The sequence below is a fragment of the Allobosea sp. LjRoot9 genome (assembly GCF_964252745.1).
In the GTDB taxonomy this organism is placed as follows: Bacteria; Pseudomonadota; Alphaproteobacteria; order Rhizobiales; family Beijerinckiaceae; genus Allobosea.
Genome location: NZ_CAXUPC020000001.1, coordinates 955,794 through 1,182,460, shown reverse-complemented (window position 1 = coordinate 1,182,460; position 226,667 = coordinate 955,794). Strand labels below are relative to the sequence as shown.

Below are 226,667 nucleotides of genomic sequence, written 5' to 3'. Positions count from 1 at the left end.
ATCGGCATCGTTCTTGATCTACTCCTTCGTCTGATTTCAGCGAAGGACGCGACCATGAGCAAGATGACCCCGCAGGAGATGGCAAGGCATATCGGCAACGGCCTGCTGTCCTTTCCCGTCACGCCCTTCACGGCCGGCAATGTCTTCGACGAGGCGCGCTACCGCTCCAATCTCGACTGGCTTTGCGGCTACGACGTCGCCGGGCTGTTCGCGGCGGGAGGCACGGGCGAGTTCTTCTCGCTCTCTCCGGCCGAGGTCGTGAAGGTCGTGGCGACGGCGGTTGCCGAGACCAAGGGCAGGGTGCCGGTGCTTGCCGGTGTCGGCTATGGCACGCAGATCGCCACAGAGCTCGCCGTCGGCGTCGAACAGGCCGGCGCCGACGGCATCCTGCTGCTGCCGCCCTATCTCGTCTTCTCCGAGCAGGAGGGGCTGGCTGCCCATATCGATGCGGTCTGCAAGGCGACGAAGCTCGGTGTCATCGTCTACAACCGCGACAACGCCATCGTCAGCGAGGAGACGCTGGCGAAGCTCTGCGAGCACAATCCGAACCTGGTCGGCTACAAGGATGGCATCGGCGATATCGAGCTGATGACCCGCATCCATCTGCGCATGGGCGACCGGCTGACCTATATCGGCGGCCTGCCCACGGCGGAGACCTTCGCGCTGCCCTATCTCGAAATGGGCGTCACCACCTATTCCTCGGCGGTGTTCAACTTCGTCCCGCATTTCTCGACCAAGTTCTACGCAGCGGTGCGCCGCCGCGACCGCGAAACCGTGCAGGCGGGCCTGCGCGACTTCATCCTGCCGCTGATCGCGATCCGCAACCGCAAGCGCGGCTATGCGGTCTCGATCATCAAGGCGGGCATGAAGGTGATCGGCCGCGATTCAGGCCCGGTGCGCAGCCCGCTGACCGATCTGAGCGAGAGCGAGACGGCGGAACTCGCGGCGCTCGTCGCTCGGCTCGACCAAGGCGAGTTCGCAGCGCGCGAACTCGCGGCCGCCTGATCGTCCTCGGCTACCGGAAGTGCTTGCCGCCACGCCCCTCCGGGCGTGGCGGCAATGCGTTTTGATATGCGGCCATGCCGTGTCCGCGATACGCCGATTGGATTGATCGATGCGCGCTTTGAGCTGTCCAGCAGCTTGCGCATCTCCTTAAGCTGCTCTGGTCAGGCAAATGACCGCCACCGCGAAGACGGCCGGCGAAAACATAGAAGTCCAGGGGATGGAAATGAACCCAAGCACAACGATCGGCGCCGCAGTCGCGCTCGCCACGATCCTGGCCGCGGGACCCGTATCCGCCAGGACGATGGTCTACATCTCGAATGCCGACAGCCGCGAGATCAGCGTGCTGGAGCTCGATGCGCAGGCTGGCGAGTTGAAGCCCGTACAGACGGTCGCAGTGACGGGGACCGCGATGCCGATGGCGATCTCACCTGACCGGCGTCAGCTCTATGTTTCGCTGCGCTCGCAGCCCTTCTCGGTCAGTTCCTTCGCCATCGATCAGCAGAGCGGAAAGCTCGATCTGCTCTCGACCGTGCCGTTGCCCGACAACATGGCGTATATTTCCACCGACCGGAGCGGCCGCTTCCTGCTCAGCGCCTCCTATACCGGCGACAAGATCGCGATCAATCCGATCGGCCCGCAAGGCTTCGTCCAAGGCGAGCCGGTGCAGGTGGTGCAGACGCGCAAGAATGCGCACGCCATTCTGACCGACCGCTCCAACAGCCATGTCTTCGCCAGCAATCTCGGCGGCGATATCCTGCTGCAATACCGCTTCGATGCCACGACCGGGCGGGTTGCGCCGAACGATCCGCCCTTCGTCGAAACGAAGCCTGGAGCCGGTCCGCGCCATTTCGTTTTCCACCCGAATGACCGGTTCGTCTATCTGGTCAACGAACTCGACGGCACGCTGAACAGCTATCGCTTCGATGCGAGCAAGGGCACGCTCGCGGCCGCTGGCAGCCAGAGCATCATGCCGCCCGGTTTCTCAGGCGGAGCCCCAGCCAGCGCCGAAATCCGGATCACGCCGGATGGTCGCTTGCTCTACGCTTCGGAGCGCACCTCGAACACGATTGCCGCCTTTCGGGCCAATGGCGAGACCGGAGCGCTGACGCCGGCCGGCCACTTCGCGACGGAGACGCAACCTCGCGGCTTCAATATCGATCCGCGGGGCCGTTTCCTGATCGCGGCCGGGCAGAAATCCGATTCCGCAACGCTTTACGCGATCGATGCGGAATCCGGTGCATTGAAAGTGTTGAAGCGATATCCACTCGGCAAGAATCCGAACTGGGTGGAAATCGTCGATCTGCCCTGATCCCGTCATCCGCGGCGACTTCGCCATCCCGGGCGAGGAGGCGGAGCGGCATCTGCAGGCGCGCTATTGGCGCTCCTGTGCGGGCAAGGAGCTGAGCTCCAGCCAGTCGAGTTCCGCCTCGACGCATCGATAGGCGTCGTCGCCGATGGTTCCGGCGTTGCGGAGCGCATCGAGCGCATCGCGCGCCACGGCCACCACACGGCGGCGCAAATCATTCTCCGGCGTGTCGAGCGGGTCATGCCCTTGCTGGGCGAGAGTCAGCGCTTCGCCATACTCGATGGAGAGGCGCTGGGCGGCAGGTGAGGCGTCGCGCTCCAGTTCCGTGAGTGCGGCTCCAAGCGCGGCCTTCCGTGCCAGGCGAAGCTCGGTATCCACAACCGCATCCTTCGGCAGGCGCAACAGGATGAGGAGTGGGCGCAGCGTGATGCCCTGGATCACGAGGGTTCCCAGAACGACGACGAAGGCGGCGAGCTGGATGAAGTCGCGATAGGGAAATCCGGCAGGGAGCGCCATGGCGGCCGCCAGGGTGACGATACCGCGCATGCCCGACCAGCCGATCACCAGACCTCCCTTCGCACTTGGCGGCGGCATCGCGGATGTGGCGGGTGGCGCCCCGAACAGGTGGTTCTTCCATTCCACCAGCATGTGATGCGTCATCACCCAGGCGATGCGAACGACGATCACCGTCGCCAGGACGGCAAGCGAGGCGCCGAGATAGCGCAGGCGTTCGGCATCGCTGAGCGGTTCGAGGATAGGGCGGATCTGCAGACCGATGAGCGTGAACGCCAATACGTTCAACACGACGGTCGCCGATTCCCAGATGGCGAAGGACGGCACGCGCAGCCGCGCCGGCATTGGCGGGCCCGACCGCCACGCCATCGTCAGCCCATAGACGACGATGGTCACGACCCCGGAAAGTCCGAGATGTTCGGCAAGGAGCCATATACTGAAGGTCGTGACGAACTGGAAAATGACGGAGCTCGGCGCATCCTCGATGAGCCCGATCAATCGGCCGACCGGCCACACCAGCGCCCAGCCGACCAGCACACTGCCAAAGACGACGAGGGCGAAGGTCGGCAGCGCATCCGTGACAGCGAAGCTGCCTGCCACGACGGCTCCCACGGCCAGCTTGTAGATCAGCAGCGCCGAGGCGTCGTTGAGCAGGCTTTCCCCTTCCAGCACCATCCTGATGCGGTGCGGTGGATCCACCTGCTTCAGGACGGCCAGCGCCGCGACGGCGTCCGGAGGCGCGAGCAGCGCGCCGAGCGCGATCGCTGCTGGCCATGGGAAATCCGGGAAGATGGCGCGAGCGACAAGCGCGACGATCACGGTGGTGAGGCCAACTGCGGCCAGCACGAGCGACAGGATCGGCGCCCAGTTGTTGTGAAGATCGCGCAGCGAGGTGTCATAGGCGGCATCGAGCAGCACGGGCGCGACGAAGAGGGCGAGGATGAGTTCCGGCGGCAGATCGAGCCGCGGCGCGCCCGGCAGGAACGCGACCGCGGCGCCCGCCAAGGCGAGGAGCGTCGGGTAGGGGATGTTCAGCCGCTTCGCGACCGCCGACAGGATCGTCGCTCCCAGCAGAAGGACAAGGATGGTCTCGAAGATGAGCATGAGGCGACGATCTTTTCCTGGGCGCTCTGCATGGACAGGAATACCGGGCTTTAGGCGAGGTCGCATACCCCTTTGCATGCGCCTGCGAGGCGCCCGCTGAAGGAAGGCGCTGCCGCGGGCGCCGTAGTTTCCGTGCCGGTTGCCGTGGGCGCCTGATCCGTCGATCCGGCGCATGTCTCCTTGCCGATCAGAGCTCCAGGGAATGCGGCAACAGGATATCCTCCGGCATCGTACCGCCCCAGAGCGCCGTGAGCTGCTCGACGACCTTCGCGCCGAAATCGGGGTAGGGGATATGGACCGAGGTCAGCCAGGGCGCGATCCAGGCGTTGAGCGGGTTGTTGTCGATGCCGATGAGGAGACAGGTTTCGGGGATGGCCACGCCACGCTCGACGGCCAATCTGTAGGCGCCGTAGGCCATCATGTCGCTGACGCAGAGCAGGCCTTTCGGCCAGCCCCCGGCACAAGCCGAGACAAGAGCCCGCGCCGCGTCATAGCCGACCTGAAGATGCGACAATCCCGGCGCCGAAGCACGCCGGATGCGGTCGGCCTCGACACCGCGGTCGATCAATCGCTCGACGAAACCGGCAACGCGCTCCGCCGTCGATGACGAGCCCTGTGCAGGAAAGATCACGGCCGGTTCGGTGATCGCGCGCGCCAGGCAATAATCGGCGGCAGCAGCGCCCGCGGCGTGGTTGTCGATGCCGACATAGGCGCCACCCTCGGGATTGCGGCGACTGACGAAGACGATTGGCTCTCCGCGTGCGAGCGCGTCGCTTAGCGCCGGGCTCGTGACGGCACTCACCAGGACATAGCCCTGCACCAGCTGCGAGCGCATGGCCTGCAGGTATTCGTCCTGCAGATCGGCGCGATCATGCGTGTCGCACAGGATCATGACGTAGCCGGCCGCACGCAGCGCCGCTTCCGTCGACACCGCGATGGCCGCCATGGCCGGATTGTCGAGGTTGGGGGCGAGCATTGCGATGACGCGGCTCTGGCGCCGACGCAGCGCACGCCCGACATGGTTGGGCTGGTAGCCAAGCGCGACGACGGCCGCCTGTACGCGCGTCACCGTCTGAGCCGAGGCCCGCCGCGTCTCGCCATTCACGATCCGGGAGACGGTGGCGACCGAAACCCCTGCCTCGGCGGCAACAGTCGCAAGCGAAACCTGGGCGGCAGACACGGGTCTTTGCATCGGCTCCAATCGATTCCCATGCCGGCAAGATGCGCCGAAACGAGCATGTACCAGCCTCACATTATCATCGAGACCTGTCTTTCAATGCCTCGTCACGCCGCCGTTGACAAGTTAGGCAAACGTTTGCCTAATACGCGCAAGGCATCCAGCTGAGATGCCAGGAACGATCCCGGGATGGAACGCAGATGACAATGAGAGCATGGGTTTCTGCCTTGGCCGTCGTGGCAGGGCTTCTGGCGGTCGATGTCGCTCAGGCGCAGACCACCGTGCGCATGAGCTGGTATTCCGACGGCAATGAGGGCGAGGTCGTCGCCGATCTCCTCAAGCGCTTCGAGGCCCAGAACAAGGACATCAAGATCGTCCTCGATCAGGTGCCCTACAAGGCAATCAACGAGAATCTGCCGGTCCAGCTCGCCTCGGGGCAGGGGCCGGACATCGCCCGTGTCGTCGATCTCGGCGGCATCGCCCGCTATGCGCTCGATCTGCGGCCCTATCTGAAGGACGCCGCTTATTGGGACGCCAATTTCGGCCCGTTCCTGGAGTGGATGCGTCCGCAGGGCGACACCAACTCCATCCCCGGCTTCATGACGCAGCTCACCGTCACCGGCCCCTTCGTCAACAAGACATTGTTCGAGCAGGCCGGCATCGCACTGCCCGGCGCCAAGGCGACATGGGAAGACTGGGCCAAGGCGACGAAGGATGTCGCCGCCAAGGTGCAGGCGCCGTTCCCCATCGCCATGGACCGTTCGGGCCACCGCTTCTTCGGTCTGGCGATCTCGGAAGGCGCGAAGCTGTTCGATGCCAAGGGCGAGCCCGCGGTGATCGATGACGGGTTCAAGCGCGCGGCGCAGCTCGTCTATGACTGGCACAAGAGCGGCGTCATGGCCAAGGAGCTCTGGGGCTCGGTCTCGGGGGCGGCCTATCGCGGCGCCAATGACGAGTTCAAGAACGCCCAGGTCGTGATGTACATGTCCGGCTCCTGGCAGATCGCCCAGTTCGACAAGACGGTCGGCAATGCTTTCGACTGGGTCGCGGTGCCGACGCCATGCGGCCCCGCCGGATGCACGGCGATGCCGGGCGGCGCCGGGCTCGTCGCCATCAAGACGACGAAGAACCCCGCAGCCGTCGCCAGAGTCATGGAATATCTCGCCAGCGAGCCGGTGCTGAGCGAATTCTACAGCCGCTCGCTCTTCGTTCCCGGCCATATCGGCATCGCGGCGAAGGGGCTGGACTACAAGGATGCGAGCCCGTTGGCGAAGGCCTCGCTCAAGGTCTTTTCCGACCAGGTCGCGGGCCTGTCGCCGGTTGCCTACAAGCTGCAGGGCTATGCCAACAACCGCATCATCTTCAATGCGGTGATCAGCCGTGTCGGCCAGGCGATCTCGGGCGAAACCACGCTGGACGAGGCCTATAAGCGGATCGCCTCCGACGTCGAGCAGCAGATCGCCGAGCGCAACAAGAAGTAGCCCGGTGACACCTCCGCTTTCCCTCCGCCGCAGCACCGCCCGCTGGCTCGGCCTGTTCGTCGCGGCGCTGATGCGGCTGATCGACTGGCCGATGCGGGGGCTGCAGCGGCTCCTCGGCGAGCGGCGGATGGCCTATGTCTTCCTGCTGCCGAACCTGGTCTTCTTCTCGCTCTTCGTCTTCCTGCCGCTCATCATCAACGTCGTCTTCTCGGTGACGGGCGGGCCGGCCCTGTTCCCGTCGGAGCGGCCCTATGTCGGGGGTGGGCAGTACGCCTATCTCTTCGACTGCGACAGCTTCCTCGACCCCGGCTCGTGCCGGGAGGACCATTTCTGGCGCGGCGTCGCCAATACGCTGCGCTTCACGACATTCCAGGTCGTCGCCATGGTGCTGTTCTCGCTGGTCACCGCGGTGGTGCTCAATATGCGCATCCGCGGCCGCGGCTTCTTTCGCGCCGTCTATTTCTTCCCGGTCCTGCTCTCGCCCGTCGTGGTGGCGCTGATCTGGAAGTGGATCCTGCAGCGCGACGGCTTGCTCAATGCCGGCCTCACTGCGCTCGGCGGCCAGAAGATCCTGTTCTTCATCGATCCGGGTTGGGCAATGTTCTGGGCGGTCTTCGTCTCGATCTGGGCCCATATGGGCTTCTACACGCTGATCCTGCTCGCCGGCCTCCAGGCGATTCCCGCCGATCTCTACGAGGCGGCGGAAATGGATGCGACGCCGCGCTGGCGCGCCTTCTGGCGCATCACCTTGCCGCTGCTCTGGCCCAATCTCGTCGTCGTCATCGTGCTGGCGCTGATCCGCGGCGTGCAGACCTTCGACGAAGTCTTCGTGCTGACGGGGGGCGGGCCGGGCACAGCGACGCTGATGGTCGTGCAGTACATCTACGAGACGGCCTTTTCCAATCAGGTCCAGAATTTCGGGCTGGCGGCGGCAGCCTCGGTGGTGCTCGGCATCCTGCTGTTCGGGCTGACGCTGGCGCAATTGGCAGCGAGCCGGAGGAGGTCGGCATGAATCGTGTCGCGCGCCTCCTGCAGGTCCGGCGCAAATCCGGGCGCTGGCATTGGACCGATATCGCCGCCTACACCTATCTGGCGCTCGGCGTCGTGCTGATGTTCGGGCCCGTGCTCTGGCTCGTGTTGTCCTCCTTCAAGACGCAGGCCGGCCTGCTGGAGTTCCCACCCTCGCTGCTGCCGATGTCGCAGCGCGAGGTCGTGGTACAGGGCTTTCCGCAGCCTTTGCCGCTCTTCAGCGCAACGCTCGATGACGGCTCGACCAGGGTTCTGGCCCAGGTCCGGCGCATCGGCATCGTCGCGCAGATGGTCGATCCGGAGAGCCCGGCCCAGCAGTTCCGGATACCGATCGACAAGCGCATACCGGTGCGCGAATTCAAGCTGGCGACGGAGAACTATACCGAGCCGCTCGAACGCTTCGCCTTCGCGCGCTTCCTCGGCAACTCCGTCTTCGTCACGGTGGTGGCGACGCTGATCACGCTGCTGATCAACTCGATGGCCGCCTATGCCCTCTCGATCTACGAGTTCAAGGGCAAGAACGCCGCGATGCTGATGGTGGTCGGCACGCTGATGATCCCGATCACCGTCATCCTGGTGCCGGTCTATCTGGTGATCACCGAACTCGGCCTGGTCAATTCGCTCTGGGCCGTGATCCTGCCGGGCGCCGCGACACCGACCGGCGTCTTCCTGCTGCGGCAATACATGCTGACCCTGCCGCGCGACCTGATCGAAGCCGCGCGCATGGACAAGGCTTCGGAGTGGCAGATCTATTGGCGCATCGTGATGCCGCTCGCCATGCCGGCGCTCGCCGTGCTCGCGATCTTCTCGATCATGTGGCGCTGGAACGAGTTCCTCTGGCCGCTCGCGGTCTTGACCAAGACCGAGGTCCATACGCTGCAGATCGGCCTCAACGCCTTCCAGGGCGAGTTGCAGACGCAATGGCACTATTTGCTCGCCATGACGGTGGCGACGCTGGCGCCTGTCGCGCTGGTCTTCGTCTTCCTGCAGCGCTTCATCACCACCGGCATCGCCAATACGGGAATGAAATGACCGGAACGGGTTCTCCATGGCTGAACTGACGCTCAGCGGCATCACCAAATCCTTCGGCGCGACAACGGTGATCCATGCCGTCGACCTGCATGTCGCGGATGGCGAATTCGTCGTCTTCGTCGGCCCGTCCGGCTGCGGCAAGTCGACCTTGCTGCGCATCATCGCCGGGCTGGAGGAAGTCACGACGGGGTCGATCGCGATCGATGGCGCCGACGTCACCGGGCGGCCGGCCTCCGAGCGCGGGCTCGCGATGGTGTTCCAGTCCTATGCGCTCTATCCGCATATGAGCGTCTACAAGAACATGGCCTTCGCTCTTGAGAATATGGGCCTGAAGGCGCCCGAGATCGACGCCAGGGTGCGCCGCGCCGCGACCATGCTGCGCCTGACCGACTATCTCGAGCGCAAGCCCAAGGCGCTCTCGGGCGGGCAGCGCCAGCGCGTCGCCATCGGCCGCGCCATCGTGCGCGATCCAAAAATCTTCCTATTCGACGAGCCTTTGTCGAATCTCGACGCCGAATTGCGCGTCGCCACGCGCAAGGAACTTGCCGGCCTGCATGCCGAACTCGGCGGCACGATGATCTATGTCACTCATGATCAGGTCGAGGCGATGACGCTGGCCGACCGTATCGTCGTGCTCCAAAGCGGGCGCATCGAGCAGATCGGCACCCCGCTCGAGCTCTACAACAGGCCCGACAACCTCTTCGTCGCCGGCTTCATCGGCTCGCCGCGCATGAACCTGCTGCCGGCGCGCGCTGCAGGGCAGGGGACCGTCGCTGTGGGGGAGACCGGGCAAGCGGTGGAGCTGGGTCGCGAAACCGCGCTCACGGCTGGGACCTCCGTAACCCTCGGCATCAGGCCGGAGCACATCGCTCTTGCCGGGGAGGGCGAGGCGGGTCTCGCCATGACGGTCGATCTCGTCGAACGGCTCGGCGGGGAAAGTTATCTCTACGGCTCCGCTCCCGGGCTGCCGCAGATCACCGTGCGGCTGGACGGGCAGACGAGCCATGGCCGGGGCGACCACGTCGCCCTGCGTTTCCAGCCGGCGCATGTGCATCTGTTCGATGCGGCCGGCAAAGCTCTGCGGCCCGACCGCGCCTGACCGCCGCCGCGCAAACCTTCATTCTCTTATCTGTCCTGCTGGAGCCCCGTGATGAAAGCCCTGACGCAAGGCCGTTATATCGGCCGCGATGGAGAAGCCGCCCTGTTCGATGTCGGGCTCGGCAACACCATTGCCGTCCGCATTCTCGAAGGCGATATCGGCCGGGTCACATTGAAGCCGCAGGACGGCTATCGGCTCGACCGCGGCTGGTCGATCGCGCCCGGCGGGCTGGAGCCGTCCTATGAGGGGCGTCCGCGCGACGATCTGTCGGGTTTCGCGAACCCGCAGGCGAGCGTCGGAGAGAGCGAGGGCAGGGTGGTGCTGTCAGTCGGCGGCCTTTCCGCCGAGATCACGCTCGAACCCTTCGGCATCGCCTGGCGGCGGGTGGGTGAGGAAACGCCCTTCCTGCGCGACCGGCCGACCCAGGCCTATCTTGCTTCGCCTCGCACCGGCGCCGTCGCGCATTACATGGCGCGCGATTATCACGAGCGGCATTATGGCCTCGGCGACAAGGCCGGCCCGCTCGACCGCACCGGCCGGCGCTTCGCCATCGATGCCGTCGACCCTTGCGGCTTCGACGCCGAGCTCAGCGACCCGCTCTACAAGATGCTGCCGTTTTTCATCGTCGACGGCCCGCAAGGCGCCCATGGCGTGTTCTATGACAACCTCGCCACCGGCTCTGTCGACCTCGGCTGCACGCTCGACAATTATCACGGCCTGTTCCGCTCCTGGCGCGGCGACGATGGCGACCTCGACTATTACGTCCTGGCCGGCCCGACCGTGCCGGCGGTGACGCGCCGCTTCTCCTGGCTCACCGGCGGGCAGGCCTTCGCGCCGCGCTGGTCCTTCGGCTTCGGCGTGACGTCCATGGCGATCGCCGATGCGCCCGATGCCGATGCCCGCATCAGCGATTTCATCGGCAAATGCGAGACACACCGCATTCCCTGCGACAGCTTCCATTTCGGCTCGGGCTACACGCAGATCGGCCATCGCCGCTACGCCTTCAACTGGAACCGCGACAAATTCCCCGATCCGGCCGCGACGATGGCGCGGCTGAAGCAGGCGGGCCTGCAACCGGTCGCCAATCTGAAGCCCTGCCTGCTCGACGACCATCCGCGGCTCGCGGAGGCATTGGACCAAGGCATCCTGGTGAAGGACGGCAAGACCGGGGAGCCGGCGGTCGCGCAGTTCTGGGATGGCCTGGGCTTCCACATCGACTTCACCAATCCGGCTGGCCGGGCCTGGTGGCGCAACGGCATCGAGACCGCGTTGCTCGACTACGGCTTCACCACCGTCTGGAACGACAACAACGAATACGAGATCTGGGATGAGGACGCGCTCTGCCATGGCGATGGCCGCCCGTTCCGGCAGGCCCTGGCGCGCCCGGCCCATGCGCTGCTGATGACCAAGCTTTCCTATGAGGCGCAAGCGGCGCGCGCGCCCGGCAAGCGGCAATATTCGGTCACGCGCGGCGGCGGCGCCGGCATCGCCCGCTACAGCCAGACCTGGTCCGGCGACAACGAGACCGCCTGGAAGACGCTGCGCTACAACCTCACCCAGGGGCTCAATATGAGTCTGTCGGGCATGTTCAGCATCGGCCATGATGTCGGCGGCTTCCACGGGCCGACGCCCGGTCCCGAGCTGTTCGTGCGCTTCAACGAGTTCTGCGCGCTCTGGCCGCGCATGGTGATGAACTCCTGGAACGATGACGGCGTCGTCAACCTGCCCTGGATGTATCCGCAGGTGGTCCCGCAGGTGCGCGAGGCGATCGGCCTGCGCTACCGGCTGATGCCCTATCTCTATACCCAGATGTGGCGCGCCAGCCGCGACAACGAGCCCGCCGTGCGCCCGCTCTTTTACGATTTCCCCGATGATCCGGCGGTGCGCGGCATCGATGACGCCTTCATGCTCGGCCCCGACATCCTGGTCGCGCCGGTACTGGAGGAGGGCGCGACACAGCGTGAGGTCAGCCTGCCCAGCCATCCCGGCGGTTGGTATGACTGGCATGGCGGCCAGCATTATCGCGGTGGCAGCGTGGTCAGCGTCGCAGCGCCGCTCGGGCGCCTGCCGCTCTTCATCCGTGCCGGCGCCATCATTCCGGTCGGCGATGCGGAGGGGCTGAGCCCGGTGCGGGAGCTGCTTGCCTTCGGCGCGGATACGGACACGCGCGGCGAGCTTTACGAGGATGATGGCGAGACCACCGGCTGGCGCGACGGCAGCGGCCTGCTCAGGAGCTTCTCAATCAAGGGCGGCGTTCTCTCGGTCCGCAGCGAGGGCCAGTATCGCCCCGACCTTGATACGATCCCGGTGCGGAGCATGGGCGAGGCACAGCCTTAGGCTGCTTGCCCCACGGCTATAACCCTGCGGAATGATCCATCCCCGATTTCGACTTGGACAGCTTGGGATAGTCGCCCCCACTATTCCGTCCAAATAACGGAATAGTGGGGATCGAACGATGAAGCCGTCTGTTTTGGGGCTCGCGAGCCTGATTCTGATCGCCTGCCTGCCGGGCGCGGGCTCGGCCCAGGAAAGCTTGCTACGCGTTGCAGGCGATGGCGATGTCTCGACGCTCGACGCCCATCGCGCCAGCGCCACCAGCGACAAGACGCTGGTCGGCTGGATCTATAACGGCCTCGTCCGTTTCAAGCCGGGCAGCGCCGACCCGAAGGACCTCGAACCCGATCTCGCCGAACGCTGGGAGACCTCCGCCGACGGAAAGACTTGGACCTTCCATCTGCGCCAGGGCGTGAAGTTCCAAGGTGATTGGGGCACGCTCAGCGCCGACGACGTCGTCTATTCGTTGCAGCGCTCGGCCGATCCCAAACGCTCGACCTTTTCCTCGGATTTCTCGGCAGTCGAGAGGGTGGAGAAGGTCGATGACCTCACCGTCCGCATCACGCTGAAATATGCCGATGTCAATTTCCTCGGCCGCGTCTCCAACTATCACGGCGGCAATATCGTCAGCCGCAAGGCAGCGGAGGAACTGGGCGACAAATTCGGCACGAAGCCGGTCGGCACCGGCCCCTTCGCCTTCGTCGAGCAAGTGACGCAGCAATATGTGAAGCTCACGGCCCATCCCGGTTATTTCCGCGGCAAGCCGAAGATCGACACGATCATGGTGCGCGTGATCCCTTCCGACAGCGCCCGCGAACTCGCCTTCACCTCCGGCGAAATCGACCTGATGTATGGCAAGCGCGAGCAGCGCTGGGTGGATGCCGCCCGCCGCCGGCCCGGCTTCAACGTCGAGATCTTCCGGCCCGGCGAATACCGGCTCCTGCATATCAACCAGAGCATGCCGCCGCTCGACGATATCCGCGTGCGCCGCGCCATCGCGGCCGCGATCAATGTCGACGACCTCGTGCGCTATGTCGGCAAGGATGTTGGTCCCAAGGGCTGTTCCGTCGTTCCGCCGGGCTATCTCGGGGAAGACTGCTCGGTCCGCTACAGCTTCGATCTCGCCAAGGCGAAGGCGCTGCTGGCCGAAGCCGGCCACAAGGACGGCATCACGATCAAGGCCATCGTCTCCAATATCTCGGCGCAGCAGCCCTTCATGGAGATCATGCAGGCGCAGCTCGCCAAGGCCGGGATCAAGCTCGAAATGCAGGTCGTCGACCACCCGACCTATCAGAGCCAGACCCGCAAGGATCTGAGCGCTCTCGTCTTCTACGGCGCGGCGCGCTTCCCCATAGCCGACACCTATCTCAGCGAGTTCTTCCACTCGCGCGCCACCGTGGGCACGCCGACCGCCGCGACGAATTTCTCGCATTGCGCCGTCGCGGACAAGGACATCGAGCAGGCCCGCACCGCGCCCGACGCCGAAGCCCAGAAGGCTCTCTGGAAGGAAGCGCAGCGGAAGATCATGGAGAATGTCTGCGCCATTCCCCTGTTCGAACTGCGTCAGGTCTGGGCCCGCAGCGACCGGCTCGATTTCGGCTACGAGCTGAAGGGCGCGCTGAACCTCGCGCCGCCGATCACCGAGGCCACGACGCTGAAGCCGCGCTGAGAGCGGCAGCAGTGACGGATGGCGCGCTCGCCATGGCGACATCGCGCCAACTCGCGGACTACGTCGCCGCTGCCGGCAGGCAAGTGCTGACGAATGATCTGCGCGAGGCCGCTTGCCGTAGCATCCTCGACCTCGTCATCGCGGCCGCCGCCGGGATCGCTGCGCCCGGACCGCGAGCGGTTCGCCAGGTGGCACAGCTGACGATGGCGGGCGGGGCGCTTCCGGTCTGGTTCTCCGGGCAGACAGCCGGCCTCGCCGGAGCGGTCTGGTGCAACACCTCCGCCGCGGCCGCGCTCGATCTCGATGACGGCCACCGCTTAGCGCGCGGCCATCCCGGTGCGGCCGTCATCCCAGCGGCCGCCGCCGCCGCGCAGGAGACGGACGCGACGACAGAGGACCTGCTCCGGGCAATCGTCGTCGGCTACGAGGTCGGCGTCGCAGTCGGGGCCGCGCGGCGCTTCTATGCCAATACCGGCATGTGGTCGGGCTATGGCGTGGTCGCGGCGCTCGGATGTCTCAGGCGCACGCCCCCCGAACAGCTGGCCCATGCCTTCGCCATCGCCGGCATGAGCGCTCCCAACCAGCTCCATGCCGGGGCCGGGCCGGCTTTTCGCGCGCAGGAAGGCAGCGACGTCAAGGAAGGCATACCCTGGTCGAGCCTGACTGCGCTCAATGCACTCCTGCTCGCCGAGGCCGGTCATACCGGGCCGCTCGGCCTGCTCGACAATGAGGAGCATTTCCGCCTGGAGGGGCTGGTCGGCGGCCTCGGCCGGCAGGGCTATGTCGCCCGCACCTACATGAAGTTCCATGCCTGCTGCCGGCATGTCCATGCGCCGGTCGAAGCACTGCTCGGCCTGCTCGCCCGGCATCGCATCGATCCACACCGCATCGATGCAATCGAGGTTGCGACCTATAGCGGCGCCCTGCGCCTCGCCAACCGGCCACATCCCCAGGGCTTCACCGATATCCAGTTCTCGATTCCCTACTGCCTCGGCCTGGTCGCTATAGATGGACCGGACGCCTTGCTGCCGCTGACGGAAGCCGCCCTCGACCGATCCGACATCGTCGCCCTCGCGGAAAAGGTCTCGCTGCGTCTCGATCCCGAGCTCGACGCCCGTTTTCCGGCCGAGACGCTGTCGCGCGTCGCCATCCACGCTGGCGGGCGCGAATTCGTCTCGCCCGTCACTGCGCCGCGCGGCGAAGCATCCGCGCCGCCGTCATGGCTCGATCTCGAAGACAAGCTCCGGAACGGCTGCCGCCTCGTTGCGACGCCGGCGCAGCAGGACCAGTTGCTCGCCGCCTCCAGCCGGTTGCGAGAGGGCGACCATGCTCCGCTGCTGGATGCATTCGCGACGATCAGGCTCCGCTCGGAGTGAGGATCGTTCGCGAAATCTCGGCCGCGGCTTCCCGCGCGCCGTCCAGGAAGGCATCGACGAGCCGGGCGTTGCGGCTGTCGCGGATGCGGCAGAGCTGGAAGTCGAGCTGAACGGCCGGCTCGAAGCCTCGTATCGCCACCTTGCCGCGCAAGCCGCCGACGGCCGATGGATGAACCAAGGATACGCCGATGCCGGCGGCCACGAACTCGCACAGCGTCGGTGAAATGCTCACGACCATGACGATCTCGGGTGCTACTCCGTGAGCCTCGAAAACCTGCCCGATGCGCCGGCTCGTAAAACTCTCCGGATCGAATGAGATGAAGGCGGTTCCGTCGAGATCCTGCGGCGTGATCACGCTCTTTTTTGTCAACGGGTGGTCGAGCGGCAGGATGCAGACGAGTGGATGAGCCATCAGCGGCTCGGAGACGATGTATGGATTGTCGATCGGTGCGACGGTGAATCCGACGTCGAGCTTTCGGGTCACGAGCCCATCGGCGATCCATTGTGAGCTGCGCGACTGCACCGAGCAGAACACACCCGGCTGGCGGGCGAGAAAGCGCGTGGTCGCCTCCCTTATGAAGGCACCCGAGAGTGCCGGCATGACGCCGATCAGCAGGCGGCTCTGCTCGTCGCGGCGGATCGCCTCGACCGCATTCTCGACCTGACGCACGCCGGCGAAGATCCGGTCGATCTCCTCATAGAGCCGCATTCCGCGCCGGGTCAGCACGAGCCGTCCCTTGACGCGGTCGAACAGCTGCAGAGCCGTGTCCTCCTCCAGATGGGCGATCAGCTTGCTCATGGCCGGCTGCGAGATGTTCATCATCTCGGCCGCGCGGCTGACCGTGCCGTATTCGATCACCGCCTTGAAGGCCTCGACTTGCCGAAGATTGAGCCGTCGCGCCATTACATAACCCTGGAGAATAGCATCGAGAGAAAAACGACTTTGACGAAATACAATAAGGCTTCCTAACGTCAAAGCCGGCAAGGGAAATTCACATGCGGCCGGACATCATCGTCATCGGAGGGGGCACGGTCGGCGCGGCGATCGCGTATGGCCTGGCCAAGCAGCGGCAGCAGGTTCTGCTGCTCGACGGCGATGACGGCGACTTCCGCGCAGCCCGCGCGAATTTCGGGCTCGTCTGGCTGCAGGGCAAGGGGCTCGGCATGCCGGCCTATCAGGCCCTGACCCGTGACAGCATCGCGTTGTGGCGCGGCTTCACCAGTGAAATCGAGGCCGAAACGAAGATCGACCTCGCCTATGAGCAGAATGGCGGCCTCGCTTTCTGCCTGGGAGAGACAGGCTTCGAGCAGCGACGGCACGACCTGATGCGGTTGCACAACCAGCGCGGTGAGGGCGCGCCGGATTGGGAGATGCTCGATCGTTCGGCGCTGGAGCGCCTGCTGCCGAAGGTCACCCTCGGCCCCAAGGTGACGGGGGCGAGCTTCGGTCGACACGACGGACACGCCAATCCGTTGCGGCTACTGGCGGCTTTGCACGGAGCGCTCCTGCGCCATGGCGGCGGCATCCGCCATCGGGCGCGCGTCGACCGGATCGAGCCGGTGGGCCGCGATTTCCGCCTGATCCTCGACGGAGAGACATTGGTCGCGCCCCGCATCGTCATCGCGGCCGGGCTCGGCTCCCCCGCATTGGCCCGGCAGGTCGGGCTCGAGGTGCCGGTTCGTCCGGAGCGCGGGCAGGTGCTCGTCACCGAGCGGCTGGCCCCCTTCCTGCCGCTGCCAGCGAGCGGTTTGCGCCAGACCGGCGAAGGCACGGTGATGATCGGCGCGACCAAGGATCGCCCAGGCTTCGATGTTTCGACGACGGCTGAAGCCGCCGCCGGGCTGAGCCGCAAGACGATCGAGATCGTCCCTGCGCTGGCCAAGGTCAGGCTCGTCAGGCAATGGGCGGGCCTCAGGATCATGACGCCCGACGGCCATCCGATCTATGCGCAGTCGCAGAGCCATCCCGGCGCCTTCGTCGCGCTCTGCCATTCCGGCGTGACGCTGGCCGCCTTCCATGCCGAGACACTGGCAGGAGCCATCGCCGCCGGCATCCTGCCCGAAAACCTTTCTCCCTTTCACCAGAGACGCTTCGATGTTCCGCAAGCTGCATGATCCAGGGGCGCAAACTGTCACGATCTTCATCGACGGGCATCCCGTGCCCGCCGAGCTCGGCGAAAGCGTCGCCGCTGTGCTGCTGCGCCAGCCCGAAGCCTGGTGCCGCACGACGCCGATCTCGGAGAGCCCACGCGCGCCCTTTTGCATGATGGGCGTCTGTTTCGAATGCCTCGTCGAGGTCGACGGCCTGGCCTCCGTGCAAGGCTGCCTGACGCCGGTTCGAAACGGCATGCGCGTCGCCCGTCAGCAGGGCCCCAGGAGCCTGTCGGCATGAGTGCGAGCGAGACCGATCTCCTAATCGTCGGCGCAGGCCCCGCGGGCATGGCCGCCGCCGTCACCGCCCGCCGCCAAGGCCTCTCCGTGCGTGTCCTAGACGATCAGCCGGCGCCCGGCGGCCAGATCTGGCGCGCGATAGAGACCGTAGCCGCGACGCCGCGCATCGCGCGGCTCGGCGAGGCTTACCGGATGGGTATGGACCGGGCCGCGGCCTTCCGCGCCTGCGGCGCGCTCTACGAGCCGGAAAGCCAACTCTGGCAGATCGAGCCCGGTTTTCGCGCCTTCCTGACACAGCAAGGCAAAGCGAGCAGCGTGACCGCGAAGGCGGTCATCCTCGCCACCGGCGCACAGGAGCGCCCAGTACCGTTTCCCGGCTGGACGCTACCGGGCGTGCTGACGGTCGGCGCCGCCCAGATCCTGCTGAAGACGGCCGATTCCGTGCCGACGAACCCCGTCTGGATCGCTGGCTGCGGACCATTGCCATTGCTCTACATGACGCAGCTGCTCGCGGCGGGGGGCCAGATCGCCGGCTTCCTCGACACCACGCCGCGCGGGCGCACCAGCGCGGCCTTGCGCCATCTGCCGCAAGGCCTCGGCCGCCTCGCCGATCTCGCCAAGGGCCTGTCCTGGTCGCTCGCGCTCAGGCGGGCCGGGTTTCCGATCATCCGCCATGTCGCGGAGCTACGCGCCGAGGGGGAAGGACGCCTCGAAAGCCTGCATTATCGGACCGAGGACGGCCGCGAAGGCGAGGTGCCCGCCGAGGTGCTGCTCGTCCATGAGGGCGTGGTGCCGAATATCCATGCCCCACTCGCACTCGGCTGCGCAGTGAGCTGGCATGCCGGCCAGCACTGCTATGTCCCTGAATTGGACAGCTGGGGCGAGACATCGCGGGTGAATGTCTTCGTCGCGGGCGACGGCGCTGGTATCGGCGGCGCCGAAGCGGCCGAGCCACGCGGGCGGATCGCCGCACTGCGCGTCGCTGCCCGGCTCGGGAAACTCGGCGAAGGCGCCGCCGAATCCACCGCCCGGCCGGAGCGGGGCAGGCTTTCCCGCGCGCTCGCCTTGCGGCCCTTCCTCGATGCGCTCTACGCGCCGCGTCCACAGGTCTTCGCCCCGACCGACGAGACGCTCGTCTGCCGCTGCGAGGAGGTCACGGCCGGCGAATTACGCGCCCGCGCCGTGCAGGGGCGACCTGGCCCGAACCAGATCAAGGCCTTCACGCGCGCCGGCATGGGCCCCTGCCAGGGCCGGCAATGCGGCTACACCATCGCCCATATCGTTGCGGCCGCGCAGAACCGGCCGGTCGAGGAGGTCGGCTTCTATCGTATCCGCCCACCGCTGAAGCCGGTGACGCTCGGGGAATTGGCAAGCCTTGACGAGTTGGCAAGCCTCGACGAGCGGGAGCCGGCGGCATGAGCACTGAGGCATTCGACGTCGCGGTCGTGGGCGGCGGCTTGCACGGCCTGTCGGCGGCGCTGCATCTGGCCCGCGCCGGCCGGCGCGTGGCGGTGATCGAGCGGCGCTGGACCGGGCGGCACGCCTCCGGCGCCACTGCAGCCGGCGTGCGCACGCTGGGCCGCGACCTCGCCGAGATCCCGATCTCGCTCGAAGCTATGGCGATGTGGCACCGGATCGCGGACATCGTCGGCGACCACTGTGGCTTTCATGCCCATGGCCAGCTCCGCGTCGCGGAGACTGCGGAGCACATGCCGGCCTTGCTCCAGCGCGAGGCGAAAATCCGCGCACTGGGCTACACGCATGAAGAGATCATCGACGCTGCTGAGCTGCGCCGCCTCGTGCCGGCCTTGAGCCCGCATTGCGTCGGCGCGCTGGTGGCGCGGCGCGACGGCGCCGCGGATCCACACCGCACCATCCTCGCCTTCCGCCGCGCCTGCGAAGCGGAGGGCGTCGCCATTGCCGAGGATTGCGGCGTCGAAGCGATCGACCGGCAGGGAGATAACTGGCTGCTCGTTTGCGGCCAGCGCCGCTTCCGCGCGCCCGTCATCGTCAATGCGGCCGGGGCCTGGGCCGCCCGGCTCGCGGCCCTGTTCGGCGACGAGATCGCGCTCGGCGTCAGGGCCTCGATGATGATCGTGACGGAGCGCCTTGCGCCGCTGCTTGACCCCGTCGTCAGCGTCGTTGGCCGGGCGCTCTCCTTCAAGCAATCGGACCAGGGCACTCTGGTGATCGGCGGCGGCTTGCAGGGCACAGCCGATCTCGACCAGGAGCGCAGCAGCGTCAACTTCACCGAGCTCGCCAAGGGCGCGCGGGCCGCTAGCGACCTCTTCCCGGCAGTGCGCGGCGTGCGCATCGCCCGCTGCTGGACCGGGATCGAAGCGCAGACACATGACCATCTGCCGGTCATCGGCGCTTCGCCGAATGCGCCCGGCCTGTTCCATGCCTTCGGTTTCTCGGGGCACGGCTTCCAGCTCGTTCCGGTCGTCGGGGCGATCCTGACGGATCTCGTCGTTGAGGGAACGACGCAGCGCGAGATCGCCGCCTTCGCGCCGCGGCGCCTGATGCAGGAAAGGGTCGCGGCATGATGAGCTACGTCTTCAGGCGCGTCCTTCTCGCCGTGCCGACGCTGTTCCTGATGCTGACGGCGATTTTCGTGCTGGTGCGGCTCGTGCCGGGCGATGCCGCCTCCGTGATCCTCGGCGACCAGGCGAGCGCGGCCTCGCTCGCTGCCCTCAGGGAAAAGCTCGGGCTCGACCAGCCGGTCCATGCCCAGTACCTCGCCTTCCTCGGCAAGGTCCTGACGGGCGATCTCGGCCAGTCCTTGAGCAGCGGCCGCAGCGTCATCCAGGAGGTGCTGCTGGTGCTGCCCTCGACGATCGAGCTCACCATTGCGGCGGTCGCGATCGGCCTCGTCTTCGGGCTGCCGCTTGGCGTCGCCGCCGCGCTCAGCCGCAATGGCTGGGTCGACTATGTCTCGCGCGTCGTCTCGCTGGTCGGCCTGTCCTTCCCGGCTTTCGTTTCCGGTATCCTGATGCTGATCGTCTTCTCGATCCAGCTCGGCTGGTTCCCGGTGCTGGGCAACACCAGCGGCACTGGGAACCTCGTTGAGCGGCTGCGGGCTCTGGCGCTGCCGGCGCTCAATCTCGGCATCATCATGACGGCCTATGTGATGCGCGTGACCCGCGCCGCGATGCTCGGCGTCCTGACCGAGGACTATATCCGCACGGCGCGCGCCAAGGGGGTGGGCCCGGGCCAGCTCGTCGTAACGCATGCGCTGCGCAACAGCCTGATCCCCATCATCACCGTGGTCGGGCTCTATTTTGGCACGCTGATCGGCAATTCGGTGCTGACCGAGATCATCTTCAACCGCCCGGGGCTGGGCAAGCTGATCATCGGCGCGCTCAACGCCCGCGACTACACGCTGCTGCAGGGGCTGATGATCATCTTCGCCATCTGCGTGATCATCGTGAACACATTGACCGACCTGGCCTACGGCCTCGTCGATCCGAGGGTGAAATACACATGAGCACTGTCGCCACCACGACCGTCGAAATGCGGCCGGGCGGCCTCTGGCTCGCCTTCACGCAGAACAAGCTCGCTTGGGTCGGCCTCGTCCTGCTGACCCTCATCGTCCTCGTCGCGGTCTTTGCGCCATGGCTCGCCCCCTATGACCCGCTGGAGCAGAACATCGTCGTGCGGCTCGAGCCGCCCTCTGCGGAGTTCTGGCTCGGCACCGACAGTTATGGCCGCGATGTGCTCTCGCGATTGATTTATGGCGCGCGGATTTCGCTTTTCGTAGGTTTCGTCGCCATCCTGATCGCCATGCTGGTCGGCACGACGATCGGCGTGCTGGCCGGCTATATCGGCGGAATGTTCGACCAGATCGTCATGGGCTTCCTCGACGTGCTGCTCGCCTTCCCGACGCTGCTGCTCGGCTTGATGATCGCGGCCATGCTCGGAGCGAGCCTGGAAAACCTCATCATCGCAATCGCGGTGACGGAGATCGCGCCCTTCGCTCGCGTCGCGCGTGCTCCGACGATCACATTGCGTCAGCGCGATTTCGTCGAGGCCAGCCGCTCCTACGGCTGCGGCCCGTTCCGGATCATGACGCGCCATATCCTGCCCAACATGATTTCGGATGTGGTGGTGATGAGCTCGCTCTGGCTCGCTTCCGCGATCCGTACCGAAGCCTCGCTGAGCTTCATCGGCCTCGGCGTGCCGCCGCCGGCTGCGACCTGGGGCGGCATGATCCGCGAAGGCTTCGAGAACATCCTCGATGCCTGGTGGCTTGCCGTTTTCCCGAGCCTTGCGATCCTGGCGACGGTACTTGCGCTCAACCTCCTCGGCGACGCCCTGCGCGACGCATCCGATCCCCGCAGCCGCTCAAGGTGAGAACAGCCGCCCATTCGAGCGCACCGTGTCCCGGCGAGCATCCGTGTGCATCTGACTGCGCCAGTTCACCATGGAATTCGGCACCTCGACATCGAACTGGCGCCGGCCGAGCAGCGCATTGGCGATCACCGCGCCGCGCCACGCCATCAGGCTGAGCTGAGGTTCGGCGATGCCATGGCTGATGAGGCCCGCATTCAGGGCAAAGATCCGGTTCGCGTTCGGGCCATCCCAGGCGATGGCGAAGTCCGCATCCGGTACGGGGCGGCCCGTGCGGTCGATGACGATGCGCCCAGTCAGCGGGGCGAGACAGTCAGGCAGCTCGTAGCGGTAGCCGGTCGCGAGAATGACGATCTCCGCATGGCCGATCTCCATCATCCCGTCCATGCCGTTGCGCATGATGAGCTGGTAGCCGGCCTCTCTGGGTTCGGCATTGACGACATCGCGATGCGGCAGGAGCTCTACCTCCGGGCCAGATGGCTCCAGATGCCGCAGAACGTAGAGACGGCGATAGATGGCGGTGAGCGTCTCGCTCGACACCCCGTCACCGGCGAGCTTCTCGCGCTCCACGGTGGCGTGGCGACGCGGCTCCGGAAGATCGCGGAAGCTTGCGACATAAGGCGGTGTGAAGAGCTCGTTGGTGAAGGGCGTCTCGTCTAGCGGCAGGAAATTGGGGCGCTGGCTGATCCAGGCGACATGGCTCGGCGCATTGTCTGTCTGGTTCAGCAAGTGCAGCAGGATTTCGGCGCCGCTCTGGCCGCCACCGATGACCGCCACGCGCTTGCCGGCGCAGGCCCCCAGCCGGAACCGCGCCTGTGAGGAATGGAAATGGTCGTCCTCCCTCAGCCGGCCGGCGAAGGCCGGCAAGGCCGGCTTCAGCCCGACGCCGAGTGCGATGTTGCGGGCGCGCTGTTCCCGCTTGCCGCTGCGCAGGACGAAGCTGCGGCCATCGAAATCGACCTCGTCGATGCCGGCGCCGAAACGCAGGGTCGGCAGCCCCTGCGCCGCCCAGCTGAGATATTGCGCGAATTCGCGCCGGGGAATTGCGGCGAAATCCGCGTTCATGAAATCGTAGAAGCGCTTCTTCGCCACCAGGAAGGAGAGGAAGCTCCAAGGGCTCGACGGATGGGTGGCGCTCACCAGATCCTTGAGGAAGGAGGTCTGCAGCGTCACGTCCGGCAGCATCATGCCGGGATGCCAGTCGAACGCGTTGCGGCGCTCGAAGAACAGCGCCTCGACGCCTTCGACCGCGTCGAGATGCGCCGCGAGGCTGAGGTTGAACGGCCCGATGCCGATGCCGGCCAGGTCGAGCGGGTGGTTTGTCATCATGGCTGGGCTCCGACGAGACTGCGCGGCCGCTCCGTTTCGGAGCGCTCGGCGAGATGAAGGGGGTTGTCGAGATTGGTGCCGAGGCTCGGGACCGGTCGCCGGTTGGCATCGCCATAGCCGATGGCCAATCGCACCCGGTTGATGCAAATGCGCGGCACCTTGGCGGTGAACAGGTCGAACAGGGCGAAGCGCTCGGCCAGTTCCGGATGAGCCGCCTGATAGCGCCGCAGGCTACGGGCGAGGCAGGCATAGAAGCGCAGCTCCGGAAAACCGTCATGCGTCTCCAGCGCATCCGAGAGGAAGCGCAGGACGCTGGTGAAATGGCCGGTCTGGAGATGCTGCTGCAGATGGGCGGCGGGCCGGCGCTGCAGAACCGCCTTGATCTCCGGGGTGAGGTCGTCCGCCTCAGGGAAATCCTGATCGACGAGGTCGGCGTCGCCCTGCAGATCCTTGAGCGCGACACCCTTGGGCGTGAATTGCTCCAGCACCAGCGTGACGTTCTGACCATGAGCGATGAAGCCGACGCCGTAACGGCACAGGAAGTGGTAGAGCGGCACGGCGACAGCGTCGAAGAAGCGCTCCAGCCAGGCCTCGTGCGACAGGCCGGAGCGGGCGATCAGCGCGCTCACGATCGGTCGCCCCGCCGAGGTCAGCTTGGTGAGCGCTCCCAGCATCATGGCGTTCTGGCCGGGTTCCAGATGGGTCTCGACCGATTCGCGCCAGATCGCGCCAAGCATCTCGCGGAACTGGTAGGGCACGCCCTCGATCCGCTCGTAGAGCGGGTGCGGATAGAAGGCGCCGGCCGGCTCGCGCAGCACTGTGGCTGGAGCGAGCGCCGGGTCGGTCGCGGCTTTTTCCGCGAGCCAGGCGGAGAAGGCCGGTCCGATCGCCATGTACTTCCCCGGCACGCCGCGCCAGGCCGAAGTGTTGAGGATGCTGAGCGAGAGCTTGAGGTGCAGTGCGCGGGGGGCACTGGCATTGGCGAGCGTCCGCAAGGATTGCTGCGGCAGGTAGCTGCTGCCGAAGGAGCCGAGCGGCAGGAGCCGACCGGCCGCGATCTCGCCGGCGAATTGCAGTGCGACCATGTTGTCCCACTGCCAGGGATGCACGGGCAGGAGCAGATAGCGGGAGCGGTCCAGGCCAAGCTGCCGGCAGGCCTCCAGGCAGGCCTCTTCGAGCCGGCGCCGTTCGGCGGGATCGAGCGAGGCGGCGAGGAGGTCCTCTTCCAAAATCGCGGGATCATGCGAGATCTGGCAGGCATCGCGCGCGGCTGCCACCCAGAAGAGCTGCAGCTCGGCCTGGAATTCCGGCGCATAGGCCTCGGCATCGCCGAGCCCCCAGCCGATGCGCCCCTTGGCGGCCGGCGCCTTCGGATGCCCGTCGAGATAGTGCTGCAGCAGATGGTCGGGCAGGGTGATCAGCTCGTCCTCGCCGATCGCGGCGTTGATCGCCGCGACCCTGGCATCCGAGGACAATGTGCTCGACAATTCCCGGATGTAGATGGCGAGCGTGTCGGGCTCGATCTCCAGCACCGCCCTGGCATCGATCATGAAGCCGGCGACATCGTCCGCGGGGGCTGCGAGCGCGCCGTCATGGCGCGACAGGCTCCGGGGCTCGATCGCGAGATTGCCCCAGATCCGCCGCTTCGCCTTGAAGCGGTAGCTCACCGTCTCGCCGAGCCGCAGCGTCCAGAGCTCGTGCTGCTGGTCCAGTGGTTCGGGCTTCAGCCCTTCTTCGAAGGTGAGCTCGCTGATCGCCCGGGCGATGAGGGCCTGGTTGAGCTCGCGCCACAGCCGGGCCTCGACCGGCCGGCCGCCTGGGAGGGGGCCGAGGCTCACAGCGCGATCTCCCGGAAGAAGCGCTCGCGCTCGCAGCAGACGAGAGCCGCGCGCTTGTGCGGGAAGTCGAACTCCTTGACCTTGTCATAGGCGACGTCCGCGCAATAGCTCAGCATCTTGTGATGCGAGGCGCGAGGCTCTCCGACGATGCGCCGGGTGCGCGGCTCGTCGAGGAAGAGATAGTGCGTGAGCGAGCGGAACCAGGCCAGCGTCTTGGCGCGGCCGAGATGACGCGGATTGCCGATGAGGCCGTGCCAGCCCCTGTCGAAATCCTCCACCTCGTAATGCGGGCCGAGCCGATCTTCCTTGGCCCAGTAGAACTCGAAATAGCCGACCGGCTCGTCGTCGAAGCTGCCGATCACGCCGAAGAGATGCGGATCCGCCTCCTGCTCGGCGAGGTAGCGGTCGAGCTCCTCGCGCGATTGCGCCAGCTCCCAGAAGAAGGCGACGCGCGGCTGGTTCATCCAGTGGTGGAACAGGTCGAGGTCGCGGCGGCGGTCGATGGTGCGCAGCGAGAGCGTCATGCCCAGATGTGGCATCCAGCGCCGGTAGATCACCCCGTTCGGCTGCGCCGGCCGCAGCACCGGCAGGCGGTCAGCCGGCCCGAGCGAGGAGCGGATCGCCGGATAGGCCGCATGCGCGCCGGCCTGCCGCCAGAGCAGCGGCAGCTGCTGGAAGACGCTGCGGGTGATCACCGCGCAGTCCACGCCATCAGCCGTCCGGCCGGTCTCGACCGAGAGCCCCACGATCGCGGGCTTGCGGGCATAGCCGGGAAGCTCCAGCCGCGACAGCGACGGGGTACTCTGGAAAGCCGCTTCGATCAGGGCAGCGAGCGCATCCGCATCGGCGGGATGGTCGCCGTCGGGCCGGGTCACGTCGAGGCGGCCGCTGGCTGCATCCACCGCAGTCGTGAGCCGCGCCTCGATCCCGCGCTCCGCGCCCCCCGTGAACAGCACGCCGTCAGCGCTGTCGCTGGCCTCGATGACAAGCGCGGTCTCGCCGCGCGCCGGGAAGTGCCGGCTGGTCGCCCGCTTCGTCAACGGGGTCACGGCGGCGGTGTCGATCCTGGGGGCGATGGTCATGACCGCGCTCCCGCGATCGGATTGGGCAGCTCGACATAGCCGGCGAGCGGGTCCGTCACATCGGTGTTCTCGTTGATGTTGCGGAAACAGATCATGAAATTCCCCTTGCTGAGGAGGGTTGGCGAGGTGAGGAGGTAGTCGAGGCAGGTCCTGTCGCGCAGCGGCTGCGCGGCGAGCGCAGACAGCGCAGCGCGCAGCGCTGCGAGCAGGCGCTCCTCGCTGGCAAGACCGGCAAGCGCGAGCGCGCCGATGACCGAGAAGACGCTGTTCACGATGAGGTAGTAGCCGGCGAGCCTGGCCGCATAGGCGCTGTCGAAGACATGCCCGGCCTCGAGCCGCACATCCGGCGCCTGCGCCGCGAGCTCCGGCAGGAATTCGCGGACATAGCCGGTGCCCTGGCAGTCGCGGAAATGCAGCGTGACGGGCCAGCCGTCATCGAGGCCGACGACGATGTTCTGCTGATGCGCGCCGAAGAGCAGGCCGTGATCCGCCTGGATGCCGAGCAGGGGGAGGGCGATGTTGTGCAGGAAGCGCTCGAACCAGGCCAGCGCCGTCGCCGCGGGTGCGCTGCCCTGGCGCGACGCGATGCGTTCGATGGTGGTCGCGAGCGCGCTGCTGCGCCCGTCCGGGCCAATCTCGCAGAGCGCTGCCAGCACCGCCGCTGGGCTGTGCTGGCGATCGCCGCTGAACGGGTTGTCGCGGAAGACGACGATGGTCGAGCGCAGCGGCGCGCCGGTCTCGTCGTGCAAGGCCAGGTAGCCTGGCTCCCCCATGACCCGAATGCTCGGAAACCGCGCGGCGATCCGCTGTCCCACCGGCCCCGCCAGGAGCTTTTCGATCTCGAGCCCGCGCTCGCATTCATAGGGTTCGATGATGCGCTGTGAATTGGTCAATCGCAGGCTCAGCGACATCTTCAGCATCCAGACGGCGTGCGGTGCATGGATGCTGCGCAGGGACGAGGTGGCGTGCCAGTTCGAGCCGGCCGGGCCGAGCGCGCGAATGTCGCCAGCCGTCATCAGGCGTGTGATCGCGGGATCGAGCATGAGCTGCGAGGCCTGCCAGGGATGCATGGGCAGCAGCACGCGCCCCTCATCCACCTGCCGGCGAATGGCCGGTTCCATGGCGGGATCGTCGATGGCGAGACTGGCGGCCATCTCCGAGGCGGCCTGTCCGCGCGAGCTGCCCTGGAGCACGATCCCCGGCGAGACGGACCACCAGTGCAGCGCGAAGCCCTGGCCATATTCGGGCGAGAAGCGCCGCGTATCCTCCAGCGTGAACTGGTCGCGGCTGCGTGGCGTCGGGTGCACGTTATGGCCGAAGCGCAGGGCCTGCTCGGCCTCGACGAAGCCCGGATCGCGTTCGGCGAAAACCGCATCATCGACGCAGGGATGGCGCAGGGCGTCTTCGATAGTGGCGAGGCTGTCGAGCGCGCGCCGCAGGAAGACGAGCCCTCTTACGTCGGAATCCGCGCCCGCAATGCCAGGTTCTGCCGTGATCAGGTTCAACAGCTCGGGGAAGGGGACGACACGCATCGCGCCTTCCGGCCCGATCTCGTAGAAGGGCGGGCGCAGACCATGGGCGCCGACCTGGGAGAGATGGGTGAGCGCGACATGGATCTCGCGCCCAGCCAGCGGCAGCTTGAGGACCTGGCGCGGAGATCCGGAATCCGTGGCGGATGCGCCATCCCCGCTCCCGATGGACCAGCCTTGCCATTCCCGCATCAGGCTCAGGAGAAGTGCGCGCGCCGAGATGCGGCTGGCGAGCTCCAGGGTTTTGGGTTTGGTTTCGATCATGGTTCGACCTTCATTGTCGAGGTATACGGCTTGATATTTCTGATATACTCTTAGATTAGAATTCGTCTATATTGTATATTTCGTTTTGATATCGAAGACATTGCATGTATCGGCGTGATTTGGATTGATTGCTTCGAGGGTTTTGCAATGGCGGCCAGGGATGTGACTCGACTCTCGCTCATGGCGGCGACGGTCGGCTTCGGCCAGTCGGCGCTGCTGGCGCTGGTGCCGATCATCTCGGGGGCGACGGGGCTCGATGCGCCGGCGATCGGCGCGATCGGTTTTCTCGGTGCGCTCGCCTTCCTCGCCGCCGCGCCGACCTGGGGCTACCGCGAAGGCGGGCTGCGCAGCCGCTTCCGGCTGCTGGCCTGGCTGATGGTCGGGGCGCAGCTCGTGTTCCTGGGCGTGCTGACGGCCGGGTCGATGCCTGCCGTGTTCGCCTTCGCGCTGCTGGCCGGTTCGCGCATCGTCTACAGCGCCGCAGCCGCAGGCGTGATGCCGCAGGCGCAGGCCGCGATCGTGCGGATGAACAGCCCGGAGAAGCGCCATGCCGCCCTGGCGCGATTGAGCGCCGGACTGTCTGTCGGCCGCGTTCTCGGTCCGCTCGTCACCTTGCCCGGTGCGGCGGGCCTGCTGCCGGCGCTCGCGGTCATGACGATCATGCCGCTCGCCTTGCTGGCCGGCCCGGACATCGCGCCCGCCGAGCGGCAGATGGAGGAAGCTCCCCGTCGCTGGGATGTGGCGCGCGCCGTCTTGCCCTTGCTGGGGGTCGGTTTCGCCCTGACGCTCGGCCTCGGCCAGATTCAGATCACGCTCGGCCTCTTCCTGCAGGCGCGCTTTGGATTGGACGCCCATGCCGCCGCCCGCTGGAGCGGCGTGACCTTCATGCTGGTCGCCGTGGCGATGATCGTGGTGCAGCTTGCCCTGGTACCACGCCTCAGGGGCGGAATCCTGCGCAGCCTGCGTATCGGCCTGGTCGTCTTCGCTCTCGGCAGCGCCGCAGCAGGATTCGCCCCTTCGGTGTTCGTCGTCATGCTCGGCGCCATGATTGCCGGTGGCGGAATTGCGCTTGCGACGCCCTCCTATACGGCCTGGCTCGTCGGCAGGATCGCGCCGCGGGAGCAGGCCGCCGCCGCGGGCTGGCTCGCCAGCGTGCATGTGCTGGGGCAGGGCGCGGGCGCGCTGAGTGGCGGGCTCGCCTTCGCGCTGTCGCCGCTCGCGCCCTTTCTCATCTGCACGGGGCTCGGAGCGGCAATCGCCCTGGCGCTCGCTTATATCGAACCGCCGCGCGGTCATCGCGAGGCCCCATAAGTTCGCGCGCCGCCAGCCGCCTCCGCTTCGCTGGAACGCGCCAATGCAAAAAGGCAATGATGAATTGCTGCGGAAAGCATATCGCGTCCAAATTTCTCTTAATTCAGCGGAAACATCGGCCGTCGTGCGGATCAGCCTCGGATATTTAGGCATTTATACTTTTAGGTATTCGCTAGTTTTAAATTAGAATAAACAGGAAATGGCTGCATATTTGACTTCTGCGGCGTTCATAACAATTGAATTCTGTAGCTTTTGTTTGCATGCTGGTGGAAATGAATTCTTGGACTGGTGCGAAATGCCTAGCGGACTGAAACGCAGTGCTCAGGAGGCGGTCCCTGTGTCCGGGCGAGGGCGGCGCTCTGCCCTGGTGGAGGAGCCTGGCCCGCTCTGGCTGCTCTCCAACGAGATGCCGCAGTCCGAGATCGACCTTCATCTCGGGGCAAGGGCGGAGCGGCGTTTCGTTTTCGACGGGGCGAGCCCGGCTCCGTTTGGCGCCAGAGCCATGCTGCGGCTGCAGCCCGATATCGGCCTGATGTCATTGTTCGCGCCGAGTGCGGCAGTTTCATTGCCCGTGCGAAATCTGTGCGCGGAGGGCGAGGCTCTGCTGCTGCGCCCGGCCGACGGCGCGCTGATCGTGACCTGTGGCGCGCGCCGGGCCGTGGTCGGCGGACGCGAGGCCATTCTCCTGATGGCGCCTGCCCAGGCGACGCTGCTGCCGATGCAGATCTCGCGTCTCGATTGCCTGACCATCCCGGCCGATGCGGTCAGCGAGCGGGCGCGCGGCCTGGCGCAAGAGCTGCGCGTCTTCGGGGCCGGCGACGACGCCTTGCAGATGCTCGGCAACTATGGCGCAGCGTTGCTGCGCGGGATGATACCGATCAGGACGTCCGAACTGCGCGAACTCGCCAGGCATTTCATGTTCGATCTCGTCAACATCATGTCGCCGGAGAGCCTGCCGGGCCGCGAGCCTCGGCATCGACCCGACGAGCGGATGAATGCGATCAAATCCGATATCGAGGCGAGGCTCGAGGATCGCAGGCTGACCGCGCGCGAGATCGCCGAGCGGCATGGCATCAGCCTGCGCTATCTCCAGAAGCTGTTCGAGGACGAACGAACGACCTTCTCGGAATTCGTGCTGCAGCGCAGGCTGGACAGGGCCTTGCGCCTTCTGCAATCGGCCGGCTCCTGGGAGACCAGCATCACCGAGATCGCCTTCGGCGTCGGCTTCGGCGATCTCTCCTATTTCAACCGCACCTTCCGGCGCCGCTTCGGCGCCGCGCCCCGCGACATCAGGGCAAACCAGCGCGCCATCGTCGCGGTTGAGGCGTAGAGCCGCAGCAGAATCAAGAAGCCTTGGCGCCCGCGCTTTTCGACTGCCGCCACAGCAGCAGCATGCGCAGCGTGGCCAAGACGGCGACGGCCGACAGCGCGGTTGCGATCGCGAAGAGCCAGCCATAGCCGAGCGCGTCGGCAAGCTTGCCGGCGAGCATCGAGCCGACGAGATAGACGAGCAGCTGTGCGCAGGCGAGGATCGTGAAATCCGTGCCGGGCTGGTCGGAGGTCGTCACCGCCATGAACAGCGAATAGAGCGCGACGATCTCCATATAGCGGATTAGCGTCTGGAAGCCGGCGGCACCGAACAGGGGCCAGGAGCCGGTGACGACGCCGATTGCGTGGCAGGTGAAGAGAAGGAAGCACAGCGTCCTCATGCCGCCGAGCAGGCCGAGCACGAAGGACAGGCCGCGCCGCTTCACCAGCCAGGCAGCGATGAAGGAGCCGGCGAGACCCGCCGTGGTCGCCGAGAAGCCGGAGAGGTAGCCGATCTGGTCGAGCGGGATGCCGGCATCGACGAGATAAGCGCCTTCCATCGCCTTCACCAGACCTTCGCTCGCCCGGTAGATCAGCGCGATCCAGAGGATCTGGCGAGCCTCAGGACGGCGCAGGAAGGCGCACAATGAGGGCTTCTGCAGCGCCGGCGCGGCAGCATCGCTTTCGCGCATCAGCACGGCGGCCGCCAGCGGCAGCAGCGACACGGCCGCGATGACGAGAAGCATGCCGGTCCAGCCGATGCGGTGATAGAGCACGAGGCCGAGCGTGCCGCCGATGACGACGCCGAAGGCGATCGCGCCGCCCTGAATCGCATTGCCGATCGCACGGTCGGCCTCCGGCAGGTATTTCGCGGCGTAGCCATCCGTGGCGATGTCCTGCGTCGAGATCAGCAGTGAGGCGATGAAGCCGACCGCGACGATGCCGACGATGTTCGTGGGGCCGATCGGGATCAGGGCAAGGATGGCGAGGATCGTCGTACTCTGCGTGATCAGCACCCAGCCGGCCCGGTGCGCCCGCGCGAAGGGCCTGACGCGATCGACCCAGGGCGCCCAGAACAGCTTGATGACGAGCGGCAGCAGCAGGATGCTCATATAGCCGATCGCGGTTCGCGACACGCCGGCTTCACGCAGGATCGGCGGGATCGCCGCGACGAAGAGATAGGACGGGATCGACTGGGCGAGATAGAGCCCGGCGAGAACGCCGAACAGGCGGTAGCGCCCGATGGGCTCGCGCCCATCGAAGCCGGTGGCACCAGCCGGAGAGGTTGCTGTCACGGCACGGCCGCCTGATGCTGGAGCAGGAAAGCTCGGCCGGCCTCCTCCTCGCGCTCCGCGATGATCGGGAAGGGCCAGAGCCGACGGAAGATCTCCGCCGTCTTCTCGTCCGCGTCGGGCCGGATGATGGCGCAGGCCTGGCAGAACTGGCTCAGCCGTGCCTTCGTCGCCTTGAACCAGAGCGCCTGCTCGCGCTCGCCAGCCTGCGAAAGCGCCCGCCTGCCGCCGAAGATCGTCAGCAGGACATACGGCTCGGCGCGCTCGCCGATCCTGGCGAGCGCGTCGAGATAGGCGCGCTCGTCGCTGTCGAGATAGGGCGGGAGGTAGCGCAACGTCAGGATCGCGTCGGCGCCGATGTCGAGGCTGACCATGATGCGTCAGAAGGTTTTGCGGAAGCCGACCGTCACGGTGCGGCCCCAGGCATAATTGGCGAGGTTGCGCACCGAGGTCGCGGTCGGGTTCTGATAGGCCCGGTCGAACAGGTTGTTGACCGCGACATAGGCCTCGCCCTCCCAGACCGGCGCGGTGAAGGCGGCGTTCATCGTCACGGCGCCCTTCAGCTTGTAGCGGGTGCCCGTGAGGTCGATGGCGACGTCGCGGTCCGAGAAGCCTTCGCCCTCGAGGCGCAGCTGCATGCCGTTCACGAAACGATAGCTGCCATAGAGCATGCCGCGCCAGGGCGAGCCGATGCGGTTATTGGGCAGATAGCTGTCGAGCTTGCCATCCTTGTTCGTGTCGTAGCGGCCCTCGCGATAGGACACGACCGAGCCCATGGTGAACTGCTCGGTGAAGGCGTAATCCGCCGTCGCCTCAGCGCCCCAGATGCGCTCCTTCTGCTGCGAGAGCGTGTTGGTGGTGGCATCGAAGGTCACGCCGTCGTCCGAGGTGCTGATATAGCCGGTCAGCGATCCCTTGAAGGCGCCGTAGCTGCCGCGCACCCCGAGCTCGTAATTGTTGACGATCTGCGCCTCGGGCGCGATCGAGGCAAAGCTGATCGAGCGGCGGCTGGCCGGCAGGCAGTTGATATTGGCCAGGGTGCAGGCATAGGCGGTCGAGAGACCGGCGCGCCGGGTGAAGGCGCCGACATCGGGCAGCGCGAAGCCCTGCGACCAGCCGCCGAAGACTTCGCTCGTATCAGACAGCTTGACCGTCGCGCCGAGATTGCCGGTCAGCGCCGAATAGTCGAAATTGCCGCCCGTCACATTGAGGGCGGGCAGGACGAAGCTCTGATAGCCGAGCGCATTGTTCGCGGCCACGGCCGCATAGGCGGCCGGGCGGACATAGTCGCTGACCGACAGCGCGAAATGCTCGTAACGCAAGCCGCCGCGCAGCACGATCCGCTCCCCGATCGGGATCTGCAACTGGCCAAAGCCCGCGGTGGTCGTCTGCTTCAATGGCGTGAAGACGTCCTGGCCGTTGGTCAGCGTCTGCCAGGTGCGGTCCTGGATCACGTCGCCGCCCCAGGTCAGCTTTGCTCCGGGCAGGAGCCGGTCGAGCGAGGTGTCGATCGTGACGTTCACGCCGCCGCGCTGGGAGTAGAGCGTCGTCTGATTGTCCGGGCTCGTCGGCGAGAGCGGGTTGAAGGAGTAGTAGACCTGCGTGTTGTAAGGGTATGCAAAGGTGGAATAATTGAAGCGCTTCTTGATGTCGTTGTAGTAGCCGAGCACGCTCAGGCTACCGAGCGCGAAATCCTTGTCGGTGTAGCGTAGCGAGAGCGACTTGGTATCCTCGATGACGTTCTGGCCGGGATAAAGCCGCGTCCGGTCCGGGCGGGCGTAGGGGGCGGCGTAGTTCGTCAGATATTTGGGGTCCTGGTCGAAGGCGATCAGCGAGCCGTTGATCTCGATGCGCTTGCTCGTGTCGAAATCATAGCCGAGCTTGGCCAGCAGGTTGCCGGCCTTGTAGCGGTCGCCGCCGCCTTGGCCGAGCAGGCCGTCCGAGGGCAATTCACGGCCGGCGCCGTCATAGGTGCGGCCGGCGCCGCGTCCGCTGGCCGTGACCAGGTAGTCGAACCCGTTCGGAATCTTGCCGGAGACGGTGACGGAGGCCTCCGGAGCGAGCGAGCGGCCGATATTCTGCGTGAAGGCGCGCATCGCGGTGTTGACCGTGACGGTCGGCTTGCCCTCTGCCGCCTTCTTGGTGATGAAATTGACCGTGCCGCCGGTCGCGCCGGCGCCATAGAGGCTCGAAGCGCCGGCCACGACCTCGATGCGCTCGACCGAGTTGAGATCGATCATCGACAGGATGCGCGATACATCGCGCAGCGGCGTGGTCATCGGCACACCGTCGACCAGCACGAGCAGATCGCGCCCACGATAGTTTTCCGAGGCGCTGGACACCGTCTGCGTGGACATCGAATAGCCGGGCACCAGCTTGCCGAGAGCGGCGGCAGCGCTCGGGCTGAACTTGAGCTGCTCCTCGATCTGGGCTCGATCCAGGACCTGGACCGATTGCGGTGTCTCCGCGGTGCTGCGCTCGGTGCGCGCCGCCGTGACGGTGATCGTGTCGAGATTGATGACGGGGCTCGGATTGGCCTGGCCGAAGGCGGCGGTGGCCGCTGACAGGGCGGCGAGGCTTACCGTGAACGAAAGGAGCTTTGTCATCTTGGTGCCCGTCAATCTCTTTTAGAAAGCCGCTGGGAGCGGAAAGCAATGTCGGAGTCATTCTCCGGGTGGAGGTCTTGTCTTCAGTTTTGAATTAAAATAAACTGGATGTAGTCTTCTTCTGTTTCCGCATTTCCGTCATATTCCCTAACGGCTCTCTATGGTGTCCGCAGGTGATAGACTTGGACTTGAGCGAACGCCGAATGGGACAGAAACGAACGGACGCACCGGCGGCGACCGATGTGTCGTTGCTGCAACGTGCCGCGACGAGGCCCCACATCTCGGCCTTTCCGCCGCATCGGCTCGTTTGATCGGAGGAGGGGGCCTTGACGAAGGTCGCCTCCAGCGCACCGACGCGTCAGTCCGTCCCCATGATCAGTGCGGCATGGCGCCTCCGAGGCGCCCAGAACCTCCACGCGACGACGCGTGACGGGCTCAATGACCCGCCCTGCGCAATTCCTGCCGCCGGCCTGGCGTTGCTAGTGGCGGAGGTTTGTGATGATTAGGTGCCGCAATCCGAAAGAGCTCATTAGGCACTCTAATCAATGGCGCAGCCGAACTGGAACGATCTCGCCGCCTTTGCCATGGTGGCGAGAGAGCGCAGCTTCACCAAGGCCGGCGCCAAGCTCGGCGTATCGCAGTCGGCGCTGAGCCAGACCGTCAAGGGGCTCGAGGAGCGCCTTAAGCTACGGCTGCTCACCCGCACGACGCGCAGCGTCGCGCCGACTGAGGCCGGCATCCGATTGCTGGAGACGGTCGGGCCGCGCTTCGAGGAGATCGAGGCGGAGATCGCAGCGCTCGGCGAATTACGGGGCAAGGCAGCTGGCACGATCCGCATCACCGCCGGAGAACACCCGGCGATTTCAATCCTGCAACCGGCCTTAAGACGGTTCCTGCCTGACCATCCCGACATCAAGGTCGAGATCATCGTCGATTACGGTCTGGTCGATATTGTTGCAGCGGGCTACGACGCGGGCGTGCGCCTGGGCGAACAGGTCGCGAAGGATATGGTCGCGGTTCGGATCGGCCCCGAGATGCGCATGGCCATCGTTGGATCGCCAACCTATTTCGAGCGCTACGGTGTTCCGCGAACCCCTCAGGATCTGACGTCCCATAATTGCATCGCGTCTCGCCTGCCGACCTATGGCGGCCTGTTCGCCTGGAGGCTCGAAAAGGACGGCCATGAGGTCAAGGTGCGTGGCGAGGGCCAGCTCGTGTTCAACAGTCTCGCCATGCGGCTCAATTCGGCGCTGGATGGACTTGGCCTTGCCTATATGCCGGAGGATCAGGCGATCCCGCATATGCAGCAAGGCCGCCTCGTAAGCGTATTGGACGACTGGTGTGCGCCGTTTCCGGGCTATCACCTCTATTATCCGAGCCGTCGGCATTCATCGTCGGCACTGTCTGTTCTCATCGACGTTCTGCGCTATCGGGGTTGATGCCGCCGCCAGAACCGGATGGCGTCGCCGATCCAGCCCTCAGCGCTTGTCCCGATGCCGAGCCCGAAGCCATGGCCGACGCCCGGATATTCGCGATACGCGACCTCGGCTCCAACGCGTCGCAAGTCGCTGATGCGCCGCTTCATGGCGGATGGGGGAGATATGCCGTCCCGCTCGCCGACAACCGCGAAGGTAGGCGGCTCCTCAGCCGCATGGTCGGAATGCGCCGTATAGGCCATCGCGATGACTGACGGCTTGGGGAGCTCTTCACCACCGAACCGCGCCACGCCATGGCTGCCGATCGAGGCCACCATGCGGGCGCCGGCGGAGCTGCCCCAGAGCGAATAGCCGCGCCGGTCAACGCCGAGCATGGCGGCGTTCTGGAAGATGAAGCCGATCGCGGCGGCGAGATCCTGGGTCGCCACCACACCGCCCTGGCCTGCGCGGTATTTCAGCACGAAGGCGTTCAAGCCCGCCTGGCTGATCGCGGCGGCATAGGGAAAGCCTTCATGCACCGAGCCGACATAGGCGAAGCCGCCGCCGGGCGCGATGATGGCGAAGGGCGCCCCCAATTCTCCCCGGACGAAGAACAGCCCTGCATTGGCCTTGGCGGGCTCGGCGCGCTTTTCGTCTTCCGTGTAGATCTCGAAGCAGATCTGCCGGCCGCGATCGGCATCATCGATCAGGCGATTCAGCGCGCCGACCGTCGAAGCGATATCGAAATGGCTGTGATAGGGCAGCAAGGCGGCGAGGGCGCTGAGCTTCGCCTGCCGGTCATAATCCCGGTCGTCCCATGGCAGGATGCGACGAGCGAAGCCTTCGAACGCCGGATGCGAGAGAAGATCACCGATCGTGCTGTCGGCGCTCAGCTTTGCATAGGACTTGCGTGCATAAGGCTCGCGGGCAGGGGGCGTGTCGCCGCCCCCGCCTTGCCGGGCGAGGGCGCTCTCGGGCAGCGCTGCCAGAAGCGGCAGGGCAAGACAATCCCGCCGCGATGGGGGAGGAGCGGCCCGGGGTCGCTGGCGAGGTCCGTCGCTCATCGCCTCTCACCCCCGCCGTGCTTGAGCGGGCTCAGCGCTCGAGGTCTCACGCGGCCGGCGGTGCTTCGCGGGCAGGGCGGACTGGACCAGCCTCAGCCCGTAATAGGTGACGACCATCACCAGCCCGGCGGCTGCCATGCAGTGAAGGAAGAAGCCCGCGACCGCCTCCTCGAAATTCCACCAATCCAGCGTCATCTGCATGGAGAGTTTCCCGCCGAGCCCCAACACGGCGACGCTCCAGACGCCACAAAGCGCTATACCCAACGCGATCATGCGCAGCGCCCGCGTTCGCAGCGCGCTCGGCTTCCTGATTCCGGAGAGGTTGCGCGCCACCCCCATCAGCATCGGCCAGCGCAGGCCGAGATGGATCGCGACGACGACCAGGACCCAGTAGGCGGCGAATGTATGGATCTGCCGCACGGTGAACCCGCCCCAGGGCGGCAGGAACGGCGACAACGCGTTCGAGATCAGCACGCTCGTGACCAGCAGCGCCAGCATGGCGATGAGCAGCGCGAAGGTGACGCCGAGATTGAACAGGCTGCGTGGCTCGCGTCGCGTCCGCGGAATCCCGCCCCACCAGCGCCGGTTGAAGAGGTTGTGCGCGATCAGGAGCAGGAACATCGCCGTTCCCGCCACCTCATGGACCAGATTGCCCTGCCACCAATAGGCGAGCCCGAGCAAGAGCAGGGCGGCTGCAAGGCCATCGAGCCACAGCCGCGAGAGAAAAAGACGGCTCATCCTGCGATCTCCGCGCCTACTCGATCGGCGTGCCGTTGAAACGGGGAATGCGGGAGCCAGTGAAGAGATACTCCGCTCCCGACTGGCTGGCGTGGCAGGACTGGCAGCGAGCGGTATTCTCGCTCGTATTGATCGTCCGGTCGGGCCAGAACCACTGGAACTGCCAGTCGCCGGTGCGGCGCCGGTCATCGTAATCCGCGCCCCAATTCGGGCCCTTCTCCATCACGAAGTAGCGGAACAGCTTGCCGTCGCGATAGTCGACCAGCACGAAATGCGTGCCGGCCGGGACGGGCTTCCGGTCCTTGATCGCCGTCATGGCCTCCGGCGTCGTCATGATGTGCTCGGTGACGTTGCCACGCCGAACGGTGGTGTAGTGCACGAGCTTGTCGACATCGGGAAAGGTGGCCCTGGTCGCCTCGGCATGGACCTGCCAGCCCACCGTGAGGACGGCAGCCATCGACAGGCCTGCCACGGTGATCTGGAGCTTGGGGATGTTCATGGTCGCGTCGGTCCTATCGCCTGTACTGATCGTCGGAGACATGCTCCAGCCACTCGACTGTCTTGCCGTCGAGCGCTTCCGAGATCGCGACATGGGTCATGCCCGTCGCCGCTGAAGCGCCGTGCCAGTGCTTCACACCGGGTGGAATCCAGACGACGTCGCCCGGGCGGATCTCCTGGATGGCGCCGCCCCAGTGCTGCACCAGACCAAGGCCGGCGGTGACGATGAGCGTCTGGCCGAGCGGATGGGTGTGCCAGGCTGTCCGTGCTCCCGGCTCGAAGGTCACCGTGGCGCCGCCGACCCGCGCCGGCGGACGTCCGAAAAACCTGCCCTCGACGCGGACCGCGCCGGTGAAGTTCTGGGCGGGGCCGATGCCCGGAGCTTGAGAGCCGGCACGCTTGACGACGACTTCCTGGTTGCTCTGAGCCATGGTCGGGGCAGCCGCCAGCAGCATGGCGAGCAGTGTCAAAGCAGGCGCGAACATCATAGTCCCTTCATCTGGCAAACGCGGTCACGCGGTGCGTCGTCGAAGCACAAGCCTGGCGTCACTTCTGCTTGAAGACTTCACGTGCGACCCCGACCGCCGTGATGGCGTTCGGCCAGCCGGCATAGAAGGCGAGCTGCGTGATCGCCTCGACGATCTCCGTTTCGGTCACGCCGTTCTGCCGCGCCCGGGCGACATGCGAGCGGAGCTGGTCGGGGCGATTCAAGGCGATCAGCGCGCTGACGGTGACGAGGCTGCGGTCGCGCTGGGAAAGGCCGGGCCGCGCCCAAACGTCTCCGAACAGCACCTCGTCGGTGAGCTCGGCCAGTTTGGGGGCGATGTCGCCCATCAGTTGCTGGGCCCGGGAGGGCGGCTTGGCGGGAGCCGCGGTGGACGTGGCAGGGGACTGGCTTTGAGCGATAGCCATGGTGGAAAGTCCTCCGGAGAGAAGCAAGCCGGCTGCGGCCAGCAGAGTTCTGGTGAGCTTCTTCAAGGTGCGTGACTCCTCACGGGGAAGAACATGACCTGCCGGACAGAGCCGGGATGCAGGTCATGAGCGGCTGGAAGCAAGGGTTCGGGCGAAGAACGGCGTCAGCTTGCCCATCGCGGCGTCGACATATTTGGGAACCCAGTAGGTTTCGATATGCGTCGCACCCTCGATCTTGAACAGTTCCTTGTCCGTCGTGCCTGTGGCCCTGGGAAACGCATCCTCGGTCATGTACAGGCTGTCGGCCTTGCTGCCGGCGATCATCAGCAGCGGCTGGTCGATCAGCTCGATCTGGTCGGCGGCATCCCAGCGCATCAGGTCGAGCAGGCTGCTCATCGTGTACTTGAAGGTCGAGTTGGGATGAGCGTGCTTCTTCCAGTAGTACTCGTAACCCTGCCGGTACATTTCGAAGGGCAGCTTGGCGATCTGCTCGTCCGTCAGGTTGGCGTCGCCGGCATAGAGGATCTCGCCGCCGGCCATTTCCTGGGCGCGTGCCTTTGAAACCTGCTCCAGGCGTTCCTGGATGGTACCCAGCTGCGAATCCGCGAAGCCATTGCGACGAACCCGTCCGGAATTGAACATGCTCAGCGTCGCGATCGTCTTGAAGCGCTTGTCGGCTTTCGCCGCGGAGAGCGCGTAGCCGCCGCCTCCGCAGATACCGAGCAGACCAAGACGCTCCGTATCGACGCCGGCGTAGCGGGTGATGAAGTCGGCCGCGCCGTGGATATCCTCGATGCGGAACTGGGGCTTGTCCACGCTGCGCGGCTGGCCGCCACTACCGCCCTGATAGGCCGCATCCATCGTAATCGTGATGTAACCCTGCTCCGCCAGGCGCTGCGCATAGAGGCCCGCGACCTGTTCCTTCACCCCGCCATTCGGGTGCGCCACGACGATGGCGGGATACTTCTGCTTCGCATCGTAGTTCGCCGGGATGTAGACGTTGGCGACGATGTCCAGCCCGTTGAGCTTGTATGTGACCGGGTGGATATTGACCTTGCCCGGCTCATTCTTCGTGATCGCGCCGCCATAGACCAAGCCAAACGGATTTTGCTTGGAGTCGGCCGCGACAAGGGCGGGATTGGCCATTGCTGAAACTCCTAGAACTACACCTGAGAGAACAAGCGCAGAGGTTCCGAGGAACTCGCGCCGCTTTTGGTTGACGACGTCGTTGGTCATTTCGACCTCCAATCCTTGACCCGTTATGGAGCGCAATGCCCGCGTAGCGCCGACCCTCGCGCAGACGGTTCAGTCGAGCTTCTTCTCGGCAAGGAACTTCGAGACCTGATCCGCGATCGCGATATTGTTCAGGTCCGACATCAGGAAGTGCGTATTGCCCTTGATGCCGATCTCGGGGAGATGCACGAGGCGCGCGTCACCGCCATGCTTGTTGACGGCGGCGACCCAGAGCTTGGCCATGGCGAGCCGCACCCGCCAATTGTCCTGCCCGCGCTCCGTGGTCGGTTCGACCGGAAAATTGTCGCCATAATAGATGACGATCGGGATGCGGGTGAGCTTCTGGAAATCCGCCTGCGGCACCGCTTCGGGCGCCAGCGTGCCCGCTGCGCTCGGCATAGCCGGGGGCAGTTCGCCCTCCGGGAAGATGAAGCCGCTGCCCGGCTCGAAGGCGACGATCGCTTTGACGTTAGGATTCTTGATCGCGGTCAGCCAGCCCGGACCGCCGCCCTGCGAGTGGGTGAACAGGATCGCCGGACCGGTCTTGACGAACAGCGCCGCCATCGCGTTGGAAATGACGCCGGCATCGTATGCTCCGGTGTTCGGCGTGACCGAGCGGAAGAACTGGTCCAGCGTCTCAGGCTTTCGGTCGAACTGGACGTTGTCGAAGTAGTTCGGCCATTTGCCGAGCCGGAACTGATCGAAGAACAGCTGGTCGTAGGGGGTAGGTTCGATCGTCGTCGCGACGGTGCTGTTACCGGCGCGCCCGCGGCGCGGCTGATCGACCAGATAGACCGGGAAACCGCGACGCAGGAAGAGGGTCTGGAAGCCTTCGCGCCCGTCCGAGGTCGTCTCCCAGCTCCGCGCCGACTGGAAGGCGCCGTGCAGCATGACGATGGGTGGCGCCTTGGGGCTCTGCGGAACCTGATAGAAGGCGTAGAGATGGTCGCCGTGCAGGCTTTGCCCTTCGGCCGTGGGCTTGTTGTTATCGTAGGTTCCGGGGGTCTTCACCACCGCGCCGCCCACCGTGAAGCTGCCTTGTTCCTGAATGACGAGCGGCTCTGCCCTGTTCGTCTGCTGCGCGAGCACCGGCGCCAAGGCCAATAGGGCGGCGCCCAGCTGCAATGCCAGTGCAGAGAATAATCCGTTGATTGAAGGCATCAGCCCCTCGTTTGCTGCGTCAGCTCACGAGGAACCTAATGTGCCTCCCAATGTTCGATTAGACATCTTGATCGAATAGGACAGATTAGCTCTTCTAATGAATTGCGGGCCGAGCCAAATTGCCGACTGCCGTAGGAAGGTCGGCTCTGATCTCAGCCTGTACGATGATCATGTCGGCCAAATGCGTATCCTGCCCAACCGGCGGGAGATCCCGGGGGTGGAGGAGGGGGAGGCGAAATCCGAGTTTCAATGCGCAGCTGATCGTGGGGATTGGCACAGCTGACGGCCCCGAGGTCCAAGGCGTTCAGGCTTGGTTTGCCGGCCACCTCCAGCACTATGGTCTTCGCTCCCTTCGCCACACAACCCCGGCAGAGGCGGTGAGATTTGCGTTTTTCGCCGCCACGCGGAGGGGGCTCCAGCTAGCGGATTGATCGGGCTGGAATCTAGTTTGGATGCTGTCCGTGCCGAATGTCCGCTCCCCGGAAAGCAGCCAACGGGGAAGTTCGGGCCATTGCGGAAGTTCAACATCAACCACGAGCAATTGGCCTACGTGTTCTCCATTGAATGGCTTAGACTCGCCGCATGGGACTATTGACCTTCAGCATCAACGTCACCCTGGACGGCTGCGTCGACCACCAGGAGGGAATTGCCGACGACGAGACGCACGCCTTCTTCACACGCCTTATGGACGAGGGCGGGGCGATGCTGTGGGGTCGCGTCACCTACGAGATGATGGAGAGCTACTGGCCGGCAGTCGCCGGCGGCGACGAGGAGGCGCCGCCGGCGATACGCGAGTGGGCGGTCAAGCTGGAGGCCAAGCCGAAGTACGTGGTGTCGTCGACGCGAAAAGCCTTCCCGTGGACCAACAGCCACCACATCGCCGGCGACCTGCGCACGGGCGTGCAAAGGCTCAAGGACGCGACCCCGGCCGGCGTGCTCCTGGGTAGCGGCAAGCTCGCGACCGAGCTGGACCGGCTGGATCTGATCGACGAGTACAATCTCCTCGTCCACCCCAGGATCGCCGGCCACGGCCCAACCCTCTACCAGAGCGGGCTGCCCAGCACGCGACGGCTCGAGCTGATCTCGGCCACGCCGCTCCGCAGCGGCGCCGTCGCCATGCATTACCGGCGCGCCCGCTAAACTGCGGGGGAGTGTGACATTCCTAGTTTGCCACGGTGCAATATTCCAACTTTGCGCCTGCTGATATGATTCGCATAAGACATATTATGGAACTTAAATTGATCCCGAAGCCTGGATCACTCAGTCTTCGTTGCGATGGGCTCTCGCTTTGTAAGATCGCTTTGCCAATGGCTTGTAGGCAGTCTCTCACCGACTTTCTTCATTGGTGACCGGCCTGGCGAACATGATGTCTCCCGCTGCGCCGTCGATGATGTGCGGCAGCATGGCTTTCCAGGATTCGATCATCTCACGATAGTAGCCGGGCTCCGGGCGCAGCACGGTCTGCACGCCCATGCCGCGCATCAGGCAGACGGTCAGATTGAGGATGATGCGCGCCTGGCGCGGCGCGCGGCGCTGCGGATCGCAGAAGGCCAGCCAGATCTCGTCCAGCGCGTCGTGGAAGCGCTTCACCACCGGGATCATGCGCTCGCGCAGGCTTGCATCGTTGCGCGCCTCGGTGATCATCTCCAGCGACAGGTAGAAGAAGCGGCCGGAAAACAGCCGCCACAGGAATTCGACGAAATCGCCGAGCGAGACCTTGCCGTCCTGCAATTCACCGGCGACCGCCTTGATCTGCCTGGTGCCGTCCTCGAGCAAGGCCTCCATCGCGGCGAGCACGATGTCGGCCCGCATTGGAAAGTGATGCAGCAGCGCGCCGCGCGAGACGCTGGCGCGCACCGCGATCTCCTGCGTGGTCGCGGCGTGGTAGCCGACCTCGAAAACCTCGTCGAGCGTGGCCTGGATCAGCCTTTCCCGCGTCAGGACGCTGCGCAATTGCTGTTGTCTCGACGATTTTTCCATGACGCCATCCGACTGCAATGACCGGCCACGCATTATGCGCTGGATGGCAGGATAGCGGGTTTTGTTAAAAAAACAATCTTGCTTGCTTTTTTATAGCGATAGAAGATGGCGCGCGAACACCAGTCCTATCCCCACATGATGGAGCCAGATGATGTCGGATGACTATGCAAATCGCAGCTATGGCGAGATTCCCGTCGGCTTCGGCAAGAAGCCTGGTATCGTCGTCGTCGATTTCCAGCTCGGCTTCACCGACCCGCAATACCCGCTCGGCGGCGCGCCCCTGGTGATGCGGGCGCTCGAGAACACCGAGCGGCTGCTCAAGGTCGCGCGGCGCTACAATGTGCCCGTCGCAGTCTGCAACACGGCCTATCTGAACGAGCGCGAGATGCCCTATTGGAAGATCACGGCGGTGCGCGAGACCTTCCGCCACGACCACCCCAGTGCCGCGCTCGATCCGCGAATCCATGATCCGGCCTATGACCTGACGGTGTGCAAGAAAGGCCCGTCGATCTTCTTCAACACCGGCGTCAGCGACTATTTCACCAAGGAGCGCGTCGACACAGTCATCGTCACCGGCTGCAACACCAGCGGCTGCATCCGCGCGACCTCGATCGACAGCTTCAGCTACCGCTATCGCACCATCGTGCCGGAGGATTGCGTCGGCGATATCGAGGAGCAGCCGCACAAGGACAATCTGCGCGACCTCGGCCGCCGCTATGTCGACGTATCGGATCTCGCAACCGTGCTGGCGCAGATCGAGGACTGGCATCGGCAGAACGCCGATTAGAGTATTTTCGAGCGAAGTGGACACCGGTTCGCTTGAAAACGTTTTAAAGCGCCCTACCCGGTCTTCGACGTGATCGTCATGCCGTCGAAGGCCACCTCGATCCCCTCAGGCAAGCGCCGGGACAGGACCGCATAGTCGAGATCGCTATGCAGATTGGTCAGGATCGTGCGGCGCGGCTTGAGTTCAGCGATCGCTGCCAGCGACTGCTCCAGATTGAAATGGCTCGGATGCGGTGTCTCGCGCAGGCAATCGAGGATCAGGATGTCGAGACCGGCCATCGCAGCCTTGGCCTGCGCCGGCAGGACGCTGACATCCGGGAGATAGGCCAGATCGCCGAAACGGAAGCCGAGCGATTCATAGCCCGGACCATGCTCGACGGCGAAAGGCAGCGCCTCCAGGGGCTTCCCGGCTCCCTCTATCGTCAAGGGACTGCCGACCCGCATCGGCTTCAGGTCCAGGATCGGCGGATAGGTGCTGCCGGGCGGCGTCTCGAAGATATAGCCGAAGCGGAGGGCAAGCGTCGCGGATGTGCGCTCGTCAGCGTAGACCGGCAGCCTGCGGCGCATATGCATGACCAGCGCGCGCATGTCGTCGATGCCGTGGGTGTGGTCGGCATGGTCATGCGTGACCAGCACCGCATCGAGATGCATCACGCCGGCGTCGATCAGTTGCTCGCGCAGGTCGGGCGAGGTGTCGACGATCAGGCTGGTCGTTCCGTTCGGACCGACGCTTTCGACCAGGATCGAGCAGCGCCGCCGCCGGTTCTTCGGCTCAGCGGGATCGCAGGCCCCCCAGCCGGAGCCGGGGCGCGGCACGCCGCCAGACGAGCCGCAGCCGAGGATGGTGACCGTCAGCGCCATGCGAAGCGATGTCTCATGGGTTTTGGGCCTCTGGGCGTTGGGCCAAGGGTGGGAGCAAGGGTGCGGCGTGGTCCATCTTCCAGTAGCAACGGCGCGCATTGGCCGTGGTCAGGGCCGCGATCTCGTCGAAGCCGACACCGATCGCTTCACCCAGAACTTTAGCTGTTTCAACAACGTAGGACGGTTCGTTGCGCTTGCCTCTGAACGGGACGGGCGCGAGATAAGGTGCATCCGTCTCGACCAGGAGGCGGTCGCTCGGCACGAGGCGCGCAATCCGGCGCAGCTCCTCCGAGGTCTTGAAGGTCAGGATTCCGGAGAAGGACACGTAAAGCCCCATCTCGACCCCGGCCAGCGCGAGCGCCTCGCCTGCCGTGAAGCAATGCAGGATGGCGGGGAAGGCGCCCTTCCCCATCTCCTCACGCAGGATCGCGATCATGTCGTCATCGGCCTGACGAGCGTGGATGACGAGCGGCAGCTGCGTCATGCGCGCAGCGGCGATATGGGTGCGCAAGCCCTGAGCTTGCGCCTCGCGCGGGCTCTTATCGTAGTGATAGTCGAGCCCGGCCTCGCCGATGGCGACACAGCGCGGATGGCGCGACAGCTCAACCAGCTGCTCGGCCGTGACATCGAGCTCCTCATGCGCGCCATGGGGATGCGTGCCGACGCTGCACCAGACCGAGGGGAAGCGTTCGGCGATTGCCGCATAGGTTGGAAAGCGCGCCACGCGGGTCGAGATCGTGACCATGCGGCCGACGCCGGCGGCTTCGGCCCGCGCGACGAAGGCGTCGAGTTCCTCAGTGAAATCGGGGAAATCGAGATGGCAATGCGTATCGATCAGCATCAGGCGCCCTCGCCGGCCTCCGGCTCGATATAGCGCGGGAAGATGCCGCTCGGCGCCGGAAGCGAGATTCCCGCAGTCAGGCGGCCCGCTTCGCCCAGCGCAGCGAAGCTGCGGGCTCCAGGCGCGACGCCCAGCAGATCGAGCAGTTTGGCGCAGGCTTCAGGCATCACCGGTTGCACCAGGATCGCGACCTGCCGCAGCACCTCGGCTGTGACATAGAGCACGGTGTCGCGGCGCGCGGGATCGCTCTTGGTCAATCGCCAGGGCTCGTTCGCGGCGAAATAGCGGTTCGCCTCGGCAACCACGGCCCAGAGTTCGGCCAGCAGGCTATGCAGGGCAAAATCCTGCATGGCGTCACGGGCCTTGGCGAGCGCGCCGTCGGCGAGCGCGAGCATGGCGTCATCACCCTCGGTCAGCGCGCCGCATTCAGGCACCCTGCCCTCGCAGTTCTTGGCGATCATCGAGAGCGAGCGCTGCGCCAGATTGCCGAGATCATTGGCAAGGTCTGCGTTGATGCGACCGACGATCGCCTCATGGCTGTAATTGCCGTCCTGGCCGAAGGAGACCTCGCGCAGGAAGAAATAGCGCAGCTGGTCGACGCCATAGGCGTCCGTCAATTCGAACGGGTCGACGACATTGCCCAGCGACTTCGACATCTTCTCGCCCTTGGAGAGCAGGAAGCCGTGGCCGAAGACGCGCTTGGGCAAAGGCAGCCCGGCCGACATCAGGAAGGCTGGCCAGTAAACGGTGTGGAAGCGGACGATATCCTTGCCGATGATGTGGACGTCGGCCGGCCAGTAATGCGCGCGCGGATCGGCCGGATCGGGAAAGCCCGTCCCGGTGAGGTAGTTGTTCAGCGCATCGACCCAGACATACATCACATGCTTCGGGTCGCCCGGCACGGGCAGGCCCCAGTCGAAGGTCGTCCGGCTGATCGAGAGATCCTCCAGTCCGCTTTTCACGAAGGAGACGATCTCGTTGCGGCGCGTCGGCGGCGAGATGAAGTCGGGCACCGTCTCATAGAGGCTCAAGAGCCGGTCCTGATAGGATTTCAGGCGGAAGAAATAGCTCTCTTCCTCGACCCATTCGACCGGCGTGCCCTGCCCGCCCAGACGCGTGCCGTCGGCCAGGAGCGTCGTCTCCTCCTCCCCATAGAAGGCCTCGTCGCGAATCGAATACCAGCCGGCATATTTCGACAGGTAGATGTCGCCATTGGCCTCCATCCGCCGCCATAATTCCTGCGTGGAGGGCAGATGGTCTGCGTCGGTGGTGCGGATGAAGCGGTCGAAGGAGCAGCCGAGCCGCTGCTCCATCTGCTTGAAGCGTTCCGCGATCTGGTCGACGTAAGCCTTTGGAGCAAGGCCATTTTGTGCCGCGGTGCGCTGCACCTTCTGGCCATGCTCGTCGGTGCCGGTCATGGCGAAGACGTCGTAGCCGTCGAGCCGCTTGAAGCGCGCGATCGCGTCCGACGCCACCATCTCATAGGCGTGGCCGATATGGGGGGGACCATTCGTGTAGTGAATGGCGGTCGTCAGATAGAATTTGGGCGCCGTGGCCATAGTCCGGTCCGAAGGGTTCGCTTCACGCTGCGCGCGAGCGGGCAACCGCATCCGACAGATCATGAAACATCGTCATCACGAGAGGGCGGCGATCGAGGTTATAGGTGTCCACCTCTCGGGCCGCGCGTCCCAGCTTTTCCCATACCTCCGCCAGCGGTGCAAGGCGCGCCGGGCTGGCTGCGGCATGGGCATGGAGATGGTCGCCAAGCCAGCTCTGGATGGTGTCGATCATCACCGCGAAGTCGCCTTCGCCCGCCTTGCCGGCGACGTCCTCGGCAAGCGCCAGCAAAGCCGTGAGGTCGATGCCCGGAAGCGCGTCAAGCCGGGCCCGCACGGCCTCGACCAGTGCCAGCGTCTCGGGATCGACATAGGTGAGCGCGCGGCGCACCGAGCCGTCGCTGAAGCTGGCGGCGCGCAACAGGGCCGATTCGTCGAAGGGATCGCCCATTCGTTCCAGTGCGATCCGGCCAGCTTGCGCGATAGCCGCCTCATCCAGAGCCTCGAAGGTCAGGAGCCGGCAGCGCGAGCGGATCGTCGGCAGCATGCGGCCGGGCGCGTGCGCCACGATCAGGAAGAGCGCGCGCGGCGGCGGTTCCTCCAGCAGCTTCAGCAAGGCATTGGCGGCCGAGCGGTCCATGTCCTCGGCGGAATCGACGATGGCGACGCGCCAGCCGCCCTCGGCCGCGCTGGAACCGAAGCGGTCGAGCACACGGCGAACCGAATCGACCGGGATATTGCTGGTGTAGCCCTTGCCATCGGGCTTCTGCGTCCGGCGCAGCACGTGCAGATCGGGATGCGACTGCGCCATGATGCGCCGGCTGGCTGGATCCTCTTCCGCCATGGCGAGCGAGGCGGCATCGGCCGCACGCCGGGCCGGGTCGCCGGCTGCCAGCATGAAACGCGCGGCGCGATAGGCGAAGCTCGCCTTGCCGATACCTTCCGGCCCGCCAAGCAGCCAGGCATGGTGCATCCGGCCCGAGCGCAACGCTTCGAGAAAGTCCAGCTCCTGCGTGCCATGCCCGACGAGCGCCAGCGTCTCGCGCGGGTGCGGGGCATTCGGCAGCCGGTCGGGTTCGTCGCTCGTCGCGCGCATCAGGCGTCCTGTGGCAATGGTAGGCGTTGGTGGAGCACAATCCTGACCACGACGGCAAGCGTTTCCGGCACGGTGGAAACGTCAACCACCGCGATCGATGCGCCCAATGCGAGGAATGGTGGCCTCAGGCTGACGGAGCCCGAGAGGACTGTCACGACGCCTCATCGGGCGGGCGGACCATGAAGTCGAAATCGCAGCCTTGATCGGCCTGCGGCACGACGTGCTGGAACAGGCGGGCATAGCCGCGCTTGGACATTGTGGGCGCAGGCGAGGTCTTCAGCAGGGATTTGCGGCGCTCGAATTCGCCGTCATCGATCAATGGATCGATGCGTCGCAGGGATCATGGGCCAGCCAGTGACTGGAGAGCGGTCGCCGACCGCGTCGCCGAACGGCTCCGCAGCTTCAAATAGCCCTCCCACAGCTCTTCCAAAACGTTTCGGATAACATTATCCTACCTCGCAGGCTGAGATCGGGATCCGTCGCTCTCAACCGAGAGACAGAGGCGACCGATGAGTTCGTTGCGCGAATTGGCGCGGATGCTGGGTTTGTCGATCACGACCGTGTCACGGGCGCTCGACGGCTATGGCGACGTCGCGGTCGCCACGCGCGAGCGCGTTCTCGCCGCCGCCGAGACGACCGGCTACCGACCCAATTCCGCGGCCAGGCGGCTGCGGCGCGGACTGACCGAGATCGTCACCATGGTGCTCCCGGCCGAGCCCGGCCATTTCAACGAACCGCTCTATATCGAGTTGCTGAGATCGACCGGCGAACGGCTCGCCCAACAAGGCTACGATCTGACGCTGATCGCCGCCCTGCCCGGCCCTGACGAACTCAAGACCTATCGCCGCCTCATCGAAGGCCGACGCACCGACGCGATCATCGTCGTCCGGACCCGACGCGAGGATGCACGCCTGCGCTATCTCACCGATATCGGCTTCCCCTTCGTCGCGATGGGGCGCAGCGATTTCGCCGAGCCCTATGCCTATGTCGACGGTGACGGCGAAGCCGCCTTCCACGATGCCGCATTACGATTGACCGGTCTCGGCCATCGCAGGATCGGCCATCTCGCCGCGCCGTCCGCCTTCACCTTCGCGCATCTGCGCCGCAGCGGTTTCGCCCGCGCCATGCGCGATGCGGGACTTCCCGGCGAGATCGTCGAGGACAGCGCGACCGAGGCCGGCGGCTATCGCGCGGCAGGCGTCATGCTGGCGCAGGCGGAGCCGCCGAGCGCCCTGCTCTGCGCCACAGACAGCATGGCGCTGGGCGCGATGCGCGCCGTGCGCGAGCGGGGCCTCGTGGCCGGGCGCGACATTGCGATCATCGGCCACGACAACATCCCTGCAGCCGCCTTCTCCGACCCGGCGCTCGCGACCATGGAATTGCCGATCGCCGCGACGGGCCGCCGCCTCGCCGAAATGGCGCTGGCGCGCATTGGCGGCGCCGATCCGCGCGACATGACCGAGATAAACCCCGTCGAGTTCATCCCACGCGCATCCCTCGGGGAGGCGCGTGGCTGACCCATCACGGAAGGCGCGGGCCTCTCGCAGCCGCCGCTTCCGACACCAATCAAAGCAAGCGAGCCAGGGAGGAAGCCATGAAGACACTCAACCAGCTGGCGATCGCCGCCATGACGGCGGGAGCCATTCTCGCCGCGCCGGCCGCGAAGGCGCAGGATCTCGTTTTTCTGTCGACGCAGTTGCGCCCGATCGACGAGGCGCAGAAGGTGCGCGAGGTGCTGCTCAAGGGCGCACCGAAAACCACCTATGTCGTTGAAGAGCCGCCACAATTCGCCGTACGCATGAAGGCGGAGCAGGCCGCCGGCAAGCGCACGATCAGCCTGATGGGTGCCTTGCATGGCGAATTGCAGCCTTTGGCGCCGACGGCCTCGCTCGACGCCATCGACGATGTCGCGGCCAAGCTCAGCGCGAGCGGCATACCCGCCGGTTTGATGGAACTCGGCAAGCTCGGGACGTCCACGCAGCAATACATCCCCTGGATGCAGGCGACCTATGTCCTCGTCGTCAGGAAGGAGGCTTTGCCCTTCCTCCCGGCGGGCGCCGACGTCAACGCCTTGACCTATGAGCAGCTGGCGGCCTGGGGCAAGGCAATCCAGGACAAGACCGGGCAGCGCCGCATCGGCTTTCCCGCCGGCCCCAAAGGCCTGTTCGCCCGTTTCATCCAGGGCAATCTCGTGCCCTCCTATACCGGCTCGATGGTGACCGAGTTCCGCTCGGCCGCCGCCGAGAAGGGCTGGACCGAGTTCAAGGCGCTCTGGGCGACGGTCAATCCCAACGCCAACAACTATAATTTCATGCAGGAGCCCTTGATGGCGGGCGAGGTCTGGATCGCCTGGGACCATATCGCCCGCGTCAAGGATGCGCTGACCGCCGAGCCCGACAAATATCTCGTCGTGCCGCCGCCGGCCGGCAGCCAGGGCCGCGCCTATATGCCGGTCGTCGCCGGCCTCGCCATCGCCAAGGATGCGCCGAACCGGGCCCAGGCCGCGGCCGTGATCGAGCATCTGCTCAAGCCGGCGACGCAGATCGCCACCGCCATGGAGGTCGGCTTCTTCCCGGTCATCAACACGCCGCTTCCGGCCGATCTGCCTGCCGGCGTCAAGCTGCTGGCTGACGGCATCGCCAAGACGCAAGGCGCGAAGGACGCGATCGTCGCCCTGCTGCCGGTTGGGCTCGGCGACAAGGGCGGCGAGTTCAACAAGGTCTATTTCGACACCTTCCAGCGCATCGTGCTGCGGGGCGAACCGGTCCGCGCGGTGCTCGATTCCCAGGCCGAAACCTTGCGCGCGCTGATGATCCAGACCGCAGCGCCCTGCTGGGCCCCGGACAAGCCGAGCCAGGGCGCCTGCCCGGTGACGTGAAAGCGCACACCAGACCGCGCGACAGTCTCATTAAACGCGCCGTCATCCCGGACGTAGCGCAGCGGAGATCCGGGATCCATCGTAGAGCCGATTCCTTGATTCAAGAATCCGCCCTTCGATGGATCCCGGGTCAAGCCCGGGATGATGGCGTGTTCCCTGGCCAAGATAACGTGGTCGGGAAAGCAAGACCCTGAACATCAAAGGCCCACGCCAATGCCCCAGCCGCGCTGGCTGCCCTATCTGCTGATTGCGCCCTCGGTCGCCTTCCTCGCGGCCTTCTTCCTGGTGCCGCTCGGCCAGACCATCCTGCTTTCCTTCGATGGCGGGCAAGGGCTCTCGCTCGCCAACTACGCCCGCATGGCCGGCGATCTCAATTTCCCGACGGCGCTGCGCAACACCTTCGCGCTCGTCATCGTGGTGATCCCGCTGCAGGTGGCGCTGGCGCTGGTCATGGGCCTGATGCTGCAGAAGATGACGCGCGGGCGCGAGCTCGTGCTCTGGATCTGGACGATCCCGCTCGGCGTCTCCGATCTCGCGGCAGGCCTCGTCTGGCTCGCGATCCTGCAGGATTCCGGCTATCTCAATACGCTGCTGTTCCAATTCGGCCTGATCAGCGGGCCGACCGCCTATCTCAACAGCGAGACTCCCATCGCCTTGTTCTTCGCCGTCGTGCTGGCGGAGGTCTGGCGCGCGACCGCCATCGTCCTGATCATCCTCGTCGCCGGCATCCAGCTCATTCCGAAGGAGTTCGGCGAGGCGGCCGACATCTTCGGCGCGAGCCCCTGGACCAAATTCCGCAAGATCACGCTGCCCTTGCTGAAACCCAGCCTGCAATCGGCGCTGATCCTGCGCACGGTTCTGGCCTTCGAGGTCTTCGCGGTCGTCTATGCGCTCGGTGGGCGCAATTTCCCGATCATCGTCGGCGAAGCCTACACCTGGCAGAACGAGAACCAGAATTACGGCGTCGCCGCAGCCTATGCCGTGCTGGTGATGGCGATCTCGCTGGCAGCGACAGTGATCTACCTCAAGGCGCTGCGCGTCGATCCGGAGGCGCAAGCATGAGCGCGCCCCGCAAATGGCTCTACATCACCGGTGTTCTGGTGCTCTGCGCCTGGGTTCTGGTGCCGATCTACCTGATCGGGCTCGGCGCGATGGGCGGGCGGATGGCCGTGTTCAAATGGCCGAAATCGCTCGCTCCCACAGAGGCTTCCTTCGCCGCGCTTGCAGCCTTCCTGAAGATCGAGGGCGTCTGGAACGCGGCGCTGAATTCGCTCATCGCCGCCTCGCTCACCATGCTGTTCTCGATCCTGCTCGGGGCACCGGCGGGCTATGCGCTGGCGCGCTTCAGCTTCCGCGGCCAGAGCGCCTTCCGCCTGCTGGTGCTGCTGACGCGGGCTTTCCCGCTCGCGATCCTGGCCCTGCCGCTGACCGTCATCTTCATCAAAGTGGGGCTCTACGACACGCCGCTGGGCGTCTCGCTGATCCATACCGCGCTGGCGCTGCCCTTCGCCGCCCTGGTGACCTCCTCGCTCTTCATGGGCATCCCGCGCGAATATGAGGAGGCGGCCTGGGTTTTCGGCTGCACGCGCTTGCAGGCCTTCCGCAAGGTGGTGCTGCCGCTCGCTCTGCCGGGCATCGCGGCAGCGGCGATCTTCGCCTTCGTGATCTCCTGGAACGAGGTCTTCGCCGCCTCGGTGCTGACCGTGCGCGAGCGCACGCTGACGGCCTATCTGCTCGCGGTCCTGTCCGAATCGCCGCTGCATTACCGCTTCGCCGGCGGTTTCATCCTCATCGTCCCTTCGGTGCTCTTCATCTTCGCGGTCAGGAAGTACCTGTTCGCGATGTGGGGCGTTTCGAGCAAATAGGAGGCGCCCATGGCCGGCATCCTGATCGACAAGGTCGCCAAGCAGTTCGGCAACACTGTGGCCCTGCAGGAAATCTCGCTTTCCGTCGCGGACGGCGAATTCGTCGCCCTGCTCGGCCCTTCCGGCTGCGGCAAGACCACGCTGCTGCGCATCATCGCGGGGCTCGAGGTGCAGAGCTCCGGCAAGGTCGTGATCGGCGAGCGCGACGTCTCGGCGCTCAAACCATCCGAGCGCGGGCTTGCCATGGTGTTCCAGAACTATGCCATCTTCCCGCATATGACGGTGTTCGAGAACGTCGCCTTCGGCCTGCGCATGAAGGGCGCGGGTCAAGCCCGCGTCGAGGCGCAGGTGCGCAAGGCCGCCGCCCTGCTGCATATCGAGGAGTATCTCGAACGCTACCCGGCCAAGCTCTCGGGCGGGCAGCGTCAGCGCGTCGCCGTGGCGCGCGCGCTCGCCGTCGAGCCCGCCGTGCTGCTGATGGACGAACCGCTCTCCAATCTCGACGCCCTGCTCAGGCTCGAGATGCGCGCGGAACTGCGCAGCGTGCTGCGCGAGGCCGGCACGACGACGATCTATGTCACCCATGACCAGACCGAGGCCATGGGGCTCGCCGACCGCATCGCCGTGATGCATGGCGGCCATATCGTCCAGATCGACACGCCGACCAATGTCTATTCGAAGCCGGCGACCCGTTTCGTCGGCGGCTTCGTCGGTTCGCCGCCGATGAACTTCGTCAACACCACCGCCACCGCCGGCAGTGCCCGGCTCGGTGGCATCACGCTGGCGTCTCCCGTCGATGGGCCGATCATCCTCGGCTTCCGCGGTGAGGACGCCCGATTGACGGATGCCGCCAGCGGATTGCCGTTCAAGGTCAAGGTCGCGGAGCCGATGGGCTCGCATCTGCTGCTCACCGGGCATGTCGGCGATGACCTCGCCCGCATCGTCGCCCCATCGAGCACGCGGATCGATGCCGGCGCGATGCTGGGCCTGGCGCTCGACCCCACCCGCATCATCTGGATCGACCCGCAAACCGGTCGCACCCATCCTGGAGCCTGAGCCTGTGTTGTCGACAACCTCTCCGACCGATCGCGATGACGCGGCGCGCGCCGTGCTGCGCCGCAATGACCGTGGCGGCTTCACCGTCCCCAATGGCCGGGTCTACCCCTTTCAGTGGAACTGGGATTCCGCCTTCGTCGCGCTGGGCTTCGCGACCTTCGATCTCGACCGCGCCTGGCGCGAGCTGGAAACCTTGTTCGAAGGCCAGTGGGAGGACGGCATGGTGCCGCATATCGTCTTCCGCGCCCCGGCCGAGGGCTATTACCCCGGCCCCGAGGCCTGGGGCATCCAGCGCCAGCCGCTGACCTCCGGCATCTCCCAGCCGCCCGTGGCGGCGACCGCCGCGCGCGTGCTGCACGATCTCTCCGCCGGCGATGCAGCGCGGATCAGGGCCTTGTTCCCCAAACTCTTCGCCTCGCATCGCTGGTGGCACGAGATCCGTGACCCGGACGGCACCGGCCTCGTCACCATGGTTCACCCCTGGGAATCAGGTCGGGACAATTCGCCTGATTGGGACGAGCCGCTGAGCCATGTCGTCCCCAGCGTCGATGTTGCGCATCTGCGCAAGGATCTCGGTCATGTCGACGCCACACAGCGCCCGACCCATGATTTCTACAACCGCGTCATGACCCTGGTCGAGGAGGCCAAGGCACTGGCCTGGGACGGGGTGTCGGTCGCCCGCACCCTCTCCTTCCGGGTCTGCGATCTCGGCATCCAGTCGATCCTGCTGCGCGCCGATCGCGATCTGCTCAAACTCGCGGTCGAACTCGGCTTCTCGACTGAGGCGACAGCCCTGCGCGATTGGATCGCGCGCAGCGAGACAGCAATGCAGCGCCTGAAGGGCGCCGACGGGCTCTATCGCTCGCTCGACCTGCGCAGCGGCCGCCTGAGCGAGGCTGTCACCTGCGCTGCTTTCCTGCCGCTCTATGCCCGAACCGCCAGCCGGGAGGACGCGCTGGCCCTCAAAGAGTACCTTGCAGCGACGCGGGCCGTGGCCGGCTTCTCCGTCGCCAGCACCGACCCACGCGACAGGCGTTTTGATGCCACGCGCTATTGGCGCGGGCCGGTCTGGCTGATGATGAACCGGATGATCGCCGACGGCCTGTCCGGTTACGGCTTGACCGAGGAGGCCGCTACGCTCCGACAGGACAGCGGCGAGCTCGTCCGACGCAATGGCTTCTGGGAGTATTTCGACCCGCGCAACGGTGCCGGTTGCGGGGGGCCGGATTTTTCCTGGACCGCGGCGATGTGGCTGTCCTGGAGCGGATCGCCAAGCGCCGCACAGGCGCTGACCGCGCTTTGATTCGGATTATGAAGGAAGCCAGCCAAACCGCTTTGTTATCAGGCGATTCTCTCAGCCAGAATTTCGCTGACGTGGCTCAAAGCCTCCCGTTCCACGAGCTCGGGCGGCCGATCGGCATCGACGACCTTGTATGGGGCAGGCAGTTTCGCCGCCTGATCCAGGAATGATTGGCGAACGCGGCGATGGAAGGCCAGGTCGAGCGCCTCGAACCGGCCTTCGTCGATTTGCGACTGCTGCAATCGCGCCCGGCTCCGCGCCAGGGCGATTTCGGGGTCGAGATCGAGCACCAGCGTCAGGTCGGGCCAGAGATTCTCGATGGCCAGGCGGTGAAGATCGAGGATCAGCGCTTCTGAGAGCCCCCGCCCCGCGCCTTGATAGGCAATCGCCGAGCCGACGAAGCGGTCGCAGAGCACGATCTTGCCGGCCTGGAGCGCGGGCAGGATGACCTGGTCGATATGCTGCCGCCGGCTGGCGTTCATCAGCAGCAATTCGGCGGTGGGCGTCCAATCATAGGCGTTGCTGGCCAGCAGGATCTTGCGCAAGGCGGCGCCGGCCTCCGTGCCGCCCGGCTCATGGGTGGCCAGCACCTCGTGCCCGGCGTCCCGCAATGCGGCGGACAAGGAACGCGCCAGCCCCGACTTGCCGCTGCCGTCGACGCCTTCGAGAGCGATCATGAAACCGCGAGACTGCTTGTGCCGAGACTGCTTGTGCATTGCTCTCAAAACCAGTTTGCCGCGGTGCCGCACGGATGCCGGAGACTGCATACGAGATTCGAGGGCGGTCGATAACGCAACCTTACAGGCGTGATGACATATCCCGGCTTCGGTTGTGCGTCGTTCAACCTCGCTTCAAGACCTTGCGCACCCAGCCGGTGGCGAGCTCCATCACCGCATCGAGCGCGCGGCGCTGCAACGTCCCGGGTTCGACGGTCTCGGCAGCGTAGAGCGGGATTTCGAGCGTTTTGACGTCGCCGCGCGTGACGAGCAGGCGCCCGACCTCCGTTCCCTCCTGAACCGGCGCGACCAGCGGCCCACGATAGACGATCCGCGCGTTGAGGCGTTCGCCCGCGCCGCGCGGCAGGAGCAGGCTGACCGGCCCTTTCGCCTTCAGCGCGACACGCCCCTTCGCGCCGCCGAAGACACTGGCCTCGCCGACGGTCTCGCCCTCCCCGAAGATCTTGCGTGCCTCGAAGGCGCGAAAGCCCCATTCCAGCAGCTTGCGCGCTTCCTGCGCCCGGTCGCGCCCGGTCTTCAGGCCGTTGACCACGACGATCAGGCGTTGACCGTTCTGGACCGCCGAGCCGACAAGGCCGAAGCCCGCTTCGTCGATATTGCCGGTCTTCAAGCCATCCGCGCCGATCTCCATCGCCAGCAAGGGGTTGCGGTTCTGCTGCTTGATCTTGTTCCAGGTGAATTCGCGCTGGCCGAAGATCTTGTAGAGCTCGGGATAGGTCTTGATGATGTGGTCGGAGAGCCTGGCCAGTTCGCGGGCCGTGACCTTCTGCTCCGGGTCGCCCATGCCGGTCGCATTGCGGAAGACGGATTTCGTCAGGCCGAGCGCACGCACGCGCTCCGTCATCACCCGGGCGAAGGTGGGCTCATCACCGGCGATGGCCTCGGCCAGGGCGATCGCGGCGTCATTGCCGGACTGGACGATGAGCCCCTGCAGGATATCCGAGAGCTTCACCCGGCTGTTCAGGATCGCAAACATCGTCGAGCCGCCGGAGACACCCCCGCCCTTGCGCCAGGCGTTCTCGGAAATGCCGATCTCGCTATCGAGGGTGAGACGGCCCTGCGTGATCTCCTGGAAGGCGACGAGCGCCGTCGCGATCTTGGCGAGGCTGGCCGGGACCATCAGCTCGTCGGCGGCCTTCTCGTAGAGCACCGTGCCGCTGGCTGAGTCGAGCAGGACGGCGTAAGTCGCCTGCGATTGGAAATTCTGAGCCTGCAGGCCCGTTCCGGCGAGCGATAGGACCAGGCCCAGAAACACAACGACGCCCAGCCGCAAGGCGGCAGAGCGTCGATCAGATCCGTCGCTGCTGGTAACAGGCGCGCTCATGCTCCGATCTGAAGCAGAGGCGGGCTCGGGCGGTCAAGCCCGAACGGCTTCAATTGCGCGATAGCGGCTGCAAACTCTGGGGCGAGAGATCGCGCACCAGCGGATGTGCATTCGAGAAGCGCTGGGTCGGGCTGCGCTCGGGCGCAGCGAACAGGCTTGCGACATTGGTGCGCACGGGCGGCAGTGGCGTCGCCCGCGGCTGCATGACGACCGGCTTGCCGGCATTGGCGATGGTGTCGAGATCGAAGGGGCGGTTGGGCGGCAGCGGCGCGCCACGGACCGGAACGCCCACGCTGGCGGAACTTGCACTGGCCGAGCTCGTGGAAGCCGTCGAGACCATGCTGGCAGCGACCGGGGTGCTCGGCGCGATGGTGCGGACCGGTTCGGCATAGGCCTGCGCGACCGGCTGCGAAATGGCGGGCCGGACCGGCTCGACCGGTACTTCGTCGAGATTGGCGCTGGCGTAGCGGCCGGCCGCCGTCGGGGCGGTGCTTGCGACCATGGTCGGGGCGCTGGTGCCCGGGATCGCGGCCGGCTGTCCGTCCGTGCGCAAGGTCGCCAGAAGCAGCTTGTCGTCGGAGCCGGCGAGCGAGGCCTGGCCGAGATATTCGAGCTTGATGCGGGCGGTGCCGAGATGGCGGAAGGCCAGCGCCTCGGCGGTCTTCTGCGAGACGTCCATCAGGCGGTTGCCGTGATAAGGACCGCGATCATTGACGCGTACGATGATCGAGCGGTTGTTCAGAACGTTGGTGACGCGGGCATAGGCCGGCAGCGGCATGGTCGGATGCGCGGCGCTGATGCCGTTGCGGTCATAGACCTCGCCATTGGCGGTGCGGCGGCCATGGAAGGCCTCGCCGTACCAGGAGGCGGTGCCGACCGCCGTGTAGCCGACCGGTTTCTCATAAGGCGTGTAGCGCTTGCCGGCGACCGAATACGTCTTGCCGATCAATTGGCGCCCGCCACCCTTGGGCACTTCCTCGCCCTCCGCGACGACGCGCGGGCTGGCCGGGCCGTATTTGGATTGGGGGAACGCACCGATTTCCTTGGAGCGGCCGCGCTGGGCGACCTGATTGCCTGCGCAATTGGCGACGAAAAGCCCGGCAAGCGCGACGCAACCAATGCGCATGACGCGCGTTGTCAGAGTGTGACTGCTGAGGCCGCCTGGCTCGGACGCGTCGGAGGACGATTCCGGGACCGATGAGCATGCGCCTCGCGTCATTCCGCCGTTCCGCTTTCTGCGCCGAAAACTCAAAAGGCCGGCCAGCCGCATCAGCGGCGAAACCGAAGTTTTCGGACAATCCGATTAAGAGTTCGTTAAGCGGAGGATCGCGGATCGCGACACCGTTAACGACATCCTGTGTGCCCTTGAGCGGGCACAAAGGTGTCGGAAATGCGGCACGTGTCAACCTGGGACGGGGATAAGGAGCGATTTTCGGCGCGCGTGGCAGCCGTGCAACGTAGTCGCCTAGGCGGGGCATGCGGGCTTCCTCCCCGATCTCGGCCAGCGACCAGAGCCAACCCATGCGAGACCGATCGTCCTGCCATTGCAGGGGTTTTTCGGTTTTTGCCGGAGTTTTCCGCCACCCCAGGAAAAGGCAGATATGGCGCAAGCTTCGCCCGCGCGATAAGCGGGCTTGCCAAAACGCCATGCGCCCGGCAATGACAAGCGCACCGGAAGGGTGGCCGAGTGGTTTAAGGCAGCGGTCTTGAAAACCGCCGTGGGTGCAAGCCCACCGTGGGTTCGAATCCCACCCCTTCCGCCAGCCCACCGATTCTGCGCCATGGCGCGATATACTGCGCGATTGCTACTCGATCGCCGTGTGCCTTCAGCCGCGCAGCGCCGCCGGCCAGGAATTCCACGAGGTCCAAGACGAGACCGGAGCTTTCCTGCTCCCGCCAAAAAATATGCACGTTCAAATTCGGGAGCCCCTCGATCGGGACATAGACGATGCCCTCGTGCCTCTCTCCTAGAACATGCGTTAGTTCGCAAGCCTTTCGATGATCACATCGAGCAGTGCGCGCAGCCGGGGCAGACGTTTCAGATCGCGGTGATATCCCACCCACGTATCGCGACCTGGTGGCGGGTGCCCCAGGTCGATACGGTCGACCCCGACAAGCGCGTCGCCAAGCGGGCGCGGCAGCACTGCGACACCAACTCCCTGGGTGCACATTTGCGCCTGCACATCGCGATTGTTGCTGCGGGAGACGATGTGGGCATTGGGCAAGATGCGCTTCAGCCAAACCGCGTCAGGCATCCCGCCGAAGGCCGTATCCATCGAGATCAGCGCGGTGCCGGCTCCGTCTCCTGCCCGCGGCGGCTCCAAGCCCGTCTTTAGATAGACCCCGTAGGGGATATGCATCAGCCGGCGGGAGATCACCTCCGGCTCGTCGAAGGGCTGGATCCGGAACACCATATCAGCCTCGCGCCGTGGCAGGCTGTAGAACCGAGCGTCTGTAAGCAGCTCGACGATGACACGGGGCTGCAATCGCGAAAACTCGGCTAAAACTGGTGCCAGCAAATGAACGCCGAACCAGTCCGACGACGAGAGCCGGAGCATACCATCGAGCTGCTGCTCCCTGCCGGCGAGCTTCCGCTGAAGTGCTAGCGCCTCTTCCTCCATCTGTTCGGCATGAGACAGAACCGCCGTCCCCTCGTCCGTCAACACGAAGCCATCGCCCGTCCGTTGGAATAGGGTCGCACCGAGCGCCTGTTCGAGCGCCCGCAGTCGCCGGCCCATCGTCGGCTGGCTCTGCCCCAGTTTGCGCGCCGCAGCGCCGAGCGTCCCCTCCCGCGCGACGGCCAGAAAGATACGCAGATCGCTCCACTCCATGCACTGCTCTCTCATTCAATTTCGAATGAGCTACGTGCACTATTGTCGATTTCCAAACAAGGTGGATGAGCCGATGTTCTGAGGACGAACAGGAAAGGACATCTCATGACTTCGACGAAATCAATGATGGCAGCGGTTCTCGACACCCATGGCGCAGCGTTTCGGATCGCGCCAATTGCTCGGCCGGAACCTCGATCTGGTCAGGTCCTGCTCCAGATCAAAGCCAGTGCCGTCAACCCGCTCGACACCAAAATCCATGCCGGCGAGGCGGCTCATGCACGTCAGCCATTGCCCGCGATTTTGGGTATCGACCTCGCCGGCGTCGTCGAGGCGGTGGGCCCGGGGGTCACAGCATTTCGGCGGGGCGATGAAGTATATGGAATGACCGGCGGCGTCGCAGGTTTGCAAGGCTCGCTTGCAGAATTTGCCGCTGTGGACGTCGATCTGCTAGCGCCGAAGCCCGTCAACCTGAGCATGCGCGAGGCTGCCTCGCTCCCCTTGATCGTCATTACCGCCTGGGAAGGGCTCATCGATCGCGCCTCCGTCAAGGCTGGACAGCAGGTACTGGTCCATGGCGGTGCGGGTGGAGTCGGTCACATCGCAGTCCAACTGGCCCGGGCCCTTGGAGCCGACGTCTTCGCGACGGGTTCGGCGCAGGACCAGGCCTTCATCAGGCAACTCGGAGCGACGCCGATCGACTATGGTGAGGCCTCGGTCGAAGACTACGTCGCCGCGTACACGCAAGGGCGCGGCTTCGATGTCATCTACGATACAGTCGGGGGCGCAACTCTCGATGCCTCGTTCAAGGCCATACGACGCTTTGGCCACGTCGTCAGCTGTCTTGGCTGGGGAACGCATGCGCTGGGGCCGCTTTCCTTCCGCGCAGCCACCTATTCGGGCGTTTTCACACTGCTGCCAATGCTGACCGGCGAGGGGCGCGCGCATCACGGAGAGATCCTGCGCGAGGCCGCTGTTCTGGCCGAGGCCGGCAAGATCGCACCCCGCCTCGACCCGCGGCGCTTTACGCTCGACACCGCCTGCGACGCTTACAGAGCACTCAAGGCAGGCAGGGCCGAGGGAAAGCTTGTCGTCGAAATAAGCGCTGCTCCCAGCGTCCGCGAGACGTCACCGACCTCGGCGTGACTCTGGAAACCATCTCGCCGAGCCTGATCTCAAAAGTCGATCAGCCTCGGCGCAGGCCCTCCTCCGTGAATTCCGACCGCAGGAGAAGAGCTGTGACAAATGTCCCGAGAACGCCCGTTGTATATGAGGAGGATAGGCGCTTCTCGGCTAGCGGTGCCGCGCGATCGAGCATTGCCTCCTCGAAGTGCGAGGGGGCCGGTCCATGTCGCTGACCCGCGCTTGATCGTGACCGAACCAGGCGTGGATTACATCTGCTCAAGCTGATGCGCCCCCACGGCCCGCGACAGTTTGATACAATCGCGCCGGTGCGCGACACATCCGCGCGACACCCTGCCGCTATCGTCGAGGCGAGATGAGAACGCTTCGCCACACGTCCGGAGGCAGGATCGCGATGGTCACGCTGACAGTGAACGGCCAGTCCCGCACGATCGACGCCGATCCGCAGACGCCCCTGCTCTGGGCGCTGCGGGAACACCTTCACCTCACCGGCGCCAAATATGGCTGCGGCGCAGCGCTGTGCGGCTGCTGCACGGTTCATGTCGATGGCCAGGCCCGGCGCTCCTGCGTCACGCCGCTGGGGGAGATCGAGGGCGCCGTGGTCACCACCATCGAGGGGCTGGGCGCAAACGGGCCGCACCCAGTGCAACAGGCCTGGATCGAGGTCGACGTACCGCAATGCGGCTTCTGCCAGCCTGGCCAGATGATGCAGGCGGCCGCGCTCCTCGCCGTAAACCCGACACCCAGCGACGGCGACATCGATGACGCCATGTCGGGTAATCTCTGCCGCTGCGGCACGTACAACCGCATCCGCGCGGCGATCAAGCTGGCTGCGGGCTCGGGGCTCCAGACCAGGGTGCCATGAAGCGCCCTCCGCGCCGCCGCTATTTCGCGGCAGCCCAAACCTTATTTCGCGGCAGCCCAAACCTTGTCGACGGAGCGCGCGGCGGCGAGGTCGGCTGCCACGACCTCGGGCAGGCGGATCGTCACCCGCAGGCCGCGCTCGCGATTGGCGAGCAGCACGTCGCCGCCATGGCTGCGCACGATCGTGCGGGCGATGGCGAGGCCGAGCCCTGTGCCGCCGGTCTCGCGGCTGCGCGAAGCCTCGAGCCGGACGAAGGGAGCGAAGACGCGCTCGAACTCGCTCTCGGGGATGCCGTCGCCGTCATCCTCGACGACGATCTCGATCCAGCCGGGGCTGCGGGCCAGCGCGACGCGCGCCCGCTCGCCATAGCGCGCCGCGTTTTCGACGATGTTGCGGATGGCGCGGCCGAGAGCCGCCGGCCGGCAGCGATAGGGCTCGCGGCCATGGTCGCGGAAATCGACGTCGCGACCGAGATCGGCAAGGTCGCTGCAGATGCTTTCGATCAGGGCGGCAAGGTCGACGAGCCGCGTCGCCTCGCCCACCGCCTGTTCGCCGGCGAAACTCAGCGTCGCCTCGGTCATCGCCTGCATCTCGTCGAGCGAGGCCATGAACCGCTCGCGCTCGACCGGGTCCCTGACGAATTCGGCGCGCAGCCTGAGCGAGGTGATCGGCGTCCTCAGGTCATGGCCGATCGCCGCCAGCATCGCCGTGCGGTCGAGGATGAAGCGCCTCAGCCGGTCCTGCATCCGGTTGAAGGCGCCAGCCATCCGGCGGACATCCTCCGGGCCCTGCTCCACGAGCTCTGCGGTTTCCTCGCCACGGCCCAACGCATCGGCGGCCGCGGCCAGCTTGCGCATCGGGCGCGTGATCCGGCGCGCGAGCCAGACCGTGAGGATGGACAGCAGGATGGCGGTCGAGGACAGCGCTATCAGCGATTGCGACAGCCATGTCCGGCCGTAATAGGGCTTGCCGAAGGCCGCGTTGGGCCAGACGCCGCCAGGCAGCTCGACCGTCGCGCCGGCGCCGAAATAGCGGTCGAGCTCCAGCATCCGGGCAGATGACGGCGCGGACGGGAACAGCTCCGGCGGCAGGGGCTCCCAGCCCGTCTTCAGCCGCGCGGCGGAGACAAGGTTCGGCTCGAAGCTGGCGGGTTGCGGGGGCGCTCCGGTGCTTGTCGTCAGCGGCTCCTGCAGGCGGCGCCAGGCCTCCTCGCGCCAGGGGCCGGGATCGTCCTGCCGTGCGCCGCTCAGCCAGAAGCGCGAAGTGTTGGTCGCCATCGTCGTCAGGATCGCGCCATGATATTGGCTGGGCGTCGCGCGCAGCGCCCGCGCCACCGATTCCGTCCGCACCAGGAACTCGTCGCGCGCCTCGCTGCGGATCGCGCTGATGCGCTCGTCGGAGGTGACGATGAAGCCGAGCAGTTGCGACAGCATCAGCGCCGGCAGCAGCACCGCGATGAACTGCCCCGCGAGGCTTCGTGGCCAGAGCCGCATCAGCCCGGCTCCACATCGGCGCTGAAGCTGTAGCCGCCGCCCCAATGCGTCTTGATCAGCATCGGATTGCGCGGGTCGAGCTCGATCTTCTTGCGCAGACGGCTGACCTGGTTGTCGATGCTGCGGTCGAAGACCTCGGCAACGCGCCCCACCGTCAGGTCGAGCAACTGCTCGCGCGTCAGCACCAGCCCGGGGCGCTCGAGCAGGACCGACAGCAGCCGGAACTCGGCGGTGCTCAACGGGATCGACACGCCCTCCTCGTCGATCAGCTCGCGCCGCCCGACATCGAGCCGCCAGCGGTCGAAGCGCAGCATCTTGCTGCGGATCTCCAAGCGCGGCGGCAGGCTGTTGGCGCGCCGCAGCACCGCCTTGATGCGGGCGAGCAGCTCGCGCGGGTTGAACGGCTTGGTGATGTAGTCGTCCGCGCCCATTTCGAGCCCGATGATGCGGTCGGTCTCGTCGGTGACCGCGGTCAGCAGGATGATCGGCACATTGCTGGTCGCGCGCAGATGCCGGCAGACCGAGAGGCCGTCCTCGCCTGGCATCATCACGTCGAGCACGATCAGGGCCGGCGCGGCTTTCTGCAGCAGCCGCCGAAGCGCGGCCGCGCTGTCGGCTGTGCTGACCCGGTAGCCATGCTCGCCGAGATAGCGGCCGACCAGCTCGCGAATATCGCCGTGATCGTCGACCACGACGACGTGAGGTACGCTGTCCATGGGCGTCTCCGAGGCCCCATGGATATCATCCGCCTGCAGGCTCGTCATGGTCCCCTCGCCTGTGGCTGCGGACGGCCTCATCCGGGGCAATGCGCGCCGGAGGCCAGCCAGCGCCCGACCAGCTCCGTGAACGCTGCATGCGAGAGCGGCGGCGCCTGGCGCGCCGCGCCGTTGAGATCGACGCCGCCCTGCCAGGCCCAGAGCACGAGATGGTCGGCGTCGAGATGCCGGATCAACTGCTCGCCATTCATCCCGCTCTTGCCGGGGTCGAGCAGCGCCCGGCAGATCTGGCCCGCGCTCAGCCCCTCCCAGGCCATCCGCAACGGGGCAAGATGCCAGTTATCGGCGCCGGGAACGCCGGCCGGCGAATTGCTGCGCTGATGGCAGGTGCCGCATTGGAGACCGGGCGCCCCGCTCCCTTCAGGGCCTCGCTTCACCTGCATGATATGCGGCCGCCTGGCCTCGCCCTGTCGCGGAAAATCGACCGCTATGTGGCAGTTCAGGCAGCGTGGATGCTGCAGGACGGGCAGGAACTCCATGAACAGCCCGGCCGAGGCAGCTTGCCGGTCTTGCTGCCGGTCCTGCGCGCTGGAGCCGTGCCAGATCTGACCGAGGAATATCTGGCCGAGCAGGATCGCCGCCCCGGCCAGCACGGCCCCGAGGGCCGGTTTCCACATCGCGCCTCTCATGGCCGGGCCCGCCTCAGATCGTGATGTTTCAGTGGCAGGGAGCGGATGCGCTTGCCGGTCGCGGCGAAGACCGCGTTGACGAGGGCGGGCGCCAGCGGCGGCAGCCCGGTCTCGCCGATGCCGCCCCATTCGCGGCTGTAGCGATCGCCGCTGGGCACGAGATGGGTTTCGACGCGCGGCATCTCATGCATGCGCAGGAACGGGTAGTCGTGGAAGTTGCTTTGTCCGACGCGGCCGTCCCTGAAGGTGATCTCGCCGGTCAGCGCCGCCGACAGCCCCTGCGCGATCGCGCCCTCGATCTGTGCGGTGACGATGCCGGGATTGACGACGAAGCCCGGATCGACGGCGCAGACGACGCGATGGACCTTGATCGCGCCCTCGCCATCGACCGACACTTCGACGATCTGGGCGCAGACGGAGTTGTCGCCCTCGATCACGGCGATGCCCTGATGCACGCCGGCCGCAGCGCGGCCCCAGCCGGCCCGCCGCGCGACCTCGTCCAGGACCGCGAGCGAGCGCGGGGCCTGCGCCAGCAATCCGCGACGGAACTGGTAGGGATCCTGGCCTGCCGCATGGGCCATCTCGTCGATGAAGGCTTCGCGGAAGAAGCCGTTCTGCGAGAGATTGACCCCGCGCCAGAAGCCGACCGGGATCGCGGTGTTGCGCATCACGCAGCCGGCCTCGAAATGCGGCACGCCATAGAGCATGTCGTCGTCGCGGAAGCCGTCCATCATCGCCATGTCGCGGCCGTTGCGTAGCCATTGCGGCGCCAGTCCCGAGGCGATCGACGATCCGCAGAAACGCGCCTTCCAGGCGACGAGTCGGCCCTGCCCGTCGAAGCCCGCTTGATGCCGCGCCAGTACCATCGGCCGGTAGAAATCGTGGCGCATGTCCTCCTCGCGCGTCCAGCCAGTCTTGACCGGGCGCCCGACCGCCCTGGCGATGAGGGCGGCCTGCCGCGCCCAGTCCTGTGACAGGCCGCGGCGGCCGAAACCGCCGCCGAGCTGGCGCTTGTGCACGGTCACCTGCGCAGGATCGATGCCCAGCGTGGCGGCGACCACGCGCAGCGTGCCCTCGCCATTCTGCGTCGGCGCCCAGATCTCGGCCCGGCCCTGGGCGACATGGGCGGTGCAGGTCTGCGGCTCCATGGTGGCATGGGCGAGATAGGGCACGGAATACTGCGCCTCGATACGGGTCGCAGCTGCGGCCAGAGCCTCGTCGACATGGCCCTTGCGATGCCCGATCGCCGGGTCGGGCGCGTCCAGCCCCTGTCGGAACAACTCACTCAGGCGGTCGTTCGACAGGCCCGCCGCGCCGCTCTCGTCCCAGTCGATCGGCAGCGCGTCGCAGGCCGTCTTCGCCTGCCACCAATGCTCAGCCACGACGGCGACCGCATTGTCGCCGACCGGCACGACCTGGCGCACGCCCGGCATCGCCAGAACCGCGCCGGCCTCGAAGCCGCGCAGCTTGCCGCCATGCGCCGGGCAGGCCCTGACGGCGGCGTGCAGCATCTCCGGCAGGGTCACGTCGCTGGCGTAGATCGGCGCGGCCATCACCTTGTCGGGCGTGTCGAGACGCCGCCGGGCGGTGCCGAGCAGCCGCCACTCGGCGGGGCGCTTCAGCGTCACCTCCGCCGGAACGGGACGATGCGATGCGGCTTCCGCGAGGGCGCCATAGCGGACGCTCCGGCCGCTCGCCGCATGGGTCACGATGCCGTCGCGAGCTGCGCATTCCTCTACTGGGACGCCCCAGCGCGAGGCGGCCTCGGCGATCAGCATCATCCGTGCCTGTGCGCCGGCCTTGCGCAGATAGGCCTGGGAGGCGCGCACCGAGAAGCTCGCGGAGGTGGCCATGTCGCCCCAGGCGCGCCCTCGCTTCAGGTTCTCCGCCGCGCCGATGAAATCCGGCCTGACCTTGCTCCAGTCGCAATCCAGCTCCTCAGCGACCAGCATGGGCAAGGCGGTCGAGATGCCTTGCCCCATCTCGGAGCGGGCGACGCGGATCAGCGTGGTGTCGTCGGTCCCGATCGTGACCCAGGCCGTGATCTCGGGCTCCGAGGCGGGTAGCGACCGGGGCGCCTGCGCTCGGGCCAGCCAAGGCTGCAGCACGAGGCCACTCGCCAGGGCGCTGGCGCCAAAGACGAAGCCTCTGCGCGTCGGCATTGTTGGCACGGTCGTCTCCCCTTTGCCGGCAGAATGACGGCGCAGTCATGGGAGCAGGAGGCGGGCACGATGGCAGCGCCGGTTCCCGATCCTGCCGGGCACGCTATTGGCCGCGCGTCGCAGGATTTTGCCGCCATCCGGCCGGTTTGTCGCAAAACCTGCGCGGGCGGCGAGGCGGTACATTTCGTTACATGTGATCGCCGCCCTCGCGCCAGATCACCGCGCCGATCCTGTGTCCGGCAGCTCAGCTTTAATCCGGCTCGGGCACCTTCAAGATCACCGTCGCGCCGGGTCCGATCGCTCGGCCATCTTGTGTGCGAATGTCGAGCCGGACGGAGAGGCCGGTGTCACGCTCGACCAGGGATGAGCGTGGCTCGTCGGCCTCGAAGAGATGGCGCTCGCCCCATTGCCTAAGCGCAACCATCACCGGGAACAAATCCCGGCCCATTTCGGTCAGGCGATATTCCTGGCGCACGGCGCCATCGCCGGCAGGGGCGAGTTCCAGAATGCCGCGCGAGACCAGCGTTCGCAGGCGGTCCGACAGGATGTTCTTGGCGATGCCGAGGCTCTTCTGAAACTCGCCGAAGCGCGTCAAGCCGTCGAAGGCGTCGCGCACGATCAAGAGCGACCACCAGTCCCCGATCACATCGAGCGACCGGGCGCTGGGGCAAAAATCCGCTTTCAGGCTTCTCCGCCCAACCATCGATGACGCTCCGGGCCGATGTGAACAGGCCTCATGTTCAGGTTGCATCATAAAACCGAAAGGGCTACGCGTCGATTGGTTTCATAATAAAACCGATTCTGGCTGGAGCTTGCGATGCATGGACAGCGAAAGGCGGCGCACGTCGGCGTCGTCAACGATGGTGCGCGCCTTCAAGAGAGCGCCGATGAGCAGGCTCCCGATGGGCACGTCGTTCCCGACGCCTCATCGCAGCCGTCCCGGCTGACGCGCCCGATCACCTTGCTGTTTGCGGTCGCAAGCGGGCTCGCCGTCGCCAACGCCTATTTCGCCCAGCCATTGCTCGATGTGATGGCGCAGGAGCTAGCGCTTTCCCGGACGATCGCGGGCCTGATCGTCGGCGCGACCCAACTCGGTTACGGGCTGGGCCTGATCTTGCTGGTGCCGCTGGGCGATCTCATCGATCGGCGCAGCCTCATAGTCGCTCAGTCGCTGCTGTCGGCTGTCGCACTGATTTCGGTCGGATTCTCCTCGACAGCCACGATGCTGCTGGGGTCGATGGCTGCACTTGGTTTGCTGGCAGTCGTCACGCAAACCCTTGTCGCCTATGCCGCGAGCCTGGCGCGGCCGGCCGAGCGCGGGCAGGTCGTCGGAGTGGTCACGAGCGGCATCGTGCTTGGCATCCTGCTGGCGCGAACCGCCGCCGGGCTCCTGACCGATCTGTCGGGATGGCGCACGGTCTATCTCGTCTCCGCGGCGTTGACGCTGGTGATCGCCGGCCTTCTCTACAAAGCCCTGCCCCGGCAGGAGCGCTTGCCCAAGACGATTTCCTATCCGCGCCTGATCGGCTCGCTCATCACGCTCTTCGTCGAGGAGCCGGTGCTGCGCATCCGCGCCGTGATCGCCATGCTGATCTTCGCCAACATCACGACGCTGCTCACACCGCTGGTCTTGCCGCTGAGCGCGCCGCCCTTCTCGCTGTCTCACACCGAAGTCGGCCTTTTCGGCCTCGCCGGCGCCGCCGGCGCTCTCGGCGCGGCAAGGGCCGGGCGCTGGGCGGATCAGGGACTGGGTCAGCGCGTCACCGGCATGGCGCTCGGCCTCATGCTGCTGGCCTGGCTACCGATCTCATGGCTGGGACATTCGATCCTGTGGCTGATCCTGGGTGTCGTCGTCATCGATTTCGGCCTGCAGGCGACCCATGTGACCAACCAGGGCATGATCTATCGTGTCAGGGCGGAGGCGCAGAGCCGGCTGACGGCCACCTATATGGTGTTCTACTCCATCGGCAGCGCGCTCGGCTCATCCTTCTCCACGATCGTTTATGCCCATGCAGGCTGGAACGGCGTCTGCCTGCTCGGCGCCGGCATCAGCGCGCTGACGATCGCCTTCTGGGCCGCGACCCTGCGGGCCACGCCTGCGATGGCCACGGAGCGCACGATTGCCGCGGAGTGATCGGGTCGGAGCGGCCTGGCTAAACCTCAGCGCATCTAGATCTTTGTTTTAACGCGTTTTCTCCGCGCAAACGCTTCGCGTTTGTCGCGAGGGAACCGGAATCCACTTCGCTCGAAAACGCTCTATCTAAAGCTTCTTCCCGTCCTGACCGAACTGCTTGAGGAAGGCGGTGAGGTCCTTGATCTCCTGCTCGTTCTTGACGCCGGCGAAGATCATCTTGGTGCCGGGAATCTTGGCCTTGGGGTCCTTGATGTATTCGGCGAAGGTCGCCTCGTCCCAGGTGATGCCGGAGTTCTTGTTGGCCGCGGAGTAGCTATAGCCCTCGACCGAGCCTGAGTGTCGCCCGATCAGGCCGTTGAGCTGGGGACCGACCAGGTTCTTGGCGCCCTCGCCGGTCTGATGGCAGGCGCGGCACTTGTTCCAGGAGCGCTCGCCGGCGGTGATGTCCTGGGCAAGGGCCGGCAGGACGAAAGTGGTGGAGATCAGGATGGCGCAGGCGATCGCTTTCATCAGGCTTCCTTCGAGGCTGGGCTGGGGCCGCACCGGTGAGAAATGGGCGCGGTGAATCATGGCTGTCTGCGAAGTGTTCTAACCTGCGAATATGGAAATCCGGAGAACCTGCCGACCGCATTTTTCCTGTCGCCGCTCACATTCTCGGGATGAGGCGCTTCGACAGGTCTTCCGGCGTACACATCTGGACACGCTCTCATCTGCATAGCCTCGCTCGGACTTCGAACCGATGTCGTTGCGTTACATCAAATGCGCGCCGCTTCATGGTGCGGCTCGTTTCAATCTTTATGTCGCCTTTATGCGCCGCGCTGCCCTTCCGGCTCGACCCTTGAGCCCTCCGGGCACCATCTCTCCGGTCTAACCTGACCGGAGTAAGGCTCATGGCCGACATCCTTTATCTCGTGCTGGGAACCGGGGCCTTCGTGCTCTTCGGTTACTACGCAACGCTACTGCGCAAGGTCTGACGATCATGGCGCTCACCTGGCTTTACGCGACCGCTGCCCTCGGGCTGGCGGTCTACATGGTCGCCGCGCTTTTGCGCCCCGACCGCTTCTGACCTCAAAAACATAAGGAGACCTCGCAATGGATTGGCGGGGCTGGGCCGAGATCGTTTTCACGATCGCGTTGACGGTGGCCATGGGTTGGCCGCTCGGTATCTTCATGGCGCGCGTCTGGGCGGGCGAACGAACCTGGCTCGATCCGGTGCTGCGGCCGGTCGAGGCGCTCGCCTATGCCGCCTTCGGCATCGACCGCAACAAGGGGCAGAACTGGCTGGGCTATGCCGGAGCCGTGCTCGCCTTCAGCGCGGCCGGCTTCGTGCTGCTTTATCTGCAGCTGCGCTTCCAGAACCTGCTGCCGCTCAATCCGCAAGGCTTCGACGGCCTGTCGCCGCATCTCGCCTTCAACACGGCGGTCAGCTTCGTCACCAACACGAACTGGCAGTCCTATGCCGGCGAAGCGACGATGAGCAATCTCAGCCAGATGGCGGGCTTGACCGTGCATAACTTCGTCTCGGCCGGCACAGGTCTCGCGATCGCCGCTGCGGTCGCGCGCGCCTTTGCCACCGATCGCGGCGAGAACCTCGGCAATTTCTGGGTCGATCTGACGCGCACCACGCTCTATGTGCTGCTACCGCTCTCGATCGTGACCGCGCTCGTGCTGGTCGCGGCCGGCGTGCCGCAGACCCTGCTCGCCAATGTCGAAGCCTCGACCATCGAGGGCGCCAAGCAGGTGATCTCGCTGTTCCCGACCGCCTCGCAGGAGGCGATCAAGCAGTGGGGCACCAATGGCGGCGGCATCTTCAACGTCAACTCGGCGCACCCGTTCGAGAACCCGACACCGTTCACCAACCTGATCGAGGCCACCTCGATCAACGCGCTCGCCTTCGGCACCGTGATCGCTTTCGGGCGCATTGCCGGGGCACGCAAGGAGGCCAAGGCGCTGATCGCGGTGATGATCATCCTCGTCGGCGCCGCCGCAGCCGCGATCTATACTTCGGAGACGCTCACGCCGCAGCCGGCGATGATCGCAGCCGGCATCACCGACGCCCCGTCCAACATGGAGGGCAAGGAGGTCCGCTTCGGGCCGGCCGCCTCATCGGTCTGGGCGGCGCAGACGACCGGCGCTTCCAACGGCTCGGTCAACGCCATGCATGGCAGCTTCATGCCGCTCGGCGGCGGCGTTGCAATGTTCATGATCCAGCTCGGCGAGGTCCTGCCGGGCGGCGTCGGCTCCGGCCTTTACGGCATGGTGGTGATGGCGCTGCTTGCGGTCTTCGTCGCGGGGCTGATGGTCGGGCGTACGCCTGAATATCTCGGCAAGAAGGTCGAGGCGCGCGAGATCAAATTCGCCATGCTGGCGGTGCTGATCCTGCCGCTCGCCATTCTCGGCTTCTCCGCCATCGCCGCCGTGCTGCCGGTCGCGCTCGAAGGCTTGCTGAACAAGGGGCCGCGTGGGTTGTCCGAGATCCTCTACGCCTATTCGTCGGCGGCGGGGAACAACGGCTCGGCCTTTGCCGGGCTCACCGCCAACACCCCCTGGTGGAACACGACGCTGGCCATCGGCATGCTGCTCGGCCGCTTCGCCTATATCGTGCCGGTCCTCGCCATCGCCGGTGCGCTCGCGGCCAAGCCGAAGCTCCAGCCGACCGCCGGCACCTTGCCGAGCGACAGCCCGCTCTTTGTCGGCCTGCTCATCGGCATCGTCTTGATCCTGGGCGGCCTGCAATTCTTCCCCGCGCTCGCTCTGGGCCCGATCGTCGAGCATTTCCAGCTGCTTGCGGCTGCGGCTTCACGCTGAGCCGACAAAGGAAATCCAATCATGTCCATGTCTTTCGTCAAATCCGGCGCGATCGACCAGAGCGTCGTGACGACCGCGCTGAAGAGCGCCTTCGTCAAGCTCGACCCGCGCGCACTGACCGGCAACCCGGTCATCCTCGCAACCGAGGTGGTCGCGGCGCTCGCGACCGTCTCGGCTGGCGTTGCCATCGCCGGCGGCCTGCCGGCCAGCTTCCCGATCCAGATCGCGGCCTGGCTCTGGCTGACCGTGCTCTTCGCCAATTTCGCCGAGGCCATCGCCGAAGGGCGCGGCAAGGCGGCAGCTGACAGCCTGCGCGCCACCCGCGTCACCACCAAGGCCAAGCTGATCATCGACTCCGCCCGCAATGCGATAGTCCCGACGCCGGCTCATGAACTCGTGCCCGGCGACATCGTGCTGGTCGAGGCCGGCGATGTGATCCCAGCCGATGGCGAGATCATCGAGGGTGTCGCCTCGGTCAACGAGGCCGCGATCACCGGCGAATCCGCTCCCGTCATCCGCGAGAGCGGCGGCGACCGCTCGGCCGTCACCGGCGGCACCACGGTCGTCTCCGACTGGCTCAAGGTTAAGGTCACCTCGCAGCAGGGCTCCTCCTTCCTCGATCGCATGATCGCGATGGTGGAAGGCGCCGACCGCCGCAAGACGCCCAATGAACTCGCGCTCGCCGTGCTGCTGGCGGGGTTGACGCTGGTCTTCCTGATCGCCGTCGTCACCCTGACCGGGCTTGGCGCCTTCTCGGGCGTGACGCTCGATCCCATGGTTCTCGGCGCACTCTTCGTGACGCTGATCCCGACCACGATCGGCGGGCTGCTCAGCGCGGTCGGCATCGCCGGCATGGACCGGCTGCTGAAGGTCAATGTGCTCGCAACCTCCGGCCGCGCGGTTGAGGCGGCCGGCGACGTCGACACGCTGCTGCTCGACAAGACCGGCACGATCACCTTCGGCAACCGCATGGCGGTCGAGGTCGTGCCGGCTCCCGGCGTGCGGCCCGATGCGGCGCTGCGTGCGGCGCTGATCGCCTCGCTTGCCGACGAAACGCCCGAAGGCCGCTCGATCGTCGAGCTCGCCCGCAATCAGGGTGTGACGGCGCAAGTCCCGGCGGGGGCGACCTCGATCCCGTTCAGCGCCATGACGCGCCAGTCCGGCCTCGATGCCGACGGCAAGTCCTGGCGCAAGGGCGCGGTGGATGCGGTCATCCGGTCGCTCGACCTCTCCGAGAGTCAGGTTCCCGCCGAATTGCGCCAGGCGGTCGACCGCGTCGCGCGGTCCGGCGGCACGCCGCTCGCCGTCAGCGAGAACGGCGCGCTGGTCGGCGTCATCCATCTCAAGGACGTGGTGAAGCCCGGCGTAAAGGACCGCTTCGCCGATCTGCGCCGCATGGGCGTGCGCACCGTCATGATCACGGGCGACAATCCGGTGACCGCGGCGGCCATCGCCTCCGAGGCCGGCGTCGACGATTTCCTCGCCGAGGCGACGCCCGAGGACAAGCTGCGCATCATCCGCACCGAGCAGGCCAAGGGCCGGCTGGTCGCAATGTGCGGCGACGGCGCCAACGACGCGCCTGCCCTGGCCCAGGCCGATGTCGGCGTCGCCATGCAGACCGGCGCGCAGGCCGCCCGCGAGGCCGGCAACATGGTCGATCTCGATAGCGATCCGACCAAGGTCCTGGAGATCGTCGAGGTCGGCAAGCAGCTCCTGATCACCCGCGGGGCGTTGACGACCTTCTCGATCGCCAACGACGTGGCGAAATATTTCGCCATCATCCCAGCAATGTTCGTCGTCGCCCTGCCCTCGCTTGGCGCAATGAACATCATGGGCCTGTCGAGCCCGCAGAGCGCCATCCTCTCGGCCGTGATCTTCAATGCGCTCGTCATCGTCGCGCTGATCCCGCTGGCGCTGCGTGGCGTGCGCTACCGGGCGATCGGGGCCGCCAAGCTGCTCTCGCGCAACCTCACCATCTACGGCATCGGCGGGCTGATCGCGCCCTTCGTCGGCATCAAGCTGATCGACATGATTGTCGCAGCGCTGAAGCTCGCCTGATCGCTCATCAAAGGACAACGACCATGTGGTCCCATCTTCGCCCCGCCATCGTTTCGATGGTCTTCTTCACCCTCCTGCTCGGCATCGCCTATCCGCTCGGCGTCACCGGGCTCTCGCAGGCGATGTTCCCGGCGCAGGCCGGCGGCTCGCTGATCCGCAACCAGGCCGGCGAGATCATCGGCTCGGAATGGATTGGCCAGATCTTCAAGGACGACGCCTATCTGCGGCCCCGCCCCTCGGCAGCCGGCAAGGACGGCTATGACGCGGCCAATTCCTCCGGCTCCAATTTCGGGCCGCTGAACGAGGATCTCGCCACACGCATCAAGACCGATGCCGAGGCGATCCGCGCCGCTGACGGCGCTGGCTCGCTGCCAGCCGATGCCGTTCAAGCATCGGGTTCGGGTCTCGACCCGCATATCTCGCCGGAAAACGCGGCGCGCCAGATCGAACGCATCGCTAGGACGCGCGGCGCCCAGCCGGCGCAGGTCGCCGAGATCATCGCCCAGAACACGCAAGGCTATCTGCTCGGTTTCATCGGCCGGCCGCGCGTGAACGTGCTGACCACCAACCTCGCCCTCGACGCGCGCTATCCGAAGGCTCAAGCTAAGCCGTAATGACCACGGACGAGACCCGATTCCGGGAACAGGGGCGCCCTGATCCCGACGCCCTTCTGGCCCAGGCCGGCCGCGGTAAACGCGGCCGGCTGAAGATTTTTCTCGGCATGGCGCCCGGCGTCGGCAAGACCTACGAGATGCTCACGCAAGGGCGGCGCGCGCAAGCGGAGCATGGCGAGGTGCTGGTCGGCCTGGTCGAGACGCATGGCCGCCGTGAGACCGAAGCGCTGCTCGACGGGTTGGAGGTGATGGCGCGCCGGCCGATCGAGCATAATGGCCGCATGCTGATGGAGTTCGACCTCGATGCGGCGCTGGCCTGCAAGCCGCGCCTGCTGCTGGTCGACGAATACGCGCATTCCAATGCGCCGGGCAGCCGGCATCCCAAGCGCTGGCAGGATGTCGAGGAGTTGCTGGCGGCCGGAATCGACATCTGGACCACGCTGAACGTCCAGCATCTCGAGAGCCTCGTCGACGTGATCTGGAAGATCACCGGCGTGCGTCAGCGCGAAACGGTGCCCGACAGCGTGTTGAGCAGCGCCGACGAGATCGAATTGATCGACATCACGCCGAGCGAACTGCGCCAGCGCATGGCCGAGGGCAAGGTTTACCTCCCCGAAACGGCACGGCTCGCCGCGGACAATTTCTTCAAGCCGGAGAATCTGACCGCGCTGCGCGAGCTGGCCTTGCGCCGTGCCGCACAGACGGTCGACGACCATCTGAATCAGGCGATGAAGCGCGCCGGTGTCGAAGGGCCCTGGGCTGCGGGCGAACGCATCCTGGTGCTGATCGGGCCCGACGCAATGGCGTCCTCGCTCGTGCGCGCCGGCCGGCGCCTCTCCGACATGATGATGGATGCGCCCTGGACGGTCGCCCATGTCGAGCGGCCCAACCGTTCGGACGCCGATCCGGCACGCGGTCAGAGGCTGGCGGAAGCGCTCAAGCTCGCCGAACAGCTTGGGGCCGCCAATGTCGTGCTGACCAGCGACGATCTTGTCGCCAGCGTGCTGGAATATGCGCGCCGCAACAACGTCACCCAGATTGTCGTCGGAAAATCGCATCGCAAGGGTTGGCGCGCCTGGTTCCATCGCTCGCTCGCCCCTGCCCTGCTGGAGGCGCAGAACGGTGCAGCGCTTCACATCATCACCGATATCGCCTCCGTACCAGCCGGCCCGCCCCCGGCCGCGCCCAAGCGGGATCTTTCCTGGCGCGGCCATATCGGCGCGGCTGTCATGGTGGCAGCGGCGGTCGTCGTTGCGACATTGGTCGATCGTCAGGCGGAAAACGCCAACCTGGCCATGCTGTTTCTCGTCAGCGTGCTGGGAGCAGGTGTCGCCTTCGGCCTTTGGCCGTCGCTGACGGCGGCAGGGCTTGCTGCCCTCGCCTATAATTTCTTCTTTCTCGAGCCGCGCCTGTCGATGTGGATCGGCAATCCGGCGGATGTGCTGACCTTCGCCGTGTTCTTCGTCGCGGCCGTCGCCACCGGCAGCCTGACCGGGCGCATCCGCGACCAGGCCAAGGCGACGGCGCGGCGCGCCTCGGCGATAACGGCGCTGCTGGCAGCGAGCCGCAGGCTTTCGGGCGCCGCGCGCAGGGAGGACGCCGCAACCGTGCTGGCCGAGCAGCTTTCGGCGGCGACGGCCGGAAAGATCATCGTCCTGCTGCCGCAAGGAGACGAAATCGCGCCCACCGCCGGCGCGCCCTCACTGGAGCCGCTGACCACCGCCGACATGACGGCTGCGCGCTGGAGCTGGAACCGGGGCGAGCCCGCCGGAGCCGGCACCGGCATGCTGCCCAATGTCGCCTGGACCTTCCGGCCGCTGCAAGGCGTGCGGGCGCGCACGGGCGTGGTCGGGTTCGAGCCCAAAGCCCTGCTGGGTGCGGAGAATGAGCGCTTCGCCATGGCGCTGCTCGACCAAGGTGCGATTGCGCTGGAGCGGGTCGAGCTCGCCGCAGCCGCCGTCGATGCCGAGGCGCTGCGCCGGACGGACCGATTGCGCTCGGCGTTGCTGAACTCGGTCAGCCATGATCTGCGCACACCGCTCGCAACCGTGCTCGGTTCCGTGACGACGCTGATCGATTTCGGCAAGAGCGTCGAGCCGGCTGTCGCCGATGACCTGCTCCTGTCCATTCGCGAAGAGGCCGAGCGCCTCAACCGCTATGTCGGCGACCTGCTCGACATGACGCGGCTGGAGGGCGGCGCTCTGGTGACACGCCGCGACTGGACCGATGTCCGCGATGTGATCTCGGCCGCGATCACACGGGTGTCGCGGCGGCTGGAGAACCGCCGCATCCAGCGCGATTTTCCAGCCGAGCTCTCAGCGGTGCCGGCCGATCCGTCTTTGCTCGAACAAGCCCTGGTCAACATCCTGGAGAACGCGATCGCCTATAGCGATAACGGTTCGCTGATCGAGACGGCAGCCTATGAGGACCGGGGCAACGTCGTGATCTCGATCGAGGACGAAGGTCGCGGCATCCCGACCGCCGAGCTCGAACGCGTCTTCGAGAAGTTCCGGCGCATGGAAGAAGCGACCGATCGCGGCGGCGAGCGTGGCAAGGGGGCGGGCCTCGGCCTTGCCATCTCCAAGGGCTTCGTCGAGGCCATGGGCGGACGCATCGCGGCCGCAAGCCCGATCCAGGACCGGCCGGACGGTTCCAAGGGCGGCACCCGCATATTGATCAGCCTGCGCAAGGACGGCGCGGCGCCGGAGGTTCTGTCATGACCGCTTTCCGCCCCCGCATCCTCGTCATCGACGACGAGCCGCAGATCCACCGCTTCCTCGGCCCGGCGCTCGATGCAGCCGGCTACGAACATGTCCGCGCCGACGACGCCACCGCCGGCCTGCGCGAGATCGCGCGCAAGCCGCCCGACGCCGTGGTGCTCGATCTCGGCCTGCCCGACATGGACGGCAAGGAGGCCCTGGCCAAGGCACGCGCCTTCTATGACGGGCCGGTGATCATCCTTTCGGCGCGCGACCGCGAGACGGAGAAGATCGACGCACTCGACGCCGGCGCCGATGATTATGTCGAGAAGCCCTTCGGCGTCGGTGAGTTGCTGGCGCGCCTGCGCGTTGCGCTGCGCCACCGTATCGAGCGGCAAGGCGCGGAGGCGACGATCCGCTCGGGCGATGTCGAGATCGACCTCGTCAACCGCCGCATCAGCCGCGCCGGGGTGCATGTCAAACTCTCGCCGAAGGAATACGACCTGCTCGCCAGCCTGGCCGGCGGAAATGGCCGCGTGCTGACGCATCGCCAAATCCTGACGGCAGTCTGGGGGCCGGCGCATGAGCATGACGTGCAATATCTGCGCGTCTTCGTCGGGCAGTTGCGCCAGAAGCTCGAGGACGACCCCACGGCGCCGAAGCTGATCGAGACCGAGCCGGGCGTGGGCTATCGGCTGGGCGGATTGGTCTGACGCAGCCGTCGTCGCCTCTCCTCCTGTGGAGGAAAATCCACTCGCGGCGCGCCATGCCCGAGGAGGCGGAAAGAGAAATCTCCTCCTTTTGATCGGGAATAAGAAAAAACACGCTACCTCGCGTGAATTGAACCGATCGCCGCTCTGGCTTATTTGAAACGTTCGGAAGAACGAACGGGGCAAGCGGCGCAGTGGCCATTCTGAATGTGATCGACCGCGACGGTCGCGCCCATGAACTCGAAGCCGTCGAAGGCTGGCGGGTGATGGAGATCCTGCGCGACTACAAGGTCGGGATCGAGGGTGTTTGCGGCGGTTCCTGCGATTGCGCCACCTGCCATGTCGTCGTCGCGCCCGATTGGGCCAGGCGCCTGCCGGAACCGCGCGAGGATGAAATAGACGCGCTCGACACCCTGCCATTGATCGAGGCGACCTCGCGCCTCTCCTGCCAGATCATCTGGTCCGACGAGCTCGACGGGTTGACGCTCACTTTGGCGGAGGCTGCGTGATGGCTGCCGCCCCCAAGCGCGTCCCCTTGCCGGCGATCCTGCTCGCCAATGACCTGCTCGACGGCGATGTCGTCTTCGCTGTCACCGATGCCAACGGGCGCCTCGCCTGGACGCGCGATCCGGCGCTGGCGCTGGTCGCCTCGGACGATGCCGCCGCAGAGAGCCTCGAGGCTTTCGCGGCTGCCGAGCTCGCGGGCAATCGCGTGGTCGATGCCTATCTCGTCGATGTCACCATGGAAACCGGCCAGCCGGTTCCGCGACATTTCCGCGAGAAATTCAAGACGCTGGGGCCCAGCAACCGTCCCGATCTCGGCAAGCAGGCCGGGGACGGGATCTCAGCCGGGCAAAGGGCCTGACCGATGTACCGCTATGATGAATTCGACGAGCGTTTTGTCCGCGAGCGGGTCGCCCAGTTCCGCGACCAGGTCTCGCGGCGCCTCGACGGCTCGATCACCGAGGACGAGTTCAAGCCGCTCCGGCTCAAGAACGGCGTCTATCTGCAGCTCCACGCCTATATGCTGCGCATCGCCATTCCCTATGGCACGCTGTCGTCGAAGCAATTGCGCCAGCTCGCGCTGATCGGCGAGCGCTACGACCGCGGCTACGGCCATTTCACCACGCGCCAGAACCTGCAGTTCAACTGGCCGAAGCTGCGCGACGTGCCCGCAATCCTGGACCTGCTCGCGGATGTCGAGATGCATTGCATCCAGACCTCCGGCAATTGCATCCGCAACGTCACGGCCGACCATTTCGCCGGCGTGGCGCAGGACGAAATCGAGGATCCGCGCCCGACCGCCGAATTGATCCGGCAATGGTCGTCGCTGCATCCGGAATTCGACTACCTGCCACGCAAGTTCAAGATCGCGGTGACCGGCGCCGAGCATGACCGCGCCGTGATCAAGGCCCACGACATCGGCCTGCGCCTGCGCCGCCACCCCGACACCCATGAAGTCAGCTACGAGGTCAGCGTCGGCGGCGGTCTCGGCCGCACCCCGATGATCGGCAAGGTCGTGCGCGACTACCTGCCCAAGGATGACCTGCTCGCCTTCCTCGAGGCGATCATGCGGGTCTATAATCTCGAAGGCCGGCGCGACAACAAATACAAGGCGCGGGTCAAGATCCTCGTCCATGAGATCGGCGTCGAGGAGTTCCGCCGTCGCGTCGAGGAAGAGTTCGCACGGCTCGATGGGCCGTCAGTGAATGCAGATCCGGCCGAGGTCGCGCGTATCGCCGCCTATTTCAAGGCGCCCGATTATGAGGTCCTGCCGGCGACGAGCCGGGTGCTGGAGGCGACGAAGGCCGCCAATCCCGCCTTCGCGCGCTGGGTCGAGGTCAATACGATCCCGCACAAGGCGCCGGGCTATGCGGCGCTGACGATCTCGCTGAAGCCCGTCGGCGAGGCGCCGGGCGATGCGACCTCCGACCAGATGCGGCTCGTCGCCGATCTCGCCGAGCAGTACTCGCAAGCCGAAATCCGCGTGACCCATGCGCAGAACCTCGTGCTGCCCTATGTCCGCCAGCGCGACCTCTTCGCGATCTGGCAGAGGCTCGGCGAAGCGGGGCTCGCAAGCGCCAATATCGGCCTGATCACCGACATCATCTCCTGCCCCGGACTCGATTACTGCGCGCTGGCGACGGCGCGCTCGATCCCGATCGCGCAGGCGATCCAGCATCGTTTCGCCGATGACAATCGCCAGAAGGCGATCGGCGAACTCAACATCAAGATTTCGGGCTGCATCAATGCCTGCGGCCATCACCATGTCGGCCATATCGGCATTCTCGGCCTGGAGAAGCGCGGGATCGAATCCTATCAGATCACGCTTGGCGGCGACGCGACCGAGAACGCCGCGATCGGCGAGATCCTGGGACCAGGCCTCGCGGCGGAGGATGTTCCCGACGCAATCGAGCGGATCGTGAACGTCTATCTCTCCGAGCGGGCCGAGGGCGAGAGCTTCATCGAGAACGTCCGCCGCATCGGCCTTGCTCCCTTCAAGGCCGCCTTCCAGGAGGTCGCCCATGCCGTTGCTTGATCGGAACGGCACCAAGGTCGACGCCTGGACGCGCAGCGAAGGCTCGGGGGTCGACAATCTCTCGCAGGCGCTGGTGCCGTGGGAAGCGCTGACCGAAGCGCTTCAGCAGAAGACCCGCGACCAGCGCATCGGCGTCGTGATCCCCAACAACATCCGCATCGCCGAGCTCAAGCTGGTGCTGCGCCAGCTCTCGCTGATCGCTGTCAGCTTCCCGGCCTATTCGGACGGGCGCGGCTTCAGCCTCGCCAAGCTGATCCGCAATCACGGCTTCACCGGAACCTTGCGTGCGAGCGGCCCCCTGATCGCCGACCAGTTTGCCTATGCGCTGTCCTGTGGCTTCGACGAAGTCGAACTGCCCGAGGCTAGCGCTGCGCGTCAGCCGGTCGAGCAATGGCTCGAGGCCGTGGGCCAGATCAGCCATGGCTACCAGCGCGGCTATGGCGACAGCCACAACATCCTCGACCAGCGTCGCACGGCCCGCGCCGCCGGCCGCCTCGCCGCGTCGTAACGCGATGGCGCCCCGCGCGGCCGATAGAGACAGCACCGCCGGACCGGCGACATTGCGCGGATTGAAGGAGGACAGCATGGACAGCGAGATCGCAAATCTGCTTCCGAAGCAGCCCCATGAGCGCTGGTTCGATCTTTGCTTTCGCCTTATCATTGTGCTCTTGGCTGTCTTCTGGTTGCTGATGCCGCCAGCGGGGGGCGAGACGCGCCCCACCGATGTCAGAGCCACCACAGCGACGCGATGAGCGAAAGACAACCAGAGCCGACCACCGCGCGCCGCATCGACAGGCTGGCGACGCTGCCGCTCTTCCACAAGCTGGAAGGACGCAAGGTCGTGCTCGCCGGCGGCAGCGAGAGCGCGCTCTGGAAGGCCGAATTGATCGCGGCGGCCGGGGCCGACCTCCGTGTTTTCGCCGGCGATGCGGCTGACCGCTTCACGCCCCTCGCTAGAGCGTTTTCGAGCGAAGTGGATACCGGTTCGCGTGAAGAAAACGCGTCAGAACAAAAGGCTAGAGCAATTGAACGATCCAATCGGATCGAAAATTGCTCTAGCGAACCGCCCGCCGGCCATGTGACCGTGGTTGCCCGGCATTGGCAGCCGGACGATCTGGCCGACGCGGCGCTTGCCATCGGTGATATCGAGGATCTCACGGAGGCGCGCGCCTTCGCGGCGGCTGCGCGGCAGCTGGGCGTGCCGGTCAATGTCGTCGACAAGCCCGAATTCTGCGATTTCGCCTTCGGCTCGCTGGTCAACCGCTCGCCCCTGATCGTCGCGATCTCGACCGACGGCGCCGCGCCCGTCTTTGGGCAGGCGATTCGCGCCAAGATCGAAGGGTTGCTGCCGGCCGGGTTGAAGAGCTGGGCCCAGGCGGCCAAGGACTGGCGGCCCGCCGTGCAGGTGCGCGAGCTTCCTTTCGCGCTTCGCCGCGCCTTCTGGGAGCGCTTCACGGCGCGCGCCATCGCAGCTCCCGAACGAGAACCCGGCGAGATCGACAGGAGCGACCTCTTCAGCGCGCTCGACCGGCTTGAAAACGCCCATGACGGCACGGGCCGGGTGACACTGGTCGGCGCCGGCCCTGGCGACCCGGAACTGCTGACGCTGAAGGCCATCCGCGCGCTGCAGAGCGCCGACATCATCTTATATGACGACCTCGTCTCGTCTGGCGTGCTGGAATTCGCCCGCCGCGAAGCCAAGCGCATGCTGGTCGGCAAGACCGGCTATGGCCCGTCCGTCAAACAGAGCGACATCAACGCCCTGATCGTCGCGCTGGCAAGTCAGGGCAAGCATGTCGTGCGCCTCAAGGGCGGCGACCCCGGCATCTTCGGCCGCGCCGGCGAGGAGATCGAGGCCTGTGCCGCCGCCAATATCCCGGTCGCGATCGTGCCCGGCATCTCGGCGGCGCAAGGGGCTGCGGCCTCGCTTGGCCTGTCGCTGACCCATCGCGACCATGCGCGCCGCCTGCAATTCGTCACCGGCCATGCCCGCAGCGGCGACCTGCCGGACGATCTCGACTGGCAGGCCATGGCCGACCCCTATGCGACGACGGTGATCTACATGGCGCGCGCCACGCTCGCGGGCTTCCGTGACCGCGCCGTGGCGGCCGGGCTCGATCCGCAGACACCGGCCGTTGCCGTGCTGGCGGCGACGCGGCCGGACGAAGTCCGGGTGGCGGCGACGATCGCTACATTGCCTGATATGCTCGGCCAGCTGCCGGCCAAGGGCCCTGTGCTTGTCCTGGTAGGGCATGCGCTGGGAGCGGTAGCCGCTACCAGCGTATCGCAGGATCTGCGCCGGGCTTGAATTCGGCGCTGCGACACCAGCCTATTCGGACTTGTGCCTGATTTGTCCGCAAATCTCGTTGCGCGGAAAATGCCTGACCAAAAATACGGTGGAACGCCTTCAAGGGAGACGCGTTTTCTCCCATAGGGTTCAAGTTTGGAACGGGCCTGCTGCAGCATGCCGTTGAGGCTGGTGCGAAAATTCAGTACGTTTCGTTTGTTATTAAGAACGAATGTCGGTGGTTCCTAGCGAGCCTCCGGCATTGACCGCAACGGAGCCCTGACATGACGCAACCCATCTTTCGCCGTGTGCTTAGAGCCGGGCTCGTACTCGGGGCCTTCTCCTTGTGCTTCGGCGTCGTGGCTGGCGCACGCGCCCAGACCGAGTTGCTGAACGTCTCCTACGACCCGACGCGGGAGCTCTACCGCGACCTCAACGCGGCTTTCATCGCCGAATGGAACGCGAAGAACACCAAGAAGATCACCACCATCCGCCAATCCCATGGCGGCTCGGGCGCACAGGCCCGCACCGTCATCGACGGTCTCAATGCGGATGTGGTGACGCTCGCACTCGCGGGCGATATCGACGCCATCGCCCAGCGCTCGAAGAAGCTGCCGGAAAACTGGCAGACGCGCCTGCCCAACAACTCCTCGCCCTACACCTCGACGATCGTCTTCCTCGTCCGCAAGGGCAATCCCAAGGCGCTCAAGGACTGGGGCGACCTGGTCAAGCCGGGCGTGCAGATCATCACACCGAACCCGAAGACCTCGGGCGGGGCGCGCTGGAACTATCTCGCCGCCTGGGCCTATGCCGACAAGGCCTTCAACAAGGACGAGGCGAAGGTCCGCGACTATATCGGCAAGCTTTTGGCAAACGTGCCCGTGCTCGACACCGGCGCACGTGGCGCGACCACGACCTTCACCCAGCGCGGCATCGGCGACGTGCTCCTGGCCTGGGAGAACGAGGCCTTTCTCGCCTTGCATGAATTCGGCGCCGACAAGTTCGATATCGTCGTGCCGAGCCTCTCGATCCTGGCCGAACCGCCGGTCGCGCTGGTCGACGCCAATGTCGACGCCAAGGGCACGCGGGCCGAGGCGCAGGCCTATCTCGACTTCCTCTACACGCCGAAGGCCCAGGCGATCATCGCCAAGAACTACTATCGGCCGCGCAATGTCGAAGCGGCCGCCGCCAAGGATATCGCGAACTTCCCGAAGCTCGAGCTGGTCACGATCGACAAGGATTTCGGCGGCTGGGCCAAGGCGCAGCCGACCCATTTCGGCGACGGCGGCACCTTCGATCAGCTCTACAAGCCGGCGCGCTAGCTGATGGCGGCGGCGACCTCAGTTTGGCGGCAACCGAGCATCCTGCCGGGATTCGGCATCGCGCTCGGCATCACGCTGAGCGCCTTGTCCCTGATCGTGCTGGTGCCGCTGGTGGCGCTGGCGCTGAAGGCGGCGAGCGCCGGCCCGGCCGATATCTGGGCAGTGACGACCTCGCCGCGTACGCTGGCGGCGCTGCGCCTGTCGTTTTTGGGAGCGCTGTTCGCCGCCTGCATCAACGCCGTCTTCGGCATGATCCTCGCCTGGGTGCTGGTGCGTTACGAGTTTCCGGGTCGTCGTTTCATCGATGCAGCGGTTGACCTGCCCTTCGCCTTGCCGACGGCGGTAGCGGGCATCGCGCTCACGGCGATCTATGCGCCCAATGGCTGGGTCGGCAGCTTGCTGGCGCCCTATGACATCAAGGTCGCCTATACACCGCTCGGCGTGATGGTGGCGCTGATCTTCGTCGGCCTGCCCTTCGTCGTGCGCACCGTGCAGCCGGTGCTGGAGGAGATCCAGGCCGATGTCGAAGAGGCCGCGGCGCTGCTCGGGGCCGGCCGCTGGCGCACGATCTTCACGGTGATCCTGCCTCCGATCTATCCGGCGTTGCTGACCGGCTTCGTCCTCGCCTTCGCGCGCGCGGTCGGCGAATACGGCTCGGTGATCTTCATCGCCGGCAATGTGCCGATGGTCTCGGAGATCGCGCCCCTGCTGATCGTGATCCGCCTGGAGCAATTCGACTATGCCGGCGCCGCCGTCGTTGCGATGCTGATGCTGCTGATCTCCTTTGCCCTCATCGTCTTCGTCAACCTGATCCAGGCGCGGGCGCGCCGGAGGTTCGGCGATGTCTGATGCCACTCTGCCCCAATTCCGGACCGACACGGCCCGCAAGCGTGATATGCGCCGCATCCGCGGCGAAGGCGTTGTCGTCAAGGCTGTACTGATCGGGGTCTCGCTCGCCTTTCTCGCGCTGTTCCTGCTGCTGCCGCTGGCCTCGGTCTTCGTCGAGGCGGGTGCGCGCGGCTGGACGGCTTATAAGGCGGCCGTGACCGAGCCCGATGCGGTCGCGGCGATCCACCTCACCCTGCTGGTCGCCGGTATCGCCGTGCCCTTCAACGTCGTCGTCGGCCTCGCGGCCGCCTGGGCGATCGCCAAGTTCGAGTTTCGCGGCAAGAACCTGCTGATCAGCCTGATCGACCTGCCCTTCTCGGTGTCGCCGGTAATCTCGGGCCTCGTTTTCGTGCTGCTCTTCGGCGCGCAAGGCTATTTCGGCGCCTGGCTCAAGGCCAATGACGTGCAGATCGTCTTCGCCCTGCCCGGTCTCGTCCTGGCGACGGTGTTCGTGACCTTCCCCTTCGTCGCACGCGAGCTGATTCCGCATATGCAATCGCTCGGTTCGGCCGACGAGGAAGCGGCGCTGACGCTCGGCGCTTCGGGCTGGCGGACTTTCCTGACGATCACGCTTCCCAATGTGAAGTGGAGCCTGTTCTACGGCGTGCTGCTCTGCAATGCGCGCGCCATGGGCGAGTTCGGTGCGGTTGCGGTCGTCTCCGGCAAGATTCGGGGGCTGACCAACACCATGCCGCTGCATGTCGAGATTCTCTACAACGAGTACATGAGCGCGGCGGCCTTTGCCGTCGCCTCGCTTCTGGCAGGGCTGGCGCTCGTCACGCTCGCGCTCAAGACGCTGCTGGAATGGCGCTACTCGGATTCCATCGCCGCCAGCCGCCGCCATTGATGAAGGACGCAAGCATGTCGGTCGCAGTCACCATCGAATCGATCGAGAAGCGCTTCGACGCTTTTGCTGCCTTGCGCGGCGTCTCGCTCGACATCCAGCCTGCCGAACTCGTCGCCTTGCTCGGCCCCTCGGGCTCAGGCAAGACGACGCTGCTGCGCTTGATCGCCGGCCTCGAACAGGCTGATCGGGGCCGCGTGCTGTTCGGCGAGACCGATATGCGCGATCTCTCGCTGCGCGACCGGCGGATCGGCTTCGTCTTCCAGCATTACGCCCTGTTCCGGACCATGACGGTCGGAGAGAACGTCGCCTTCGGCCTGAAGTCGCGCCCGCGCGCGGAACGGCCGGACCCGGCGGAGATCAGAAAGCGGGTCGGTGACCTGCTCGAACTCGTGCAACTGCCCGGCCTCGACAAGCGCTATCCGAGCCAGCTTTCGGGCGGCCAACGCCAGCGCGTGGCGCTGGCTCGCGCGCTGGCGATCGAGCCGCGGGTGCTGCTGCTCGACGAGCCTTTCGGGGCGCTCGACGCCAAGGTCCGCAAGGACCTGCGCGCCTGGCTGCGCGATCTGCACCGCCGCACCGGACATACCACCGTCTTCGTCACGCATGACCAGGAGGAGGCGCTGGAACTCGCCGACCGGGTCGCGATCCTGAATGACGGCCGTATCGAGCAGGTCGGTTCAGCGGATGATGTCTATGACCATCCGGCGACGCCCTTTGTCTGCGAGTTCCTCGGCGAGGTGAACAAGCTGCCGGTCAAGGTCGTCGGCAGCCAGGCCTTTTTCGGCGATCGGCCCGTGCTGGGCGGGTTGTCGCAGAATCAGGGCGGACAGGCCGCGCTCTATGTCCGGCCGCAGCATCTGCGCATCGTCGACGATCTGCCGCTGGCGCTGCCTGGCGTGGTCGAGCATCTGCGCCGGAACGGCCCGCTGCGACGGGCCGAAGTCGCGGTCCAGGGGCTGGCAAAACGCCTCGACGTGGATCTGGCGAGCCAGGTCGCGCCGGCGATCGGCGAGCGCATCCGCTTGCGCATCACCCATGGCAGTCTGTTCGCGGCAGCCTGAGCGGTCTCGCTTCGGCCTTCACCAGCCGCTAGCCTAGGTGCGAGAGCCGGATGATTTCAGATGGAATCACAGAGTGATTCCATCTGAAATCTGAATCCGTCTCTCATCTAAAAGTGAGAGCAGGATCAATGCGAAAAACCGGTTCCCACTTTTTCGCATCCTGCTCTGGTGATTTGCATAGGAGCGAACGATGAAAGCGCGGGCGAAATGGGTCGAGGGCATGGCCTTCATGGGCGAGGCCGGTAGCGGCCACGCCGTGATGATGGACGGCGCTCCTGAATATGGCGGCCGCAACATCGGCATCCGGCCGATGGAGATGCTGCTGATCGGGCTGGCCGGCTGCACCGGCTTCGATGTCGTGCAGATCCTGAGGAAGGGCCGTGAGAGCGTCACCGGTTGCGAGGTCGAGGTAGAGGCGGAGCGCGCCACCGAAGACCCCAAGGTGTTCACCAAGATCCACCTCGCCTACAAGATCACCGGGCGTGGGCTATCGCAGGCGAAGGCGGAACGGGCCGTCACATTGTCGAAGGAAAAATACTGTTCGGCTTCGATCATGCTCGGGGCGACAGCTGAGATGAGCTACACGCTCGATGTGGTCGACGAATTGCAGAAGGTGGCGGCCGAATGAGCAAAACCCAATTCTCCGGACTGATCACGCCCGAGGCTCTCGAGCAGCGCCTGGGTGACAGCGATCTGGTCGTCGTCGACATCCGCTCCTCGGTCGATGGCGGCGGCAAGGCCGCTTATGAAGCGGGACATGTTCCCGGCGCAGTGCACAGCGACTACGCGGCTGACGGCTGGCGCGCCAAGGTCGGCAATGCGCCGGGCATGCTGCCGCCGCTGGAGCATCTGGCCACTCTCGCAGGACGGCTCGGCATCAAGCCTCATGACGACGTCGTCATCGTGCCGGCCGGCGTCAGTGCGACCGACTTTGCCGCCGCCGCGCGGGTCTACTGGACGCTGAAGCTGATCGGCCACGGCCAGCAGGCCATTCTCGATGGTGGCTTCAAGGCCTGGAGCGCCGATCCGCAGCGCCCGGTCGAAACCGGGCCATCCGCTCCGAAATCGACCGCCCCCTATCCGGTCGTGATGCAACAGCAGCTGCGCAGCAACACCGACGCAACCCTTGTAGCTTCGCGCAGCAAGCTCGCGACCCTGGTCGATGCGCGTTCAGCGAGCTATTTCGAGGGCCGCGAGAAAGCCGCCGAGGCGGCCCGCGCCGGGCATATCCCGGGAGCGGTCTCGCGCGACTATGCCGCGGCCTTCGACCCCGGGACAGGCGCTCTGAAGCCGATCCGCGATCTGTCCACGCTGTTTGCCGGCGTGCCGAACGGGCCGGCGATCTCCTATTGCAACACCGGCCACACGGCGGCGCTGAACTGGTTCGTGATGTCCGAGGTGCTCGGCCGCGACGAGGTCGCGCTCTATGATGGCTCGATGACCGACTGGACGCAGGATTCGGAGCGGCCGGTTTCGACGGAAGCCGCGGCATAGCCTTCCAGATTTGCCAAACAGGCTGAAACGGTTCAAAGGAAGCGCCGTGCGCGAGCCATGCCGCGCCGCTTCCTTTCAGAATTGTCGAGTCGCCTGCCGATGAACGCCGTCGCGCCGAAAATCTCTTTCGTTTCGCTGGGCTGCCCCAAGGCCCTGGTCGATTCCGAACGCATCATCACCTCGCTGCGCTCGGAGGGCTATGAGCTCAGCAAGTCGCATGCGGGCGCCGATCTCGTGATCGTCAATACCTGCGGCTTTCTCGACAGCGCCAAGGCGGAATCGCTGGAGGCGATCGGGGCGGCCATGTCGGAAAACGGCAAGGTCATCGTCACCGGCTGCATGGGCGCCGAGCCCGAGCAGATCCGCGATGCCTTCCCGAACGTACTCGCGATCACGGGCCCTCAGGCCTATGAGAGCGTCGTCTCGGCCGTGCACCAGGCGGTACCGCCGCGGCACGACCCCTTCGTCGACCTTGTCCCGGACCAGGGCATCAAGCTGACGCCGCGTCATTACGCCTATCTGAAGATTTCAGAGGGCTGCAACAACCGCTGCAGCTTCTGCATCATCCCGAAGCTGCGCGGCGATCTGGTCTCGCGGCCGATCGGCGAGGTGCTGCGCGAGGCCGAGAAGCTGGTCAAGGCCGGCGTCAAGGAACTGCTGGTGATCTCGCAGGACACCAGTGCTTATGGCCTCGACATCAAATACGCCCCATCGATGTGGCAGGATCGCGAAGTTCGCACGCGCTTCTTCGAACTGGCCCGCGAATTGGGCCAGATGGGCATCTGGGTGCGGATGCACTACGTCTATCCGTATCCGCATGTCGACGAGGTCATCCCCCTGATGCAGGAGGGGTTGATCCTGCCTTATCTCGACATTCCCTTCCAGCACGCTTCCCCCAATGTTCTCAAGGCGATGAAGCGGCCGGCTCACCAGGACCGGACGCTCGACCGCCTGCGCAAATGGCGCGAGATCTGCCCTGATCTCGCCATCCGCTCGACCTTCATCGTCGGCTTCCCCGGCGAGACGGAGGAGGATGTGCAGTTCCTGCTCGACTGGCTGAAGGAAGCCAAGCTCGAGCGCGTCGGCTGCTTCAAATACGAGCCTGTGAAGGGCGCACCGGCCAATGATCTGGGCCTCGCTCTGGTCCCGGAAGAGGAAAAAGAGGCGCGCTGGCACCGCTTCATGAAGGCGCAGGCCGAAATCAGCACGCGCATCGTCAAGAACCGCGTCGGCAAGCGCATTTCCGTGATCATCGACGAGGCCGGCCCGACCGTCGCCAAGGGCCGTTCGAAATGGGACGCGCCCGAGATCGACGGCAATGTCTATGTTGCGAGCCGCCGGCCGCTTAGAGCCGGCGACATCGTCACGGTGAAGATCGAGCGGGCCGACGCTTATGACCTGCACGGCGTCGCCGTCTAGAGCAATCTCCGATCCGATTGGATCGTTCAATTGCTCTAGGCCCTTGTTTTGACGCGTTTTCTTCACGCGAACCGGTGTCCACTTCGCTCGAAAACGCTCTATGGCCATCAAGGGTACTCGCAGAAATAGCGGATGATCTGGCCGCCCCGACCACGCACCGCTAAGACCTCACCACCGGCGCAGGCATTGCCGGTGTCCGCGACCTGGCGCACGGGCCGCTGACGCTGCGGCGGCGGTTCGTTGCAGACATGGGTGAGGCAGCCCGAACCGGCGCGACGCGGCTCGACCGCACGGGTCAGGCGGGCCCTGGCGTGATCCTCGCGCAGCACCTGCAGGATCGAGGGATCGCCGCCCCCTCCTCCGTTGCCGCCATTGCTGCCGCCGCCGTCGCCGCCACGGCCTCCGCCGCCACCCTGCTGGGCCATGGCGACTGTCGAGATGGTGAGCGAAGCCAAAACGAGCCCCGCGAAACGAATGGTCCGGTTCATGACCTGTCTCCCGAATGAGGATCAGCATGTGCTGACCCTCATTGGTCGCAGGCCAGGCCGAGCAGGTTCAAAGCCAGGTCGATTTTTCTCAAACCGGCCGGGAAGCCCGCCTTAGAGCGTTTTCGAGCGAAGTGGACACCGGTTCCCTCGCGACAAACGCGAAGCGTTTGCGCGGAGAAAACGCGTTAAAACAAAGAGCTAGAGCTGTTGAACGATCCAGCGGATCGGAAACTGCTCTAGGGGATCAGGACGGTCGAGCCGGTGGTGCCGCGGCTTTCCAGGGCGCGATGCGCATTGGCTGCATCCTGCAGCGCGAAGGTCGCGTTGACCGGCACGGTGACGGCGCCCGACGCGACGGCGCCGAACAGATTGGCCGCCATCTCGATCATGGTCTCGCGCTTGGCGATATGGGTGAAGAGCGTCGGCCGAGTGACGTAAAGCGAGCCCTTCGGCCCGAGCAGGCCGAGATTGAAGGGCTCGACGGCGCCCGACGCATTGCCGAAGCTCGCCAGCACGCCGAAGGGGCTCAGGCAATCCAGCGAAGGCAGGAAGGTGTCCTTCCCGACGCCGTCATAGACCACCGCGCAGAGCTTGCCGCCGGTGATCTCCTTGACGCGGGCCGGGAAGTTCTCCTCGCGATAAAGGATGGTGTGGTCGGCGCCATGCGCCTTGGCGAGCGCGGCCTTTTCCTTCGAGCCAACCGTGCCGATCACGGTCGCGCCCAGCGCCTTGCCCCATTGGCACAGGATCAGCCCGGTGCCGCCGGCCGCGGCATGGACGAGGATGGTATCGCCCGGCTTCACCTTATAGGTGCGGTGGAGCAGATATTCCGCCGTCATGCCCTTCAGCATCATGCTGGCGGCGGCTTCATAGGTAACGGCGTCCGGCAGCGCGACAACCGAATTGACCGCGACGATGCGCTCCTCGGCATAGGAACCGAGCGTCGCGACATAGGCGACGCGATCGCCGACCTTGAACTCGCTGACATTGGGGCCGACCGCCAGAACCTCGCCCGCGCCCTCATTACCGGGCACGAAGGGCAGCTGCGGGGCGGCGTAGAGGCCGGTGCGGAAATAGGTGTCGATGAAGTTCAGCCCGATGGCGCGGTTCCTGACCAGCACCTCGCCCGGCCCCGGCTGGGGCAGCGTGATATCTTCCCATTGCAGCATTTCGGGGCCGCCGACCTTGTGAACGCGGATGGCCTTGACCATGAATCCAACTCCCTGATTTGAGAACGGGACCATAGGGACTTGCATCCGTACCGTGCAACGGCTGGACTGCGCGGGGGACCGGCGTTGGACGCCGAGTCGGACTCGCGAAACTTGCGCAAGTGGGGCGGGCGCGTGACATGACCGAGCAAACGGCCCGTGGCGGCACCGCCGATATTCTCACGCAATTCACCCCCAAGCTGGTTTCGGCGCTGCATGAAGGCTACGGCTTCGACCGGTTGAAGGCCGATGCGCTGGCGGGGCTCACTGTCGCGATCGTCGCTCTGCCGCTCTCCATGGCGATCGCCATCGCCAGTGGAGCGACGCCGGCGGCGGGCCTGTTCACGGCCATCGTCGGCGGCTTCTTCGTCTCCGCGCTGGGTGGCAGCCGCTATCAGATTGGCGGGCCCGCGGGGGCCTTCATCGTCCTGATCGCGGCGACGATCGATCAGCATGGCTTCGATGGGCTACTGCTGGCGACGCTGGTCGCAGGCGCGTTCCTGATCGCCATCGGGTTGCTGAGGCTCGGCACCTATATCCGCTACATCCCGCATCCGGTGCTGGTGGGCTTCACCACCGGGATCGCCATCATCATCTTCGCCAGCCAGATCCGCGACTTGCTCGGGCTGACGCTGCCGGGCAAGGAGCCGGCGGCGCTGCTGCCCAAGCTCGAGGCGCTTGTCGGTGCGCTCGGCACGCTCAATCCTGCGGCCCTGGCGCTCTCGCTGCTCACCATCGGCATCATCCTGGGTCTCAAGCGCATTCGGCCGAGATGGCCCGGGCTCTTGATCGCGGTCGCAGCGGCAGCTGCGCTGGTCTTCCTGCTGAGGCTGCCGGTGGAAACGATCGGCACGCGCTTCGGAGGCATCCCGAGCGCCCTGCCCGCCCCGCACTGGCCTGGCTTTACCCGCGACAAACTGATCGCGATCCTGCCCGCCGCGCTCTCGATCGCGGCGCTTGGCGGCATCGAATCGCTGCTCTCGGCTGTGGTCGCGGACGGGATGACCGGGCGCCGGCATCGCTCGAACATGGAACTGGTCGCCCAAGGGGTCGCCAACATGGCGTCCTCGCTGTTTGGCGGCATCTGCGTCACCGGCACGATCGCGCGCACGGCGACCAATGTGCGAGCCGGCGGCGTCACGCCGGTCGCCGGCATGCTGCACGCGCTGTTCATCCTGCTGTTCATGCTGATCGCCGCTCCATTGGCGGCCTATATCCCGCTCGCGGCACTGGCCGGGGTGCTTGCCGTCGTCTCCTGGAACATGGCGGAGAAGGCGGCCTTCGCCGCGATCCTGAAGCATTCGCGCGCCGACGCCGTCGTGCTGCTCGCGACCTTCCTGCTGGTGATGTTCGAGGATCTGATGGTGGGTATCGGCGTCGGCGTCGTGCTCGGCTCATTGATCTTCATGCACCGCATGGCGCAGGTCGTGACTGTCGAAGCCGGCATGGAGGCCGCCTCCGAGGAAGATGAGGCCGATACGGGGGTCGCGGCACAGCGCAATGGCGACGTCTTCCACTACAAGATCAGCGGGCCATTGTTCTTCGGCGCAAGCACGCAGGTCATCACCGTGCTCGACCGGATCGGGAGCTATCCGGAGCGGATCGTGCTCGATCTATCGGGCGTACCTTTCGCCGATTCGAGCGCAGCCGTTGCCTTGAAGGCGGTGATCGACAAGGCGAAGCATCATGGTGCGACCGTCGAGATCAGCGGCGCAACCCTGGCCGTGCGGCGCGTATTGCTGCATGAGGGCATCCGCGAGCCGCTCGTCGCCTTCCGCAACGCCTGACCTGCGACGCAACGGCCGATGGTCAAGACCGTCTGCTTCAGCTAGCGACAGAGCATGAGCTCTTCTGAGGACAACGCGGTCGATATCGCGATCGTCGGTGCCGGGGCCGTGGGCCTCACTGCCGCGCTCGCGCTGGCCAGGGAGGGACGGCGCGTCACCGTGCTTGGCCCCGTCGCAGCGCCACGTGATGGGCGGACTGTGGCCTTGCTAGACGGCTCCTGGCGCCTCCTCGCCGAGCTCGGGCTGACCGATGCGCTCACCGGCGTGGCCGCTCCGCTGGAAGTGATGCGGCTTGTCGACGACACTGGCAGCCTGTTCCGCCAGCCGCCGGTCGAATTCAGGGCCTCGGAGACCGGGCTCGAGGCTTTCGGTTGGAATGTCGAGAACGCCGAGCTTGTGACGGCATTGGCGCGTGCAGCGCGCCAGCATGACGGAATCCGGCTGGTCGAAAGCCTGGTCTCGGCGATTGCGCCCGGTCAGGATGGCGTGACGCTGTCCGGCGAGGGCTTGTCGCCGTTGCGCGCCCGCCTCGTCGTCGGCGCCGATGGTCGCCAGTCCCGAGTGCGCGCCGCCGCGGGCATTGCCGCGCGCGACTGGCGCTATCCACAGGTCGCGCTGACGGCGATCCTTAGTCATCGCCGCGACCATCAGGAGACCTCGACCGAGTTCCACACCCGCAAGGGCCCCTGCACGCTGGTGCCTCTACCTGGCCGACGCTCATCACTGGTCTGGATGCTGGATCCCGCGGAGGCGGAGGCCGTCGCTGCGCTGGACGATGCTGGTTTCGCCCGCCGGGTCGAGACGCAGACGCATTCGCTGCTCGGTGCGATGAGCCTTGCCGGGCCGCGCGGGCGCGTTCCGATGGGCGGGCTGTCGGTCGAGCGGTTCGCAGCCGACCGCATGGCGCTGATCGGCGAGGCCGCGCATGTATTTCCGCCGATCGGAGCACAGGGCCTCAATCTCGGCCTGCGCGATGTGATGGCTTTGCGTGAGGCGCTGCTCGGCTCGGATGATCCGGGCGGCGACGTCGTGATGGCGGCCTATGACCGGGCCCGCCAGAGCGATGTGCGCCTGCGTACGGGGGCGGTCGACGCGCTGAACCGCACGCTGCTGACCGATCTGCTGCCAGCCGATCTGTTGCGCGGCGCCGGGCTTCTGGCGCTGTCTCGGATCGGCCCGCTGCGCCGCTTCGTCATGCGGCAGGGGCTGGCGGGCGGAACTGCCCGCTGAATCGCTCAGGAGCGCTCTCGAGCGAAGTGGATACCGGTTCGCGTCAAGAAAGCGCGTTAAAACAAAGATCTAGAATAATTGAACGATCCAATCGGATCGGAGATTGCTCTACCCTGCGCCGGGCTTGAGCAGTTCGTCGGTATCCACGCCGCTGGCGCCAACCTTGCGCAAGGCCTGGGCCTGATCGCGAAAGACCGGCGCGAGTGGCAGCGGCGTCGACACGAGCCGCCGTCCGCCTGGCTCCTCGGCCTGCGCATCAAGCAGGCCGCGCGCGGTCAGATGCGGGTCCGCGGCGGCCTCCTCCAGCGTGCGCACGATCGTGCAGCAACAATCGAGCGGCTCCAGCAGATCGCGCCAATGCGCGGCGGGGGCTGATGCAATGATCGCCTCGATGGCGGCTTTCGTGGCGGCCGGATCGGTTCTGTCGTCGCGCAAGCGCTCTTCAAGAGCGATCGCCTCGCAGAAGCCGTCCCAGAATTTCGGCTCCAGAGCGCCGACTGCGAGAAACCAGCCGTCCTGGGTGGCATAGAGCCCATAGCGCGGGCTTGCCCCGGTCAGGAGGCCCTCCCCGCCGGCGGGATAGCGTCCAACCGCCTGGCCTTGCGCCATGCCGTACCAGGCGAAGGCCGGCATCGCGTCCGACATGGCGATGTCGAGATGGCAGCCCTCGCCGCTGCGCTCGCGCTGGCGCAGGGCGAGCAGGATATTGAGCACCGCCGGCATCGTGCCGCCGCCGATATCGGCGACGAGCGCGGGTGGCAGTGGCGCGGGCGCGCCGCGCTTCAGCGACTGGCCGAGCAGCCCGCCGATAGCCTGGTAATTGATATCGTGGCCGGCTTCCTGCGCGCGCGGGCCGGTCTGGCCGAAGCCGCTGATCGAGCAATAGATCAGGCGCGGATTGATGGCCTTCAACGCCTCGAATCCGAAGCCGAGCCGCTCCATCACGCCGGGCCGGAACTGCTCGATCAGGATATCGGCGCTCGTGATCAGCGGGGTCAGGCGCGCCAGCGCATCCGCCGCCTTGAGGTCGATCTCGAGGCTCGCCTTGCCACGGTTGAGCACGGCGAAGGGGGCGGAGGTTTCGCCGAAGCGCGGCGGAAAGCGGCGCATGTCCTCGCCGCCCGGGCGCTCGATCTTGATCACCCGCGCGCCTGCCTCGGACAGGAACAGGCTCGCCAGCGGTCCCGGCAGCAGCGTCGAGAAGTCCAGAACCAGCAGGTCGTCCAGCGGCAGCATCGGCGCCTCGCTTCGGCACCGGCTTGGCCGCGCGCTCAGGGGAACAGGTCGGCGACCATCCTGCCCGTCTTCACCAGCCACAGGAAGCCCGTCAACGTGCCCATCGACACGATGGTGCCGACCAGGATGCAGGCCGAGGCGCGCTCGACGCCGACCTTGTACTGCGTCGAGATCACGAAGATGTTCAGCGCCGGCGGCAGCGCGGCCATGATGATGGCGGTGAAGATCCACTGGTCGGGCACATCGGCGATGGCCGAGAGCAGCACCCAGACCAGCAGCGGATGCAGCACGAGCTTGACCAGCACCAGCAGCGGCACTTCGCCGGGCATCGCCTTCATCGGCCGCAGCGCCACCGTGACGCCGAGCAGGAAGAGCGCGCAGGGCGCGGCCGCCTGCGACAGCCAAAGCGTCATCTTGTCGATCGCCGTCGGCAATTCGAGATGGGTGAAGGCCGCGATCACACCCGCCGCAGTGGCGAGGTTGAAGGGGTGGGTCAGGACCTTCCAGACGATCTCGCCCGTGGTGGCGAGCAGGCTCTTCTTCTCGACACCGGCGATCGCCATCAGGAAAGGGACCAGCGAAAACAACAGGATGCTGTCGAAGACGAAGACCAGCACCAGCGGCGCGCTCGAAGCCGGACCGAGCGCAGCCAGGATCAATGGCGGGCCCATATAGCCGATATTGGAGTAGGAGCCGGCCACTCCCTGCATCACCGACTGGGGTATGTCGCGGCGGGTGAATTTCATCCCGATCGCGAAAGACAGGGCAAACGCGCAGAAGGTCGACAGCGTCGTAGCGATGACGAAGCGCCAATTACTGAGCTCGCTGAGCGGCTTGTCGGCGATCAGCCGGTAGAACAGCGGCGGCAGCGCGACATAGATCAGGAAGAACTGCAGCCAGGCGAGCCCCGCCTCCGGCAATCGCTTGTAACGCCCGATGACGAAGCCGAGCAGGATCAACCCGAAAAAGGGCGCGACAAGATTGAAGATACCGGCAAGGTCGGCCATGCGGATGAGAGCTACCTGAGGCGGTGCGGTGGCCCGCGCCTGGCCGGAATGACGGCGTTGCCTGCCGTTTAGTCGCTTCATGCAAGGGTGCAAGCGCGTTTGCGCCGTGCCGGCAGTCAACCATCGCCGGGCAAGGGTATTATTCCTGGGAAAATAGACCTATTAAGAGTACTAGGTAATATTTCCTAGGCATTAAATCTCCACCTCGCCCTGCCCGCATAATGGACGATGGACGGGATTGGCCGCCTTCGTCACATTGCGGCATTGCACCATGGAGCCTCGCCATGACCGTCAAGACGCCGCGCCAGTTCTTCCGTCCGCTCGCCATTGGCGCGCCGGAGCCGTTCCGCGAGCTCCCGCTGAAACTGGAACGGATGATCCATTTCGTGCCGCCGCATCTGGAGAAGGTGCGTGCCAAGGTCGGCGAGCTCGCGGGCCAGGTCGATATCGTGCTCGGCAACCTGGAGGACGCCATTCCCGTCGAGGCGAAGCAGGCGGCGCGCGACGGCTTCATCGCGATGGGCAAGGGCGTCGATTTCGGCAAGACCGGGCTGTGGACGCGGGTGAACGCGCTGAATTCGCCCTGGTTCCTCGACGATATCACCGCGATCATGGCGGAGATCGGCGGCAAGCTCGATGTCGTGATGGTGCCCAAGGTCGAGGGACCATGGGACATCCATTATGTCGACCAGTTGCTGGCCCAATTCGAAGCCCGGCACAGCCTGCCCAAGCCGATCATGATCCACGCCATCCTCGAAACCGCCGAGGGGGTCAAGAATGTCGATATGATCGCAACCGCCTCCCCGCGCATGCATGGGATGAGCCTCGGGCCGGCCGATCTCGCGGCCTCGCGCGCAATGAAGACGACGCGCGTCGGCGGCGGCCACCCGGAATACAAAGTCATCGCGGATCCCACTCCGGATGGCGCCGCGCGCGCCGTCGCCCAGCAGGACCTCTGGCACTATACGCTCGCCAAGATGGTCGATGCCTGCGCGGCCGCCGGCATCAAACCATTCTACGGGCCCTTCGGCGACTTCGCCGATACGGCCGCCTGCGAGGCGCAGTTTCGCAACGCCTTCCTGCTCGGCTGCTCGGGCGCCTGGACATTGCATCCCTCGCAGATCGAGATCGCCAAACGCGTCTTCAGCCCGGATCCCACTGAGGTCGCCTTCGCCAAGCGCATCCTGGAGGCGATGCCGGACGGCTCCGGCGCTGTGATGATCGACGGCAAGATGCAGGATGACGCCACCTGGAAACAGGCCAAGGTCATCGTCGATCTGGCGAAACAGGTCGCGGGGCGCGACCCGGCACTTGCGCAACGCTATGGGTTATAATCACTAATTTCAGTTGGAACTTGTTGATTTTGACGTATTTGCGACGCAATCCTCAAGCAAGCGCCTGACAATATTTTAGCCGGGCACATCTTCCGTCTACCCGCTCCAGCATGGACCAAAGCCTACAATGCAAGCACGTTCGGCGAAATTCAGGATTGGACAGGTGGTCAAGCACCGCGTCTATCCGTTCCGTGGCGTGATCTTCGACGTCGACCCCGTTTTCGCCAACTCGGACGAATGGTGGCTGGCGATCCCGGAGAATCTGCGCCCGTCGAAGGACCAGCCTTTCTACCACCTCTTCGCCGAGAACGAGGAGACGGAATATGTCGCCTATGTCTCGGAGCAGAACCTCGTGATCGACGAGTCGGGGCGGCCGATCCGTCATCCGCAAGCCAAGGAATTTTTCCGCCGCGATCGCAAAGGGCAATACCAGATCGATCGCGCCGGATTGAACTGAGGCCGGCCCCGCGACGCACAGAAGCCCGCATCCATGCAGTCATGGAAAGGCCGGCGACCATGAAAAAGGCCGGCCCCTCTCGGGACCGGCCTTTTCCTTGTAACATCGTCTCCCGCCTATCAGGGCTTGGGAGCAGCTCCCGGAGCCGGCGCGGCGCCCGGCGCCGAAAGCCCTCCCGGCACGGCAGGCGCAGCCCCCGGGACGCCCGGAGTGGCGTTGGCGCCGCTGCCGCCAAGACGCTGGCGCAGCTCTTCCTGACGCTTGGCCAACTCGTCCTGCAAGGCCTTCTGCTGGTCCTCGAGCACCTTGGGATCGATCGGCGCGCCGTCGAAACCCTTGGCGAAATCGGAGAGCGGAATGGAGAAGGAGACCTCGCGCGCGCCCTGGTTCTGGACGCTGATGCTGAGATTGGTGCCCTTCTTCATCGCGTTGATGAAGTCGTCCTTGACCTGCGCCTCGGCGAAGCAGCCGTTCGGGAAGCAGATCGCATAGCGGCCCGGGGTGGGCTGCGCGGTATCGACGCCGAAGCGGATGCCGGGTTGCAGCAGCAGGCCGAGCGGCATCAGGAAGCGCACGATCTTGTTGGGATCGCCCTTGACGTCATAGACGGCGACCGCGAGCACCGGCTGACCCTGGTCGGAGACGAAATCGCGCGTAGTGTAGCAGATTTCCTTGTTGGCGGCCTGGTCCTTGCCGCAGACCTTGGTCCAATTGGTCTGCGAGGGCTCGGGCTTGACCTGAACAACGGTCGGGCCGGCTGCGGCCTGCCCACCCTGGGGAGCGGCGGGCTGCTGAGCCGGTTGGGCAGGCTGCGCCGGGCGCTGCGCGGGGCGCTGTGCCGGGGCCTGGGCAAAGGCGGCGACGGGGCCAAGACCCAGCGCTACGCTGAGGGCGGCGCCCAGAACGCGCGAGGACAAGCTAAACGAAGCGGACATCTGTCATTCCTTAATCTGCGAATTCGGGACCACGACTTCGCAAGCCGCGCGCGCCACCATCGACAGCCCAATCGCATATCAGCGCCAGCCACCGCAAGCCGAGCACATCAGGGGTGATTGAGGCGTTTGCATGACACCTAGCGTCGCCTTTAGCGAGTTCCGTTACAGGATTCCAGTCCGAATAGCTGCGTGACTGCGAAGTTGCCGTGTTATCCTCACGCACGGGAATCAGGTTTGACGATGTCTTCGCCTCGCATGGGCCGCTCAGCATTGCGCACTGCGGCCAAAGCAATCTTCTCTGCATTGACGCTCATCCTGGCGATGGGCGCGGATTCGCATGCCGAATCGCCCTCCTCTGCCCATGCCATCGCGATGCATGGCGAGCCGGCCCTGCCGCCGGGCTTCAGTCATCTGCCCTATGCCGATCCTGACGCACCCAAGGGCGGGCGCATCGTCTTTGGTCTGCAGGGCACGTTCGACAGCCTGAATCCGCTGGTGGTGCTCGGCGTCGCGCCCGACGCCGTGCCGCGCTACGTCCAGCAGAGCCTGCTCTACCGCTCAGCCGACGAACCCTTCACCGCCTATGGCCTGCTCGCATCCCGCGTCGAGCTCAACGAGGCGCGGACCCGGCTCGCCTTCGAGATCGACGAAAGAGCGCGCTTCTCCGATGGGACGCCGGTTACTGCCGACGACGTGCTCTTCACCTTCGAGATGCTGAAGACCAAGGGCAAGCCGTTCCACCGCTCCAGCCTCGGCCGCGTGACGAAGGCGGAGGCACCCTCGCCGCGCTCTGTCGTGTTCGAGCTCGGCGACGGCTCGAACCGCGAATTGCCACTCGTGATCGGCGCGATGCCGATCTTCGCCAGGCACGCCACCAATGCGGACACCTTCGGCGAAACCAGCTTCAAGCCGGCGCTCGGCTCGGGCCCCTATCTCGTCAGCGAGGTCAGGCCCGGCGAGGCACTGACGCTGAAGCGCCGCAAGGATTTCTGGGCCGAGAACCACCCGCTGACGCGCGGCCTCTTCAATGCCGATGAGATCCGTTACGATTTCTATCGCGACGCCAACGCCTTGTTCGAGGCCTTCAAGGCGGGCCTCTACGACATCCGGCTCGAACCCGATCCGACACGCTGGATGACCGGCTATGACGTGCCTGCCGTGCGCGACGGCCGCATCGTGCGAGAAGCGCTGCGCTTCCAGGCCCCCAAGGGCATGACCGGGCTCGTCTTCAACACACGCCGGCCAGCCTTCGCCGATGTCCGCGTCCGCGAAGCGCTCGGCATCATGTTCGATTTCGAATGGGTCAACCGCAACCTGTTCCACGGCGTCTATCGCCGCGCCGGCAGCTTCTTCTCCGATTCGGAGTTATCGGCGCTCGGCATTCCCGCCGATGCGCGGGAGAAGGCCTTGCTGGCACCGTTTCCGGGCAGCGTGCGCGACGATATTCTCGCCGGGAGCTGGGTGCCGGCTGCCAGTGACGGCTCAGGCCGCGACCGCGAACAGGCCCGCAAGGCGCTCGATCTGCTGCAGACGGCAGGATACGAGCTTCAGGATGGGGTTTTGCGCAATACCAGGACGGCAGAGCCCCTCGCCTTCGAGATCACCGTCACCAACCGGCCGCAGGAGCGTCTCGCACTGAACTATGCCGCTTCGCTCGGACGTCTCGGCGTCGGGGTCAGCGTCAGGCTGATCGACGATGTGCAGTACTGGCGCAGGCTGTCGGCCTTCGATTTCGACATGATCCAGTGGACATGGCCGGCCTCCGCCTCGCCCGGCAACGAACAGGTTGGCCGCTGGGGCTCGGCCAATGCCGACCGCAAGGGCGCGCTGAATTATGCCGGCGTGAAATCGCCGGCCGTCGATGCCGCCCTGCAGGCGCTTCTGGCGGCGCGCGAACGCGAGGATTTCGTCGCCGCCGTGCGCGTGCTCGATCGGGCGCTGCTCTCGGGCTTCTATGTCGTACCGCTATATTACCTGCCCGAGACATGGCTGGCGCATTCACGCGATGTCACCCTGCCAACACGCAAGCCGGCCTATTTCCTCGCCACCGAAGCTCTGGCGCGCCGCCCGGCGTCGTCGGCGCCAGCCAACTGAAGGCCAGTCGATGCGGGCAGAACAGGACGACGCCGCTTCCGCCCTGCTCGACGGGCTCGACCTCGACACGCTGCTGAAAGCCCTGACCCGCAGCCGGGGATATGAGGCGGCGCTGCGCGACCCGCCGGGACGCCGGGGCTGGAGCGACACGATCCCGACCTCGTTGAGCTTCATGCAGCTCGAGGAGCGTGTCGACCAACTCGCGCGATTGCTCGCCGTCAATCACGCGCAGCCGGGCGCGACCGTCGCTATCCTGGCGCCGCTCGGTCCGGAGGCAATCGTCGCCATCCTTGCCAGCTTGCGCGCGGGCCTGTCGCCGCTGATGCTGCCATTGCACGGCAACGAGCTCGAATTGCTGGGGCTGATCGAGGCGTCCAACGCAGTGATGGCGCTCGGCGTCGGCCGTGTCGGGCCGCTGCGGCCGCTGATCGTGCTGCGCAATCTTGCCGTCAGGGCCTTTGGCACGCGCTTCGTCGGCGGTTTCGGGCAGGATGTCCCCGACGGCGTCGCACCTCTCGATGGGCTGATGGCGAGCGCCGGCCTGCATCCGCTGCCCGAACAAAGCGGGCGACCGGCTCTCCAGGTCGTCAATGCCCTGAGCCTGGCGGGGCCCTTGATGGTTTCCGAGCGCGATGTGCTCGGCAAGTCGTTGGAGATATCGCGCCTGCTGAAGCCGTTGGCCTCGTCGCGGATCGTGACCACGCTGGTTGGCGGCGACCTCGCTGCTTTGGCGACCGGGCCGGGCATGGCGCTGCTGACTGGTGTCGAATTGTTGCCGCTCGGCCTGTTCAGCCTCGGCGACCTGCAGGCCTGCGTCGCGGGTGGACGCAATGTGCATCTCGTCCTGCCGGGCGCGATGGAGCCCGCGCTGGCACGCTCACGGCTGGCCGCCGACCCCTCGCTGGCGAGTGTCGTCCTGGTGCACCGTCCAGGAGAGGGGCGCGCCTTGCCGGCGCTCGACCGGCCCGACCTCGCCATCGTCGACATCGATGTCCGCTCGGCGGCGGAGATCGACGTCAGCCGGCGCTGATCGTCAAGCCGCCTTCTTGCGCTCGGCGATCCGGGCCAGGTCGGTCAGCAGGCGGCGCGTGCCCTTGAGCCGCTCCTCGGCGGTCTCGAAATCATCGATGAAGACCACGCGCATGTCGGGGCGCACCTTCGCCAGCGTGCCCTGCTTGGCGACATAGCCGACGAGGCCCTCGGGATTGGCGAACTCGTTGTCGCGGAAGGCGACGATGATGCCCTTCGGCCCGGCCTCAACCTTCTCGACATTGGCGCGTTTGCACAGAGCCTTGATCGCGACGATCTCCAGAAGCTGCTGCACTTCGTCCGGCAGCGGGCCGAAGCGATCGACCAATTCCGCGCCGAAGGACTGGATGTCGCCATCGTCGTCCAGCGTCGAGAGGCGCTTGTAGAGCGTGAGCCGCAGCGTGAGGTCCGTGACGTAATGCTCGGGGATCATCACCGGCGCGCCGATCTGGATCGTCGGCGACCATTGCGCGTCGCTCTCGAAGTCGACACCGGACTTCAGCGCCGCGACCGCCTCCTCCAGCATCTGCTGGTAGAGTTCGTAGCCGACTTCCTTGATATGGCCCGACTGCTCGTCGCCGAGCAGGTTGCCCGCGCCGCGAATATCGAGATCATGGCTGGCGAGCTGGAAGCCTGCGCCCAGCGTGTCCAGCGATTGCAGGACCTTGAGGCGGCGCTCGGCCTGCTCGGTCAGCTTGCGGTTGGCCGGCATGGTGAAGAGCGCATAGGCACGGATCTTCGAGCGGCCGACACGCCCCCTGAGCTGATAAAGCTGGGCGAGGCCGAACATGTCGGCGCGGTGGACGATGAGCGTGTTGGCATTGGGAATATCGAGGCCCGATTCGACGATCGTGGTCGAGAGCAGCACGTCGTACTGGCCCTCATAGAAGGCCGTCATGACGTCCTCGAGCTGGCCTGCCGCCATCTGACCATGGGCGATGCCGACCTTGGCCTCGGGCACCTGCTTGTCCAGGAAATCCTTGACGTCGGAAATATCCTCGATGCGCGGCACGACATAGAAGCTGCGTCCGCCGCGATAGCGCTCGCGCAGCAGCGCCTCGCGCACGATCAGCGGATCGAAGGGCGTCACGAAGGTGCGCACTGCAAGCCGATCGACCGGCGGCGTCGCGATGATCGAGAGCTCGCGCACACCGGTCATGGCGAGCTGGAGCGTGCGCGGGATCGGCGTCGCCGTCAGGGTCAGCATATGGACCTCGGCGCGGAACTCCTTCAGCCGCTCCTTGTGGTTGACGCCGAAATGCTGCTCCTCATCGACGATGACAAGGCCGAGATCCTTGAACTCGATCGCCTTTCCCAGCAGCGCATGGGTGCCGACGACGATATCCATCGTGCCGTCCTTGATGCCTGCCTTCACCGCCTTGAGATCGGGCGCCGAGACGAAGCGCGAGGCCTGGCCGACATGGACCGGCAGGCCTTTGAAGCGCTCGGCGAAATTGCGGTAGTGCTGGCGCGCCAGCAGCGTGGTGGGCACCACGACGGCGACCTGCTTGCCGTTCAGCGCGCAGGCGAAAGCAGCCCGCAGCGCGACCTCTGTCTTGCCGAAGCCGACATCGCCGCAGACCAGCCGGTCCATCGGCCTCCCCGCTGCCATATCGTCGAGCACAGCATCGATCGTGGCCTGCTGGTCCTCGGTCTCCTCGAACGGGAAGCGGGCGCAGAACTCGTCATAGAGCCCTTCCTGCGGGACCAGGCGCGGGGCTTCCTTGAGGGCGCGGGCGGCTGCGATCGCGATCAGCTTGCCCGCCATCTCGCGAATGCGCTGCTTCAGCTTGGCCTTGCGCGCCTGCCAGCCGCCGCCGCCGAGACGGTCGAGCGGAACATCGGTGTCTTCCGAACCGTAGCGCGAGAGCAATTCGATGTTTTCGACCGGCAGGAAGAGTTTCGAATCCGCCGCATAGTGGATTTCGAGGCAGTCATGCGGCGCCCCCACCGCCGTGATCGTGCGCAGGCCAATGAAGCGGCCGATGCCGTGATCGACATGAACGACGAGATCGCCGGGGCTGAGCGATGACAGTTCGGCGATGAAATCCTGCGGCCGGCGCGTCTTCTTGCGCGGGCGCACGAGGCGGTCGCCCAGGATGTCCTGCTCGCCGATGACAGCAAGCTTGCCGGCCTCAAAACCGGTCTCGAAGCCCCAGACGGCCAGCGCCGTGGTGCCGGGTTTGAGATCGAAGGCAGCGCGCAGCGAACCGGTCGTCTGCACGGTCTTGAGGCCGTGATCAGCCAGCACATGCGCCAAGCGCTCGCGCGAGCCTTCCGACCAGGCGGCGAGGATGACGCGGCGGCCATCGGCCTGCAGCGCCTTCACATGGGCAACGGCGGCATCGAACACGCTGCCGGCATTGTCGGCGCGCTCAGCAGCGAAGCTGCGGCCCTGACGCGCACCGAGATCGACGATCAGCTTGCCGTCGCTGTCGGGCAGCTGGAACGGCGTCAACGCGGCGACGCCGGCCTGGTCGACGATCCCGCGCCATTCCGCTGGCGAGAGGTAGAGCGCGTTCGGCAGCAGCGGCTTATAGGGCGCGCCGCCGGCGCTCGGCTGGTCCATCGCCGCCTTGCGCGCGTCGTAATAGTCCTTGATCAGGCTGATGCGCTCGCCCACCGCGTCATCGGCCTGGGCGTCGAGCACCAGCGGGACATCGGGCAGATAGGCGAAGAGCGTGTCGAGCTTGTCCGCCAGCAGCGGCAGCCAATGCTCGAGCCCGGCCGGGCGACGGCCTTCGCTGACCGCTTCATAGAGCGTGTCGTCGCGGCCGGGCGTGCCGAAGGTCGTGATGTAGCTCTGGCGAAAGCGCTTGATGCTTTCGCTGGTCATCTGCGCCTCGGACATCGGCACGAGATCGAGCCCGCGCAATTGCCCGGTGGTGCGCTGCGTCTCGGGATCGAAGGTGCGGATCGATTCCAGCGTATCGCCGAAGAAATCGAGCCGGATCGGCGCCGGCATGCCCGGCGGGAAGAGATCGACGATGCCGCCGCGCACGGCGAACTCGCCGGTCTCGCGCACCGTTGAGGTGCGCAGATAACCGTTCATGTCGAGCCAGCGCGCGAGCTGCTCGGTATCGACCATGTTGCCAGGCGCGGCCGAGAAGCTCTCGGAGGCGACCTTGCTGAAGGCCGGCACGCGTTGGAGCGCCGCATTGACCGTGGTCAGGAGCAGGCGCGGCTTGTCGCCGGACTTCGTCTTGGCGAGCCGCGACAGCGTCGTCATGCGATGCGCGACGATCGAGGGGGCCGGCGAGACGCGGTCATAGGGCTGGCAGTCCCAGGCCGGGAAGGACATCACCTCGAGATCGGGCGCAACGAATTGTAAGGCGTTCTCGAGCACCTGCAGGCGCTGGCCGTCACGAGCAATGAAGACGAGCAGGGCCGCGCCCTCGGCCTTCTTCGCCCGGGCGCGCACGAGATCGGCCAGGATGACGGCGTCGAAACCGTCCGGAACGCTGGCGAGCGTCGGCTTGTCGCCGCGATTCAACGCATCGAGAATGCGGTCGCTCTGGAGTTTTGCGAGTTGGGCGGGAGGCGGGATGCTCATATGGCAAGCGTCATTCTCAGGCTTGTCCCGAGAATCTCGGGGCAACGGGCCACTGGTTTCAGAGATGGTCGGGTCAAGCCCGACCAGGACGAGCGCGCAGGCACGCGCCTCATCGTCTCAGACATGAATCGGTTTGCCGTGGTGATGAAACGCCTTCAGCCGCCGGAACACGTCGGTATCGTAATTCGCGGGAACCTCGGCCTCGCCCGTGATCCATGACAGCAGGTCGCGGTCGAGCACCTCGATCAATTGCTCGAACAGATCCAGTTCGGCGTCGCTCAGCGTGCCGATCTCGGCGTCGGCGAAGCGGCCCATGATCAGATCGGTCTCGCGCATGCCGCGATGCCAGGCGCGAAACAGAATCTTTCGCCGGCGCGGGTCGAGATCGGCGCTGGTCCTCGTCGAGCCACTCATGTGAAAACCTCGGGCAAGAAATCTGGAACGGTGCAATGACGATCGGGCCGGCCCCGTCGCGGAGCCTGCCGTCGCGCGCTATATAGCGTTGCAACCCGGCGAAGTCAGCGGCAGAACACCTGAGATCTTCGCACTCCTGACATGTCCCGAGTAGCCGCTTGCGCCCATCCCTTCTCGACCCGCTGTTCGCCCCCGTGACGACGCTGCCGGGCGTCGGCCCCAAGCTCGGCAAGCTTCTGGACAAACTCCTCGGCGACGAGACGCGACCTGCGCGCGTCATCGACCTGCTGTTTCGCTTGCCGACCGGTGCGATCGACCGGCGGCCGAGCCCTTCGATCGCCGATGCGCCGATCGGCGATGTCGCGACCTTCAACGCGCAGGTGACCGAGCATCGCCCCGCGCCACCCACCAAGGCGAAGGCGCCCTATCGCATCATCGTCGAGGATGAGACCGGCGACGTGACGCTGGTGTTCTTCCACGCCGATGTGCGCCATCTCCTGCAGACCCTGCCGATCGGCGCCTATCGGCTCATCTCCGGCAAGCTCGAGCTCTGGGACGGCATGCGCCAGATGGTGCATCCCGACCGCATCCTCGATCCCAAATTCGCCGCGACATTGCCGGCGATCGAACCGGTCTACGGACTGACCGAAGGCCTCAGTGCGCGGGTGATGACGCGGATCGCAGGCGCGGCTGCGGAGAAATGCCCGGATCTGGCGGAATGGCAGGACCCGAGCTTCCTGGCCAAGAGCGGGTTTGCGCCCTTCTTCGAGGCGATGCAGGCCTTGCATCATCCGCCCGATCTCAAGGCGATCGAAGGCGACACGATCGCGCGGCGCCGCGTCGCCTATGACGAATTGCTGGCGAGCCAGATCGCGCTCGCTCTGGTGCGACGGCAGCAGAAGAAGAAGGCCGGTCGGGCGACCGCCGGGGATGGCGCGTTGCGGCGGCGGATCGAGAGCGCCCTGCCCTTCACGCTGACGGAGGGCCAGCGGCAGGCGCTCAATGACATCCATGACGACATGGAAAAGCCCGAACGGATGCTGCGCCTGCTGCAGGGCGATGTCGGCTCGGGCAAGACGGTCGTCGCCTTGATGGCAATGGCCGCCGCCGCCGAGGCCGGACGGCAATCCGTGCTGATGGCCCCGACCGAAATCCTGGCGCGCCAGCATGCCGAGCGGCTGGCCCCGCTCGCCGAAGCCGCAGGCCTCAAGCTCGCATTGCTGACCGGACGCGAAAAGGGTCCGGGCCGGGCCCGCGTATTGGAGGGGCTGGCGAATGGCGAGATCGCGATCGCGGTCGGCACCCATGCGCTGTTCCAGGAGGGGGTCGCCTTTCGCGATCTCGCGCTCGCCATCGTCGATGAGCAGCACCGTTTCGGCGTGCATCAGCGCCTGCTGCTCGGCTCCAAGGGCGAAGCGGTCGATATTCTGGTGATGACGGCGACACCGATCCCACGCACGCTGTCGCTGACCTGGTTCGGAGACATGGATATCTCCGTGCTGGCCGAGAAGCCGGCGGGGCGCAAGCCGATCGCGACCAAGGCGATCTCGCTCGACCGCTATGACGAGGTCGTCGGCGCGGTGGGGCGTGCGGTCGAGGCCGGCGCCCAGGTCTATTGGGTCTGCCCCTTGGTGCAGGAATCCGACACGCTCGATGTCGCCGCTGCGCAGGAGCGTTTCGATGCTCTGCGTGAATTCTTCGGCGACCGGGTCGGGCTGCTGCACGGCCAGATGCCTGGACGCGACAAGGATGCGGCGATGGCGGCTTTCGTGGCGGGCCAAACGCGCATCCTGATCTCGACCACGGTGATCGAGGTCGGCGTCGATGTACCCAATGCGAGCGTGATGGTGATCGAACATGCCGAACGCTTCGGTCTGGCGCAGCTTCACCAGCTGCGCGGGCGCATCGGGCGCGGCTCGGCCGCCTCGACCTGCCTCCTGCTCTACAAGGGACCTCTCGGACCGGTGGCCGAAGCACGGCTGACCATCATGCGCGAAACCGAGGACGGTTTCCGCATCGCCGAGGAGGATCTGAGGCTGCGCGGCGAAGGCGAGGTGCTGGGCACCAAGCAGTCGGGTTCGCCGGACTGGCAGATCGCGCGACCGGAAACGGATGGCGATCTGCTCGCCGCCGCGCGCGACGATGCCCGTCTGCTGATCGAGCGCGATCCGCATCTCGAAGGCCCGCGCGGCGAGGCTGTGAGGACATTGCTCTATCTGTTCGAGCGTGATGTCGCGATCAGGTTGCTGCGCGCGGGGTAGTAATCCCGATCAAATGCGCCCCGGCCGTTCGGGCCAGTGCTATTTGCCGGTATCCGTGCCCGGCATCAGCTTCGGCGCGGCCTCGCCCGGCTGGATCAGCCCCGCCGACATGATCAGCTTGGCGCCATCCTCGACGGAGATCGTCAGTTCGATGACCTCCTGGCGCGGTAGATAGAAGAAGAAGCCCGTCGTCGGGTTCGGCGTGCAGGGCAGGAAAACGCCGATCTGCTCGTTTCCATCAGGCAGTTTTCCGGCGATCTCGGGTGCGGCCTCCTGCGCGATGAAGACGATCGACCACATGCCCGGCTGCGGGAACTGCACCATCCCGACCTTGCGGAACGAGGTGCCCGATTGCGAGAAGATCGTCTCGAAGACCTGCTTCACGCCTTTGTAGAGGCTGCGCACCACCGGCATGCGATTAAGCAGCGCCTCGCCCGCCTCGATCAAGGTACGGCCGACTAGGTTGGCGGTGAGGAAGCCGAGCAGCGTCAGCCCGATCAAGCCGATGATGATGCCCAGGCCAGGAATCGGAAACGGCAGATAGGAATCAGGCAGATAGGAGTTCGGGATCAGCGGCTTCACCAGCCCGTCGATCAGGGTGATGAACCACCAGGTCACGGAGGCCGTGATCGCCAGAGGAGCCGCGATGACGAGCCCGGTCAGGAAGTAGCGCCGCAGCCGCGTGCCAGCCGTCGGGCGCAACAGGTCGGTCTGGATGATGAGGCGGGGATCGGGCGGGCCGGCGGTCATGCAAGGGTTCCGGTCAGTCGGGCGTTCAGCCGCGATTGGCCGGCCACCATGCGACAGACGTGCCAACGCTCCCAGCAGAATTCAAGGATCCAGCAGAATTCAAGGATCGTGGCATGGCCCGGCGACCAAGCTCGCCCCGAGATATTGCCGCTTGATGTCAGTCCGCCGCGAGCCGGCCGAGGCCGGCTCGCGAACAGTCGTCACTCCACCGTGACGGACTTCGCCAGATTGCGCGGCTGATCGACGTCCTTACCCATGAAGACAGCGGTCTGGTAGGCGATCATCTGGATCGGCAGCGCGTAGACGATCGGCGCAAAGAGCGGGTCCATCTCCGGCATGATGATCGTCGCCTCCGGGGTGATGCCGCATTCAGCCGCGCCCCTGGCGTCGGTGATCAGGATGATCCGCCCGCCACGCGCCGCGACCTCCTGCATGTTCGACGCGGTCTTCTCGAAGAGCGCGTCATGGGGCGCGACGACGATGACCGGCATATCCTCGTCGATCAATGCGATCGGACCGTGCTTGAGTTCGCCAGCCGCATAACCTTCGGCGTGGATATAGCTGATTTCCTTCAGCTTCAGCGCGCCTTCGAGCGCCAGCGGGAAACTCGTGCCGCGGCCGAGATAGAGCACGTCGCTCGCCTTGGAGAGCTCGCGGGCGAGCCTTTCGATCTCGGGCTCGAGCTCGAGCGCCTTCGCCAGGAGGCCGGGCAGCGCGATCAGATGCTGGACATGGCGGATCTCATCCTCCGCCGAGAGCGTGCCGCGTGCGCGGGCAGCGGCGAGCGCCAGGCAGGCCAGTGTGGTCAATTGGCAGGTGAAGGCCTTGGTCGAGGCAACGCCGATCTCAGGGCCAGCGAGCGTGGGAGCAACCGCGTCACTCTCACGGGCGATGGTCGAGGTCGGCATGTTCACGACCGACAGGATCGTCTGGCGCTCCTGCTTGGCATATTTCAGGCAGGCCAGCGTGTCGGCGGTCTCGCCCGATTGCGAGATGAAGAGCGCGAGCCCGTTCTCGGGCATCGGTGCCTCGCGGTAGCGGAACTCGGAGGCGACATCGATCTCGACCGGCAGGCGCGCCAGCCGCTCGAACCAGTATTTCGCCGTGAGCCCGGCGTAATAAGCCGTGCCGCAAGCGGAAACGGAGAGCCGGGACAGGCCCTTCCATTCGACGGCAGGCTCGAAGGGTTGCCTCAGCGTGCCGGCCGCCATGTCGAGATACTGCGTCAGCGTGTGAGCGACGACCTCGGGCTGCTCATGAATTTCCTTCGCCATGAAGTGGCGATGATTGCCCTTGTCGACCAGCATGCTGCCGGCGGCGACGCGACGTGCGCGCCGTTCGACCTGGACATTCGCCTTGTCGTAGAAGGTCGCGCCCTTGCGGTTGAGGACGACCCAATCGCCCTCCTCGAGATAAGCGATGAGGTTGGTGAAGGGCGCCAGCGCGACCGCATCCGAGCCCAGATACATCTCGCCGTCACCGACGCCGACAGCCAGTGGCGGCCCGTTGCGCGCACCGATCAGCAGGTCTTCCTCACCCTGGAACAGGAAAGCCAGCGCGAAAGCCCCGCGCAAACGCGGCAGGCAATGCGCGATTGCCGCGACGGGCTTCTTGCCGCGATCGAGCTCGCGCGTGACCAATTGGGCGACGATCTCGGTGTCGGTCTGCGTCTTGAAAACGTAACCGTCGGCCTCGAGCTCGACCTTGAGCTCGCGAAAGTTCTCGATGATGCCGTTATGGACGACCGCGAGCTTTTCGGTCGCGTGGGGATGGGCGTTGGTCTCGTTGGGCTTGCCATGGGTCGCCCAGCGGGTGTGGCCGATGCCGATCAAGCCTTCGAGCGGCTCGCTCGAGAGCCTGATCTCGAGGTTCTTGAGCTTGCCTTCGGCACGGCGGCGGGCGAGCAGGCCGTTTTCCAGCGTCGCGACGCCGGCCGAATCATAGCCGCGATATTCGAGCCGCCGCAGCGCCTCGACGACCTGGGGCGCGACCGCTTCCTTGCCCAGAATGCCCACGATGCCGCACATGCCAAAACCTCTTCAGACGTTGCCGTTGGCACACCGCATAGCGGGCAACGGCGAACATTCCCAATCACTCTAAATGTAGAACTATGAACGGCGGCCTGCAGGGACCGCCGCTTTTCAGGTTATTCCGGCGTTTTCTTGGCTGCGGACTTCTTCGCCATGGCCTTGTCGCGGAATGTCTTCGCCCAACCTTCACGCTCGATCTGACGGCCGCGGCCGATAGCCAGCGCATCGGCTGGAACATCCTTCGTGATGACCGAGCCCGAGCCGATGATGGCCCGGTCGCCGATCGTCACCGGCGCAACCAGCGCGGAATTGGAGCCAACGAAGGCGCCGGCTCCTATCACCGTTTTGTACTTGAAGAAGCCGTCATAGTTGCAGGTGATGGTGCCGGCGCCGATATTGGCATCGGCGCCGACACTGGCATCGCCGATATAGGTGAGATGGCTGACCTTGGCGCCTTCGCCGATATCGGCTGCCTTGATCTCTACGAAATTGCCGACCTTGGCATTGGCGCCAAGCTTTGCGCCCGGCCGCAGGCGACCATAGGGACCGACCGTCGCGCCAGGGCCGACATCCGCCCCCTCCAGATGCGAAAAGGCGTGGATGACTGCGCCGTCAGCGACGGTGACACCTGGGCCGAAGACGACATTGGGCTCGACCAGCACATCTTGCCCCAACCGTGTGTCGAAGCTGAAGAACACCGTCTCGGGTGCGATCAAGGTCGCGCCCTGCTTCATCGCCTCCAGTCGCTTGCGTCTTTGGAATTCAGCTTCCGCGGCAGCAAGTTGCGCGCGATCGTTGACGCCTTGCACCTCGCTCTCGGCCGCCTGCAGCGCAACCGCCTTCAGCCCCCGTTCGCGCGCGACGCCAACGGCATCGGTCAGGTAGAACTCGCCTTGCGCATTGGCGCTCCCGATCGCCTCCAGGATTGATAACGCCTGGCTGCCGTCGAGCGCCATCAGCCCGGCGTTGCACAGGCGGATCGTGCGCTGCGCCTCGGTTGCGTCCTTGTGCTCGACGATGGCCACGAGTTCGCCGTCCCTGGTCACGAACCGCCCATAGCCGGCCGGATCCTGCGCCTCGAAGCCAAGCGCGGCGACACTCGCGCCCTCTGCCAGCGCATGGCGAAGGTCGAGGAAGGTCTGCGGCCGGACGAGAGGCGTATCCGCGAAGGCGACGAGGATGTCGTCATGCTTGCCCGACAGCGCCTCGCGCGCCGCGAGCACGGCATGAGCCGTACCGCGTCGCTCGGCCTGGATCGCGATCGCAGCCGAGGGCAGCAGCGCGCGAGCCTCGCTTGCGACATCGGGCCGGTCGGGGCCGATCACGACCACAACCGTATCGGCTCCGGCCTCCGCCACAGCAGCGAGCGCATGGGCTAGAAGCGAGCAGCCACCGATCTCGTGCAGCACCTTCGGCCGCCGCGATTTCATGCGCGTGCCCTCGCCAGCCGCAAGAATGATGGCGAGGCAAGACCGGTCGGACTGCATTTTGGTCATGATTATCGTTTCCCTTGGCGCCCCAACGGCAAATCCTGCCGGTCACTTCCTGGGTCGTCGCTGGCGATCTGGTGCATGGTGGTGTTGCGAACGCCGTGGATAGCCGATCCTGTCGGCATTTGCCAAAGTCGCTTCCGAGAGCTGCCGTTGCGGCGCAACCGGTCGGCAGGCGGCGGCATCGTATACGGCGACGTAAGAAACAGTCTCTAGGAACGCGACCATCTGCATTTTCCGGACGCAAACGCTTTTCACGTTGCCAGAAAATGCTCTAGAAGCGCGAGAGGGCGAGGGCGTCGCCCGTCTATGTTGGATATCATGTCGAAATCCTTGAATCGTCGGCAGTTTCTGGAAGGCGCGGCGATCGGCCTGGCCTCCGCTCCGCTGATCGGCGCGACGCCGGCGGCTGCGCAAAGCAACTGGGCGGCGCTGGTTCAGTCCGTGATCGCCGAGGGCCAGAAATTCGACCCGGCCTTGGTCGTCGAGACCGCGCGGCAACTGGCGCGTCGCCCATTGGTGCCTGTCGTCACGACCGATTTGCCGGACGGTTATACCGCCCTGCCCTTCGATCAGTATTCGGGAATCAGGGCGCAACCCGGCGGCCTGATCTGGGCCGGAGAGAATCGCGGCTTCACCATCGAGCCACTGCATCGCGGCTATGTCTTCTCCAGCCCGGTCAGCCTGTTCACGGTCGAGGACGAGATCGTGCGCCGCGTCGCCTTCGATCGCGGCAAGTTCGACTATGGCCGCGTCACCCCGCCGCCGGCGAATGTCGATCTGCAATTCTCCGGGATGCGGATCGCGACCGGGCTGGAACGGCCCTATGAGGTTGCAATATTCCAGGGCGCAACCTTCTTTCGTTCGCTAGCTCGCGGGCAGAATTATGGTTCGACGGCGCGGGCGCTGATCCTGCGACCGGGCGAGACGCGCGGTGAAGAGATTCCGTTCTTCCGCGCCTTCTGGATCGAGCGGCCGAGCCCCGCTTCCGGCTCGCTCGTCATCCACGCATTGCTCGATTCGGAAAGCCTCACCGGCGCGGTGCGGATGACATTGCGGCCCGGCGACGTCACGCTGATCGATGTCGAGATGACGCTGTTCGCGCGGCAAGCGCTCGACCATGTCGGGCTGGGTTGCACGATGGGCACCTTCCTCTCGGGTCCGCAGAGCCGGCGCACCTTCGACGATCTGCGCCCCTCGGTTCACGAGGTGTCCGGGGTGCAGATGCTGACAGGCAATGGCGAATGGATCTACCGCCCCGTGAACAATCCCGCGACCTTGCAGGTTTCGTCCTTCATGGACTCCAACCCGCGCGGTTTCGGCCTGGTCGAGCGCGAGCGCGACCCCGCTGCCTTCCAGGATGACGACCAGCGTTTCGAACTGAGGCCGAGCGTCTGGGTCGAGCCGCTCGGCGAATGGGGCGCGGGTTCGGTGCAGCTCATCGAGATCCCCAGCGATTCCGATGTGAACAAGAACGTCATCCTCTATTGGCGGCCGCGCCAGGTGCTGGCACCGGGCAGCGAGACGACACTGGCCTATCGGCAGGCCTGGTGCTGGCAGCCGCCGGAGCGGCCGGCGCTGGCGGTCTCGGGGCGCGTGCGGCAAGGACGCGGCTCCCAAGCACGCCGCCGCCGCTTCATCGTCGACTTCACCGGCGACCGCCTGGCCGATGCCGCGGTCGTCGCGTCCACCCGCGCCAACATCACTGCGACGCCGGGCACGATCCAGAATGTCCGGATCTGGCCCTATCCAGAGCGCAAGCTCATGCGCGTCGGCTTCGAGGTCGATCCCGGCACGGAGAATTTGAGCGAGCTCAGGCTCGTCTTGCAGTCCGGCGGTCAGCCGGTCTCGGAAACGTGGTTGAATCGATGGACGTGGTGACCGCAGCGCGCCCGGATACGGCTGCCGGGACTGAAGCGCGACGCTATGCGGTCAGCGCCGAGCCGGCGACACCGCCCGAGAACCGGCTCCTCATGCCGGTGCAATCCTTTCGGAGCTGGAAGGCGTCCGACCGGCGCAAGCCCGCCGTGCCGAAGCTCTGGACGACGCCCTGGCTGAAACGATTATTCGTGTTCGGCGGTGGCATGGTGCTGACCGCCTACGGCGCCTGGGAAATGTACAATGTCGTGTCGGTGAGCCGCACGACCTCGCTGCAGTACGTCTTGCTCGTGCTGTTCACGGTCAATTTCTCATGGATCGCGCTCGCCTTCACCAGCGCATTGCTGGGTTTTTTCGGGCTTCTGGTCGGAAGCGGACGTACGAGCCGGGTCGAGACGCTGCAGCACCGCACCGTCGTGGTGATGCCGATCTACAATGAATCGACGGCGCGGACCTTCGCCGCGCTCGCCGCCATCAAGGAATCCGTCGAGGCGACGGGGCTTGGCGCCCATTTCGACTATTTCATCGTCTCCGACACGACCAATGCCGATGTCTGGATCGCCGAGGAACGCGCCTTCCTGGCGCTGCGCGAAAAGCTCGGCCCCGAAGCCCGCGTCTATTACCGGCATCGACCGAAGAACCACCACCGCAAGGCCGGCAATATCGCCGATTTCGTCACGCGCTGGGGTGGGTACTACGAGCATATGGTCGTGCTCGACGCCGACAGCCTGATGACCGGCACCTGCATCGTCCGGCTGGCAGCGGCAATGGAGGCCGATCCCGATTCCGGCATCATCCAGTCGCTGCCGCTGATCATCAATCGCAACACCTTCTTCGCGCGGCTCCAGCAATTCGCCGCCCGCGTCTATGGCCCTGTCATCGCGACCGGGCTCGCCATGTGGTCGGGCCGCGACGGCAACTACTGGGGCCACAACGCGATCATCCGCACGAAAGCCTTTGCCGATCATTGCGGCCTGCCTGACCTGAAGGGCAAGCCGCCCTTCGGCGGCCATGTGCTGAGCCACGATTTCGTCGAGGCGGCGCTGATGCGCCGTGCCGGCTGGTCGGTCTATATGCTGCCCGACCTGACGGGGTCCTATGAGGAAAGCCCGCCCTCGCTGATCGACATCTCGGTGCGCGACCGGCGCTGGTGCCAGGGCAATCTGCAGCATTCGCGCATCATCGGGGCGAAGGGCTTCGTCTGGTCGACGCGCCAGCATTTCGCCACCGGCATCATGGGCTATCTCGCCTCGCCCTTCTGGCTGATGCAGCTGGTCGTCGGTATTTTGATCGTGCTGCAGGTCAATTACGCGCGGCCGGAATATTTCACGCAGGAGTTCACGCTCTTCCCGGTCTGGCCGCGCTTCGACCCCGAGCGCGCCTTGAACCTGTTCGCGCTGACCATGGCGATCCTGCTCGCGCCGAAAGGCTTCGGGCTCGTCCTGACCCTGATCAACGGCAAGCTCCGGCGCGCCGGCGGCGGCGCGATCAGGCTGATCTTCTCAGCCTTGCTCGAGATCCTGTTCTCCGCCTTCTTCGCGCCGATCATGATGCTGATCCAGTCCGGCTCGGTCTTCCAGATCCTGCTCGGGCGCGACACCGGCTGGAATCCGCAGCGGCGCGACGACGGCTCGATCCCGCTGAAGGACATCATCCGCCGGCACCGGACGCACACGGTGCTCGGTGTCGTCGCCGGCATCTCGGCCTTCATGATCGCGACATCGCTGTTTGCCTGGATGTCGCCCACGATCGTCGGCCTCGTGCTGGCGATTCCCTTATCCTGGGCGTCGGGACAATTGGGGCTGGGCCTCTGGCTGAAGCGGCACAAATTACTGGTGACGCCCGAGGAAGGCGACCCGCCAGCCATCGCGCTGCGGGCGAACGCGCTGCAGGCTGAATTCGCCGAGGCGGGCTTCGACGAGGCAGACGGGCTCGTGGCGCTTCACGCCGACGCGGCTTTGCGCCACGCCCATGACATGATGCTGCCGGAGGGCCAGCCGCGTCGGCGCGGCGAGATCGAGCCCGACCGCGCCGTGGCGCAGGCCAAGCTCGTCGATGCCGAGACGATCGAGGATGCCGCGATCTGGCTGAAGCCCAAGGAGCGCATGGTCGTGCTGCACGACCGGGCGCTCGTCGGCCTGCTGGCGACCTTGCCCAAAGAGCGCGCCTCGGCCTGAAGCGGCGTCTTGCGCGATCAGAAGCTCATCGCGGCGGCGTTGATGACGCCGGCCGCCAGTGAGGCCGCTCCGAGGAAGAGCGCCGCGGCAAGTTCTCCCGAGGCGATCCGCGACGACAGGTTGGGCAGCACCAGCCGCACCAGCGTATAGACGACCAGTTGCACGATGATGGCGACGATGCCCCAGACCGCGAGATCCACGATCGTCGTGGAATGGACGATGGCGCTCGACAAGGGCAGCGCGAAGCCGATCAGGCTCAAACCCAGCGAGAGCGCGGCAGCGAGGTTGTTCTGACGGATCAGACCGAACTCGTTATGCGAGGTCGCGAGCGTGTAGATCAGCAGATACAGGCCGACGAGCGCCAGCGAGCCGGCGAAGAACAGGGCGAAATCCGGAAGTTTCGCCAAAGCGTCAGTTATCATGGATGGCCCTGTCCCGTTCGCCGGGACAGGATGGCTTCAACCCTGCTCGAAGGCAATGACGCAGCCCAGTGCCGCCGCCGCCGGCACGACGATGCGCTCCTCGCCCTGTGCGAAGGGAACGCCCGCTGCGCTCAGCCGCGCGGCGATGGCTTCGAGATCCGCCACCGTCACGCAAAATCCGAGAAAGCGCGCCGGCGTCGGGTCCGGCTCGACATGGTAGATCGCGCTCGCGGCCTCGCCGTCGAGCACGTCGATGCGACCGCGCGGCAGGTCCAGGACGTAATCCTCATTGCCCTCAAGGATCTCGGCCCCGCCGGTGAAGGCGGTGAGGAAGGCGCGGTGCTGCTCGGGCTCGTCCGTCACCAGGATCGCCGCAGACAGCCCGGTCGCACCGTTCTCATGCTGCTGGAAGGCCGGATTCCAGAAATTCTGCGGCTCATGCTGCTCGCAGACGAAGAAACCGCATTCGGGCGCGGCGGCATCGTCGGCAAAAGCGAGAGAAAAGGCGACGCGCACCTCCTCCCCGCTCGGGCGGCGCGCCTGCCGTTCGAAGAAAAACGGCTCGAAGGCGCCGATGCCGGCAGCCTTGAAGGCCAGATTGTCGGCCTTGGCGTCCTGGCTTTCCAGGACCAGCATCGACATGCCCTCGCCGCGCTCCAGGGCATCGCGCACGAAGGCTCCGAAGGAGAAGCGACCCGGCGCCGGTTCCGGAATCGATTCGGCATCGCCGATGGTGATCAGCTCCAGGAAGGAGCCTGGAAACTGGACGATCCGGTTCTGCGTGCCCCAGGGATGGCTGTTGCGTGCTCCAACCCGGAAGCCGAGCTTCTCATAGAAGGAGCCGGCTGCGTCGAGATCGCGCACGCCGATGACGAGATGGTCGAGGCCGCGAGGGGTGGTGGGAGCAGGCATGGCGATGTCTCGCAAGGCAGGAGGCTCGGACAGCTCCTTGTCTAGCAGGTCATCGGGCGCAGGTCATGGTTCGATATAGGTCATGGCGCGATGCAGGTCATGGATCGATATAGTGCGGCAGGAAGCGCGAGGTGTTCTTGGTGATCGGTGTCGCATCCTCGCGGATGCAGAGACCGCAGGCCTGCGAGGCGACCAGCCAGGAGCCGATCACCGCGTAGTTACCATCTGACTGAAACAAATTGGTCGCGGCGTCCTGCAGGATGAAGCCCTCAGCGCCATAAGGACCGTCATCGCTGTCCAGCACCTTGCCGCGTTCTAGCAAGGTGATGTTGGCGCCCTCGCGCGAATAGAGCGGCTTGCGAACCCGGCGCGACGACAGGCTTTCGCAGCGAGGATCGCCCTCGAAGAAGGCCGGCAGCAGGTTCGGATGGCCGGGTTCCATCTCCCAGAGGCAAGCAAGCAATCCCTTGTTCGAGAGCAGGGCCTTCCAGGGCGGCTCGATGAACTGGCAGCGCGAGCCCGCGAGCGCGCTGGCATAGCGTTCGCGGAAGAGCCATTCCCAGGGGTAGAGCTTGAACAAGGTCTCGATCGGCACGTTGGAGCCGTCGCAGAAGCGGCCATCGGTAAGCAGGCCGATCTCTTCGATGAAAGTGAAACGGGCGTCGAGCCCGGCCTGCTTGGCGCAATCGAGCAGATAATCGACCGTGCCCCTGTCCTCGGCGCTCTCCTGCACGCAAGCGAGATGCAAGCGATAGGGCGACGGCGCGCGCAGCCCGGCAAAGGCGGCGATCAATCGCTCATGCAATGAATTGAACTGGTCGCAGCCGGCGGGCAAGCTGCCGTTTGCCATGGCCTGCTCAAGCCAGTCCCATTGCACGACACTCGATTCGAACAGGGCCGTCGGCGTGTCGGCATTATATTCGAGCAGCTTGGCCGGCCCCCGTCCGTCATAGGCCAGGTCGAGCCGGCCATAGAGATTGCGCTCGCCGCGCTGCCAGCTCTCGCGGATGAAGGCCCATTGCGCTTCGGGAATAGCGAGCCGGGTCAGGACCGCGTCATCGTCGATCGCCTTCTCGATGAAGGCGAAGCAGAGTTGCTCGATCGCCTCGGTCGGCGCCTCGATATCACGCTCGATCTCTTCCAGCGTGAAGGCATAGGCCGCGCGCTCATCCCAATAGGTCGCGCCATCGATGGTGTGGAAGGCAAAGCCAAGGCGCTCGACCTGGGCCTGCCAATCGGCGCGTGCTTCGAAGACGACGCGGCGCATCTCAGGACGAGGATGAAGAACTGAAGGAATGCGAGGTCGAGCCGAAGCCGCCGCGCGAGGCGACGCTGGTCGTGCTGACACCGCTGGTGGAGCCACCGCTGCGCGCGACGAGCGCTTGTCCCGACGTCGTTGAATAGGCGCGCGAACTGCTGCCCCGTCCGCTGGAGCCGCCGCTGCCGCTCGATGAGGAGCGCGCCTGCTGGCATTCCTGCGCCTGGGAGCCCGACGGGCAAGCATCGCGCGTCGGCGGTAGCAGCGGCTGCGCCGCGCCGCCGCCCTGGGTCAGGCTGCGCGCCAGCATGATGCCGGCAAGGGCGGGAACGACGACCTGCGCTCCGTTCCAGGTTGCGCTCTGGCAGGAACCGGCGCCGTATTCGGTCTCGCAAGCGCTGGTGTTGCTGAATTTCCTGGCGTCGCGCAAATGATTGGCCGTGGCCTCGTTGAAGCGCTGCTCGCATTGGCTGGCGCTCAATTGCCCGCCGGCGCGGCACTCGGCCAGGGTGTTGTAGATCAGGCTGTCGTCATCATCGCTGCCTGAGAGCGACCAGACGGTCGCGACCAGCACCACCCCCGCCGCCGCCAGTCCGATCTGGGTCGAGCGCTTCATTGCGCCGCCCTCTCAGACGGTCATGCTGGCGGCCGCCAGCGTGCCGGAAATCACGGCGATGACGGCCAGCATCGCCGCCGAGGGAATACGATCCTCCTCGATCTTGCGCGAAAGCTCGGGAATGATGAGGCGGGCAAGGCCATAGACCGCGAACTGGATGAGCATCGCGGCGATGGCCCAGAGCACGCAGTCGGGAATGCTGCTCGCCTGCGCGATCGCCTTCTCGAGCGGAATCGAAAACCCCGTCAGATTGCCGCCGAACGCGATCGCCGCCGAGAGGTTCCCGGCGCGGATCAGCGCGATCTCGTCATGGGCGGTGAGTCGCAGATAGATAATGGCGAAACCCGCGATCAGCGCGGCGCCGACCACGAAATAGAGCAGAAATGCGGGAAGCCCCGCCATCGAGATCGCCATGCCGCTCGCCCCCGGGCCGCAAGATGCAGTCCGGTGACTATACGTGAGTTGTGCCGCAACGCCAGAGCACCAAAGCTCAGGCGATCTCGGAATTCGGCGGGTCGTATAGACCCCTTCCAAGCCCGGCCAGGATTGCGGTAGCTTGCCTTCATGAAGATACGCGCAGCCAGTTGTGCTTGTGGCCAGCTTCGCCTCAGTTGCGAGGGCGAGCCCGTCATCGTCTCCCTGTGCCATTGTCTCGAATGCCAGAGACGGACTGGCAGTACTTATGGGATCGCCGGCTTCTTCCCACGCTCCAAGATCAGCATCTCGGGCGTTTTCTCGGATTACTCACGGCCATCCGACAGCGGCTATGCGGTGATGCATCATTTTTGCCCCAACTGCGGCAGCACGGTCTTCTGGGAACCGACGCGAAAACCGGATGTAATCGCCGTCGCCGTCGGAGCCTTCGCGGATCCGGCATTCCCCGCCCCCACGAAGAGCGTTTATCGGGAACACCGGCATCCCTGGGTCGGCGCTCCCGAGTGAGGCGGCGGCTAGATGCATCGGCCCGAAAAGTGGGAATCGGTTTTCGGAACAAGCCGATGCAAGATCAAAACACTACAGCATCAGACCGAATACGATATTCGGTCTGATGCTGTAGTGCGTTTTCGAGCGAAGTGGATACCGGTTCGCGTGAAGAAAACGCGTTGAAACAAAGCGCAAGAGCAATTGAACGATCCAAATGGATCGGAAATCGCTCCAGCCCGGTTCAAACCAAGCGGCTTTGCACCACGGCGGCCTCGACGAAGCTTGCGAAGAGCGGGTGCGGCTCGAAGGGCCGCGACTTCAGCTCCGGGTGATACTGCACGCCGATGAACCAGGGATGGTCGGGATATTCGACCGTTTCCGGCAGGAGCCCATCGGGCGAGACGCCGCTGAACTTCATCCCTTGCGCCTCAAGCCGCTCGCGATAGCTCATATTGACCTCGTAGCGATGGCGATGACGCTCGGAAATCTCGGTCCCGCCATAGATCTTGGCGATCTTGGTGTCGGGATCGAGGATCGAGGCATAGGCGCCAAGCCGCATGGTGCCGCCGAGATTGCCATCGGCCGCGCGCTGCTCGAGTTCATTGCCGCGCATCCATTCCGTCATCAGACCGACAACGGGCTCCTCCGTCGGTCCGAACTCGCTGGAATTCGCCTTCTCGATATGGGCGAGCGAGCGGGCCGCTTCGATCACGGCCATCTGCATGCCGAAGCAGATGCCGAAATACGGCACCTTGTGCTGCCTGGCGAAGGTCGCAGCCTTGATCTTGCCCTCCGCGCCGCGGTGACCGAAGCCGCCGGGCACGAGGATACCGTGAACATGCTCAAGGAAGGGGGTCGGGTCTTCCTTCTCGAAGACCTCCGATTCGATCCAGTCGAGATTCACCTTCACCCGGTTGGCGATGCCGCCATGCGTCAGGGCCTCGATGAGCGACTTATAGGCGTCCTTCATGCCGGTATATTTGCCGACGATGGCGATGGTGACCTCGCCCTCGGGGTTCTTCACCCGCTCGGAGATACGTCGCCAGTTCGAGATGTCGGGTTCAGCGCTGGCATCCATGCCGAAGGCGGCCAGCACTTCGTTGTCGAGCCCCTCCGCATGGTAGGACAGCGGCACGTCATAGATCGATGCGACGTCCCTCGCCTCGATCACGGCGGTCTCGCGGACATTGCAGAACAAAGCGAGCTTGCGACGCTCCTCGCGCGGAATCTCGCGATCGGTGCGGCAGAGCAGGATGTCAGGCTGGATGCCGATCGAGCGCAATTCGGCGACCGAATGCTGTGTCGGCTTGGTCTTCAGCTCGCCTGCGGTCGGGATATAGGGCAGCAGCGTCAGATGGATGAAGATGCACTGGCCGCGCGGCAATTGCTGGCTGGTCTGGCGGATCGCTTCCAGGAAGGGCAGGCTCTCGATGTCGCCCACCGTGCCGCCGACTTCCATCAGGACGAAATCATAGCCCTCATTGCCGGTGAGGATGAACTCCTTGATCGCATTGGTGACATGCGGAACGACCTGGATGGTCGCGCCGAGATAGTCGCCACGGCGCTCCTTGGTCAGGATGTCCATGTAGATGCGGCCGGTGGTGATGTTGTCACCCCGGTTGCAGGGCCGGCCGGTGAAGCGCTCGTAATGGCCGAGATCGAGATCCGTCTCGGCTCCGTCATCGGTGACGAAGACCTCGCCATGCTGATAGGGGCTCATCGTGCCCGGATCGACATTGAGGTAGGGATCGAGCTTGCGCAGGCGGACCGTGTGGCCGCGCGCTTGAAGGAGAGCCGCGAGAGCCGCCGACGCCAGGCCTTTGCCAAGCGAGGACACCACGCCGCCGGTGATAAAAACATACCGCGTCATGGGAGGTCACCTTTAACGCCAAGGTTTCGATTCGCGAAGCGGAGCCGCGCAGGGCCGTTGTGCTTCACACGCTTGTCCACAGCCTGACGAGTCCGGTGACCCTCCAGGCTGCTTCTATCCGTCGGGGCTGATCCATCGAGGCCACTATAGCAGCGCCCCCGGATCAGGCTCGGCGGGAGCGGCCGGTTTCCCGGCGATTTCCCGTCAAAAGAGAAGGGCCGGTTTCCCGGCCCCTGCCCTGTCGTCATTGCTGCGGCGCCGCGGGGGGCGTCGGCGGCTGCGAGCCGCCGCTCGGCCCTTGCAATTGCCGCAGTTGGTCGAGCACGCCGCCGGCATTGGGGGCGCTCGGGCCGGTCGGGTTGACGGGCGCGCTCGTCGTGGGCGCGCCGTCGATGATCGAACGCTGCACACGGCCGCGATTCGCCATCACCGCGAGCACGATCGAGGTCAGGAAGAAGGCGCCGGCCAGAATCGCCGTGGCGCGGGTCAGCGCGTTGGCCTGGCCGCGGCCGGTCATGAAGCCGCCCGCACCGCCGCCGCCTGAGCCCATGCCGAGCCCGCCGCCTTCGGAGCGCTGCAGGAGGACGACGCCGACGAGTGCGACCACGATGATCAAATGGATGACGATGAGAACGTTCTGCATGGTCTCACGAAAATGGGTATGGAGCGGGCCGCTGCAAGAGCGCCCCGCCCCGTCTGCCCGTATCGGGCTTGTAGAGGTCGCGGCGCACATAGCACGCGTCTACGAAGCGCACCACCCGGCAAATCACGCTTGGCGACGCCCGGACTTAAGCGCAGGCCCGCGCGATCGCCAGGAAGTCCTCGGCCTTGAGGCTCGCGCCGCCAACCAGCGCACCGTCGACATGGGCGACATTCATCAATTCCGCCGCGTTGGAGGGCTTCACCGAGCCGCCGTAAAGCAGGCGAACGCCGGCAGCCGCCCCCTTGCCGAGAAGCCGGCCGAGGTCCGTGCGGATCGCCTCATGCATTTCAGCGACATCGGCAGCTGTCGGAGTCAGGCCGGTGCCGATCGCCCAGACCGGTTCATAGGCGATCACGAGAGTAGCCGCCGTCGAATCCTCCGGAACCGAGCCGCGTAGCTGCTTCTTGACGATCGCCAGCGCCTTGCCGGCCTCGCGCTCATCCTTGGTCTCTCCGACGCAGATGATCGGTACCAGCAGGGCGTCCCGCGCGGCTTGCGCCTTCGCCTTGACGATGGCGTTGGTCTCGCCATGAAGCGTGCGCCGCTCGGAATGGCCGACGATAGCGAAGCTCGCGCCGGAATCGGCGAGCATCGCGGCCGAGACCTCGCCCGTGAAGGCGCCGCCGGGATTGAGGCTGCAATCCTGCCCGCCGGTCGCGATGCGCGATCCGATCAATGCGGCGGTGGCGGTATAAAGCAGGGTCGCGGGCGGGCAGACCGCAAGATCGACGACCGCCTTGAGCGCGGCGTCATAGCCCTTGGCGACCTCGACCGCGATGGCGAGATCGGCCTTCAGCCCGTTCATCTTCCAGTTGCCGGCCACCAGCGGCCTGATGTTGCGCGTCACGTTTTGCCTCCGAATATGTTGCGCCGGCTCTAGCAATGCCCGGCCGATGCCGCAATCGTCCGGCACCACCGCAGTGCCGATCGACGCAGGAATGGCCGATCGACGCAGGAATGATTGCGAGTTGCGCAAGCGGTTCCTATAAGCGGCACCGACAAAAACCGGCGGCGCGCCCGCTTGCGCCGCATCCGGACAGGAAAGACTTAAATTCAATGATGATGCAGGGCATCCGCAAGGCGGGTCAGAGTTTCCTCGGGAAGCTCATCATCAGCATAACATTCGGCTTCCTGATCCTGTCCTTTGCGATCTGGGGCATCGGCGACATCTTCCGCGGCTATGGCCGCAATGAAGTCGCTCGCGTCGGCAAGGTCGAGATCGGCCTCGAACAGATGCGCACGACCTATCAGAACGAGATCCAGACGCTGACCCGCCAGCAGCGCCGCCAGATCACGCCTGATATGGCGCGCGCGATCGGCCTCGATCGGCAGGTGCTGTCGCGGCTGGTGACGGAAGCGGTGCTCGACCAGACGGCGCAGGGCATGCGGCTCGCCGTATCCGACGAGACGATTCGCAACCTGATTTTTGACGATCCGACCTTCCGTGACGCATCGGGCGCTTTCTCGCCGGCGCGTTTCAACGAATTGCTGCGTAACAACGGCTATACTGAGCAGGTCTATGTCCGCGAGCAGCGCGCCACGATCCTGCGCCAACAGCTCGCCGAGATGGTCGTGGGCGCAGTCGCCGCGCCCGTGGCCCTGCAGGAGATCGGCCACCGCCTGCGCAACGAGAAGCGCAGCGTCACCTTCGCCCGCGTGCCGGTGAGCGCTGCCGGTGAGATCGCCGCGCCGACCGAGGCGCAGCTCAAGACCTTCTTCGACGAGCGCAAGGCCGCTTTCCGCGCACCCGAATACCGCACCGCCAGCATGCTCTCGATCTCGGCCGAGACGGTCGCCGATCCGGCCTCGGTCAGCGAGGACGACGCCAAGGCGCGCTACGAGCAGGTCAAGGGCCAGCGCTTCAGCTCGCCCGAGACGCGCGCGATCCAGCAGATCGCCTTCCCGACGCCGGAAGAGGCACAGGCCGCCAAGGCCCGCATCGACGGTGGCGAGACCTACGAGGCAGTGGCGACCCAGCGCAACGTCGCCGAGAAGGATCTCTCGCTCGGCACCTTCGCCAAGAGCCAGGTCTTCGATCCGGCCGTACGCGATGCCGCCTTCGCCCTGGCGCAAGGTGCGGTCAGCGCTCCGGTGACGAGCGCCTTCGGCCCTGTCCTGCTGCGCGTGACCGCAATCACGCCCGAGCGCGTACGCCCCTATGAGGAGGTCGCGGCCGAGCTGCGCAGCGAGATCGCGACCAGCCGCGCCACGAGCCTGATTACTGACCTGCACGACAAGATCGAGGATCAGCGCGCTGCCGCCAAGCCGCTGGCCGAGATCGCGAGCGAGCTGAAGCTGCCCCTGCGCACGCTCGGCCCCGTCGATGCGGGCCTGCGCAAGTCCGACGGCTCGACCGAGACGGCTGTGCCCGGCGGCGACGCGACCGTGCAGGCGATTTTCCGCTCGGATATCGGCGTCGACAACGAGGCGATCCGGCTGCCGCGCGACACAGGCTATGTCTGGTTCGACCTGACCAAGATCGATCCCGGCCGCGCGCAGGGCTTCGACGAGGTCAAGGCGCAGGTCGAGGCGCAATGGCGCGCCGACGACGTCGCGAGCAAGCTCTCGACCAAGACGCGCGAACTCGTCGCACAGCTCGACAAGGGCGAGGCCTTTGACGCAGCCGCTTCGGTCGCCGGGCTCACGATCGAAAAGGCCGCCGATCTCGGCCGGCAAGAGCAACGCCCCGAATTGCCGGCCAACGTTGTCAGCCTGATCTTCGGCACCGCTGTCGGCAAGAGCGGCGCGGCGTCCCTCGCCGATGGCGGGCGCGTGCTGTTCAAGGTCGATAGCGCGACTGTGCCACCCTATGCCCGCACGACGCAGGAAGCGGAGAATTTCGCCCGTCTGCTCGCTTCGAGCATCAGCGAAGACGTCCTGTCGCAATATGTCGGCAAGCGGCAGTCGGAGCTCGGCGTCAGCGTCAACGAGGCTGCATTCCGCAACGCCACCGGCGGCGCGCAGAATTGACCATGCAAGCCCCTTTCGAACGCTTTGCGCAAAGCTACGAGGCCGGCACGGCGCAACTGCTGAGACAGGTGCTGGTCGGCGATTGCGAGACGCCGGTCGCCGCCTTCCTGAAGCTGCGGCACGCGACGACGGGCCCGGCCTTCCTCCTCGAATCGGTCGAAGGCGGAGCCGTGCGCGGGCGCTACTCGATGATCGGGCTCGAGCCGGACCTGATCTGGCGCTGCCATCACGGCGAGGCCGCCTTGTGCCGACCTGCGCTCGGCGACAGCTTCCTCACCGATCCGCGCCCAGCTTTCGAGAGCCTGCGCTCATTGCTGGACGAGAGCGCGATCCCCGACGGCGAAGCGGCGGAAGGCGAGAAACTGCCGCCGATGGCTGCCGGCGTGTTCGGCTATCTCGGATACGACATGGTGCGCCTGATGGAGCGCCTGCCTGAGCCGAAGGAGACCGGCACCGGCGTTCCCGACGCCACCCTGATCCGCCCGACGCTGATGGTCGTGTTCGATTCGGTGCGCGACGAGATCCATGTCGTGACCCCGGTACGGGCTCAGCCCGGCATCGCGGCCCGCGTAGCCTATGAGCAGGCGCAGGAGCGGCTGGACGCCGTGGTGATGGCGCTCGAAGGGCCGTTGCCGGCCGATGCCGCCATCGACATCGCCAATTTGCCGGAGCCGGCGATTGTCTCGAACACCAGCGAGGCGGATTTCCACGCCATGGTCGCCACCGCGCAGGATTATATTCGCGCCGGTGACATCTTCCAGGTCGTGCTGTCGCAGCGCTTCGAGGCGCCCTTCCAGCTGCCGCCCTTCGCGCTCTACCGGGCGCTGCGGCGGGTCAATCCGGCGCCGTTCCTGTGCTATCTCGACTTCGCCGACTTCCAGATCGTCTGCTCCAGCCCTGAAATCCTGGTCCGCCTGCGCGACGATACCGTCACCATCCGGCCGATCGCCGGGACGCGGCGTCGCGGCGCGACGGTGGCTGAGGACGACGCGCTCGCCGAGGAATTGCTGGCCGACCCAAAGGAACGTGCCGAGCATCTGATGCTGCTCGATCTCGGCCGCAACGATGTCGGCCGGGTCGCGCAGATCGGCTCGGTGAAGGTGACCGATTCCTTCTTCATCGAGCGCTACAGCCAGGTCATGCACATCGTCTCGAATGTCGAGGGGACGATCGACCCGCAGCACGACGCGCTGGCCGCCTTGTCCGCCGGCTTTCCCGCCGGCACGGTCTCGGGCGCGCCGAAGGTCCGGGCGATGGAGATCATCGACGAATTGGAACGCGATGCGCGCGGCGCCTATGGCGGCTGCATCGGCTATTTCGGCGCCAATGGTGAGATGGACACCTGCATCGTGCTGCGCACGGCGGTGGTCAAGGACGAGCGCATGCATGTCCAGGCCGGCGCCGGCATCGTCTACGATTCCAACCCGGAATCCGAGCAAGCCGAGTGCGTGAACAAGGCCAAAGCCCTGTTCAAGGCCGCGGAAGAAGCGATCCGCTTCGCCTCGCGGGCCGGGCGCGGGCAGTAGCTCGCTTCAACGCATGGCCAGCGTCGGCGAGGCCGGCGCCTCGTTCAGCCAGGCATGGCCGGCGCGGCCCTGCTCGTAGCCGAGCTTGAACAGCTCCTGCATGTAAAGCGCGTCGAACTCCGAGCGCGGCTTGCCCGCAAAGTCGTCCGGCACCGCCGTGAAGACGAAGCGCGCCTTCAGCCGCCGCGCCAGTTCCGAGATCGCAGCGATGTTGGAGAGCGCCTGGTACTTCACCAGGGTCGCGATCGAGCGCGTCGCCAAGCCTGCGACCGTCTGGATGCTCGCCTTGTATTCCGGCTTCAGCTTGCCGTTGCGAATGACGAAGAGCGCCAATCTGCGCTCATGCCCGAGATTGCGCCCCGCCGCGCCGTTCAGATCGAGCCCCGGCGGAGCGAAGAAGATCTGCGAGGCGACGCCGCCGTCGACATGGAGCTCGTCATAAAGCCGACCATTGCTGGAGACGCTGAGCCGCACCGGCGGGAACACGGCTGGGATCGCGGCCGAAGCCAGCAGGATGTCGACGAAGAGCCGGCGGCGGCTCGCCTGGCCGCTGGCCGCAATCGCGCCCATATCCCAGATCACCGGACGCTGGGCGTCGAGATTGGTGGTCTGCACCAGCAGGCGGCGGCCCTTGCGATGCTCGACCGCGATGGCGTCGAGCAGATCGTCGCTGGCATAGCGCTCGATCAGGCGACGCAGCGGCGCGGTGTCGTAGAGCGATTCGCCGACGAGGCCGATCACGCCCTTGTCGTTGAAGAGGTCCTTGTCGCCATAGCGGGTGTAGATCTCCTCGAGTTCGGCATCATGCGCAGGGCCGAGGAAGGCAAAAGGCGCGGCGAGCGAACCGGTGCTGACGCCGGTGACGACCTCGAATTGCGGGCGATCGCCGCGCGCGCTCCAGCCCTTGAGAAAACCCGCGCCATAGGCGCCGTCGGCGCTGCCGCCAGAGATCGCCAGGAAGGACGCCGATCTCTGGCAAGGCTCGCAGCCCGACCTCGCGATCTGGCGGTACTGAATGTCGAGATAGGTCTTCGTCTGCGCGTCGACCGCGTCGGCCCAGAAGCGGATCGCGCCGTAGCCGGTGAGTTCGGCCGTTGCGAGCCCTTCATAGGGCAAGGCCTGAGGCCGCTCGCCGGTGTTGCAGCCGGCCAGCAACAGCGCGGCCGTCACCATGCCAATATATCGGCCGATATATCGATTGAACGCCACGCACCGCCCTCGAGCACTCACCAGAAGCGCATCATGCTCGGCGATACCCTTGCCGCGCAATGGCGTTCGACCGCGCTGCAACTTGACCGCCCTGCCCTCGACCGTGCATGACCTTGCGCCTTAACTTGAGCCTTGAACCGATGCGCATCCTGCTGATCGACAACTACGACAGCTTCACTTGGAACCTTGTCCACCTGATCGGCGGGCTGGGGGCTGACGTCGTCGTGCGCCGCAACGATGCGGTCACGGTCACCGAGGCGTTGTCCGACGATTACGACGCGATCGTGCTGTCGCCCGGTCCCTGCACGCCCAACGAGGCCGGCATCTGCCTTGACCTCGTGCGCGAGGGCGCTGGAACCAGGCCGATCTTCGGCGTCTGCCTGGGTTTGCAGGCGATCGGCCAGGTCTTCGGCGGCGAAGTCGTGCGGGCGCCCCTGCCGATGCACGGCAAGATCTCGGCGATCCGGCATCAGTCGCGCGGCATGTTCCGTGGCATCAACGGGCCGATCCAGGCGACGCGCTACCATTCGCTCGTCGTCTCCCGCCAAACCTGCCCCGCAGCACTCGATATCGAGGCGGAGAGCGATGACGGGTTGATCATGGCGCTGTCGCATCGCGAATTTCCCGTGCAGGGCGTGCAGTTCCACCCCGAGAGCATCGCCTCCGAGCATGGCGCGACGATCCTGCGCAATTTCCTCGAGAGCTCCGAGCGATGGTCGCAGCAGCACCGCTCCGCCGCCCTGCCCCAGACCGCCTGATTTCGCAGAGTTCACATGGACGACTTCAAACCCTTCATCGCCAAGGTCGCGACCGGAGCTACGCTTTCGCGCGACGAGGCCAAAGACGCCTTCGACACCATCCTCTCGGGCGAGGTCACCAACGCCCAGGCCGCCGCCTTTCTGATGGCGTTGCGCGTGCGCGGCGAGACCACAGAGGAGATCACCGGGGCTGTCGCCGCCATGCGCGGCAAGATGGTCAAGGTCCAGGCTCCGGTTGATGCCATCGACATCGTCGGCACCGGTGGCGATTCGTCGGGCTCCTACAATGTCTCGACGCTGGCTGCGATCATCACGGCCGCCTGTGGTGTGCCTGTCGCCAAGCACGGCAACCGCGCCGCCTCCTCGCGCTCGGGCGCTGCCGACGTGCTGATGGCGCTCGGCGTCAGGGTCGGGCTCGACGCGGCGGCGACGGAGCGCTGCATCAAGGAGGCCGGCCTCGGTTTCATGTTCGCGCCGACGCACCACGCCTCGATGCGCCATGTTGCGCCGGTGCGCACCGAACTCGGCACCCGCACGATCTTCAACCTGCTCGGCCCCCTGTCGAATCCGGCCGGCGTGACCAGGCAGCTCGTCGGCGCCTTTTCCGAGACCTGGCTGGAGCCGATGGTGAAGGTTCTGGCCTCGCTCGGCTCGCAGCGGATCTGGGCCGTGCACGGCTCCGACGGTCTGGACGAGATCACCACGACCGGACCGACGCGGGTCGTCTCGCTCGAAGGCGGCAAGATCGAGAGCTTTACGATCAACCCGGGCGATGTCGGGCTTGCGCTGGCGAAACCTGCGGATCTGCGCGGCGGCGAGCCGGAACAGAATGCGGCCGCGCTGCGCGCCGTGCTCGATGGGCAGAAGACCGCCTTTCGCGATATCGCGGCCTTCAATGCAGCGGCTGCGCTCGTCGTTGCCGGCAAGGCGGGCGATCTGCGCGACGGGCTGGCCCAGGCTTTCGCCGCGCTCGACAGCGGTCGCGCCAAGGCCCGGCTCGATGCTTTGATCGTCAGCTCGAACGCGTGAGGCGGCGATGACCGATATTCTCGCGAAGATCGAGGCCTATAAGCGCCAGGAGATCGCTGCCGCCAAGGCCGCGATCCCGCAAGCCGAGATCGAGCGACTGGCACTGGCCGCCTCGCCGGTACGCGGCTTTGCCGCTGCGCTCGCGGCGAAGCATGCCACGGGCCAGTCGGCATTGATCGCGGAGATCAAGAAGGCGAGCCCGTCAAAGGGGCTGATCCGGGAGGATTTCGATCCACCCTCCCTCGCGAAGGCTTATGCGGCAGGCGGAGCCGCCTGCCTCTCGGTGCTGACCGACGCACCGTCGTTCCAGGGTCGGCCCGAATTCCTGACGCAAGCGCGCGAGGCCTCCGGCCTGCCGGCGCTGCGCAAGGACTTCCTCTACGACGCCTATCAGGTGTTCGAGGCGCGGGCCTGGGGTGCCGATTGCATCCTGATCATCATGGCCGGCGTCGACGACGCCACGGCGCGCGAGCTCAACGCCACGGCGCAGGGCCTCGGCATGGACGTTCTCGTCGAGGTTCATGACGAGGCCGAGCTCAATCGTGCGCTAGAGATCGACAGCCGCCTGCTCGGCATCAACAACCGCGATCTGCGTAGCTTCCATGTCGATCTCGCCGTCACCGAACGCCTGGCGCCGCGCATTCCCGATGACCGGATCATCGTCGGTGAAAGCGGTGTCTTCAGCCCCGCCGATATCGCCAGGCTGCGGCGCGTCGGTGTCGAAACCTTCCTGGTCGGCGAGAGCCTGATGCGCCAGGCGGATGTGGCACAGGCGACGCGCGCTCTGCTTGCAGGTCCAGGCAAGGAGGCCGCGGCGTGACCGGCCTCAGCCACCTCGATGCGCAGGGCCAGGCGCATATGGTGGATGTCGGCGACAAAGCCGAGACGACGCGTATCGCCATCGCCGAGGGCAATGTGGTGATGCAGGCAGCCACGCTCGACATCGTGCGGCGCGGCGATGCGAAGAAGGGCGACGTGCTCGGCACCGCAAGGCTTGCCGGCATCATGGCGGCCAAGCGCACGCATGAACTGATTCCGCTTTGCCACCCGCTGCTGATCAGCAAGATCGCCGTCGATCTCACGATCGACGAAGCATTGCCCGGCGTTCGCGTGCGCGTCGAGGTGAAGATGAAGGGCCAGACCGGCGTCGAGATGGAAGCGCTCACCGCCGTCAGCGTCGCCTGTCTCACGGTCTACGACATGGTCAAGGCGGTCGATCGCGCGATGCATATCGAGGGCATCCGGCTGGTGCATAAATCCGGCGGGAAATCTGGCGTCTACGAGGCGGAGCAGCCGGCATGAGCCTGACCCCGGTCAAGGTCGCGCTGCAGGCGCTGCTCGACAGCGTTCCTGGGCCGACATCCGTCGAGATCGTTCCGCTGGCCTCCTGCGCCGGGCGCGTGCTGGGCGCCGACATCGTCGCGCTCAGGACACAGCCGCCTTTCGCCAATTCGGCCATGGACGGCTACGCAGCCCGCGCCGCGGATCTTGCGCCGGCAAATGAACTGCGCGTCATCGGCGAATCGGCGGCCGGGCGCGCCTTTGCAGGAACGGTCGGCCCCGGCGAGGCGATTCGCATCTTCACCGGCGCGCCTATGCCCGATGGTGCCGATACGATCCTGATCCAGGAGAATGCCGATGGCGTCGGCGGCACGGTCATCCGCGTCCGCGAAGGCGCCCAGCCGGGGCGTTTCGTCCGCCCGGCCGGCCTCGATTTCCGGGAAGGCGATGTCCTCCTCCCGGCGGGACGCCGGCTCGACAGTGCCGCGCTCGGCCTCGCGGCTGCAGCCGGACACCCTACCCTGCCGGTTCGGCGCAAGCCCCTGGTCGCGATCCTGGCGACCGGGGACGAACTCGTCCTGCCGGGCGAAACAGTCGGCCCCGACCAGATCGTCGCTTCGAACAGCTATTCCCTGGCGGCGATCGTCGAGGAGATCGGCGGAACAGCCTTCGATCTCGGCATTGCACGCGATAATCATCCCGATCTCGCCGCCAAGATCGAGCGGGCGCGAGCCGCCGGCGCTGACGTGCTGATCACGCTCGGCGGCGCCTCGGTCGGAGCGCATGACCTCGTACAGGAGGCCTTGAAGCGCCAGGGCATGGAGCTCGGCTTCTGGAAGATCGCGATGCGGCCGGGCAAGCCGATGATGATGGGGCGGCTTGGAGCCATGGTCGCCGTCGGCCTACCCGGCAACCCGGTCTCGTCGATCGTCTGCGGGCATCTGTTCGTGGCGCCGCTGATCGAGGCGCTGCTCGGCATGCCCGATCCCGCGCGCGACCGCAGCGAACCGGCGATCCTCGGAATTGATATGCCGGCTAATGATGAGCGTGAAGATTATCTGCGCGCCGATCTTCAGCACATCGAGGCCGGCTGGCTCGCCAGCCCCTTCGCCAAGCAGGATTCCTCGATGCTGGGCAATCTGGCGCGCGCTCGGGCGCTGGTCATTCGCCCGGCCCATGCAGAGCCGGCAAAAGAAGGCGCACCCTGCCGGATCATCCGCCTCCGCTAGGTTAGCTTGCGGAACACAACACGAACGTGTATGATGTTCGTGATTTGTTTCGAATTCGCGCCGCGGGCGCTGGCGGGGACCATGCTGACACGCAAACAATTCGAATTGCTCCGCTTCATCCAGGAACGCCTGCGTGAAAGCGGCGTGCCGCCCTCCTTCGACGAAATGAAGGACGCGCTCGATCTCCGCTCGAAATCCGGCATTCATCGCCTGATCATGGCGTTGGAGGAGCGAGGCTTCATTCGCCGGCTGCCCAATCGCGCCCGCGCATTGGAGGTGATCAAGCTTCCCGATGGCGTCGGCATGCCACAAGGCGCGCGCCCGCGTTTCAGCCCCTCCATCGTGCAAGGTGGCCTCGGCCAGGGCGGCGGCCTCGGCAAGGCGCGCCCGGCCCCTGGTCCCGAAGAGGAGGCGCGTGCCACGATCGCAATCCCGGTGATGGGGCGGATCGCCGCCGGCACGCCGATCTCGGCGATCCAGAGCCGCAGCCACAGTGTGGCGCTGCCGGCGGACATGCTCGGCGCCGGCGAGCATTTCGCGCTTGAGGTGCGCGGCGATTCGATGGTCGAGGCCGGCATTCTCGACGGCGACACCGTCGTCATCCGCCGGCAGGACACCGCCAATACCGGCGACATCATCGTGGCGCTGATCGATGACGAAGAGGCGACGCTGAAGCGCCTGCGCAAACGCGGCTCGTCAATCGCGCTTGAAGCCGCAAACCCGGCTTATGAAACCCGTGTGCTCGGCCCCGATCGGGTCAAGATCCAGGGTCGGTTGGTCAATCTGATGCGGCGCTACTGAAGCCGGTCGGGCTCGGCTGCCACATCGCCCGTATCGCTCCTCTCCGGCTGCCGCGCAGGAGGCTGCTGCGCGGGCCTTGTGCTTGTCGCCGCGCGCTTGCGTATCCAGGGGCGATCGGCATCCTGCCGTTCTGCCTGGACGATACGCCAGCCGCCTGCAGTGCCGATGAGGGAGGTCGCGCCGTCGCGGTTCAGGGCCGTCCGGTCGACCAGCTTCGCTGCGCAGGGAGCCGACCAGGGTATCGGCGTGACGACGAGGTCGGCGCGCAGGCAATCCTCGATGACGGCGAGCCGGTCTTTCGCATAGGCGATCCGGCGACCATTGCGAGCGGTAACGACACAGCCTTGCGTATCGCAAGCCGCATTCTTGCGCAGGCTCGCATCCGTGGGCTGCCGCCCATCGCCATCGGCGACGAGCCATTGTTGCAGCACGAAGCTGCTTGGCCGGCCGGCCAGAATGAAACGGTCGTCGGCTCCGCGCACGACGAGGCCGGAACCGTCGCGTTCGACCACGATATCCGGCCGGTCCGGCTTGGCCGCGACCGTGACGCCCATCACCAGCGGCAGGATGGCGAGCAGCCGAAGCTTCGTGCTCCACAGCGTCAGCCAGAGCAGTGTCATCGCAAGGCAGACCAGCGCGGCCTCGCCGAAGGCGGGAATGATCAGCGTCGAGTGGTCGATCGCCGCGACCCAGTGGGCCAGCCGCAGCACCACCTCGGAGGCGGCGCCCATCAGCCACCAGGCCGGCCAATCGAGGCCGAAGGGGTAGGCCAGCACTCCGAACACCGCAGCCGGCATGACGAACAGCGAGACGAAGGGCAAGGCGAGCGCATTGCCGAGCAGCCCGAACGGATTGAAGGTCTGGAAATGATAGGCGCCGAACGGGGCCGTCGCCGCCGTCGCCAGCAGGGTTGTGATGACGGTGCCGCTGGCGGCGATCCAGAGTGGGCGCAGCGGCCAGGGCCATGGCGATGGCGGCGCGGTCTGATTGCGTTCCTCCCAGCGCTCGGCAAAGGCGATCAGCGCCGCTACCGCCCCGAATGACATCTGGAAGCTCGGCCCGAGCAGCGCCTCGGGCTCGCGCAGCAAGACGATGATCGCTGCCAAGGCAAGGTTGCGCATGCTCAGCGCCGGGCGGTCGATCAGGATTGCGCCGAGCATCACCAGCGTCATGATCAATGACCTGACGGTTGCGACATCGGAGCCGGAGAAGACGCAATAGGCGGTTGCTCCGATCATGGCGGCAACGGCGGCGATCTTCTTGATCGGCCAGTGCAAGGCCAGCGTCTGCGAGAGCGCCAGCAGCGCCCGCACAAGCCAGAGGATCGTGCCGGCGGCGAGCACCATGTGCAGGCCCGAAATCGAGACGATGTGGTAGATGCCAGCCGCGCGCAGATCGGCATTGGTCGTTTCCGTGATCAGGCCGCGCTTGCCGGTCACCAGTGCCGCCGCCATCGCGCCGGCCTGCCCGCCCCCGACGCTGGCGATGCGGGCGGTCAGGGCGTTGCGGGCGCGGTCGATCAGCACGGCTCTCGCGAGTTCGGGCGGAGGCGGGCCTGGCGCCGGTGTCAGCATGATCTTGCCGGGGATGTTGCCGACCGCGCCGATGCCGCGAAAGAACGCGTCGCGGCCGAAATCATAGCCGCCCGGTCGCGCCGGACCAGGCGGCGGCAGAAGGCGTGCATTGGCCGTGATATGGTCTCCCGGCGCGACTGTCTCCGCCTTGATATTGACGCGGACGCGTTTGGGCCGTCGCTCCGCTTCGACGCCGGCTATCCCGGTGACCAGCACGACGAGGCGAGCGCCTGCATCGCGCGCCTCGACTGATTCGACATAGCCGGTGAGCTGGCCGCTGCGCGGGCGATCCAGGATCGGCGCCATGATCGTCGCGGTGCGCAAGGTCGCCGCCGAGAAGCCGACGAAGACCGCAACCAGCCCAAGACAAACCGGCAAGGCGAGCTGCTGCCGGCGCAGAGCTATGGCGAGGCCGCTTGCAAGCGCGACACCGGCAAGCGGCGCCCATAGCGCGGGCTCCCGGTCGCCGGCGAAGTAGAGCAGGATGCCGATGCCCATCATGACCGGGAACCAGAGGAAGAGCCGCCGGCGCTCCGCCTCGGCGGCGAAGGCCTGTCGCGCCTGCCCGGGCCAATCCCGCCATGCCAGGCCGATACCGCTGCCGAGCCAGGAGACGGGCAGGCGCGACGGCAGGACGCCGGCCAGCGCGCCGCGTGATTTCACCCGCTCTGACGGTCCTGTATGCACCGCCGCCCCTTCCCCCTGCCCGCCCGCGATCTTGCGCTTAACGCGGGCGGCCGAGCCATGTTACAGGGGCCACGCCGGCTGTCATGCCATGACCGGTGGATTGTCCTGTTTTTGCCTTCCCTTCCTGTTTTGCCTTTGGGCTGCCGATTCACGAGCCCAGCCGGAGCCCAGCCTTCATGAGTGATGCGGTCGTCACGCGCTTTGCCCCCTCGCCCACCGGCTTCCTGCATATCGGCGGAGCGCGGACGGCCCTGTTCAACTGGCTCTATGCGCGCCGGCATGGCGGCAAGATGCTGCTGCGGATCGAGGACACGGACCGCGAGCGCTCGACGGAACCGGCGATTGCCGCGATCCTCGACGGGTTGAGCTGGCTCGGGCTCGATTGGGATGGCGACACCGTCTACCAATTCGCCCGCGCCGAGCGGCATCGCGAGGTGGCGCAGCAGATGCTGGCTGCCGGCAAGGCTTATCATTGCTATGCGACGCCGGCCGAGCTCGACGAGATGCGCGAGAAGGCCAAGGCCGAGGGCCGGCCGATGCGCTATGACGGCCGCTGGCGCGATCGTGATCCGGCGACGGCCCCGGTCGGCGTCAAGCCGGTCATCCGCCTGCGCGCGCCACAGACCGGCGAGACCGTGGTCGAGGACGAGGTCCAGGGCCGCGTCGTCTGGCAGAACGAGAACCTCGACGACCTCGTCCTGCTGCGCTCCGACGGAAACCCGACCTACATGCTGGCCGTGGTGGTCGACGACCACGACATGGGCGTGACCCATGTCATTCGCGGCGACGATCATCTGACCAACGCGGCCCGCCAGACCCAGATCTACCAGGCGATGGGTTGGCAGGTGCCGAGCATGTCGCATATCCCTCTGATCCACGGGGCCGACGGAGCAAAACTCTCCAAGCGCCACGGCGCGCTCGGCGTCGATGCCTATCGCTCCATGGGCTATTTGCCGGTGGCGCTGCGCAATTATCTGCTGCGCCTCGGCTGGAGCCATGGCGACCAGGAGATCTTCTCGACCGACGAGATGATCGCGCTGTTCAACCTGTCCTCGATCGGCCGTTCGCCGGCGCGTTTCGATTACGCCAAGCTGGAGAGCCTGAACGGGCTCTATATGCGCCAGTCCACCGATCGCGACCTGCTCGCGGCGTTGAAGACGATCCTGCCCGAGATCGGCCCGGCGCGCGGCCTGCCGGGCGCGCTTTCGCCGGATCTTGAGGCGCGCTTCCTTGCCGCTATGCCTGGCTTGAAGGAGCGCGCCAAGACGCTGATCGAACTGCTCGACAGCGCCTATTATCTTTACGCCGCGCGCCCGCTGCAGCTCGATCAGAAGGCTACAGCCCTGCTCGACGAGGCCGCACGCCAGCGCCTGCCGGGCCTGGCGGCGAAGCTCTTGGCCGTGAACGACTGGTCGCCGGAGGCGTTGGAGGCCGTGGTTCGCGGCTATGCCGAGGAGCATGGGCTCAAGCTCGGCCAGGCAGCGCAGCCCTTGCGCGCCGCCCTGACCGGCCGCGCCATGTCGCCGGGCCTGTTCGACGTCATGGCGGTGCTCGGCCGCGAGGAGACGCTGGCGCGTCTGGCGGATCAGTCATGACGTGGCGAAGGCTCCGTCCCCCTTTTGGCTCTGTTGAACCGCCTCTGCAAATGGTCTAGTGACGCGCCATGTGACCGGCTCCGCCGCGTGGTGGAAGGGGCACAAATATTGCTTGAATATCAGTTGGATGAACCAGCTTCCTGCCCGTATCCGCATTTGCCGTTCCGTCACAGGGCCGTCACGTCCAGGCCTTCGGATGACAGAGATGTCTCGTGCGCAACAATTCGGTGTTGGGCCTGATGGAACAGCGACTGGTCAGCAACGAGCCTGAAAGGATCGGTATCGATGAGCGGAAATAGCAGCCAGCTCCAGGTCGACGGAAAAACCATCGACATGGCGATCAAGAAGGGGTCGATCGGCCCCTCCGTCATCGACATCGCCAAGCTCTACTCGCAAACGGGCATGTTCACCTATGACCCGGGCTTCACCTCCACGGCGAGCTGCGAATCGCAGATCACCTATATCGACGGCGACGAGGGCATCCTGCTCTATCGCGGCTATCCCATCGAGCAACTCGCCGAGCATGGCGACTTCCTCGAGACCTGCTACCTGCTGCTGGAAGGCGAATTGCCGACCGCCGCGCAGAAGGCCGATTTCGACTATCGCGTGACGCGCCACACCATGGTGCACGAGCAGATGGCTCGCTTCTTCCAAGGCTTCCGCCGTGACGCTCACCCGATGGCGGTGATGGTCGGCTCGATCGGCGCAATGTCGGCCTTCTATCACGACTCGACCGATATCTCCGATCCGCAGCAGCGCATGATCGCCTCGATGCGCATGATCGCGAAGATGCCGACGCTCGCCGCCATGGCGTTCAAATACACCATCGGCCAGCCCTTCGTGTTCCCGCTGAACTCGCTCGACTACACCTCGAACTTCCTGCGCATGTGCTTTGCGGTGCCTGCCGAGGAGTACAAGGTCAACCCGGTGCTGTCGCGCGCGCTCGACCGTATCTTCATCCTGCACGCCGACCACGAGCAGAACGCCTCGACCTCTACGGTCCGGCTTGCCGGCTCGTCGGGCGCCAATCCCTTCGCCTGCATCGCGGCCGGCGCAGCCTGCCTCTGGGGCCCGGCTCATGGCGGCGCCAATGAAGCCGCCCTCAAGATGCTCGAGGAGATCGGCTCGGTCGAAAACATCCCGAAATACATCGCCAAGGCGAAGGACAAGAACGATCCCTTCCGCCTGATGGGCTTCGGCCACCGCGTCTACAAGAACTATGATCCGCGCGCCAAGATCATGCAGAAGACCACGCATGAGGTGCTCAACGAGCTCGGCATCAAGGACGATCCGCTGCTGGACGTGGCGATCGAACTTGAGCGCATCGCGCTGTCGGACCCCTATTTTATCGAGAAGAAGCTCTATCCGAACATCGATTTCTATTCGGGCATCACGCTGAAAGCGATGGGCTTCCCGACTTCGATGTTCACGGCGCTGTTCGCGCTTGCGCGCACCGTCGGCTGGATCGCGCAGTGGAAGGAAATGATCGAGGATCCGTCCCAGCGCATCGGCCGTCCGCGCCAGCTCTACACCGGCGCCGGCCAGCGCGAATACACCCCGATCGGCCGGCGCTGAAACATCCGGCCCAGCTCTAGGAAGGCCGCGGCGAGCAATCGCCGCGGCTTTTTTTATTGCACACAATTGATAACTGCGACGCATTCGTGCCTACGTTATCGTCCCCCCATCAATTGGGAGTGCAGCTTTATGTCGAACCAGAATGGCTTGAATCGTCGTGTTTTCCTGACCGGAGCCTCGGCGCTTTCTGTCACCGGATTTCCCGCGCTCGCCCAGGCGCAAGCCGCCTTCCCAACGCGACCGATTTCACTGATCGTGCCCTTCGCCGCCGGCGGCTCGACCGACATCGTCGCCCGCCTCGTCGGCCAGAAGATGGGTGAACTGCTCGGGCAGTCGATCGTCATCGAGAACCGCGCCGGAGCGGGCGGCAACCTTGGCTCCACCGCCGTGGCGCGCGCCGCGCCTGACGGCTATACCATCCTGATGGGCACGATCTCGACCCATGCGCTCAATCCCGCGATCCTCAAGACCGTCACCTTCGATCCGGTCAAGGATTTCACGCCGATCTCGCTGCTGGCCATAGTGCCCAACGTCATGGTCGTGCATCCGGACTTCCCGGCGAAAACGGTGCCGGAAGTCATCAAGCTGCTGAAGGAAAACCCCGGCAAATACGCCTATGCGTCGTCGGGCGTCGGTACGCCGCTGCATTTGTCGGGCGAGCTGTTCAAGTCACTCGGCGGCGTCAGCATGAACCATGTGCCCTATCGCGGCGCAGGCCCTGCCTTGAACGACGTGGTCTCGGGCGCGGTGCCGATCATGTTCGACAACCTGCCCTCCTCCGCGCAATTTATCCGCACCGGGCAATTGCGCGCCATCGGCGTCACCACCAAGGCTCGGGTCTCGTCCTTCCCCGACATCCCGACCATCGCCGAGGGCGGCCTGACCGGCTATGAGACCTATACTTGGAATGCGCTGTTCGGTCCGGCGAATCTGCCCCGCCCCATCGTCGACAAGCTCAACAGCGTGGCAAACGCGGCGCTGACCGATGCCAATGTGAAGCAGCGCCTCAACGACGTCAGCGCCGAGATCATCGGCTCTACGCCCGAAGCGCTCGGCGAACACGTCAAGATCGAGGTGGCGAAATGGTTCCCGATCGCCAAGGCTTCAGGCGCGGCGCTCGAATGAGCCTAGAGCCGGATGATTTCAGATGGGATCCCACAGTGATCCCGGCCGAAATCTGAATCCGTCTCTCATCTAAGGGTGAGGGACGGATCAATGCGAAAAACCGGTTCCCACCTTTCCGCATCCTGCTCTTGCTTCAAACCCGCGCCGTCGCGCCTGATTCAAGCAAGGCCAGCGCAGCCTCGACGGCATTTGCCGCCGGGCTCGCGCCGGCCGAACGCATGATCGTCTCGACCTCGTCGAAACCGGCCAATTGGCGAGCACGCGCCTCGTCGTCGGGAATGATCGCCAGAACCTCCCGGCTCAAGGCCTCAGGCGTCGCCGTCTCCTGGATGAATTCGGGCACGACACTGCGCCCCAGGATCAGGTTCGGCAGGATCACGCTCGGCAGCTTGATCAAGCGCTTGGCGATCGCGGCTTCCCAATTGGCGCCGCGATAGGCGGCAACCGTGGGGATCTGCGCCAGCGCGAGTTCGAGCGTGACGGTGCCCGACGCCGCGAGCGCCCCGCGCGCCCCACGGAAGGCTGCGAGCTTGCTGACCTCGCCGGTGACGATCTCGGGCTTGACCGGCCAGGAGGCGACGGCTTCGCCGATCAGGTCCCGAAGATGCGCGACGGCCGGCAAGACGAAGCGCACTTGCGGCCGCTCGGCGGCGATCAGCGCCACGGCCTGCCCGAAAGCCGGCATCAGGTGGTTGATCTCGGAGCGGCGGCTGCCCGGCAGGATCAGAATTTCCGGTCGCTCGCTATCGGCGCGGCGAGCAGCTTCATCGGCGTTCGGGCGCAGATCGGCCAGGCGCTCCATCAGCGGGTGACCGACATAGACCGTGCTTGGCCCATGCAGCCGTGCCAATGCGGCCGGCTCAAAGGGCAGCAATGCCAGAATGCGATCGACATGCGGCGCCATGCGCCGTGCCCGCCCGGAGCGCCAGGCCCAGACGCTGGGGCAGACCCAATGCACGATCGGGATCGCCGGCGCACGGGCGCGAACCCTCTTGGCGACGCGCAAGGAAAAGTCCGGGCTGTCGATCGTCAGCAGCAGATCGGGCGCGAAGGCGGCAACACCCTTCGCCGCATCCGACATCCGCCGCAGCAGCAGCGGCAAGCGCGCGATGACGGGCCCGAACCCCATCACGGCGATATCGGCTTGCGGGAACAGCGGGACGAGCCCCTGCGCGATCAAGCTCTCACCGCCCACGCCCATGAGTTCGAGCGGCCGCTCGCCCAAGCGCGCGCGCAGCGCCACGAGGAAACGCGTCGCCAGCGCATCGCCCGAGGCCTCGCCCGCGATGATGGCAAGCCGGAATGGCCGGCTCATATGACGCCCTCGACGAAGACGCCGAGCTGATCGGCAAGCCGGCCGAGTTTGCCGCGATCACCGACGAGCACGCGGCCGGCCCTGAGCGCGATACCGGCAAGACCCGCCTCTGCGATGTTGCGCAAGGTATCAGGACCGATCGCCGGCATGTCGACGCGCAGATCCTGGCCCTCCTTCGGGGCCTTGACCAGGACGCCGTCACCCTTGGCAATCTTGAGCCGCCCGCTGGAAGCGAGCTCGGCGACACGCCGGATCATCGCATCGGTGCCCTCAGCCGCTTCTATCGCGACGATGCGATGATCGGCCAGGACCGCCGCCTGACCGACATCGAAAGGGGCGAGCGCCGACAGCATGGAGAAGCCGCGCGCAACCAATTCATGCTGAGCCGGCGTGGCGGCCTTGCGGCCGAGTGCACCCATCGGGACTGTCAACTCCGGTGCGATCTCGGCGGGACCGTGAACGCGAAAGCCGCGCTCCTCGAAGAAGCGGACGACGCCGCGCAGCAAATGGTCGTCTCCGCCCTGAAAGGCGCGCGCGAAATGAGGCAGATACTTCAAGGTCGAGGCTTCCGGCCTCAGCGCGCCGAAGCTCGGGCGCGGCAGCGAGCCGATCAGGACGAGATCGGCGATCTCCCGACGGCGCAAATCGTCGAGCAGCCGTCCGAGCTGGCCGAGCCTGTACGAGGTGAGCTCGATGGCGCCGAAACGTGCCGGGTCAGCCGCACCATCGAGCGCGGCGACAAACAGGCCTTGGCCTTGCCGGGCTGCGATTTCGGCAAGAGCAGGCGGGAAATCGCCACCGCCGGCGATGATCGCGAGCGGCCCGCGCGCCACCGCCATCGACTCTGAATGAGCAGCGTTCACCGATCCGGCGCGTTGACGTCGCGCGGGACGCAGATCGCCCGCTCGTTGCCATTGCGGATGAAATCGAGAATTTCGTGAATCAGGGGATGGGCGGCGAACTCGCCCGCAACATCCTCGACACGCTCCGACAAGGTGCCTTCATCGGCGAAGAGCAGCCTGTAGGCGCGACGCAATTCATGAATCTGCTCGCGCGAGAAACCGCGCCGCTTGAGCCCGACCAGATTGAGACCGGCCAGGTGAGCCGGATTATCGCGCACCAGGCCGAAGGGGATGACGTCGTTCATGACGCCGGCGCCGCCGCCGATGAAGGCGTGATCGCCGACACGGATGAATTGCTGCAAGCCCGTGCCACCGCCAACGATGACGAAATTGCCGACCGTGACATGGCCTGCGCACATGACGTTGTTGGAGAAGATGACGTTGTCACCAATATGGCTATCGTGGCCGACATGCGAATTGGCGAGGAAGAAGCAACGGTCTCCAACCGTGGTCTCCATGCCGCCGCCCTCGGTGCCGGGATTGATCGTGACACCTTCACGGATCAGGCACTCGGCGCCGATCACCAGCGTCGACGGCTCGCCGCGATATTTCACATCCTGAGGCGGGTGGCCGATCGATGCGAAAGGATAGAGCTTCGTGCGCTCGCCAATGCTGGTGATTCCGGAAACCGCGACATGGCTGATCAGTTCGACATTGTCGGCCAGGGTCACGTCGGGCCCGACAGTGCAAAACGGGCCGATCTGCACGCCCGCCCCAAGGCGCGCTTTCGGATCGACGACCGACATCGGGTGAATGGTCACGCTCATGGAATCGCTGTCCTGACCTTGCTGATCGTCAAACGACCATGGCCGAAAGATCGGCCTCGGCGACCAGGACGCCGTCGACCCGGGCCTCGCCGCGATAGAAATAGAGGTTGCGCTTGCGAGTCACCTTCGTCAGGTGGAAGCGCAGCGTATCGCCTGGAATGACCGGCTTGCGGAACTTCGCCTTGTCGATCGTGGTGAAGAGCACGGTGCTGACGGCCGGATCGTCACTGCCCCTGGCATTGACGACAAGGACGCCGGCAGTCTGCGCCATCGCCTCGATCATCAGCACGCCGGGGAAAACCGGGCGACCGGGGAAATGCCCGGTGAACTGAGGCTCGTTCATCGTCACATTCTTGATACCGATGCCGGAATCCTCGCCGTCGATCTCAACGACGCGATCGACCAGCAGGAACGGATAGCGATGAGGAATGCAGGCCATGATCCTCTGGATGTCCGCCACACCCAGGGTTTTCGTCGCGTCGTTCATGGTGTCCCCATTATCCATCCGGGCCCCGCGCTGGGCACCGCATTTTCCATTCGTTCTAGAGCCGGAGCGATCTAGGTGATGCAATCCTTACCTGTCATGCCATGGCCGACAGCAATGGATCTTGTCAAACGTCTGAGCGATCCGAGGTCTTGCCACGCTTGGCTACCAGCGACTTCAGAAGCGCGCTCTCGCGCGCCCAGCTCAGCGCCGGCTGGGCGGGATAGCCACCATAGCGCGCACCGCGCGGCACATCGCCCGCGACGCCGCTTTGGGCCGCGACCTGCGCGCCCATGCCGATCGTCAGATGGCCGGCAAGGCCAACCTGACCGCCGAGGACGACGAAATCCTCCAGCGTCGACGAGCCGGCGATGCCGACCTGGGAGACGATGACGCAGTGGCGCCCGATGACGACGTTATGGCCGATCTGGACCAGGTTATCGATCTTGGTGCCCTCGCCGATCACCGTATCGCGGCTGGCGCCGCGGTCGATGCAGGTGTTGGCGCCGATCTCGACATCATCCTGGATGATGACGCGCCCGATCTGGGGCACCTTCATGTGCCCTTTCGGGCTCATCGCGAAGCCGAAACCGTCCTGGCCGATGCGTACGCCAGGGTGAATGATGACGCGGTTGCCGATGAGGGTCGACTGCAGTGTGCTGCCCGAACCGATCGCACAGTCGCGCCCGATGCGAACCTGCGGTCCAATCACGGCATGGGAGCCGACCACGGTGCCCGCCCCGATCTCGGCGCCAGGGCCGATGACCGCCCCGGGATCGACCGTGACCCCCGCCTCCAGAACGGCTGTCGCGTGAACGAAGGCGCCAGGCGCCACGCCTTGCGAGCCGAACATCGAGCCTGGCTTCAACGCCGTCGGGAAGAAGCGGGCGAGCACCAGGGCAAAGGCATGATAGGGGGTGTTGGAAACCAGCGCGGTGGTGCCCGTCGGCACCCGCATGGCGAAGCGCGACGACACCAGGCACAGGCCCGCGCCCGTCGCCGCCAGGGCGTCGGTGTATTTCGGGTTGTCCATATAGGCAAGATCGGACGGGCCTGCGGCTTCCAGTGCCGCCGCGCCGGTGATCATGCGAGCCGCATCGGTGCCTTCCGGCAAGGCGGCGCCCGAAATGGCTGCGACCTCGCCGAAGCTGAGCAAGGTCGCCAAGGGAAAGAATTGAGGGTCTGACATCGAGAAGATCCGGGACGGGGCAACGTGCCCCGTCGCGTCAGAAGCGCGTGCCGCCAGAGAAGCGGAAGGCCTGCAGACGATCGCCACCGAGCTTCACGCCAGAGGTCGGATCGCGATAGCCGTCATCCTTCGTCAGCGCATAAGCGTAGTCGAAGCGGATCGGGCCGAGCGGCGACTGCCAGAGCAGGCTGACGCCGACCGAAGACCGGATCATGTTCTTGTCGCGGACACAGGCGAGGTTGCTCTGATACCCCGAATTGACGGAGACGTTGAACTGACGTGCCTCGGTCCCGGCCGGGCAGCCCGTGAGGGCCACCTTGTTGCCGCCTTCGTAATTGAACAGCGTACCGGCATCGGCGAAGACAGCGCCGCGCAAGCCGAGATCCCGCGGCAAACCGAAGATCGGGAACTGCACTTCAAGCGTGCCACCGAAATAGCTGGTGCCGCCGAGCGCGTTGGTCGTCGGGTCGGTCGGATTAAGCGTCGTGCCGATATCCCGCGGGCCGATACCCGAGGGCGCAAAGCCGCGCACCAAGCTCGGTCCGAGGAAGTAGTGGTCGATCATGCGCAGATCGCCACTGGTCGCCTGGACGTGGCCACCCTGCACGCGAGCGAAGCCGACGACATCGTCGAAGATCTCGCGGTAGTAGCGGGCATCCGCCGCGATACGCAGGAACTTCGAATCGCCGCCGACACCCGCGAATTCAGGCTTGATCTCGGCCAGGAAGCCGTTGCGCGGGTTCTGGTAGTTGTCGAGCGAGTTGTAGTTGAAGTTCAAGCCAACCAGCGAGGTCAGCGTGGTGCCGACCGCCTCCTTGACCGCGATCGTCGCCTCGCCATTGCTCAAGCAGTTATAGACAGAATCCGCCCCGATCGCTCCAGCCGTTCCCGGCGTAATGCCGGCCAGCGGCGCGGAGCAGTCGTTATAGGGGCGGTCTGTCGTGTTCGGAACCTTGATCTCGGTCGTATAGAGCGAATAGCGCGGCGTGATCGAAAACTCTTCCGTGATCGGGAAGGTCAGGCGCACCTGCCCGCCATTCACGCGGCTTTCGAAACGGCCAGTGTTGTAGTTGTCGTTGTACTTCGAGAACAGATCGAAGCCCGCCCCGATCCGGCGGCCGAGGAAGTACGGCTCCGTGAAGGAGAAATCGACGCCCTGGGTGCGTTGTCCGAGCGTGCCGGCGATGCGGACGAACTGGCCGCGGCCGAGGAAGTTCGACTCCGACAGTGAGACTTCGCCGATGACGCCGTCCGAGGTCGAGTAACCACCGGCAATCGAGAACGAACCGGTCGCCTTGTCCTCGACATCGATATTGACGATGACGCGGTCAGGCGTCGAGCCCGGCTCGTTGGTGACACGCACCTTGCTGAAGAAGCCGAGATTGTTCAGGCGCCGCTCGGCCCGATCGACCAGGACCTTGTTGTAGGCATCGCCTTCACCAAGATCGAGCTCGCGGCGCACGACATAATCACGCGTACGGGTGTTGCCGCGCACATTGATGCGCTCGACATAGACCCGCGGGCCTTCGTCGATGACATAGGTGATGCCGATCTGGCGCCCGGCAGAATCGCGATCGCCGCGCGGACGAACCTGCGCGAAGGCATAGCCACGGCGCGAAACTTCCGTCGTCAGAGCCACCAGCGACTTCTCGACCGCCTCGGCGTTGTAGGTATCGCCGGCGGAAGTCGCAATGACGCGCTGTAGCGCATTGGGATCGATGTCGGGCAGCTTGGAATCGACCGCCACATTACCGACGCGGTATTGCGGACCTTCATCGACCGCGATGTCGATGACCCAACCGCCCTGCGCCTCGTCGAAACGGGCATTGTTCGAGACGATCTGGAAGTCGGCATAGCCATTCTTCAGATAGAAACGGCGGATAAGCTCGAGATCGGAGGAGATCCGGTCGGCCTCATAGACGTCCGACGTCTTGATGAAGCTGAGGAAGTTCGACTCGGTCGAGGTCATCAGACCGCGCAGACGACCCGACGAGTAAACGCCATTGCCGCTGAAGTTGATCGACTTGATGCCGGTCTTGCCGCTCTCGACGATGGTGAAGACCACATCGGAGCGCCCGTTCGGCAGCGGAGCGATACGGCCGCTCACCGAGGCCAGACCGTAACCGGCGCGACGATAGGCGTCCTTCAGACGCTGAACGTCGGCATCGATCAGCGTCTGGCTCATCGGGCCCTGCGCTTTCGACTGGACCTGCTGGAGCAGCACGTCGCTCTTCAGCCGGCGGTTACCCTCGAAGGCGACGCGATTGATCGTATCGTTCTCCCTGACCGCGATCACGGTCTGCGATCCGCGGCGGCTGACCTGCACGCTGGAGAACAGGCCGGTAGCCATCAGATTCTGGCGGATATCCTGCGGGGCAGTCGAGCCCTGCCCGGCCGCGTAGGAGCGGATAGTCTCCGCATCGACGCTTCTGTTGCCCTGGACAATCACGGCCTGCGCGAACGCTACGCCACCGCTTACGGCCAACATGAAGGCCGAAAGTCCGACTGATCGAGAGAGCCGCAGCTTGAAAGACAGGCTCTTTTGGGTCGACGTCATCGGGTCGCCTATTCCATTTTCTCGGGTCGCCACCCCAAACGGGGACCACCGCCTAGGGGCAGCGGCATGGCGACATTGCAGTCCAAACGCTTCTACAAAGTTTCCTGCAGGACGCAAACCGCCATTGTCGTTAACAAAATATTTTTAAGCGCTTCGTTGCCAGGAGGCCACGCGTCCTGCCGCGTTTCCGCCGCAAAGCGACGCGGGCAGGACGTGAAAATCCGGTCAAAGCAGCGAACGGACGTGCAGGATGTCATTCCAGGTTACGAACAGCATCAGTAACAGGACGAGGCTGAGCCCGATGCGGGCGCCGATTTCCTGAGCACGTTCACTGAGCGGGCGGCCGCGAAGTGTTTCTATCGCGTAGAACATGAGATGCCCGCCATCGAGCATCGGGACCGGCAGCAGGTTCATCAGGCCGATCGAGACGGACAGGATCGCCGCCAGGTTGATCAAAGCCAGAAACCCGCCATTCGACGCCACCAGACCGGAAACCTGGGCGATCCGGATCGGCCCCGACAGCTGGTCCGTCGATTCGCGCCCGCTGACCAATTTGCCGATGTAGTCATAGGTCCGCTCGACCACGAACCAGGTCTCGGAGACGCCATTGCGCAACGCTTCGAGCGGCCCAAAACGCTGGACCTTCCAGTCCTCCGCCTTGCGCGACGCCTCGACGCCGATGACTCCGATCCGCTGCTTGCCGAGCGGAGACGTCGTCTCGACCAAGGCAGGCGTCACCGGGATCGTCAGCTTGGCACCGGCGCGCTCGACGGTGACCGAGACCACCTCATTGGGCCGTACCGAGATGACGCGCTGCATGTCGTTGAAGCTGCCGATCGGCTGGCCGTCGATCGCGACGACGAGATCGCCCGCCTGCAAGCCCGCTCGTTCGGCAGCGCTGTCGGCCCTGACCTGATCGACCCTGGGGATCAGCACCTGCTTGCCGAACAGGAACACGGTGGCAGCGAATATGAAGATCGCGAGCAGGAAATTGGCGATCGGCCCGGCCGCGACGATGGCGGCTCGTTCGCCGATCGACTGCGCCGGGAAGGAACGCGCCCGCTCCTGCGGCGTCATCTGCGCGACCTCGGCATTGTCGGGCGCGCTCGACGCATCGGCGTCACCGGAGAACTTCACATAGCCGCCGAGCGGGATCAGGGAGATGCGCCAGCGCGTGCCGTGCTTGTCGTTGAAGCCGTAGATCTCGCGGCCGAAGCCGATCGAGAACACCTTCACATCGACGCCGCACCAGCGGCCGACGAGAAAATGCCCAAGCTCATGGATGAAGACGACGATGGCGAGGACGAACAGAAACGGCACGAGATAGCCCAATAGGGAGCTGCCCGCATTCCAGATTGTCGCTACGAATTCCATCAACAACTCCCGATCTGTCGCCCTTAGGTGACAGCGAAAGGGGCCTACTACAAGAGCGCTCGCGCGCGCTTTCTCGCATCTTGGTCAATAGCGAGGGCGGCCGCAACGTCTGCCGGAGCCGCCATCTGCGGCGCCGATTGGCTGCAGACGGCCTCCACCAATGCGGCGATTCCAGGAAAACCGATCGCGCCGGCGAGATAAGCCGCGACGGCTATCTCATTGGCTGCATTGAGGATCGCCGGCATCGCGCCGCCTTGTGCCAACGCCGCCATGGCAAGGCCGAGCGCCGGGAAGCGCACGAGATCGGGACGCTCGAAGGCGAGCGGCGCCGTCAGCGCAAGGTCCAGGAAGCGCGCCGGCGGCGCATCGAGCCGACCGTCCACACCCAGGCAATGGGCAGCGGCAACGCGCATATCGGGCACGGCCATGCCGGCGCTGACCGAGCCGTCGCGGAAGGTTACGAGCCCGTGGACGATCTGCTGTGGATGCACCAGCACGTCGAGCTGATTATGGCGCAATCCGAACAGGAAGCAGGCCTCGATCAGCTCCAGCCCCTTGTTCATCATGCTGGCGGAATCGATCGTGATCTTGGCGCCCATCGCATAGTTGGGATGAGCCAGCGCCTGCTCCGGCCGCGCCGCGGCGATTTCCTCGACGCTCCAGGTGCGAAAGGGTCCGCCCGAAGCCGTCAGCGTCATGGTGCGGATGGCTGAGATCGGCTCAGTGCCAAGGACTTGGAACAAAGCGTTATGTTCGGAATCGAGCGGCAGGATCCGCACGCCAACCGCTTGCGCGCGCGCCATGACGGCGGCTCCGGCGCAAACGAGGCTTTCCTTGTTGGCGAGCGCCACGACCCTGCCTGGCGTCAGTGCCGCAAAAGTCGCCTCCAGCCCGGCTGCTCCGGAAATCGCGCTGACGACGATATCGCTCGGCATCGCCACGGCATCGAATACCGCCGAGCGCCCCGCGCCATGGGCGATGCCGCTGCCCGACAGGGCTTCCGCCAGCGCCGCCGCGCCTCCCTCGTCGGCCAGCGCCGCGAAACGCGCCCCGGTCTCGATGGCGACCTTGGCGAGCGCCACGGCGTCCTTGCCGCCGACGACGGCCGAGATCGCGAGACGATCGGGATTCTCGGCGACGACCTCACGGGTCGAGCGGCCGATCGAGCCCGTGGCGCCGAGCAGGGTGACGGTGCGAAGCATCAGGTTCTCAACGTCCGATTCTCAACGTCAAAGACGCGTCAGGAAGAGCAGCAGGCCAGCGAAGATCAGCACGGCCCAATAGCCGTCCAGACGATCCAGGAAGCCGCCATGGCCGGGGATCAATCGGCTCGAATCCTTCGCTCCGAAGCGCCGCTTGATGGCGGACTCGAAGAGATCGCCAGCCTGGCTGAGGACGGAGGCCGCGAACGACGCGGCAACCGCGAGGCCAGGCCCGACGACCGTCGCCGCCTGAGGCGTCAGCGCCCAGAGCGCATAGCCTCCGAGCGTGCCCGCCATCGTGCCTCCGATCGCGCCGGACCAGGTTTTCTTCGGGCTGAAACGCGGCATCAATTTGGGGCCGCCCAGCGTGCGGCCGGTGAAATAAGCCGCGATGTCAGTGAACCAGACCGTTGCGAAGCTCCAGATGATCAGAGCCAGGCCAAGATCGGGAACCGCGCGCAAGGCCGGCGTGATGAGCGCGAAGGCAAGCGCATAGGCGACACCGCAGATTTCAAGCGCCAGGCGATTCTGGGTCAAGGGCGTCAGCACTGCTCCACACAGGGCCAACGCAGCCGCAACGCCCGCCAGCGCCGGCTGGCTTGCCGGCGAAAACCCGAGCAGCAGCCCTGCAAGCACGACTCCGATACCAGCCGCGACCGCGTTCTGGCGACTGACGATCGAGAGCCACTCATAAGCGACCAGGCCCGCCACGAGCGTCCAGACCAACCGGAAGGGCCAGCCGCCCCAAAACGTCGCAGCAAGAATGCCTGCCGCCAGGACAAGAGCCGACGCAACCCGCAGCTTCAGTTCGCTGGAGGCGACCGGCGCGGCATCGGAGCGGGGCTCATTCACGCTGCCCCCACATTGCGGTCTGCGGGCTCGGACACCCCACCGAAGCGGCGCTCGCGACGACGATACTCGGCGAGCGCGTCTTCCAGAGCGGCGCGATCAAAATCTGGCCAGAGCACCGGCGAGAAGACGAATTCGGCATAGGCTGCCTGCCAGAGCAGGAAATTCGAGATGCGCGTCTCGCCGGAGGTGCGGATCACCAATTCCGGATCGGGCAGATCGCTCGTGTCCAGGCGGCTTGAGAACAGGGCCTCGTCGATCGCGCTTGCCGCGATGCGGCCGGCCGCAACCTCGGCGGCCAGCGCGCGGGCCGTGCGGACGATCTCGTCGCGCGAGCCATAGTTGAAGGCGATGGCGAGCGTCATGCCGGTATTGTTGCAGGTAATGGCTTCGGCATGCTCGACCAGACGGCGCAGATCCGGGACAAGGTCCTCGCGCCCGCCGATGATGCGGACCTTTACCCCGGACGCGTCGAGCTCGGCGAGATCCTTTTCGACGAAACGCTTCAGCAGCCCCATGAGGAAGGAGACTTCGGCCTGGGGCCGGCGCCAGTTCTCGGTCGAGAAGCTGTAAAGCGTCAGCACCGCGATGCCGAGCTCGCCCGCGTTCTTGACCGTGCGGCGCAGGGCTTCGAGCCCGCGCCGATGACCTTCCTGACGCGGCAGGCCGCGCATCTGCGCCCAACGCCCATTGCCATCCATGATGATGGCGACATGGCTGGGGCCTGCGGGCTGCTGCCCCTGACGCTGGCCTGCTGACATTCCAATGCCTCGTTCGGCCTAGCGCCGTGATGAGCGTCGCGCGGGGCATTCCCGCGCAGGCTTGATCTCAGTCCTCGTCTCGGAAACCCGTGTCTTAGACGTGCAGAATCTCTTTTTCCTTCGCCGCCAGCGCCTGGTCGATCTCGGCGATATGCTGGTCGGTGACCTTCTGGACCTGATCGGATTGCCGGACCACGTCATCCTTGGTGAGATGGCCGTCCTTTTCCAGCTTCTTGATCAGGTCGATGCCGTCGCGGCGGACATGGCGCACTGCGATCTTGGCATCCTCGGCATATTTATGGGCGACCTTGACCATCTCCTTGCGGCGCTGCTCGTTCAGCTCCGGAATACGGATGCGCAGCACCTGGCCTTCCGTCTGCGGGTTGAGGCCGAGATCGGATTCGCGAATCGCCTTTTCAACAGCCGCGGTCATGCTGCGATCCCAGACCTGAACGCTGAGCAAGCGGGCTTCCGGCACGCTGACGGTCGCAAGCTGGCTGAGCGGCGTGCGGGCGCCATAGGCCTCGACCTGGATCGGGTCGAGCATGTTGGCGGAGGCGCGACCGCTGCGCAGCGAGGCGAGATCGCCCTTGAAGGACTGGAGCGAACTCTGCATGCGGCGCTTCACGTCCGCGAGATCGAATGTCGTCTGGGCCATTATCTTCAAGACCTTGAGAGCTTATACAAAACCGGGCGCGACCATGGCGGCGGGTCCGCGCAGGGTCAAGGATTTCATGCGCCGCCGCAGTTCCAGAACGGGGTCTCCGGCCGCGGCGGGGTTGACCGCCCGCTCATTCGGCTTCGCCATGGCGAGCCCCCTTGAAACGAGTCCAGACACCGGAGTCGGCCATGCCACGCTTGAATCGCATTATCGAGACCGCACTTTACGTCGACGATCTCGAACGCGCCGCAGCGTTCTACGAGAACGTTCTTGAAGTTGAGGCGATGCTACGCACCAAGACGTTGTACGCTTACGACATTGGCGGGTCGAGCGTGTTGCTGCTGTTCCAGCGTGGAGAATCGCTTGGCAGCCAGACATCGCCCAACGGAACCATTCCCCCGCATGACGGGTCGGGGCCACTGCATATCTGCTTCGCCGTCGACGCCGAAGAATTGCCCGTCTGGGAGACCAGATTGAAGCAGCACAGCGTCACTATCGAGGGCCGCATGACCTGGGAACGCGGCGGAGAAAGCCTCTATCTCCGCGATCCGGATGGCCATTTGCTTGAACTGATGAGTCCGGGCGTCTGGGCCACCTACTAGGGCATTTTCGAGCGAAGTGGACACCGGCTCGCGTGAAGAAAATTCGTTAAAACAAGGAGGTAGAGCATTTCCGCGATTCGGAGAAACGTGGAAATGCTCTGACCCCACACATCTGAGCGGGCAGCCCGGCTGGACCTCGACCCAGCCTCAGGGAGTGACGTAAGTCGCCCTGCCCTCGCCGCGCAGCACGGCCGCGAGCGCGCCGGTCTCGGCGATCGAGAACACGACAATGGTGAGGCCGGCATCGCGCGCCAGCGCAAAGGCCGCCGTATCCATCACCTTGAGGTCGCGCTTGATCGCCTCGGCATGAGTCAGCGTGTCGTAGCGTGTCGCCTTCGGATCGATCTTGGGATCGGCTGTGTAGACACCATCGACCTGCGTCGCCTTGAGCAGGTGGCTGCAATCGAGCTCGGCGGCGCGCAACGCGGCGCCCGTATCGGTGGTGAAATAGGGGTTGCCGGTGCCGCCGCCCAGAATCACCACCTTGCCGTTGCTGAGATGGTCGAGGGCGCGGCGGCGCGCATAGCTCTCGCAAAGCGAGGGCATCGGCACGGCCGACATCGCGCGCGCCGGGGCGCCAGCGGTCTCGATCGCGTGTTCGAGGGCAAGCGCGTTCATCACCGTGCCGAGCATGCCGATGGAATCGGCGCTCGGCCGATCCAAGCCCTTGTTCAGGCCCTGCAGGCCGCGAAAGAAATTGCCGCCACCGACCACGATGGCGATCTCGACGCCTTCGCGTGCGGCATGTGCAATGTCAGCCGCCAGCGCCGTCAGCGTGTGACCGTCGAGGCCAGATCCCGCTTGTCCCGCAAGGGCTTCGCCGGAGAGCTTCACAAGGACGCGTTTAGGTCTCACGGATTCGTCTCCCTGGCTACAGCATCAGACCGAATATCGTATTCGGTCTGATGCTGTAGGGTTTTGATCTTGCATCGGCTTGTCCCGAAAACCGGTTCCCACTTTTCGGGCCGATGCTCTAACGCGAACTCGATTCGTATCCGCAGCCATCTTCTTACAAAAAAGGCCGCGCTGGGCGCGGCCTTTTTCTCAATCGTCAACCGGCATTTCAGCCCGTCGTACCGCCGGCAGCTGCGACTTCCGCCGCGAAATCCTGCTCTTCCTTCTCGATGCCTTCGCCAAGCGCAAAGCGCGCGAAGCCGGTGAGCTTCACCGGAGCGCCGACCTTGCCTTCGATCTCCTTGAGCACCTGGCCGACCGACTTCGAGCCGTCATGGATATAGGCCTGCTCGAGCAGGCAATATTCCTTGGCGTAGCTCTTCAGGCCGCTCTCGGTGATCTTCTCGAGCACATTAGCGGGCTTGCCGGCGTTCTTTTCGGCCAGGATCGCCTTCTCGCGAGCCAGCACCTCGGGATCGACCGAAGCAAGATCGAGCGCGACCGGGTTGGTCGCCGCGACATGCATGGCGAGCTGACGGCCGAGCACGGCAAGCTCGTCGGCGTTGCCGGTCGATTCCAGCGCGACGATGACGCCGATCTTGCCGAGGCCGTCGGCGACCGCTCCATGGACATAGGAGCCGATCAGGCCGGTCGAAACCTTCAGCGACGCGACGCGGCGCAGCGTCATGTTCTCGCCGATGGTGGCGATGGCGTTGGCGACTGCCTCGGAAACCGTGCCGCCGCCGGGATAGTGATGGGCGAGCACCGCATCGACGTCGCCGCCGCGCTCAAGCGCGACATTGGCAATGCCATGAGCGAGCGCCTGGAATTCGAGGTTGCGCGCGACGAAATCCGTCTCCGAGTTCAGCTCGACGACGACGCCGCTATGGCCGGCGATCGCAACAGCGACGAGACCTTCGGCAGCGACGCGGCCGGCCTTCTTGGCGGCCTTGGCGAGGCCCTTGGTGCGCAGCCAGTCGATCGCGGCCTCGATGTCGCCGTCGACGGCGCTGAGCGCGGTCTTACAGTCCATCATGCCCGCGCCGGTCTTGTCGCGGAGTTCCTTCACCATGCCGGCGGTGATCGCTGCCATTTGCCTTGTCCTTATTGTCGTGCGGACTGCGCCCTCACCGGGGGCAGCCGCGCAATTCGTCTCGAAACATCACTTGAAGGAAGAACGCCGACGCTCCGTTTCCGGCCGCCGGCGCTCGTCTCGCATCATTGAAGAATGCGCTTTCGCGACGCGCCGATGACGCGCCGCGGAATTAAGATCACGCGTCGGCGAGATCGCGCGCCTGGGCGACCCAGCCGTCACGCTCGATGCGACCGGCGAGCTTCAGGTCGTGATCGACCTTGGTCACATCGGCAGGCGACATCGCAGCGAACTGCCAGAAATGGAACAGACCGCCATCATTGAGCTTCTGGACGAGCTCGGGGCCCATGCCGGAAAGCTTCATGAGGTCGTCCGGCGCGCCGCGCGGCGCGGTCAGCAGCTCGAAGGTCGGGCCGGCGTCGTTGGCGGGCTCGGCGACGACGTCCTCGACGATCGGAGCCTCGGCGGCGCCGAGATCGATGCCATGGTCGCCCGAAGCGCGCGAGATGCCGTCGATGGCCGAGCGCGCAACCAGATCGCAATAGAGCGCGATGGCGCGGCCGGCGTCGTCATTGGCCGGAACCGGGAAGGTGATGCCGTCCGGATCGCTGTTCGAGTCGATGATCGCGGCGACCGGAATGCCGAGGCGCTGGGCCTCCTTGATCGCGAGCGCTTCCTTGTTGGTGTCGATCACGAAGATCATGTCGGGCGTGCCGCCCATGTCCTTGATGCCGCCGAGCGCGCGCTCGAGCTTGTCGCGCTCGCGCGCCAGCATCAGGCGCTCTTTCTTGGTCAGGCCAGTGCCGCCGCCATTGAGGAGCTCATCGACCTTGCGCAGGCGCTGGATCGAAGCCGAGATGGTCTTCCAGTTGGTCAGCATGCCGCCGAGCCAACGCGAATTGACATAGTACTGAGCCGAGCGCTTGGCGGCGTCAGCGATCGAATCCTGCGCCTGGCGCTTGGTGCCGACGAAGAGGACGCGGCCGCCGCGGGCGACGGTGTCCGAGACCGCCTGCAGGGCGCGCGACAGCATCGGCACCGACTGCGAGAGATCGAGGATGTGAATGTTGTTGCGCGTGCCGAAGATGTAGGGCGACATTTTCGGGTTCCAGCGATGCGACTGGTGGCCGAAATGCGCGCCGGCCTCGAGCAACTGGCGCATAGAGAAATCTGGCAGAGCCATGGTATCAAACGTCCTTCCGGTTGAGCCTCTGGGGTGCGAATGAACGAGGCATAAGCTGCCAAGTCACCGGAACGCTTCGAGTATGAAGCGATGCTCCCCATGTGGGATGGGCTGCGCCATACAGGGGATGACGCGGGAATGCAAGGCGTTCGCCGGCTGGCGGGATCACAAACCGCATGAATGCCCCGGCCCGCGACGCTAGCTCGTTGCGCGGGGCCGGGGTCGTCGTGTTCGACCGAAGGCGATCAAGCCTTATTTCGGCAGGGCCGCGCCCATCTGCGTGACCACGGCGCCAATCTGCTTGCAGTAGGTTTCAGCCGTTGCGTTCTGCGCCTTGGCGATCGTCTCGATATTCTGTTGGATGCCCATCGCCGCGATGGTGCCGGTGCGGCCCTGGGCTTCAGCCGAATCGCCGCCGCTCTTGTCGGCGGGAACCGGCACCATGCCGAGCAACTTCTTCTGGATGTCGATGACGTCGGTGCCGACGAAGCCCTTGTCGTTGCAATAGCTTAGAATACCGAGCTGGTTTCGCCCGGCTTGATAGGCGAGCTTGAGCTGGTCAGCCTGGGTCTGGGCCAGCGCCGATGCGCCAGAGGCCAGGAAAGCACTCGCGGCAACCATATAAATAAAATTCTTAGTAGAGGTCATCTCGGCCATCCTTGGTTATAATTCTCAGCATGATCTTCATGCTTTACCTCCCCCCCCGCGGACTGATTAGCCTCGCATGTCCCGTAATGCAACAGAACGATGCTTAGCCAGCAATAGGGAGAGCTCTGCAAGGAAACGGCACTACAGCGAAACTGCGCTTACCGCGTGAGCCGACATCGCCGTGGCGATGATCTCGAAATCATGCACCTCGGCACGCAGGAGCCCGAAACGGAACTGATAACCCCAATTTCGCTGCCCTGCGGTCAGATGCAATCGGTCGAGCAGCGGCCTGATCGGCGCCTCCTGTGCCTCCAGCCAATCGACATCGCGTCGGAAAGGTTGGAAGCCATTGCCCATATCGGCTCGATACGGCTCCTTGTCCCGCACCCTCCCAATCGCCGTGAACGCCTGCAGCCGGTCCAAGCCACCGAATGTGCCGGTCGGCGAATAATAGACGACGTGGTCACCCGGCTTGATGCGCCGCAACGGTGCACCCTTGCCGTGGCAAACCTGCATGAATCCGCCGGACAGGCCGCGCCTGACATGCTCGGCGGCAGCCACTGCAAACCAGTGCCCGTTCATCGAGACTTCCTCACGCCTGCCCCGGCGCGAAGACCCGTAACCGGTGGCCATCGGGATCAAGCGCCACGAAGGTGCGGCCGAAATCGAGATCCGTTGGCACCTGCAGGATGGCAAGCCCCCGCGCCGCCCAATCGGCGTGGGCGGCGTCCACAGCTGCGGCATCAGCGACCGTCATGGCGATTTCCGCGCCGCCTCCAGCCGCCCCGGCCGCAGGTTCGACAGTGTGGCGCGACCACAGTCCCAGCATGATGCCGGACGGCAAGGCGAACATCGCGAAGGTCGCAGACGAATCGAGCGGCTCGCGGCCGAGCAGGTCGGCGTAGAAGCGGGCGCTCGCGAGCGGGCTGTCGACATAGAGAATGATGAAATTGGCATCCAGCATTGGAGGCTCCTGTTCTTGGAAGGCCTCGTCACACTAGATGTCGATGCTGCCAGTTTCCGGCAGTGTCCGTTATTCCGGCGGTGGGATGCCCTCGCTCTCGCGCCATTCCTTGAGGAGCGCCAGCCTGCGGCGTGGATAGCGCATCTCCAGCGCGGTCAATTCGGTAATGCGGTCGGCGCGGAAATGCCGGAACCCCTGCCGCAACTCGCACCAGGCGACGACGATCCGGACATGATCGAAAAAGCTCAGCGCGAAAGGCCAGATCACGCGCTCCGAGCGCGCCTCCTTGCCATTGCGATAGAGGATGGCGAGCTTGCGCTCGGAGCGAATGGCCTTGCGGATGAGGCCGAGATCGATGCGGCCTTCGCTGATCGCCGCGCCGGGCCCGACGAGCAGCGTCGAAGCCTCAGCGCGCTCACGCAGATCAGCCGGCAGAACCGCCGCGATCTTGGCCATGGCGTCGCGCGCCGCTGCGCCCAGGCGCTCATCGGCCCGGTCCGCGACCCAGCGCGAACCCAACACCAGCGCCTCGATCTCGTCTTCCGTGAACATCAGCGGCGGCAGCATGAAGCCCGGAAGCAGCACATAGCCGAGGCCGGGCTCACCCTCGATCGGCGCGCCCTGCCCCTGCAAGGTCGCGATATCGCGATAGAGCGTGCGGATGCTGATGCCGGTTTCCTCGGCGAGCTTGCGGCCGCTGACCGGCCTGCGATGCCGGCGCAGCACCTGAACCAGATCGAGCAGGCGCTGTGAGCGCGACATGTAAAGCTTTCAGCCCGGCAAATCCGCCGCTTTGATCCGCTTGATCCCCAACGCCGCCATATCCGCCCAGGCCTTGGCGAGCGAGCCGTTGAGATCGATCGCGCGGCAGGCCTCTTCGACGACCTGCGTCTCGAGCCCCGCCTTGGCTGCGTCCTGCGCCGTCCAGCTTACGCAGAAATCCGTGGCGAGGCCGACGACGACAGCGCGCGTGACGCCGCGCTCTTTGAGGTAACCGCCCAGGCCCGTCGGCGTCTTGCGGTCGGCCTCGACGAAGCCTGAATAGCTGTCGATCTCCGGCCGGTAGCCTTTCCGGACGATGGTCTGGGCACGGGGCAGATCGAGATCGGCGCGGAATTCGGCGCCCTTGCTGCCCTGAATGCAATGGTCCGGCCACAGCACCTGCGGGCCATAAGGCATCTGGATCAGTTCGAAGGGCTTCTTGCCGGGATGGCTCGTAGCGAAGGAGGAGTGGCCGGCGGGATGCCAATCCTGCGTCAGGACGATGCTCTCGAAACGCTTGCCCAGCGCATTGATCACCGCGACGACCTCATCGCCCCCGGTCACGGCGAGATTGCCGCCAGGGCAGAAATCATTCTGCACATCGACGACGATGAGCGCGGTGCGGGCGTCGATCATCGGTTTCTCCTGCGCTTGTGCGTATAGCGGCCGGACCGCGGCGGCGATGCTCAGCACCGTCGCGCCGGCAATCAGGCTGCGACGATCGACGGCGATAGAATTCAGCATGGAAACGGTCCCCATCCTTGTCCAATCCCGCAGCCAGGCCAGAGCGCCTGCAGCGGCGCAGCGCACCGTCATTCACCCCTCGGCCGTGCGCCTCATCCGTGTCACGCCCTTACGGGCAGCAAACATGCGCCCATAAACGTCGCCCGCCAGATCGGGCCGGTAGCAGCGCTGTTCGAGCAGCGGATCCCAGGAGTGCTCATGGGTGTCGATCAGGTCGAAATCCGCTTTCAGCCGGGCTTCCAGCTGGATGCGGTTCTTGCGATTCTGGTACTCCAGCAACACCAGCGAAGTCTTTGACAGATCGATATGATCCAGCACATCGCCCTCGCCGCCCTCGATATCGATTTTCACGATGTCCGGTGATGGCAGGCTGGCGGGATCCACGACGGCGACCTCGTAGCGCTCGACCATCGCGCCCGCCACGAAGGTATCGCCGGCATAGGATGCCAACCCGGATTCGCCGTCCCCGGCGAAGCGGCTCACAAAGCTCGCAGTCTTCTGTCCGCCCGGAAACAGAGCCGCGTTGACGATAACGATATCGCGGCGCTGATGCGTATTGCGTTTCAGGAACTCGAAGGTGCCGGGATGCGGTTCGTAGGAGGTCACCACGCTGCCCGGCCAGCGCGCCGTTGCCCAGAGCGCAAAAGAACCGACATTCGCACCGATATCGAGGATATCGAGGCCGACGCCGTCATAGCCCGCCTCGTACTCACCCTCCAGCACGTCCTTGATGGCCCAGTGCATCGCCTCGGGCACCGCAAGGCTCATCGGAATGCGCGCGATATAATGATTCACGACAGGCCCCCCGGCATTCAGGTTCGCTCCACTCCTCTGGTGAGAAACGGCTGCGCACCCGGATGAAAACGCTTTCCTGCTTCATTTGAAAGCATTGCTCTCAGCTCAGCACAAGGCCGGTATGACGCTAGAGCAGGATGCGAAAAAGTGGGAACCGGTTTTTCGCATTGATCCTGCTCTAACACTTTGATGAGAGCCGGTCGCGCAGGCGGAAACTCGCCTGACCCCAGGGCGGCTTTCGCGCCTCTTCAGCGCAATTCGACGCTGACCACGCCGGGCGCGGCGCGCACCGCATTGGCGATCTGCTGGTTGACCGGATAGCGCCCTGGCAACTCGATCTCGACCTCCTGCGCGCCGTCGTTCAGGATCATCACCAGCGCGATCTTGCCCTCGGCCCTGATGCCGTCGCTACGCGGACGGACACGCTCGGCGATCGAGGCCAGCGCCTTGTCGTCACGCAGATAGACCAGCAGATCCTGCTTCTGACGCGCGGCGAGATCGTCCAGCACCTCGACATCTTCGATGCGGGGCCGAACCTCCTCGCCGTCGAGCACGGCAGAAAGGCGCAGGACCAGCGCCCTGCCCGGCTCCAGCAGATCCCGGTAGCGCTGCAGCCCCTCCGAGAACAGGATCGCCTCGAACTGGCCGCTTGGATCGGAGAGGTTGACGATGCCCATCTTCGAGCCGGATTTCGTCCGCCGCTCCGATTTGTCGATGACGGAAACGGCGACCTTGGCGACCGAAGTGCCGTTGGCGCGCACGGTCTGGGCGAAATCGGCATAGCGCTGCACGCGCAGGCGCTTGAGCACATGCTCGTAATCGTCGAGCGGATGGCCCGAGAGGAAGAAGCCGACCGCGTCATGCTCGCGCCTGAGCCGTTCGGCCGGTGACCAGGGCTCAACAGGCGGGATGCGGAAAGCCTCCTGGACCATGCCGCCACCGAAGAAATCGGATTGTCCGGCCGCCGCCTCGTCGCGCGTTCGGTTGGAGAGTGCCAGCATGCCGTCGATCGCCGCCATGGCCCGGGCGCGCTCCGGCTCCAGCGCATCCAGTGCGCCTGCCGCAATCAGCGCCTCGATGGTGCGGCGGTTGACCAGCTTGGTGTCGATCCGTCGGGCGAAGTCGGCGAGATCCTTAAAATCGCCGCCGGCGCGGCGCGCGACGACGACGGATTCGACCGCAAGCCGCCCGACGCCCTTGATCGCGCCGAGTGCATAATGGATCGCATCATCGGCGACGTCGAACTCGACGCCGGAGCGGTTGATCGCGGGCGGCAGAACCTTGATCTCGAGGCGCTCGGCGTCGCGGCGGAATTCGTTGAGCTTGTCGGTGTTGCCCATATCGAGCGTCATCGAAGCAGCGAGGAATTCGACCGGATAATTCGCCTTGAGATAGGCGGTCTGGAAGGCCACCACGGCATAAGCGGCCGCATGGCTCTTGTTGAAGCCGTAATCGGCGAATTTCGCCAGAAGATCGAAGATCTCGGAAGCGATATCCTTGGTCATGCCGCCTTCGACGGCGCCGCGCACGAAACGGTCGCGCTGAGCGTCCATCTCGGCCTTGATCTTCTTGCCCATGGCGCGGCGCAGCAGGTCTGCCTCACCGAGCGAATAGCCCGAGAGCGCCTGGGCCACCTGCATCACCTGCTCCTGGTAGACGATGATGCCGTGCGTTTCGGCGAGGATCGGCTCCATCTTGGGGTGCAGATAGGTCGGGCTTTCCTGACCGAGCTTGCGGCGGCAATAGCTCGGGATGTTATCCATCGGGCCCGGCCGGTAGAGCGCGACCAGCGCGATCAGATCCTCGATCCGGTCGGCTTTCATGTCGACGAGCGCACGCCGCATGCCGGCGCTTTCCACCTGGAACACGCCGACCACCTCGCCGCGCGCCAGCATCTCGTAGCTCTTGGGATCGTCGAAAGGCAGGCTCGCGAGGTCGACCGCGATGCCGCGCTGGGCGATGAGCTTCACCGCCGTCTCCAGGGTGGTCAGCGTCTTGAGGCCGAGGAAGTCGAACTTCACCAACCCGGCCTGCTCGACCCATTTCATGTTGAACTGAGTGACGCGCATGCCGGTGCGCGGATCGACCGAGAGCGCGACGAGCTGTTCGAGCGGGCGGTCGCCGATGACGACGCCGGCCGCGTGGGTCGAGGCGTGGCGGTGCAGGCCTTCGAGCTTCTGGCCGATCTCGAGCAGGCGCGCGACGATCGGCTCCTCCGCCGCCGCTTCCTGCAGCTTGGGCTCGCCTGCAATCGCATCGACCAGCGAAATCGGCTTCGCCGGATTCTGCGGCACGAGCTTGGTCAGCTTGTCGACCTGGCCATAAGGCATTTCAAGAACGCGGCCGACATCGCGCAGCACGCCCCGCGCCAGCAGCGTACCGAAGGTGATGATCTGTGCGACGCGCTCCTCGCCATAATGGCGTTTGACGTAGTCGATCACCTCTTCTCGCCGGTTCTGGCAGAAGTCGATGTCGAAGTCCGGCATCGAGACGCGGTCGGGGTTGAGGAAGCGCTCGAACAGCAGGCCGAAGCGCAGCGGATCGACGTCGGTGATGGTCAGCGCATAGGCGACGAGCGAGCCCGCGCCCGAACCGCGGCCGGGCCCGACCGGAATACCGTGGTCCTTGGCCCATTTGATGAAGTCGGCGACGATCAGAAAGTAGCCCGGGAACTTCATCCGGGTGATGATGGAGAGCTCGAAATCGAGCCGCTTCTCATAGTCCTCGACCGTATAGCCGGAAGCCGGGCCGTGCTTGGCAAGCCGCGCGGCTAGGCCGGCGCGCGCCTGTGCTTCCAGCTCCTCCGCCTCGTCGCTCCCTTCCGCGCCGAAGCGCGGCAGGATCGGCTTGCGCAGGCCGACACGCCAGGAGCAGCGCATCGCGATCTCGACGGTCGCGCTCAAAGCCTCCGGCAGGTCGGCGAAGCGCCGCTTCATCTCGGCGCGGCTGGCGAACTGATGCAGCGGCGTGACGCGGCGGCGCTCGCCGTCGGAAACCAGACGCCCGGCGGCGACCGCCAGCAGCGCGTCATGAGCGTCGAAGTCGCCAGGCTTTGCGAAGAAGGGCTCGTTGGTGGCCACGATCGGCAGGTCGGCATCATAGGCAAGCCGCAGCAGATGCGCCTCGACCACGGCCTGCCCCTCGCGCTCATGGCGCTGGATCTCGACATAGAGCCGGTCGCCGAAGATGGAGGCGAGTTGGTCGAGCCGGGTTTTTGCCTGCGGCGCCTGCCCCGCCCGCAGCGCCATGTCGAGCGGACCGCCATAACCGCCGGTCAGGGCGATCAGCCCTTCATGATGCGCCGCCAGGCGCTCCAGCGACGAGATCGGCTGCCCCGAGCCGCCGGCCGCCAGGCAAGCCTCGGAGACGAGCTTCATCAGGTTGCCGTAGCCACCCTCCGTCATGGCGAGCAGGACGATGTGCGGTGTGTCCTGCTGCACGGGCTTGCGGCCGCCCTCGGCTTCATCCGCGAAATCGACCGAGAGCTGCACGCCCACGATCGGCTGCAAGCCGGAACCCGCCAGCTTCTCCGAGAATTCGAGCGCGCCGAACAGGTTGTTGGTGTCGGTCAGCGCCAGCGCCGGCTGCCCGTCCCCGGCAGCCATCTTGGCGATGGTCGAGACGGTCATCGCGCCTTCGAGCAGCGAATAGCTCGAATGGACATGAAGATGGACGAAGCCGACCTCCGACAGAATGCGCGCCTCGCCGGATTCTCGACTCATTCCACCCTCGCCTGCCCGCTGTTCAGAGTGCGACTCGTGGCGTCGCGCCAGCGTCATATGAAGCGGTTGCGAGGCAGGCGTCGAGGCGGTGGCATGCCACGCTGTGGATAGACATGCCGCGCTGTGGACAGGTCAGACGCGCGGCCCTGCCATCAACGCCGCCCAGATCCAGATCATACCGAGGAACAGGCCAAGCGACAGGATTTCGGCCAGCCCGACGACCAGTTTGCGCGCAGCGATCATGTCCATCTCCAATGTTCTCTATACGTCCAATTTAATTCATGTTTTGTTCTCGTCAATGCCTATAGGTCAGCTCCGCTCTGCGCATATGAATGGCAGTTAACAGAATATTAAACCGAGATGACTTGCCGTCAGAGCGGCACGACCAGCCCGTCTCGGATTGTGACCTGGCGATCCATGCGGCGGGCGAGATCGAGATTATGGGTCGCGATCAGGGCCGCCAGCCCCGAGGCGCGCGCCAGGGCCACAAGCGTACTGAAGACATGCAGCGAGGTATGCGGATCGAGATTGCCGGTCGGCTCATCGGCCAGCAGCAGGCGCGGTGTATTGGCCATGGCGCGGCCGATCGCGACGCGCTGCTGCTCGCCGCCGGAGAGTTCGCCCGGCAGATGGTCGAGGCGCGCGCCCAGGCCGAGGAAGGTCAGCAGTTCAGCGGCCCGCTCTTCCGCCAATTGCTTTGGCAGACCACGGATGCGCTGCGGCAGGACGACGTTCTCCAGCGCGCTGAATTCCGGCAGCAGATGGTGGAACTGGTAGACGAAGCCGATCTCTGTGCGCCGCAACCGGGTGCGGCCCTTGTCATCGAGCTTGGCTGTCGCCATGCCGCCGACGAAGACCTCGCCGGCATCCGGCTTTTCGAGCAGGCCGGCGACATGGAGCAAGGTCGACTTGCCCGTGCCGCTCGGCGCGACGAGCGCGACGAGCTCGCCTGGCCACAGCGCGAAATCCGCCTTGCGCAGGATTTCGAGCGGAGCATCGGTCTGGGGGTAGAAGCGCTCGACCTGGGAGAGGAAGAGTGCAGGTGTTTCGCGTTGCATGATGCGACCAGTTCCTGCCTTCAACCCATCCTGAGCGCTTGGACGGGGTCGAGACGCGCCGCCTTCCAGGCCGGATAGAGCGTCGCCAGCAGCGACAGGACAAGCGCCATCACCACCACGCTGGTGACCTCGCCCCAATCAATGACGGAGGGAATGTCACTGAGGAAACGCACGGTCGGATCCCAGAGATTGGCGCCGGTGAGCCAGTTCAGCGCCGCGGTGATCGACTTGATGTTCCTGGCGAAGACGATCCCGAGCGCGAGGCCCGCCAGCGTCCCGAAGACGCCGATCGCCGCGCCCGTGATCAGGAAGACGCGCAGGACCGTGCCGCGCGTCGCCCCCATCGTCCGCATGATCGCGATGTCCGATGTCTTGTCCTTCACCAGCATGATCAGGCCCGAGACGATGTTGAGCGCCGCGACGAGCACGATCAGGGCCAGGATGATGAACATGACGTTGCGCTCGACTTCGAGCGCGCTGAAGAAGGTCCGGTTGCGCTGGCGCCAGTCGGACAGCACGAGCGGTCGCGGCGCATCGGCCTCGATGGCGTCGCGCACGGCCTGGGTCTTGTCGGGATTGTCGACGAAGATCTCGATGACGTTCACGTCGCCGTCGCGGTTGAAATAGGCCTGCGCCTCCGTCAGCGGCATGAAGACGAAGGAGCTGTCGAACTCGGTCATCCCGATTTCGAACACGGCCTGCACCGGATAGGCCTTGATGCGCGGCGCCGTGCCAAAGGGCGTGGAGGCCCCGCGCGGCGTCACGATGGTGATCGAATCGCCCGGTTGCAGCGACAGGGAATCCGCCAGGCGCTTGCCGATGGCGACGCCGCCGGCCGTGTCGAAGCCATCGAGCGTGCCGCGCCTGATGTTGCCGCCGACGAAGGGGATCGATTTGAGGTCGGCCTCGCTGATGCCACGCACCAGCACGCCGCCATTGGCGTATTGCGACGACGCCAGCGCCTGCCCCTCGACCAGCGGGATGGCGAGCTTGATGCCCGGCACCTTCCGCAACCGCTCGGCCACCGCCATGTAGTCGTCGAGCGGGCGGTCGATCGGGGTCGCGAAGATGTGGCCGTTCACGCCGACGATCTTCTCCAGCAGCTCCTTACGGAAGCCGTTCATCACCGACATCACGATGATCAGCGTGGCAACGCCGAGCAGGATGCCGAGGAAAGAGAAGCCGGCGATGACCGAAACGAAGCCCTCACGCCGGCGCGTGCGCAGATAGCGCCCGGCCAGCAGCCATTCGAAACCGGCGAAGGGACGGGTTCCGGTGGGCTGAATCTGCGCGCCCGTATCGGCCGTCTCGGCCGGCAACGCCTGCGTCGCCATATTCATCGACCCCTGCCCTGCCGGTTGCGCGGGTTCACGCGGTCTTTCCCTTGAAGCGATCAAGCGCGGCCTCGAGCGAGACGAGTTCTCGCTCGCCACTGGTGCGGCGCTTGATCTCGACCTTGCCCTCGGCCAGCCCCTTGGGGCCGACGATGATCTGCCAGGGCACCCCGATCAGGTCGGCAGCGGCGAATTTGCCACCAGGACGCGTGTCCGTGTCGTCGTAGAGCGCGTCATAGCCCTTGGCGAGCAGCGTCTTGTAGAGCTGCTCGCAAGCGCCGTCGGTCGCAGCATCGCCGACCTTGAGGTTCAGCACGGCAATGTCGAAGGGCGCGATCTCATCGGGCCAGATGATGCCGCCATCATCATGGCCAGCCTCGATCAGTGCGGCAACGAGCCGGCTCGGGCCGATACCGTACGAGCCGCCATGGACAGGCACGGGGATCCCGTCCGGGCCGGCTACGGTTGCGCCCATCGGCTCGGAATACTTCGTGCCGAAATAGAAGATGTGACCAACTTCGATGCCGCGCGCCGAAAGCTGCTTGTCGGCGGGGATCGCGTCAAAATCCGCAGCCTCATGCATCTCCTCGGTCGCGGCATAGAGGCTCGTCCATTTATCGACGAGGCTCTGGAGACCGTCCACGCTGTCGAAATCGGTGTCGATCGCGGGCGTCTCGAAGTCGAGATAGTCCTTGTGGCAGAAGACCTGGCTCTCGCCGGTCGAGGCCAGCACGATGAATTCGTGGCTGAGATCGCCGCCGATCGGGCCGGTGTCGGCGCGCATCGGGATCGCCTTCAGGCCGAGCCGCGCGAAGGTGCGCAGATAGGCCGTGAACATGCGGTTATAGGCGTGGCGCGCGCTGGCCTGGTCGATGTCGAAGGAATAGGCGTCCTTCATCAGGAATTCGCGCCCGCGCATCACGCCGAAACGGGGGCGGACCTCGTCACGGAACTTCCACTGGATGTGGTAGAGGTTGAGCGGCAAGTCCTTGTAGGACTTCACATAGGACCGGAAGATGTCGGTGACCATCTCCTCATTGGTCGGGCCGTAGAGCATCTCGCGGTCGTGCCGGTCCTTGATGCGCAGCATCTCCTTGCCATAGGCGTCGTAGCGGCCACTCTCGCGCCAGAGATCGGCCGACTGTATCGTCGGCATCAGGATCTCGATGGCGCCAGAGCGGTTCTGCTCCTCGCGGACGATGCGGCTGATCTTGTCGAGGACGCGCAGGCCCAGCGGCAGCCAGGAATAGATGCCGGCGGACTGCTGGCGGATCATCCCCGCGCGCAGCATCAGGCGGTGCGAGACGATCTCGGCTTCTTTGGGCGTATCGCGCAGCAGGGGCAGAAAGTAGCGGGAGAGGCGCATGGAGGAACTCGTGGAACGGTGGACTCGCACCGAAACGATGCGAGTCAGTGGTGCCAGAGACACCATCGCCGTTCACAAAATGCAAATGCAAATCCAATTCGCACCACCGAAAATGGCGCGGAACCGGGGTTAGCGCGTCGGGAATTTGACCTTGAGCCTGGTGCTGACCAGAGGCGGAACGAAGGCCGAGACGTCTCCGCCCATCGACGCGATCTGGCGGACCAGCGTCGAGGTGATGTAGCGCGTATTGGCGGAAGCCGGGAGGAACACGGTCTGCAAATCGGGCACCATGGTCTGGTTCATGCCGGCGAGCTGCATCTCGTAGTCGAAGTCGGTGGCGTCGCGTAGGCCGCGGATCATGATCGTCGCGCCGGCGGCCTGAGCGGCCTGGACGGCGAGATAGTCGAAGGTCACGACCTCGATGGCAACGCCCTCCGCCGCCGCGATCGGCTCCGCGACCTCGCGCAGCAGCGCGGCGCGTTCATCGGCCGAAAAGATCGGGGCCTTGCCGGGATGCACGCCGATGGCCAGGACGAGCCGGTCGCAGAGCCGGCAGGCGCCCGCGATGACGTCGGCATGGCCGTTGGTGATCGGGTCGAAGGATCCGGGATAAAAGGCTGTGCGGCTCATGAGGAAGGGTTAGCCCCTGCCCGCCTCGCCGACAAGCGGCTCGCCGCGCTCACGCCGCACGGACCTGCGTGATGAACTGATCGATCCGCGACTTCAGCGAACTCGCAAGCCCGCTCAATTCGTTCGATGCCCGCAGGACGGCGGCCGCGGCTTCCGAGGTCTGCTGCGAGGCGTTCGAGACCAGGCTGGTGGCGTCGCCGATTCGGCTGAACTCATGGGTCGCGGCGCTGACATCGGAAACGATGGCATGGGTCACGCCATGCTGCTGGCGCATCGTTCCCGCGGTGCGGCGGACCGCGTCGCTCAGATCGGCGATCATGCCGCGAATGCCGGCGATGGCATCGACTGTCTCGCCCGTGGCCTGGTTCATGGTCGCGATCTGGCGCGAAATATCCTCGATGGCGCGCGCGGTCTGGGCCGACAGCCCCTTCACCTCGGAGGCGACGACGGCGAAGCCGCGACCGGCGTCGCCGGCGCGGGCGGCCTCGATCGTGGCGTTGAGCGCAAGCAGATTGGTCTGCGCGGCGATGCCGGAGATCAGGCCAGTGACGTCGGAGACGCGCGCGGCTCCGGTCGCCAGCGAATCCACGATCACCCCCATCTCGTCCGCGTAATCCCGCGCCGACCGTGCCGAGCGGTCGGAAGACTGGACGTCGCCATCAAGCCGATCAATCGCCAGACGCAGATCGCGCGCCGCCTCCTCGATCGAACTCATGCTGAAGATCGCCCGCGAGGCCGCCTCATGGACCGTACCGGCATTGGCCTGCGTCTCGCGCGCTCCCGCCGACAATTCGCTCGCCGTCACGCTGAGAGCCTCAGCGGCGTTGGAGACCGCGCTCGTGACGCCCAGCACGGAGCGCTCCAGATCGGATGCGAGATCGCTGAGCAAGGCCGCGCGCTGCCGCTGTGTGTCGCTATCGCGCTCCTCACGCTCCTGCAGGCGGGCCTGCTCGTCCCGCACCATGGTTTCGCGAATGCTCTGGACGGAAGCCGCGATCGCACCGATCTCGTCGCGTCGCTGCGCACCAGGGATGCGCAGATTGGTGCGCCCCGCCGCGGCCCCCGCAAGCGCCTCGGCGAGCCCGGCGATCGGCTGCGCCACGGAGAGGCCAAGCAGCAACGCCACCAGCAGCACGGGGCCGAGCACACTGAGGCTGGCCACCACGATCGCTCCCTTGAGCTTGTCGATGACGGCGAAGGCCGAACTCTCGGGCTCGGTCAGCCAGAGCAGCCAGGGCCAGCCATCGACCGCTATGGCGCGCCCGGTCACGACCAGCGGTGCGCCGTCGCGGCTCGTCATCTGGAGCATGGCGCCGCCCGAGGCGGCGAGCCGACGCGGATCCAGCGTCTCGACGGGCGCCGTGCCAGCCTGCCGCGCGGCGGGGTTCGAGCGCATGAAGCCGTCCGCGCCGACGACATGAGCCTCCGTATGGCGCGACGCGCTGGCGCTCGCCGCCAGAGCATCGTCGATCAGCGAGGTGTTGATCGCGAAGATGAGCGTGCCGGCCGGCTCGGAAGCCCCGGTATCGGCGTCAGAGAAACGCTGCGCCAGGAAGGCGCGCGATTCGCCGCCGACCGGGTCGTAGGGCGCGAAATCGATGACCGCCTGCTCGCCGATGGGCAGCTTGCTCGCGGCCTCGAAGATGGTGCCGAGCCCTGATCGGGCGAGGTCGGGCTCGCTGATCAGGCGCCCGAATTCGGGCCCCTTGGTCACGCTGTAGACGACGCGCCCCTTGGCGGAGACGAGGTAGACGTCGGCATAGCCGAACTGCTTCAGGATCGCGGAATAGGTCTCGTGGATCGCGACATGGCGCCAGGAATAACCATGCTTGTGATCCTGGCCGGTCCGCGCCACGCGTTCGGATGAAGATAGCGAACCATCGCCTTGATAATAGGACAGAATGGCGCTGCGGTCATAAGCGCCCAGCTCCATCCATTTGCCGATCTCGTCCAGCGATGTGACCGTATAGGCGCTACGCGCCTGCACCGAGAGTTCGGAGCGGATCTGCCGCCAGCGCCGCTCGATCGCCTTGGCATGGCTTTCGGCGAGAATGTCGAGGCGCTCGCGCACCGCTTCGCGGGTCCATTGCTGAACGGCGAAATAGGCCGATCCGCCTACGGCGAGCGCGGCGAGGCACGCCAAGCCGAGCATGGCGGCAGGAAGCCTGAATCTCAGACTGAACAAGCGCCCTGGTCCTCGCAGCGACACCGATGATGGTGGCAGGTGAATAGACCAGTCGGCGTTAACTTTCGCTGAAAGGCCCCGCCCTCAGGACGATGGCAGCCAGGATAGCGGCAGCAATGCCGCAGCGGCGGCGGCGCTGCCGATGATCACCGACGTCAAGACGATCAGGATAGATACGATCGAGACGTGGCGCCGGCCGGCGAAACTGGAATTGAGCTGCATGGGATGCTCTGGGCGAATCGAATGATGTTCGGCTTACTTTGCGTGAGGGCCCTGCCGGGCCGCGGAAAGGCGAGATCGTGGCGAAACCGTGACGGCGTCCGTCGAACAGCCCCTAGGCGCGTTTGACGATTGCTTTAGGGGCGAATTCCCGCCTAAACCGCCGCATGCTCACGATCAACGACATTACCTACAGGCTCGGTGAACGGCTTCTGCTCGATCACGCCAGCGCAGCGCTGCCCGATGGCTCGCGCGTTGGCCTCGTGGGCCGCAACGGCACCGGCAAGACCACGCTCTTCCGCATCATCACCGGCGATCTTTCGCCGGAAGGCGGCAATATCAGCCTGCCCAAGGGTCGGCGCATCGGCGGCGTCGCGCAGGAGGCGCCCGGCGGTCCGGAGACGCTGATCGAGGTCGTGCTCGCCGCCGACACCGAGCGCGCGGCCCTGATCAAGGAGTCCGAGACCGCCAAAGACCCGCATCGCATTGCCGAGATCGAAACCCGGCTTGCCGACATCAACGCCCATTCCGCCCCGGCCCGCGCCGCGACCGTGCTGCACGGCCTCGGCTTCGACGAGGCGGCGCAGCAGCGCCCCTGCTCGGATTTCTCCGGCGGCTGGCGCATGCGCGTCGCGCTCGCCGCCGTGCTGTTCTCGGAGCCCGACCTGCTGCTCCTCGACGAGCCGACCAACTATCTCGACCTCGAAGGCACGCTCTGGCTCTACGATTATCTCGAGCGCTACCCGCACACCGTGCTCGTCGTCAGCCATGACCGCGAATTGCTCGACACCTGCGTCGACCACATCCTGCATCTCGACCAGGGCAAGCTGACGATCTATCGCGGCGGCTACACCTCCTTTGCCAGGCAGCGCGCCGAGAAGCAGATGCAGCTCTCGAAGGCCAAGGAGAAGCAGGACGCCGAGCGCAAGCATCTCCAGGCCTTCGTCGACCGCTTCAAGGCCAAGGCCTCGAAGGCGCGCCAGGCACAGTCGCGCGTCAAGCGGCTGGAGAAGATGGAATCGATCGCCACCATCGTCGATCGCGACGTCCAGCCCTTCAGCCTGCCCGGCCCCGAGCGGCCGCTCTCGCCGCCGATGATCGTGCTGGACAACGCCAGCGCCGGTTATGGCGACCGCACCGTGCTGTCGAAGCTCAACCTGACGCTCCTGCCCGACGACCGCATCGCGCTGCTCGGCTCCAACGGCAACGGCAAGTCGACCTTCTGCAAGCTGATCGGCGGCAGGCTGCCGCCGCTCTCGGGCACGATGCGGAAATCATCGAAGCTGGAGACGGCCTATTTCGCCCAGCACCAGCTCGACGAATTGCGGCTGGAGGACACGCCGGTCGCGCATCTGCGCGATCTGATGCCGGACGCGCCCGAGGCCAAGGTGCGCTCCAAGGCTGCGCAGATCGGCTTCCCCGCGAGCAAGGCCGAGACGCCGGTGAAGAACCTCTCCGGCGGCGAGAAGGCCCGGCTGATGCTGGGGCTCGCGGCCTTCGGCGGCCCCCATCTGCTGATCCTCGACGAGCCGACGAACCATCTCGACATCGACAGCCGCACCGCGCTGGTCAACGCGATCAACGACTATCCCGGCGCGGTCATCCTCGTCAGCCACGACCGCTTCCTGATCGAGTCCTGCGCCGACCGGCTCTGGCTGGTGGGCGACGGCACAGTCAAGAATTTCGACGGCGACATGGAGGACTACCGCAGCTTCGTGCTCGGCACCGCGAAGGCGGCCAAGCGCGAGAAATCCGCCGCCGAGGCAGCCCCCTCAGGCAATGGCAAGGCCGAGGAGCGCAAGGAGGCTGCGGTCAAACGCATCGCGCAGGGCCCACTGCGGCAAAAGCTCAATCTCGCCGAGGCGCGCATCGCCAAGCTGACCGGACTGATCGAGAAGGTCGACGGCGTGCTCGGCAATGGCGCGGCCTTCGCGCGCGACCCTGACAAGGCACTGATCCTCTCGCGGCAGCGGGCCGAACTCGCCGAGGCGCTGGCGGCAGCCGAAGAGGAGTGGTTGGGCCTGAGCGAGGAATTGGAGAGCGCTTGAGGTTGCCAAGGACTATGAGGATGATCTGACGCAGCAGGCCCGGCAAGCGTTCCGGCTCGCCGGAGATGCACCTGATCAAGGATAATCGCTTCTGCTGCCGTATCGTCAATTCCTGACGGGCTTCAGAGCCGGGTCCCAATGTTCGACGATCTTGCCGTCCCTGACCCGGAACAGATCGAACCAGTAGCTGTCATAGGTCTTCAGCTCATTGCCGGGCTCTGCCCGGCTGCGACGCATCACGAGCTGGACGAGATCGCCCTGCGTCACGACGGCCACGAATTCGGTCGCGATGATCGCGGTGGCGGATTTGGGGTTCGGCCAGATCTTCGAGAAATACGCGTTGAATCCGGCCAATCCACTCGCCACGTTGGGATTGTGCTGGATGTAGTCATCGGCGAGATAGTCCTTCGCCCTGGTCCAGTCCTGCGCATCAAAGACCTTGGACCAGAAGTCGAGGACGAGCGCCTTATTGGCGGCTTCGGCTTGCGACAATTGCGAGACTGTCTGCGCCGAAGCGATCCGCGGCATGGTCGAAAGCAGGGCGAGGCCTGTCATGGCGACGGCTGCGAAACGAATGATCGATGACCGCCGCATATCCTGGTTCCTGCTCCCGATGCGGGAATGTGCCGAAGAGGTCAGCCCTGCCCGGGCTTAACGATCCGACTCAGCCTGTTGTCGGTGAACATGTAGATCTCGCGGCCGCCGGGCTCGGAATAGAGCACTTGCACCTCGCGCTGGCCCTTGCCGCTGTCGCCGATCAGCACATCGGTCGGGCGCGCGCCCTTCAGCTTGACCAATTCACATTCGGTGATGCCCTCCGCGATCTGCGGCGGCAAGGGGCGCGTCGAGGGATCGAGCGAGATATCGGCGCTGCATTCGCCGTCTGCAGTCAATTGCGCTTCCTGAGTCGAGACGCGCGCCGTGGCGCTGCTCGTCGTCGTGGTGGTGCGCCCGCCATTGGACTCGGAGGTGAAGGCGAACCCGCCCATATCGACGGAACACCCGCCCAGAGCGGCGGCGCAAACGAGCAGGACAGGCAATTTCACGCTTTTTTCTCCCAGCGGCCGGCGTCGTCCTGCTGCCAGTAGCTGGCGCTGGCGCCCGATGCCCGAACCGACTTCCAATCCTCGCGCGCCGCTGTCAGCGCGTCGGGATCGTCACCATCGAAAATCAATACGACGCGCTCGTAATCCTGCAATACGTCGGGAATGCGGACACCCTCCACACAGATGCGGACCTGCGCCGCGTTGGGGTTATGCGCCTTCGTCGTCAGCACAACGGGGTTCGCCGCCGCGTCGGCCTCGGCCGCCGTGACATGAGGCAGGAAGCTCTCGTCGGAATAGGTCCAGAGATGATCGTCGAGCGCGCTTAGTCGCTCTGGGCTGGACAACTCAACCACAACCTTCTGCCCGCGCGAAACAGCCCGATCGAGAATCGTCGGCAGGACCTGTTCGAGCGGGCGTGACTGCAGATGGAAGAACAGGATTTCCGGCATGAAAGCCTTTCTTTCCAAAATGTTATGGGATCAGTCTCTTAAGTCGAATCAGCTTTCGTAATGCTCCGCCACCAGATGGTCGAGCAGGCGCACGCCCCAGCCCGAGCCCCAGGAGCGGTTGGTCTCGGTGTTGGGCGAGCTCATGCCCGTGCCGGCGATGTCGAGATGCACCCAGGGGGTGTCGTTGACATGGCGCTGCAGGAACTGAGCGGCGGTGATCGAGCCGCCATAGCGGCCGGCCGAGTTCTTCATGTCGGCGAATTTCGAATCGATCATCTTGTCGTAGGCCGGCCCCAGCGGCATGCGCCAGACCGCCTCGCCTGTCGCCTTGCCGGCGGAGCTCAGCCGCTCCGACAGCTCGTCATTGTTGGAGAACAGGCCGGCGTGTTCCTGCGCCAGGGCAACCAGGATCGCGCCGGTCAGCGTCGCGAGATTGATCATGAATTTCGGCTTGAACTGATCTTGCGTGTACCAGAGCACATCGGCCAGTACGAGGCGGCCTTCCGCGTCGGTGTTGATGATCTCGATCGTCTGCCCCGAGAGCGAGGTAACGATGTCGCCGGGGCGCTGGGCATTGCCGTCAGGCATGTTCTCGACGAGGCCGATCACGCCGATGGCGTTGACCTTGGCCTTGCGGGCAGCGAGCGCATGCATCAGCCCTGTGACGCAGGCCGCGCCCGCCATATCGCCCTTCATGTCCTCCATGCCAGCGCCGGGCTTGAGCGAGATGCCGCCGGTGTCGAAAGTCACGCCTTTGCCGATGAAGGCGACAGGCTGGGCGCCGGACTTCGCGCCGTTCCAGCGCATCACGACGACGCGACTTTCGCGGCGCGAGCCCTGGCCGACGGCGAGGAGCGCGCGCATGCCGATCTTCTTCAACTGCTTCTCGTCGAGAATCTCGACCTCGACGCCGAGCTTCTCGAGCTTGGCCGCGCGATCGGCGAACTCTTCAGGGTAGAGAACATTGGGCGGCTCGTTGACCAGATCGCGCGCCAGTTCGACGCCGCCCGCGATCGCCTCACGCGCCTTCAAGGCTTTCTTGATCGCCGCAGGGTCAGACACCCGCAGCGTCACCGTAAGCGGCTCGGCCTCGTCCTTCTCCTTCGTCTTGGTCTTGTAGCGATCGAAAGCGTAAGCGCGCAGCCGCATCCCAAGCGCGATGTCCGCGGTCTGGTCGGCCGTCGGCTCACCGTCCGGCAGGGCCAGAATCACATCGGCGCTGCGGCCATGACCAAGGCGCCCGGCGATGGCGCCGCCAAGCTTGGCGAAATCGAGCTTGCCGCGCTCCGCTTCCGGGCCGACGCCGATTGCGATCAGGCGCTCATAGCCGGCTCCGTCGGGAGCCAGCAGGGTCAGCCCCGACAGCGCCTTGCCTTTGAAACGCTCGGCTACGGCAGCACGCGCGAGCAGGCTGCGGACGCCTTCGCCGAGCCATTCCTCGGCCGTCTTCGGCGGCGTCAGTGCATCCGATACGAGAATCACGAGATCCTGGCCGGAGATTGCGTTCAGGGCTTTGACCTCGAGCTTCAGGCGCGGCGACATGACGGGGCTCACGATTTAGGGATTGGGGCGTCGGGAAGGGCGAAACGAGACGAACACAAACGATTCCCGTTTGCGCCTTGATTGCGCCTATACCATAGGGTGAGTTCGTCGAACCGTCCAAGGGAGCACTTGCCTCCCAGCCTCGCATCGGAATCAGAAGCTTGTTCCTTAAGCGCCTCGACCGCTACATCCTGAAGATCGCGACGGTCGCGGCCATCGTCCTGCTTGTCGGGCTGACGAGCGTGATCTGGGTCACGCAGGCCCTGCGCGAGGTCGATCTGATCACCGGCAAGGGCCAGACGGTCCTGATCTTCTTCACCGTCACGCTGCTTTCGCTGCCGGCGCTGGTCGCAGGCATCGCGCCGGTCGCGCTGTTCATGGCGACGCTCTACACGCTGAACCGGTTGAACAGCGATTCCGAGCTGATCGTGATGAACGCAGCCGGCGTCGCGCCCCATCGCCTGACGCGCCCCTTCATCGTCCTGACGATCGCGACCTCGCTGATCGTCTGCTGGATGACGCTGTCGGTGATGCCCGCGGGATTTCGCATGCTGCGCGACCTGATCACGCTGATCCGCGCGGATTTCGTCGCGAACGTGGTCAAGGAAGGCCAGTTCGTCTCCCTCGATTCGGGCGTGACCTTCCATTACCGCGAGAAATCGGGCGACGCGCTGGTCGGCATCTTCATGCAGGACAGGCGCGATCCGAAGCAGCCTTCGATCTATATCGCCGAGCGCGGACGCACCGTCGATGTCGACGGCAACAGCTTCCTGATGCTGGAAAAGGGCACGATCCAGCGCGAGAACCGCCAGGATACGACCTCGATCATCTCGTTCGAGCGCTACGCGCTCAACCTGTCGGCACTGTCGGGCGATCCGACGGGAGGGGCCGGCGAAGGCGATGGCGACAAGGTCACCTACAAGCCGCGCGAACGCTCGACCTGGGCGCTGCTGAACCAGGATCCCAATGAAAGCTATTACAAGCTCCAGGAGGGGCGTTTCCGCGCCGAATTGCACAACAGGCTGTCGGCGCCGCTCTACCCGATCGCCTTCATGCTGATCGCCTTTGCGGCGATCGGCGAGGCGCGCACCACACGTCAGGGCCGCGCGGTCGCGCTCCAATCCGCCATCCTCATCGTCAGCGCGACGCGCATCGGCGCTTACGCTGCCTGGACGGCGAGCGTCAGATCAAGCTTCGCGGTCTGGCTGCTCTATATCCTGCCGCTGGCCGCCATCGTCATTTCCGTCTCGCTGATCGTCTTCGGCCAAAGGCTGCGTCCTTTCCTGGGACGCCTCACGGCGCCCTTGTTCGCGCCGTTCAACCTGCTCGCAGCAAGGCTTCGGCGCGCCTGATGCTTCTGATCTCGACCTTTGGCCGCTATCTGACAAAGCGGTTCGCACGCGCCATCCTCGGCGTCTTCAGCACGTTCTTCTTCCTGATCGGAACGCTCGACTTCGTCGAGCTGATGCGGCGCGCGGGCGATTCGCCCATCGCCACGACACCGCTGATCATCCAGCTCGCGCTCTACCGCGCGCCGGCAGTCGCCGAGCAGATCTTTCCGTTCGCGGCACTGTTTGGCGGCATGTTCGCGCTGCTGACGCTGAGCCGGAAGCTCGAGCTCGTCGTCGCACGCTCGGTCGGCGTCTCGGCCTGGCAATTCCTGCAACCCGCGGCCCTCGTGGCCGTGGTCATCGGCTTGGTCTCGATCCTGATCTACAACCCCGTGGCGGCCGAGCTGAAGCGCAAGGCCACCGCGCTTGAACTGCGGCTGTTCGCTCGCACCGGGCAGACGGCCAGCGGTCACGACATCTGGATGCGGCAACGCAGCGTCGACGGCCAGGCGATCATCCGCGCTGCCGGCGCGCTGCCGGACGGCGATGGCCTCTCCGACGTCGCGATCTTCAACTTCGATGCCAATGGCGGCTTCGTCGAGCGGATCGACGCGAAACGCGCCGTGCTCTATCGAGGACACTGGGAACTCACCGACGCGCGCGTGATCTCCGCCATGGAAGAACCGCAAAACTACAAGACCTACCTGCTCGCGACCACGCTGGAACCGGAGCAGATGCGGCAAAGCTTCACACCGCCCGACGCAGTCGGCTTCTGGGCAATGCCCACGGTGATCGAGAGGACGCAGCGCGCCGGGCTCGATACGACACGTTATGAACTGCGCTATCAGTCACTTAAGGCGCGGCCGCTGCTGCTCGTCGCCATGGTTTTGGTCGCTGCGTCCGTTTCCTTAAGATTTTTCCGGTTTGGTGGGGTAACTAGACTGGTGATAGGTGGCGTGGCGGCCGGCTTCGTGCTGTATGTTGCAACGCAGCTGTCGGAGGAGCTCGGATCGTCGGGAATCGTCAATCCGATCGTCGCCGCATGGCTGCCTGCGGCCGTCGGAACGATGCTGGGAGCCTTGACCCTCCTTCATCAGGAAGATGGGTAAGAGTACTGTGCCTATGGTTAATTTAGGATTGAGCGTATGAATGTGGGCGTGAGACGCATGGCGCGCTTTGCTACGGCGACCGCCCTCGCCTCGAGCTTGGCCTATATGCTGACGGCCGGCGGCATTGCCGTCGCGCAAGCGCCTGCTGCTGCCCAGAATCCCGCCGGGGCCAAACCGCAAGCCGGAGCCAAGCCGCAGGAGCGGATGGTCGTCGATGCCCGCGAACTGGTCTACGACAAGGACAACAACACCGTTTCCGCCGTGGGCGACGTCCAGATCCTCTATCAGGGGCGGACGATCGAGGCCGACAAGGTCGTCTATGACCGCGCCAGCAAGCGCGTCATTGCGACCGGGAACGCCCGGATCACCGAGACCAACGGCACGGTCATCACCGGCGACCATTTCAACCTGACCGACGATTTCCGCGACGGCTTCATCGATTCGCTGCGCGTGGTGAATCCTGACAATACGCGTTTTACCGCGCCGCGCGCCGAGCGCACGGACGGCGAGACCTTCATCTTCGACAAGGGCATCTACACAGCCTGCGAGCCCTGCAAGGACAAGCCGGAAAGACCACCGCTCTGGCAGGTGCGCGCCGCGCGGATCATCCACAAGAAGTCCGAGCAGACGATCTACTATGAGGATGCGCGCATCGAGTTCCTCGGCGTGCCGATGGCCTATGTGCCTTACATGTCGGGGCCGGATTCGACGGTGAAGCGGAAGTCCGGCTTCCTGTCGCCGAAGTTCCTGAATACGGGAGCGCTCGGCTATGGCGTCGGCCTGCCATATTTTCTGAATTTGGCGCCGGATTACGACCTGACCATCACGCCGACCTATCTGACGCGCCAGGGCCTGCTCGGCCAGGTGGAATGGCGCCAGCGTCTCGTCAACGGCGCCTACAAGATCCGCGCCTCGGGCATTTTCCAGCAGGAGCAGTCCAAGTTCCTGGCAACGCCGCTGGGCGCCGGCGACAAGGAATTCCGCGGCTCGATCGAATCGAACGGCAAGTTCTACCTGAACCCGCGCTGGTCGTTCGGCTGGAACGTGGCGATGTCGACGGATCGCTGGTTCTATAAGAACTACCGCATCATGAATGAGAGCATCAGCTCGACGACCTATCTGCAGGAGTCGATCTCGACGGTCTATCTCAACGGGCAGAGCGAGACGGCCTGGTTCGACATGCGCGGCTATTATTTCCAGCCGCTGACCTCGACCGATTGGCAGAAGCAGCAGCCCGTGGTGCTGCCGGTCATCGACTATGACAAGCGCATCAACAAGCCGTCCTTCCTCGGCGGTGAATTGACCTTCAACGCCAATGTCACGTTCCTGCACCGCGATGCGACGGCCTACCAGCAGATCCCGAGCCAGAGCACCTATCTGGTCACGACGCCGTCCTATTCGCTCTATGATGGCTGCGCAGTCTATCAGAAGAGCACCTGCCTGGTGCGTGGCCTCGCCGGCAATACCGCGCGCGCCACTGCTGAGGTGTCCTGGCGGCGCAACTTCATCGATTCGATCGGCCAGGTCTGGACGCCTTATGCGTCGCTGCGCGCCGATGTCTTCTCGATCAATCCGTCGACCACCGGCTACGCCAACGCCTATGCCAAGACGATCGCCGATACTTCGGACGAGATGTTCGGCCGGGCGATGCCGGCGATCGGCCTGATGTATCGCTATCCGTTCGTCGCCAAGACGAGCTGGGGGACGCATATCATCGAGCCGGTAGCGCAGATCATCGCGCGCCCGAACGAGACGAGCAGCCTGCGCGTCGCGAACGAAGATTCGCAGAGCCTGGTCTTCGACGACACCAACCTGTTCGAGTGGAGCAGCAAGTTTTCGGGATATGACCGACTCGAAGGCGGCACGCGCGCCAATGTCGGCGCCCGCTATACCGGGCGCTTTGGCACCGATGGCTACGCCAATGCCTTGTTTGGACAATCCTACAGCATCGCCGGGCGCAACTCCTTCGCTCGCGGGGATCTGGTCAATACCGGGCTTGATTCCGGCCTCGACACAAGCCGCTCGGACTATGTGGCGCGTGCGCAGATATCGCCCTTCAAGAATTTCGTCCTGACGGGCGCGGCTCGCCTGAACGAGAGCACATTCGAGGCGCAGCGCATCGACGCGGGGGCGACCTATACCAACAGCATCTTCACCGCGACGGTCGGCTATGGCCGCTATGAGCCGCAGCCCGATCTCGGCATCCCGCGCCGGCGCGAAGGCCTGTCGCTCAACGGCTCGGTCCTGGTTGCACAGAACTGGCGCGTGCGGGCCGGCGTGCTGTTCGACCTCGACAAGTACAAATACGACCGCGAAGTCTGGCGCGCCAGCTATGCTGCGGGAACCGCGACCATCGCCACTTACCCGAACACGACTCCGTTCCAGACGGCCTCGACCTCGTTCGGCGTGAACTACACCGACGAGTGCACTATTTTCGACGTCAGCTACACGCAGAACTACGCCGACAAGCAGGTCTCCGGCACGGCGAAAGATACCCGCACGATCATGTTCAAGCTTGAGCTCAAGACGCTCGGACAGCTCACCTATTCCCAAAATCTCGGTGGCTCTTCGACCGGCGACGGCGTCAGCCAGTGACGCCGACTGGCATCGACCTCTCGCGGAGGCAAAGGTGCCAGCGCCGCCCCTGGCCCTGACGCAGGGCGACCCCGCCGGAATCGGCCCAGAACTCGCATTGCTGGCCTGGCGCGAACGCGAACAGCGCGCGCTGCCCGCCTTTGCCTGCATCACGGACATCGACCATCTCGCGCAGACCGCGCAGAGGCTCGGGCTCGATGTGCCGCTGATCTCCTGCGGGTGGGATGCGGTGAACCGCTCCTTCGCGAAGGCCTTGCCTGTCATCGCGCATGGTCACGCCGTGACGGCAATGCCGGGACAGCCGGATCCGGCATCGGCCGCTGGCACGATCGGCTCGATCACCTCTGCGGTCGCGGCTGTGAGGCAAGGACAGGCCTCTGCCGTCGTCACCAACCCGATCGCCAAATCCGTGCTCTATGCCGCCGGCTTCGCCCATCCCGGCCACACGGAATTCCTCGCGCATCTCGCCGCTGATGGCGGCGCGGCGCCTCACCCGGTCATGATGCTGTGGTGCGAGGACCTCGCGGTCGTTCCCGTCACGATCCATATCCCGCTGCGGTCGGTGCCGGATGCCCTGACGCAGGAGCTGATCGTCGAAACCGGCCGGATCGTCGCCGGTGAATTATCGCGCCGCTTCGGCATCGCCTCGCCCCGCATCGCGGTGAGCGGCCTGAACCCGCATGCCGGCGAAGGCGGCGCGCTCGGGCGCGAAGACGATGAGGTGGTCGCGCCTGCCATCGCCAGGTTACGGGCGCTGGGCATCGAGGCGCGCGGCCCCTACCCGGCCGACACGATGTTCCATGCCCGGGCGCGCGCCGGCTATGATGTCGCGCTGGCGATGTACCATGACCAGGCGCTGATCCCGATCAAGACGATCGCCTTCGACGAGGGGGTGAACGTCACGCTCGGCTTGCCCTTCATCCGAACCTCTCCGGACCACGGCACCGCCTTCGACATTGCCGGGCAAGGCATCGCCCGGCCGGACAGTCTCTGCGCCGCGCTGCGGCTTGCCGCACGCATGGCGGCGCAACACGCGCAGGCTGCGGCGTGAGCCAGATCGACACCCTGCCGCCCCTGCGCGATGTGGTCGAGCGCCATGGCCTGATGGCCCAGAAAGCGCTTGGGCAGAACTTCCTGTTCGACCTCAACCTGACGGGACGGATCGCGCGGGCAGCCGGCCCGCTGGTGGGTGAGACCGTGGTCGAGATCGGACCAGGCCCCGGCGGGTTGACGCGAGCCCTGCTCGCCAATGGCGCCGGCCGGGTGATCGCGATCGAGCGCGACCGGCGCTGCCTGCCCGCGCTGGCGGAGATCGCCGCGCATTACCCAGGTCGTCTGGAGATCATCGACGGCGACGCGCTGGCTGTCGACCTCAGACCGCATCTTGCCGGCAAACCGGCCCGCATCGTCGCAAACCTGCCCTATAATATCGGCACGCCGCTGCTCGTGGGCTGGCTCAGCCTCGACCCCTGGCCGCCCTGGTGGCAATCGCTGACGCTGATGTTCCAGCGCGAGGTCGCCGAGCGGATCGTGGCGACACCCGAGGAGCGCGCCGATTACGGCCGGCTCGCCGTGCTGTGCAACTGGCTTTGCGACACGAAAATCCTGTTCGACGTGCCGCGCACCGCTTTCGTGCCCCAGCCAAAGATCACCTCCTCGATCGTGCAGCTCATTCCGCGCGCCGAGCCGGAGCCCTGCGACCGGCGCCTGCTCGAGCGGATCACGCTTGCCGCCTTCGGCCAGCGACGCAAGATGCTGCGCCAGAGCCTGAAGCCGATCCTGTCGGATCCGCTGCCGCTGATCGAGGAAGCCGGACTTGCGCCGACGGCCCGGGCCGAGGAAATCCCGGTCTCGGGCTTCGTGCGGCTCGCCAACGCCTTGGCACGGCAACGCTGATTAGAGCAGGTTCCGATCCGGTTGGGTCGGAACCTGCTCTACCTCTTTGTTTTAACGCGTTTTCTTCACGCGAACCGCTATCCACTTCGCTCGAAAACGCGCTAGGCAAGATGCCCGTAGTTCAAGGCCTTGATCTTGCATCGGCTCGCCCGAAAACCGGCTCCCAGGTTTCGGGCCGATGCTCTGGTTCGCCATCAGGAGGTCGCGCCGATGCGCCGCGCCATCGCGTCCTTGTTGAGCTGCATCACGGTCGCTGCCGGCTTGACGGGCGCTCGCCCGACCGAGGCCCAGCCGACGGATTATCCAATGAGGCCAGTCCGGATCGTCGTCGGCTTCGCGGCGGGCGGCGCGCCCGATGCGCTTGCCCGCATCGTCGCCGAGAAGCTGACGCAACGCTGGGGCAAGCCGATCATAGTCGAGAACCGGGTCGGCGCCCAAGGCAACACCGCCATGGCCGCCGTCGCCAAGGCGGAGGCCGACGGTTACACGCTGGCGCTGATGCCGGTCGGCAATGCAGCGGTCAATCCGGCGCTGTTTGCCAATCTGCCCTATGATCCGGTCAAGGATTTCTCCCCGATCACGCAAATCGCCAGCGTCGAGAACGTGCTGGTCGTTGCCTCCGGATCATCGATCGCGACCGCTCAAGACATGCTGGTGCGCGGGCGGCCCGGTCCGAACCAGCGAGGCCTGACCTATGCGTCTCCCGGCGCCGGCAGCCTGGCCCATCTCGCCGCCGAATTGTTGGCCCGTTCGACCGGCCTATCGATGACACACGTACCTTATCGCGGGGTCGCGCCGGCCCTGACCGACGTCCTGCGCGGCGATGTCGACTTGATCTTTGCGCAGCTCTCAACCGCCAAGCCCTTGATCGATAGCGGCCAGTTGCGAGCGCTCGGGCTCGCCAGTGCGCAGCGCAGCCCGGTGATGCCGGAATTGCCGACCATCGCCGAGGCCTTCGGATTGCCGGGCTTCGAGGCCGTCTCCTGGTATGCGCTGATGGCGCCTGCGGCGACGCCGGCTCCGATCGTCGCGAAGCTGAACGAAGCCGTGTCCCAGGCGATCAGATCCGCCGATGTTGCGGAGGCCATGCAGGCCCAGGGCGCAACGCCGATAGGCAATTCGCCAGCCGAGCTTTCAGCGGTGATCGCGGCCGACAGCGCGCGCTGGTCCAAGCTCGTCCGCGACGCGGGCATCCAGCCGAACTGACACGCCAGAGCCGGATCCAGCTTTTCGGGCCGATGCTCTGGCCGCTACGGCAGAGCCTCGCCGAGCAGGCGATCGACGAAATCCTTGAGGCCGGTCGCGCGGCTGCGCTTCAGCCGCTCCGCCGTCAGGATCGCCTTGATCGATTCATAGGCCGCGCCGAGATCGTCATTGACGATGACGTAGTCGTATTTCTCCCAGCGCGCGATCTCGTCACGGGCGTTGCCGAGGCGCTTGGCGATGACCTCGGGAGCATCCTCGGCGCGGCGCACGAGCCTGGAGCGCAATTCGGCCATCGAAGGCGGCAGGATGAAGATGGTGACGACATCCTCACGGGCTTTCTTGACGATCTGCTGGGTGCCCTGCCAGTCGATGTCGAAGAGCACATCCCGGCCATCGGCGAGCGACGTCTCGACATCCTTGCGCGGCGTACCATAGCCATTGCCATGGACCTCGGCCCACTCAAGCAATTCGTTGTGCTGGCGCATGGCGTCGAAGGTCGCGCGATCGATGAAGCGGTAATGCACGCCGTCGATCTCGGAGGGGCGCTTGAGCCGCGTCGTCACCGAAATCGACAAATCGAGGTTGTTCTCGTTCTGCGACAGATTGCGCGTCAGCGTCGACTTTCCCGCGCCGGAGGGCGAGGACAGGATCAGCATAAGCCCGCGACGGGCCGGGCGAACGGCGTCAGCCATCAGCGCTCACTCCACATTCTGCACCTGCTCGCGCATCTGGTCGACGACGGTCCGCAGCTCCAGGCCAATCCGCGACAAGCCCGCATCGCCCGCCTTGGCGCAGAGGGTCGAAGCCTCGCGACCGAACTCCTGCGAGAGGAAATCAAGCTTGCGGCCGATCGCGCCGCCCTGGTCGAGCAGCACCTGCAAGGCGACGACATGGGCGTGTAGACGGTCGACCTCCTCTCGGATGTCGGCCTTGACCGCCAGCAGGGCCGCCTCCTGATGCAAGCGCTGCGGATCGAGCGCCGGGCTTGCCTCCATCAGTGCCTGCAGCTGTGTAGCCAGGCGCTCACGGATCGCCTCGACGCCGCGGGCGGGGTGGCTCTCGGCCTCGGCCGTGAGGCGGGCGATGCTGTCACGATGCCCGGAAAGCACGGCTTCGAGCGCACGTCCCTCGCTTGCCCGCGCCTCCTTCAAGGCCAGCACGACAGCTTCCAACCCCTTCAGCGCGGATGCCTCGACGGCTCCGAGCGCGTCCTGGGCTTCTTCGGTGAACTCGACCACGCCGCGAATGCCGAGCAGCCCGTCATAGGAGGCGGGGCGAATGGCATCCGATGCGGGCAGGCGCGATACCGCCTCCAGAAGCGTGGCGAGCGCCGCTTCGTTGATCCGCGGACGCGGTGGGCCGGCATCGCTGGTCACTGCGAGGTTCACATGCAGGGTCCCACGCGAAAAGGCGCTGGAGATGCGCTTTCGCGCGGCTTCGGCGATGCTCTCGAAACCCGGCGGCACACGCACGCGCACATCCAGGCCACGCCCGTTGACGCTGCGGATCTCCCAGGCCCAGGCATGCATGCCCACCGTGCCGGCGACGCGGGCAAATCCCGTCATGCTCTCAATGGCCATTCAATTCTCTCGAGGCTGAAGCGATTTAGAATGCACTGCTTAACCTAAATCGAGGGTGCGACAATAGCGCTACGCGACCACCGCCAAACTTCTACGATACGCAACACGACAAAAACAGACATAAATACAAGTAAAACGAACAGCATATCTTTTACAAAATATTGTCCCTTATGAATTGAATCAACTAAAATAACGACACCATAAATATTGAATAAGAACAACAATTTATCGATTAAAATTATCGCCCACACTAAAAACCTATCTCTTAATTTTCGAAAATTTTCTGACATCCCCACCGCAAAGAAGGTGAATATAATTCCAAAGCCCGCCAAGACATATATATAGAAATCGCTCTTGATAAGAAAATCAGAAACCGGAACCTGTTCAACAACAGGTGATAAATCTCTCTTGTACCCGAATTTTGAGAGCAAGATCGCAGCGCACACGATCAGAAATGAAAGGCTCCAATTGCCCCAAAGCGAACTGCCAAACTCCCTCGTGAAAAAACGCTTTACCATGCCCCTCTCCAGAAACCGCGCCTTGCTCAACTTCAAGGCTTAAGTTGCGGTACTTGCTTGGGGCTGTTCAGATCGAAGCTCTTGTTCAGCAGGGGATCGCGCGCTGTCCCTTCCGAGGCGTCGAAGGCTCGGGCCCGACCGGTGACGCCGGCCTGGACGTTGGCGCCCGGCTGAGCCACGGGAGCCCCCGCACGGCGGCTCCCCGGGGTCGGGAAGGTCTCGACATCATCGGTATCGGTGTTGGCCCGCTGCGGTCCGGGCGCCTCGGTGCGCGTATCGGGCGCCGGCGGCGGCTCGACCTTGTCGACGGAGGATTCCGACGGCGGCTTGCCCGGCTCGCGACGCCCTGCCTCGAGCTGGCGCCAGCGCCCGACATTGCGGTTGTGCTGGTCCAGCGTCTCGGCGAAGGCATGGCCGCCACTGCCGTCGGCGACAAAATAGAGCTCCTTGGTCCGCGAGTGATTGACCACGGCCTCCATGGCGGCGCGGCCCGGATTGGCGATCGGGCCGGGCGGCAGCCCGTCGATGACATAGGTGTTGTAGGGCGTCGCCTGGGTGATCTCGTTGCGCTGGATCGAGCGGCCGAGCGTACCCTTGCCGCCGACGATGCCATAAACGATCGTCGGGTCGGACTGGAGCTTCATCTTGCGGTTGAGGCGGTTGATGAAGACGCCGGCGACGCGCGGCCGTTCATCGGCCCGGCCGGTCTCCTTCTCGACGATGGAGGCCAGGATCACCAGCTCCTGCGGCGTCTTGATCGGCAGATCGGCGGGGCGTTTGGTCCAGATCGCGTTGAGGGCGATGCGCTGGTCGCGCGTCATGCGGTCGACGATGGCCTGCCGGGTCGAGCCTCGCTGGAACTTGTAGGTATCGGGCAGGATCGAGCCTTCACGCGGCACCTGGATCACATCGCCGGTCAGAAGGTCGTTATCCTTCAGCCGCGCGATGATCTGCTCGCTGGTCAGCCCCTCCGGCACTGTGATCGAATGCTCGACGGCCTTGCCCTCGGCGATGATGTCGAGAATCTCCTGCTGGCTGGCGCGGGCTTTGAACAGATATTCGCCCGCCTTCAGCTTGGTCCAGTTGCCGGTCACCAGCGCCGAGACGCGGAAGGCCCAGGGGTGCTCGATCAAGCCTTCGCGCAGCAGGAGATCGGAGATCTCCGTCAGGCCGCTCTCCTTCGGGATGATCAGGACACGGTCGCTGGCGAGCGGGCCCGGCGCCTTGCTCTGGCTGCCGATCACGGCAATGCCGGCGCCGACGACGCCCGCCAGAACCAGCAGCGCCGTGAACAGGCCGCTCATCATCGCGATGAAGGGGCTGCGACGGCGGCGGCGCGCCTTTGGCGGCGGCGCGGGCGGAGCGACCGGCTTGAGTGCCTCGCTGGGGCTCTTGGGGGCGACGCGGGGCGACTGGTTCACGGTTCGGCGCTCGCATTTCTTCAAATTGATACAGGCTTCGTGCCGTCGGCGAGACGGGTACGACCAGCAAGCCAGCCTGTCGCGGTTTCGACCGGCAGACTAGCAGAAATTATGGCGAAAGCGCGCTGCCCCCCGAAATATGGAGCTCAGTCGACGTAGCGCCGCATCACCAGAGAGGCGTTGGTCCCGCCAAAGCCGAAGGAATTCGACAGCACAGCGTCGATGCGGCGCTTCTTGGCGACATGAGGCACGAGATCGAGATCGGTCTCGACAGAGGGGTTGTCGAGATTGATCGTCGGCGGTGCGATCTGGTCGCGAATCGCCAGGATCGAGAAGATCGCCTCGATCGCTCCGGCGGCGCCGAGCAGGTGGCCCGTGGCCGATTTGGTCGACGACATCGCCGGCTTGCGCGAGGCATTGGCCAGAAGCCGCTCGACCGCGCGCAGTTCGATCTCGTCGCCGAGCTGTGTCGAGGTGCCGTGCGCGTTGACGTAATCGAGATCGGACGCCGTCAGCCCCGCCCGATTCAACGCTGCGGACATGCAGCGATAAGCGCCGTCGCCGTCTTCCGAGGGCGAGGTGATGTGATAGGCGTCGCCCGACATGCCGTAGCCGGTGATTTCGGCGTAGATGCGGGCGCCGCGCGCCAGGGCGTGTTCGAGTTCCTCCAGCACGACAACGCCGGCGCCCTCGCCCATGACGAAGCCGTCCCGGTCCTTGTCATAAGGACGCGAAGCCTTCTCGGGCGTGTCGTTGAATCCGGTCGACAACGCGCGGCAGGCGCAGAAACCTGCAATGCCGAGCCGGTTGATCGCCGATTCCGTGCCGCCGGCCACCATCACCTCGGCATCGCCGAGCGCGACCATGCGGGCAGCGTCGCCGATCGCATGAGCGCCGGTGGAGCATGCCGTCACGACCGCGTGGTTGGGGCCCTTGAGCTGGTTCTCGATCGAGACATAGCCCGCCGCCAGATTGCTCAGGCGGCCGGGAATGAAGAAGGGCGAGAGCCGGCGCGGGCCGCGCTCCTTCAGCAGAATGGAAGCCTCATAGATGCCGCCGAGCCCACCGATGCCGGAACCGATCGCGACGCCGGTCGCGGTCTGGTCCTCATAGCTCTCGGGCGCCCAGTTCGCATCGGTCAGCGCCTGCTTGGCCGCCGCCATCGCAAAGACGATGAAATCATCGACCTTGCGCTGTTCCTTCGGCTCCATCCAATCGTCGGGATTGAAGGTGCTGTCGGTGCCATCGCCACGCGGAATGTTGCAGGCGATCCGCGCAGGCAGATCGCTCGCGTCAAAACTCGTGATCGGCCCGGCGCCGCTGGCGCCGGACAGAATGCGAGCCCAAGTCGGCTCGACGCCACATCCGAGCGGCGTCACCATGCCGAGGCCGGTGACGACGACACGTCGCATCGTAAAACTGCGTGAAACCATGGGACTTTCGGCGGCGAGCGACCTGAAGGCTGCTCAGGCGGTCTTCGACAGGAACTTGACGGCATCGCCGACGGTCACGATCGTCTCGGCCGCATCGTCGGGGATCTCGACGCCGAACTCTTCCTCGAAGGCCATCACGAGCTCGACGGTGTCAAGGCTGTCAGCGCCCAGGTCTTCGATGAAGTTCGCGCCGTCCACGACCTTCTCCGGCTCGACGCCGAGATGCTCGACCACGATCTTCTTCACGCGCTCGGCGACATCGCTCATGGGTCTCTTCCTTAAAGCTTGAAACACACCGCTGGATCGCGACGCGTATAGGGGAATTGCACTTCCCGTATCCCGCCTCACCAGAATGGTGCCGGCGGGCCGGAACTCTCGAAGCCTGCACAAACGCAACAACCGGGTCCTCGTCAAGTCCCCTCGGCACCTGCGCTGCAGCGCGACGGCGCTCAGTAACACAGGCCGCGGAGGCTGGCGAGAGTACAAAACCCTCTTTGAAAACTTTTGAAAAGCTTTATCAAGCCATTCAAATCATTGTCATTCCACCGTTGACGTGCAGAGTCTGCCCCGTCACGTAAGCGGCCTCATTGCTGGCGAGATAGGCAACCGCGGCAGCAACATCTGCGCCCGAGCCCAGCCGGCCCATCGGCACGTCGGACAAGATGCCCTCGCGCTGCTTTTCGTTTAGCGCCTGCGTCATCGGCGACTCGATGAACCCCGGCGCGACGATATTGACGGTGATGTTGCGGCTGGCGACCTCGGCCGCGAGCGCTTTCGACATGCCGATCAGCCCAGCCTTGGAAGCCGCGTAATTGCCTTGCCCGGGATTGCCTGTCGTCCCGACGACGGAGCCGATCGAGATGATACGTCCATAGCGGCGGCGCATCATCGTCTTCACGGCCGCACGCGAGAGCCTGAAGGCTGCGGTCAGATTGACGGCGATGACGCTGTCCCAATCTTCGTCCTTCAGGCGCAGGAACAGGTTGTCGCGCGTGACGCCGGCATTGTTGACGAGGATGTCGAGCCCACCGAGCTTCTCTTCCGCCGCCGGCACCAGCGCCTCGACCGATTCCTTGTCGGACAGATTGCAGGGCGCGATCACAGCCCGCTCGCCGAGCTCGGCGGCCAAGGCCTCCAGGGCCTCGACGCGCGTCCCCGAGAGCGCCACGGTCGCGCCCTGGCTGTGCAGTTGCCGCGCGATCGCGCCACCCAGGCCGCCGGTCGCGCCGGTGACCAGGGCCTTCTTGCCCGTCAAATCAAACATGGTCTCTCCCTGTGTTCGGCGCCCCGCCGTTTCACCCGTTCCGGGTTTTGTAATTTGCGATATCGTCGGCCGTGCCGACGGAGATCGTGGCGGCTCCCGCCGCAATCCGCTTGATCAGGCCGGCCAGCACCTTGCCGCTGCCAGCCTCGACGAATTGGGTGACGCCGGCATCGGCCATCGCCAGCACGCATTCGCGCCAGCGCACCGTGCCGGTGACCTGCGCCACCAATGACGCGCGAATGGCGGCCGGATCGCTCAGCGGCGCGGCGCCGACATTCGCCATCACCGGAACGACCGGCGCCTGCATCGAGACAGCCGCCAGCGCGGCACGCATGGCCTCGGCCGCAGGCTGCATCAGGGCGCAATGGAAGGGCGCAGAAACCGGCAGCAGCATGGCGCGCTTGACGCCGCGTTCGGCAGAAAGCGCGATGGCGCGCTCGATCGCCGCCTTGGCGCCCGACAGCACGACCTGGCCACCGCCATTGTCATTGGCCGCCTCGCAGACTTCGCCCTGGGCGGCGTCATTGGCTATGGAGCGCGCGAGATCGAGCTCCGCCCCCAAAAGCGCGGCCATGGCGCCCTGCCCCGCCGGCACGGCCTTCTGCATGGCGTCGCCCCGGATCCGCAGCAGGCGCGCCGCGTCCGTGATGCTGAAAGTCCCGGCTGCAGCGAGCGCCGAATATTCGCCGAGCGAGTGGCCGGCGACGAAGGCCGCGTCGCGCTTCAGATCGAGCCCCGCCTCGGCCTCGAGCACGCGAATGACGGCGAGGCTGACAGCCATCAGCGCCGGCTGCGCATTGGCGGTCAATGTCAATTCCTCGGCAGGCCCTTCCCACATCAGGGTGGAGAGCTTCTGCGAGAGCGCCGCATCGACCTCGTCGAACACGGCTTTCGCCTGGGGGAAGGCCTCGGTCAGGCTCTTGCCCATGCCTACGACCTGGGAACCCTGGCCGGGAAAGATGAACGCTGTGGTCATTTCAGGCTAACCTCGATCGTCACGCCATAGTGATCAAGACGGCGCTGTCACATTGCTGGAGAGCTCCCGTCAAGCAACTCATGCGACATTTCCGCTGTCCATATGGGTTCTTTGCACTGATTTTGGTTGCGCGAGGCGCCGTCAGCCTGTAACGACCCGCTTCTGCTTGTTCGGCCGGAGGCTGAACGGATGGCGGGCTTACGCCCGCAGGTTCCTAGTCAGGACCGTCATCCCGTGTCTCCGCCTTCGATGAAATCCTGTCGGGCCTGTTCCAGGGCTCGGAGGGCTCCGCGCCGGGCGAAGCAGGGTGAAACAGAAAGGCCACTCAATGGCATTGTACGAGCATGTCCTGCTCGCGCGACAAGACGTCAGCGCGCAGCAGGTCGAAACCCTTGTCGAGCAGTTCAAGGGCATCATCGAGGCGAATGGCGGCTCGGTTCCGAAGGTGGAGTACTGGGGCGTCAAGTCGCTCGGCTACCGCATCAAGAAGAACCGTAAGGCGCATTACTCGCTGCTGAACATCAACGCCCCCTCCGCCGCCGTGCTGGAGATGGAGCGCCAGATGCGCATCAACGAAGACGTCCTGCGCTTCCTGACCGTTCGCGTCGAGGAGCTCGAAGAGGGTCAGTCGGCCATGCTGCAGAAGCGTGACCGCGACGACCGTGGCGATCGGGGCGACCGCTTCGACCGTGGAGGCCCGGGTGGCGGCGGCGACCGTTTCGACCGCGATCGTGGCCCGCGCCGCGACCGTCCGCGTCGCGACGACGAAGTCACCGAAACCACCGGCGCGGAGGTCTGAGCCATGTCGACTGCATCAGCCGGCGCTCGCCGCCCCTTCTTCCGCCGCCGCAAGTCCTGCCCCTTCTCGGGCGAGGGCGCTCCGAAGATCGACTACAAGGATGTGCGCCTGCTCTCGCGCTACATCTCCGAGCGTGGCAAGATCGTGCCGTCGCGCATCACGGCGGTCTCCGCCAAGAAGCAGCGTGAGCTCGCCCAGGCGATCAAGCGCGCCCGCTTCCTTGGCTTGCTGCCCTACGTCATCCGCTGAGCGGGTTTGAGACTACCCGGCGGCGCCTCGGCGCCGCCGGTTCATCGAAACGACAACCCATGGTCGCCCAGTGGTGAAACTCCACCGGGTATGTTGAGGCGAAAAGCCTCTCACCCTGTCGGGCCGAAAGGCTAGCGAACAGCGGGACAGCAGGACGAAAGCATGCTTCCGATCGTCGGCATCGGCGCGGGCCTGGTAGCGGCCCTGCTCTTCGCGGTGGTGATCACTGGATCGCCGCTGGCGGCATTGCTGTATTCCGCCGCCCCCCTCCCGATCTTCATCGCAGCGCTCGGCTGGAACCACCGCGCCGGCCTCGTGGCCATCACCGCGGGCACGCTTGCGGTCGCCGTGGCGCTCAGCCTCACCGCCGGGGTTGGCTTTGCCGTCATCATCGCCGTGCCGGCCTGGTGGATCGCCTATCTCGCCTTGCTGGCGCGCGAGGAGGCAGGCGCTGTCGAGTGGTATCCGCTCGGCCGGCTGCTGCTCTGGATCGCCGGAACAGCCGCGCTTGTCACCGTCGGCAGCGCGCTGGTGATGACAACGGATTACGACGCCTATCGCTCCGTCATCGCCCGCATCATCGAAAACCTGCTCACCGAGATGGTGCGCGCCAAGTTGATCGCGCTGCCCGCCGATGTCCGGCTGCCGGAGCTCGCCCAGAGCCTCGCGCCGGCGGTTCCGGTCGGCATCGGCGCGTCCTTCGTCACCACGATCACCGCCAATCTCTGGATCGCCGCCAAGGCGGTCCGCATTTCCGGCCGGCTGCCGCGGCCCTGGCCGTTCATTCCCGCCACCACATTGCCGCGCCAGGCGCTGCTGCTGCTGGTGCTTGCCGTGGTGACGGCCTCGCTCGGCGGCTTCGTCGGCGTCGCCGGCGCGGCGATGACCGGGGCCTTGCTTGCCGCCTTCATGTTCAGCGGGCTCGCCCTCCTGCACGACGCCTCGCGCGGCAAGGCCTGGCGCACGCCGATGCTCGTCTCGGTCTATGTCGCGCTCATCGTCATGCAAGCCGTCCTGACGCCACTTCTAGCTCTGGCAGGCCTGCTCGACACCCTTCTCGGCCTGCGCAAGCGGGTTGCGCTGCCTCCACCACCTAACGCCTAACCCTATCAACCACACTCAAAACGGAGATTAAGACCATGGAAGTGATCCTGCTCGAACGCGTCGCCAAGCTCGGCCAGATGGGCGAAGTCGTGCGCGTGCGCGACGGCTTCGGCCGCAACTACCTGCTCGCCCGCGGCAAGGCGCTGCGCGCCACCGAAGACAACCGCAAGCGCTTCGAGACCCAGCGCATCGAGCTCGAGACCCGCAATCTCGAGCTGAAGTCGGAAGCCGAGACCGTCGCCGAGACGCTGAACGGCCACTCGGTCGTGATCCTGCGCCAGTCGGGCGAATCCGGCGTGCTCTACGGCTCGGTCTCGACCCGTGACATCGCCGAGTCCCTGACCGCCGACGGCTTCCACGTCGCCCGCAGCCAGGTGACGCTGAACACCCCGATCAAGACGCTCGGCCTGCACACCGTCCCGGTCGTGCTGCATCCGGAAGTCGCGGTGACGGTCACGATCAACGTCGCCCGTTCGGCTGAGGAAGCCGAGCGCCAGGTGCGCGGCGAGAACGTCACGGCTCGCGAGGAATTCGACCTCGACGATCTCGGCCTCGAGGTCGGCGCGGCCCTGGCGGAAGCCGGCGAGGACGATCGCTGAGCTTTCTCGATTTCGCATCAAGTCAAGGGCGCCATGGCAACATGGCGCCCTTTTCGTTTGGTGGGCTGTGAAGTGCGTGGATTGCGGATTCGGTGCTGGCGCAAACCGTCAGGGTGCTAGACTAAACTACGTTCCGATTCATCCCTGACCGAACCTGTCCGCAGCCCATGGCCACCGCCACCGCCCTCGTCGCCCGCCTCGAAAACCGCGAGGCCGAGTACCGCGTCCAGCCTCACAACATCGAGGCGGAGCAGGCGCTGCTGGGCGCGATCCTGGTCAATAACGACGCCTTCTATCGCGTCTCCGACTTCCTGCTGCCGGACCATTTCTTCGAGGCGATCCACCAGCGCGTCTTTGAGTTGATGTCGAGCCTTGTCCGCGCCGGCAAGATTGCGACGCCGATCACGCTCAAGACCTTCGTCGGTGAGATGGACCTCGGCGGCATCACCGCCTCGCAATATCTCGCCCGCCTCGCGGCGGAGGCGACGACGGTCATCAACGCGCAGGATTACGGCCGCACGGTCTACGATCTCGCCATCCGCCGCCAGCTCATCGGCGTCGGCGAAGAGCTGGTCAATGTCGCCTATGACGCGCCGGTCGAGATGGCGCCGCGCGAGCAGATCGAGGACGCCGAGCGCAAGCTCTACGAACTTGCCGAAAAAGGCCGCTACGAGGGCGGCTTCCAGAAATTCGACAATGCGCTGCGCACCGCGATCGACATGGCGGCCAACGCCTATGCGCGCGCCGGCGGCCTCTCGGGCATCTCGTCGGGCCTGCGCGATCTCGACCAGCGCATGGGCGGCCTGCAGCCCTCCGACCTGATCGTGCTCGCCGGCCGCCCCGCCATGGGCAAGACGTCGCTTGCAACCAACATCGCCTTCAACATGGCGAAGGCCTGGCGCGGCGAGCGGCAGCCGGACGGTACGCTCAAGACCGTTGATGGCGCCATCGTCGCCTTCTTCTCGCTCGAAATGTCGGCCGACCAGCTCGCGACGCGTATCGTCGCCGAGCAGTCGGGCATCTCCTCCTACAAGATCAGGCAGGGCCGCATCACCGAGGCCGATTTTGCGCGGCTGACCGATGTCGCGGCGCAGATCGAGAAGCTGCCGCTCTATATCGACCAGACCGGCGGCATCTCGATCGCCCAGCTCGTTGCTCGCGCCCGCCGATTGAAGCGTCAGAAGGGGCTCGACGCCCTCTTCATCGACTATCTGCAGCTCCTCTCCGGCTCGTCCAAGAACAGCCAGAATCGTGTGCAGGAATTGACCGAGATCACCACCAGCCTGAAGGCGCTGGCCAAGGAGCTTGCCGTTCCGATCATCGCGCTTTCACAGCTCTCGCGTCAGGTCGAAAGCCGCGACGACAAGCGCCCGCAGCTCTCGGATCTGCGTGAATCGGGCTCGATTGAGCAGGACGCCGACGTCGTGATGTTCGTCTACCGCGACGAATATTATCTCAAGGGCAAGGAGCCGCGCCCCGGCACCGAAGAACACAACAAGTGGCAAATCGAGATGGAAGCCGCCCATGGTGTGGCCGAGCTCATCATCGGCAAGCAGCGCCACGGCCCCACCGGGGCGATCGCGCTCCAGTTCGACGCCGAGGTGACGCGCTTCTCCGACCGCGCTGACGACCTCCGACTCCCGGATCGCGAATGAGCACCTTCGATTCAACCGACGCCGCGACCGCCGGCGCCATCCTTACCGTCGATCTCGGCGCGTTGGTCGCCAATTGGCGGGCGCTGGGCGCGCGTGCCGGCACGGAAGCGGGCGCGGTGGTCAAGGCGAACGCCTATGGCATCGGCATCGAACCGGCGGTGACGGCGCTCGCCAGGGCCGGCTGCCGCAGCTTCTTCGTCGCGCATCTCTCCGAGGGTATCCGGGCGCGCAGCGTTGCCCCCGATGCGGCGGTCTATATCCTCAACGGGCTTTTGCCCGACACGTGCGGCGTCTATGCGGAACACGGGCTGTCGCCCGTGCTCGGTTCGCATGAGGAACTGCTGGAATGGGCCTCCTTTCGCCAGACCGGCGCGCAGGTCCGGCCAGCGGCGCTGCATGTCGATACCGCGATGAACCGGCTCGGGCTCTGGCCCGGCGAGGGGCTCAATCTGGCCCGCGAGCGCAGCGGCGTGATCGCCGCAGCCGGGATCGGGCTGGTGATGAGCCATTTTGCCTCCTCCGAGGACGAGGCGGACCCGGCCAATGCCCGCCAGATCGCAGCCTTCGCCGAGATCGCGGCCGCATTCCCCGACACGCCGGCCTCGCTGAAGAATTCCTCCGGCCATTTCCTGAAGGACTGCCCGTCCTATCAGCTCACCCGGCCAGGCTATGCGCTCTATGGCGGCAACCCGACGCCGGGCCAGGCCAACCCGATGCAGCCCGTCATCGGCCTGGAGGCGCGCATCATCCAGCTGCGCGAGGTCGAGGCCGGTACGCAGGCCGGCTATAATGGTCGCTGGACGGCCAAGAGCCGGCGCAAGCTCGCCACCATCTACCTCGGCTATGCCGACGGCTACCCACGCAATGCGAGCTGGACCGATGCCGTCACGGGCGGCTCGGCGCTGGTCGGCGGCGTCATCTGTCCCTTCGTCGGCTCTGTCTCGATGGATCTGATCATCGTCGACGTCACCGAAGCCCCGGCCGACGCGGCGGTTCGCGGCGCGAGCGTCACCCTGATCGGCGGCCCACTCGATATCGAGACGGTCGGCGCCGGGGCCAAGACGATCGGCTACGAGATCCTGACCAGCCTCGGCCGGCGTTATGCGCGCCGCTATACCGGGCTCTAGAGCGGGTGGCCAAGCGCGGTCCGACCTATATCTGCCAGGCTTGCGGGGCGGTCTATCATCGCTGGCAAGGCAAATGCGACGCCTGCGGTACATGGTCCTCGCTATCTGAGGAAGCCCAGGCGGCGCCTGTTCCCGGTGGCCGCACCTCATCGAACGGCAAGGCGCGCGGACGCGTCTTCGCCCTGGAGACCCTGAAGGGCGACACGCAGGACGCGCCGCGCATCAAGGCCGGCATCGGCGAACTCGACCGCGTCACCGGCGGCGGCTTCGTGCCGGGCTCGGTGCTGCTGATCGGCGGCAATCCCGGCATCGGCAAATCGACCTTGCTGATGCAGGCCTGCGCCGCTCTCGCGCTCTCCGGCCGCCGCGTCGTCTATGTCTCGGGCGAGGAATCGACCGGCCAGGTCCGCTTGCGCGCCGAGCGCATGGGGCTGGCCGAGTCCCCAGTCGATCTGGCAGCGGAGACCAATGTCGAGGACATCATCGCGACCTTGGGCCAGGGCAGCCGCCCTGCCCTGGTGGTGATCGATTCGATCCAGACCATGTGGTCGGGCGAGGTCGAGAGCGCGCCGGGCACCGTCACCCAGGTTCGCGGCTCGGCGCAGGCACTGATCCGCTATGCCAAGACCAGCGGCGCCTGCCTGATTCTCGTCGGCCATGTCACCAAGGACGGGCAGATCGCCGGCCCCCGCGTCGTCGAGCACATGGTCGATGCCGTGCTCTCCTTCGAGGGCGAAGGCGCGCATGCCTTCCGCATCCTGCGCGCCCAGAAGAACCGTTTCGGCCCCACCGACGAAATCGGCGTTTTTGAGATGACCGGAATGGGCCTGTCGGAGGTGACCAACCCCTCGGCGCTTTTCCTCGCGGACCGGGATCAGGCGGCACCAGGCGCAGCGGTCTTCGCCGGGATCGAGGGCACGCGGCCCGTACTGGTCGAGATCCAGGCCCTGGTCGCTCCAACCTCGCTGGGCACGCCGCGCCGTGCCGTCGTCGGCTGGGAGAATAGCCGCCTGGCCATGGTGCTAGCCGTGCTCGAGACCCATGGCGGGCTCAAGCTTGGCCAGCACGATGTCTATCTGAATGTCGCGGGCGGCCTGCGGGTCAACGAGCCCGCCGCCGATCTGGCAGTCGCCGCCGCGCTGGTCTCATCGCTGAGCGGGGCGATCCTGCCGCCGGAATCGGTCTATTTCGGCGAGATCGCGCTGTCGGGCGCGATTCGGCCGGTATCGGTCGCGCCCGCGCGCTTGCGCGAGGCGTCCAAGCTTGGCTTCGAATCGGCCCTGATGCCTTCAGGCGGCGCAGATACGGGCGATGGCGGCGGGCTGATGCTGCGGCGCTTCGGCCATGTCACGGAGCTTGTTGCCGATATCGCGGCGCGTGCACCTCGCAGAGATGTGAAATGACTCGGACGCAATGGTGACGCAGGCCATGCGAGCGCGTATAGCAAAAACGATGTGGCCCGCCCATTTCACGCAGGCCTTCCTGAGTTCTTAAGCGAAGCGGCTTGTCCATGCCTGTCACCATCCTCGATCTCGTCGTCATCGGCGTGATTTTGATCTCGGCATTGCTGGCCGCCGTGCGCGGTCTGACGCGCGAAGTGCTGGCGATTGCCTCCTGGGTCGCCGCAGCCGCCGTGGCCTGGGTCTTCCACCCGCAGCTCCTGCCGCTCGCCAAGCAGTATATCCCCAATGACACGATCGCCCTGATCGCCTCGATCGCGGCGCTGTTCCTGGTGACCTTGATCGTGGTTTCGCTGGTGACGGCGAGGATTTCGGACTTCGTGCTGGATTCACGCATCGGCGCGCTCGATCGGACGCTCGGCTTCGTCTTCGGCGCCGGTCGCGGCCTGTTGCTCGCCGTCGTCGGCTATCTGTTCTTCAGCGCGCTGCTGCCCGAGAAGAACCTGCCGTCCTGGGCCAAGGATGCGCGCGCCCGCCCGATTCTGGAGGAAACCGGCCGCTCGCTCTTGACGATGCTGCCGCAAGACATCAACTCCGACATGATCAAGAAGATGCTCAAGCCCAAGACGGGCGAGGAGCCGACGGAGGCGCCGGCCGAGGAGCCTCGCGCCCCCGCCAGCCCAACCGCCGACCCACAGCGTCGCACCCAGGTGCCCAATGCCAACGACAAGCAGGCATTGCAGCGGGTGATCGAAGCTGGCAAAGCAACCACGCCTGCCCAACCCCGTCCGTAATTCGAGCGTAGAGACCTCCCAGTCCTGCCGCATTGGAGCCCGTGATGACGCTGCAGACCGAAGCCGAAGCCGCTTTTGACCCCAATGCCGATCGGCTGCGGGAGGAGTGCGGCGTCTTCGGCATCTTCGGACATGCCGACGCCGCCGCGCTGACGGCGCTCGGCCTGCACGCCTTGCAGCATCGCGGCCAGGAGGCTGCGGGCATCGTGACCTTCGACGGCAAGCGCTTCCACTCCGAGCGCAGGCTCGGCCTCGTCGGCGACGCCTTCTCTGAAGTCTCCGTCATCGAGAAGCTCAAGGGCAAGCAGGCCATCGGCCATGTCCGCTATTCGACCACCGGCGAGACCATCCTGCGCAATGTCCAGCCGCTCTTCGCCGAGCTCCATGGCGGCGGGTTTGCGGTCGCGCATAACGGCAACCTGACCAACGGCCTGACGCTGCGGCGCAACCTCGTCCGCGACGGCGCGATCTATCAGTCGACCTCGGACACCGAGGTACTGCTCCAACTCGTCGCGCGCAGCCGCAAACCGCGCTTCATCGAACGCTTCGTCGAGGCCATCCGCCAGATCGAGGGCGCCTATGCCTTCGTCGGTATGACCAACAAGAAGCTGATCGGCGCCCGCGATCCGCTCGGCATCCGCCCGCTGGTGCTGGGTGAGCTCGATGGCTGCCCGATCCTGACCTCCGAGACCTGCGCGCTCGACATCATCGGCGCGAAATTCGTTCGCGAGATCGAGAATGGCGAGGTGGTCGTCATTTCCGAGAGCGGCATCGAGAGCCACAAGCCGTTCCCACCGATGGCCGAACGGCCTTGCATCTTCGAGTACATCTATTTTGCCCGGCCTGACTCCATCGTGAAGGGCCGCAGCATCTATGAGCGCCGCAAGCAGATGGGCGCCCAGCTCGCAGCTGAAGCTCCGGCCAATGCCGATGTGATCGTGCCCGTGCCCGATTCCGGCGTGCCCGCCGCGCTTGGCTTCGCCCAGGCGAGCGGCATTCCCTTCGAGCTCGGCATCATCCGCAACCATTATGTCGGCCGCACCTTCATCGAGCCGACGCAGAAGGTCCGCGAACTCGGCGTGCGCCTGAAGCATTCCGCCAATCGCAGCGTCGTCGAGGGCAAGAGCATCGTGCTCGTCGACGATTCGATCGTGCGCGGCACGACCTCGCTGAAGATCGTCAAGATGATGCGCGAGGCCGGTGCACGCGAGGTGCATTTCCGCATCTCCTCACCGCCGATCACTCATCCCGATTATTACGGCATCGACACGCCCGACCGCGAAAAACTGCTCGCCGCAACACATTCTCTCGAAGAGATGCGCCAGTTCGTCGGCGCCGATTCGCTGGCCTTCCTCTCGGTCGACGGGCTCTATCGCGCCATGGGCCATGCCGGACGCGACCCCGTCCGCCCGCAATTCACCGACCATTGCTTCACCGGCGATTACCCGACCTCACTGACCGATGTGATCGGCGAGAGCGCCAAGCAGCAGATTTCGCTGCTGGCCGAAGCCGGCTGATCCCCGCTCAAGGAATTCCATGTCCAAGCCTTTGGAAGGGCGCGTCGCGCTCGTCACCGGCGCATCGCGCGGCATCGGCCGGGCGGCGGCGCTCGCCTTCGCCCAGGCTGGCGCGCATGTCGTCGCGCTTGCCCGCACCACCGGGGCTCTCGAAGAGCTGGACGACGAGATTATGGCGTTGGGCGGCAGTACGACGCTCGTCCCGCTCGACCTCGCAGATACCGCCGCGATCGAGAAGCTCGGCCCGGCCCTGCTGCAGCGCTGGGGCAAGCTCGACATCCTCCTGGCCAATGCCGGCATCCTGGGGCCGTTGACGCCCCTGACCCATGCCTCGCCGAAGGAATGGGCCAATGTGTTCGATACCAATGTCACAGCGAATTGGCGCTTGCTGAAATCGGTCGAGCCGGCGTTGCAGGCGTCGGACGCCGCCCGCGTGATCCTGATGTCCTCGGGCGCCGCGCATAAATGCCTGGCCTATTGGGGGCCGTATTCGATCTCCAAGGCCGCCGTCGAAGCGATGGCGCGCACCTATGCCGCCGAGACCGTGACGACACCGCTGAAGGTGATGCTGGTCAATCCGGGCCCGCTGCGGACAAAAATGCGCGCCGAGGCGATGCCGGGCGAGGATCCGCTGACGCTCAGGACGCCGGAGGAGCTGGCGCCGCATCTGGTCGAGATCGCTTCGCCCGCATGGAGCGAGACCGGCAAGATCTTCGATTTCCCGCAAGGAAAAGTGCTGACGCCGCAAATGCCGGCCTGAGGGAGCCTTATCGACAGGCCTGACGGCTCGACCGTTGGCGAGTCGACCGTTGGAGTAACGATGCTCACACGCTCCGTCCTGTCGCTGTCCGCCTTTGCCGCTCTCGGCCTGGCATCGGCCGTGATGATGACGGGGCGTGCCGTCGCGGATGGCGGCCCCATCACCCCGTCCGCCTCCCCGGTCGAGGAGTTGCGCCGAACCTGCCGCTCCGGCTCCGAGCCGTCGCTCGCGATGCCATCGGCTGACGCGCAGACACTGATTGCGCAGGCGCGGGAGTTGATCGCACGCCATGACCGGGCTCTCGCGGCCTGCAACCGGCTGATCGACGGCGGAAACCTCTCGGGCGGCGAGCTCGCAACCGCCCTTCTCGATCGTGGGGACCTCCTCGCGCCGGGATCGGGCGATGCTTACGCCCGCGCACTTGCCGATTACGACCGGGCCATCGCCCTTGCGCCGACCCTCGCCATCGCCTTCGCTAAACGCGGCAAGGCGCATCTGCTGTATATGAGGGACCTTCGGCGGGCCTTGCGCGACCTCGATACGGCCATCCGCCTCGACCCGTCGCAAGCGGATTTCCTTGTTACGCGCGCATCGATTCAGGCGTCGCAGGGAGAGCCGGACAAAGCTCTCCCCGACCTCGATCGAGCCATCGCCCTGGCGCCCGCATTGGAAAAGGCCTGGACCGTTCGCGGCTTGACCCATTTCAACAAGGGCAACACCGCTCGAGCCATCGCCGATTTCGATGAAGCCATCCGTCTCGCCCCCGATGCGGATGACAATTATCGCTTCCGCGCCGTAGCCAGGCGTGCGGCTGGCGATCAGGACGGGGCTCGAGCGGATGAAGCCAAGCTGGGCGAGCTGTCGTCTCGAAATACCGCCCCCTCATCGCGGTAGGCGGCACGATCTTCAGCGTTCGGGCGGCTGAGAATGACGGAGAAGGCGCGGGGAACCCCTCTCCTTACAGGAGAGGGCTCCCGCACCTGCTGGATTTCAGGCGGCGTCCCCCTTCCCGCCAGGGAGAAGGCAAGAACCGCGCTACTTCTTGCCTTTGTCGTAAGGGTTTTCGCCGCCGCGCGTATGCAGGCGGATCGGCGTGCCCGGCAGTTCGAAGGCCTCGCGCAGGTTGTTGACCAGATAGCGGGTGTAGGACACCGGCAGATGGTCGAGCTGGTTGCCGAAGAGCGCGAAGGTCGGCGGGCGCGCCTTGGCCTGCGTCATGTAGCGGATCTTGATGCGCCGGCCTGCGACGGCTGGTGGCGGATGGGCCGAGAGCACGCCTTCCAGCCAGCGGTTGATTCGGGCCGTCGAGACGCGACGATTCCAGACGTCGTAGCTCTCGAACACCGCCTGCATCAAGCGGTCGATTCCCTCGCCGGCAAGCCCCGAAAGCGGCACGATCGGCACGCCGCGCACCTGCGCGAGCAAATGCTTGGCCTTCTCCTTCAACTCCGCCAGCAAGCCGTTCTTGTCGGCGACGAGATCCCATTTGTTCAGGCCGATGACGACGGTGCGGCCCTCGCGTTCGGTGAAATCGACGAGCGTCAGATCCTGCTTCTCGAATGGGATCGTGGCATCCAGCAGCACGACGACGACTTCGGCGAAGCGGATCGCGCGCAGCGCGTCCTGCACCGACATCTTCTCGAGCTTTTCCTCGATGCGGGCGCGCTTGCGCATACCGGCCGTATCGAACAGTTTTACGGGGCGGCCACGCCATTCATAGTCGACGGAGATGGTGTCGCGGGTGATGCCGGCCTCGGGGCCGGTCAGCAGCCGTTCCTCACCGATCATCCGGTTGACCAGTGTCGACTTGCCGGCATTGGGGCGGCCGATGATGGTGACGCGCAGCGGCTTGTTCGGATCGTTGTACTCTTCGTCTTCATCGCCAGCGGCGGCCGGGACATCCACCCAGCGCTTGTCGCCATAGCTCTCGTCGAAGGCCTCTTCCTCTTCCGGCTCGTCATCGACGAAGGGCGCGAGCGCCTCCAGCAGGTCGGAGGTGCCCTCGCCGTGCTCGGCCGAGAACGGCACGGGATCGCCGAGGCCCAGCGCATAGGATTCGAAGATACCGTCCAGCCCCTTCTTCCCCTCGGCCTTGTTGGCGAGCAGGATGACGGGCTTGCCGGATTTGCGCACCAGATCGGCGAAGGGCTGATCCATCGGCGTGAGACCGAGCCGCGCATCGATCATGAACAGGATGACGTCAGCCTGGGCGATCGCGGTTTCCGTCTGCGCGCGCATCCGGCCCAAGAGCGAATCCTTGTCGGCCTCTTCCAGGCCGGCCGTATCGATTACGTTGAAGCGCAGATGTCCGAGCGAGGCTTCACCCTCACGCCGGTCGCGCGTCACGCCGGGCCGGTCGTCGACGAGCGCGAGCTTCTTGCCGACGAGCCGGTTGAACAGCGTCGACTTGCCGACATTAGGGCGGCCGATGATGGCGACGATGGCGGTCATTGCGTGTCAACTATTCCTGTTTCGCCTGCGTGGTCCAACGACGTCGGCTCCTTCGCAGTCGATAAAAACGCACGGTCATCCCGGATCCCCCTAGGGTCGCTCGGGATGACCAGCGCTACAAATGAAATTCTCGCAAACCTCGTTCGTGGGAACTCAGTTCTTCGTCTCGACTGCACCGCCGCGAACCAGAGCGAGGTAGAGATCGGTGCGCTGGCGCAGCACCTGCGGCGCTTGTGGGTCGGTGACGATCGCATCGAACCAGCGCCCGGCATCCTCGAAGAGATTGGCCTTGAGCGCAGCGATGCCCAGCATCTCCCGCGCCGAATGGCGCCAGACGCCCTGAGGCGTCACCAGCGGCTCCAGCGCCGTCTTGACCTCGGCATAGGGCGCGAGATCAACGCGCAGCATGCCGGCGCGCAGGCGCGCCAGATCGCGATAGAGCTGATCGAGCCCGCCATCATTGGCGAGCGCATCGAACGCCGTGACACCGGCAGCGGCATCGCGCTTGGCGGTCTCGGCAGCAAGACGGAAGCGCGCGATCTGGCGATAGCCGGCGGGAGCGCCCTCAGCGAGCTCCTTCAGGATCGTTTCGGCCTCCGCGCCATTGCCGTCGCGCGAGGATTTCAGCGCGGCTTCGAGCCGCGCGCCGACGGCCTGGGAGGCCTGGTTCTCGCGATGGAGCCAATACTGCCAGCCCGCGACAGCGAGCACGGCCAGCACGGCCAGCGCGACGAAGACGTTGCCGTATTTGCTCCAGATGGCCGCCGCCTTGTCGCGGCGCACCTCTTCATCGATTTCGCGAAAAATATCGGCCATGGCCCGTCAGAATTCCCTTGTTGCCGTGCCGGTTAGCATTTCCGCGCGGCGATTGCGAGCCGGAACACGACACCGACCTGCATAGGCTTTGGACTCTCCAGCCCTCATCCTGAGGAGCGCTTCCGTAGGGAGCGCGTCTCGAAGGATGGTCCCGGACGCTCTGGAACCGTCTGGAGCATCCTTCGAGACGCAAGCCTCCGGCTGCTCCCCAGGATGAGGGCTACGCGCCGCGATGCAGCAGGCTGGCGTCGCCATAGGAGTAGAAGCGGTAATTTTCCGCGATCGCATGGGCATAGGCGCGTTTCATGATGTCGAGACCGCAGAAGGCCGAGACAAGCATGAACAACGTCGAGCGCGGCAGGTGGAAATTGGTCAGCAGCAGGTCGACGGCACGGAAACGATAGCCTGGCGTGATGAAGATCGCGGTATCACCGGAGAAATGCGCGATGACGTTATCCTCGCCGGTTGCACTTTCGAGCAGGCGCAGCGAGGTCGTGCCGACCGCGACAATGCGCCCGCCCTTTGCCTTGACCGCATTCAGCGCAGCGGCCGTCTCGACCGAGACGCTGCCCCATTCCGCATGCATGCGGTGCTCGCTTGTGTCGTCCACCTTCACAGGCAAGAAGGTCCCCGCTCCGACATGCAGCGTAACGAGGTGGCGCGAGACTCCGTATGCATCGAGCGCGGCGACAAGATCCGGCGTGAAATGCAGGCCAGCCGTCGGAGCGGCGACCGCACCGTCCTCGCGGGCATGCATGGTCTGGTAGTCGCTTGCATCCTGGTGGTCGGTCGGGCGCTTGCCGGCGATATAGGGCGGCAGCGGCAGTTCACCGAGCCGCGCAATGGCCTCATCGAGCATTGGCCCTGACAGAGCGAAGCGCAACTCGACCTCGCCGCCCTCGCCTTTGGACAGAACCTCGGCTTCGAGTCGGCCGAGTTCGCAGACATTGCTCGCTCCGGCCTCACCGAAGACGATCATCTCGCCAATAGTGAGCTTCTTAGCCGGGCGGGCGAAGGCGAGCCAGCGATCGGCGCCCTCGCGCTTATGCAGCATGATCTCGATGCCGGCGGACGTCTCACCCCGGAAGCGGCGGCCGCGCAGCCGCGAGGGGATGACGCGGGTGTCGTTCAGGACAAGCGCATCCCCCGGCTGGAGCAGGCCGACGAGGTCGCGGATACCGCGATCCTCGAAAGGCTCGAGCGCATCAGGCCTGACGACGAGCAGACGCGCCGCATCGCGCGGGCTGGCGGGCCTCAGCGCGATGCGGTCTTCTGGGAGGTCGAAATCGAAGAGCTCGACATCCACAGCTTGGATCAGGCCACGTCGGCCAGAACCTTCATCGAGACGATGGAGTCGGGATCGCGCACGGGCTCGCCGCGCTTGATCTTGTCGACATTCTCCATGCCTTCAACGACTTCGCCCCAGGCGGTGTACTGCTTGTCGAGGAAGCGGGCATCGTCGAAGACGATGAAGAACTGGCTGTTGGCCGAGTTCGGGTTCTGCGAGCGAGCCATCGAGCAGATGCCGCGCACATGTGGCTGCGCATTGAACTCGGCCTTCAGGTCGGGCAGCTCCGAGCCGCCGGTGCCGGTGCCATGCGGGCAGCCGACCTGAGCCATGAAGCCGTCGATGACGCGGTGGAAGACGATGCCGTCATAAAAGCCCTGGCGCGAGAGCGTCTTGAGGCGCTCGACATGGCCGGGAGCCAGGTCGGGGCGCAGCTTGATGACGACTTTGCCCTTGGTGGTTTCCATGACGAGGGTGTTCTCGGGATCGAGCGACATCAGATCTGCCTTTCTGTAAACGGCGCACGGCCGTGGAAGCGAATGGAAAAAGGTCGCCCCGCGATACTCGCTCCGAGCTGCGGCGACAACCTCATCGGTGTGCAATCGCGAACGGCGGCGACGACGGAGTCCGTGAAACGCTGGCGCAGGGCCGGGTCGGTCCGCCTGGTTTCCCAGCTCACGCGCGGTTGGCCGAAGAGCGAGCCGTCACGGCGCAGGCTGAACCTGACCGTCGCCATGACGCCTGTATCGGGGCCATCGATGACGGGCGGATGCCAGCAGCGCCGCAAGGCAGGCGCGATATCGATGAGACGAGCGAGCGCCTCGCCTTCGAACGGTTTCGTCGAAGGCGCAAGCCCGCCCACGACACCGACCTCGCCGCTGCCCGACTCACGCGGCGGCCTGATCCTGCGATAGCCGCTGCCGGGTATGTCGTCCCCGCTGAACGGACCGCCGACGCCAGGCATGTAGCGCTGCCCCGACTGCGGCGGCAGAATGGGGTTCTGCGAACCGGATGGCGGCGGCAGGACGGGATTTTGCGACCCGGAGGCCGGCGGCAGGCCGAGATCGCGCGTCTCCTGCGCGCCGGCTGAGCCCGCGACCAGCAGCAGAGCGAGACAGGTGAGAGCCGCGCGCAGCATTGTCACGGCCCTCCCCTGACTGGTCCTGCTTGTGGTTCGCCGTTACTTGGCGTCGGCCTGCAGGCGCATGCGGACGATCTTGTCGGGGTTCGTAACCTGGCCATTGGCCGATTGGCTGCCCTTCTTGATCTTGCGCACGGCGTCCATACCGGAGACGACCTCGCCAAACAGCGTGTACTGGCCGGTCAGGGAACCGCAGCCCTCAAAGCAGATGAAGAACTGCGAATTGGCGGAATCCGGCGATTGCGAGCGGGCCATGCCGACCGAGCCGACCTTGTAAGGCGTCGGGGTGAATTCGGCCGGCAGGTTCGGCAGATCGGACTTGCCGGTGCCGGTGCCGGTCGGGTCGCCGGTCTGGGCCATAAAGCCGTCGATGACGCGGTGGAAGACGATGCCGTCATAGAAGCCGCGCTTGGTCAGCGCCTTGATCTGCGCGACATGCTTGGGCGCGAGATCGGGCCGCAGCCGGATCGTCACAGGCCCGTCCTTGGTCTCCAGGACCAGTGTATTGGCCGGGTCCGGTGCCTGGGCCTGGGCCATGCCGAGCGAGGCGATGAGGGCAAGAGCGGCGAGAGAGCTGCGCAGCATAGACGATCTCCATGGCAACCGGCGAGCCCGGCTGGTCAGGCACTCGCCTAGCGGCATCCTTTGGCCGGAACAAGGCGGGAAAACGCCCCAGATAGAACTTTGCTGCACCGCACAAGTGCAACGCAGAATAAACTTGCAAAAAGATCAGGCTGCACATGCCTAAAGTGGTGACAGCCCCGTCATAATCCGCTAATCATTCGTGGCTGGACACGCTTTGCGATTATCAAAGCGCTGCGGACCAGGTCTCGGGAGGAACAAACGCCCGCCTAGTATATGAGTCGCGCGCGATGAGATGCGTGCCGTTACTGCGGTAAAAACAGACTTCCAAGGCAAGGCATTGGCCTTGCCTTTTTCTTTTTGAAGTCCAACGCGCGAAGACTAAAGATCGAACTTCGCCCAGATATACCAGACGAGCGCAAAGACCACCCCGGCGATGACCGAGGTGATCAAGGCCTTCTTGAGCAGGCCCGGAAGAACCGGCGCGCCCGGTTCAGTGCCGTCCGTGACCTCGCCGGCCTCAGCCTGACTGCGCACGCCGAAAGGCAGCACGGCAAACAGCACCGTCCACCAGATCACGAAATAAACGGCGAGCCCGCCGGCAATGGTCATGAGCGGTCATCCCTTGTCTCATCGCCGGCGAGTGCGATGCAGGAAAAGGCGACGCGCGCCTGCGTCGGCACGCCGAAACGGGCCGTATGGCGTGCCGGCAACCCGCCCGGAAAATGCTTCACATATTCGGCGTTGCAGGCGGCATAGTCGTCGGGGTTGGTGATCAGCATCGAGACCTGCACGACGCGATCGAGGCTGCTGCCCGCCTGCGCCAGGATCTCGGCGATCTTCGCCAATGCGTTGCGAACCTCCTCGGCTGGCGTGTCACCGCGAAAGACGCCACGCTCGGGATCATGCGGCGCCGAATGGCCGGAGACGAAAATCAGGCCGCCCGCCCGCGTTGCGGCGCTGAAAGGGCGCGGCGATCCCGCTTCCGGCTCGCCGAAGAAGGTGATCTCGTCCATCGCACTCAGGCCTGCTCGAGCTCGACGAGCGTGCCGCAGAAATCCTTGGGGTGCAGGAACAGCACCGGCTTGCCATGGGCGCCGATGCGCGGCTCTCCGGATCCCAGAACGCGCGCCCCTGTCGCCTTCAATCGATCGCGGGCAGCCAGGATGTCGTCGACCTCGTAGCAGATGTGGTGGATGCCGCCATCGGGATTGCGCTCGAGGAATTTCGCGACGGGCGAGTCAGGGCCCGTCGGCTCCAGCAATTCGATCTTGGTGTTCGGCAATTCCACGAAGACCACAATCACGCCATGCTCGGGCTGCGGCAGCGGCTGCGAAACCCGCGCGCCCAGCGTATCGCGATAGAGCGCCGTCGAGGCCGTGAGATCCTTCACGGCAATGGCGACGTGGTTGAGGCGTCCGATCATGGCTTTCCCTTCATCGAGCTTACCATCCTGGCTCTGAACCACACGGTCATCCCGGACAAGCTGCGCAGCAGCGCCGATCCGGGATCCATTGTAGAGCGCAGTTCCCTACGATGGATCCCGGATCTCCGCTTCGCTGCGTCCGGGATGACGCGGTGGTTCCGAGCAAAGTCGTGCCAGCTTAAACCTCGATCACCAGCGCATGCACCAGCGGCTTCTTGCCCCATTCCTCATTGACGGCACTGCGCAGGCCGCGCTCCAGCGCATTGCGGAGCGCCTCGGGATCGCGCCGGCGCGCCTTGGGGATGCCGTCGATCAATTCGGAGACAGCCTCGGCGACATATTCGTCGAAATCGGTGCCATCGCGCGTCCTCGGCGGCAGGCCCAGCACCGCGATCTCGGGATCGCCGGCGAGCCCGCCCTTCTCGTCGATAGCGACCGCGACCGAGATCATACCGGCGAAGGAGAGCTTCCGGCGCTCGGAGATGGTCTTCTCCAGCGCGTTCACCAGCAGCGTACCGTCCTGATAGAGGCGGCCATGCGTGACCTCGTCGACCTTGCTGGCGCCGTCGGGTGTGATCGCGACGACATCGCCATTGCCGGCACGCACCACGGTCTTGACGCCGAGCCCACGTGCGAAGATGGCGTGCTCCGACAGATGCAGATCCTCGCCATGGGCGGGGATGACGATCTTCGGCTTCAGCCAGCCATAAAGCCTGGCCATCTCCTCGCGGCGCGGATGCCCCGAGACATGGACGAGATGGGTGCGGTCGGTGATGATCTCGATATTGTCGCGCGCGAGCGCGTTCAGGATGTTGCCGACGGCCTTCTCATTGCCGGGAATGGTGCGCGACGAGAAGATCACCCGGTCGCCGGGCGAAAGCGCGATCTCGGGATGATCGTCGGAGGCGATGCGCGAGAGCGCCGCGCGCGGCTCGCCCTGGCTGCCGGTGAGCAGCGCCACGACCTTGTCGCGCGGCAGATAGCCATAGGTGTCGGCCGAGCGGAAGGCCGGGATGCCGTCGAGATAGCCGCATTCGCGCGCGACATCGATGACGCGGTCCATGGCGCGCCCAACAACGACGACCTCGCGCTGATCAGCCATCGCGGCCTCGGCGACGGCGCGCAGGCGCGCGACGTTGGAGGCGAAGGTGGTGACGGCGACGCGGCCCGGTGCGGAATGCACCAGTTCCTTCAGCTTGGCCGCGACATCGGCCTCGCTCGGGCTGGTGCCGTCGCGCATGACATTGGTCGAGTCGCAGATCAGCGCGAGCACGCCTTCGTCGCCGAGTTCGCGCAGCCGCTTCTCGTCGGTCGGCAGGCCGACCTGCGGCGTCGGGTCGATCTTCCAGTCGCCGGTATGGACGACGAGGCCGACCGGGGTGCGGATCGCCAGCGCGTTCGATTCGGGGATCGAATGCGCCACCGGCACGAATTCGATGTCGAAGGGGCCGAGCGTCACGCGGCCGCCCTGCGCCACCACATGCATAGGCACCTTGGGCGCGCCCGGCTCGGAAAGCCGGCGCGTCGCCAGGAGGCCGGCGGCGAAGCGCGTGCAATAGACCGGCGCGCGCAGGCTGGGCCACAAGGCCGCGAGCGCGCCGATATGGTCCTCATGCGCGTGGGTGATGATGATGCCGAGCAGATTGGCGCGCTCTTCGATGATGTAGCGCAGGTCGGGCAGGATGATGTCGACGCCGGGAACCTCGGGGCCGGCGAAGGACAGGCCGCAATCGACCAGGATCCATTTCCGCCGCCCTTCCGGCCCGAACCCGTAGAGCGCGGCGTTCATGCCGATCTCGCCGAGGCCGCCGAGGGGAACGAAGACGAGTTGATCACTGGAACGGGTCACTGAATATCCTGACTGGAATATGGATCGGCGTATGAACGCGGGAGATGAGCGGGAGCCCTACCATGCTGGGCGGCAGGTCTCCATAGCGCGACCGCGCCAATGCGTGTGGTTCAGGCCGGCGGGCCGAAAAACAGATCGCCGGCATCGATGGCACGGCGGCCGGTGGCGGTGTCCATTTCGAGCCGGCCGGATGGGTCGAGCCCGATGAAGCGCCCTTCGAGCGGGCCTTCCGGCAGCCTGATCGTGATCGTTTCGCCGAGAAAGGCGGCGCGATCCAGCCAGGCGGCGCGCGTTGGACCGAAACCACCGGGCTGCTGCCAGGCGCTGAAGCGCGCAAGCCAGGCCTCGCTGAGCGCCGTCAGCATCGCCTCGATGCTGGCAGCAGGCCGATGCTGCTTCAGGAAACTCGCCGGATAGGGCGTGTTTTGCGCGCAGGAGGCGATGTTGACGCCGAAGCCGATGATCACATTGAGCCGCCCTGCCCGGCTCTCACCTTCCAGCAGGAGGCCCGCCGTCTTGGCGCGCTCGATCAGCAGGTCGTTTGGCCATTTCAGAGCAAGATCGGGAGCCGCCAGCCCCGTGACGGCAGCTGCGGCGTCATGCAGCGCCAATCCGGCGACGAAGCCGAGCTGCGGCGCAAGCGCCGGCTCGCAAGGTGCGGTCAACAGCAGGCTGACATAGAGATTGCCGGGCGGCGACCCCCATTGCCGGCCATGGCGGCCACGACCGGCGTTCTGGCTGCGCGCGACGATCCAGAGCTTACCGGCATCGCCCTGGTCGAGCGCACGTCGCGCCTCCTCCATGGTGGAGCCGACCTCGTCACGGACGATCAGACGGTAACCGGCGGCGCGGGCTGCTTCGGCGATCATGGAGCGTTCCCGTCATTCTCGGGCGAAGCCCTCGGGTCCGGCCTTTGGCCGGCCCAAGGACAAGCCCCACGCAAACCCGAGATCTCTGTCGAGAGATGCTCGGGTCGAGCCCGAGCATGACGGGTGCTGCATTCAGAACAGCGACTTCGCCGCCGCGGCCGCCGAATTGAGCAGCGGCGCGGGGGCCAGCGACAGCACCAGCACGAAGGCCGCCGAGATCAGGAGCACGGCGCGCACGCCGATATCGCCCTTCTCGAAGGCGGGCTTGGCGTCGTCGAAATAGATGATCTTGACCAGGCGCAGATAGTAATAGGCGCCAACCACGCTGGTCACCACGCCGACCACGGCCAGGACATAGAGCTTGGCCTCGATCGCGGCGAGGAAGACGTAGAACTTCGCCCAGAAGCCGGCCAGAGGCGGAATGCCGGCGAGCGAGAACATCATCATCGACAGCGCGAACGCCATCCAGGGATTGGTGCGCGAGAGACCGGCGAGCTCGCTGATGTTCTCGACCGGCTTGCCGTCGCGGCGCATCAGCAGGACGCAGGCGAAGGCGCCCAGCGTCGTGGCGAGATAGATCGCCATATAGACCATGACGCCCTGCACGCCGTTGGCGGTGCCCGCGGCGAGGCCGACCAGCGCATAGCCCATATTGGCAATCGAGGAATAGGCGAGCAGGCGCTTGATGTTGCTCTGGCCGATCGCCGCGAAGGCGCCCAGCGCCATCGAGGCGATCGCGATGAAGATGATGATCTGCTGCCAGTCATGCAGCGCGCCCGGGAAGGCGCCGACGAAGACGCGCACCACCATCGCCATGGCCGCCATCTTGGGAGCCGAGGCGAAGAAGGCGGCGACCGGGGTCGGCGCACCCTCATAGACGTCGGGCGTCCACATATGGAACGGCACGGCCGAGATCTTGAAGGCGACGCCCGCCGCGATGAAGACGATGCCGAAGATCAGCCCAATGCCGGCATGACCGCCCTGGGTGGCAGCCGCGATGCCCGGGAAACTCACTGTGCCGGTGAAGCCGTAGACCAGCGACGAACCGTAAAGCAGCATGCCCGAGGAGAGCGCGCCGAGGACAAAGTATTTCAGGCCGGCCTCGGTCGACTTCGCATTGTCGCGGTCGAAGGCGGCAACGACGTAAAGCGCCAGCGACTGCAGTTCCAGGCCGACATAGAGGCTGATCAGATCGTTGGCCGAGATCATCATCATCATGCCGATCGTCGCCAGCACGACGAGGATCGGGAATTCGAAGCGCATCGAGCCGCTGCGGCGCAAGGCATCGGAGGAGAGTAGGATTGTGGCCGCCGCGCCCAGCAGCGTCAGCACCTTCATGAAGCGGGCAAATCCGTCAGCGACGAAGCTGCCATTGAAGGTGATGAGCTTGCCCTCGCCCGAGAGCACCAGGACGAGCGCGAGCACGAAAAGCGCGATCGCCGCGCCTTCGAGCAGGCGCGTCGAACGCTCCCCCTTGATCGCGCCGACCAGCACCATGGCAATGGCGCCAAGCGCGAGGATGATTTCCGGCAGAGCGGGGCCGAGGGCGGGAACGGTCATCACGGCCAAACCTTACTGAACGACCAGCATCGCCGTTTTCGCGGCGGTGAGTGCGGCCTGATAATTCTTGATGAGGGCTTCGGTCGGCGCAGCGAACGCGTCGAGGATCGTGCCGGGGCGGATGCCGTACCAGACCGTCAGCATGACGAGCGGCACGAGGATCACGATCTCGCGGTTGTTCAGATCCATGATGCCCTTGAGCTCCGGCTTAACCAACTCGCCGAACATGACGCGGCGATAGAGCCAAAGCGCGTAAGCCGCGGACAGGATGACGCCCGAGGTCGCGATGAAGGCAACCCAGGGATTGGCCTTGAAGGCGCCCAGCAGCGTCAGGAACTCACCGACGAAGCCGGCCGTACCGGGAAGACCGACATTGGCCATGGTGAAGACCATGAAGATGACGGCGTAGATCGGCATGCGGTTGACCAGCCCGCCATAGGCCGCGATCTCGCGGGTATGCATGCGGTCATAGACGACGCCGACGCAAAGAAAGAGCGCGCCCGAGACCAGCCCGTGGCTGACCATCTGGAACATAGCGCCCTGGATGCCCTGCGCCGTCAGGGTGAACAGGCCCATGGTGACGAAGCCCATATGCGCCACCGAGGAGTAGGCGATCAGCTTCTTGATGTCCTCCTGCATCAGCGCCACCAGCGAGGTGTAGACGATGGCGATAACCGAGAGCGCGAAGACGAAGGGCGCGAAATATTGCGACGCCTCCGGGAACATCGGGATCGAGAAGCGGATGAAGCCGTAGCCGCCCATCTTCAGCAGGATCGCCGCCAGGATGACGGAGCCTGCGGTGGGCGCTTCGACGTGTGCGTCAGGCAGCCAGGTATGGACCGGCCACATCGGCATCTTCACCGCGAAGGAGGCGAAGAAGGCAAGCCACAGCCAGGTCTGCATGCCGACCGGGAATTTATGCGCCAGCAGCGTCGGGATGTCGGTGGTGCCGGCGTTCCAGTACATCGCCATCAGCGCCAGCAGCAGCAGGACCGAGCCGAGCAGCGTGTAGAGGAAGAATTTGTAGGAGGCGTAGACCCGGCGCTTGCCGCCCCAGATGCCGATGATCAGGAACATCGGGATCAGGCCGGCCTCGAAGAACAGGTAGAACAGCACGAGGTCGAGCGCCACGAAGACGCCGATCATCAGCGTCTCCAAGATCAGGAACGCGACCATGTATTCGCGCACCCGCTTCGTTACGGATGTCCACGACGCCAGGATGCAGAACGGCATCAGGAAGGCGGTCAGCACCACGAAGGGGAAGGAGAAGCCGTCGACGCCGAGCTTGAACTTGATCGCGTCGGAGACCCAGCCATGGGTCTCGACCATCTGGAAGCCGGGATTGCCCGGCTCGAAGCGGCCCCAGGCGACCAGCGCCAGCACGAAGGTCGCGATCGTCGCCGCCAGCGCCGCATAGCGCGCATTCGAGTCGACCGAGGCCTCGTCGCCGCGCTGCGCCAGGATGAAGGCCGCGCCGACCAGCGGCAGGACGAGAAGACCGGTGAGGATACCGAAGCCGAACATCATCTCACCCGCGCGCCACGAGATACCAGGTCACAAAGCCCGCAACGCCGATCAGCATGGCGAAGGCATAGTGATAGACATAGCCGGTCTGGAGGCGAACCACCCGGTTGGTGACGTCGACGACGCGGGCGGAAATTCCGTCCGGCCCCATGCCGTCGATGACGAAACCGTCGCCCTTCTTCCAGAGGAACTTGCCGAGCCACATCGCCGGCTTCACGAACAGGAAGTCGTAGAGCTCGTCGAAATACCACTTGTTCAGCAGGAATTTGTAGAGCGCCGGATTGGCGGCCGCGAGCTTGCCGGGCACATCGGGCCGCAGCACGTAGCAGTAGAAGGCAAACAGGAAGCCCAGCACCATCGCAATGAACGGCGAGGCCACGACCCAGCCCGGCACTTCATGCATCGCGTGCAGGATGTGGTTGTCCTTGCCCATGAACAAGGCCGACTTCCAGAAATGCTCGAAGTCGTGGCCGATGAAGGCGTCCTTGAAGACGAAGCCGGCCGCGAGCGCGCCGAGCGAGAGCACGGCAAGCGGGATCAGCATCACCCACGGGCTCTCATGCGGCGTGTGGTCATGGCCATGGCCGTGATGATCGTCATGAGCGTGGTCGTCATGGCCGTGAGCATCGTGGCCGTGAGCGGCATGGGCGTCCGCGCCCCAGCGCGGCTTGCCCTCGAAGGTCATGAAATAGAGCCGCCAGGAATAGAACGAGGTCATGCAAGCGGCTGCGACCAGCAGCACGAAGGCATAGGAGCTGGCAAAACCGCCATGCGCCACCGAGGCATAGGCGCTCTCGATGATGGCGTCCTTGGAGAAGTAGCCGGCGAAGCCCGGGAAGCCAGTCAGCGCCAGCGTGCCAATGGTCATGGCCGCGGCCGTCAGCGGGATGTGCTTACGCAGGCCACCCATGTTCCGCATGTCCTGCTCGTGATGCATCGCATGGATGACCGAGCCCGCGCCGAGGAAAAGCAGCGCCTTGAAGAAGGCGTGGGTGAACAGGTGGAAGATGCCGGCGCCGTAATTGCCGACGCCGAGCGCCACGAACATGTAGCCGAGCTGCGAGCAGGTCGAATAGGCGATGACACGCTTGATGTCGTTCTGAACCAGGCCGACCGTCGCGGCGAAGAAGGCGGTCGTCGCGCCGATGACGACGACGACGGTCAGCGCGACCGGCGCGTATTCGAAGATCGGCGAGAGCCGCGCAACCATGAAGACACCGGCGGTGACCATGGTCGCGGCATGGATCAGCGCCGAGACCGGGGTCGGGCCTTCCATCGCGTCCGGCAGCCAGGTGTGCAGCAGGAACTGCGCCGACTTGCCCATGGCGCCCATGAACAGCAGCAGGCTCGCCAGCGTCAGCGCATGCCACTCATGGCCGAGAAACTTGAAGCTTTGATTGGTCAGATCGCCGACGCGCGGGAAGATCGCATCGAAGCCGACCGAGCCGAACAGCACGAAGACCAGGAAGATGCCGAGCGCGAAGCCGAAATCGCCGACACGGTTGACGATGAAGGCCTTCATTGCCGCCGCATTGGCCGAGGGCTTCTGGTACCAGAAGCCGATCAGCAGATAGGAGGCCAAGCCCACGCCTTCCCAACCGAAGAACATCTGGACGAGGTTGTCCGCAGTGATCAGCATCAGCATGGCGAAGGTGAAGAGCGACAGATACGCGAAGAAGCGCGGCCGATGCGGATCCTCGTGCATGTAGCCGATCGAGTAGAGGTGCACGAGGCAGGAGACGGTGTTGACGACGACCAGCATCACCGCGGTCAGCGTGTCCACGCGGAAGGCCCAGTCGACGCGCAGATCGCCTGACGCCATCCAAGTTGCGATCTGGACGCGGGTGGTGCCGTGGCCGAAGCCGACCTGGAAGAAGGCGATCCAGGACAGGACCGCCGAGACGACCAGCAGCGAGGTGGTAACGATCTCCGAGCCGCGCGCGCCGATCAGCCGGCCGAAAAGGCCAGCGATCAGGAAGCCGATCAGAGGGAGGAAGACGATCGCGTGATACATGGGCTGGATCCGGGCGCTCTTTGCGCTCAGCCTTTCATCATGTTGATGTCTTCCACCGCGATCGTGCCGCGGTTGCGGAAGTAGACGACGAGGATGGCGAGCCCGATAGCGGCTTCAGCCGCCGCAACCGTCAGCACCAGAAGCGCGAAGACCTGGCCGACGATATCGTTCAGGAAGCTCGAGAAGGCGACGAAGTTGATGTTGACCGCGAGCAGGATGAGCTCGATCGACATCAGGATGACGATGACGTTCTTGCGGTTGATGAAGATGCCGAGCACGCCGAGCGTGAACAGGATCGCGCTGACGGCGAGATAATGGCCCAGTCCGATCATCAGACCGTCTCCTCGATGCCGGCGCGGGAAGGAACCTGCTTCACTTCCATTGCAGTCGCCTTGGTGCGGGCGTTCTGCTGGGTGACGTCCTGGCGCTTGATGCCGACACGCTCGCGCAGGGTCAGCACGATGGCGCCGATCATGGCGACGAGCAGGACGAGCCCGGCCGCCTGGAAGTAGTAAATGTACTGCGTGTAGAGCACCTGGCCGAGCGCCGCGGTGTTGGTCAGATTGGCCGGGATCGGGGCCACCGGCGTGCTGACGATCTTGGGATCGATGACCCAGGCTCCGACCACCAGCAGCAATTCGACCGCGAAGATCAGGCCGATCAGCGCTCCGATCGGCAGATAGTTCAGGAAGCCCTGGCGGAACTCGGCGAAATCGACGTCGAGCATCATCACCACGAAGAGGAACAGCACCGCGACCGCGCCGACATAGACCACGATCAGCAGCATCGCCAGGAACTCGGCGCCAAGCAGCATGAACAGCCCCGCCGCGTTGACGAAGGCGAGGATCAGGAACAGCACCGAATGAACGGGATTGCGCGAGGTCACCACCATGAACGCCGAAGCGACGGTGACGCCTGCGAAGAGATAGAAGAAAGCCGCTGAGGCGTTCATCCTGGCCAGCCTTTCCGCCCTTGCGGGCGGTCCTCGTTGCAAAGCGACCGACTCTCGGGCCGGGCGCAGTTTGGAGCGTCTATAGTCAGGCCCATCGCGAGCGACAACCGCGCGACGGGCCCTGTCCCCTTACCGGTAAGGAGCGTCCATCGCGATGTTGCGCGCGATCTCGCGCTCCCAGCGCGCGCCGTTCGCGAGCAGCCTGTCCTTGTCGTAGAACAGCTCCTCGCGGGTCTCGGTCGCGAACTCGAAATTCGGTCCCTCGACGATGGCGTCGACCGGGCATGCCTCCTGGCAGAAGCCGCAATAGATGCACTTCGTCATGTCGATGTCGTAGCGCGTCGTGCGGCGCGTGCCGTCATTGCGGCGCGGCCCGGCCTCGATGGTGATGGCCTGGGCCGGGCAGATCGCCTCGCAGAGCTTGCAGGCGATGCAGCGTTCCTCGCCATTGGGGTAGCGGCGCAAAGCGTGCTCGCCCCGGAAGCGCGGCGAGAGCATGCCCTTCTCGAAGGGGTAGTTCAGCGTCGCCTTCGGCTTGAAGAAATAGCGCATCGACAGGACGAACGCCCCGACGAACTCCTTGAGGAGCAGACCCTTGGCGGCTTGAGCGAGTGTCATCGCACAAAATCCTTATGCATCGTCAGGGTGGTCATCATCACCGCACCGGACCCCAGCCCGTGACCTGCAGCACGAAGGCCACGACCACGACCGAGACCAGCGAGAGCGGCAGGAAGACCTTCCAGCCCAGGCGCATCAACTGGTCGTAGCGGTAGCGCGGCACGAAGGCCTTCACCATCGCGAACATGAAGAAGACGAGGCAGACCTTGAGCGCGAACCAGAACACGCCCGGCAACCAGGTGAAGGGCGCGATCGGGAACGGCGGCAGCCAGCCCCCGAGGAACAGGATCGTCGTCAGCGAGCACATGGTCATGATCGCCACGTATTCGCCGAGCATGAACAGCAGATAGGGCGTCGAGGAATACTCGACCATGAAGCCGGCGACGAGTTCCGATTCCGCTTCCGGCAGGTCGAAAGGCGGGCGGTTCGTCTCGGCCAGGGCCGAGATGAAGAAGACGATGAACATCGGGAAGAGCGGCAGCCAGTACCAGCGCAGCATGCCCCAACTGGTGTTCTGCGCCTCGACGATCGCGGTCAGGTTGAGCGAACCGACGCAGAGCAGCACCGTGATGATGACGAAGCCGATCGAGACCTCGTAGGAGACCATCTGCGCCGCCGAGCGCAGCGCGCCCATGAAGGGGTATTTCGAGTTCGAGGCCCAGCCGGCCATGATCACGCCGTAGACCCCCAGCGACGAGATCGCCAGGATGTAGAGCACGCCGACATTGATGTCCGCGATCGCCCAGCCTTCCGCCACCGGAATGACCGCCCAGGCGCCCAGCGACAGGAAGCAGGAGATCAATGGCGCCAGCAGGAACACGCCCTTATTGGCGCTGGACGGGATGATCGGCTCCTTGAAGGCGAATTTCAGCAGATCGGCGAAACTCTGGAACAGGCCGAAGGGCCCGACCACGTTGGGGCCGCGACGCAACTGCACCGCCGCCCAGATCTTGCGGTCGGCGAGCAGGATATAGGCGATGAAGACGAGCAGACAGACCAGCAGCAACAGGCTCTTGCCGAGCATGATCGCGAGGTCGAGGACGAGATCCCAGTTCATGGCCGCTTACTCCGCCGCCTGCCGCAACCGGCCTGAGGCCAGCGCCGAACATTCGGCCATCACGGCGGATGCGCGCGCGATCGGGTTGGTCTGGTAGAAATCACTAACGGGCGAGACGAAGCCGGCCTTCTCGGCCTTGCCGCCAAGACCTGCGAGCTTGCCGAGCCCGCTCGCATCCGACGCTGGCAGGCTGTCGAGAGCCGCGAAATGCGGACAGGCCTCGTAGAGCGCTTTGCGCAGGCCTGCGAGCGAGTCGAAGGGCAAGGTCTTGCCGAGCGCGGCGGAAAGCGCACGCAGGATCGCCCAATCCTCGCGGGCGTCGCCCGGCGGGAAGGTGGCGCGATCGGTCATCTGCACCCGGCCCTCGGTATTGGCGTAGGTGCCGGACTTCTCGGTATAGGCCGCGCCCGGCAGGATGACGTCGGCGCGATGAGCGCCCTTGTCGCCATGCGTGCCCTGATAGATCACGAAAGCGCCCGCCGGCACGTCGATCTCGTCGGCGCCGAGCAGGAAGAGCACATCGAGCGCACCCGGGCTCAGCATGCCGGCGACATCGAGACCGCCCTCGCCTGGCACGAAGCCGAGATCGAGCGAGCCGACGCGGGCGGCGGCCGTGTGCAGCACGCCAAAACCGTTCCAGCCTTCGCCTGCACCGCCCAGCACCTGCGCCGCCTTGGCGGCCATCGACAGGATCGCCGCGCCGTCGGCACGGGTGAGAGCGCCCTGCCCGACCAGAACCATGGGCTTGGCCTTGGCTGCGGTAGCCGTCTTGATCAGTTCGGCCAGCGTATCGCTGCCGGCGCCGAGATAGTCATAATCATAGGTCAGATCGACCTTCTCGCCGATCAGGCTGACCTTGAAATCGCCGCGCAGCCAGCGCTTGCGGATGCGCGCATTCAGGATCGGCGCTTCCTTGCGCGGGTTGGCGCCGATGATCAGCAGCGAATCCGCCTCGTCGAGACCAGCGATGCCCGCGTTCAGGATGTAGGAGGATCGGCCGAACTTCGGATCGAGCTTCGTGCCGTCCTGGCGGCCATCGAGATTGGCGCTGCCGAGCGAAGCCATCAGGCTTTTCAGCGCGAACATCTCCTCGACCGCGGCAAGATCGCCAGCGATCGCGCCGATCTTTTCAGGCTTGGCCGCCTTCACCTTCGCAGCGATCAGCGCGAAGGCCTCGTTCCAGCTTGCGGGCTTCAGCGTGCCGTTCTGGCGGATATAGGGCCGGTCGAGCCGCTGCGTGCGCAGGCCGTCGACGATGTGGCGGGTCTTGTCGGAGATCCACTCCTCGTTCACCGCCTCGTTGATGCGCGGCAGGATGCGCATCACCTCGCGGCCACGGGAATCGACGCGGATCGCCGAGCCGACCGCGTCCATCACGTCGATGGATTCGGTCTTGGTCAGCTCCCAGGGCCGGGCCTTGTTCTGATAGGGCTTCGAGGTCAGCGCGCCGACCGGGCAGAGATCGACGATATTGCCCTGCAATTCGGAGGTCATCGCCTGTTCGAGATAGGTCGTGATCTCCATGTCCTCGCCGCGACCGATCGCGCCGAGATCGGTGCCACCTGCGACTTCGGTGGTGAAGCGGACGCAGCGCGTGCACTGGATGCAGCGCGTCATCGAGGTCTTCACCAGCGGGCCGATATATTTGTCCTCGACCGCGCGCTTGTTCTCGGCATAGCGGGAATTATCCACGCCATAGGCCATGGCCTGGTCCTGCAGATCGCATTCGCCGCCCTGGTCGCAGATCGGGCAATCCAGCGGGTGGTTGATCAGGAGGAACTCCATCACCCCCTCGCGCGCCTTTTTGACCATGGGCGATTTGGTCGAGACGACCGGCGGCTCGCCATTGGGGCCGGGGCGCAGATCGCGCACGCCGATGGCGCAGGAGGCCTGGGGCTTGGGTGGGCCGCCCTTCACCTCGACCAGGCACATGCGGCAATTGCCGGCGATGGAGAGGCGCTCATGGAAACAGAAGCGCGGCACTTCGGCGCCCGCGGCCTCGCAGGCCTGGAGCACGGTGTAGTCGGCGGGAACGTCGACCTCGATGCCGTCGATGAGGAGTTTGGTCATTGTCTCACTCCGCCGCCATCAGTCGAACCGGCTCGGAATGCGGGTTCGCGGCATAATCGTCGATGCGCTTCTCGATCTCGTGACGGAAATGCGCGATCAGGCCCTGGATCGGCCAGGCGGCGGCATCGCCGAGCGCGCAGATGGTGTGGCCCTCGATCTGCTTGGTGACGTCGAGCAGCATGTCGATCTCGCGCTTCTGCGCCCTGCCCTCGGCCATGCGGCTGATGACGCGCCACATCCAGCCCGTGCCCTCGCGGCAGGGCGTGCACTGGCCGCAGCTCTCATGCTTGTAGAAATAGCTGATGCGCGCGATCGCGCGGACGATGTCGGTCGACTTGTCCATGACGATGACGGCCGCCGTGCCCAAGCCCGACTTCAGCTTGGAGAGCGAGTCGAAATCCATCGGCGTGTCGATGATCTGCTCGGCCGGAACCATGCGTACCGAGGAGCCGCCGGGAATGACCGCGAGCAGGTTGTCCCAGCCGCCGCGCACGCCGCCGCAATGGCGGTCGATCAATTCGCGGAAGGGGATGCCCATCACCTCTTCGACATTGCAGGGCTTGTTCACATGGCCGGAGACACAGAACAGCTTGGTGCCGACATTGTTGGGGTTGCCGAGCGAGGAGAACCAGGCCGCGCCACGGCGCAGGATGGTCGGCGCGACCGCGATCGACTCGACGTTGTTCACGGTGGTCGGGCAGCCGTAGAGGCCGACATTGGCCGGGAATGGCGGCTTCAGCCGCGGCATACCCTTCTTGCCTTCAAGGCTCTCCAGCAGCGCCGTCTCTTCGCCGCAGATATAGGCACCAGCCCCATGATGCACATAAAGATCAAAGGGATAGCCGTGCTTGTTGTTCTTGCCGATGAGGTTGGCCTCATAGGCCTCGTCGACGGCGCGCTGCAGCGCCTCGCGCTCGCGGACATATTCGCCGCGGATATAGATGTAAGCCGCGTTCGCGCCCATCGCGAAGGAGGCGATCAGGCAGCCCTCGACCAGCGTATGCGGGTCGTTGCGCATGATCTCGCGATCCTTGCAGGTGCCCGGCTCCGACTCGTCGGCGTTGACGACGAGATAGCTCGGCCGGCCATCGCTGACCTTGGGCATGAACGACCATTTCAGGCCGGTCGGGAAGCCCGCGCCGCCGCGCCCGCGCAGGCCGGACTTCTTCATCTCGTCGATGATCCAGTCCTTGCCCTGTTCGAGCAGGAATTTGGTGCCATCCCAGGCGCCGCGCGCCATCGCGCCCTTCAGCGAAAGGTCGTGCCGGCCGTAGAGATTGGTGAAAATGCGGTCGCGATCAGCAAGCATCGTCTTCGCCTCACTTCACCGGCTTGTCGCCGAGGGCCGATTCCGGCCGCCAGCCTGTCGCGAGTTTTTTCGCCTGCGAAATCCAGTCGTCGCGCGTCGCGCGGCCCTTGAAGCCGGTCAGTCGCGCATCGACCCAGGCGAGTTCCTCGGCCTTCCAGCTCGCGATCTGGTCGAAATGCCAGACGCCCATCGCGTTGAGCATCTTCGCAAGCTTGGGGCCAACGCCCCAGATCAATTCGAGATCATCGCCCTTGCCGCCGCGCGCAGCGCTCAGCAATTCCGGCTTCGACTCCGCGACGGCCGAGGCCGGCTCCGGTTCGGCCATCGGCTTGGTGGGGGCCTTGGCTGCTGCTGGCTTGGCCGCCGGCTTGGCAGCTTCCGTGACGGCCTTCGCCTCAACCTTGCCGCTGGCGGCCGGCGTGTCGCTGGCTGCACTCGAGGGCTGAGCCGGAGCGGAAGGCTTCGGCCGGCTTGCAGCCGCCGTCTCGCTCGCGGACTTGGTCTCGACGGCGGCGGGCGTTGCCTCGGCAGCCTTCGCAGCCGCTTCGGCAGCGGCCTTGGCCGCGGCGGCTTCAGCGGCAGCCTTGCGCTGCTCGGCAACGCGCTTCTGCCAATCGCCGGCGCCGATCACCGTGCCGTCATAGAGCGCGGGATCCTTCAAGGTCTCGCCGCCGCCGAGCGGCTCCGAGCAGGAGCGATCATTCTGCGGGCCGGGCTTGGTCGGCCGTCCCTGACGCAGATCGTCGAGGAGGGCGCGGAAATTGTCGGGCGTCAGGTCTTCGTAATAGTCGAAATTGATCTGCGCCATCGGAGCGTTGCAGCAGGCGCCCAAGCACTCGACCTCAAGCCAGGAGAGCTTGCCGTCGGCGCTCACGGTCGATTGCGGGCCGATCACGTCCTCGCAGACTTTCTTCAGCGCTTCCGCGCCGCGCAGCGCGCAGGGCGTGGTCCCGCAAAGCTGGATGAAATGCTCACCCACCGGCTGCAGGTTGAACATGGTGTAGAAGGTCGCGATCTCCATGACGCGCATCGGCGCCATGTCGAGCTTCCTGGCCACTGCCTCGATCGCGGCGCGCGGCACCCAGCCCTGATGCTGTTCCTGTGCTTTCCACAACAGCGGGATCACGGCCGAGGCCTGCCGGCCGGCCGGGTATTTGGCGATCTGCTGGTCGGCCCAGTTCTCATTCGCCGCATCAAAGGCGAAGGAAGCGGGCTGGACGTGATCGGGGGCTAGACGACGGACGGACATTAGCGGTCCACCTCACCAAAGACGATATCGAGGGAGCCCAGGATCGCGCTGACATCCGCCAGCATGTGCTTGCGGCACATGAAATCCATGGCCTGGAGATGGGCGAAGCCCGGGGCCTTGATCTTGCAGCGATAGGGCTTGTTGGTGCCGTCGGAGACGAGATAGACGCCGAACTCGCCCTTGGGCGCCTCGACCGCCGCATAGACCTCGCCGGCGGGCACCTTGTAGCCCTCGGTGTAGAGCTTGAAATGGTGGATCAGCGCTTCCATGGAGCGCTTCATCTCGCCGCGCTTGGGCGGCACCATCTTGCCGTCGAGCGAGGAGATCGGCCCGCCGCCGTCAGCCGCCAACAGCTTCTCGCAGCACTGCTTCATGATGCGGACGGACTGGCGCATCTCCTCCATGCGGATGCAGTAACGGTCGTAGCAATCGCCGTTCTTGCCGATGGGGATGTCGAAATCCATCTCCTCATAGCATTCATAGGGCTGCGACTTGCGCAGGTCCCAGGCGGCGCCGGAACCGCGCACCATCACGCCCGAAAAGCCCCATTTCCAGCAGGTATCGAGATCGACGACGCCGATATCGACATTGCGCTGCTTGAAGATGCGGTTGTCGGTGAGCAGGGTCTCGAGATCGTCGCAGACCTTGAGGAACGGATCGCACCATTCGGCGATGTCGTGGATCAGCGAGACCGGCAGATCCTGGTGGACGCCACCGGGCCGGACATAGGCCGCATGCATGCGCGCGCCACAGGCCCGCTCATAGAAGATCATCAGCTTTTCGCGTTCCTCGAACCCCCAGAGCGGGGGCGTCAGCGCGCCGACGTCCATCGCCTGCGTGGTGACGTTGAGGATATGCGAGAGGATGCGGCCGATCTCGGAATAGAGCACGCGGATGAGCTGGCCGCGGCGCGGAACCGTGACGCCCATCAGCTTCTCGACCGCGAGCGAATAGGCATGCTCCTGGTTCATCGGCGCGACATAGTCGAGCCGGTCGAAATAGGGCAGCGCCTGGAGATAGGTCTTGGCCTCGATCAGCTTCTCGGTGCCGCGATGCAGCAGGCCGATATGCGGGTCGACACGCTCGACGATCTCGCCGTCGAGCTCCAGCACCAGGCGGAGCACGCCGTGGGCCGCAGGATGCTGCGGGCCGAAATTGATCGAGAAATTCCGGATGTTGTGTTCGGTCATGTCCGGCTCCGATCAGGCTGTCTTCGCCTTCTCGTCGCCCGGCAGCACATAGTCAGTGCCTTCCCAAGGCGAGAGGAAGTCGAAATTCCGGAATTCCTGG

The 226,667-nt window shown here is 65.5% G+C and carries 204 protein-coding genes and 1 tRNA gene (1 of these 205 only partly in view); 89 read left to right on the top strand and 116 right to left on the bottom strand.

Going from position 1 to position 226,667, the window contains the following annotated elements; translation table 11 throughout:
- Positions 1 to 54: 54 nt before the first annotated feature.
- The gene (gene kdgD / locus ACSQ3P_RS05585) at positions 55 to 1,005 is read left to right on the top strand and encodes a 5-dehydro-4-deoxyglucarate dehydratase (protein WP_436164595.1); all 951 of its coding nucleotides are present in this window, start codon (positions 55 to 57) and stop codon (positions 1,003 to 1,005) included.
- A gap of 223 nt (positions 1,006 to 1,228) precedes the next feature.
- Positions 1,229 to 2,314 carry a lactonase family protein gene (locus tag ACSQ3P_RS05580; protein ID WP_436164594.1) on the top strand — a complete coding sequence of 362 codons (1,086 nt, stop codon included), beginning with the start codon at positions 1,229 to 1,231 and terminating at the stop codon, positions 2,312 to 2,314.
- Positions 2,315 to 2,377: 63 nt separating this feature from the next.
- On the opposite strand, the gene ACSQ3P_RS05575 is transcribed toward ACSQ3P_RS05580, so the two are convergent.
- Both ACSQ3P_RS05575 and ACSQ3P_RS05570 read right to left on the bottom strand, forming a co-directional pair.
- Complete coding sequence (locus ACSQ3P_RS05575; RefSeq protein ID WP_436164593.1) at positions 2,378 to 3,928, bottom strand: cation:proton antiporter; 1,551 nt, start codon at positions 3,926 to 3,928, stop codon at positions 2,378 to 2,380.
- A 187-nt stretch (positions 3,929 to 4,115) separates the two neighbouring features.
- On the bottom strand, positions 4,116 to 5,120 hold the full coding sequence (locus ACSQ3P_RS05570) for a LacI family DNA-binding transcriptional regulator (RefSeq protein WP_436164592.1): 1,005 nt from the start codon (positions 5,118 to 5,120) through the stop codon (positions 4,116 to 4,118).
- 185 nt (positions 5,121 to 5,305) lie between these two features.
- Between ACSQ3P_RS05570 and ACSQ3P_RS05565 the strand changes: the two genes are divergently transcribed.
- The 7 genes from ACSQ3P_RS05565 to ACSQ3P_RS05535 all read left to right on the top strand — a co-directional run bounded on the left by ACSQ3P_RS05565 (position 5,306) and on the right by ACSQ3P_RS05535 (position 15,125).
- Positions 5,306 to 6,586, top strand: a complete 1,281-nt coding sequence (locus ACSQ3P_RS05565) for an ABC transporter substrate-binding protein (protein ID WP_436164591.1) — start codon at positions 5,306 to 5,308, stop codon at positions 6,584 to 6,586.
- A 70-nt stretch (positions 6,587 to 6,656) separates the two neighbouring features.
- Positions 6,657 to 7,598 carry a carbohydrate ABC transporter permease gene (locus ACSQ3P_RS05560; RefSeq protein ID WP_436165169.1) on the top strand — a complete coding sequence of 314 codons (942 nt, stop codon included), beginning with the start codon at positions 6,657 to 6,659 and terminating at the stop codon, positions 7,596 to 7,598.
- Complete coding sequence (locus tag ACSQ3P_RS05555; protein ID WP_436164590.1) at positions 7,595 to 8,647, top strand: carbohydrate ABC transporter permease; 1,053 nt, start codon at positions 7,595 to 7,597, stop codon at positions 8,645 to 8,647. Before ACSQ3P_RS05560 ends, ACSQ3P_RS05555 begins: the two co-directional genes overlap by 4 nt.
- Before the next feature lie 16 nt (positions 8,648 to 8,663).
- Positions 8,664 to 9,746, top strand: coding sequence for an ABC transporter ATP-binding protein (locus ACSQ3P_RS05550; protein ID WP_436164589.1), 1,083 nt, complete (start codon positions 8,664 to 8,666; stop codon positions 9,744 to 9,746).
- Between the two features lie 51 nt (positions 9,747 to 9,797).
- A complete protein-coding gene (locus ACSQ3P_RS05545; protein ID WP_436164588.1) occupies positions 9,798 to 12,083 on the top strand; it encodes a TIM-barrel domain-containing protein in 2,286 nt (761 codons plus the stop codon).
- A gap of 118 nt (positions 12,084 to 12,201) precedes the next feature.
- The gene (locus ACSQ3P_RS05540) at positions 12,202 to 13,749 is read left to right on the top strand and encodes an ABC transporter substrate-binding protein (protein WP_436164587.1); all 1,548 of its coding nucleotides are present in this window, start codon (positions 12,202 to 12,204) and stop codon (positions 13,747 to 13,749) included.
- Between the two features lie 32 nt (positions 13,750 to 13,781).
- Positions 13,782 to 15,125 (top strand): MmgE/PrpD family protein, encoded by a 1,344-nt coding sequence (locus tag ACSQ3P_RS05535; protein ID WP_436164586.1) that lies wholly within the window; start codon positions 13,782 to 13,784, stop codon positions 15,123 to 15,125.
- Here the strand turns inward: ACSQ3P_RS05535 and ACSQ3P_RS05530 are convergent.
- Positions 15,106 to 16,029: a LysR substrate-binding domain-containing protein gene (locus ACSQ3P_RS05530; RefSeq protein WP_436164585.1), complete on the bottom strand. Its 924-nt coding sequence runs from the start codon at positions 16,027 to 16,029 to the stop codon at positions 15,106 to 15,108. The two genes, ACSQ3P_RS05535 and ACSQ3P_RS05530, sit on opposite strands and share 20 nt — an antisense overlap.
- A gap of 92 nt (positions 16,030 to 16,121) precedes the next feature.
- Between ACSQ3P_RS05530 and ACSQ3P_RS05525 the strand changes: the two genes are divergently transcribed.
- The 6 genes from ACSQ3P_RS05525 to ACSQ3P_RS05500 are packed head-to-tail and all read left to right on the top strand — an operon-like array spanning position 16,122 to position 21,869.
- Complete coding sequence (locus tag ACSQ3P_RS05525) at positions 16,122 to 17,240, top strand: NAD(P)/FAD-dependent oxidoreductase (RefSeq protein ID WP_436164584.1); 1,119 nt, start codon at positions 16,122 to 16,124, stop codon at positions 17,238 to 17,240.
- The gene (locus ACSQ3P_RS05520) at positions 17,221 to 17,517 is read left to right on the top strand and encodes a (2Fe-2S)-binding protein (RefSeq protein WP_436164583.1); all 297 of its coding nucleotides are present in this window, start codon (positions 17,221 to 17,223) and stop codon (positions 17,515 to 17,517) included. The genes ACSQ3P_RS05525 and ACSQ3P_RS05520 overlap by 20 nt, the downstream gene beginning before the upstream one ends.
- Positions 17,514 to 18,935: an NAD(P)/FAD-dependent oxidoreductase gene (locus ACSQ3P_RS05515; protein WP_436164582.1), complete on the top strand. Its 1,422-nt coding sequence runs from the start codon at positions 17,514 to 17,516 to the stop codon at positions 18,933 to 18,935. Before ACSQ3P_RS05520 ends, ACSQ3P_RS05515 begins: the two co-directional genes overlap by 4 nt.
- Positions 18,932 to 20,062, top strand: a complete 1,131-nt coding sequence (locus tag ACSQ3P_RS05510; protein ID WP_436164581.1) for an NAD(P)/FAD-dependent oxidoreductase — start codon at positions 18,932 to 18,934, stop codon at positions 20,060 to 20,062. Before ACSQ3P_RS05515 ends, ACSQ3P_RS05510 begins: the two co-directional genes overlap by 4 nt.
- Positions 20,059 to 21,003, top strand: a complete 945-nt coding sequence (locus tag ACSQ3P_RS05505) for an ABC transporter permease (protein WP_436164580.1) — start codon at positions 20,059 to 20,061, stop codon at positions 21,001 to 21,003. The genes ACSQ3P_RS05510 and ACSQ3P_RS05505 overlap by 4 nt, the downstream gene beginning before the upstream one ends.
- The gene (locus tag ACSQ3P_RS05500) at positions 21,000 to 21,869 is read left to right on the top strand and encodes an ABC transporter permease (protein WP_436164579.1); all 870 of its coding nucleotides are present in this window, start codon (positions 21,000 to 21,002) and stop codon (positions 21,867 to 21,869) included. Before ACSQ3P_RS05505 ends, ACSQ3P_RS05500 begins: the two co-directional genes overlap by 4 nt.
- Here ACSQ3P_RS05500 and ACSQ3P_RS05495 read toward each other — a convergent pair.
- Genes ACSQ3P_RS05495 through ACSQ3P_RS05480 form a run of 4 tightly spaced genes read right to left on the bottom strand, consistent with a single transcriptional unit; the run spans position 21,861 to position 27,908 of the window.
- On the bottom strand, positions 21,861 to 23,192 hold the full coding sequence (locus ACSQ3P_RS05495; RefSeq protein ID WP_436165168.1) for a lysine N(6)-hydroxylase/L-ornithine N(5)-oxygenase family protein: 1,332 nt from the start codon (positions 23,190 to 23,192) through the stop codon (positions 21,861 to 21,863). The genes ACSQ3P_RS05500 and ACSQ3P_RS05495 overlap by 9 nt on opposite strands.
- Entirely contained in the window at positions 23,192 to 25,033 is a 1,842-nt protein-coding gene (locus ACSQ3P_RS05490; RefSeq protein WP_436164578.1) for an IucA/IucC family protein, read from the bottom strand. The genes ACSQ3P_RS05495 and ACSQ3P_RS05490 overlap by 1 nt, the downstream gene beginning before the upstream one ends.
- On the bottom strand, positions 25,030 to 26,115 hold the full coding sequence (locus ACSQ3P_RS05485) for a GNAT family N-acetyltransferase (protein WP_436164577.1): 1,086 nt from the start codon (positions 26,113 to 26,115) through the stop codon (positions 25,030 to 25,032). Before ACSQ3P_RS05485 ends, ACSQ3P_RS05490 begins: the two co-directional genes overlap by 4 nt.
- Positions 26,112 to 27,908: an IucA/IucC family protein gene (locus ACSQ3P_RS05480; RefSeq protein ID WP_436164576.1), complete on the bottom strand. Its 1,797-nt coding sequence runs from the start codon at positions 27,906 to 27,908 to the stop codon at positions 26,112 to 26,114. The genes ACSQ3P_RS05485 and ACSQ3P_RS05480 overlap by 4 nt, the downstream gene beginning before the upstream one ends.
- Before the next feature lie 180 nt (positions 27,909 to 28,088).
- On the opposite strand from ACSQ3P_RS05480, the gene ACSQ3P_RS05475 reads away from it, so the two are divergent.
- Positions 28,089 to 29,219, top strand: coding sequence for an MFS transporter (locus ACSQ3P_RS05475; protein WP_436164575.1), 1,131 nt, complete (start codon positions 28,089 to 28,091; stop codon positions 29,217 to 29,219).
- A gap of 337 nt (positions 29,220 to 29,556) precedes the next feature.
- Positions 29,557 to 30,549, top strand: a complete 993-nt coding sequence (locus ACSQ3P_RS05470) for a helix-turn-helix transcriptional regulator (RefSeq protein WP_436164574.1) — start codon at positions 29,557 to 29,559, stop codon at positions 30,547 to 30,549.
- Between the two features lie 13 nt (positions 30,550 to 30,562).
- Here ACSQ3P_RS05470 and ACSQ3P_RS05465 read toward each other — a convergent pair whose 3' ends face one another.
- From ACSQ3P_RS05465 to ACSQ3P_RS05455, 3 genes are read right to left on the bottom strand one after another with little or no spacing between them, the layout of a single operon-like run.
- Positions 30,563 to 31,822: an MFS transporter gene (locus ACSQ3P_RS05465; protein WP_436164573.1), complete on the bottom strand. Its 1,260-nt coding sequence runs from the start codon at positions 31,820 to 31,822 to the stop codon at positions 30,563 to 30,565.
- Positions 31,819 to 32,193, bottom strand: coding sequence for a hypothetical protein (locus tag ACSQ3P_RS05460; protein WP_436164572.1), 375 nt, complete (start codon positions 32,191 to 32,193; stop codon positions 31,819 to 31,821). Before ACSQ3P_RS05460 ends, ACSQ3P_RS05465 begins: the two co-directional genes overlap by 4 nt.
- 6 nt (positions 32,194 to 32,199) lie before the next feature.
- The gene (locus tag ACSQ3P_RS05455; RefSeq protein ID WP_436164571.1) at positions 32,200 to 34,425 is read right to left on the bottom strand and encodes a TonB-dependent receptor; all 2,226 of its coding nucleotides are present in this window, start codon (positions 34,423 to 34,425) and stop codon (positions 32,200 to 32,202) included.
- 545 nt (positions 34,426 to 34,970) lie between these two features.
- Between ACSQ3P_RS05455 and ACSQ3P_RS05450 the strand changes: the two genes are divergently transcribed.
- Positions 34,971 to 35,864, top strand: coding sequence for a LysR family transcriptional regulator (locus ACSQ3P_RS05450; protein WP_436164570.1), 894 nt, complete (start codon positions 34,971 to 34,973; stop codon positions 35,862 to 35,864).
- Here ACSQ3P_RS05450 and ACSQ3P_RS05445 read toward each other — a convergent pair.
- From ACSQ3P_RS05445 to ACSQ3P_RS05415, 7 genes are all read right to left on the bottom strand, one after another.
- Positions 35,852 to 36,904: an alpha/beta hydrolase gene (locus ACSQ3P_RS05445; protein ID WP_436164569.1), complete on the bottom strand. Its 1,053-nt coding sequence runs from the start codon at positions 36,902 to 36,904 to the stop codon at positions 35,852 to 35,854. The genes ACSQ3P_RS05450 and ACSQ3P_RS05445 overlap by 13 nt on opposite strands.
- A gap of 6 nt (positions 36,905 to 36,910) precedes the next feature.
- The gene (locus ACSQ3P_RS05440) at positions 36,911 to 37,642 is read right to left on the bottom strand and encodes a DUF4405 domain-containing protein (protein WP_436164568.1); all 732 of its coding nucleotides are present in this window, start codon (positions 37,640 to 37,642) and stop codon (positions 36,911 to 36,913) included.
- Between the two features lie 16 nt (positions 37,643 to 37,658).
- Positions 37,659 to 38,141 (bottom strand): cytochrome P460 family protein, encoded by a 483-nt coding sequence (locus tag ACSQ3P_RS05435; protein WP_436164567.1) that lies wholly within the window; start codon positions 38,139 to 38,141, stop codon positions 37,659 to 37,661.
- 13 nt (positions 38,142 to 38,154) lie between these two features.
- Positions 38,155 to 38,625 (bottom strand): (R)-mandelonitrile lyase, encoded by a 471-nt coding sequence (locus tag ACSQ3P_RS05430; RefSeq protein ID WP_436164566.1) that lies wholly within the window; start codon positions 38,623 to 38,625, stop codon positions 38,155 to 38,157.
- 61 nt (positions 38,626 to 38,686) lie between these two features.
- On the bottom strand, positions 38,687 to 39,052 hold the full coding sequence (locus tag ACSQ3P_RS05425; protein ID WP_436165167.1) for a carboxymuconolactone decarboxylase family protein: 366 nt from the start codon (positions 39,050 to 39,052) through the stop codon (positions 38,687 to 38,689).
- A gap of 123 nt (positions 39,053 to 39,175) precedes the next feature.
- Positions 39,176 to 40,198, bottom strand: coding sequence for an alpha/beta hydrolase (locus tag ACSQ3P_RS05420; protein WP_436165166.1), 1,023 nt, complete (start codon positions 40,196 to 40,198; stop codon positions 39,176 to 39,178).
- Positions 40,199 to 40,357: 159 nt separating this feature from the next.
- On the bottom strand, positions 40,358 to 41,446 hold the full coding sequence (locus tag ACSQ3P_RS05415; RefSeq protein WP_436164565.1) for an alpha/beta hydrolase: 1,089 nt from the start codon (positions 41,444 to 41,446) through the stop codon (positions 40,358 to 40,360).
- Between the two features lie 582 nt (positions 41,447 to 42,028).
- Here ACSQ3P_RS05415 and ACSQ3P_RS05410 point away from each other — a divergent pair.
- Positions 42,029 to 42,586, top strand: a complete 558-nt coding sequence (locus tag ACSQ3P_RS05410) for a dihydrofolate reductase family protein (protein ID WP_436164564.1) — start codon at positions 42,029 to 42,031, stop codon at positions 42,584 to 42,586.
- 186 nt (positions 42,587 to 42,772) lie between these two features.
- Here ACSQ3P_RS05410 and ACSQ3P_RS05405 read toward each other — a convergent pair whose 3' ends face one another.
- Positions 42,773 to 43,426, bottom strand: coding sequence for a TetR/AcrR family transcriptional regulator (locus ACSQ3P_RS05405; protein ID WP_436164563.1), 654 nt, complete (start codon positions 43,424 to 43,426; stop codon positions 42,773 to 42,775).
- Between the two features lie 151 nt (positions 43,427 to 43,577).
- Between ACSQ3P_RS05405 and ACSQ3P_RS05400 the strand changes: the two genes are divergently transcribed.
- Positions 43,578 to 44,213: an isochorismatase family protein gene (locus ACSQ3P_RS05400; RefSeq protein ID WP_436164562.1), complete on the top strand. Its 636-nt coding sequence runs from the start codon at positions 43,578 to 43,580 to the stop codon at positions 44,211 to 44,213.
- Between the two features lie 53 nt (positions 44,214 to 44,266).
- Here ACSQ3P_RS05400 and ACSQ3P_RS05395 read toward each other — a convergent pair whose 3' ends face one another.
- The 5 genes from ACSQ3P_RS05395 to ACSQ3P_RS05375 form a co-directional block, all read right to left on the bottom strand.
- Positions 44,267 to 45,073: an MBL fold metallo-hydrolase gene (locus ACSQ3P_RS05395; protein WP_436164561.1), complete on the bottom strand. Its 807-nt coding sequence runs from the start codon at positions 45,071 to 45,073 to the stop codon at positions 44,267 to 44,269.
- 13 nt (positions 45,074 to 45,086) lie between these two features.
- Positions 45,087 to 45,914: a TatD family hydrolase gene (locus ACSQ3P_RS05390; protein ID WP_436164560.1), complete on the bottom strand. Its 828-nt coding sequence runs from the start codon at positions 45,912 to 45,914 to the stop codon at positions 45,087 to 45,089.
- Positions 45,914 to 47,473, bottom strand: a complete 1,560-nt coding sequence (gene metG, locus ACSQ3P_RS05385; RefSeq protein WP_436164559.1) for a methionine--tRNA ligase — start codon at positions 47,471 to 47,473, stop codon at positions 45,914 to 45,916. Before metG ends, ACSQ3P_RS05390 begins: the two co-directional genes overlap by 1 nt.
- Positions 47,474 to 47,495: 22 nt before the next feature.
- Positions 47,496 to 48,566 (bottom strand): DNA polymerase III subunit delta', encoded by a 1,071-nt coding sequence (locus tag ACSQ3P_RS05380; RefSeq protein WP_436164558.1) that lies wholly within the window; start codon positions 48,564 to 48,566, stop codon positions 47,496 to 47,498.
- A 151-nt stretch (positions 48,567 to 48,717) separates the two neighbouring features.
- On the bottom strand, positions 48,718 to 48,885 hold the full coding sequence (locus ACSQ3P_RS05375) for a hypothetical protein (protein ID WP_436164557.1): 168 nt from the start codon (positions 48,883 to 48,885) through the stop codon (positions 48,718 to 48,720).
- 190 nt (positions 48,886 to 49,075) lie between these two features.
- On the opposite strand from ACSQ3P_RS05375, the gene ACSQ3P_RS05370 reads away from it, so the two are divergent.
- The 6 genes from ACSQ3P_RS05370 (at position 49,076) to ACSQ3P_RS05345 (ending at position 55,668) form a co-directional block, all read left to right on the top strand.
- Positions 49,076 to 50,083 (top strand): LacI family DNA-binding transcriptional regulator, encoded by a 1,008-nt coding sequence (locus ACSQ3P_RS05370; protein ID WP_436164556.1) that lies wholly within the window; start codon positions 49,076 to 49,078, stop codon positions 50,081 to 50,083.
- Positions 50,084 to 50,160: 77 nt separating this feature from the next.
- On the top strand, positions 50,161 to 51,444 hold the full coding sequence (locus ACSQ3P_RS05365; RefSeq protein WP_436164555.1) for an extracellular solute-binding protein: 1,284 nt from the start codon (positions 50,161 to 50,163) through the stop codon (positions 51,442 to 51,444).
- Between the two features lie 213 nt (positions 51,445 to 51,657).
- Positions 51,658 to 52,506 carry a carbohydrate ABC transporter permease gene (locus ACSQ3P_RS05360; RefSeq protein WP_436164554.1) on the top strand — a complete coding sequence of 283 codons (849 nt, stop codon included), beginning with the start codon at positions 51,658 to 51,660 and terminating at the stop codon, positions 52,504 to 52,506.
- Positions 52,503 to 53,309 (top strand): carbohydrate ABC transporter permease, encoded by an 807-nt coding sequence (locus tag ACSQ3P_RS05355; RefSeq protein ID WP_436164553.1) that lies wholly within the window; start codon positions 52,503 to 52,505, stop codon positions 53,307 to 53,309. Before ACSQ3P_RS05360 ends, ACSQ3P_RS05355 begins: the two co-directional genes overlap by 4 nt.
- A 9-nt stretch (positions 53,310 to 53,318) precedes the next feature.
- Positions 53,319 to 54,365: an ABC transporter ATP-binding protein gene (locus ACSQ3P_RS05350; protein ID WP_436164552.1), complete on the top strand. Its 1,047-nt coding sequence runs from the start codon at positions 53,319 to 53,321 to the stop codon at positions 54,363 to 54,365.
- Positions 54,366 to 54,372: 7 nt separating this feature from the next.
- Positions 54,373 to 55,668 (top strand): MGH1-like glycoside hydrolase domain-containing protein, encoded by a 1,296-nt coding sequence (locus ACSQ3P_RS05345; protein ID WP_436164551.1) that lies wholly within the window; start codon positions 54,373 to 54,375, stop codon positions 55,666 to 55,668.
- 38 nt (positions 55,669 to 55,706) lie between these two features.
- Here ACSQ3P_RS05345 and tmk read toward each other — a convergent pair whose 3' ends face one another.
- The 3 genes from tmk to ACSQ3P_RS05330 form a co-directional block, all read right to left on the bottom strand.
- A complete protein-coding gene (tmk, locus tag ACSQ3P_RS05340; protein WP_436164550.1) occupies positions 55,707 to 56,342 on the bottom strand; it encodes a dTMP kinase in 636 nt (211 codons plus the stop codon).
- A gap of 163 nt (positions 56,343 to 56,505) precedes the next feature.
- Positions 56,506 to 57,726 (bottom strand): D-alanyl-D-alanine carboxypeptidase family protein, encoded by a 1,221-nt coding sequence (locus ACSQ3P_RS05335; protein WP_436164549.1) that lies wholly within the window; start codon positions 57,724 to 57,726, stop codon positions 56,506 to 56,508.
- Positions 57,727 to 57,775: 49 nt separating this feature from the next.
- Positions 57,776 to 58,852, bottom strand: a complete 1,077-nt coding sequence (locus ACSQ3P_RS05330; RefSeq protein ID WP_436164548.1) for a septal ring lytic transglycosylase RlpA family protein — start codon at positions 58,850 to 58,852, stop codon at positions 57,776 to 57,778.
- Between the two features lie 547 nt (positions 58,853 to 59,399).
- Here ACSQ3P_RS05330 and ACSQ3P_RS05325 point away from each other — a divergent pair.
- Positions 59,400 to 59,489, top strand: a tRNA-Ser gene (locus tag ACSQ3P_RS05325).
- A gap of 216 nt (positions 59,490 to 59,705) precedes the next feature.
- Here the strand turns inward: ACSQ3P_RS05325 and ACSQ3P_RS05320 are convergent.
- Complete coding sequence (locus ACSQ3P_RS05320) at positions 59,706 to 60,557, bottom strand: LysR family transcriptional regulator (protein WP_436164547.1); 852 nt, start codon at positions 60,555 to 60,557, stop codon at positions 59,706 to 59,708.
- 105 nt (positions 60,558 to 60,662) lie between these two features.
- On the opposite strand from ACSQ3P_RS05320, the gene ACSQ3P_RS05315 reads away from it, so the two are divergent.
- Together ACSQ3P_RS05315 and ACSQ3P_RS05310 are read left to right on the top strand one after the other, a co-directional pair.
- Positions 60,663 to 61,700, top strand: coding sequence for a zinc-dependent alcohol dehydrogenase family protein (locus ACSQ3P_RS05315; RefSeq protein ID WP_436164546.1), 1,038 nt, complete (start codon positions 60,663 to 60,665; stop codon positions 61,698 to 61,700).
- 391 nt (positions 61,701 to 62,091) lie between these two features.
- Positions 62,092 to 62,562: a (2Fe-2S)-binding protein gene (locus ACSQ3P_RS05310; RefSeq protein ID WP_436164545.1), complete on the top strand. Its 471-nt coding sequence runs from the start codon at positions 62,092 to 62,094 to the stop codon at positions 62,560 to 62,562.
- Positions 62,563 to 62,603: 41 nt separating this feature from the next.
- Here ACSQ3P_RS05310 and ACSQ3P_RS05305 read toward each other — a convergent pair whose 3' ends face one another.
- The 5 genes from ACSQ3P_RS05305 to ACSQ3P_RS05285 all read right to left on the bottom strand — a co-directional run bounded on the left by ACSQ3P_RS05305 (position 62,604) and on the right by ACSQ3P_RS05285 (position 68,325).
- Entirely contained in the window at positions 62,604 to 64,055 is a 1,452-nt protein-coding gene (locus ACSQ3P_RS05305; protein ID WP_436164544.1) for an ATP-binding protein, read from the bottom strand.
- Positions 64,055 to 64,771, bottom strand: a complete 717-nt coding sequence (locus ACSQ3P_RS05300) for a response regulator (RefSeq protein ID WP_436164543.1) — start codon at positions 64,769 to 64,771, stop codon at positions 64,055 to 64,057. The genes ACSQ3P_RS05305 and ACSQ3P_RS05300 overlap by 1 nt, the downstream gene beginning before the upstream one ends.
- Before the next feature lie 77 nt (positions 64,772 to 64,848).
- Positions 64,849 to 65,448: an Isoquinoline 1-oxidoreductase subunit gene (locus ACSQ3P_RS05295; RefSeq protein WP_436164542.1), complete on the bottom strand. Its 600-nt coding sequence runs from the start codon at positions 65,446 to 65,448 to the stop codon at positions 64,849 to 64,851.
- An 8-nt stretch (positions 65,449 to 65,456) separates the two neighbouring features.
- The gene (locus tag ACSQ3P_RS05290; protein WP_436164541.1) at positions 65,457 to 67,622 is read right to left on the bottom strand and encodes a molybdopterin cofactor-binding domain-containing protein; all 2,166 of its coding nucleotides are present in this window, start codon (positions 67,620 to 67,622) and stop codon (positions 65,457 to 65,459) included.
- Between the two features lie 250 nt (positions 67,623 to 67,872).
- A complete protein-coding gene (locus tag ACSQ3P_RS05285) occupies positions 67,873 to 68,325 on the bottom strand; it encodes a winged helix-turn-helix transcriptional regulator (protein ID WP_436164540.1) in 453 nt (150 codons plus the stop codon).
- A 114-nt stretch (positions 68,326 to 68,439) separates the two neighbouring features.
- Here ACSQ3P_RS05285 and ACSQ3P_RS05280 point away from each other — a divergent pair, with 114 nt between their 5' ends.
- Positions 68,440 to 69,756: an MFS transporter gene (locus ACSQ3P_RS05280; RefSeq protein ID WP_436164539.1), complete on the top strand. Its 1,317-nt coding sequence runs from the start codon at positions 68,440 to 68,442 to the stop codon at positions 69,754 to 69,756.
- 126 nt (positions 69,757 to 69,882) lie between these two features.
- On the opposite strand, the gene ACSQ3P_RS05275 is transcribed toward ACSQ3P_RS05280, so the two are convergent.
- On the bottom strand, positions 69,883 to 70,266 hold the full coding sequence (locus tag ACSQ3P_RS05275; protein WP_436164538.1) for a c-type cytochrome: 384 nt from the start codon (positions 70,264 to 70,266) through the stop codon (positions 69,883 to 69,885).
- Positions 70,267 to 70,735: 469 nt separating this feature from the next.
- On the opposite strand from ACSQ3P_RS05275, the gene kdpF reads away from it, so the two are divergent.
- The 19 genes from kdpF to rimO all read left to right on the top strand — a co-directional run bounded on the left by kdpF (position 70,736) and on the right by rimO (position 90,502).
- Positions 70,736 to 70,822, top strand: a complete 87-nt coding sequence (gene kdpF, locus ACSQ3P_RS05270; protein WP_069691608.1) for a K(+)-transporting ATPase subunit F — start codon at positions 70,736 to 70,738, stop codon at positions 70,820 to 70,822.
- A 26-nt stretch (positions 70,823 to 70,848) separates the two neighbouring features.
- On the top strand, positions 70,849 to 72,564 hold the full coding sequence (kdpA, locus tag ACSQ3P_RS05265) for a potassium-transporting ATPase subunit KdpA (protein WP_436164537.1): 1,716 nt from the start codon (positions 70,849 to 70,851) through the stop codon (positions 72,562 to 72,564).
- Positions 72,565 to 72,585: 21 nt separating this feature from the next.
- Complete coding sequence (kdpB, locus tag ACSQ3P_RS05260) at positions 72,586 to 74,622, top strand: potassium-transporting ATPase subunit KdpB (protein WP_436164536.1); 2,037 nt, start codon at positions 72,586 to 72,588, stop codon at positions 74,620 to 74,622.
- A gap of 23 nt (positions 74,623 to 74,645) precedes the next feature.
- Positions 74,646 to 75,236 carry a potassium-transporting ATPase subunit KdpC gene (kdpC, locus tag ACSQ3P_RS05255; protein ID WP_436164535.1) on the top strand — a complete coding sequence of 197 codons (591 nt, stop codon included), beginning with the start codon at positions 74,646 to 74,648 and terminating at the stop codon, positions 75,234 to 75,236.
- Positions 75,236 to 77,956 carry a DUF4118 domain-containing protein gene (locus tag ACSQ3P_RS05250; RefSeq protein WP_436164534.1) on the top strand — a complete coding sequence of 907 codons (2,721 nt, stop codon included), beginning with the start codon at positions 75,236 to 75,238 and terminating at the stop codon, positions 77,954 to 77,956. The genes kdpC and ACSQ3P_RS05250 overlap by 1 nt, the downstream gene beginning before the upstream one ends.
- On the top strand, positions 77,953 to 78,648 hold the full coding sequence (locus tag ACSQ3P_RS05245) for a response regulator (protein ID WP_436164533.1): 696 nt from the start codon (positions 77,953 to 77,955) through the stop codon (positions 78,646 to 78,648). The genes ACSQ3P_RS05250 and ACSQ3P_RS05245 overlap by 4 nt, the downstream gene beginning before the upstream one ends.
- Positions 78,649 to 78,839: 191 nt before the next feature.
- On the top strand, positions 78,840 to 79,154 hold the full coding sequence (locus ACSQ3P_RS05240; protein ID WP_436164532.1) for a 2Fe-2S iron-sulfur cluster-binding protein: 315 nt from the start codon (positions 78,840 to 78,842) through the stop codon (positions 79,152 to 79,154).
- Positions 79,154 to 79,510 carry a DUF2849 domain-containing protein gene (locus ACSQ3P_RS05235; protein WP_436164531.1) on the top strand — a complete coding sequence of 119 codons (357 nt, stop codon included), beginning with the start codon at positions 79,154 to 79,156 and terminating at the stop codon, positions 79,508 to 79,510. The genes ACSQ3P_RS05240 and ACSQ3P_RS05235 overlap by 1 nt, the downstream gene beginning before the upstream one ends.
- A 3-nt stretch (positions 79,511 to 79,513) precedes the next feature.
- Positions 79,514 to 81,184 carry a nitrite/sulfite reductase gene (locus ACSQ3P_RS05230; RefSeq protein WP_436164530.1) on the top strand — a complete coding sequence of 557 codons (1,671 nt, stop codon included), beginning with the start codon at positions 79,514 to 79,516 and terminating at the stop codon, positions 81,182 to 81,184.
- Positions 81,171 to 81,692 carry a DUF934 domain-containing protein gene (locus tag ACSQ3P_RS05225; protein WP_436164529.1) on the top strand — a complete coding sequence of 174 codons (522 nt, stop codon included), beginning with the start codon at positions 81,171 to 81,173 and terminating at the stop codon, positions 81,690 to 81,692. The genes ACSQ3P_RS05230 and ACSQ3P_RS05225 overlap by 14 nt, the downstream gene beginning before the upstream one ends.
- A gap of 76 nt (positions 81,693 to 81,768) precedes the next feature.
- On the top strand, positions 81,769 to 81,936 hold the full coding sequence (locus ACSQ3P_RS05220; RefSeq protein WP_158516247.1) for a hypothetical protein: 168 nt from the start codon (positions 81,769 to 81,771) through the stop codon (positions 81,934 to 81,936).
- Positions 81,933 to 83,492: a siroheme synthase CysG gene (gene cysG, locus ACSQ3P_RS05215; RefSeq protein WP_436164528.1), complete on the top strand. Its 1,560-nt coding sequence runs from the start codon at positions 81,933 to 81,935 to the stop codon at positions 83,490 to 83,492. Before ACSQ3P_RS05220 ends, cysG begins: the two co-directional genes overlap by 4 nt.
- 263 nt (positions 83,493 to 83,755) lie before the next feature.
- Positions 83,756 to 84,793 (top strand): sulfate ABC transporter substrate-binding protein, encoded by a 1,038-nt coding sequence (locus tag ACSQ3P_RS05210; protein ID WP_436164527.1) that lies wholly within the window; start codon positions 83,756 to 83,758, stop codon positions 84,791 to 84,793.
- Positions 84,794 to 84,796: 3 nt separating this feature from the next.
- Positions 84,797 to 85,642 carry a sulfate ABC transporter permease subunit CysT gene (cysT, locus tag ACSQ3P_RS05205; protein WP_436164526.1) on the top strand — a complete coding sequence of 282 codons (846 nt, stop codon included), beginning with the start codon at positions 84,797 to 84,799 and terminating at the stop codon, positions 85,640 to 85,642.
- 46 nt (positions 85,643 to 85,688) lie between these two features.
- Positions 85,689 to 86,528, top strand: coding sequence for a sulfate ABC transporter permease subunit CysW (cysW, locus tag ACSQ3P_RS05200; protein ID WP_436165165.1), 840 nt, complete (start codon positions 85,689 to 85,691; stop codon positions 86,526 to 86,528).
- 14 nt (positions 86,529 to 86,542) lie between these two features.
- A complete protein-coding gene (locus ACSQ3P_RS05195) occupies positions 86,543 to 87,589 on the top strand; it encodes a sulfate/molybdate ABC transporter ATP-binding protein (protein ID WP_069693821.1) in 1,047 nt (348 codons plus the stop codon).
- A gap of 190 nt (positions 87,590 to 87,779) precedes the next feature.
- Positions 87,780 to 88,217: an OsmC family protein gene (locus ACSQ3P_RS05190; RefSeq protein ID WP_069691622.1), complete on the top strand. Its 438-nt coding sequence runs from the start codon at positions 87,780 to 87,782 to the stop codon at positions 88,215 to 88,217.
- A complete protein-coding gene (locus ACSQ3P_RS05185; protein ID WP_436164525.1) occupies positions 88,214 to 89,083 on the top strand; it encodes a sulfurtransferase in 870 nt (289 codons plus the stop codon). Before ACSQ3P_RS05190 ends, ACSQ3P_RS05185 begins: the two co-directional genes overlap by 4 nt.
- A gap of 99 nt (positions 89,084 to 89,182) precedes the next feature.
- A complete protein-coding gene (rimO, locus tag ACSQ3P_RS05180) occupies positions 89,183 to 90,502 on the top strand; it encodes a 30S ribosomal protein S12 methylthiotransferase RimO (protein ID WP_436164524.1) in 1,320 nt (439 codons plus the stop codon).
- 107 nt (positions 90,503 to 90,609) lie between these two features.
- Here rimO and ACSQ3P_RS05175 read toward each other — a convergent pair whose 3' ends face one another.
- Both ACSQ3P_RS05175 and ACSQ3P_RS05170 read right to left on the bottom strand, forming a co-directional pair.
- Positions 90,610 to 90,990: a hypothetical protein gene (locus ACSQ3P_RS05175; protein ID WP_436164523.1), complete on the bottom strand. Its 381-nt coding sequence runs from the start codon at positions 90,988 to 90,990 to the stop codon at positions 90,610 to 90,612.
- 236 nt (positions 90,991 to 91,226) lie between these two features.
- Complete coding sequence (locus ACSQ3P_RS05170; protein ID WP_436164522.1) at positions 91,227 to 92,201, bottom strand: quinone oxidoreductase family protein; 975 nt, start codon at positions 92,199 to 92,201, stop codon at positions 91,227 to 91,229.
- A 137-nt stretch (positions 92,202 to 92,338) separates the two neighbouring features.
- Between ACSQ3P_RS05170 and ACSQ3P_RS05165 the strand changes: the two genes are divergently transcribed.
- Together ACSQ3P_RS05165 and ACSQ3P_RS05160 are read left to right on the top strand one after the other, a co-directional pair.
- On the top strand, positions 92,339 to 93,985 hold the full coding sequence (locus ACSQ3P_RS05165) for a SulP family inorganic anion transporter (RefSeq protein WP_436164521.1): 1,647 nt from the start codon (positions 92,339 to 92,341) through the stop codon (positions 93,983 to 93,985).
- Between the two features lie 54 nt (positions 93,986 to 94,039).
- On the top strand, positions 94,040 to 95,215 hold the full coding sequence (locus tag ACSQ3P_RS05160) for a UbiH/UbiF family hydroxylase (RefSeq protein ID WP_436164520.1): 1,176 nt from the start codon (positions 94,040 to 94,042) through the stop codon (positions 95,213 to 95,215).
- Positions 95,216 to 95,323: 108 nt separating this feature from the next.
- Here the strand turns inward: ACSQ3P_RS05160 and ACSQ3P_RS05155 are convergent, their stop codons facing one another.
- Together ACSQ3P_RS05155 and ACSQ3P_RS05150 are read right to left on the bottom strand one after the other, a co-directional pair.
- Complete coding sequence (locus ACSQ3P_RS05155) at positions 95,324 to 96,451, bottom strand: CaiB/BaiF CoA transferase family protein (protein WP_436164519.1); 1,128 nt, start codon at positions 96,449 to 96,451, stop codon at positions 95,324 to 95,326.
- A gap of 35 nt (positions 96,452 to 96,486) precedes the next feature.
- Positions 96,487 to 97,458 carry an AEC family transporter gene (locus ACSQ3P_RS05150; RefSeq protein ID WP_436164518.1) on the bottom strand — a complete coding sequence of 324 codons (972 nt, stop codon included), beginning with the start codon at positions 97,456 to 97,458 and terminating at the stop codon, positions 96,487 to 96,489.
- Between the two features lie 284 nt (positions 97,459 to 97,742).
- Here ACSQ3P_RS05150 and ACSQ3P_RS05145 point away from each other — a divergent pair, with 284 nt between their 5' ends.
- Both ACSQ3P_RS05145 and hspQ read left to right on the top strand, forming a co-directional pair.
- Positions 97,743 to 98,792: an HpcH/HpaI aldolase/citrate lyase family protein gene (locus ACSQ3P_RS05145; protein WP_436164517.1), complete on the top strand. Its 1,050-nt coding sequence runs from the start codon at positions 97,743 to 97,745 to the stop codon at positions 98,790 to 98,792.
- Positions 98,793 to 98,919: 127 nt separating this feature from the next.
- The gene (hspQ, locus tag ACSQ3P_RS05140; protein WP_069691631.1) at positions 98,920 to 99,249 is read left to right on the top strand and encodes a heat shock protein HspQ; all 330 of its coding nucleotides are present in this window, start codon (positions 98,920 to 98,922) and stop codon (positions 99,247 to 99,249) included.
- 119 nt (positions 99,250 to 99,368) lie between these two features.
- Here the strand turns inward: hspQ and ACSQ3P_RS05135 are convergent, their stop codons facing one another.
- Positions 99,369 to 100,184 carry an invasion associated locus B family protein gene (locus ACSQ3P_RS05135; protein WP_436164516.1) on the bottom strand — a complete coding sequence of 272 codons (816 nt, stop codon included), beginning with the start codon at positions 100,182 to 100,184 and terminating at the stop codon, positions 99,369 to 99,371.
- Between the two features lie 255 nt (positions 100,185 to 100,439).
- Between ACSQ3P_RS05135 and ACSQ3P_RS05130 the strand changes: the two genes are divergently transcribed.
- The gene (locus tag ACSQ3P_RS05130; RefSeq protein ID WP_436164515.1) at positions 100,440 to 102,278 is read left to right on the top strand and encodes an extracellular solute-binding protein; all 1,839 of its coding nucleotides are present in this window, start codon (positions 100,440 to 100,442) and stop codon (positions 102,276 to 102,278) included.
- A 10-nt stretch (positions 102,279 to 102,288) separates the two neighbouring features.
- Entirely contained in the window at positions 102,289 to 103,308 is a 1,020-nt protein-coding gene (locus ACSQ3P_RS05125) for an AMP-binding protein (RefSeq protein ID WP_436164514.1), read from the top strand.
- 3 nt (positions 103,309 to 103,311) lie between these two features.
- Here ACSQ3P_RS05125 and mfd read toward each other — a convergent pair whose 3' ends face one another.
- Together mfd and ACSQ3P_RS05115 are read right to left on the bottom strand one after the other, a co-directional pair.
- On the bottom strand, positions 103,312 to 106,860 hold the full coding sequence (mfd, locus tag ACSQ3P_RS05120) for a transcription-repair coupling factor (protein WP_436164513.1): 3,549 nt from the start codon (positions 106,858 to 106,860) through the stop codon (positions 103,312 to 103,314).
- A 117-nt stretch (positions 106,861 to 106,977) separates the two neighbouring features.
- The gene (locus tag ACSQ3P_RS05115) at positions 106,978 to 107,274 is read right to left on the bottom strand and encodes a succinate dehydrogenase assembly factor 2 (protein WP_436164512.1); all 297 of its coding nucleotides are present in this window, start codon (positions 107,272 to 107,274) and stop codon (positions 106,978 to 106,980) included.
- 158 nt (positions 107,275 to 107,432) lie between these two features.
- On the opposite strand from ACSQ3P_RS05115, the gene recG reads away from it, so the two are divergent.
- Positions 107,433 to 109,535, top strand: coding sequence for an ATP-dependent DNA helicase RecG (recG, locus tag ACSQ3P_RS05110; protein ID WP_436164511.1), 2,103 nt, complete (start codon positions 107,433 to 107,435; stop codon positions 109,533 to 109,535).
- A gap of 39 nt (positions 109,536 to 109,574) precedes the next feature.
- On the opposite strand, the gene ACSQ3P_RS05105 is transcribed toward recG, so the two are convergent.
- From ACSQ3P_RS05105 to glmU, 3 genes are all read right to left on the bottom strand, one after another.
- A complete protein-coding gene (locus ACSQ3P_RS05105) occupies positions 109,575 to 110,285 on the bottom strand; it encodes a DUF502 domain-containing protein (RefSeq protein WP_436164510.1) in 711 nt (236 codons plus the stop codon).
- Between the two features lie 200 nt (positions 110,286 to 110,485).
- Positions 110,486 to 112,312, bottom strand: a complete 1,827-nt coding sequence (gene glmS / locus ACSQ3P_RS05100; RefSeq protein ID WP_436164509.1) for a glutamine--fructose-6-phosphate transaminase (isomerizing) — start codon at positions 112,310 to 112,312, stop codon at positions 110,486 to 110,488.
- Between the two features lie 119 nt (positions 112,313 to 112,431).
- A complete protein-coding gene (gene glmU, locus ACSQ3P_RS05095; protein WP_436165164.1) occupies positions 112,432 to 113,802 on the bottom strand; it encodes a bifunctional UDP-N-acetylglucosamine diphosphorylase/glucosamine-1-phosphate N-acetyltransferase GlmU in 1,371 nt (456 codons plus the stop codon).
- Positions 113,803 to 114,126: 324 nt separating this feature from the next.
- Here glmU and ACSQ3P_RS05090 point away from each other — a divergent pair, with 324 nt between their 5' ends.
- Positions 114,127 to 115,686, top strand: coding sequence for a glucan biosynthesis protein (locus tag ACSQ3P_RS05090; RefSeq protein ID WP_083269880.1), 1,560 nt, complete (start codon positions 114,127 to 114,129; stop codon positions 115,684 to 115,686).
- Positions 115,674 to 117,860 carry a glucans biosynthesis glucosyltransferase MdoH gene (mdoH, locus tag ACSQ3P_RS05085; protein ID WP_436164508.1) on the top strand — a complete coding sequence of 729 codons (2,187 nt, stop codon included), beginning with the start codon at positions 115,674 to 115,676 and terminating at the stop codon, positions 117,858 to 117,860. Before ACSQ3P_RS05090 ends, mdoH begins: the two co-directional genes overlap by 13 nt.
- A 17-nt stretch (positions 117,861 to 117,877) precedes the next feature.
- Here mdoH and ACSQ3P_RS05080 read toward each other — a convergent pair whose 3' ends face one another.
- The 5 genes from ACSQ3P_RS05080 to ACSQ3P_RS05060 all read right to left on the bottom strand — a co-directional run bounded on the left by ACSQ3P_RS05080 (position 117,878) and on the right by ACSQ3P_RS05060 (position 121,482).
- Positions 117,878 to 118,267, bottom strand: a complete 390-nt coding sequence (locus tag ACSQ3P_RS05080) for a DUF350 domain-containing protein (RefSeq protein ID WP_436164507.1) — start codon at positions 118,265 to 118,267, stop codon at positions 117,878 to 117,880.
- A 51-nt stretch (positions 118,268 to 118,318) separates the two neighbouring features.
- A complete protein-coding gene (locus tag ACSQ3P_RS05075) occupies positions 118,319 to 119,194 on the bottom strand; it encodes a VOC family protein (RefSeq protein WP_436164506.1) in 876 nt (291 codons plus the stop codon).
- 97 nt (positions 119,195 to 119,291) lie between these two features.
- Positions 119,292 to 120,461, bottom strand: a complete 1,170-nt coding sequence (locus ACSQ3P_RS05070) for a glutathionylspermidine synthase family protein (RefSeq protein WP_436164505.1) — start codon at positions 120,459 to 120,461, stop codon at positions 119,292 to 119,294.
- Between the two features lies 1 nt (position 120,462).
- On the bottom strand, positions 120,463 to 121,068 hold the full coding sequence (locus ACSQ3P_RS05065) for a DUF1190 domain-containing protein (protein WP_436164504.1): 606 nt from the start codon (positions 121,066 to 121,068) through the stop codon (positions 120,463 to 120,465).
- A gap of 12 nt (positions 121,069 to 121,080) precedes the next feature.
- Positions 121,081 to 121,482 carry a DUF350 domain-containing protein gene (locus tag ACSQ3P_RS05060; protein WP_103716874.1) on the bottom strand — a complete coding sequence of 134 codons (402 nt, stop codon included), beginning with the start codon at positions 121,480 to 121,482 and terminating at the stop codon, positions 121,081 to 121,083.
- A 150-nt stretch (positions 121,483 to 121,632) separates the two neighbouring features.
- On the opposite strand from ACSQ3P_RS05060, the gene ACSQ3P_RS05055 reads away from it, so the two are divergent.
- Positions 121,633 to 122,010, top strand: a complete 378-nt coding sequence (locus ACSQ3P_RS05055) for a GFA family protein (RefSeq protein WP_436164503.1) — start codon at positions 121,633 to 121,635, stop codon at positions 122,008 to 122,010.
- 223 nt (positions 122,011 to 122,233) lie between these two features.
- On the opposite strand, the gene ACSQ3P_RS05050 is transcribed toward ACSQ3P_RS05055, so the two are convergent.
- From ACSQ3P_RS05050 to tpiA, 3 genes are all read right to left on the bottom strand, one after another.
- The gene (locus ACSQ3P_RS05050) at positions 122,234 to 123,862 is read right to left on the bottom strand and encodes a CTP synthase (protein ID WP_310149077.1); all 1,629 of its coding nucleotides are present in this window, start codon (positions 123,860 to 123,862) and stop codon (positions 122,234 to 122,236) included.
- A 244-nt stretch (positions 123,863 to 124,106) separates the two neighbouring features.
- A complete protein-coding gene (gene secG, locus ACSQ3P_RS05045; RefSeq protein WP_069691648.1) occupies positions 124,107 to 124,505 on the bottom strand; it encodes a preprotein translocase subunit SecG in 399 nt (132 codons plus the stop codon).
- 145 nt (positions 124,506 to 124,650) lie between these two features.
- The gene (gene tpiA, locus ACSQ3P_RS05040; protein WP_436164502.1) at positions 124,651 to 125,412 is read right to left on the bottom strand and encodes a triose-phosphate isomerase; all 762 of its coding nucleotides are present in this window, start codon (positions 125,410 to 125,412) and stop codon (positions 124,651 to 124,653) included.
- Positions 125,413 to 125,621: 209 nt separating this feature from the next.
- Between tpiA and ACSQ3P_RS05035 the strand changes: the two genes are divergently transcribed.
- Complete coding sequence (locus ACSQ3P_RS05035; RefSeq protein ID WP_436164501.1) at positions 125,622 to 127,535, top strand: SurA N-terminal domain-containing protein; 1,914 nt, start codon at positions 125,622 to 125,624, stop codon at positions 127,533 to 127,535.
- 2 nt (positions 127,536 to 127,537) lie between these two features.
- Complete coding sequence (gene trpE / locus ACSQ3P_RS05030; RefSeq protein WP_436164500.1) at positions 127,538 to 129,061, top strand: anthranilate synthase component I; 1,524 nt, start codon at positions 127,538 to 127,540, stop codon at positions 129,059 to 129,061.
- A gap of 6 nt (positions 129,062 to 129,067) precedes the next feature.
- On the opposite strand, the gene ACSQ3P_RS05025 is transcribed toward trpE, so the two are convergent.
- Positions 129,068 to 130,234 (bottom strand): patatin-like phospholipase family protein, encoded by a 1,167-nt coding sequence (locus ACSQ3P_RS05025; RefSeq protein WP_436164499.1) that lies wholly within the window; start codon positions 130,232 to 130,234, stop codon positions 129,068 to 129,070.
- Between the two features lie 176 nt (positions 130,235 to 130,410).
- Here ACSQ3P_RS05025 and ACSQ3P_RS05020 point away from each other — a divergent pair, with 176 nt between their 5' ends.
- From ACSQ3P_RS05020 to lexA, 6 genes are all read left to right on the top strand, one after another.
- Positions 130,411 to 131,028: an anthranilate synthase component II gene (locus ACSQ3P_RS05020; RefSeq protein WP_436165163.1), complete on the top strand. Its 618-nt coding sequence runs from the start codon at positions 130,411 to 130,413 to the stop codon at positions 131,026 to 131,028.
- 15 nt (positions 131,029 to 131,043) lie between these two features.
- Entirely contained in the window at positions 131,044 to 132,057 is a 1,014-nt protein-coding gene (trpD, locus tag ACSQ3P_RS05015) for an anthranilate phosphoribosyltransferase (RefSeq protein ID WP_436164498.1), read from the top strand.
- Between the two features lie 7 nt (positions 132,058 to 132,064).
- Positions 132,065 to 132,877, top strand: a complete 813-nt coding sequence (trpC, locus tag ACSQ3P_RS05010) for an indole-3-glycerol phosphate synthase TrpC (protein WP_436164497.1) — start codon at positions 132,065 to 132,067, stop codon at positions 132,875 to 132,877.
- Entirely contained in the window at positions 132,874 to 133,359 is a 486-nt protein-coding gene (moaC, locus tag ACSQ3P_RS05005) for a cyclic pyranopterin monophosphate synthase MoaC (RefSeq protein ID WP_436164496.1), read from the top strand. Before trpC ends, moaC begins: the two co-directional genes overlap by 4 nt.
- Complete coding sequence (locus ACSQ3P_RS05000) at positions 133,356 to 134,567, top strand: molybdopterin molybdotransferase MoeA (RefSeq protein ID WP_436164495.1); 1,212 nt, start codon at positions 133,356 to 133,358, stop codon at positions 134,565 to 134,567. Before moaC ends, ACSQ3P_RS05000 begins: the two co-directional genes overlap by 4 nt.
- Positions 134,568 to 134,648: 81 nt before the next feature.
- Positions 134,649 to 135,368: a transcriptional repressor LexA gene (lexA, locus tag ACSQ3P_RS04995; protein ID WP_436164494.1), complete on the top strand. Its 720-nt coding sequence runs from the start codon at positions 134,649 to 134,651 to the stop codon at positions 135,366 to 135,368.
- Here lexA and ACSQ3P_RS04990 read toward each other — a convergent pair.
- Positions 135,362 to 137,605 (bottom strand): ComEC/Rec2 family competence protein, encoded by a 2,244-nt coding sequence (locus tag ACSQ3P_RS04990; RefSeq protein WP_436164493.1) that lies wholly within the window; start codon positions 137,603 to 137,605, stop codon positions 135,362 to 135,364. The two genes, lexA and ACSQ3P_RS04990, sit on opposite strands and share 7 nt — an antisense overlap.
- A gap of 200 nt (positions 137,606 to 137,805) precedes the next feature.
- Here ACSQ3P_RS04990 and gltX point away from each other — a divergent pair, with 200 nt between their 5' ends.
- The 3 genes from gltX (at position 137,806) to ACSQ3P_RS04975 (ending at position 141,924) form a co-directional block, all read left to right on the top strand.
- Positions 137,806 to 139,224, top strand: coding sequence for a glutamate--tRNA ligase (gene gltX, locus ACSQ3P_RS04985; RefSeq protein ID WP_436164492.1), 1,419 nt, complete (start codon positions 137,806 to 137,808; stop codon positions 139,222 to 139,224).
- A gap of 285 nt (positions 139,225 to 139,509) precedes the next feature.
- Positions 139,510 to 140,799, top strand: a complete 1,290-nt coding sequence (gltA, locus tag ACSQ3P_RS04980) for a citrate synthase (RefSeq protein ID WP_069691656.1) — start codon at positions 139,510 to 139,512, stop codon at positions 140,797 to 140,799.
- A 129-nt stretch (positions 140,800 to 140,928) separates the two neighbouring features.
- Entirely contained in the window at positions 140,929 to 141,924 is a 996-nt protein-coding gene (locus tag ACSQ3P_RS04975) for a Bug family tripartite tricarboxylate transporter substrate binding protein (RefSeq protein ID WP_436164491.1), read from the top strand.
- A 133-nt stretch (positions 141,925 to 142,057) separates the two neighbouring features.
- Here ACSQ3P_RS04975 and lpxB read toward each other — a convergent pair whose 3' ends face one another.
- From lpxB to ACSQ3P_RS04915, 12 genes are all read right to left on the bottom strand, one after another.
- Positions 142,058 to 143,239 (bottom strand): lipid-A-disaccharide synthase, encoded by a 1,182-nt coding sequence (gene lpxB / locus ACSQ3P_RS04970; RefSeq protein WP_436164490.1) that lies wholly within the window; start codon positions 143,237 to 143,239, stop codon positions 142,058 to 142,060.
- Positions 143,236 to 144,102: an LpxI family protein gene (locus tag ACSQ3P_RS04965; RefSeq protein ID WP_436164489.1), complete on the bottom strand. Its 867-nt coding sequence runs from the start codon at positions 144,100 to 144,102 to the stop codon at positions 143,236 to 143,238. Before ACSQ3P_RS04965 ends, lpxB begins: the two co-directional genes overlap by 4 nt.
- Positions 144,099 to 144,908: an acyl-ACP--UDP-N-acetylglucosamine O-acyltransferase gene (gene lpxA, locus ACSQ3P_RS04960; protein WP_436164488.1), complete on the bottom strand. Its 810-nt coding sequence runs from the start codon at positions 144,906 to 144,908 to the stop codon at positions 144,099 to 144,101. Before lpxA ends, ACSQ3P_RS04965 begins: the two co-directional genes overlap by 4 nt.
- Before the next feature lie 28 nt (positions 144,909 to 144,936).
- Positions 144,937 to 145,395 (bottom strand): 3-hydroxyacyl-ACP dehydratase FabZ, encoded by a 459-nt coding sequence (gene fabZ / locus ACSQ3P_RS04955; protein WP_069693828.1) that lies wholly within the window; start codon positions 145,393 to 145,395, stop codon positions 144,937 to 144,939.
- A 124-nt stretch (positions 145,396 to 145,519) separates the two neighbouring features.
- Positions 145,520 to 146,581 carry a UDP-3-O-(3-hydroxymyristoyl)glucosamine N-acyltransferase gene (gene lpxD / locus ACSQ3P_RS04950; RefSeq protein WP_436164487.1) on the bottom strand — a complete coding sequence of 354 codons (1,062 nt, stop codon included), beginning with the start codon at positions 146,579 to 146,581 and terminating at the stop codon, positions 145,520 to 145,522.
- A 37-nt stretch (positions 146,582 to 146,618) separates the two neighbouring features.
- The gene (gene bamA / locus ACSQ3P_RS04945) at positions 146,619 to 149,138 is read right to left on the bottom strand and encodes an outer membrane protein assembly factor BamA (protein WP_436164486.1); all 2,520 of its coding nucleotides are present in this window, start codon (positions 149,136 to 149,138) and stop codon (positions 146,619 to 146,621) included.
- Positions 149,139 to 149,363: 225 nt separating this feature from the next.
- Positions 149,364 to 150,512, bottom strand: coding sequence for an RIP metalloprotease RseP (rseP, locus tag ACSQ3P_RS04940; protein ID WP_436164485.1), 1,149 nt, complete (start codon positions 150,510 to 150,512; stop codon positions 149,364 to 149,366).
- 47 nt (positions 150,513 to 150,559) lie between these two features.
- Entirely contained in the window at positions 150,560 to 151,714 is a 1,155-nt protein-coding gene (dxr, locus tag ACSQ3P_RS04935) for a 1-deoxy-D-xylulose-5-phosphate reductoisomerase (protein ID WP_436164484.1), read from the bottom strand.
- Between the two features lie 27 nt (positions 151,715 to 151,741).
- Entirely contained in the window at positions 151,742 to 152,566 is an 825-nt protein-coding gene (locus tag ACSQ3P_RS04930) for a phosphatidate cytidylyltransferase (protein ID WP_436164483.1), read from the bottom strand.
- On the bottom strand, positions 152,563 to 153,324 hold the full coding sequence (locus tag ACSQ3P_RS04925; RefSeq protein WP_436164482.1) for an isoprenyl transferase: 762 nt from the start codon (positions 153,322 to 153,324) through the stop codon (positions 152,563 to 152,565). Before ACSQ3P_RS04925 ends, ACSQ3P_RS04930 begins: the two co-directional genes overlap by 4 nt.
- Before the next feature lie 94 nt (positions 153,325 to 153,418).
- Positions 153,419 to 153,982 (bottom strand): ribosome recycling factor, encoded by a 564-nt coding sequence (gene frr / locus ACSQ3P_RS04920; protein ID WP_092165774.1) that lies wholly within the window; start codon positions 153,980 to 153,982, stop codon positions 153,419 to 153,421.
- Positions 153,983 to 154,003: 21 nt separating this feature from the next.
- Positions 154,004 to 154,132 carry a hypothetical protein gene (locus tag ACSQ3P_RS04915; protein ID WP_436164481.1) on the bottom strand — a complete coding sequence of 43 codons (129 nt, stop codon included), beginning with the start codon at positions 154,130 to 154,132 and terminating at the stop codon, positions 154,004 to 154,006.
- 41 nt (positions 154,133 to 154,173) lie between these two features.
- On the opposite strand from ACSQ3P_RS04915, the gene ACSQ3P_RS04910 reads away from it, so the two are divergent.
- A complete protein-coding gene (locus ACSQ3P_RS04910; protein ID WP_436164480.1) occupies positions 154,174 to 154,587 on the top strand; it encodes a VOC family protein in 414 nt (137 codons plus the stop codon).
- A 147-nt stretch (positions 154,588 to 154,734) separates the two neighbouring features.
- On the opposite strand, the gene pyrH is transcribed toward ACSQ3P_RS04910, so the two are convergent.
- From pyrH to ACSQ3P_RS04830, 16 genes are all read right to left on the bottom strand, one after another.
- Positions 154,735 to 155,442 carry a UMP kinase gene (pyrH, locus tag ACSQ3P_RS04905; RefSeq protein ID WP_069691669.1) on the bottom strand — a complete coding sequence of 236 codons (708 nt, stop codon included), beginning with the start codon at positions 155,440 to 155,442 and terminating at the stop codon, positions 154,735 to 154,737.
- A 208-nt stretch (positions 155,443 to 155,650) separates the two neighbouring features.
- A complete protein-coding gene (tsf, locus tag ACSQ3P_RS04900) occupies positions 155,651 to 156,574 on the bottom strand; it encodes a translation elongation factor Ts (RefSeq protein WP_436164479.1) in 924 nt (307 codons plus the stop codon).
- Between the two features lie 178 nt (positions 156,575 to 156,752).
- Positions 156,753 to 157,757, bottom strand: coding sequence for a 30S ribosomal protein S2 (locus ACSQ3P_RS04895; RefSeq protein ID WP_092165776.1), 1,005 nt, complete (start codon positions 157,755 to 157,757; stop codon positions 156,753 to 156,755).
- Positions 157,758 to 158,009: 252 nt separating this feature from the next.
- Positions 158,010 to 158,414, bottom strand: coding sequence for a pore-forming ESAT-6 family protein (locus ACSQ3P_RS04890; RefSeq protein ID WP_436164478.1), 405 nt, complete (start codon positions 158,412 to 158,414; stop codon positions 158,010 to 158,012).
- Positions 158,415 to 158,546: 132 nt separating this feature from the next.
- Positions 158,547 to 158,987 carry an EVE domain-containing protein gene (locus ACSQ3P_RS04885; RefSeq protein ID WP_436164477.1) on the bottom strand — a complete coding sequence of 147 codons (441 nt, stop codon included), beginning with the start codon at positions 158,985 to 158,987 and terminating at the stop codon, positions 158,547 to 158,549.
- A gap of 10 nt (positions 158,988 to 158,997) precedes the next feature.
- Positions 158,998 to 159,369: a VOC family protein gene (locus ACSQ3P_RS04880; RefSeq protein WP_436164476.1), complete on the bottom strand. Its 372-nt coding sequence runs from the start codon at positions 159,367 to 159,369 to the stop codon at positions 158,998 to 159,000.
- 69 nt (positions 159,370 to 159,438) lie between these two features.
- Positions 159,439 to 160,131 (bottom strand): helix-turn-helix transcriptional regulator, encoded by a 693-nt coding sequence (locus tag ACSQ3P_RS04875; protein ID WP_436164475.1) that lies wholly within the window; start codon positions 160,129 to 160,131, stop codon positions 159,439 to 159,441.
- Positions 160,132 to 160,140: 9 nt separating this feature from the next.
- Entirely contained in the window at positions 160,141 to 160,875 is a 735-nt protein-coding gene (gene pncA, locus ACSQ3P_RS04870) for a bifunctional nicotinamidase/pyrazinamidase (protein WP_436164474.1), read from the bottom strand.
- Positions 160,876 to 160,947: 72 nt separating this feature from the next.
- Positions 160,948 to 161,670, bottom strand: coding sequence for an FkbM family methyltransferase (locus tag ACSQ3P_RS04865; protein ID WP_436164473.1), 723 nt, complete (start codon positions 161,668 to 161,670; stop codon positions 160,948 to 160,950).
- Positions 161,671 to 161,918: 248 nt separating this feature from the next.
- Positions 161,919 to 165,392 (bottom strand): DNA polymerase III subunit alpha, encoded by a 3,474-nt coding sequence (gene dnaE / locus ACSQ3P_RS04860; RefSeq protein ID WP_436164472.1) that lies wholly within the window; start codon positions 165,390 to 165,392, stop codon positions 161,919 to 161,921.
- Positions 165,393 to 165,763: 371 nt separating this feature from the next.
- Positions 165,764 to 166,450 carry an ABC transporter ATP-binding protein gene (locus ACSQ3P_RS04855; RefSeq protein ID WP_069691677.1) on the bottom strand — a complete coding sequence of 229 codons (687 nt, stop codon included), beginning with the start codon at positions 166,448 to 166,450 and terminating at the stop codon, positions 165,764 to 165,766.
- A 20-nt stretch (positions 166,451 to 166,470) separates the two neighbouring features.
- Positions 166,471 to 167,784 (bottom strand): lipoprotein-releasing ABC transporter permease subunit, encoded by a 1,314-nt coding sequence (locus ACSQ3P_RS04850; protein WP_436165162.1) that lies wholly within the window; start codon positions 167,782 to 167,784, stop codon positions 166,471 to 166,473.
- 34 nt (positions 167,785 to 167,818) lie between these two features.
- On the bottom strand, positions 167,819 to 169,150 hold the full coding sequence (proS, locus tag ACSQ3P_RS04845) for a proline--tRNA ligase (protein WP_436164471.1): 1,332 nt from the start codon (positions 169,148 to 169,150) through the stop codon (positions 167,819 to 167,821).
- 129 nt (positions 169,151 to 169,279) lie between these two features.
- Entirely contained in the window at positions 169,280 to 169,780 is a 501-nt protein-coding gene (gene coaD / locus ACSQ3P_RS04840; protein ID WP_436164470.1) for a pantetheine-phosphate adenylyltransferase, read from the bottom strand.
- A gap of 49 nt (positions 169,781 to 169,829) precedes the next feature.
- Positions 169,830 to 171,965, bottom strand: coding sequence for a methyl-accepting chemotaxis protein (locus ACSQ3P_RS04835; RefSeq protein WP_436164469.1), 2,136 nt, complete (start codon positions 171,963 to 171,965; stop codon positions 169,830 to 169,832).
- 84 nt (positions 171,966 to 172,049) lie between these two features.
- The gene (locus ACSQ3P_RS04830) at positions 172,050 to 172,187 is read right to left on the bottom strand and encodes a hypothetical protein (RefSeq protein ID WP_436164468.1); all 138 of its coding nucleotides are present in this window, start codon (positions 172,185 to 172,187) and stop codon (positions 172,050 to 172,052) included.
- Positions 172,188 to 172,351: 164 nt separating this feature from the next.
- Here ACSQ3P_RS04830 and ACSQ3P_RS04825 point away from each other — a divergent pair, with 164 nt between their 5' ends.
- Entirely contained in the window at positions 172,352 to 174,232 is a 1,881-nt protein-coding gene (locus ACSQ3P_RS04825) for an ABC-F family ATP-binding cassette domain-containing protein (RefSeq protein ID WP_069691681.1), read from the top strand.
- 105 nt (positions 174,233 to 174,337) lie between these two features.
- On the opposite strand, the gene ACSQ3P_RS04820 is transcribed toward ACSQ3P_RS04825, so the two are convergent.
- Genes ACSQ3P_RS04820 through ACSQ3P_RS04805 form a run of 4 tightly spaced genes read right to left on the bottom strand, consistent with a single transcriptional unit; the run spans position 174,338 to position 177,269 of the window.
- A complete protein-coding gene (locus ACSQ3P_RS04820; RefSeq protein WP_436164467.1) occupies positions 174,338 to 174,826 on the bottom strand; it encodes a nuclear transport factor 2 family protein in 489 nt (162 codons plus the stop codon).
- A 41-nt stretch (positions 174,827 to 174,867) separates the two neighbouring features.
- Entirely contained in the window at positions 174,868 to 175,278 is a 411-nt protein-coding gene (locus ACSQ3P_RS04815) for a hypothetical protein (RefSeq protein ID WP_436164466.1), read from the bottom strand.
- Entirely contained in the window at positions 175,275 to 175,727 is a 453-nt protein-coding gene (locus ACSQ3P_RS04810; RefSeq protein WP_436164465.1) for a DNA polymerase III subunit chi, read from the bottom strand. Before ACSQ3P_RS04810 ends, ACSQ3P_RS04815 begins: the two co-directional genes overlap by 4 nt.
- Positions 175,728 to 175,775: 48 nt before the next feature.
- A complete protein-coding gene (locus tag ACSQ3P_RS04805) occupies positions 175,776 to 177,269 on the bottom strand; it encodes a leucyl aminopeptidase (protein ID WP_436164464.1) in 1,494 nt (497 codons plus the stop codon).
- A gap of 161 nt (positions 177,270 to 177,430) precedes the next feature.
- Between ACSQ3P_RS04805 and lptF the strand changes: the two genes are divergently transcribed.
- The 6 genes from lptF to ACSQ3P_RS04775 all read left to right on the top strand — a co-directional run bounded on the left by lptF (position 177,431) and on the right by ACSQ3P_RS04775 (position 185,406).
- Entirely contained in the window at positions 177,431 to 178,621 is a 1,191-nt protein-coding gene (gene lptF / locus ACSQ3P_RS04800) for an LPS export ABC transporter permease LptF (protein WP_103716914.1), read from the top strand.
- A complete protein-coding gene (gene lptG / locus ACSQ3P_RS04795) occupies positions 178,621 to 179,709 on the top strand; it encodes an LPS export ABC transporter permease LptG (protein WP_436164463.1) in 1,089 nt (362 codons plus the stop codon). Before lptF ends, lptG begins: the two co-directional genes overlap by 1 nt.
- A 57-nt stretch (positions 179,710 to 179,766) precedes the next feature.
- A complete protein-coding gene (locus ACSQ3P_RS04790) occupies positions 179,767 to 182,304 on the top strand; it encodes an LPS-assembly protein LptD (protein WP_436164462.1) in 2,538 nt (845 codons plus the stop codon).
- 34 nt (positions 182,305 to 182,338) lie between these two features.
- Positions 182,339 to 183,355, top strand: coding sequence for a 4-hydroxythreonine-4-phosphate dehydrogenase PdxA (gene pdxA, locus ACSQ3P_RS04785; protein ID WP_436164461.1), 1,017 nt, complete (start codon positions 182,339 to 182,341; stop codon positions 183,353 to 183,355).
- Positions 183,352 to 184,200: a 16S rRNA (adenine(1518)-N(6)/adenine(1519)-N(6))-dimethyltransferase RsmA gene (rsmA, locus tag ACSQ3P_RS04780; protein ID WP_436164460.1), complete on the top strand. Its 849-nt coding sequence runs from the start codon at positions 183,352 to 183,354 to the stop codon at positions 184,198 to 184,200. Before pdxA ends, rsmA begins: the two co-directional genes overlap by 4 nt.
- 210 nt (positions 184,201 to 184,410) lie before the next feature.
- Positions 184,411 to 185,406, top strand: a complete 996-nt coding sequence (locus ACSQ3P_RS04775; RefSeq protein ID WP_436164459.1) for a Bug family tripartite tricarboxylate transporter substrate binding protein — start codon at positions 184,411 to 184,413, stop codon at positions 185,404 to 185,406.
- Between the two features lie 44 nt (positions 185,407 to 185,450).
- On the opposite strand, the gene gmk is transcribed toward ACSQ3P_RS04775, so the two are convergent.
- From gmk to fabD, 8 genes are all read right to left on the bottom strand, one after another.
- Entirely contained in the window at positions 185,451 to 186,098 is a 648-nt protein-coding gene (gene gmk / locus ACSQ3P_RS04770; protein ID WP_092165811.1) for a guanylate kinase, read from the bottom strand.
- Positions 186,099 to 186,104: 6 nt separating this feature from the next.
- Positions 186,105 to 186,986 carry a YicC/YloC family endoribonuclease gene (locus ACSQ3P_RS04765; RefSeq protein WP_436164458.1) on the bottom strand — a complete coding sequence of 294 codons (882 nt, stop codon included), beginning with the start codon at positions 186,984 to 186,986 and terminating at the stop codon, positions 186,105 to 186,107.
- A gap of 44 nt (positions 186,987 to 187,030) precedes the next feature.
- Entirely contained in the window at positions 187,031 to 187,504 is a 474-nt protein-coding gene (locus tag ACSQ3P_RS04760; RefSeq protein ID WP_436164457.1) for a hypothetical protein, read from the bottom strand.
- A gap of 32 nt (positions 187,505 to 187,536) precedes the next feature.
- The gene (gene mltG, locus ACSQ3P_RS04755) at positions 187,537 to 188,925 is read right to left on the bottom strand and encodes an endolytic transglycosylase MltG (RefSeq protein WP_436164456.1); all 1,389 of its coding nucleotides are present in this window, start codon (positions 188,923 to 188,925) and stop codon (positions 187,537 to 187,539) included.
- Positions 188,926 to 189,071: 146 nt separating this feature from the next.
- Positions 189,072 to 190,337 carry a beta-ketoacyl-ACP synthase II gene (fabF, locus tag ACSQ3P_RS04750; RefSeq protein ID WP_069691692.1) on the bottom strand — a complete coding sequence of 422 codons (1,266 nt, stop codon included), beginning with the start codon at positions 190,335 to 190,337 and terminating at the stop codon, positions 189,072 to 189,074.
- A 54-nt stretch (positions 190,338 to 190,391) separates the two neighbouring features.
- Positions 190,392 to 190,625, bottom strand: a complete 234-nt coding sequence (locus tag ACSQ3P_RS04745; protein WP_054207921.1) for an acyl carrier protein — start codon at positions 190,623 to 190,625, stop codon at positions 190,392 to 190,394.
- A 259-nt stretch (positions 190,626 to 190,884) separates the two neighbouring features.
- Complete coding sequence (gene fabG, locus ACSQ3P_RS04740; protein ID WP_436164455.1) at positions 190,885 to 191,622, bottom strand: 3-oxoacyl-[acyl-carrier-protein] reductase; 738 nt, start codon at positions 191,620 to 191,622, stop codon at positions 190,885 to 190,887.
- A gap of 31 nt (positions 191,623 to 191,653) precedes the next feature.
- Positions 191,654 to 192,598 carry an ACP S-malonyltransferase gene (gene fabD / locus ACSQ3P_RS04735; protein ID WP_436164454.1) on the bottom strand — a complete coding sequence of 315 codons (945 nt, stop codon included), beginning with the start codon at positions 192,596 to 192,598 and terminating at the stop codon, positions 191,654 to 191,656.
- 328 nt (positions 192,599 to 192,926) lie between these two features.
- Between fabD and rpsF the strand changes: the two genes are divergently transcribed.
- The 11 genes from rpsF (at position 192,927) to ACSQ3P_RS04680 (ending at position 203,496) form a co-directional block, all read left to right on the top strand.
- Complete coding sequence (gene rpsF, locus ACSQ3P_RS04730; RefSeq protein WP_069691695.1) at positions 192,927 to 193,397, top strand: 30S ribosomal protein S6; 471 nt, start codon at positions 192,927 to 192,929, stop codon at positions 193,395 to 193,397.
- A 3-nt stretch (positions 193,398 to 193,400) separates the two neighbouring features.
- The gene (gene rpsR, locus ACSQ3P_RS04725; RefSeq protein WP_038367644.1) at positions 193,401 to 193,646 is read left to right on the top strand and encodes a 30S ribosomal protein S18; all 246 of its coding nucleotides are present in this window, start codon (positions 193,401 to 193,403) and stop codon (positions 193,644 to 193,646) included.
- 162 nt (positions 193,647 to 193,808) lie between these two features.
- Complete coding sequence (locus ACSQ3P_RS04720; protein ID WP_436164453.1) at positions 193,809 to 194,750, top strand: hypothetical protein; 942 nt, start codon at positions 193,809 to 193,811, stop codon at positions 194,748 to 194,750.
- Positions 194,751 to 194,785: 35 nt separating this feature from the next.
- Positions 194,786 to 195,349 (top strand): 50S ribosomal protein L9, encoded by a 564-nt coding sequence (gene rplI, locus ACSQ3P_RS04715; protein WP_436164452.1) that lies wholly within the window; start codon positions 194,786 to 194,788, stop codon positions 195,347 to 195,349.
- 167 nt (positions 195,350 to 195,516) lie between these two features.
- Positions 195,517 to 197,004, top strand: a complete 1,488-nt coding sequence (locus tag ACSQ3P_RS04710) for a replicative DNA helicase (protein ID WP_436164451.1) — start codon at positions 195,517 to 195,519, stop codon at positions 197,002 to 197,004.
- Complete coding sequence (gene alr / locus ACSQ3P_RS04705; RefSeq protein WP_436164450.1) at positions 197,001 to 198,131, top strand: alanine racemase; 1,131 nt, start codon at positions 197,001 to 197,003, stop codon at positions 198,129 to 198,131. Before ACSQ3P_RS04710 ends, alr begins: the two co-directional genes overlap by 4 nt.
- Positions 198,132 to 198,136: 5 nt before the next feature.
- Positions 198,137 to 199,534 carry a DNA repair protein RadA gene (gene radA, locus ACSQ3P_RS04700; RefSeq protein WP_436164449.1) on the top strand — a complete coding sequence of 466 codons (1,398 nt, stop codon included), beginning with the start codon at positions 198,137 to 198,139 and terminating at the stop codon, positions 199,532 to 199,534.
- 107 nt (positions 199,535 to 199,641) lie between these two features.
- Complete coding sequence (locus tag ACSQ3P_RS04695; protein WP_436164448.1) at positions 199,642 to 200,325, top strand: CvpA family protein; 684 nt, start codon at positions 199,642 to 199,644, stop codon at positions 200,323 to 200,325.
- Between the two features lie 44 nt (positions 200,326 to 200,369).
- Positions 200,370 to 201,842 (top strand): amidophosphoribosyltransferase, encoded by a 1,473-nt coding sequence (gene purF / locus ACSQ3P_RS04690; RefSeq protein ID WP_436164447.1) that lies wholly within the window; start codon positions 200,370 to 200,372, stop codon positions 201,840 to 201,842.
- A 19-nt stretch (positions 201,843 to 201,861) separates the two neighbouring features.
- The gene (locus ACSQ3P_RS04685) at positions 201,862 to 202,602 is read left to right on the top strand and encodes an SDR family NAD(P)-dependent oxidoreductase (RefSeq protein ID WP_436164446.1); all 741 of its coding nucleotides are present in this window, start codon (positions 201,862 to 201,864) and stop codon (positions 202,600 to 202,602) included.
- Between the two features lie 126 nt (positions 202,603 to 202,728).
- Entirely contained in the window at positions 202,729 to 203,496 is a 768-nt protein-coding gene (locus tag ACSQ3P_RS04680; RefSeq protein ID WP_436164445.1) for a tetratricopeptide repeat protein, read from the top strand.
- Between the two features lie 141 nt (positions 203,497 to 203,637).
- Here the strand turns inward: ACSQ3P_RS04680 and der are convergent, their stop codons facing one another.
- From der to ACSQ3P_RS04565, 23 genes are all read right to left on the bottom strand, one after another.
- Positions 203,638 to 205,053 carry a ribosome biogenesis GTPase Der gene (gene der, locus ACSQ3P_RS04675; protein ID WP_436164444.1) on the bottom strand — a complete coding sequence of 472 codons (1,416 nt, stop codon included), beginning with the start codon at positions 205,051 to 205,053 and terminating at the stop codon, positions 203,638 to 203,640.
- A gap of 153 nt (positions 205,054 to 205,206) precedes the next feature.
- On the bottom strand, positions 205,207 to 205,869 hold the full coding sequence (locus ACSQ3P_RS04670) for a tetratricopeptide repeat protein (RefSeq protein ID WP_436164443.1): 663 nt from the start codon (positions 205,867 to 205,869) through the stop codon (positions 205,207 to 205,209).
- Between the two features lie 220 nt (positions 205,870 to 206,089).
- Positions 206,090 to 207,175 (bottom strand): tRNA preQ1(34) S-adenosylmethionine ribosyltransferase-isomerase QueA, encoded by a 1,086-nt coding sequence (queA, locus tag ACSQ3P_RS04665; protein WP_436164442.1) that lies wholly within the window; start codon positions 207,173 to 207,175, stop codon positions 206,090 to 206,092.
- Between the two features lie 8 nt (positions 207,176 to 207,183).
- Entirely contained in the window at positions 207,184 to 207,654 is a 471-nt protein-coding gene (locus ACSQ3P_RS04660) for a peptidylprolyl isomerase (RefSeq protein WP_069691710.1), read from the bottom strand.
- Positions 207,654 to 208,301: a hypothetical protein gene (locus ACSQ3P_RS04655; RefSeq protein ID WP_436164441.1), complete on the bottom strand. Its 648-nt coding sequence runs from the start codon at positions 208,299 to 208,301 to the stop codon at positions 207,654 to 207,656. Before ACSQ3P_RS04655 ends, ACSQ3P_RS04660 begins: the two co-directional genes overlap by 1 nt.
- A 36-nt stretch (positions 208,302 to 208,337) precedes the next feature.
- Positions 208,338 to 208,883 carry a peptidylprolyl isomerase gene (locus ACSQ3P_RS04650; RefSeq protein ID WP_069691712.1) on the bottom strand — a complete coding sequence of 182 codons (546 nt, stop codon included), beginning with the start codon at positions 208,881 to 208,883 and terminating at the stop codon, positions 208,338 to 208,340.
- A 378-nt stretch (positions 208,884 to 209,261) separates the two neighbouring features.
- Positions 209,262 to 209,492, bottom strand: a complete 231-nt coding sequence (locus ACSQ3P_RS04645; RefSeq protein ID WP_069691713.1) for a DUF1467 family protein — start codon at positions 209,490 to 209,492, stop codon at positions 209,262 to 209,264.
- The gene (locus ACSQ3P_RS04640) at positions 209,489 to 209,896 is read right to left on the bottom strand and encodes a RidA family protein (protein WP_436164440.1); all 408 of its coding nucleotides are present in this window, start codon (positions 209,894 to 209,896) and stop codon (positions 209,489 to 209,491) included. The genes ACSQ3P_RS04645 and ACSQ3P_RS04640 overlap by 4 nt, the downstream gene beginning before the upstream one ends.
- A gap of 5 nt (positions 209,897 to 209,901) precedes the next feature.
- Positions 209,902 to 210,306, bottom strand: a complete 405-nt coding sequence (gene mce / locus ACSQ3P_RS04635) for a methylmalonyl-CoA epimerase (protein ID WP_436164439.1) — start codon at positions 210,304 to 210,306, stop codon at positions 209,902 to 209,904.
- Between the two features lie 178 nt (positions 210,307 to 210,484).
- Entirely contained in the window at positions 210,485 to 212,155 is a 1,671-nt protein-coding gene (locus ACSQ3P_RS04630) for a ribonuclease J (protein ID WP_436164438.1), read from the bottom strand.
- A 110-nt stretch (positions 212,156 to 212,265) separates the two neighbouring features.
- Complete coding sequence (locus ACSQ3P_RS04625) at positions 212,266 to 213,024, bottom strand: biotin--[acetyl-CoA-carboxylase] ligase (protein ID WP_436164437.1); 759 nt, start codon at positions 213,022 to 213,024, stop codon at positions 212,266 to 212,268.
- Positions 213,025 to 213,156: 132 nt separating this feature from the next.
- Complete coding sequence (gene nuoN, locus ACSQ3P_RS04620) at positions 213,157 to 214,584, bottom strand: NADH-quinone oxidoreductase subunit NuoN (RefSeq protein WP_310149320.1); 1,428 nt, start codon at positions 214,582 to 214,584, stop codon at positions 213,157 to 213,159.
- A gap of 12 nt (positions 214,585 to 214,596) precedes the next feature.
- Entirely contained in the window at positions 214,597 to 216,108 is a 1,512-nt protein-coding gene (locus ACSQ3P_RS04615) for an NADH-quinone oxidoreductase subunit M (protein WP_436164436.1), read from the bottom strand.
- Positions 216,109 to 216,112: 4 nt separating this feature from the next.
- Positions 216,113 to 218,122 carry an NADH-quinone oxidoreductase subunit L gene (gene nuoL, locus ACSQ3P_RS04610; RefSeq protein ID WP_436164435.1) on the bottom strand — a complete coding sequence of 670 codons (2,010 nt, stop codon included), beginning with the start codon at positions 218,120 to 218,122 and terminating at the stop codon, positions 216,113 to 216,115.
- Between the two features lie 26 nt (positions 218,123 to 218,148).
- Positions 218,149 to 218,457, bottom strand: coding sequence for an NADH-quinone oxidoreductase subunit NuoK (nuoK, locus tag ACSQ3P_RS04605; protein WP_092165894.1), 309 nt, complete (start codon positions 218,455 to 218,457; stop codon positions 218,149 to 218,151).
- Positions 218,454 to 219,074: an NADH-quinone oxidoreductase subunit J gene (locus ACSQ3P_RS04600; protein WP_069691721.1), complete on the bottom strand. Its 621-nt coding sequence runs from the start codon at positions 219,072 to 219,074 to the stop codon at positions 218,454 to 218,456. Before ACSQ3P_RS04600 ends, nuoK begins: the two co-directional genes overlap by 4 nt.
- Before the next feature lie 129 nt (positions 219,075 to 219,203).
- The gene (nuoI, locus tag ACSQ3P_RS04595; protein ID WP_103716946.1) at positions 219,204 to 219,692 is read right to left on the bottom strand and encodes an NADH-quinone oxidoreductase subunit NuoI; all 489 of its coding nucleotides are present in this window, start codon (positions 219,690 to 219,692) and stop codon (positions 219,204 to 219,206) included.
- A 37-nt stretch (positions 219,693 to 219,729) separates the two neighbouring features.
- Positions 219,730 to 220,749, bottom strand: a complete 1,020-nt coding sequence (nuoH, locus tag ACSQ3P_RS04590) for an NADH-quinone oxidoreductase subunit NuoH (RefSeq protein WP_436164434.1) — start codon at positions 220,747 to 220,749, stop codon at positions 219,730 to 219,732.
- Positions 220,750 to 220,755: 6 nt separating this feature from the next.
- Positions 220,756 to 222,819, bottom strand: coding sequence for an NADH-quinone oxidoreductase subunit NuoG (gene nuoG, locus ACSQ3P_RS04585; RefSeq protein WP_436164433.1), 2,064 nt, complete (start codon positions 222,817 to 222,819; stop codon positions 220,756 to 220,758).
- A 4-nt stretch (positions 222,820 to 222,823) separates the two neighbouring features.
- Positions 222,824 to 224,128 (bottom strand): NADH-quinone oxidoreductase subunit NuoF, encoded by a 1,305-nt coding sequence (gene nuoF / locus ACSQ3P_RS04580; RefSeq protein ID WP_092165906.1) that lies wholly within the window; start codon positions 224,126 to 224,128, stop codon positions 222,824 to 222,826.
- Positions 224,129 to 224,138: 10 nt separating this feature from the next.
- Entirely contained in the window at positions 224,139 to 225,377 is a 1,239-nt protein-coding gene (nuoE, locus tag ACSQ3P_RS04575) for an NADH-quinone oxidoreductase subunit NuoE (RefSeq protein WP_436164432.1), read from the bottom strand.
- Positions 225,377 to 226,567, bottom strand: coding sequence for an NADH-quinone oxidoreductase subunit D (locus ACSQ3P_RS04570; RefSeq protein WP_092165910.1), 1,191 nt, complete (start codon positions 226,565 to 226,567; stop codon positions 225,377 to 225,379). The genes nuoE and ACSQ3P_RS04570 overlap by 1 nt, the downstream gene beginning before the upstream one ends.
- A 12-nt stretch (positions 226,568 to 226,579) precedes the next feature.
- Positions 226,580 to 226,667, bottom strand: partial view of an NADH-quinone oxidoreductase subunit C gene (locus ACSQ3P_RS04565; protein WP_436164431.1) — the 3' portion only. 515 nt of this gene lie beyond the right edge of the window; 88 of the gene's 603 nt are visible here — the last part of the coding sequence; its start codon lies beyond the right edge, outside the window; the stop codon is at positions 226,580 to 226,582.

Bases quoted from the DNA above. Each gene is read 5' to 3' on its own strand.
- kdgD (WP_436164595.1), top strand. From the start codon at position 55: ATGAGCAAGATGACCCCGCAGGAGATGGCAAGGCATATCGGCAACGGC.
- ACSQ3P_RS05580 (WP_436164594.1), top strand. From the start codon at position 1,229: ATGAACCCAAGCACAACGATCGGCGCCGCAGTCGCGCTCGCCACGATC.
- ACSQ3P_RS05575 (WP_436164593.1), bottom strand. From the start codon at position 3,928: ATGCTCATCTTCGAGACCATCCTTGTCCTTCTGCTGGGAGCGACGATC.
- ACSQ3P_RS05570 (WP_436164592.1), bottom strand. From the start codon at position 5,120: ATGCAAAGACCCGTGTCTGCCGCCCAGGTTTCGCTTGCGACTGTTGCC.
- ACSQ3P_RS05565 (WP_436164591.1), top strand. From the start codon at position 5,306: ATGACAATGAGAGCATGGGTTTCTGCCTTGGCCGTCGTGGCAGGGCTT.
- ACSQ3P_RS05560 (WP_436165169.1), top strand. From the start codon at position 6,657: ATGCGGCTGATCGACTGGCCGATGCGGGGGCTGCAGCGGCTCCTCGGC.
- ACSQ3P_RS05555 (WP_436164590.1), top strand. From the start codon at position 7,595: ATGAATCGTGTCGCGCGCCTCCTGCAGGTCCGGCGCAAATCCGGGCGC.
- ACSQ3P_RS05550 (WP_436164589.1), top strand. From the start codon at position 8,664: ATGGCTGAACTGACGCTCAGCGGCATCACCAAATCCTTCGGCGCGACA.
- ACSQ3P_RS05545 (WP_436164588.1), top strand. From the start codon at position 9,798: ATGAAAGCCCTGACGCAAGGCCGTTATATCGGCCGCGATGGAGAAGCC.
- ACSQ3P_RS05540 (WP_436164587.1), top strand. From the start codon at position 12,202: ATGAAGCCGTCTGTTTTGGGGCTCGCGAGCCTGATTCTGATCGCCTGC.
- ACSQ3P_RS05535 (WP_436164586.1), top strand. From the start codon at position 13,782: ATGGCGACATCGCGCCAACTCGCGGACTACGTCGCCGCTGCCGGCAGG.
- ACSQ3P_RS05530 (WP_436164585.1), bottom strand. From the start codon at position 16,029: ATGGCGCGACGGCTCAATCTTCGGCAAGTCGAGGCCTTCAAGGCGGTG.
- ACSQ3P_RS05525 (WP_436164584.1), top strand. From the start codon at position 16,122: ATGCGGCCGGACATCATCGTCATCGGAGGGGGCACGGTCGGCGCGGCG.
- ACSQ3P_RS05520 (WP_436164583.1), top strand. From the start codon at position 17,221: ATGTTCCGCAAGCTGCATGATCCAGGGGCGCAAACTGTCACGATCTTC.
- ACSQ3P_RS05515 (WP_436164582.1), top strand. From the start codon at position 17,514: ATGAGTGCGAGCGAGACCGATCTCCTAATCGTCGGCGCAGGCCCCGCG.
- ACSQ3P_RS05510 (WP_436164581.1), top strand. From the start codon at position 18,932: ATGAGCACTGAGGCATTCGACGTCGCGGTCGTGGGCGGCGGCTTGCAC.
- ACSQ3P_RS05505 (WP_436164580.1), top strand. From the start codon at position 20,059: ATGATGAGCTACGTCTTCAGGCGCGTCCTTCTCGCCGTGCCGACGCTG.
- ACSQ3P_RS05500 (WP_436164579.1), top strand. From the start codon at position 21,000: ATGAGCACTGTCGCCACCACGACCGTCGAAATGCGGCCGGGCGGCCTC.
- ACSQ3P_RS05495 (WP_436165168.1), bottom strand. From the start codon at position 23,192: ATGACAAACCACCCGCTCGACCTGGCCGGCATCGGCATCGGGCCGTTC.
- ACSQ3P_RS05485 (WP_436164577.1), bottom strand. From the start codon at position 26,115: ATGACCATCGCCCCCAGGATCGACACCGCCGCCGTGACCCCGTTGACG.
- ACSQ3P_RS05480 (WP_436164576.1), bottom strand. From the start codon at position 27,908: ATGATCGAAACCAAACCCAAAACCCTGGAGCTCGCCAGCCGCATCTCG.
- ACSQ3P_RS05475 (WP_436164575.1), top strand. From the start codon at position 28,089: ATGGCGGCGACGGTCGGCTTCGGCCAGTCGGCGCTGCTGGCGCTGGTG.
- ACSQ3P_RS05460 (WP_436164572.1), bottom strand. From the start codon at position 32,193: ATGGTCAGCCTCGACATCGGCGCCGACGCGATCCTGACGTTGCGCTAC.
- ACSQ3P_RS05455 (WP_436164571.1), bottom strand. From the start codon at position 34,425: ATGACAAAGCTCCTTTCGTTCACGGTAAGCCTCGCCGCCCTGTCAGCG.
- ACSQ3P_RS05450 (WP_436164570.1), top strand. From the start codon at position 34,971: ATGGCGCAGCCGAACTGGAACGATCTCGCCGCCTTTGCCATGGTGGCG.
- ACSQ3P_RS05445 (WP_436164569.1), bottom strand. From the start codon at position 36,904: ATGAGCGACGGACCTCGCCAGCGACCCCGGGCCGCTCCTCCCCCATCG.
- ACSQ3P_RS05440 (WP_436164568.1), bottom strand. From the start codon at position 37,642: ATGAGCCGTCTTTTTCTCTCGCGGCTGTGGCTCGATGGCCTTGCAGCC.
- ACSQ3P_RS05435 (WP_436164567.1), bottom strand. From the start codon at position 38,141: ATGAACATCCCCAAGCTCCAGATCACCGTGGCAGGCCTGTCGATGGCT.
- ACSQ3P_RS05430 (WP_436164566.1), bottom strand. From the start codon at position 38,625: ATGTTCGCGCCTGCTTTGACACTGCTCGCCATGCTGCTGGCGGCTGCC.
- ACSQ3P_RS05425 (WP_436165167.1), bottom strand. From the start codon at position 39,052: ATGGCTATCGCTCAAAGCCAGTCCCCTGCCACGTCCACCGCGGCTCCC.
- ACSQ3P_RS05420 (WP_436165166.1), bottom strand. From the start codon at position 40,198: ATGGCCAATCCCGCCCTTGTCGCGGCCGACTCCAAGCAAAATCCGTTT.
- ACSQ3P_RS05415 (WP_436164565.1), bottom strand. From the start codon at position 41,446: ATGCCTTCAATCAACGGATTATTCTCTGCACTGGCATTGCAGCTGGGC.
- ACSQ3P_RS05410 (WP_436164564.1), top strand. From the start codon at position 42,029: ATGGGACTATTGACCTTCAGCATCAACGTCACCCTGGACGGCTGCGTC.
- ACSQ3P_RS05405 (WP_436164563.1), bottom strand. From the start codon at position 43,426: ATGGAAAAATCGTCGAGACAACAGCAATTGCGCAGCGTCCTGACGCGG.
- ACSQ3P_RS05400 (WP_436164562.1), top strand. From the start codon at position 43,578: ATGTCGGATGACTATGCAAATCGCAGCTATGGCGAGATTCCCGTCGGC.
- ACSQ3P_RS05395 (WP_436164561.1), bottom strand. From the start codon at position 45,073: ATGGCGCTGACGGTCACCATCCTCGGCTGCGGCTCGTCTGGCGGCGTG.
- ACSQ3P_RS05390 (WP_436164560.1), bottom strand. From the start codon at position 45,914: ATGCTGATCGATACGCATTGCCATCTCGATTTCCCCGATTTCACTGAG.
- metG (WP_436164559.1), bottom strand. From the start codon at position 47,473: ATGGCCACGGCGCCCAAATTCTATCTGACGACCGCCATTCACTACACG.
- ACSQ3P_RS05380 (WP_436164558.1), bottom strand. From the start codon at position 48,566: ATGCGCGCGACGAGCGACGAACCCGACCGGCTGCCGAATGCCCCGCAC.
- ACSQ3P_RS05370 (WP_436164556.1), top strand. From the start codon at position 49,076: ATGAGTTCGTTGCGCGAATTGGCGCGGATGCTGGGTTTGTCGATCACG.
- ACSQ3P_RS05365 (WP_436164555.1), top strand. From the start codon at position 50,161: ATGAAGACACTCAACCAGCTGGCGATCGCCGCCATGACGGCGGGAGCC.
- ACSQ3P_RS05360 (WP_436164554.1), top strand. From the start codon at position 51,658: ATGCCCCAGCCGCGCTGGCTGCCCTATCTGCTGATTGCGCCCTCGGTC.
- ACSQ3P_RS05355 (WP_436164553.1), top strand. From the start codon at position 52,503: ATGAGCGCGCCCCGCAAATGGCTCTACATCACCGGTGTTCTGGTGCTC.
- ACSQ3P_RS05350 (WP_436164552.1), top strand. From the start codon at position 53,319: ATGGCCGGCATCCTGATCGACAAGGTCGCCAAGCAGTTCGGCAACACT.
- tmk (WP_436164550.1), bottom strand. From the start codon at position 56,342: ATGATCGCTCTCGAAGGCGTCGACGGCAGCGGCAAGTCGGGGCTGGCG.
- ACSQ3P_RS05335 (WP_436164549.1), bottom strand. From the start codon at position 57,726: ATGAGCGCGCCTGTTACCAGCAGCGACGGATCTGATCGACGCTCTGCC.
- ACSQ3P_RS05330 (WP_436164548.1), bottom strand. From the start codon at position 58,852: ATGCGCATTGGTTGCGTCGCGCTTGCCGGGCTTTTCGTCGCCAATTGC.
- ACSQ3P_RS05320 (WP_436164547.1), bottom strand. From the start codon at position 60,557: ATGGAGTGGAGCGATCTGCGTATCTTTCTGGCCGTCGCGCGGGAGGGG.
- ACSQ3P_RS05315 (WP_436164546.1), top strand. From the start codon at position 60,663: ATGACTTCGACGAAATCAATGATGGCAGCGGTTCTCGACACCCATGGC.
- ACSQ3P_RS05310 (WP_436164545.1), top strand. From the start codon at position 62,092: ATGGTCACGCTGACAGTGAACGGCCAGTCCCGCACGATCGACGCCGAT.
- ACSQ3P_RS05305 (WP_436164544.1), bottom strand. From the start codon at position 64,055: ATGCGGCTCTGGCCACGAAGCCTCGCGGGGCAGTTCATCGCGGTGCTG.
- ACSQ3P_RS05300 (WP_436164543.1), bottom strand. From the start codon at position 64,771: ATGGACAGCGTACCTCACGTCGTCGTGGTCGACGATCACGGCGATATT.
- ACSQ3P_RS05295 (WP_436164542.1), bottom strand. From the start codon at position 65,448: ATGTGGAAACCGGCCCTCGGGGCCGTGCTGGCCGGGGCGGCGATCCTG.
- ACSQ3P_RS05290 (WP_436164541.1), bottom strand. From the start codon at position 67,622: ATGCCGACGCGCAGAGGCTTCGTCTTTGGCGCCAGCGCCCTGGCGAGT.
- ACSQ3P_RS05285 (WP_436164540.1), bottom strand. From the start codon at position 68,325: ATGGTTGGGCGGAGAAGCCTGAAAGCGGATTTTTGCCCCAGCGCCCGG.
- ACSQ3P_RS05280 (WP_436164539.1), top strand. From the start codon at position 68,440: ATGCATGGACAGCGAAAGGCGGCGCACGTCGGCGTCGTCAACGATGGT.
- ACSQ3P_RS05275 (WP_436164538.1), bottom strand. From the start codon at position 70,266: ATGAAAGCGATCGCCTGCGCCATCCTGATCTCCACCACTTTCGTCCTG.
- kdpF (WP_069691608.1), top strand. From the start codon at position 70,736: ATGGCGCTCACCTGGCTTTACGCGACCGCTGCCCTCGGGCTGGCGGTC.
- kdpA (WP_436164537.1), top strand. From the start codon at position 70,849: ATGGATTGGCGGGGCTGGGCCGAGATCGTTTTCACGATCGCGTTGACG.
- kdpB (WP_436164536.1), top strand. From the start codon at position 72,586: ATGTCCATGTCTTTCGTCAAATCCGGCGCGATCGACCAGAGCGTCGTG.
- kdpC (WP_436164535.1), top strand. From the start codon at position 74,646: ATGTGGTCCCATCTTCGCCCCGCCATCGTTTCGATGGTCTTCTTCACC.
- ACSQ3P_RS05250 (WP_436164534.1), top strand. From the start codon at position 75,236: ATGACCACGGACGAGACCCGATTCCGGGAACAGGGGCGCCCTGATCCC.
- ACSQ3P_RS05245 (WP_436164533.1), top strand. From the start codon at position 77,953: ATGACCGCTTTCCGCCCCCGCATCCTCGTCATCGACGACGAGCCGCAG.
- ACSQ3P_RS05235 (WP_436164531.1), top strand. From the start codon at position 79,154: ATGGCTGCCGCCCCCAAGCGCGTCCCCTTGCCGGCGATCCTGCTCGCC.
- ACSQ3P_RS05230 (WP_436164530.1), top strand. From the start codon at position 79,514: ATGTACCGCTATGATGAATTCGACGAGCGTTTTGTCCGCGAGCGGGTC.
- ACSQ3P_RS05225 (WP_436164529.1), top strand. From the start codon at position 81,171: ATGCCGTTGCTTGATCGGAACGGCACCAAGGTCGACGCCTGGACGCGC.
- ACSQ3P_RS05220 (WP_158516247.1), top strand. From the start codon at position 81,769: ATGGACAGCGAGATCGCAAATCTGCTTCCGAAGCAGCCCCATGAGCGC.
- cysG (WP_436164528.1), top strand. From the start codon at position 81,933: ATGAGCGAAAGACAACCAGAGCCGACCACCGCGCGCCGCATCGACAGG.
- ACSQ3P_RS05210 (WP_436164527.1), top strand. From the start codon at position 83,756: ATGACGCAACCCATCTTTCGCCGTGTGCTTAGAGCCGGGCTCGTACTC.
- cysT (WP_436164526.1), top strand. From the start codon at position 84,797: ATGGCGGCGGCGACCTCAGTTTGGCGGCAACCGAGCATCCTGCCGGGA.
- cysW (WP_436165165.1), top strand. From the start codon at position 85,689: ATGCGCCGCATCCGCGGCGAAGGCGTTGTCGTCAAGGCTGTACTGATC.
- ACSQ3P_RS05195 (WP_069693821.1), top strand. From the start codon at position 86,543: ATGTCGGTCGCAGTCACCATCGAATCGATCGAGAAGCGCTTCGACGCT.
- ACSQ3P_RS05190 (WP_069691622.1), top strand. From the start codon at position 87,780: ATGAAAGCGCGGGCGAAATGGGTCGAGGGCATGGCCTTCATGGGCGAG.
- ACSQ3P_RS05185 (WP_436164525.1), top strand. From the start codon at position 88,214: ATGAGCAAAACCCAATTCTCCGGACTGATCACGCCCGAGGCTCTCGAG.
- rimO (WP_436164524.1), top strand. From the start codon at position 89,183: ATGAACGCCGTCGCGCCGAAAATCTCTTTCGTTTCGCTGGGCTGCCCC.
- ACSQ3P_RS05175 (WP_436164523.1), bottom strand. From the start codon at position 90,990: ATGAACCGGACCATTCGTTTCGCGGGGCTCGTTTTGGCTTCGCTCACC.
- ACSQ3P_RS05170 (WP_436164522.1), bottom strand. From the start codon at position 92,201: ATGGTCAAGGCCATCCGCGTTCACAAGGTCGGCGGCCCCGAAATGCTG.
- ACSQ3P_RS05165 (WP_436164521.1), top strand. From the start codon at position 92,339: ATGACCGAGCAAACGGCCCGTGGCGGCACCGCCGATATTCTCACGCAA.
- ACSQ3P_RS05160 (WP_436164520.1), top strand. From the start codon at position 94,040: ATGAGCTCTTCTGAGGACAACGCGGTCGATATCGCGATCGTCGGTGCC.
- ACSQ3P_RS05155 (WP_436164519.1), bottom strand. From the start codon at position 96,451: ATGCTGCCGCTGGACGACCTGCTGGTTCTGGACTTCTCGACGCTGCTG.
- ACSQ3P_RS05150 (WP_436164518.1), bottom strand. From the start codon at position 97,458: ATGGCCGACCTTGCCGGTATCTTCAATCTTGTCGCGCCCTTTTTCGGG.
- ACSQ3P_RS05145 (WP_436164517.1), top strand. From the start codon at position 97,743: ATGACCGTCAAGACGCCGCGCCAGTTCTTCCGTCCGCTCGCCATTGGC.
- hspQ (WP_069691631.1), top strand. From the start codon at position 98,920: ATGCAAGCACGTTCGGCGAAATTCAGGATTGGACAGGTGGTCAAGCAC.
- ACSQ3P_RS05135 (WP_436164516.1), bottom strand. From the start codon at position 100,184: ATGTCCGCTTCGTTTAGCTTGTCCTCGCGCGTTCTGGGCGCCGCCCTC.
- ACSQ3P_RS05130 (WP_436164515.1), top strand. From the start codon at position 100,440: ATGGGCCGCTCAGCATTGCGCACTGCGGCCAAAGCAATCTTCTCTGCA.
- ACSQ3P_RS05125 (WP_436164514.1), top strand. From the start codon at position 102,289: ATGCGGGCAGAACAGGACGACGCCGCTTCCGCCCTGCTCGACGGGCTC.
- mfd (WP_436164513.1), bottom strand. From the start codon at position 106,860: ATGAGCATCCCGCCTCCCGCCCAACTCGCAAAACTCCAGAGCGACCGC.
- ACSQ3P_RS05115 (WP_436164512.1), bottom strand. From the start codon at position 107,274: ATGAGTGGCTCGACGAGGACCAGCGCCGATCTCGACCCGCGCCGGCGA.
- ACSQ3P_RS05105 (WP_436164510.1), bottom strand. From the start codon at position 110,285: ATGACCGCCGGCCCGCCCGATCCCCGCCTCATCATCCAGACCGACCTG.
- glmS (WP_436164509.1), bottom strand. From the start codon at position 112,312: ATGTGCGGCATCGTGGGCATTCTGGGCAAGGAAGCGGTCGCGCCCCAG.
- glmU (WP_436165164.1), bottom strand. From the start codon at position 113,802: ATGCAGTCCGACCGGTCTTGCCTCGCCATCATTCTTGCGGCTGGCGAG.
- ACSQ3P_RS05090 (WP_083269880.1), top strand. From the start codon at position 114,127: ATGTCGAAATCCTTGAATCGTCGGCAGTTTCTGGAAGGCGCGGCGATC.
- mdoH (WP_436164508.1), top strand. From the start codon at position 115,674: ATGGACGTGGTGACCGCAGCGCGCCCGGATACGGCTGCCGGGACTGAA.
- ACSQ3P_RS05075 (WP_436164506.1), bottom strand. From the start codon at position 119,194: ATGCCTGCTCCCACCACCCCTCGCGGCCTCGACCATCTCGTCATCGGC.
- ACSQ3P_RS05070 (WP_436164505.1), bottom strand. From the start codon at position 120,461: ATGCGCCGCGTCGTCTTCGAAGCACGCGCCGATTGGCAGGCCCAGGTC.
- ACSQ3P_RS05065 (WP_436164504.1), bottom strand. From the start codon at position 121,068: ATGAAGCGCTCGACCCAGATCGGACTGGCGGCGGCGGGGGTGGTGCTG.
- ACSQ3P_RS05060 (WP_103716874.1), bottom strand. From the start codon at position 121,482: ATGGCGATCTCGATGGCGGGGCTTCCCGCATTTCTGCTCTATTTCGTG.
- ACSQ3P_RS05055 (WP_436164503.1), top strand. From the start codon at position 121,633: ATGAAGATACGCGCAGCCAGTTGTGCTTGTGGCCAGCTTCGCCTCAGT.
- ACSQ3P_RS05050 (WP_310149077.1), bottom strand. From the start codon at position 123,862: ATGACGCGGTATGTTTTTATCACCGGCGGCGTGGTGTCCTCGCTTGGC.
- secG (WP_069691648.1), bottom strand. From the start codon at position 124,505: ATGCAGAACGTTCTCATCGTCATCCATTTGATCATCGTGGTCGCACTC.
- ACSQ3P_RS05035 (WP_436164501.1), top strand. From the start codon at position 125,622: ATGATGATGCAGGGCATCCGCAAGGCGGGTCAGAGTTTCCTCGGGAAG.
- trpE (WP_436164500.1), top strand. From the start codon at position 127,538: ATGCAAGCCCCTTTCGAACGCTTTGCGCAAAGCTACGAGGCCGGCACG.
- ACSQ3P_RS05025 (WP_436164499.1), bottom strand. From the start codon at position 130,234: ATGGTGACGGCCGCGCTGTTGCTGGCCGGCTGCAACACCGGCGAGCGG.
- ACSQ3P_RS05020 (WP_436165163.1), top strand. From the start codon at position 130,411: ATGCGCATCCTGCTGATCGACAACTACGACAGCTTCACTTGGAACCTT.
- trpD (WP_436164498.1), top strand. From the start codon at position 131,044: ATGGACGACTTCAAACCCTTCATCGCCAAGGTCGCGACCGGAGCTACG.
- trpC (WP_436164497.1), top strand. From the start codon at position 132,065: ATGACCGATATTCTCGCGAAGATCGAGGCCTATAAGCGCCAGGAGATC.
- ACSQ3P_RS05000 (WP_436164495.1), top strand. From the start codon at position 133,356: ATGAGCCTGACCCCGGTCAAGGTCGCGCTGCAGGCGCTGCTCGACAGC.
- lexA (WP_436164494.1), top strand. From the start codon at position 134,649: ATGCTGACACGCAAACAATTCGAATTGCTCCGCTTCATCCAGGAACGC.
- gltX (WP_436164492.1), top strand. From the start codon at position 137,806: ATGAGTGATGCGGTCGTCACGCGCTTTGCCCCCTCGCCCACCGGCTTC.
- gltA (WP_069691656.1), top strand. From the start codon at position 139,510: ATGAGCGGAAATAGCAGCCAGCTCCAGGTCGACGGAAAAACCATCGAC.
- ACSQ3P_RS04975 (WP_436164491.1), top strand. From the start codon at position 140,929: ATGTCGAACCAGAATGGCTTGAATCGTCGTGTTTTCCTGACCGGAGCC.
- lpxB (WP_436164490.1), bottom strand. From the start codon at position 143,239: ATGAGCCGGCCATTCCGGCTTGCCATCATCGCGGGCGAGGCCTCGGGC.
- lpxA (WP_436164488.1), bottom strand. From the start codon at position 144,908: ATGAGCGTGACCATTCACCCGATGTCGGTCGTCGATCCGAAAGCGCGC.
- fabZ (WP_069693828.1), bottom strand. From the start codon at position 145,395: ATGAACGACGCGACGAAAACCCTGGGTGTGGCGGACATCCAGAGGATC.
- lpxD (WP_436164487.1), bottom strand. From the start codon at position 146,581: ATGTCAGACCCTCAATTCTTTCCCTTGGCGACCTTGCTCAGCTTCGGC.
- bamA (WP_436164486.1), bottom strand. From the start codon at position 149,138: ATGACGTCGACCCAAAAGAGCCTGTCTTTCAAGCTGCGGCTCTCTCGA.
- rseP (WP_436164485.1), bottom strand. From the start codon at position 150,512: ATGGAATTCGTAGCGACAATCTGGAATGCGGGCAGCTCCCTATTGGGC.
- dxr (WP_436164484.1), bottom strand. From the start codon at position 151,714: ATGCTTCGCACCGTCACCCTGCTCGGCGCCACGGGCTCGATCGGCCGC.
- ACSQ3P_RS04925 (WP_436164482.1), bottom strand. From the start codon at position 153,324: ATGTCAGCAGGCCAGCGTCAGGGGCAGCAGCCCGCAGGCCCCAGCCAT.
- frr (WP_092165774.1), bottom strand. From the start codon at position 153,982: ATGGCCCAGACGACATTCGATCTCGCGGACGTGAAGCGCCGCATGCAG.
- ACSQ3P_RS04915 (WP_436164481.1), bottom strand. From the start codon at position 154,132: ATGGCGAAGCCGAATGAGCGGGCGGTCAACCCCGCCGCGGCCGGAGAC.
- ACSQ3P_RS04910 (WP_436164480.1), top strand. From the start codon at position 154,174: ATGCCACGCTTGAATCGCATTATCGAGACCGCACTTTACGTCGACGAT.
- tsf (WP_436164479.1), bottom strand. From the start codon at position 156,574: ATGGCAGCGATCACCGCCGGCATGGTGAAGGAACTCCGCGACAAGACC.
- ACSQ3P_RS04895 (WP_092165776.1), bottom strand. From the start codon at position 157,757: ATGGCTCTGCCAGATTTCTCTATGCGCCAGTTGCTCGAGGCCGGCGCG.
- ACSQ3P_RS04890 (WP_436164478.1), bottom strand. From the start codon at position 158,414: ATGGCCGAGATGACCTCTACTAAGAATTTTATTTATATGGTTGCCGCG.
- ACSQ3P_RS04885 (WP_436164477.1), bottom strand. From the start codon at position 158,987: ATGAACGGGCACTGGTTTGCAGTGGCTGCCGCCGAGCATGTCAGGCGC.
- ACSQ3P_RS04880 (WP_436164476.1), bottom strand. From the start codon at position 159,369: ATGCTGGATGCCAATTTCATCATTCTCTATGTCGACAGCCCGCTCGCG.
- ACSQ3P_RS04875 (WP_436164475.1), bottom strand. From the start codon at position 160,131: ATGTCGCGCTCACAGCGCCTGCTCGATCTGGTTCAGGTGCTGCGCCGG.
- pncA (WP_436164474.1), bottom strand. From the start codon at position 160,875: ATGCTGAATTCTATCGCCGTCGATCGTCGCAGCCTGATTGCCGGCGCG.
- dnaE (WP_436164472.1), bottom strand. From the start codon at position 165,392: ATGAGTCGAGAATCCGGCGAGGCGCGCATTCTGTCGGAGGTCGGCTTC.
- ACSQ3P_RS04855 (WP_069691677.1), bottom strand. From the start codon at position 166,450: ATGCAACGCGAAACACCTGCACTCTTCCTCTCCCAGGTCGAGCGCTTC.
- ACSQ3P_RS04850 (WP_436165162.1), bottom strand. From the start codon at position 167,784: ATGGCGACGCAGGCGTTGCCGGCCGAGACGGCCGATACGGGCGCGCAG.
- proS (WP_436164471.1), bottom strand. From the start codon at position 169,150: ATGCGCCTCTCCCGCTACTTTCTGCCCCTGCTGCGCGATACGCCCAAA.
- coaD (WP_436164470.1), bottom strand. From the start codon at position 169,780: ATGAGCCGCACAGCCTTTTATCCCGGATCCTTCGACCCGATCACCAAC.
- ACSQ3P_RS04830 (WP_436164468.1), bottom strand. From the start codon at position 172,187: ATGCAGCTCAATTCCAGTTTCGCCGGCCGGCGCCACGTCTCGATCGTA.
- ACSQ3P_RS04825 (WP_069691681.1), top strand. From the start codon at position 172,352: ATGCTCACGATCAACGACATTACCTACAGGCTCGGTGAACGGCTTCTG.
- ACSQ3P_RS04820 (WP_436164467.1), bottom strand. From the start codon at position 174,826: ATGCGGCGGTCATCGATCATTCGTTTCGCAGCCGTCGCCATGACAGGC.
- ACSQ3P_RS04810 (WP_436164465.1), bottom strand. From the start codon at position 175,727: ATGCCGGAAATCCTGTTCTTCCATCTGCAGTCACGCCCGCTCGAACAG.
- ACSQ3P_RS04805 (WP_436164464.1), bottom strand. From the start codon at position 177,269: ATGTCGCCGCGCCTGAAGCTCGAGGTCAAAGCCCTGAACGCAATCTCC.
- lptG (WP_436164463.1), top strand. From the start codon at position 178,621: ATGCTTCTGATCTCGACCTTTGGCCGCTATCTGACAAAGCGGTTCGCA.
- ACSQ3P_RS04790 (WP_436164462.1), top strand. From the start codon at position 179,767: ATGGCGCGCTTTGCTACGGCGACCGCCCTCGCCTCGAGCTTGGCCTAT.
- ACSQ3P_RS04775 (WP_436164459.1), top strand. From the start codon at position 184,411: ATGCGCCGCGCCATCGCGTCCTTGTTGAGCTGCATCACGGTCGCTGCC.
- gmk (WP_092165811.1), bottom strand. From the start codon at position 186,098: ATGGCTGACGCCGTTCGCCCGGCCCGTCGCGGGCTTATGCTGATCCTG.
- ACSQ3P_RS04765 (WP_436164458.1), bottom strand. From the start codon at position 186,986: ATGGCCATTGAGAGCATGACGGGATTTGCCCGCGTCGCCGGCACGGTG.
- ACSQ3P_RS04760 (WP_436164457.1), bottom strand. From the start codon at position 187,504: ATGGTAAAGCGTTTTTTCACGAGGGAGTTTGGCAGTTCGCTTTGGGGC.
- fabF (WP_069691692.1), bottom strand. From the start codon at position 190,337: ATGCGACGTGTCGTCGTCACCGGCCTCGGCATGGTGACGCCGCTCGGA.
- ACSQ3P_RS04745 (WP_054207921.1), bottom strand. From the start codon at position 190,625: ATGAGCGATGTCGCCGAGCGCGTGAAGAAGATCGTGGTCGAGCATCTC.
- fabG (WP_436164455.1), bottom strand. From the start codon at position 191,622: ATGTTTGATTTGACGGGCAAGAAGGCCCTGGTCACCGGCGCGACCGGC.
- fabD (WP_436164454.1), bottom strand. From the start codon at position 192,598: ATGACCACAGCGTTCATCTTTCCCGGCCAGGGTTCCCAGGTCGTAGGC.
- rpsF (WP_069691695.1), top strand. From the start codon at position 192,927: ATGGCATTGTACGAGCATGTCCTGCTCGCGCGACAAGACGTCAGCGCG.
- rpsR (WP_038367644.1), top strand. From the start codon at position 193,401: ATGTCGACTGCATCAGCCGGCGCTCGCCGCCCCTTCTTCCGCCGCCGC.
- ACSQ3P_RS04720 (WP_436164453.1), top strand. From the start codon at position 193,809: ATGCTTCCGATCGTCGGCATCGGCGCGGGCCTGGTAGCGGCCCTGCTC.
- rplI (WP_436164452.1), top strand. From the start codon at position 194,786: ATGGAAGTGATCCTGCTCGAACGCGTCGCCAAGCTCGGCCAGATGGGC.
- ACSQ3P_RS04710 (WP_436164451.1), top strand. From the start codon at position 195,517: ATGGCCACCGCCACCGCCCTCGTCGCCCGCCTCGAAAACCGCGAGGCC.
- alr (WP_436164450.1), top strand. From the start codon at position 197,001: ATGAGCACCTTCGATTCAACCGACGCCGCGACCGCCGGCGCCATCCTT.
- ACSQ3P_RS04695 (WP_436164448.1), top strand. From the start codon at position 199,642: ATGCCTGTCACCATCCTCGATCTCGTCGTCATCGGCGTGATTTTGATC.
- purF (WP_436164447.1), top strand. From the start codon at position 200,370: ATGACGCTGCAGACCGAAGCCGAAGCCGCTTTTGACCCCAATGCCGAT.
- ACSQ3P_RS04685 (WP_436164446.1), top strand. From the start codon at position 201,862: ATGTCCAAGCCTTTGGAAGGGCGCGTCGCGCTCGTCACCGGCGCATCG.
- ACSQ3P_RS04680 (WP_436164445.1), top strand. From the start codon at position 202,729: ATGACGGGGCGTGCCGTCGCGGATGGCGGCCCCATCACCCCGTCCGCC.
- der (WP_436164444.1), bottom strand. From the start codon at position 205,053: ATGACCGCCATCGTCGCCATCATCGGCCGCCCTAATGTCGGCAAGTCG.
- ACSQ3P_RS04670 (WP_436164443.1), bottom strand. From the start codon at position 205,869: ATGGCCGATATTTTTCGCGAAATCGATGAAGAGGTGCGCCGCGACAAG.
- ACSQ3P_RS04660 (WP_069691710.1), bottom strand. From the start codon at position 207,654: ATGTCGCTCGATCCCGAGAACACCCTCGTCATGGAAACCACCAAGGGC.
- ACSQ3P_RS04650 (WP_069691712.1), bottom strand. From the start codon at position 208,883: ATGCTGCGCAGCTCTCTCGCCGCTCTTGCCCTCATCGCCTCGCTCGGC.
- ACSQ3P_RS04645 (WP_069691713.1), bottom strand. From the start codon at position 209,492: ATGACCATTGCCGGCGGGCTCGCCGTTTATTTCGTGATCTGGTGGACG.
- ACSQ3P_RS04640 (WP_436164440.1), bottom strand. From the start codon at position 209,896: ATGGACGAGATCACCTTCTTCGGCGAGCCGGAAGCGGGATCGCCGCGC.
- mce (WP_436164439.1), bottom strand. From the start codon at position 210,306: ATGATCGGACGCCTCAACCACGTCGCCATTGCCGTGAAGGATCTCACG.
- ACSQ3P_RS04625 (WP_436164437.1), bottom strand. From the start codon at position 213,024: ATGATCGCCGAAGCAGCCCGCGCCGCCGGTTACCGTCTGATCGTCCGT.
- nuoN (WP_310149320.1), bottom strand. From the start codon at position 214,584: ATGACCGTTCCCGCCCTCGGCCCCGCTCTGCCGGAAATCATCCTCGCG.
- ACSQ3P_RS04615 (WP_436164436.1), bottom strand. From the start codon at position 216,108: ATGTTCGGCTTCGGTATCCTCACCGGTCTTCTCGTCCTGCCGCTGGTC.
- nuoL (WP_436164435.1), bottom strand. From the start codon at position 218,122: ATGTATCACGCGATCGTCTTCCTCCCTCTGATCGGCTTCCTGATCGCT.
- ACSQ3P_RS04600 (WP_069691721.1), bottom strand. From the start codon at position 219,074: ATGAACGCCTCAGCGGCTTTCTTCTATCTCTTCGCAGGCGTCACCGTC.
- nuoI (WP_103716946.1), bottom strand. From the start codon at position 219,692: ATGACACTCGCTCAAGCCGCCAAGGGTCTGCTCCTCAAGGAGTTCGTC.
- nuoH (WP_436164434.1), bottom strand. From the start codon at position 220,749: ATGAACTGGGATCTCGTCCTCGACCTCGCGATCATGCTCGGCAAGAGC.
- nuoG (WP_436164433.1), bottom strand. From the start codon at position 222,819: ATGACCAAACTCCTCATCGACGGCATCGAGGTCGACGTTCCCGCCGAC.
- nuoF (WP_092165906.1), bottom strand. From the start codon at position 224,128: ATGCTTGCTGATCGCGACCGCATTTTCACCAATCTCTACGGCCGGCAC.
- nuoE (WP_436164432.1), bottom strand. From the start codon at position 225,377: ATGTCCGTCCGTCGTCTAGCCCCCGATCACGTCCAGCCCGCTTCCTTC.
- ACSQ3P_RS04570 (WP_092165910.1), bottom strand. From the start codon at position 226,567: ATGACCGAACACAACATCCGGAATTTCTCGATCAATTTCGGCCCGCAG.